Consider the following 230686-nt stretch of genomic DNA (forward strand, 5'->3'; position numbering starts at 1 on the left):
TCGCCGGCTTCGAGCTCGGCGATGAACTCGGGCCAGAGCACCTCGATCAGCACCGCTTCGACCAGTCGGTTCGTACTGCCGTTCTGGGTGTACATGGGGAACACCACGAGGTGCTGGAGCCCGTCGATGCGGTCGAGCTGCGGTTGGAAGGCGAGGAGCGGTTCGAGGAAGTCGGGAGCGGCGAATGCGCTCGCCTCCCAGGCCTCGAAGGCGGTCACGGTGCGTGTGAGGTAGTCGGCGTCGTGGCGGAACAGGGGAGCGAGGTCCCCGACGGCCGCGGTGATGTGGGCGACTGCCTCGGCGGCGATCCCGTGGTGTTCGGTGTCGGGGATCGAGCCGTCCTTCACCTGGAGAGGGCGGATCTGCTGGACCGCGTCCTTGAGCCGCAGCCAGGCAGGGTGCTCCTGGGGTCGCTGGTTCACGGGTCGGAGGGTGGTGATCGTCATGGCTCCTGCTTCGTCTCGTCGTGGTGAGTGCCGTTGCGCCGAGAGTAGCGAGAGAACAGGAATACTTACAGCGCTCTTGCCTGAGTTGAAGCGTTCCTGATGCTCCGCTCGTCGCCGTCCTTCACGAGACGCAGCTGACCTGCCGGTGACGCGAGGAAGGGCCGGTCCATCGGACCGGCCCTTCCTGACGTCTTGACACCTGGGGAGCCGTCGCTCCCGCGGACCGACGATCACTCGTGCCGAGCAACGGCAACCGAGCTACGCCTCGGCGGGTACCAGGCGCATCGAGATGGAGTTGATGCAGAACCGCTGATCGGTGGGGGTGTCGAAGCCCTCGCCCTTGAACAGGTGACCGAGGTGCGAGTCGCAGCGTGCGCAGCGGACCTCGATGCGCTCCATCCCGAGCGAACGGTCGTGCAGGTACCTCACGCGGTCCTCCGCGAGCGGCGCATAGAACGACGGCCAGCCGCAGTGGGAGTCGAACTTCTCACCGCTCGTGAACAGTTCCGCCCCGCAGGCACGGCACGCGTACGTGCCGACGGTCTTCGCGTCGTGGTACTCGCCCGTGTAGGGACGCTCTGTGCCCGCCCTGCGGAGTACTTGGAACTCCTCGGCGGTCAGCTCCTGCCGCCATTCGTCGTCGGACTTCTCGATGTCTGGCCGGAATTGGTCATGTTCGGTAGTCATACCCGGTGCAACGCCTAGGAGTCGCCAATAAATCCCGACCCGGAGTACAGGTGGAGGACGGCGATACCGAGTGCGTCCTGCGCCTTGTTCGCCCAGTCGGTGTGGAAGGTGTCGGCGATCGCGTGGGGGCGCGTGATGACCACGGCCTGTGTGGCGCCGCTCGCTCGTGCCTCCTCGACCAGTGCCGCGACGGGATCCCCGGTGGTGGTGCGCCCTCGCGCGGTGAAACCCTCCCGGGTCAGGGCGTCGAGCGATTCCGCGAGGGCCGTACGGGCCTCCACGCGGTCCTCACGGTCGTCGTCGGCCGAGAAGGTCCTGAAGGCCTCGCCGACCTCGAGCAGGCTGAGGTGGCGGAAGAATTCACCGAGCAGGGACTCCTCGCGATCCTCGGGGATGAGGACCACCACCTCCGCGGCTTCCTCCCCCTCGAGCGTTCGGAGATTGCGGAGATCGGCCTGGGTGAGGGCCACCTCGCTGAGGACAAGGATGGTCTGGGTCATACCGTCACTGTACTGCGGGTCCCGATGACCTCCCTGGGCTTTCCTCTGCGCTCGCGATCGCTTTGATGCACGGTAGGGCGGGTGTCCGGACGAGGACCTGGAACGCTCCGCCCGGATGCTGTTCCCGCCCTCCGCGGTGCCGTGCCCGCCGCTTGCCCGGGCATCCCTGCCGAGTGGCGAATCGACGCGGCTCGGAGCGCAGGGTAGAAAGGGAAGCATGGCATCAACGACGTCACCGGCCGCAGTCAAGCGGATGCGCGCGCCCTGGGTCCGCTGGACGGCACTCGGGGTCGGAGCCGGAGCCGTGCTGACCTCGTCCGCTGCCGGGATCGTCTCCGGACTCGCCGTGTATTTCGCCCGCCAGGTCGTGACGCCGTCGCCCCGGCGCGACGAGAACCTCGACATCCTCGCGGTCGTGGGGCCCGCGGGGAACCGGACCGTGATCCTCCCGGCGAATGACGACACCACCATCGAGGGGACCTACAGCCTCCACTTCGACGGCGGGGCGGGGCACGCCCGTATCGGGGCCATCCGCTCCTACGTACCCCGTGAGGGAACGGTCGAGCGTGAGGTCGAGACCGTGTACGCGGGTGACCTGACCTCGGCCACGAGGGGCTGGTGGGGTGGCGCCGTCTTCCCCTCGCCGTCGGCGATCGGGTTCGCGGAGGTCGAGGTGGGCGTTCCCGTCGAGGGAGGAACGGCCCCGGCATGGCTGGTCCGCGCGGAGGTCCCCGCGCGCACCTGGGCGATCATGGTGCACGGCCGGGGCGCGTCACGCGCTGAGGCGCTGCGCGCCGTCCCCGCCGCACGGAGGCTGGGAATGACGAGCCTCGTCATCTCCTACCGGAACGACGGCGAAGCGCCCTCGGCGTCGGACGGCCGGTACGGCCTCGGGATGACCGAGTGGCAGGACGTCGACGCCGCCATCGACGTCGCCGTGGCCCACGGGGCACAGGACGTGGTGCTCTTCGGGTGGTCGATGGGCGGCGCGATCGTGCTGCAGACTGCCGACCTCTCGCGGCACCGACGCAGGATCAGGGCCCTGGTGCTCGACGGCCCGGTGCTCAACTGGATCGAGGTGCTCGCGCATCACGCCGAGCTCAACCGCATCCCGGCACGCGTGGGACGGCTGGGGCAGGCCCTCCTCGCGAGCCCCCGGGCACGGCGCATCACGGGCCTCGCCGCCCCACTGGATCTCAAGAGCATGGACTGGGTGGCACGGGCCGAGCAGTTGACCCTGCCCACGCTGGTCCTTCACAGCGAGGACGACGAGTTCGTGCCCATCCGGCCGTCGGTGGAGTTGGCCGCGAAGAACCCGGGGTTCGTCACGCTGGAGCGGTTCCACCGGGCACGGCACACCAAGGAGTGGAACGTCGACGCCGAGCGGTGGGACTCCGTGGTGGAACGGTGGCTCGAGAGCAGGCTGTTCGGCCGGACCGTCCCGGGCGGACGGGCGGCCGACGCCGGAGCGTCGGCGCCCGAGCCCACCGGGTGAGGCCTACTGGCCTTCCCTGATCTTCCGCTTGATCCGGCCGAGCATCGCCGACATCCCGCGCATGCGCAGGGGAGTGATGGCCCGTGTGAGGCCGAGGCGGTCGGGGACGTCGTCGGGCACCGCGAGGACCTCCGCCGCGGGCAGCCCGTCGAGGCCCTCGAGCAGCACGCCTGCGAAGCCGCGCGTCGTGGGTGCCTCGGGCGGGGCGGAGAAGAACAGGTGGACGCGCCGCTCGGGCGCCTGTCCGATCTCCATCGTCAGGAAGAGCGGGCTCTGGCACTCCACGACCTGCTCGAGCAGTTCGGGATGCTCGCTGTACCGCTCGGGCAGGGCCGGCAGCTCCCGTGAGAAGTCCAGCAGGAGCTGCAGGCGGTCCGGCTCCGTGAGGTCCTGGAAGTCGTCGATGATCTCCGCGAGCTTCGCGGGGATGGTCTCGGCGGTCATCGCGCGCCTGCCGCGGCCGGTGCCTCACCCGGCTGGTCCCCCCGGACGATGGGGACGCGCACGGCGTTACCCCATTCCGTCCAGGAGCCGTCGTAGTTGCGGACGTTCTGGAAGCCGAGCAGGTACGTGAGCACGAACCACGTGTGGCTCGAGCGCTCACCGATGCGGCAGTAGGCCACCACGTCGTCGCCGTCCTGCAGCCCGGCCTCGTCACGGTAGATGGCGTCGAGCTCCGCCCTGGTCCGGAAGGTACCGTCCTCGGCAGCCGCGCGGGCCCACGGCACCGAGCGGGCGGTGGGGATGTGGCCGCCGCGCAGCGCGCCCTCCTCGGGGTAGGCGGGCATGGTGGTGCGGGCTCCCGTGTACTCGTCGCCCGAGCGGACGTCGATCAGGGGCTTGCCGAAGTGCTCGAGCACGTCACCGAGGTACGCGCGGATCGGGGAGTCGTTCCGGTCCACGAGCGGGTAGTCGGTGCTTCCGGCGGCAGGACGGTCGGTGGTGAGCTCGCGGCCCTCGGCCACCCACTTGTCGCGCCCGCCGTCGAGGAGCCGGACGTCCTCGTGGCCGAACAGGCTGAAGACCCACAGCGCGTAGGCGGCCCACCAGTTGCTCTTGTCGCCGTAGATGACGACCGTCGTGTCCCGTGAGATGCCCTTGGCGGACATCAGCTGCGCGAAACCGGCGCCGTCGATGTAGTCGCGGGTGACCTCGTCGTTCAGTTCCGTGTGCCAGTCGATCTTGACGGCGCCCGGCACGTGACCTGTCTCGTAGAGCAGCACGTCCTCGTCCGACTCGACGACGACCAGACCCTCGGCTCCGAGGTTCTCGGCGAGCCACTGCGTCGAGACGAGGCGTTCGGGGTGGGCGTACTCGGCGAACTTGTCCTGCGTGTCTGGAGCCAGGGTCATGGTGGCCTTCCGGATCGTGGATGGGCGGTCTGCCGTCTAGCCTAACCACGCGCCACTCCCATTGCTTCCGGGTGCCCTCCGGGCCGGGAAGCGCACCGGTGCAGGGCCCGTGGGTACCGTAATGTTTGCTGACAGATCGGCGGCTGCAGTGCCCGCCACATTCCAGGACAAGAGAGCGGTTCCGATTCGTGCCAGTGATCGAGCATCTGACTGAACGCGCCCCCAAGGTATCGGTGGACGAACTGCTGCACGGGTTCTACCCGTCGCCGCGCTTCGGCGAGGTGTCCTTCGACACCTACCGCCCGGACCCGCAGCAACCCTCGCAGGCTGCTGCGGTGACGAAGCTCCGGGAGTTCGCCGGTTCCGTCAACGAGGCCGAGCCGACGGGCCTGCGCAAGCTGTTCGGCGGAGGGAAGAAGAACCCCGGCCGCGCGGGCATCTACCTCGACGGCGGGTTCGGCGTGGGCAAGACCCACCTCCTGGCCTCCCTCTGGCACGCCGCGTCCGGTAGGAAGGCCTTCGGCACGTTCGTCGAGTACACGAACCTCGTGGGTGCCCTGACCTTCCGGAAGACGGTGGACGCCCTGAGCGGCTACAGCCTCGTGTGCATCGACGAGTTCGAGCTGGACGACCCGGGGGACACCGTGCTGATGTCCCGGCTGATGCGCGAGCTCGCCGACGCCGGGGTGAAGCTCGCGGCCACGTCCAACACCCTGCCGGGTTCTCTCGGGGACGGGCGGTTCGCGGCGCAGGACTTCCAGCGTGAGATCCAGGTGCTCGCCGACCAGTTCGACGTGGCGCGCATCGACGGCGAGGACTACCGCCACCGCGGTCTCCCCGAGGCGCCCGCCGCGATCGACGACGCCACGCTGCGCCGGCGGATCGACGGCTACGACGGCGGGGTGCTCGCCGAGGACGATTTCGACGGCCTGCTCCGGCACCTGGCCGGTGTGCACCCCAGCCGGTACCGTCAGCTGCTCGACGGCGTGGACGCCGTCGCGTGGCACGACGTGCGCACCATCTCGGAGCAGGCGGTGGCACTGAGGTTCGTGGTGCTCGCCGACCGGCTGTACGACCGCGACGTGCCGATCATGGCGAGCGGACAGACCTTCGACCGCCTGTTCACCGAGGAGATGATGAACGGCGGCTACATGAAGAAGTACTACAGGGCCGTGTCCCGGCTCACCGCTCTGGCGCGTCAGGGCAGCGACGTCGTCGGCCGGGCCTGATCGGCCACGGAGCGCGCGGGCGACGACCCGACCACCAGCCCGTCCGGCGAGGAACTCCCCTGACACGCAAGAAGCGCCGGTACCGCCTCAAGGCGGGACCGGCGCTTCCTTATTGCCGGGCTGGGATCACACGGCCGGCGGGGAGGTAGGGCCCACGTCGCCCTTGCCGTCCTTCGTGTCGATCTTGTCGACCATCTCCGAAGCCTTGGACTGCACTCCATCGATGTGACGGGAATACTTGCCATGGGTCCTGCTGTCGACGAAGTCGCCAGCCTTACCGATGCCGTTCTTCACCTTGTCGGAATTTCCGCCAATGAGTTCGGTCGCCTTACCCGCGAGGGTGCCGGCCCTGCCCTTGAGCCCATCCAATAAACCCACGGACACCTCCTTTCGGTCGTGGAAACGCAGTACCGTTTCCGCTGCCACAAGCATAGGCCAGGGAGGGTCGGCGAGGACCGGATGGGAGCGGGGTTCGCCTTGGGCTGACACGCAGGAATGCCCGCCCTCGTGCGGAGGACGGGCATGAGGCTACGAGAAAGGCGCCCCGTGGGGCGCCGTGGTGGGCGATACTGGGATCGAACCAGTGACCTCTTCCGTGTCAGGGAAGCGCGCTACCGCTGCGCCAATCGCCCATTGCTGGGTGCTCGTGCCGTCACGAGGTGGGGACGGGATTCGAACCCGCGTATACGGCTTTGCAGGCCGCTGCCTCGCCTCTCGGCCACCCCACCGTGACCGGACTGCTCCGGTGACCGGAGTGAACCGGCCTACAGTGACTTGCGAGCGGACGACGGGATTCGAACCCGCGACATCCACCTTGGCAAGGTGGTGCTCTAGCCAGCTGAGCTACGTCCGCAGAAGGAAAAAAGACCTGAAATCCGTGCTCGAGGGTGACCTTTTCGCAGCGTTTCGTCGCTTTCCAACGAGAGAAAACTGTATAGGACGTTGGGGGGTTCGTCCAATTCGGCGCGCGGGAGCCGGAGCCGCGCGCCGGAACGTGTCGGAGTCTGTCAGAGGGGACTGAGAGACTCGAGCCATGACAGCACCAGCGCTCGCCCACGCCACACCTCACGGCAGGATGTACGCCCGTTCGTCGTCCGAGCAGCCGTCCGTGCCGTCGATCACCACGGTGATCTCCCAGGCGCCGAGCTCGCTGGGAGGCTGGTTCGGGCACATGGCGGCGTCCTCGCTCGCCCGGGACACCCGGCTGCCCGCGGCCCTCGGCAACCCCGCCGAGCTCCGGCAGGCGGTCAAGGACGCGGCCAACGCCGCCGAACGGTACCGGGACGACGCCGCACTGCGCGGTACGCGTGTCCACCGCTACTGCGAGCAGGTCGCCCTGCGGGCACTCGGACGTGAGCACGAGCTCGAGCCGGCCCGTCTCGCTCTCGTGGAGAACGGTGAGAGCGGCTTCGCACAGCGCTTCGACGAGTGGTGGGAGCTGTTCGACGTCCGCCCGGTCGAACCGGAACTCACGGTGTGGAACGCGGAACTCGGCTATGCGGGCACGCTGGATCTCGTGGCGACGATCGGCGGGCGCACCTGCCTCATCGACTACAAGACCAAGAAGACCGATCGTGAGGGCTTCGTCAAGGCGCTGGACGACAAGGTGGTCATGCAGTTGGTGGCCGGGATGAAGGCGCAGGAGGCTCTCGTCGATCCCGAGGCGGGGGAGTGGCGGCCCTGGGACCACGCGGAGCAGCCCCTGCTGCTCGGCGTGGCGGTCGGACAGACCGAGGTGCGTGCCATGCGGGCCAATCCGGCGGTGCTGCGTCACCACTGGCTGCGCTTCTGTGCACTGCGTCGGGCGTGGGAGGCAGGGCTGGAGGCGGAGGAAGCCGGCCGCGCCCTCCTCCCGATCGCACCGCCTCCGGGTCGCGGCACGGCATCCGCCACCGACGGCGGGAGCTCGGTCGTCGATGCTTCACGCGGGACCTCGGACGCCCCTCTCGACGGCGAGTCACCCCAGGTCGCGGCACCCGCCGGTCCCGCCTGAGTCCACCGGACACTACCCCGTCGTTCCGCTCGCTTCGTCGGGCGTGGTCGCGGCACTAGGATTGATCCGCGGCGAGGACGTGCTCCGCAGGCGGAGAAGTCGCCCGCGCGTCGCCGACCTGCCCCGCAGTCCCGGAGCGCCGACGATCGAAGCGAGGAAGACCCGACCATGGCCGTGCTGAGTATCCGCATGATCGGCGATCCGATCCTCCGCACGCCCGCGGCCCCCGTCACCGAGTTCGGTCCGTACCTCGCGCGTCTCGTCGATGACATGACCGAGACCATGATCGATGTGCAGGGTGCCGGCCTCGCCGCCCCCCAGGTGGGGGTCGGTCTGCAGGTGTTCACGTTCCGGGTGGATGGAGCCGAGGGCCACGTGGTCAACCCCGTGCTCGAGACGTGGGGGGAATCGCAGGGCGAGTCCGACGTCGAGGGGTGCCTGTCCGTCCCGGGGCTCGGTAGCTACGTCGACAGGACCGTGTGGGCGCGGGTCACCGGTCGCGACGTCACCGGTGCCGAGGTGAGCGTCGAGGGCAGCGGCATGCTCGCGCGCGCCCTCCAGCACGAGACGGATCACCTCCTCGGGACCCTCTACATCGATCGGCTCGAGGGCGAGGACCGCCGCAGCGCCCTGAAAGCGATCCGGAGCGCGGACTACAACCGCGTGACCTCCCGCACGGCGGAGCAGCGGTCACGGACGCTCGGGTCCAGTTTCGTCGCCGTGCCTCCGTCGGCGTCCGCCACGCGGACATCGTCCAGCAGGCGGGTCCGCCCATGAGGATCCTGTTCGCGGGCACCCCGGAGGTCGCCGTGCCCTCCCTCACCGCACTCGTCGACGCAGGCTTCGACGTCGCCGCCGTGTTGACGCGCGTCGATGCCCCCGTCGGCAGGCGCCGGGTGATGACCCCGAGCCCGGTCGCCCTCGCTGCCGACCAGCTGCAGCTCCCGGTCATCAAGGCCAACCGGTTCGATCCGGGCCTCGTGGCGCAGGTGGCCGACCTCGCCCTCGATGCCGCGGCGATCGTCGCCTACGGGGGCCGGGTTCCGCCGGCTGCGCTCGAGCTGCCCCGTCACGGCTGGATCAACCTGCACTTCTCGCTGCTGCCGGCCTGGCGCGGAGCGGCTCCGGTCCAGCACGCCATCCTTGCCGGCGACGACGTCACCGGCGCCACCACGTTCCGCCTCGAGGAAGGCATGGACAGCGGGCCCGTGTTCGGCGTGATGACGGAGACGCTGGACCCTGCTGCCACGAGCGGCGAGGTGCTCGGGCGGCTGTCGCACAGCGGGGCGGTGCTGCTCGTGCAGACGCTCTCGGGGCTGGAGGCGGGCCGTGTGGCAGCGACCCCGCAGTCGGGCGACGTGACGCTGGCGCCGAAGCTGACGCTCGACGACGCCCGGATCGACTGGAGCGCGCCCGCCGTCGTCGTGCGCCGTCGGATCAACGCGATGACGCCCGAGCCGGGCCCGTGGACCCTGCTCGACGGACAGCGGGTCAAGCTCGGCCCTGTGACCCCTGCGCCCACGCTGGACGACGCCGACGCCGACGCCGACGCCGTCGCCGTCGCCCGCATCCTGGCGCCCGGGCAGGTGGTGCTTGAGGGCAAGACGGTGCTGGCCGGGACGGGCACCACCGCGGTGGTGCTCGGGATGGTCCAGCCCGCCGGGAAGATCATGATGAACGCGCTCGACTGGGCGCGGGGCGCGGCAGCGCGCGGAGAGTTGGTGTTCACGTGAGTGATGCAGGAAGCAGCGGCGCGGCCGATCGCCGCGGGGGCGGTGGGAGTCGTGGGGGGAGCGGAGCCCGGCGCGACGGGCCGTCGGGGAATGCCGGGCGCACCGGCGGCGGCGGCAGCCGTGACGGTGCCGGTTCCTCTGCGCGTTCCGGTGCCGGCACGGGTGGCCCGCGCCGGAACGAGCAGGGGCGGGAACGCAATCGCGGAGGGGAACGGAAGTTCTCTCAATCTGCTCCGTCGCAGCGTTCCCGACGCGCCGATCCTGCCCGCCTCGTCGCGTTCGAGGTGCTCCAGGCGGTCGCCCTCGAGGATGCCTATGCCAACCTCGTGCTGCCCGCCGCGATCCGCAAGCACCGCCTCGACCGGAGGGACGCCGGGTTCGCCACGGAGCTGACCTACGGTGCGCTCCGCGGCCAGGGCACCTACGACGCCATCCTCGCGCGATGCGTGGACCGCCCCCTCGAGCAGCTCGACCCGGCGGTCCTCGACGCGCTGCGGATCGGCGTGCATCAGCTGCTGGGCATGCGCGTTCCTGCTCACGCCGCGCTGGACCAGACGGTCGGCCTCGTCCGCGCCGTGATCGGCGCGGGGCCGTCCGCTCTGGTCAACGCGGTGCTCCGCAAGGTCACAGCGCGTGATCTGGACGGGTGGGTCGAGGAGCTCGTCGCCGGTCTGACCGACCCCACGCAGATCGCGTCGCTCGCCCACAGCCACCCGCAGTGGATCGTGCGGGCGCTGCGCCAGGCGCTGGTGGCGCACGGACGCGAGGCAGGGGAGATCGACGCCCTGCTGGCGGCGGACAACGCGGCCCCCCTCGTGCACCTCGTCGCCCTGCCGGGCCTGGCGACCATCGACGACCTCCTCGCACAGGGCGCGGAGGAAGGGCGGCTTGCACCGGCGTCGGCCCTGTACTCGGGCGGGGACATCGCCCGACTGCCCGGAGTCGCAGCCGGGATGGTACGCGTCCAGGACGCCGGATCGCAGCTGGTGGCCCGCGCACTCGCAGCGGTCGACCTCACGCGCCCGGTCGGTGCTGCCGGCGGGATCGCCGAGGACGGCCGGCAGGACGCCGACGGGGGAGAACGGTGGCTCGATCTGTGCGCCGGACCCGGGGGCAAGACCGCCCTCCTCGCCGCGCTGGGTCAGGACGCCGGGGTCCATGTGACCGCCGTCGAGCCCGTCCCGCACCGCGCGCAGCTCGTCCGGCAGGCGCTGCGGGTGTTCCCCGAGGACACCTGGACCGTACGGACCGGTGACGGGCGCGACGTCGGACGCGACGAGCCGGGGCAGTACCACCGCGTGCTCGTGGACGCACCGTGCACCGGACTTGGTGCGTTGCGCCGGCGTCCGGAGTCGCGCTGGCGACGCCGTCCGGCCGATCTCGTGTCCCTCGCACCCCTGCAGCGCGCCCTGCTCGCCTCCGCGCTGGACGCCGTCGCGCCGGGCGGTGTGGTCGCCTACGTGACGTGCTCCCCCCACCATGCGGAGACCGAGGTGGTGGTCGAGGACTGCCTGCGGGGACGCGAGGGCTTCGAACTGCTCGACGCCGACGCCGGGCTGGACGCCGTGAGCACCGGGGGCCCACTGGGCGCCGGGCACGGTGCGGGCGCGCAGCTCTGGCCCCACCTGCACGGAACAGATGCCATGTACCTCGCACTCATCAGGAAGCAGCCGTGACGCACCTGCAGATCAATCCGAGCATCCTCTCCGCCGACTTCGCGAACCTCGAGGCGGAGCTCCAGCGCATCGCGACGGCCGACGCCGTCCACGTGGACGTGATGGACAATCACTTCGTGCCGAACTTGACGCTCGGTCTTCCCGTGGTGCGCCGCATCCAGCAGGTCAGTCCCGTCCCGCTGGACGTCCACCTCATGATCGAGGACGCCGACCGCTGGGCGCCGCAGTACGCGGAAGCCGGAGCGGCGTCCGTCACCTTCCACGCAGAGGCGGCCGCAGCGCCGGTCAAGCTGGCGCGGGAATTGCGATCGGGTGGTTCCCGGGCAGGGATGGCCCTCCGGCCGGCCACGCCGGTGGAGCCGTACCTCGACCTGCTCGGTGAACTCGACATGCTGCTCGTGATGACCGTGGAACCCGGTTTCGGGGGCCAGGCCTTCCTCGACCTCACGCTGCCGAAGATCAGGCGAGCCGCGGAGGCGATCAGGGGCGGTGATCTGCCCCTGATCATCCAGGTGGACGGCGGGATCACCCCCGACACGATCCTGAGGGCGGCCGAGGCCGGGGCATCGGTGTTCGTGGCCGGTTCGTCCGTGTACGGGGCCGACGACGCCGCCATCGCCATCGCCGATCTCCGCACGGCAGCCCGGCCCCACTGATTTGTGAGCCCTACCCTTCGGGTGGGTCCGTCACCGTGATCCGGACGGACAGTGCCGCCCGCGCCGTGTCCTTGAGGATGGTGAGGCGGGGGTCGGCGACGGTCATGAACGGCGTCAGCGGCAGCGAGGCGAAGCGTGTGAGAGCCGGTTCCGCCAGCGCATCCGTGGCCAGTGTCCTGTCGCCGCCCAGTTGCAGGCACGACGGCGGGTGCGCGGCGAAGAGCGCTGCCGCGCGGACTGCGGTCTCCTCGACGAGGGCGTCCGCCTGATTGGCGCGACGCCGTGCGAAGCGCTGCTGGGACCAACCCCCTGCCGCGGTCCGGCCCTGCACGTACCGCGTCCCGGTCTTCGATCCGACGATCCCGCCCGCCCGTGCGACGCCCACGGAGTACCCGCCTCGCCGGAGGAGGATCACCCCGACGGTCTCGGCCTCGTGCAGGGCCAGGACGCGACGGATCAGGGACTGCAGGGCGTCGTGAGGCGCCCCGGTGTCCGGTCCTGCGCCTGAATCGTGCGCGGTAGCCGCCGCGTGCTCGGGTAGCGGAGGTGTGAGGACCGCGCGGCAGCCGTTGGTCGCGACGATCCGCACCGAACCGGTTGCCGGGCTCGAACCCGACCCGCTCCGGTCCGTGCTGGTGTGGGAGACCCCGGTAGGGGTCCTTGTGCCCGTGTGGTCGGCGGTCGCATCGGTGACGCTCCAGTCGCCGTTGCGCTGACCGAACCGCGTGAGCCAGCCCTCGAGTCGGAGCGGCTCGACGAGAACCGATCGGGTCTGGCTCATCGTTCCCCTCCCGGGTGAGGTGGTGGTTCCCTGAGAAGGAGCTCAGTCGGTGCTCGGATCGCCCTCCCATCGGACGGCGGACTGCGGGTGTGCTGCGGGCGCCGGCGGCAGGACGGTCAGTGGACCACAGTAACGTGGGTCGCGTGGACGACCTCTTCAGTGCCGCGGCGGACGACGACGCGACGGACGCCGGACCGGCAGGCAGCGGGGGCGGCGCGCCGCTGCGACCGCGCAGTCCGCTCGCCGTCAGGATGCGTCCGCGCAGCCTCGACGAGGTGGTGGGCCAGCAGCACCTGCTCGGCCGGGGGTCTCCCCTCAGGGCCCTCGCGGGCGATCATGACACGGGAGGCCGCGCGGCGCCGTCGTCCGTGATCCTGTGGGGCCCACCCGGGACGGGCAAGACCACCCTCGCCCACGTGATCGCGCGGGGGCAGGGCCGGGCCTTCGTGGAGCTCTCCGCCATCACCGCCGGCGTCAAGGACGTCCGACGCGTCATGGACGAGGCGATGACCGCCCGTGACCTGTACCGCCGGACGACCGTCCTGTTCCTCGACGAGATCCACCGCTTCAACAAGGCCCAGCAGGACGCCCTGCTGCCGGGCGTGGAGAACGGCTGGGTGGTGCTCATCGCCGCCACGACGGAGAATCCTTCGTTCTCCGTGGTGTCCCCGTTGCTCTCCCGCTCGCTCCTGCAGACCCTCAAGCCGCTCGACGCCGCTGACATCCGTGGGCTGCTCGAGCGTGCCGTGACCGATGAACGCGGCCTCGCCGGAACGGTGCGGTTGTCGGAGGAGGCCCTCGAGCACCTCGTGCGGCTGGCCGCGGGCGATGCCCGGCGTGGTCTCACGGCCCTCGAAGCCGCCGCGGGTGTGGCCCGGTCGGCAGGACCGGGTGGAACCGGATCGGGGGTGGGCCCGGAGGACGGTGCTGACCGACCGCACGGTGGCACCTCACTCGACGGCTATGTACACGACGACGAGGACGGCGACGACGACCTTGACGACGACGAAGCCGCGGCTGCGGCTGCGGACGACTCCACCGACCGCGCGACCGTCCGGGATGACCCCATGCTCGTCACGCTCGAGCACGCCGAGCGGGCCGTGGACGTCGCGGCTCTCCGCTACGACCGCGCCGGTGACCAGCACTACGACGTCGCCAGCGCGTTCATCAAGTCGCTCCGCGGCTCGGACGTCGACGCAGCCCTCCACTATCTGGCGCGCATGCTCGAGGCGGGGGAGGACCCGAGGTTCGTGGCGCGTCGCCTCATGATCTCGGCAGCGGAGGACGTCGGCATGGCCGACCCGAGCGCACTCCAGACGGCCGTGGCAGCCGCGCAGGCCGTGCAGCTGGTGGGGATGCCCGAGGCACGCATCATCCTCGCCGAAGCCGTGGTGCACATCGCCACGGCACCGAAATCGAACGCTGCCTACAACGGGATCAACGCTGCGATCGCCGATGTGAGAGCGGGGAGGGGACAGGGGATCCCGGCGCATCTGCGCGATGCGCACTACCCCGGTGCGTCGCAGCTGGGGCATGGCCGGGGCTACGTGTACTCCCACGACGAGCCGCACGGCATCGCGCAGCAGCAGTATGCACCCGACGACCTCGCCGGCAAGGACTACTACGAACCGACGGACCGCGGCGCGGAGCGCGACATCGGCTCACGGCTGGGGCGTCTGCGCAGGATCATCCGCGGGGACTGAGAATCCCCTGTGGCGTGCCCTCCGATTCGGCGCCGCCGTCGCACGGCTGCTAGCATTGGTCGCTGACTGGCAAGTCGTCGTGTACCAGCCTGTCCCCCCGCTCTCCGTCCCGGTCCTCCGGTCACGTGCGGTCAGGGTGACGGCCAGGGTCGCGGCGGACTGTAGTACCGGGAAGCGGCCAATCCCGGCTCTCCGAACATGGAGGCCAGCTACACCAGGAAGTGCGGACGCCCGACGGGCAAGTCCGCTCCTTCGCCGCAAAAACATCGAAAGGTAGACGTGGCTAACAACACACGTGCCCGCCGCAAGGTGCGCATATCGCGCGCCCTCGGCATCGCCCTGACTCCCAAGGCGGAGAAGTACCTCGAGCGTCGGCCGTACGCGCCCGGCCAGCACGGCCGTGCGCGCCGCAAGCAGGACAGCGACTACGCCGTACGCCTGCGCGAAAAGCAGCGCCTGCGCGCCCAGTACAACATCCGCGAGGCCCAGATGGCCCGCGTCTTCGAGGAAGCCCGCCGCACGGCAGGCCTGACCGGTGAGAACCTCATCGAGCTGCTCGAGATGCGCCTCGACGCCCTCGTGCTCCGCGCCGGCTTCGCCCGGACGAGCGCACAGGCCCGCCAGCTGATCGTGCACCGCCACATCATGGTGGACGGCGCCCGCGTGGACCGCCCCTCGTACCGCGTGTCCGAGGGTCAGCTGATCCACGTGCACAGCCGCAGTGAGACCATGGTCCCGCTGCAGGTCGCCGCAGCCGGCGCCCACCGCGACGTGCTCCCCGCCGTGCCGGGATACCTCGACGTCCAGCTGGACAAGCTCCAGGCGCGCCTCGTGCGTCGCCCGAAGCGCTCCGAGGTCCCTGTGACCTGCGAAGAGCAGCTCGTCGTCGAGTACTACGCACGCTAGATCGACACGGACCCGGATGATGTCCGGGCACCGATGAAGCACAGCAGACAGGAAGCCCGCGGCGCACGCCGTGGGCTTCCTGTCTGTAAGGTACTTCAAGAGCAAGAATTCCCCATGCCGTCCTCCGGGGCGACCCTCGCGCAAAGGAGTCCGCCCATGTCAGGTGGAGATATCGCGGGCCTGATAGCTGCCGGCGTCTTCGCCGTCCTGGTCCTGCTGTTGGCCGTACCCATCTGGAAGCTCGGACGTGTGTTCGACGAGCTCCGCAAGGCCATCCGCACGGTCACCGACGAGACGACGCCGCTGATCGAGGAGGTCACGAGCACCGTGACCACCACGCACCAGCAGCTCAAGACCGTGGACGGCATCACGTCCAACGTGTCGGACGCCTCTGCCAATCTCTCGGCGCTGTCATCGCTCGTCGCGGCGACCATCGGTGCGCCGCTCATCAAGGTGTCGGCGTTCTCCTACGGCGTCCGTTCGGCCTTCGCCAACCGCGGTGCCCCGGCCCGTCGACGCCGCAGCCGCTAGCGCCAGGAATCGGAGAGAACCATGATCAGAAGGATGTTCTGGCTGGCCGCAGGGGTCACCATCGGTGTTGTCGCGGTCCGCAAGGTCTCGCAGGCGCGCTCGACTCTCGGACCGGAAGGCATCAACCGGGCAGTCGGTCAGCTCAGCGACAGCATCGGTGACTTCACGGAGGCCGTGAAGACCGCGATGGCCGAGCGCGAGACCGACCTGCGCGCCGCCCTCGGTGTCCAGGCTCCCGAGGTATCCGCAGCACCCGACACGATTTCGCCGGCCATCGCGGCCACCGCGGCCACGGACACGGGCTCGCGGAGCTCGCGCCGCTGATCCGACGTCGTCCGGGCACCATCCCCGATGACCCTGCCGGGAGTCTCCCCCTCCCGCACGCACCGGATGCGCGCCCACGTCCGTCCTCGCCTCCGTACCCTCCTCCGTCGGCCGTCCCGGCTGCCCGCCCGTCGACGTCGACCATCCATCGAAGGATCGCACCATGAAGTCCCACGAGATCGCCGGCCGCTGGCTGAGCTACTTCGAGAAGAACGGACACACGGTCGTCCCCTCGGCCTCCCTGGTGTCCTCCGACCCCTCGCTGCTGTTCACCGTGGCCGGGATGGTGCCGTTCATCCCGTATCTGACCGCTCGCGAGGAAGCGCCGTACCGTCGCGCGACGAGCGTGCAGAAGTGCATCCGCACGGGTGACATCGAGGAGGTCGGGAAGACCGCCCGGCACGGGACGTTCTTCCAGATGTGCGGCAACTTCTCCTTCGGCGACTACTTCAAGGCCGACGCCATCCGCATGGCGTGGGACCTGCTCACCAGCAGCGTGGACGCCGGCGGGTTCGGCCTGCCCGCGGAGAAGCTGTGGATCACCGTCTACCACGAGGACGAGGAAGCACTCGCCATCTGGCGTGACAGCATCGGGATCCCGGCCGAGCGCATCCAGAAGATGGGCAAGAAGGACAACTACTGGTCCACCGGCCAGCCCGGGCCGGCCGGCCCGTGCTCGGAGATCTTCTACGACCGCGGCCCCGAGTACGGCGTCGACGGCGGTCCCGAGGCGGACGACAACCGGTACGTGGAGATCTGGAACCTGGTCTTCATGCAGTACCAGCGGGGCGAGGGGACCGGGAAGGACGACTTCGAGATCCTCGGGGAACTCCCGAAGAAGAACATCGACACGGGGCTCGGCCTCGAACGCCTCGCGATGATCCTGCAGGGCGTCGAGAACATGTACGAGACCGATCAGGTGCGGCCGGTCCTCGACCGGGCGGCGGAGCTCAGCGGCAGGACCTACACCAGTTCCGAGTCGTCCGCCGATCCGCACCACACCGACGACGTCCGGATGCGCGTGGTCGCCGATCACCTTCGCTCCTCCCTCATGCTCATCGCCGACGGCGTCACTCCCTCCAACGAGGGCCGCGGGTACGTGCTGCGCCGCCTCATCCGCCGCGCCGTCCGCGCGATGCGACTCCTCGGTGTCGAGCGCGCGTGCCTGCCCGAGCTGCTGCCCGCCTCGCGTGACGCCATGAAGGGCGTGTACCCCGAGATCGAGACCGACTTCGATCGCATCAGTCGGATCGCGTACGCGGAGGAGAAGGCGTTCCTGCGGACCATCGCGTCCGGCACCGCGCGTCTCGAGGAGGCGGTCAAGGAGTCCCTCGCCCAGGACCGCCCGCTGTCCGGCGAGGACGCCTTCGCGCTGCACGACACCTACGGGTTCCCCATCGACCTCACGCTGGAGATGGCGGAGGAGGCCGGCCTCGCCGTCGACGCCGACGGGTTCCGGTCCCTCATGCTCGAACAGAGGCAGCGGGCCCAGGCCGACGCACGGGGCAAGAAGGCGGGTCACGCCGACCTGAGCGTCTTCACCGAGCTCCTCGGCCGTGGGCAGACCGTGTTCACCGGGTACGACGAGCTCACGTCCGAGGCCACGGTGGTCGCCGTCCTCGACAAGGGCCAGTCGGTCGCCAGCGCACTCCAGGGCGACGAGATCGAACTCGTCCTGGACCAGACGCCGTTCTACGCCGAGGCCGGTGGCCAGGCGGCCGACGTCGGGCTCATCACCGGCAACGGTTTCGTGGTCGAGGTGCTCGACGTGCAGCGGCCGGTCAAGGGCCTCAGTGTCCATCGGGCCATCGTGCGCGAGGGTGAGGTGGCGCAGGGCGCCACGGTCACCGCCGCCGTCGACCGCCAGCGCCGCCACGCGGGGGAGCAGGCCCACTCGGGCACGCATATAGTCCACGCCGCCCTCCACGAGATCCTCGGCCCCGAGGCCCTGCAGCGCGGGTCCTTCAACAAGGCCGGGTACCTCCGCTTCGACTTCTCCTGGGGCGAGGGCATCAGCGCCGCGGCGCGCTCGGAGATCGAGGAGGTCTCCAACATCGCGATCCGTAACAACTACGAGGTCGAGACGAAGATCATGTCCCTCGCCGACGCGAAGGCACTCGGGGCGACGGCCCTCTTCGGTGAGGCGTACGGCGACACCGTCCGCGTGGTCGAGATGAACGCCGAGTTCTCGCGGGAGCTCTGCGGCGGCACGCACGTCGCATCGACCTCCCTCATCGGGAGCCTGACCCTGCTGGGCGAGCAGTCGGTCGGTTCGGGCAACCGGCGCGTCGAGGCCCTCGTGGGACTCGACGCGTTCCGACACCTCGCCGCCGAGCGCGCCCTGGTGTCCGAACTCTCGGACATGCTGAAGGTCCCGTCGGCGCAGCTCCCCGAACGCATCTCGGCGACGCTCGGCAAGTTGAAGGCCGCGGAGAAGGAACTCGACCGGCTGCGGAAGGAGCAGCTCGCTGCTGCTGCAGGGCAGCTCTCCGACACCGCCGTCGACGTCGACGGCGTGCGCCTCATCGCGCACGACGCCGGTGAGATCGGCGGGGCGGACGAACTACGCACCCTCGTGCTCGATCTGCGCGGACGCCTCGGGTCCGAGGCCGCCGTCGTGGCCGTGACCGGCATTGCGGCGGAACGCCCGCTCGTCCTCGTCGCGACCAATGACGCCGCCCGCGCCGCCGGCGTGAAGGCCGGGGCGCTGGTCCGTACCGCGGCCACGATCCTGGGCGGTGGAGGTGGCGGCAAGGACGACGTCGCGCAGGGCGGCGGCTCGGACGCCGCGCGCATCCCCGATGCGCTGGCCGCCATCCGCACGGCCGTGGCCGAACGATGACGGCCGCGTGACCGAGGGTCACCCCGGCGCGCCCACCCCGGACGACGCCGCTCCGTACCCGATCGGTCCGAAGCTCGGCGTCGACGTGGGTCAGGTGCGGGTCGGTCTCGCCGGGAGCGACCGGGACGGCGTGCTCGCCACGCCGATCCGGACGTTGAAGCGGGACACCAAGAAGAACAGCGACATCCGGCTCGTCGTGCGCGAGGCGGTCGAGCGCGGCGTCGTGCAGATCGTCGTCGGGCTGCCCAAACAGCTCAGCGGGCGCGAGGGAGCGTCCGCCGAGATGGCCCGCACGTACGCTTCGCTGCTCGCTGCGGAACTCTCGAGGCAGTCACTGTCGTTGTCAGTACGGCTGGTGGACGAGCGGCTGAGCACGGTGTCCGCGCACCGATCGCTGCACTCCGCTGGTCTGGGAAGCAGAGAGCATCGTATGGTGGTGGATCAGGTGGCCGCTGTCGAAATACTCCAGCACGCCATCGACATGCAACGTTCACGTGGACGGGACGTGGGGGAGGCGGTCTCTGTCCCGCATCCGGGGAGCGAGCGGCCCTCGCCGCCGGCACCGACCGAGGAGTCAGTCATCAACGACAGTTCGACGATCAGGAGGGACCCGGCATCATGAACAACCGTACCCGCCGTTCCGCCGCAGCCCACAACACCGACGAGCCTCGTTACCTCGATTCCGACGACCCCGCGTACGGTCACGACCAGCACGACGACGCCGAGGGGTACGAGCACCCCGAGCCCGTCGAGGAGTTCTTCGCCACCCAGGATACGGCGCGGCGCAGGCGCCGTCCGTCACCGTCGAAGGCCCGGCAGCGCCGCCGCCTGAGGCGCACCGTGATCATGCTCGTGGTCCTTCTGGTCTTCGCCGGAACCGTGTACGCCGCTGCGCTCATGCTGCGCGATGCCCTCGGCCTCAACGACGTCACGGACTACGCCGGCGCCGGTGGCGAGGAGACCGTCTTCACCGTTCCGGAGGGCGCCGGCCTGCTGGCCATCGGGGACGGGCTGGAGAACGCCGACATCGTCGCCGACTCGGAGACCTTCGTGACCGCCCTGACCGCGATCTCGGACGGCCGCGAGGTCCAGCCCGGGGAGTACGAGATGAGGCTGCAGATGTCCTCGGCGGACGCCGCCGAGGCCCTGCTCGGGGACGACCCCACCCTGGTGTCCTACGCCGCCGTGGCGCGCGACCTCCGTCAGGGCGAGGTGTTCGACATCCTCAGCACCGCGACCGGCATCCCGCGGGCCGAGTTCGACGCGCTGGCCGCCGCGCCCACGCAGTTCGGGCTCCCACCGCAGGCGCTGTCCCTCGAGGGCTACCTGCACCCCGGCGAGTACCGGTTCGAGATCGACGCGACGGCGCCGGAGATCATCACGGAGATGGTCACCGCGACGACCGACCGCCTCGCGCTCGACGGCGTGACCGACCCGAACGAGCAGTACCGCATCCTCACCATCGCGAGCATCGTGCAGTCCGAGGCGCAGGAGGGCGACTACGCGAGCGTCGCCGGTTCGATCGAGAACAGGCTGACCCCCGGCAACACGGAGACGAACGGCTTCCTGCAGTCCGATGCCACCGTGGCCTACGGGCTCGGTGAACGGACCTATCAGCTCACCGAGGAGGAGAAGGCCGACACCTCGAACCCCTACAACACCTTCGCCAACCCCGGCCTGCCGAAGGGACCCATCGGATCACCGAGCGACGAGGCGATCGACGCCACGGTGAACCCGGCCGATGTCCCCTTCTACTTCTGGGTGACGGTGAACCTGGACACGGGCGAGACCAAGTTCTCGGAGACCTACGCCGAGCACCTCCGGTACGTCGCCGAGTACGACGCCTGGTGCGGGGCCAACCCGGGTCGGTGCGAGTAGGTGCTGGCCGTCGGCCCTGACCGGGCCGCTGTGATCGGTTCGCCGATCGGGCACTCGAAATCGCCCGCCCTGCACGCCGCCGCCTACCGGCTCCTCGGAGTCGAGTGCTCGTACACGGCCCTGGAGGTCGACGCTCAGTCGATCGAAGGGTTCGTCGATGACCTCCGCAGCACCGCCGGGTGGCGCGGCGTGTCCGTGACCATGCCGCTCAAGGCAGCCGTGGTGCCCCTCGTCGACGAGGTGGCGGATGTCGCGGTACTGCTGGGTGTCGCCAACACCGTCGTCGTCTCCTCGCCCGCGGGGCCCGGTCAGGGAATCGCTGAGGGTGAGCGGGTGTCCGCCGGGCGGACCCTCACCGCCCACAACACCGACGTCGCAGGGATCTCGAGGGCGCTGGGTCATGCCGGTGTGGTGCGACCGCGGGCTCCGCTCATCCTCGGGGGAGGCGGCACCGCGGCGGCCGCCGTCGCCGGACTCGCAGACCTCGGCGCGGGCACGGTGCGCGTTGCGGTGCGTCGTCCTGAAGCCGCCGCCGATCTCGTCAGAATCGCAGCTGCCCTCGGCCTGACCGTGGAGGTCGCGCCCTGGGAGCACGCCGGCGCCCTGCTGCACCAGGCCGACGTCGTCGTCTCGACGCTGCCGCCCCGCGCGGCCGACGGCATCGCCGCCGATCTCCGTGGCGACGCGGCGTTCCACACCGAGGGCGTCCTGCTCGACGTCGCCTACGATCCCTGGCCGAGTGACCTCGCCGCCGCATGGGACGCGGCGGGTGGCACTGTGGTCGCCGGGATCGAGATGCTGCTGCACCAGGCCGTGGAGCAGGTGCGTCTGTTCCTGCCCGAATGCCGGCAGGATCCTGCGCTCGTGCTCGCGGCGATGCGGGAGGCGCTAGGAGTCACGCGGCGCTGAAGCGGTGGGTCCTGCATGGCAGTATGGAAACCATGTTGCGCTGGCTGACCGCAGGAGAATCGCACGGCCCCGCCGTGGTCGGGATCATCGAGGGAGTACCTGCGGGAGTGGGTGTGACGAGCACCGACATCCAGGAGGCGCTCGCGCGGCGTCGGCTCGGGTACGGGCGCGGCGCCCGCATGAAGTTCGAACTGGACCAGGTCCGCATCATCGGCGGCGTACGGCACGGGCTCACGCAGGGTGGCCCGGTGGCGATCGAGGTCGCGAACACCGAGTGGCCGAAGTGGGAGAAGATCATGGCCTCCGATCCCCTCGACGAGGAGGACGCGGCGGAGCTGGCGTCCTCGGCCCGCAATGCCCCGCTCACGCGCCCGCGTCCCGGCCACGCCGACTTCACCGGCATGCAGAAGTACGGCTTCGACGAGGCCCGGCCCGTGCTCGAACGGGCCAGCGCCCGCGAGACCGCGACCCGCGTGGCACTGGGCACGGTGGCGGCGAAGTTCCTCGAGGGTCTCGGTATCAGGCTCGTCAGCCATACCGTGTCCATCGCCTCGGTGTCCGTGCCCGAGGACGCACGCCTCCCGACTCCCGACGACGTGATCGCCCTCGATACCGATCCACTGCGCTGTTTCCACCGCGACACGTCCGAGGCGATGGTGGCCGAGGTCGACGCCGCCCACAAGGAGGGCGAGACGCTCGGGGGAGTGGTGGAGGTCGTCGCGTACGGCCTGCCGCCCGGACTCGGCAGTTACGTCCACTGGGACCGACGGCTCGACTCCCGCCTCGCCGCTGCCCTGATGGGCATTCAGGCGATCAAGGGCGTCGAGGTGGGGGACGGGTTCCTCACCGCGGCCCGCCGCGGCACCGCGGCCCACGACGAGATCCTCAGGAACGACGACGGCAAGATCGTCCGGGCGAGCAACCGCGCGGGCGGGATCGAGGGTGGCATGAGCATCGGCGACGTGCTCCGTGTCCGTGCCGCCATGAAGCCGATCGCGACCGTACCGCGCGCCCTCCGCACCGTCGACGTCACCACCGGCGCGGCCGCGCGCGCCCACCACCAGCGCTCGGACGTGTGCGCGGTGCCCGCGGCGGGCGTGGTGGCCGAGGCCATGACGGCGCTCGTGCTCGCCGAGGCAGTCACCGAGAAGTTCGGTGGCGACTCCCTCGCGGAGACCGCGCGCAACCTGACGAGCTACCTGCAGAGCATCCCGGAACAGCTCGGCTCAGCGGCGACCTGATGGACGGTTTCGGCAGGCTGGTCCTCATCGGTCCGATGGCGGTCGGCAAATCAGCGGTGGGCAGGATGCTGGCGCAGAGATCCGGTGTTCCCTGCGTGGACACCGACCGGCTCATCGCCGACCGGCACGGGCGGATCAGCAGGATCTTCGAGACCGACGGTGAACAGGCCTTCCGGCAGCTCGAGGCCGAGGTGGTGCGTGAGGCGCTGAGCGCCGAGGACGTCGTCGTGTCGCTCGGCGGCGGAGCGGTGCTCCATACGGACACGCAGGCCCTGCTCCGACGCGTCACGGTCGTGTTCCTGGACACCGACCTCGCCACGGTGAGGCTCCGCATCAGCGGCGACACCGGCCGCCCTCTCCTGGCCGGCAACCCAGAGGACCGCTGGCAGGAGCTCTACGACCGGCGCCGCCCCGTCTATGCCTCCCTGGCGACGTTCACGGTCGACACGCGCGGTCGATCCGTGCGGGCGTGCGCCGACGCCGTCCTCGCGGGGCTGGCGCACCGGAGGCCACAGGAACCGGCACAGGCACCGGCTCTGCACCATGGAAGCCCCGCAGGACCGAGCACGACCACGCGTACGCCCCATCCCCCGACCGAGAGAGTGACCGCTCCCCATGACCACTGACACCCCGACGATCATCCCGGTCACCGGCAGCGCGCCGGGATCCGCGTACGACGTCGTCGTTGGCCGCGGGCTCCTCGACCGTCTGCCGGCGCTCCTCGGTGAGCGCGTGCGTCGCGTCCTGGTGATCCACCCGCGCGCGTTGCGGGCCACGGGCGACACCGTGCGCGACGAACTGGCCGCAGCCGGCTTCACGGCCGTCACCGCGGAGATCCCCGACGCCGAGGAGGGCAAGCACATCCAGGTGGCTGCCTTCTGCTGGCAGGTCCTCGGGCAGAACGACTTCACGCGCTCGGACGCCGTGGTGACGGTGGGCGGTGGCGCGGTGACCGATCTCGGCGGATTCGTCGCCGCTACCTGGCTGCGCGGGGTCCGCGTGGTGCACCTCCCCACGAGCCTGCTCGGCATGGTGGACGCGGCGGTGGGCGGCAAGACGGGCATCAACACGGCCGAGGGTAAGAACCTCGTGGGGGCGTTCCACCCGCCCGCGGCGGTCCTCGTGGATCTCGACGCCCTGGCCACCCTTCCCAAGAACGAGCTCGTCACGGGGCTCGCCGAGGTGGTGAAGTGCGGCTTCATCGCCGATCCGGTGATCCTCGATCTGATCGAGCAGGACACCGGGGCCGCCACCGATGCCGCCTCGCCAGTGCTGCGGGACCTGATCGAACGCGCCATCCGCGTCAAGGCGGAAGTCGTCTCGGAGGACCTCCACGACACCGGCCGCCGCGAATACCTCAACTACGGGCACACGCTCGGCCACGCGATCGAGTTGGCCGAGCGCTACTCGTGGCGGCACGGAGCGGCGGTCTCCGTGGGCCTCGTCTTCGCCGCGGAGCTCTCACGCATGGTGGGACGGCTCGACGACGCGACGGCCGACCGTCACCGGACCGTCCTCGAGTCCCTCGGCCTGCCGGTCACCTACCGTCGCGATCGCTGGGCGGCACTGCTGGACGGCATGCGCCGCGACAAGAAGTCGCGCGGCGACCTGCTCCGCTTCGTGGTGCTCGACGGCGTCGCCCGGCCGGGCATGCTCGAGGTCCCGGACACCTCCCTCCTCTTCGCGGCCTACCAGGAGATCGCGAGCTGATCCACTCGCACGGGCGTGCCGGAGTGCTGCTTGGCCCCACTCGTGGCCGGCACAGCCCCCCGAGCGGCGGCGTGACGCAGGGTGCGCTCGGGCGGTTCGATGCGGCGCGGGGACGCACCGTGCGTAGCGGGTAGAATGATCCATGGACTTTTGGCGCTCCTCCGCGCGCCCGCTGTGCTCCGGCCGGCCCCTCCACCCGTACCACCGACGAAAGTGATCTAAGTGGCGACCACGAACGACATCAAGAACGGCACAGTGCTGAAGCTCGAGGGCAACCTCTGGAACGTGCTCGAGTTCCAGCACGTCAAGCCCGGCAAGGGTGGCGCGTTTGTCCGCACCAAGCTCCGGAACATCCTGTCCGGCAAGGTGGTCGACAAGACCTTCAACGCCGGCCTGAAGATCGAGACCGCCACGGTCGACCGCCGCGACTACCAGTACCTGTACAAGGACGGCGAGGACTTCGTCTTCATGGACACCACGGACTACGACCAGATCACGGTGCCCGGCAAGACGGTCGGCAACGCCGCGAACTTCATGCTCGAGAGCCAGATGGCCACCATCGCGATGCACGAGGGCTCACCCCTGTACGTCGAGCTGCCCGCCTCCGTCACGCTCGAGATCACCTACACGGAGCCCGGCCTGCAGGGCGACCGCTCCACCGGTGGCACCAAGCCCGCCACCGTGGAGACCGGCCACGAGATCCAGGTACCCCTGTTCCTCGGCAACGGCACCAAGGTCAAGGTCGACACCCGCACCGGCGAGTACCTGGGACGCGTCAACGAGTGAGTGCACGCAGCAAGGCCCGACGCCGGGCTCTCGACGTCCTGTTCGAGGCGACGCAGCGTGACATGCCCGCCCTCGAGGTCATCCGTGCACGCCGCGAGAAGACGGACATGGTCATCGCCGACTACACCGTCGACATCGTCGAGGGTGTGCTCGAACGCCAGGAGGAGATCGACGAGTTCCTGAGCACCTACTCGCAGGGCTGGACCCTCGACCGCATGCCCGCCGTGGACCTGATGATCCTCCGCATCGGCAGCTGGGAGTTGCTCTACAACGACGACGTCCCGGACGGCGTCGCGGTCAGCGAAGCTGTGGAGCTCGCCAAGATGCTCTCGACCGACGAGTCACCGAAGTTCGTGAACGGGCTCCTCGGCCGGCTGCAGCAGCTCAAGCCCACCCTGCTCGCCTGAGCCGCTCCACCCCCGCGTGACCGGTCGTGCACGGCCTGGCCGTCACGCTGGTCGCCCGTCGTCGGGCTGAATCGTCCTCAGACCGGACCGTGTCGGGCTGACCCGTCCTCAGGACAGTCCTTCGTCGCCGACGGCTCCACCGTTAGTCCGACCCGTCGTGACGCAGGGCCGTCGTCAGCGATCAGCGGCGCGCCTGTGCCAGCTGGACGATGCGCGCGCGACGCCGGCTGGCGTCGTCGAGCAGTGACCGTTCCTCGGCCGCGTAGTCGGCGTCCCTCCGACCCCCGAGGACCCGTTGCCGCGTGTAGGCGATGCGGACCGCCGTGCGGATGAACTCCCGCATGTCCTGCCGAGCTCCAATGGTGCGTGCCCAGGCGAGCGCCTGGGACCGCCCGGCCCGCGTGGCGAGCATCCGCACCTCCTCGTGCGTGAACCATCCCGCGCGCGCGTAGTCGCCGAGACGTGCCTCCGTGAGCCGGCGTTCCGACCGGCGGAGGAGCACGACGGCGACCACGGCCGCGACGAAGAGCGGCACCTGCACCACCAGGTAGAACAGGAAGAAGTTGCTGAACAGGACGAGCGTGCCGCCGTTCCACAGCATGTGCCCGGCTATGGCGGGCACGAGTCCGAGGAGGAAAGCCCCGAGGATGCGCGGCGTCCCCCCGCCGCGGCTGAGGGCGAGGCCGAGCACGAATCCGAGCAGCGACGTGAACATGACGTGCGCGAACGGGGAGAACAGCCCGCGGAGGATGAACACCCCCACGAGCGCACCGGCGTTCCCCGATTCCATGACGGCCGAGCCGAAGTAGAGGATGTTCTCGGTGAAGGCGAAGCCCGCGGCGACCGTCCCGGCGTAGACGATGCCGTCCACCGGGCCGTCGAAGTGGCTGCGACGGGTGTACACGAGGATCAGGACGCCGAGTCCCTTGCCGAACTCCTCGACCAGCGGGGCCTGCAGCACCGGCCCGATCACGTCGGGTGAGGTGGAGTCGAGCGCGACGGCCAGCAGTTCGACCACGTAGGTGCCGAGGAGCAGCGTGACGACGACCGACGCCCCGGCTCCCCAGAGGAAGGCGAACAGCAGCGCGCCGCGTGGCTCCGGGTCCCAGCGGTCGATCCACCGCAGACCGAGGAGGCAGATGGCGAGCGGGACGAGCGCGAGGATGCCGCAGAGCAGGAAGGCGGACGGGCCCAGCGAGAGGGAGAGCAGCAGGAGGACCCCCGCGACGACGAGTGCGGCGACGATCACGAGGATGACGTTGAGCACACCGCGCCGCTTCGGCGGCGGCTGGTTCCAGACGGGATGGAACGCCTGGTCGGCGGAGCGGCCGGGCGCGGGGCTGTGATGGCGGGCCGTCGTGTGGCCCCACCAGCCCTGCTGGTCCTCGGTCCGGGGGTGCTGCCCGCCGTGCTGCTGGGGGTACTGGTGAGGGTGCTGGTGGGGGTACTGCGGATCCCCGTACGCGGATCCCTGCGGTACGTGCCCGCCAGGATCGTCGGGGCCCGGTCCACGGTTGTTCATCGACATGCTGCCACCCTAGGCGCAAGCGGCGCTGTGGTAGTTTTGAGCCCGCAACCAGCCTTTAAATGCCGTCCTGTGAGGCGGGGAAGGAGGAGGCGTGTTATGGCCGTTCCCGCTCAGGAACCCAGTATTTCCAAGCGCGTTGTTCTCGCAGAAGCAGACATAGACCGCGCACTCACCCGCATCGCCCACGAGATCCTCGAGGCGAACAAGGGCCCGCGGGACCTCGTGCTCCTCGGCATTCCCCGTAGGGGCTTCCCGCTGGCACAGCGACTCGCCCAGAAGATCGCCTCCGTGGATCCGAGCGTCGATCCCGACCTGATCACCGGGCAGCTCGACGTCACCATGTACCGCGACGACCTGCGGCGGAATCCCACACGCTCGCCCCTCGCCACGCAGCTGCCGCCGTCGGGGATCGACGACAAGGTGGTGATCCTCGTCGACGACGTCCTGTACTCCGGCCGCACCATTCGCGCGGCTCTCGACGCCCTCGTGGACCTCGGCCGGCCACGTGCCGTCCGTCTGGCCGTCCTGGTGGACCGCGGGCACCGCGAGCTCCCCATCCGCGCGGACCACGTGGGCAAGAACCTGCCGACGTCGTCACGGGAACGCGTCCGCGTCCACCTCGCGGAGATCGACTTGATCGGCGGTTCGGCGGTCAACGAGGTCGTCATCGAGGACCGGGCGTGAAGCACCTCCTCAGTACGCAGGACCTCTCCCGGCGGGACGCCCTCCGGCTGCTGGACACGGCGGAGGAGATGGCGGCCGTGGGGGAGCGGGAGATCAAGAAACTCCCGGCGCTGCGCGGCCGCACCGTGGTCAACCTGTTCTTCGAGGACTCCACGCGCACCCGGATCTCCTTCGAGGCGGCCGCCAAGCGTCTCTCAGCGGACGTCATCACCTTCGCGGCGAGAGGTTCCTCGGTCTCCAAGGGCGAATCGCTCAAGGACACCGCGCAGACCCTCGAGGCCATGAGCGCGGACGCCGTCATCATCCGGCATCCGGCCTCCGGCGCGGCCGCCCGGCTCGCGGCGTCGGGCTGGATCGACGCCGCCGTGGTCAATGCCGGCGACGGCACCCACGAGCATCCCACGCAGGCCCTGCTCGACGCCTTCACGCTCCGCCGCCACTGGGCGAAGCTCGCGGGGCACGCGTCCTCGGGAACCACGCTTGCGGGCATGAAGGTGCTGATCGTCGGGGACGTCCTCCATTCGAGGGTGGCGCGGTCCAACGTCTGGCTCCTGACCACCCTTGGCGCGGAGGTCCTGCTCGCCGGGCCGCCCACCCTCCTGCCCGTCGGCGTCGGCTCGTGGCCGTGCACCGTGTTCTACGACCTCGACGACGCCCTCGCCGAGCGACCGGACGCCGTGATGATGCTGCGGCTGCAGGCGGAACGCATGAACGCGGCGTTCTTCCCGTCCACGCGGGAGTACTCCCGGCGCTGGGGCTTCGACGACGGTCGCCTGGCCCTGCTCGACACCCTCGGGCTGGACGACACCGTGATCATGCATCCCGGCCCGATGAACCGCGGCCTCGAGATCTCCTCCGCGGCAGCCGATTCCCCGCGGTCCACCGTCCTCGCGCAGGTCCGGAACGGTGTCTCCGTGCGGATGGCCGCCCTGTACCTCCTGCTGGCCGGCGGACCGGACGACGCCGACGACACCGAGAACGCAGCGCACGACGCCGGCGACGGCGGTCACCGCGCCGGCGCCGCACAGGGCCGCCGCGACGACCGCACGCCCACCTCCAGCCCGGAAGGCACCAGCCGATGACGACGCAGACCGGCACCACGGACCCCATGACCCACCCGGCACAGGGCTCCAGCGCGTACCTCATCACGGGGGCGTCGCTCCTCGGCGGTGACCGCCGCGACCTCCTGCTCGAGGACGGGCTGATCACGGCGGTCGGCCCCGAGGCGCGGCAGCAGGCCCCCGCGGGCGCCCGTACCCTCGACGCCGACGGCCTCGTGGCGCTGCCCGGCATGGTGGATCTCCACACGCACCTCCGCGAGCCCGGGCGGGAGGACGCCGAGACGGTCGAGACCGGTTCGCGTGCCGCTGCCCTGGGCGGCTTCACGGCCATCCACGCCATGGCCAACAGCTCGCCCGTCGCGGACACGGCGGGCGTCGTGGAGCAGGTCTACCGCCTCGGTCTCGCCTCGGGCTGGGTCGAGGTCCGGCCGGTCGGCGCGGTGACCGTCGGTCTCGGCGGTGAGCGCCTCGCCGAACTCGGTGCCATGGCCGAATCCCGCGCGGAAGTCCGCGTATTCTCCGACGACGGCATCTGCGTGCACGATCCCGTCCTCATGCGCCGCGCTCTCGAGTACGTGAAGGCGTTCGACGGCGTGATCGCTCAGCACGCCCAGGAACCCCGCCTCACGGAGGGCGCCCAGATGAACGAGGGCGAGGTCTCCGCCGTCCTCGGCCTGGCCGGCTGGCCGGCCGTCGCGGAGGAGAGCATCATCGCCCGCGACGTCCTGCTCGCCCAGCACGTCGGCTCGCGCCTGCACGTCTGCCACGTCTCCACCGCAGGCTCCGTGGAGATCATCCGATGGGCGAAGGCCCGCGGCATCGACGTCACCGCCGAGGTCACCCCGCACCACCTGCTGCTGACCGACGAGCTGGTCCGCAGCTACGACCCCGTGTACAAGGTCAACCCGCCGCTGCGGACCTCCGAGGACGTGCATGCCCTCAGGGCGGCCCTCGCGGACGGGACCATCGATGTCGTCGGGACCGATCACGCGCCCCACCCGACTGAGCACAAGGAATGCGAGTGGGCGCAGGCGGCCATGGGTATGACCGGGCTGGAGACCGCCCTGTCCGTGGTGCAGCACGCCATGGTGGAGACCGGCCTGCTCGACTGGGAGGGCTTCGCCCGGGTCACCTCGGTCACGCCCGCGCGCATCGGCCGCCTCGCCCACCAGGGGCGTCCGCTCGCCGTCGGTGAACCGGCGAACCTGATCCTCGTGGATCCCGCCGCGCGCTGGACCGTCGACCCCTCGACCATGGCCACGAAGGGGCGCAACAGCCCCTTCCGCGGGTTGGAGCTCCCTGGGAGCGTCCGGGCCACGTTCCTCGGCGGGCACGCGACCGTGCTCGACGGCCGCCTCGCCACGCCGCGCCCGGCCGGCCACGGGACCCACGGGGAGGCCTCGGCATGGAGTATCTAGGCTGGGTCGCCCTGACAGCGGCCATCATCGTCGTCCTCGTCGCGCTGATGGCGCTCGGCTGGCGCAACCGCCTGCGGCGCCAGTCCGACGTCCCGGCGCCACCCGAGCCGCCGGTCGACGCCGGGCCGGTGCTCTACGAGGCCGAGGGCCAGTACGTGGCGACGACGACCGCGGGGGACTGGCTGGACCGCATCGCGGTGCACGGGTTGGGCCTGCGCGGAAACGCCGTCGCACGCGTGCACCGCGCCGGGGTCCTGATGGACAGGACGGGTGCCCGGGCCGTGTGGATGCCCCGGGAGAGCCTCGTCTCGACCCAGCTCGCCGGGGGCATGGCGGGGAAGTTCGTCGAGAAGGAGGGCCTGGTGGTCATCACCTGGCGCCTCGACGACGCCACGCGCGTCGACACGGGCTTCCGCACGCGACACGCCGCGCACAAGAACCAGCTCCTCGCCGCGGTCGTGGCGCTCGTCCCCTCCGAGGACGACCACCGGCCCGGCACCCGATCCCCTCTCCCGCACACGCCACCCACCCCCGAAAGCAGGGAACAGCAGTGAGCCACGTTCCAACCACGGCACCGGTCCGGACGACGGCCCCGGCCGTGCTCGTCCTCGAGGATGGCAGGACCTTCCGCGGCCGCGCCTACGGAGCCGAGGGCACAGCGCTCGGCGAGGCGGTCTTCGCCACCGGCATGACCGGCTACCAGGAGACCATCACCGACCCCTCCTACGCCCGGCAGCTCGTGGTGCAGACCGCGCCGCACATCGGCAACACGGGCGTCAACGCGGACGACGCCGAGTCCCGCCGCATCTGGGTGGCCGGCTACATCATCCGCGACGCCGCCCGACGTCCGTCGAACTGGCGCTCCGAGCAGAGCCTCGACGACCAGCTGCGCGAGCAGGGCGTCGTCGGGATCGAGGGCGTGGACACCCGCGCCATCACCCGCCACCTGCGGGAGCGTGGAGCCATGCGTGCCGGGATCTTCTCCGGAGCGGACGCCTCGCTCGCGGAGGCACAGCTCGTGGAGCGGGTGCTCGCCCAGCCGTCCATGGCCGGGGCCCGCCTCGCCGAGGAGGTCAGCATCGGCGAGGCCTACGTCGTCGAGCCCGCCGATCACGGCTTCACCAGCACACCCGTGGCGACCGTCGCGGCCCTCGACCTCGGCATCAAGGCCATGACCCCGAAGCACTTCGCCGAGCGCGGCGTGCGCACCGTGGTGCTCCCGGCGGGGGCGAGCTTCGAGGACGTCGCAGCCGTCCGGCCCGACGGCGTCTTCATGTCCAACGGACCGGGGGACCCCGCGACGGCCGACGCCCAGGTGGAGCTCCTCCGCCGGGTGCTCGATGCCCGGATGCCCTTCTTCGGCATCTGCTTCGGCAACCAGATCCTCGGGCGTGCGCTCGGCTTCGGCACCTACAAGCTCCGCTACGGCCACCGGGGCATCAACCAGCCGGTCCTGGATCGCCGCACCGGCAAGGTGGAGATCACCTCGCACAACCACGGCTTCGCCGTCGACGCGCCCCTCGACGGTCCCGTCGAGGCGCCCGCCGGCAGCTACGGCCGCGTCGAGGTGAGCCACGTCAGCCTGAACGACGACGTCGTCGAGGGCCTCGCGTGCCTCGACCTGCCCGCGTTCTCGGTGCAGTACCACCCCGAGGCGGCGGCCGGCCCCCACGACTCCGCCTACCTCTTCGACCGGTTCATCGACCTCATGCTGGCGGAGAGGGCCGAGCCCGGCTCGGGCAACGCCGTCCGCGCCTCCGCCCTCGACGCCGCCTCGGAGACCGAGGCGCTCGCGCGTGCGGCCGCCGCCGAGCTCGGGACCCACGGATCGAAGGTCACGGGGACCCAGGCCCGCCACGAGCTCCCCGGCCACACCAGCCACACCAGCCCGACCCAGGAAGAGAACTGATGCCCCGCAGAACCGACCTCACGAGCGTCATGGTCATCGGCTCGGGGCCGATCGTCATCGGCCAGGCCGCGGAGTTCGACTACTCCGGCACACAGGCCCTGCGAGTCCTCCGCGAGGAGGGCCTGCGCGTCATCCTCGTGAACTCGAACCCGGCCACGATCATGACCGACCCCGAGTTCGCGGACGCGACCTACGTGGAGCCCATCACGCCGGACGTCGTCGCGAAGATCATCGCGAAGGAACGGCCCGACGCCCTCCTGCCGACGCTCGGCGGACAGACCGCGTTGAACACGGCGATCGCGCTGGACAAGAACGGCGTGCTGGAGAAGTACGGCGTGGAGCTGATCGGCGCGAACATCGCCGCCATCGAGCTCGGCGAGGACCGCGAGAAGTTCAAGGGCGTCGTGGCGCGCTGCGGCGCCGAGTCCGCGCGGTCGGCGATCATCCACACCATCGACGAGGCCCTCGTGGCCGCCGTGGACCTCGGCTACCCGATGGTCGTCCGCCCGTCCTTCACCATGGGCGGCCTGGGGTCGGGCCTCGCGTACACCGAGCAGGACCTCCGTAGGATCGTCGGCCAGGGCCTGCAGTACAGCCCCACGAGCGAGGTCCTCCTCGAGGAGAGCATCCTCGGGTGGAAGGAGTACGAGCTCGAGATGATGCGGGACAAGAACGACAACGTCGTGGTGGTCTGCTCCATCGAGAACGTGGACCCCGTGGGCGTGCACACCGGTGACTCGATCACGGTGGCGCCCGCGCTGACGCTCACCGACCGCGAGTACCAGCGGCTCCGGGACATCTCGATCGCGGTCATCCGCGAGGTCGGCGTGGACACCGGCGGCTGCAACATCCAGTTCGCGGTGGAGCCGGACACCGGACGCGTGGTCGTCATCGAGATGAACCCGCGCGTCTCCAGGTCCTCCGCGCTGGCGTCGAAGGCTACCGGTTTCGCGATCGCGAAGATCGCCACCAAGCTCTCGCTCGGCTACACCCTCGACGAGATCCCGAACGACATCACCCTGAAGACCCCGGCGTCCTTCGAGCCCACGCTCGACTACGTGGTGGTCAAGGTCCCGCGCTTCGCGTTCGAGAAGTTCCCCGCGGCGGATCCCACGCTGACCACCACCATGAAGTCCGTGGGCGAGGCCATGGCCATGGGCCGCAACTTCACCGAGGCCCTGCAGAAGGCGCTCCGGTCGCTGGAGCAGAAGGGGTCGCAGCTCTCCTTCGCCCCCGTGGCACCGGAGGAGGTCGACGCGCTCGTCGAGGCCGCCAGGCGCCCCACCACCGAGCGCCTCTCGCAGGTGCAGCGCGCCCTGCTCGGCGGCGCGAGCGTCGAGCGATTGTTCGAGGCCACGAAGATCGACCCCTGGTTCCTCGACCAGCTCGTCCTCCTCAACGAGGTGGCCGAGGAGGTCCGTTCGGCGCCGAACCTGACCGAGGACGTGCTCCGCCACGCCAAGCGGCACGGGTTCTCGGACGAGCAGATCGGCGAGCTCACGCACACGCCGGACGCCGTCGTCCGGGGGGTGCGGCACGCCCTCGGGATCCGCCCGGTGTTCAAGACCGTGGACACTTGCGCGGCCGAGTTCGCCGCATACACGCCCTACCACTACTCGTCCTACGACGAGGAGGACGAGGTGGAGCAGCACGAGAAGCCGTCCGTCATCATCCTCGGGTCCGGGCCCAACAGGATCGGGCAGGGTATCGAGTTCGACTACTCGTGCGTCCACGCCACCATGGCGCTCCGCGAGGCCGGCTACGAGACCGTCATGATCAACTGCAACCCCGAGACGGTGTCCACGGACTACGACATCTCCACGCGCCTCTACTTCGAGCCGCTGACCCTCGAGGACGTGCTCGAGGTCATCGCGGCCGAACAGCGCACGGGCGGCGTGCTCGGCGTCTTCGTGCAGCTCGGCGGGCAGACGCCGCTGAAGCTCGCCCAGGAACTCGCCGACGCCGGCATCCCCATCCTCGGCACGTCCCCGGAGGCGATCGACCTCGCCGAGCACCGCGGCGCCTTCAGTCGCGTGCTGGAGGCCGGCGGGCTGATCGCCCCGAAGAACGGCACCGCGGTGTCCTTCGAGGACGCGAAGAAGATCGCCGACGACATCGGGTACCCCGTCCTGGTGCGCCCGTCCTACGTGCTCGGCGGCCGCGGCATGGAGATCGTCTACGACGAGGCCAACCTCTCCCGCTACATCACCAACGCCACCGAGATCACCGAGGCCCACCCGGTGCTGATCGACCGCTTCCTCGAGGACGCGATCGAGATCGACGTCGATGCCCTCTACGACGGCACGGAGATGTACCTCGGCGGCATCATGGAGCACATCGAGGAGGCCGGTATCCACTCCGGCGACTCGGCGTGTGTGCTCCCGCCGATCACTCTCGGCGCGGACGTCCTGCAGCGCGTGCGCGAGGCCACCCTCGCGATCGCCGAGGGCGTCGGTGTGCGCGGACTGATCAACATCCAGTTCGCCCTCGCCTCGGACGTCCTCTACGTGCTCGAGGCGAACCCCCGCGCATCCCGCACCGTCCCGTTCGTGTCCAAGGCCACCGGAGTCCAACTGGCCAAGGGAGCCGCCCTGATCGGCACCGGTGTCACGGTCGCGGAGCTGCGCACGCGCGGTCTGCTCCCGGCACGGGGCGACGGCGGCTCCCTCCCGTGGGACGCGCCGGTCTCGGTCAAGGAGGCCGTGCTGCCCTTCAGCCGCTTCCGCACGCCCGAGGGCACCGTCGTGGACTCGCTGCTCGGCCCCGAGATGCGCTCCACCGGCGAGGTCATGGGGATCGACAAGTACTTCGACACCGCCTTCGCCAAGAGCCAGGCGGCGGCCAACGCGGCCCTGCCCACCGAGGGCAAGGTGTTCGTCTCGGTCGCGAACCGCGACAAGCGCTCCATCATCATGCCGGTCAAGCGCCTCGTGGACCTCGGTTTCGAGATCGTCTCGACGGGCGGCACCGCGGACGTGCTCCGCCGGAACGGCATCCAGGCCACGACCGTCCGCAAGGTCGCCGAGGGGGCCGGTGAAGGGCAGGGGACCGTCGTGGACCTCATCACCGAGGGCGGGATCGACATGATCATCAACACGCCGTCGGGCGGTCAGGCGCGCGGCGACGGCTACGAGATCCGGGCCGCGGCGACCTCCTACGGCCTGCCGGTGATCACCACCATCCCCGAGGTCGGGGCGGCCGTGCAGGCCATCGAGGCCATGCGGTCCTACGAGTGGTCGGTGACGAGCCTGCAGGAGCACGCCGCCAACCTCCGCGCGTCCACCGAGGCCCGCGATGCCTCCTGAGGCTCCCGCCCCCATGGCACGCGCTCCGTTCGGGGAGCGTCTGGCCGCCGCGCGCGCGGCGAAGGGCAGTCTGTGCGTCGGGATCGACCCGCATCCGTCCCTGCTCGGCGCGTGGGGGCTCGGGGACACGCCCGAGGGACTGGAGCACTTCTCCCTGACGGTGCTCGACGCCGTCGGGACCGTGGCGGCGGCCGTGAAGCCTCAGGTGGCCCTGTACGAGAGGCACGGCGCGCGGGGTCTCGCGGTCCTCGAGATCGTGCTGGCCCGCGCCGCGCAGGCGGACCTCCTGACCATCGCCGACGCCAAGCGGGGCGACATCGGCTCGACGATGCAGGCCTACGCCGACGCCTGGCTGGGGGAGGGGCGTCCGCTCGCGGCCGACGCCGTGACGCTCAATCCCTACCTCGGCTTCGAGTCCCTGCGGCCGGCACTCGACCTCGCCGCGGCCACCGGGCGGGGCGTGTTCGTCCTCGCCCTGACCTCGAACCCCGAGGGCCGGACGGTGCAGCACGTCGGCGGGCGGGAGTCGGTCGCGCGGTCCATCGCGCTGGCCGCCGCGGCCGAGAACGCGGGCACCGCTCCCGGTCACGTGGGGCTCGTGGTCGGCGCCACGGTGCAGGACGCCGCCGTGCGCCTCGGCCTCGACCTGCCCGCGCTCAACGGCCCGATCCTCGCCCCCGGCGTGGGCGAGCAGGGTGCGGGCCGCACCGAGTTGCGCAGCGCCTTCGGTGACGCGCTGCCGTTCGTGCTGCCGACGTCGAGCCGCGCCGTGCTGTCCGCGGGCCCCGACGTCACCGCCCTGCGCGAGAGCGCGGAACGGACGCGCGACCAGCTCGCGTGAACCCGCGGGTGCATTGATTTCCGGGGTGAGTGCCCGGTAGGTTCGGTTCCAGTCCGAGCCCCGGAAGCCGGGGTCCCACCCGACCATCCACACGACGACCGCTCGCTCCCACCCGTGGCAGCGCGCGGCGTAGGGAGCGCCCGTGAGCCTGAAGCCTTTGACGGACGTCGAGCGAGCTCAGGCGCGGGAGAAGGCGACGGCGGCGCGGGCCGTCCGTGCCGACATCAAGGCGCAGCTGAAGACGGGTAAGCTTTCGGTGGCCGATGTGATCGGCAATCCGGAGGGCGACGACGCCGTGGGCCGGCTCAGGGTCGTCGATCTCCTCAAGGCACTGCCCGGCGTGGGAGACGTCCGGGCCGCCGCCATCATGACGGAGGTCGGCATCGCGGCGACACGCCGGGTGCGCGGCCTCGGCATCCACCAGCGCAGGCTCCTCGTCTCCTATCTCGAACACCACCACACTGGCCAGGCCAGCAAGTAAGGAAGCGTCAGTGTCACACCCCCGGTTGACAGTCCTCGCCGGTCCGACGGCGGTCGGCAAGGGAACGGTCTCCACCTACATCCGGGACAACTATCCGGAGGTGTGGCTGTCGGTCTCCGCAACCACGCGACCGCCGCGACCGGGTGAGGTGAACGGGGTCCACTACTTCTTCGTCTCGCCGGAGGAGTTCGACCAGCTCGTGCTCGACGGCCAGCTGCTCGAGTGGGCCGTGGTCCACGGACGCAACCGGTACGGCACGCTCCGCAGCACCGTGCAGGCCGCCATGGACGAGGGCCGGGCGGTGCTCCTGGAGATCGATCTGCAGGGCGCGCGCCAGGTGAAGGAGACCATGCCGGAGGCCACATTCGTGTTCCTCGCCCCGCCCAGCTGGGAGGAGATGGTGCGGCGGCTGGTCGGCCGCGGCACCGAAACCCCCGAGGAACAGCAGCAGCGGCTGGAAACGGCTAAACTGGAGCTTGCCGCCGAGCCGGAATTCAATCACACCGTCGTCAACGACACCGTGGAGCATGCGGCAGACGAGCTCGTATCACTGATGGGACTGACCCCGCTGCAGCGCTGAGAGGCCCCGCACCAGCCATCCCGCCCAATGTTTGGAGATTTTGTGTCAACTCAGCCCGAAGGCATCATCAACCCGCCGATCGACGACCTGCTCGAGGCCTCGGACTCGAAGTACGCCCTCGTGATCTACGGTGCCAAGCGTGCCCGCCAGATCAACGCGTACTACTCGCAGCTCCACGAGGGCCTCTTCGAGTACGTCGGCCCGCTCGTCGACACGAAGCTGAACGAGAAGCCCCTCTCCATCGCGCTCCGCGAGATCAACGAGGGCATGCTCGTCTCCACCCCGATGGAACCGACCGAGTAGACCCCCAGGTCACGCGTCGGCGGACGGACGATCGGTGCGCGTAGTACTCGGTGTCGGAGGAGGGATCGCGGCCTACAAGGCTGCGTCCCTCCTTCGTCTTTTCACGGAGGCCGGCCATGAGGTCACCGTCATCCCGACCGACGCCGCACTCCGCTTCGTGGGCACCGCCACCTGGGAGGCCCTCTCCGGCAGACCGGTGAGCAACAGCGTCTGGGACGACGTCGAGAAGGTCAACCACGTGCGCCTCGGCCACGAGGCCGACCTCATCGTCGTCGCGCCTGCCACCGCCGACGTCCTGGCACGGGCAGCCGCGGGACTCGCGAACGATCTCCTCACGGGAACGCTCCTCATGGCCCGCGGACCGGTGGTGATGGCCCCCGCGATGCACACCGAGATGTGGCAGCACGCCGCCACCCGGGCGAATGTGGCGACCCTCCGCTCCCGCGGGATCACGGTCATCGAACCGGCGTCGGGTCGCCTGACCGGATCCGACTCCGGGCCGGGCAGGCTCCCCGAACCCGCGGACATCTTCGCCGCCGCCCTCGAGACGGCGACGCCGCGTGGACGATCGCTCGCCGGTCAGCGGGTCACCATCACCGCCGGCGGGACGCGCGAGGCGCTGGATCCCGTCCGCTTCCTCGGCAACCGCTCCTCGGGCAAGCAGGGCATCGCCCTCGCCGAGGCCGCCCTCGCGCAGGGCGCGGAGGTCACCCTGATCCTCGCCCACGCGGAGGTCCCTCCGCCCGCGGGGTGTGACGTCGTCCGCGTGGAGTCGGCGCTCGAGCTGCGTGAGGCCGTCCTCCACGCCCTGCCCGCCACCGACGTCCTCATCATGGCCGCCGCCGTCGCCGACTTCCGGCCGGCCTCGGTCGCGGGGTCGAAGATCAAGAAGAGTGATGACGGCGCCGATCCCGTGATCACTCTGGTCCGGAACCCCGACATCCTCCGTGAAGCCGTCCTCGCCCGTGCGGACCGGTCCGCGCCGCTGGTGATCGGTGGTTTCGCGGCCGAGACCGGCGACGCCACGGCCGACCCCCTCACCCATGCACGGGCCAAGCTCGCCCGGAAAGGCTGCGACTTCCTGGTGCTCAACGTCGTCGGGTCCGGACTCGTCTTCGGCGAGGACTCCAACGAGGTCACCATCCTGAGCGCGGGCGGCGGCGAATCAGAGCCGGTGCGCGGTTCGAAGCGGGCGGTCGCCGAGGCCGTCATCGAGCATGCGGCCGGCCTGCTGGGCCACTGAGACGCAGCGTTCCGCCAGCCGTTCACCCCTGTCATCCCGCGGGCGTCACCCCGACACCCCGCGCCCGTTCCGCTGTCCTGCGGCCTGCCCGATGCCCGGGCAGGGCCCGGGTCCCGACCAAGTAGAGTGAGCACGTGACTTCACCGACCACCGATTCCCGCCTGCGGCTCTTCACCTCGGAATCGGTGACGGAGGGCCATCCCGACAAGATCTGCGACCAGATCAGCGACGCGATCCTGGACGGGCTGCTCGAACAGGACCCGGACTCGCGCGTGGCCGTGGAGACGCTCGTCACCACCGGGCTCGTGCACGTCGCCGGAGAGGTGACCACCGAGGCCTACGTCGAGATCCCCGAGATCGTCCGGCGGACCATCCTCGGCATCGGCTACGACTCCTCCGCGAACGGCTTCGACGGCGCACGGTGCGGGGTGTCCGTCTCCATCGGTCAGCAGAGCGCGGAGATCGCGAGCGGGGTCTTCACCTCGCTCGAGACGCGCGAGGGCACCGGCCTGGACCCCTACGACGCCCAGGGCGCCGGCGATCAGGGCATCATGTTCGGCTACGCGAGCGACGAGACCGCCGTCCTCATGCCCACCCCCATCTGGCTCTCCCACCGACTGTCCGAGCGGCTCACCGCGGTGCGCAAGGACGGCACGCTGCCGTACCTCAGGCCCGACGGCAAGACCCAGGTGACCGTCGGCTACGACGGCGACCGCCCCGTCTCGATCGACTCCGTGGTCATCTCGTCGCAGCACTCCGCCGAGGTCTCGCTGGACCGCCTCCGCGCGGACCTCGTCGAGTACGTGATCACGCCGGTCCTCGCCGACACCGAACTCGACACCACCGGCGTCCGCCACATCCTCAATCCCGGCGGCGCCTTCGTCATCGGCGGGCCGGTCGGTGATGCCGGGCTCACCGGACGGAAGATCATCGTCGACACCTACGGCGGCATGGCCCGGCACGGCGGCGGTGCCTTCAGCGGCAAGGACCCCTCGAAGGTGGACCGCTCGGCCGCCTACGCCATGCGCTGGGTCGCGAAGAACGTCGTCGCTGCGGGCCTCGCCCGGCGCGCCGAGATTCAGATCGCCTACGCCATCGGCATGGCGCAGCCCGTGGGCGTGTACGTGGAGACGTTCGGCACGGAGACCGTGGACCCGATCAGGATCGGCGAGGCCATCCGGGAGATCTTCGACCTGCGGCCGCTGGGCATCATCAACGCCCTCGACCTCAAGCGGCCCATCTACCAGCGCACCGCGGCACACGGGCATTTCGGCCGCGAGCAGGACGGCTTCACCTGGGAGCTCCTCGACCGCGTGGAGAAACTGCGGAGCTACTTCGACGCCTGACCCGTCGGCGAGCGCGACGCGAGCCCCGTGAGCAGGACGCCGGCGACGGATGCCGCCGGCGGGTGCCCGCTGTAGCGCGACACGCCGCACGGGTGGCGAGGCAGGAGTGTGCAGGTGACAGGGACGACGACACCATGACGGGTAAGCGACAGGACCCCGCGACCGCGGACGGCCAGCTCTCGCTCCTGCACGGCTTCGGGGCTGCAGCCCTTCCCCGCGCCGGCTCGGACGTGGAGCGCGCCGCGACCCTCCCCATCGCCCGCGTGATCCTGGACGCCCAGGTGCCCCACCTCGACCGGTTCTTCGACTATTCGGTCCCCGCCGCCCTCGACGCCGAGGCGCAGCCGGGTGTCCGGGTCAAGGTGCGTTTCGCCCACCGCGAGCACATCGGGTTCCTCGCCCAGCGCGTCGAGGATGCGAGCACGACGGCGACCCTGCTGCCGCTCGACGGCGTCGTCTCACCGGAGCGCGTCCTCACCCCGCCCGTCCTGGCGCTGGCCGAAGCCATCGCCGCGCGGTCCGTCGGCACCGTGAGCGACGTCCTCCGTGCCGCGATCCCTGCCCGGATGGCCCGTGTCGAGACGGCCTTCGCCGCGGCGGCGGGCGCCCAGGAGACCGCGCCGACCGCAGGGCCGGACGACGAACCGGCGGAGCCTGCCGGCCCCGGGCACTCCGGCGGATTCCTCCGTTACCCGGGCGGCCCTGCGTACCTCCAGCACCTGGCCGACGGTGGTTCCCCGCGCGCCGTGCTGACGACGCTCGGCGGATACGGGCCCATGGCGTGGACGCAGGAGGTCACGGACGCCGTCGCGGCGACGCTCGACTCGGGCCGGACCGCCGTCGTCGTCGTCCCCGACCAGCGTGACCTCGCGAGGGTCGAGGCGGCCCTCACCGCGCGGCTCGGCGCCGAGGTGATCGCGCGCCTCACGGCCGAGGACGGCGCCACCCCGCGGTACCGGAACTTCCTGCGCCTGCTGCACGGCACGGCACGGGTGGCCGTGGGCACGCGCTCGGCAGCGTACGCGCCCGTCGCGGACCTCGGACTGGTCTGCCTGTGGGACGACGGCGACGACCAGCACGTGGAGCAGCGGGCGCCGTACCAGCACATCAGGGACGTCCTGCTGCTCCGCGCGGACCAGGAGAACGCGGGCATGCTCGTCGGGTCCTTCGCCCGGAGCACCGAGTCCCAGCGGCTCGTGGACACCGGGTGGGCACACGCCCTCCAGGCCGCGCGCTCCGACGTGCGGAGCGCCACCCCGCGGGTGGTCCACGCCGGCGACGCCTACCAGCTCGCGCGCGACCCGCTCGCGGCGCAGGCGCGCATTCCCCACGCGGCGTGGGCGGCCGCGCAGGCGGGGCTGCGGACCGGGCCCGTGCTCCTGCAGGTGGCACGCACCGGTTTCTCCCCGGCGCTGGCGTGCGACCGTTGCCGCCACCCGGCCCGATGTGCGGTCTGTACCGGCCCCCTCGCGCAGTCGAGCCGCGACGCCGCCCTGCAGTGCCGCTGGTGCGGCCGCCCGGACCGCCGGTGGGAGTGCCCCGAGTGCGGCGGCACGCACGTGCGCGCCACCGTCGCGGGGGCCACCCGCACCGCGGAGGAGCTCGGCAGGGCGTTCCCGGGCGTCCCCGTGGTCTCCTCCGCCGGCGAGCACATCCTCGACGCCGTCGCCGACACGCCCGCCGTCGTCGTCGCCACGCCGGGTGCCGAACCGGTGGCTCCCGGCGGGTACGCCGCGGTGATCCTCCTCGACGGCAACGCCATGCTGAGCCGGGAATCGCTGCGCGCGGGTGAGGACGCGCTGCGCCGCTGGTTCGGCGCCGCCGTCCTCGCGCGGCCGGCCTCCGCGGGCGGCACGGTGGTGATCACGGGGGACGACGACGTCGCCGTCGGGCACCTGGTGCGCTGGGACCCGGCGGGCGCCGCCGCACGCGAGCTGGCGGAGCGTCACGAGCTCGGACTGCCACCGGCGGTGCGGTACGCGGTGCTGACGGGCTCGCGCGAGGCCCTCGTCCACTTCCTCGAGGGCGTGGACGTCGAAGGCGCGGCGCGGGTCGTCGGACCGGCTCCCGTCCCGGCGGACGTGCGGCGAGAGGCGATGCTCGCGGCACGGGCGGCCGCGCCCGGGACAGGCGCACGCCGGACGACGGTGCAGGGTCGCACCGCCGGCTCCGGTGCCACGGCGCCGTCCGCCGAGACGCTGCTCGGCCAGGGCAGCCACCGCGTGCTGCTGTTCTTCTCCTACCGGGCCGCGGCCGGGATGACCCGCCAGCTGCGGGCGCGGCGCGCGGCACTGTCCGCGAAACGGTCCGGGGAGACGGTGCACGTTCGGCTCGACGCGCTCGACGTCCTGTAGCCGGAGCACCCCCAGCCGGAGCACCCCCAGCCGGAGCAACTCCAGCCGGACCACGTTCAGCCGGATCGCGTCCGGCCGAGGTCCTCGCTACCGCCGTCGTCGCGCGTACTCCTCCGCGGCGCGCCGGCAGGCCGCGCGCAGCTGCTCCGCGGACGCGGACCAGGAGTAGGTGCCCGCCTGCGCCACTCCTGCCGCCGAGGCCTCGGCCCACCGCCGCGGCTCGCCGAGATCGCGGACGGCCGCAGCGACGGCGTCGGCGTCGTCCGGGTCCACATAGAGCGCAGCCGTTCCGCCCACCTCGCGGAAGATCGGGATGTCGCTGGCGATCACGGGCGTACCGGTCGCCATCGCCTCGACGACAGGCAGGCCGTACCCTTCAGCGCGGGAGAGGGTCACGAGCGCCGTCGAGTCCCGGAGGAGGGTCTCGTACTCGGCGTCGGAGACGCCGCCGTGGAAGATCACGCGCCCATTCGGCGGAGCAAGGGCCTCGAGGTCCGCGCGGCGCTCCGGAGTGATGCGGCTCAGCAGGTGGAGCGTGTGGTCGGGCAGCTGTGACATCGCGCGGACCAGCGTCTCCACGTTCTTGTACGGCATGAACGAGCCCATGTAGATCAGCGTCCGCGAGCGTGGGGCATCGGGGTCCCGCGGGCGGCCCGCGGGCTGCGGCGCGTTACCCACGAGGAGCACCGGGCGGCGGGTGAGCCGGTGGCGGCGCATGAGGTCGGACGTCGTCGTCGAGATCGTGGCGACGACGTCGGCCCGGTCCAGCAGCAACCGCTGGGGCCAGTACGCGAGGTGGTACAGCCGCCAGAGGAGGCGGACGGCGAGGGGCAGGAAGGAGGGCGGCGTGGGGTTCTGGTAGTAGATGAGGTCGTGCAGCGTGAGCACGAGCGGGTAGCGGCGGCCCCAGGATCCCATGGTCTGCATGGGGCACACAACGACGTCGGGGCGGAGCCGGTTGATCCGGAGCGCCACGACGAGCTCGGCGGGGGAGAGCGGACTGGACATCATCACGTGCGGGACGTCCGGCAGGAGGGCGAGCTGCCGCGGGTCGCTCACGAGCATCACGACGTCGTCGGTAACGGCGAGCGCGGCGATCAGGCTCGCTCCGTACCGGCTGATGCCGTCGTGATGGTCGGTGCGGGTGAAGCGGGCGTCGAACAGGATCCTCACGGTGCGGTCCTCTCGAGGAAGGTCATGATCAGTCGGGCGGCCTCGCGGGGTTTCTCGTAGTGCACGAGGTGCCCGACGTCGGGAAGGATCTGCAGCTCGGCCTCGGGCACGAGCTCGGCGAGCGCGCGCTGGCTCGCGACCGATCCGATGTCGTCCTGCTCGGCGGCGATGAGCAGCACGGGCATGGTGAGGTCGCGCGCGCGGTCCCGTACCGTGCCCGCGATGGAGGCACGGAAGGCCTCGAGGACCACCCTGCGGGCCGCGAAGGAGCTGAAGTAGGAGCTGTGCTGGCCGTGGATCCAGCGGCGCAGTGCGCGGTCCTTCGTCTTCGCCATGAACACGCTCATGCCGCGGACGATCAGCGGGTTGGCGAGCAGCGCCCGTCCGGCGGCCTCGGGCAATCGATCGGCGGCGACGTAGTACAGCTCGGCCAGCCGCGAGGCGGTGCGGCTGGGGCCCTCGAGCGCGGGTTCGCTGATGGGGTTCACCAGCACCAGTCGCGCCGCGAGGTGTGGCGCGTCGGCAGCGACCTCGGCGGCGATGATCGATCCGAAGGAGTGCCCGAGGAGCACCGGCCGATCGCCGGCCGTCGCCGCCACGTGGGCGATGAACCGGGCGTAGGCGGCGACGTCGTGCGGTTCCGGCAGCGCCTCGCCCTGTCCGAACCCCGGGAGGTCCGGGAGGAGCACCCGGAGGGCGGGGAGTTCCTCGGCGAGTCGCAGCAGGCCGTGGTGATCACCCCGGAAACCGTGCACCATCACGACGGTGGGCGGAGCCGTGCCCGTGCCCCTGACACTGCCCGCGGACGTGCCCTCCGCATCGCCGACCGGGGGGAAGTCCCACACGCGCTGGAGGGTGCCCTCCCACGGGAACGTGCGGGCGACGGCGTCGCGCCTCACCGCACCGCGTCGGGGTGCGAGCCGAAGCGCTGGTCCCGGTCGAGTCCGTCGAGCACGGCGACGTGTGCGTCGGAGAGCTCCAAGCCGAAGATGTCGAGGTTCGAGCTGATCCGCTCGCGCGAGCTCGCCTTCGGGATGGTCAGCAGCCCGTGCTGGTGGTGCCAGCGGAGGATCACCTGCGCCGGGGTGCGGCCCAGCTCGTCGGCGATCCCGCGGATGTCGGCGTCGTCGAGGACGTTGCCGCGACCCAGGGGACTCCAGGCCTGCGTGAGGATCCCGTGGTGCTTGTGGAAGGCACGGAGCGGGAGCTGCTGGAGGTACGGGTGGAGCTCCACCTGGTTGAGGGCGGGCATTACCCCGGTGTCCGTGAGGAGCCGCTCCAGGTGCGGTCGCTGGAAGTTCGAGACGCCGATGGACCGGACCCGGCCGTCGTCGCGCAGCCGGATCAGGGCCCGCCACGTCTCGACGTAGAGGTCCTTCGCCGCGCAGGGCCAGTGGATCAGATAGAGGTCGAGGTGGTCGAGGCCGAGGAGCTCCAGGGAGGTGTCGAAGGCGCGCAGGGTCGCGTCGTAACCGTGGTCCTCGTTCCAGACCTTGGACGTGAGGAAGAGCTCGTCCCGTGCGTGCGTCTCGAGGAAGGACCGTGCGGCCGCACCCACTCCCGCCTCGTTGCCGTAGAGGGCGGCGGTGTCGAGCAGCCGGTACCCCACGTCGAGCGCCGTGGAGCAGAGCACCTCGGTATCCTCCGGCGGCACCTTGTACACGCCGTAGCCGATCACGTCGATGGAGGCACCGTCGCCGAGCGGCACGCGGGGTACGGGGGGAGTCATGGGTGCACTCTATCGAGGACGCTCTCCTCGAGCGGTACAGGGCGCGGGCGGCGTGCGGGACCTCACGCGTGCACGAGGCGCCGTGCCGACCCCTCGTCGAGGATGAGGTCGGTGGCCAGCCCTGCCGCGAGGGCGCCCCGCAGCCCGGCGATCTTCGCCTCGCCGGAGACGACGCAGATGCGCCGGTGCACCTTGGTGAGCTCGTCGAGGTCCGGTCCGGTGCTGCGCCCGTTCAGCACGACGTCCCGGTGCGAGCCGTCGGCCCGGAAGAACATGGTGGCCACGTCGCCCACCACCTCGTCGCGCTTGAGCGTGTCGAGGTCCTGCCGGTCCAGGTACCCGCCGCTGTAGACGTGGCTGGGCACCCCGGAGCCGATCGAGCCGACCCCGAAGATCGCCATGGTCATGCGTCGCTGGAGGTCGAGGATGCGCCGTACGCTGCGCTCCTCCCACATGGCCGTCTTCGTCCCCGCGTGGTCGAAGAACGCGGGGACGGGGAACTGCTCCACGCGCGCGCCGTAGGCCTGCCCGAAGCGGCGCAGGATCTCGCTCGCGTAGGTGATGCCGGTCGTCTGGGTGTTCCCGGCTCCGTTGAGCTGCACGATCGTGCTGTCATGGGTCTGTTTGCGCGTCAGGTGGTGGCTCACCGCGCTGAGCGTGGATCCCCAGGCGACGCCGATGATCGCGTTCGAGTCGACGAGCGGGCCGATGGTCCTCGCGGCCTGGATCGCCACACGGTCGAGCACCTCGGAGTCGTTGACGGAATCCGCGACGGGGACCACGTGCGCCTCGACCCCGAACCGGCGGCGTATCTGCTGCTCGAGCGCCGGGGCGCGCTCCGAGGGGTTGTTCACCTGGATCTGCACGAGCCCGGTCTCCCGCGCGAGGGAGAGCAGGCGCGAGACGGTGGAGCGCGAGGTCTGCAGCTCACGGGCGATCGCGTTCATCGTGAGGTCCTGCAGGTAGTACATCTGGGCGGCCCGCAGGGCGTCCCGGGAGCGGTGCGGGACCGCCGGGTCCGAGGTTGCCCGGGCCCGGTCACCGGGGCCGGGTTCAGTGAGGTCGGTCGTCGTCATTCCGTAAGTCTGGACCGCTCGTGCACGTTTGTGCAACGCAGTTGACTGGTATTCCCAGAGCCCGAAGAATTGAGGTGCAGCAGTCCTGTCCAGCGATCCGATGGAGCACTACCGTGACCACATCAGCCGACCCCACCACTGGTTCCACCACGCCCGCGCGCGCCGTGGTCGACGAACTGCGGAAGAATCCCCGTGCGTCGGTCCTGGTCATCGGCGGCGGCATCAATGGTGTCGGGACCTTCCGCGACCTCGCCCTGCAGGGCGTCGACGTCGCGCTCGTCGAGCGCGGCGACTACTGCCAGGGCGCATCGGGCGCGTCCTCGCACATGATCCACGGCGGCATCCGCTACCTCGAGAACGGCGAGTTCCGTCTCGTGCGCGAATCCGTGATCGAGCGCAACGCTCTCATGAAGATCGCACCGCACTACGTGAAGCCGCTCCAGACCACCATCCCGATCTACACCACCTTCTCGGGCATCCTCTCGGCGCCCCTGCGCTTCCTCACGCACAAGCAGGGCAAGCAGGTGGAGCGCGGCGCGTTCCTCATCAAGGCCGGCCTCACCATGTACGACTTCTTCTCACGCGACGGCGGCAACGTGCCCCGCCACTCCTTCGTGGGACGCAAGAAGGCTCTGGCCGCCATGCCCGACCTCCGCAAGGACATCAAGTACGCGGCGACGTACTACGACGCCTCGGTCCACAACCCCGAGCGGCTCACCCTCGACGTCCTCCGCGACGGACAGGTGGCCAACCCCGCGGCACGCGCCGCGAACTACGTCAGTGCCATCGGCGCCGGCGAGGACGGCGTCCTCCTCCGTGACGAGCTGACGGGCGAGACGTTCGCGTTCCAGGCCGACGTCGTCGTGAACGCCACCGGCGCCTGGACGGACGGCACCAACGCCGCTCTCGGCACCGAGACCCTGTTCATGGGCGGCACCAAGGGCTCGCACATCGTGCTCGACCACCCCGAGCTCCTGAAGGCCTGCAACGGCACCGAGATCTTCTTCGAGCACGTCGACGGGCGGATCGTTCTCATCTACCCGATGGAGGACCGCGTCCTCGTCGGGACCACGGACATCGACGTCGACGTCAACGAGCAGGCCGTCTGCACGGACGAGGAGATCGACTACTTCTTCGAGCTGATCGGTCACGTGTTCCCCGACATCCAGGTGTCGAAGGAGCAGATCGTCTACAGCTTCTCCGGCGTCCGCCCCCTGCCCCGCCACGACGACACGCAGCCCGGTTTCGTGTCACGTGACTACCGCATCGAGAAGCGCGCGGAGAAGATCGGCGACCGCACGGTCACGACCCTCAGCCTGGTCGGCGGCAAGTGGACCACGTTCCGTGCCCTCTCCGAGCACCTCACCAACGACACGCTCGCCGCGCTCGGCGCCACGCGGAAGACGTCGACGGCGGGGGTCGCCATCGGTGGCGGTCAGGACTTCCCGAAGGACGAAGCGGCAGAGCGCGCCTGGGTCCGGAAGGCCGTCCGCCCGGGCTTCGACGAGGCGCGCGTTGCCGTGCTGCTCACCCGCTACGGAACACGAGCGACCGACGTCATCGATTACCTCGCCCAGGGACCCGACAGGATGTTTAATTCGACGAAGGAGCTGAGCACGCGCGAGCTCGCCTACATGGTGGAGCACGAGCAGATCGGTCACCTCATCGATGTGCTGATCCGCCGCACCTCCCTGGCATTCCGCGGTCTCGTCACCGAGGAACTGCTGGCGGAGCTCGCCGCGACCCTCGCCCCCCTGCTGGGCTGGGACGAGGCGCGGTCCGCGGCGGAGATCGAGCTCGCCGAGAAGGTCCTCGCGGACGCTCACAGGGTGCAGGTCAAGAGCTTGATCGCGTAGCGGCACTCGCCGCAGCGGGGTCGAACCGCCTCCTACAGGAGGAGGCGGTGCAAGGCCAACGGCAGTGGTTGCCGGGGGGAACCAACGGGCGCCGTCGAGGCGGCGGCGCCCGTCGACAAGTGAATAGAAACAGGAGTCAAAGATGTCTCTGGAAGTATTCGTCGCCGAGATGCTCGGCACAATGCTGCTGTTGTTGCTCGGTACCGGTGTGGTCGCGAACGTCGCGCTCGCCAAGACCAAGGGCAATAACGGCGGCTTTCTCATGGTCAACTTCGGGTGGGGACTCGCCGTGTTCGCCGGCGTGTACGTGGCAGCTCTCTCGGGGGCCCACCTCAACTTCGCCGTGACCATGGGCCTCCTCGCCAACGGGGACACCGCGCAGTTCGCTCCGGGCGTCGACAAGACGTTCGTGAACACGCTCGCCTACCTCGCCGCCCAGATGATCGGTTCGATCCTCGGCGCCGTCCTCTGCTGGCTCTCCTACAAGCAGCACTTCGATGACGAGCCCGAGCCCGCCAACAAGCTCGGCGTCTTCTCCACCGGACCGGCCATCCGCTCCTACGGCTGGAACCTGGTCACCGAGATCATCGGCACCTTCGTCCTCGTCTTCGTCATCCTCTCCTTCGGTAGTTCGCCCTCGGGTCTCGGCCCGCTCGCCGTCGCGTTGCTCGTGGTCGGTATCGGCGCCTCCCTCGGTGGCCCCACCGGCTACGCCATCAACCCGAACCGCGACCTCGGCCCCCGGATCGCCCACGCCTTCCTGCCGATCAAGGGCAAGGGCAGCAGCGACTGGGCCTACGCCTGGGTTCCCGTCGTCGGCCCGATCATCGGTGGTGTGCTCGCCGGCATCCTGGTGCAGGTCGTCACCTTCCCCGTCCCCGCCGCGTAGGCACCCCACACCTCGGCGACTGCCCGTAGCCGTGCAGTCGCCTTTTCCAGAAGGAGCAGAGCATGTCGCAGCAATACGTCATCGCCATCGACCAGGGCACCACCTCCAGCAGGGCCATCGTGTTCGACCACAAGGGCGACATCGTGTCCTCGGGTCAGAAGGAGCACGAGCAGATCTTCCCGAAGGCAGGCTGGGTCGAGCACGATCCCGCCGAGATCTGGAACAACACGCGTGAGGTCATCGGCAACGCACTGTCGAAGGCGAACCTGACGCGTCACGACATCGCCGCCGTGGGTATCACCAACCAGCGCGAGACCGCCGTCGTCTGGGACAGGACCACCGGGCGGGCCGTGTACAACGCCATCGTCTGGCAGGACACCCGCACGCAGAACATCGTCGACGAGCTCGCCAAGGACGGCGGCGTCGAGCGCTACAAGTCGAAGGTCGGCCTGCCGCTCGCCACGTACTTCTCGGGTACGAAGATCAAGTGGATCCTCGACAACGTCGAAGGCGCCCGCGCGAAGGCCGAGGCGGGCGACCTCCTGTTCGGTAACACCGACTCCTGGGTCACCTGGAACCTCACGGGCGGAACCGACGGCGGCGTGCACATCACCGACGTCACCAATGCCTCACGCACGCTGTTCATGGACCTCGAGACCCTCGCGTGGGACGAGTCGATCCTCGCCGACTTCGGCGTCCCGGCGTCGATGATGCCCGAGATCAAGTCCTCCTCCGAGGTGTACGGCACCGTGCACACCTCGCAGCTCCTGCGCGAGGTACCCGTCGCAGGCATCCTGGGCGACCAGCAGGCCGCGACCTTCGGTCAGGCCGCCTTCGACAAGGGTGGGGCCAAGAACACCTACGGCACCGGCAACTTCATGATCGTCAACACCGGTGAGGAGATCGTCCACTCCAAGAACGGTCTGCTCACCACGGTCTGCTACCGCCTGGGAGACGCCAAGCCGGTCTACGCGCTCGAGGGTTCCATCGCGGTCACCGGGTCGCTCGTCCAGTGGCTCCGTGACAACCTCGGCATCATCAACAGCGCACCCGAGGTGGAGCAGCTCGCCAAGACCGTCGACGACAACGGCGGCGTGTACATCGTGCCGGCGTTCTCGGGCCTCTTCGCGCCGTACTGGCGCGCCGATGCCCGCGGCGCGATCGTGGGTATGACCCGCTTCGTGAACAAGGGTCACATCGCCCGCGCCGCCCTGGAGGCCACGGCCTTCCAGACCCGCGAGGTGCTGGACGCCGCGAACGCCGATTCCGGAGTCAACATGGAGGACCTGCGGGTGGACGGCGGCATGGTCGCCAACGACGCCCTCATGCAGTTCCAGGCGGACATCCTCGGTATCCCCGTGATCCGTCCGAAGGTCACGGAGACCACCGCCCTGGGCGCGGCCTACGCAGCGGGCCTCGCCGTCGGCTTCTGGAAGGACACCGACGAGCTCGCCACCAACTGGGCCGAGGACAAGCGCTGGAACCCGTCCATGGACGAGGCCGAGCGCGAGCGCCAGCTCCGCCTCTGGAAGAAGGCCGTCACGAAGACCTTCGACTGGGTCGACGAGGACGTCCGCTGAGCACCCGCTAGGCGAGTTCTCCGGCGTGGGGTGTGCCCGGTCCGTCCGATGACGGGCGGGGTACACCCCCTCCGCGTCGGGCGGGTCGGGGCCTTCCTCCGGCTCGGACCCGCTCCGCGCGGGCACTGCTAAGGTGGTGGCATGAACCGGGTGTCCTCGCTCCTTACCTAGCCGCGCAGCAGATGCTGTGCGGCCGCCCCTCCTGCGTGAGGGGCTTTTGTGTGTCCGGGGGAGGGCACACGGTCGGCGCGGCGAGCGCCACACACCTGCATCGGCAGGACACACGGACGTTGAACCATCGACAGGACAGGTCGGACACCAGTGAGCAGCAACCCCGAGGTCGCCCAGCCGGACGAGAACACCTACGACGTCGGCGCCATCGAGGCGCGCTGGCCGGCGGTCTGGGACGAGCTCAAGGCGTTCGCCCCGGCCGACGACGGCTCGCGCGAGCGGCGCTACGTGCTCGACATGTTCCCCTACCCCTCCGGTGACCTCCACATGGGCCACGCGGAGGCCTTCGCCATGGGCGACGTCGCCGCGCGGTACTACCGGCAGCAGGGCTTCGACGTCCTGCACCCGATCGGGTGGGACTCCTTCGGGTTGCCCGCGGAGAACGCGGCCATCAAGCGCAACGCGCACCCCGCCGAGTGGACCTACGCGAACATCGAGACGCAGGCCCACTCGTTCAAGCGGTACGCCATCAGCGCCGACTGGGAGCGCCGCCTGCACACCTCGGACCCCGAGTACTACCGCTGGACGCAGTGGCTGTTCGTGCGGTTCTTCCGGAAGGGCCTGGCGTACCGCCGGAACTCGCCGGTCAACTGGTGCCCGAAGGACCAGACGGTGCTCGCCAATGAGCAGGTCATCAACGGGGCGTGTGACCGCTGCGGCACCATGGTCACCAAGAAGAACCTGAACCAGTGGTACTTCAAGATCACCGACTACGCCGACCGCCTGCTGGACGACATGGAGCAGTTGAAGGGCCACTGGCCCGAGCGCGTCCTGGCGATGCAGCGCAACTGGATAGGCCGCTCCGAGGGCGCGCACGTGACCTTCCGGATCGAGGCCGACGGCGATCAGCCGACCTCCGACGTCGACGTGTTCACGACGCGTCCCGACACCCTGTACGGGGCGACGTTCTTCGTCGTCGCCGCGGACGCGGACCTCGCCCTCGAGCTGGTCACGCCGGACCGCCGGGCCGCCCTGGAGGAATACCGCGAGCAGGTCAAGGGCCTGTCCGAGATCGAGCGCCAGGCCACCGAGCGCGAGAAGACGGGCATCTTCACCGGCCGCTACGCCGTGAACCCCCTGAACGGGGAGAAGCTGCCGGTCTGGGCCGCGGACTACGTCCTGGCCGACTACGGGACCGGCGCCATCATGGCGGTGCCCGCGCACGACCAGCGCGACCTCGACTTCGCGCGTGCCTTCGACCTGCCCGTGCGCACCGTCGTCGACACAGGGGCGGAGGACGCAGCGGTCACCGGCGTCGCGACCACCGGCGAGGGGACCCTCGTCAACTCCGGTGAGCTGACCGGGCTGGACAAGCCCACCGCCATCCGCCGCGCCATCGAGCTCATCGAGGAGCAGGGCACCGGCGAGCACACCATCAACTACCGTCTCCGCGACTGGCTGCTGTCCCGCCAGCGCTTCTGGGGCACGCCCATCCCGATCATCCACTGCCCCTCCTGCGGGGAGGTCCCGGTACCGGACGACCAGCTGCCCGTCACACTGCCCGAGGGTCTGCGCGGGGAGTCACTGGCACCCAAGGGCACCTCGCCGCTAGCCGCCGTCGAGGACTGGGTGAACGTCTCCTGTCCGTCGTGCGGCGGTGCCGCGAAGCGCGATACCGACACCATGGACACCTTCGTCGACTCGTCCTGGTACTACCTCCGCTTCGTCGATCCGAACCTGGACACGGCGCCGTTCGACACCGAGGCGGTCAACCGCTGGCTGCCGGTGGGCCAGTACGTGGGCGGGGTGGAGCACGCCATCCTGCACCTGCTCTACAGCAGGTTCTTCACGAAGGTCCTGTTCGATCTCGGGATGGTCGGCTTCACCGAGCCCTTCAGCGCGCTGCTGAACCAGGGCCAGGTCCTCAACGGCGGCAAGGCGATGAGCAAGTCGCTCGGCAACGGCGTGGACCTGGGGGAGCAGCTGGACCGCTACGGGGTGGACGCCGTGCGCCTCACCATGGTGTTCGCCTCGCCTCCCGAGGACGACGTCGACTGGGCGGACGTCTCGCCGTCGGGCTCCGCGAAGTTCCTGGCGCGTGCCTGGCGCCTCGGCAACGACGTGACGAGCGCGGTCGGCGCCGCCCCGGAGTCGGGTGACCGCGCACTGCGGTCGGTGACGCACCGGACGGTCGCCGACGCCGCCGAGCTGATGGAGGCCAACAAGTTCAACGTGGTCATCGCGAAGCTGATGGAACTCGTCAATGCGACGCGCAAAGCCATCGACTCCGGTGCCGGCGGCGCCGACCCCGCTGTCCGCGAGGCCGCAGAGGCCGTGGCGATCCTGCTGAGCCTCTTCGCGCCCTACACGGCCGAGGACCTCTGGAACCGGCTGGGGCACGAGGCCACCGTCGCGACGGCAGGCTGGCCCGCGGTGGACCCCGCGCTGCTCACGCAGGAGACCGTGGTCGCCGTCGTCCAGGTGCAGGGCAAGGTCCGCGACCGCCTGACGGTCTCGCCCGACATCACCGAGGAGGACCTGCGGGAGCTGGCCCTCGCGAGCGAGCAGGTGCAGCGCGTCCTGGACGGCAAGGGTATCCGCACCGTGATCGTGCGGGCGCCGAAGCTGGTCAACATCGTCCCGGCGTGACGCCGTGCGCATAGCCGTCGTCACCGACTCCGCTGCGGGATTCGCCCTCGACTGGACTGCGCCCGGAGGTGTGGCCGACGGAATCGAGGTGGTCGCGATGCCGGTGCTCATCGGTGAGGAGATCCTCACCGGCGAGCACGACGACGTCACCGCGCCCCTCATGGTGGCCCTCGCCGCAGGTGCGGACGTGCGGACGTCCCGGCCGTCGCCGGGTCAGTTCGACCGGATGTACGGCTCTCTCGCCGAGAACGGATTCGACGGCGTGGTGTCCGTCCACCTGTCCGGTCTGCTGTCTGGGACGGTCGACGCGGCGCGGCTCGCGGCGTCCCGCGCATCCCTGCCGGTCGAGGTGATCGACACGCGGACAGCCGGGATGGCCCAGGGACGGGCCGCCCTCGCAGCCCTGAGTGCGGCACGGACCGGTGCCGACCTGCAGGCGTCCGCGGCCGCTGCGGCGATGGCCGCCCGATCGTCCGCGCTGTATTTCTACGTGCCGAGCCTCGACCAGTTGCGGCGCGGCGGCCGGATCACCGCCGCCGCGGGCTGGCTGGGTAGCCTCCTCTCCGTACGCGTCATCCTCCACGTGCAGGGAGGGCGGCTCGTGCCGCTGGAGCGCATGCGGTCGGCGGAGAAGGGCCTGCAGCGCCTGGCCGAACTGGTCCACACCGACGTCGCCGGTCGGAGTGGCCAACCGGCTCTGACCGTCCATCATTTCGGCAATGAGCCGGAGGCGGTGGACTTCGCAGCGGGCCTCGCGGAGTCCCTGGGAATCGACAGCATCACGACCTCGCCGTGCCCTTCGGTCCTCGCGGCGCACGCCGGCCTCGGTGTGCTCGCCGTGAGTGTCTCCGGTCGCTGAGCAGCCCTCCCGGCAGTGCCGCTGCGGTTGTCCACATAACGCCCGTGGCGATCCGTCGGGGGTGCACGGACTCCTAGCGTGACCGGTATGGGAAAGCACCGATGGCCGGTCACCGGCGACTCCTGGACGCCGGACGAGCCTCCGGCCCGTGGAGCGCCCGATACCCAGCGGCTCGCCCGGGACGCTGCAGGGATGACCTCCGGCCACCCCTGCTCGGAGGTTGACCCCGCCGATGCCGCTGACGATGCCTCTGCAGACGACTTCACCGATGATTTCACCGATGACGTCACCGATGTCTCGGGTGACCGCCACTCGCGTGCTGTCTCCCGCGGGCAGGGCGTCCGGAGCCGAGAACCGTGGGAGGACCAGGAATCGGAGGGGCCCACGGCGCACTCCACCCGGTCCGTCGCCCTCCGTCGAGGAGCCGCATCGTGGGAACCCGGCGACGACGAGGACGATGGCCCCTCGCAGCCTGGCATCCGCTGGGGAGTCGCGCGGTCGGCGGCACTCGTGTTCCTCGGGGTGGCGCTGGCCGTGGGCGCCGGCCTCTTCCTCGTGCGCAGCTCGGAACCGTCGGCAGCCGCTGTCACCGTGCAACTGGAGTCCGATACCCAGCGATCAGCGGACGAAGCAGCCCCCGCCACGGAGGAGAACGACGCCGACGGGTCGGAGCGTACTCCGGCGGACACTCCCGCGGATGGTCCGGGCACCACCGCTCCTGCGTCGGTATCCGGCGGCGCCGCGCCCCGCTCCACCGGTTCGGTCGTCGTGTACGTGACAGGCGCGGTCACCACCCCCGGCGTCGTCACGGCCCCCGAGGGGACACGTCTTGTCGACATCCTCGACGAGGTCGGCGGCGCACTGCCCGAGGCCGACCTCGTCGGTGTCAATCTGGCGGGGACTCCCGTCGACGGCGAGCACATCCACGTCCTGGCCGTCGGGGAGACGCCCCGACCGGAGGTCGGAGGAAACTCACCATCGACTCCGGGCGGCAGGACACCCGGGTCCTCGGGCTCCGTCCCGGGCTCTGTCTCGGGGTCGGCGTCGGGAACCGCTGAAGGAGCGGGCGACGGCGGGGGTACGGTCAACATCAATACGGCGACGCTCGCGGAGATCGAATCGCTTCCGGGGGTCGGGCCGGTCCTGGGGCAGCGGATCATCGACTGGCGGGACACCAACGGGCCTTTCGCCCGTCCAGCCGACATCGACGCTGTTCCCGGCATAGGCCCCGCGCTCCTCGAAGGCCTGCTCCCGGTCACCAGCACCCAGTGATGGAGCCGCGGCCGGTGGTGCTGTCCACACGCGGACAGAGGAGCACGCGGGGCCGGGAGAAGGGGCCGCGGAGCCTCATCCGCGTGCTCGGTTCGCTCGGCCGCCGATCGGCGGATCTCCGTCTCCTGCCGGCGGCCGCCCTGGCGTGGGCCACCGCTGCCGTCGCCATCCGTGGCGAGGCGATGGCCGTGACGGGAGCGGCCCTCCTGGCGATCGCGATGGCCCTCACCGTCGCCTGTGCCGCCTTCCTCGGCAGACACCGACGAGGTGACCGCTGGTCGCGCTGTGTGTCCCTGACACTGCCACCCGTGGCGGCACTTGCGCTGGTCCTGCTGACCACCGGTGGGAGCCTCGCGAGGGCCGAGGCCGGTCCCGTCGACGAGGCAGTACGTGACGGGACCCCCTTCACCGCGATCGTCAGGATCACGGGGGAGCCGTCCTCGCTCGGACCGGGATCCTTCGGCTCCGGGGACCGGTACCTGGTGGAGGCGGACGTCACCGGCGGGGTCCTGAGATCGGATGCGTTCGTCTCGAGGACGCCCGTCGTGGTCATCGGCGATGAGCAGTGGGCCACCACGGGCTCGGGGGACACCGTGCGGGTCCTCGGGACCGTGGCACCTCCGGACAGGGCCGGCAAGCCGCGGGGGGTCCTCCTTCCCGCGAGTGCGCCGTCGTTCGAGCGGGCCGCCGGGTGGCTCGGCTACACCGATGATCTGCGCACCCGGTTCCGACACGTCTCCCTGGCGGACGAGCGCGACGGCGGACTGCTGCCAGGGATGGCGCTCGGCGACCGGATCCCGCTCGACCCCTCCCTCGAGGAGGACATGAAGGCCACCGGTCTGACGCACCTGACGGCCGTCAGCGGAGCGAACTGCTCCTACGTCGTCGCCTTCGCCTTCCTGGGCCTCCGGCTGCTCCGCGTTCCGCGGGTCGCCGCCTCCGTCGGGGCGGTGCTCGCGCTCGCGGCCTTCGTGCTCCTCGTCCGGCCCGAGCCGAGTGTGCTGCGCGCCGCGGTGATGGGCGCCATCGGCGTCGCCGCAGTCCTGTCGGGCAGGGGGCGGGTATCACTGACGCTCCTGCTGCTGTCCATCATCGTGCTGCTCGCCGTGGATCCCTGGTTGTCCGTCTCCTTCGCCTTCATGCTGTCGGTCTCCGCCACGCTCGGGCTCGTCACCGCCGGACCACTCGTGGTGCGGGTGTTGGGTGGGCTGATGCCCCGGGTCATCGCCCAACTCCTCGCCATACCCCTGACTGCCCAGCTGTTCTGCACACCCATCATCGTGCTGATCCAGCCCCAACTCCCGCTGTACTCCCTGCCCGCGAACGTGCTCGCCTCGCCCGTCGTCCCGGCCATCACGCTGCTGGGGATGGTCGCCGTCGTCGTCCTCACCTGGCCCGCCGTCCTCGCCTCCGTCCTGGCTCCCGTGGTCGTCTCCCTGGCGCAATGGGGCACGCGCTGGGTCTCCGGAGTGGCCGAGGCATTCGCCGCTGCACCGGCAGCATCCGTCCCGTGGCCTCCCGGGCCGACCGGAGCCGTGCTCGCCGCCTTTCTCTCGGCCGCCCTGCTGCTGGTCATCGTCCGACGGGACGCGACGATGGCGGGGGCTCCGCCGATGACGACCACTCCCGTGCTGGCACGCATCCGCGACAGGCTCCAGCCACAGGTATCCCGTTCCCCTGACCGATCCTCCGGAGTGGATGCGGCATCCGAGCACCAGCTCCGACGTGAGGACGATCCTTTCGGCGTCCCGGCGGAGCGTCATCCAAGGAGGTCCACTCAGCCCTCCGAGCGGAGTGGGCGCGACGGGCGCACCGGGCGCACCGGACGGACCGGGCGCACCGGGCGCACCGGGCGCACCGGACGGACCGGACGGACCGGACGGACCGGACGGACCAGGCAAACGAAGGCTGCAGCCCGGCTGGGAGCGGAACGGCACGAGCGAGGTCCGAGGCCGACGCGCCCGCGACAGCCGCGCTCGCAGGGGAATCGTCCGCCGTGGCGCTCACCCCGGGCGGGCTGGGCAACGCCGCGGGGCGCCCTGATCATCGGCGCCGGGGCCATCGTCGCCCTCCTCGTCGCGGTTCTTCTCGTGCACAGAGCGGCGCCACCGCCGGACCGACCCTGGCTGCTCGCGCTGTGCGATGTGGGGCAGGGCGACGGCATCGTCGTCGCGACGTCGCCGGGGCACGCCCTCGTGGTCGACGTCGGTCCGGACAGCGCGGCGATGGACCGCTGCCTGGACGAGCTCCACGTGGAGGTGATCGATGCACTCCTCATCACGCACCTCCACGACGACCACTACGGGGGAGTGGCGGGCGCAGTCGAGGGCCGGGACGTGAGTGCCTTGTACTACTCCACGGGAGAGGCAGGTCTCCCGGCGGCCGTGACCGACGCGGCGGCAGACGCCGGCGTGGACCCGCAGCAGCTGACCCTCGGGACGGTGCTCGACCTTCCACCGCTCCAGGTCGACGTCCTGTGGGCCTCACCTTCTGCACCACCAGGGGAGGAGAACAATGCGAGCGCCGTGCTGGAGGTCGTCCTGCCCGCAGAGCCCCGACCCATCACCCTGCTGCTGACCGGTGACCTCGAGGAGGACGCCGCGGCGCAAGTACTGTCCGCCGTCCCGCACCTGTCCGGCGGGGTCGACATCCTCAAGATCGCGCACCACGGCGCACGAAACGGGGGAGACGCGATGATCGGGGTGGTACGGCCCGCGCTCGCGGTCATCTCCGTGGGTCGGGACAACGAGTACGGGCACCCTCATCCGAGCATCCTCGAGGCACTCGCGGCAGCCGATGTGACAACTGCGCGGACGGACGAACTGGGTTCCTTCACGGTGGGGGTCGAGGGTGACGCACTCGCGGTCCGGCCGCTCGGGTGACAATGGCCGCCGTCGGCCCGTCCCGGCTTGGCGGTGCGCTGGACGCATGGAACAGTGGACGATGACCGAAGGAGGGGCCGCTCGTGGCGACCAGATCAGCAGGCGGCCGAGCCGGCAGTGCAGCACAGCAGCCGGCCTCGTGGCGCGACGTCCGCCCCGCCGGGTTGGTCCTCCTCGCCGGGCCCGAGGAGTACCTGGCGTCGAAAGCAGCCGAATCGATCCGTCGGCAGGTGCGCACGGCGCAGCCGGCCGCGGAGCTCGTCCGGTTCGACGCCGCAGCCTACGAAGCCGGACTCCTCGCGATGCACGCGAGCCCTTCCCTGTTCGGGGACTGGACGATCATCGAGGCAGCCGGCCTCGCGCAGATGAACGACGACTTCCTGACCGACGCGCTCGCTTATCTTGCGGATCCGGCGCCCGACGTGGTCCTGGTGTTACGTCACTCGGGGGGGAACCGCGGCAAGAAGCTCCTCGACGCGTTGAAGGCCGCTGACAGCACGATCGTCGACTGTCAGCCCCTGAAGAAGGACGCCGAAAAGGCTGATTTCGTCACCACCGAGTTCCGGCTCGCCCGTCGGAGGATCGATCCCGACGCGGTCCGCGCGCTCGTGGCGGCGGTGGGCTCGCAGCTACCGGAGCTCGCGGCAGCGTGTCAGCAGCTCATGGCAGATTCCGCCGGCGATGTGAGCGTGGAGACGGTGGAGCGGTACTACGGCGGACGCGTCGAGGCCACGGGCTTCAAGGTGGCCGACGCCGCGTTGGCGGGCCGGACGGCGCAGGCGCTCTCCATGCTGCGGCATGCGCTCGCCACCGGGGCCGATCCGGTCCCGATCGTCGCCGCCCTGGCCATGAAGGTCCGTGCGGTCGCCAAGGTACACGGCGTCCGAGGATCCTCGGTCCAGCTGGCGAAGGACCTCGGTATGGCGCCCTGGCAGGTCGATCAGGCACGGCGTGAGGCTCAGCGGTTCAGTTCGGCTGCACTCGCCCGGAGCGTCCAGATCCTCGCGGAGGCGGATGCCCAGGTGAAGGGCGAATCCCGCGACCCGGTCTATGCCGTCGAACGGGCAGTGACGGTGATCGCCCTCGGCGACGGCTGAACCCTCCTCCGTCGACGCGGGTCGGTCGTCGTGCCCGGCTATCGTACCGACCCCCGGAACGACGAAGGGCCGGTTCCCATGGAACCGGCCCTCCGATCACGAACGCATCGCTCTAGAGCGCGTTGACCTTCTTGGAGATCGCCGACTTGCGGTTCGCAGCGTTGTTCTTGTGCAGAACACCCTTGCTCACGGCCTTGTCCAGCTTGCGGGCGGCGTTCTGCAGGGCGGTCGTTGCCGCGCCCTTGTCAGCGCCCTCGACGGCCGTGTTCACGGCGCGGATCGCCGTCTTGAGCTCGGACTTGACCGAGTTGTTACGCTGCCTCGCCTTTTCGTTGGTGAGGATGCGCTTCTTCTGGGACTTGATATTTGCCACGTATGAAAACTTTCTCTGATTATGCGGACTGGGTCGTGAGGGTAGTTCGGCCGACCAACGACTGAGCGGCGTGGGGATACCGTGGGCGATCGGCTGAAGTGCCCGGAGACCTGCGCGGACACACAGCTTTCAAGTTTATCAGAACAACGGGTCGGACCGGGTCGGGCAGACCCGACCCTGCGGACCGCGACGTCCGTCCGGATGCCCGCCTGCCGTCCCCGCCGCAACCCAATTCGGCACCTGAGCGCGACGAGCCGTCAGCGACCGGCGCGGCCGAGCAGATCGTCCGGCAGTGCCGCCACGACCCGCTCGAAGCGGCTCCGGGACAGCACGGCACCCTCCCGTCGCACGGACGAAGGGTCCACCACGATCACCCGGTCCACCCTGACCTCGCTCGGTCGGCCCTGTCGATCCCATGCCCCTGTCCCGATGTCGACGTACCGCGAGTCCCGCTGCTGATCGTTCGAGTGGTCACGGCTGGTGAGCATGAGTCCGAGCAGCGTGTCGCCGTCGCGCGCGATCAGCAGCACCGGGCGGTCCTTGCCCTGTGTCGGATCGTCCTCGTAGGCCACCCACGTCCAGACGATCTCGCCCGGGTCGGGGCGCCCGTCCGGCGACGGTGCGTACGCGAGCGTGATGCCGCGCACGCCCCGGGCGGACGAACGGGGCGTGCCCCGAGCTCCGGACGCGCGGGAGGGCGTGGGGTCGGAGGAACGCGACGGTGCGGAGCCCGCCGTCGTGCCGGCCGTACGCCGCCGCGCAGGGCGCGCCGGGCTGCTGGAGCCGGAGGTGCTTGCGGCCCGCGCGATGCGGGCGACGCGCCCGGCGAGGGACAGGAGGGAGCGCAGGGTGATCGCCATGCAGCGATCCTAGCGACGCCGGCCGCGCTCGGGCGGCGATTGCCGGCGTCGTCCGGCCCCGTGGGAGACTAGGGGGAGTGAATCGGCGCGGACGGCGCCCCCGACGAGACGACCCGTCCCGAAACAGTGAGGAAGCCACGTGTCACCCATGGCCCGCACCGCACCGGTGCCTGCCGCCACCGATCCGGCGATCATCAGGAACTTCTGCATCATCGCCCACATCGACCACGGGAAGTCAACGTTGGCGGACCGCATGCTCCAGCTCACGGGAGCCGTGGAACAACGTGACATGAAGGCGCAGTACCTCGACCGGATGGACATCGAGCGTGAGCGCGGCATCACCATCAAGTCCCAGGCCGTCCGGCTGCCGTGGGAGGTCGACGGCACGGCGTATGCGCTGAACATGATCGACACCCCGGGTCACGTCGACTTCACCTACGAGGTGTCGCGGTCGCTCGCGGCGTGCGAGGGAGCGGTGCTCCTCGTCGACGCCGCCCAGGGCATCGAGGCCCAGACGCTCGCGAACCTGTATCTCGCGATGGAGAACAACCTCACCATCATCCCGGTGCTCAACAAGATCGACCTGCCGGCGGCCCAGCCCGAGAAGTACGCCGCGGAACTCGCGAGCCTGATCGGCGGCGACCCCGAGGACGTCCTCAAGGTCTCGGGGAAGACCGGCGTCGGGGTCGAGGCCCTGATGGACAAGATCGTCCGCGACCTCCCGGCACCGACGGGGGATCCCGACGCTCCCGCCCGGGCCATGATCTTCGACTCCGTCTACGACACCTACCGCGGCGTCGTCACGTACGTCCGCGTGGTGGACGGCAAGCTCAGCCCGCGTGAGCGCATCCAGATGATGTCCACGCGCGCCAGCCATGAATTGCTCGAGATCGGTGTCAGCTCACCGGAGCCGACGCCGTCCAAGGGCCTCGGCGTCGGCGAGGTGGGCTACCTCATCACCGGTGTGAAGGACGTCCGCCAGTCGAAGGTCGGCGACACCGTCACGAACCTCGCGAAGCCCGCCGCGGAATCGCTCGGCGGCTACCAGGACCCGAAGCCCATGGTGTTCTCCGGGCTCTACCCCCTCGACGGCACGGACTACCCCGTGCTGCGCGACGCACTGGACAAGTTCACCCTAAATGACGCCGCCCTGGTCTACGAACCGGAGACGTCGGCAGCACTCGGGTTCGGGTTCAGGGTCGGTTTCCTCGGCCTGCTGCACCTCGAGATCACGCGCGAGCGCCTCGAGCGCGAGTACAACCTCGACCTGATCTCCACGGCGCCCAACGTCGAGTACGAGGTCACCCTCGAGGACAAGCGTGCCCTCAAGGTCACCAATCCGAGCGAGTACCCGGTGGGCAAGATCGCCGAGGTGCGCGAACCCATGGTGTCCGCGACCATCCTGGCGCCGTCGGAGTTCATCGGCGCCATCATGGAGCTGTGCCAGCAGCGTCGCGGCGTGCTGGGCGGCATGGACTACCTGTCCGAGGACCGTGTCGAGATCCGCTACCGGCTGCCCCTCGCGGAGATCGTGTTCGACTTCTTCGACCTGCTGAAGTCGAAGACGCGCGGGTACGGATCGCTGGACTGGAAGGCCGACGGCGATCAGGTGGCGGATCTCGTGAAGGTGGACATCCTCCTGCAGGGCGACCAGGTCGACGCCTTCAGCGCGATCACGCACCGTGACAAGGCCTACGCGTACGGCGTCATGATGACCGGCAAGCTGCGCGAACTGATCCCGCGCCAGCAGTTCGAGGTCCCCATCCAGGCCGCGATCGGTGCGCGCATCATCGCGCGTGAGAGCATCCGCGCCATCCGCAAGGACGTCCTCGCCAAGTGCTACGGCGGTGACATCACCCGCAAGCGCAAGCTCCTCGAGAAGCAGAAGGAGGGCAAGAAGCGCATGAAGATGGTGGGCCGCGTCGAGGTGCCGCAGGAAGCCTTCATCGCTGCGCTCTCCTCCGACGAGTCGAAGGACAAAGTCAAGAAGTGAGGGCCCGGTGACCACCTGTGCCTAGTGCGCTGCCACTCGGTCTTCCCGCGCCCGACGACGGCACCCTCCCGGCGTCGGCTGCGCTGGGAGCCGCAGGCCGCGATCTCGGCCTGTACGTGCACATCCCGTTCTGCGCCGTCCGGTGCGGGTACTGCGACTTCAACACCTACACGGCCACGGAACTCGGTGGTGGAGCGTCGCAGGACGCCTACGCTGGATCGGTGCTGACGGAACTGCGTCTCGGAGCGCGTGTGCTCGACGACGCGGAACTCCCGCCGAGGCCCCTCTCCACGGTGTTCTTCGGTGGAGGGACGCCCACCCTCCTGCCCGCCGGGGACCTCGCATCGATCCTGCGGGAGGCCCGGGAGCTGTGGGGTCTCGCTCCAGGCGCGGAGGTCACCACCGAGGCGAACCCTGACTCCGTGAGTCCGGAATCCCTCCGGACCCTGCGGGAGGCCGGTTTCACGCGCGTCTCGTTCGGCATGCAGTCCGCCGTGCCGCACGTCCTGGCCGTGCTGGATCGCACACACTCGCCGGAGCGCGTTCCCCAGGCGGTGGCGTGGGCGCGGGAAGCGGGCCTCGCCGTGAGTCTCGACCTGATCTACGGCACCCCCGGCGAGTCGCTCGACGACTGGCGCACCTCCGTGGACACCGCTCTGTCCTACGGTCCCGATCACATCTCCGCCTATGCCCTCATCATCGAGGAGGGCACACGTCTCGCGGGTAGGATCCGCCGCGGTCAGGTACCCCCGATCGACGACGACGACCACGCGGACAAGTACGCCCTCGCCGACGAGTTGCTCACGGCCGGCGGCCTCTCCTGGTACGAGGTCAGCAACTGGGCGAGAACGCCGGACGACGCCTGCCGTCACAATCTGGCCTACTGGCGGGGGAGCGATTGGTGGGGTGCCGGTCCGGGTGCCCACTCGCACGTCGGCGGCACCCGCTGGTGGAACGTCAAGCACCCCCGCGCGTACGCCGAGGCACTCGATGCCTGGAGGTCACCGGCTGCGGGGCGCGAGATCCTCGCAGATTCGGACCGCTACGTCGAGGACGTCATGCTGCGGGTTCGGCTGCGCGAGGGGCTCGCGACCGACGGTCTGACGTCCTCGGGCCGCCGCGCCGTCGCCGGTCTGATCGCCGACGGGCTGGTGGAACCGGCGGCTGCCTTCGCCGGGCGGATCGTCCTGACCTTCCGCGGCCGGCTGCTCGCCGACGCCGTGGTCCGTCGCCTGCTGCCGGACTGAGCCGACTGAATCGACAGCGCCGAGCGCTGTCACCCCGACCTGGCCGGCAGGGCGGTGACTACCGGATCAAGCGCAGGTTCAGGGCGTAGCGGTAGGGGCGTCCCCGGTTGACCTGGATGCCCGCGCCGACGGAGAACATGGTGATCGTCACCCAGATGAGTGCGTTGACGACGGCGAAGATCCCGCCGATCTCCGGCAGGAGGGAGAGCAGCCACGCCGTGAGCGCGAGGAGCGTGGGGGGCAGCGTGAAGTTCAGCGCCTCCTTCGACTCCTGCGCGGTGAAGGGGCCACGATCCTTGAAGATGAGGAAGATGATCAGCGAGGGGATGAACCCGAGGATCCCGCCGAAGTGCGCCAGCGTGGCGAATTGTCTGTCCTCCGATGCCGTCAGGGGAAGCGCGTTCGCCGGGGTTCCCTCGAAAGCCGGCCGGGTGCGGCCCCGCTCGTGATGCTGATGATCAGCGGTGTCTGACAACGTGCGTCCTTTGCTGGCGTGCGTCCTGCGTCTACCTCCAGAATACGTGCCGCGCCACCGTTGCGGGCTCAGGCGTTGCCGGGAGGCGCGGTCAGGAAGTCGATGACTTCCTCCACCCGGCCGAGCAGTGACGGCTCGAGGTCCGCATAGCTGCTGACACCCGCGAGGATCCTCTTCCAGCCGTTCGCCACCGCGGCCTGGTCGCGGTGCGGCCAGCCGAGGCCCGCGAGGATGCCCGTCTTCCAGTCCTGACCACGCGGGATCACGGGCCACGCGGTGAGTCCGAGGGCGCCCGGCTTCACGGCCTGCCAGACGTCCACATAGGGGTGGCCCACGATCAGCACGTGGTGGCGTGCACCGGGGACCGCCATCGCCTGGTCCGCGATGCGCGCCTCCTTGGTGCCCGGCAGGAGGTGATCCACGAGGACACCGAGCCGACGCCGGGGTCCAGGCGCGAACTCGCGGATCGCGCCGGCGAGGTCGTCCACGCCGTGGAGGGGTTCGACGACGATGCCCTCGAGCCGGAGATCGTCGCCCCAGACCTTCTCGACCAGCTCGGCGTCGTGCTGGCCCTCCACCCAGATCCGGCTGGCACGGGCGGTGCGCGCCCGCGCTCCCTCGACCCGCAGGGAGCCCGACGCCGTCCGCGTGGGGGTCGCCGCGGCACGGGCGGCGGGAGCGACGACGCGCACGGGTTCGCCGTCGAGGAGGAAGCCGTGTCCGAGGCGGAACGTGCGGGTGCGTCCGCGACGGTCCTCGAGCACCATGACGTGCAGGCCACCGGACTTCTCGCTGCGGATCACCGCGCCCACGAAGCCGGACTGCACGTCCTCGAGCACCATGTCCCGCTCCACGGGCACGTCCCGCAGGGCGGTGCGCGCGGGTGCCGAGAGGTCCTGGGCGCCCCAGCCGTACTCCATCGTCGTCGTCCCTTCGGCCTGCGGTGTCGGTCGGGAAGGCTGCCCGGCCTACCCGGCTGCCTATGCTAACAACGCCCGGGAACGTACTAGACTTGGCACTTGGGCGTGTCGAGTGCTAATCACCGACCGCCCTCCCCGAGAAGCCCGTCGATGCTGTTCGAAACCGGAGGTGACACAGGTATGAGTGAACCGCGACGCCTGGAGGTACTCCGGGCCATCGTCGAGGACTACGTGCACTCGCGTGAGCCCGTGGGATCCAAGGCCCTCGTGGACCGCCATCACCTCGGCGTCTCCTCCGCGACCATCCGCAACGACATGGCCGTCCTCGAGGACGAGGGCCTGATCGCCGCGCCGCACACCAGCTCGGGCCGGATCCCGACGGACAAGGGCTACCGCCTGTTCGTGGACCGCATCTCCGAGGTGAAGCCGCTCTCGGCACCGGAGAAGAAGGCCATCCAGACCCTGCTCGAGGGCGCCGAGGATCTCGATGACGTGATGGACAGGACCGTGCGGCTGCTCGCGCAGCTCACCAACCAGGTGGCGGTCGTGCAGTTCCCCCGCGTGGGCGGCGCATCCGTCCGCCACATCGAGTGCGTCCTCCTCGCTCCGCGGCAGGTGCTCGTGGTGCTGATCGCGAGCAACGGGACCGTCCAGCAGCGGATCGTCCGGACGCCCGTCGAACTGCAGGAGGCGGATCTCGCGGAGCTCAAGCAGCGCGTCCTGTCGGCGGTGTCGGGCGTCAAACTGACGTCGCTGCCGGCCGAGCTGCGCACCGTCGCCAACGAACTCCCCGCGACCCTCCGGCCGCACGGGGGTACGATCGTTGCGGCGCTCGAGCAGCTCGCGAGCCTGGGACGCGACGACCGCATCCTCCTCGCCGGCACGGCGAACCTCGCCCGGTCCACGGGCGACTTCCCGCTCAGCATCGGTCCGGTCCTGGAGGCACTCGAGGAGCAGGTGGTCATGCTGCGGCTGCTCTCGGAGATGGAGTACGACGCCCGGGGCATCTCGGTGAGGATCGGGAGCGAGAACCCTTACGGCGGTCTCTCCGAGGCATCGGTGGTCGCCACGGGGTACGGGCCAGACGCCGGGGCGAAACTGGGGATCCTCGGACCCACCCGGATGGACTACCCGACGACGATGGCCGCGGTGCGCGCCGTCGCCCGCTACCTCTCGAGGATCCTCGAGGAGGAGCGATGAGCGCGGCCGCCGACACGAGCGCGGCGATGGGCAGGGAAGTGACCGGCGCAGGCCGGGGTTACGAAGAGAAGTTCACGACAGGAAGCGGTGTGCAGGAGTGAGTAATCACTATGAGGTCCTCGGTGTGGCGCAGGGAGCGACGGGAGAGGAGATCAAGAAGGCCTACCGCAAGCTCGCCCGGAAGCTCCACCCGGACGTCAACGACGGCCCCGACGCGGCCGAGGAGTTCAAGCTCGTGACGCGCGCCTACGAGGTGCTCTCGGACCCGCAGAAGCGTCGGGTGTACGACACCACGGGCAACGAGAACGGCACCGACACCGGGTACGGCGCCGGGTACTCCGGCTCGGGCTTCGCCTTCCAGGACATCTTCGAGACGTTCTTCGGCGGCAGCGGTCAGCAGGGTGGGGCGCCGTCGCGCACTCGTCGCGGGCAGGACGCACTCATCAACGTGCGGATCGACCTCAAGGACGCGGTCTTCGGGACGAACAAGAAGATCGAGGTGGACACCGCGGAGGTGTGCCACGTCTGCGAGGGCAGCTGCTGCCAGCCGGGTACGTCACCGCGCACCTGCGACATCTGTGGTGGTTCGGGCCAGGTGCAGCGCGCAGTGCGCTCCATCCTCGGCCAGGTCATGACCAGTGCGCCGTGCGGCACCTGCCAGGGCTACGGCACGGTCATCCCGAGCCCCTGCCACGAGTGCAACGGGGAGGGGCGGGTCCGCGCCCGACGCACCCTCACCATCAAGGTCCCGGCGGGTGTGGGAACCGGGACGAGGATCCAGCTGTCCGGCCAGGGCGAGGCGGGGATCGCCGGTGGTCCCCAGGGCGATCTCTACGTCGAGATCCGGGTCAACACGGATTCCACCTTCCTGCGCGACGGCGACGACCTCCACGTCACGCTGAGCGTGCCCATGACGGCTGCGGCCCTCGGCACCAGCGTGCACCTCGACACCTTCGACGGCGACCAGGAGCTGAGCATCAAGCCGGGCACGCAGTCCGGCGAGATCCTCACGCTCCGCGGTCTCGGCGTCACCCACCTGAGAAATCAGGGCAGGGGAGACCTGCGGGTCCACCTGAACGTCGAGACACCGCGCAATGTCGATCCCCAGCAGGAGGAGCTCCTGCGCCGGCTCGCGGAGCTGCGCAACGAGCAGTACACCGACGGCCAGCTCGCGAGCAGCGGCTCCGGTGTCTTCGCCCGCCTCCGGGAGCGGCTCGGGAACCGCTGACCGTGACGCGGCCCCTCTTCTTCGGCCCCGAGGACTCCGTGCGGGCCGCTCGGCCCGGCGACCCGTTCGTCCTCGGCGGCGACGAGGGCCGGCATGCCTCGACCGTCCGCCGACTGACGGCGGGGGAGCGGATCGACGTCACCGACGGCCTCGGACACCGGATCACGGGTGTGATCACGGCTGTCGGGACGGGCACCGTGGAACTGCGGGTGGAGCACGCCGGGCAGGAGGCGCCCCCGCATCACCGGCTGGTCCTCGTCCAGGCCCTCGTCAAGGGCGGGCGTGACGAGCAGGCGGTCGAGGCCGCGACGGAACTGGGGGTCGACGGCGTCGTCCCCTGGCACGCCGAGCGCAGCATCGTCCGCTGGCGGGGCGACAAGGTGGAGCGGGGGCGCCAGAAGTGGGTGTCGCTGGTCGGCGCAGCGTCGAAGCAGTCCCGGAGGTCCTTCATGCCCGAGGTGCTGCCGGTGATGGACACGGGGCGTCTTGCGTCCTGGGCGGGCTCGGTCGATCGCGTCGTCGTCCTGCACGAGGACGCCGAGGAGTCCCTGGCCCAGTACGTCGGCCGCCTCGAGAGCGCCGGCGACCTCGGCCCACCGTCGACGACCGCACTGCTGGTCGGTCCGGAGGGTGGCATCAGCGACGCCGAGATCCGCACACTCCAGGCCGTCGGCGCGCACACCGCCCGGCTCGGCCCGCACGTGCTCAGGTCCTCGTCCGCCGGTCCTGCCGCGCTCGTCCTGCTGAACCACCTGCTGTCCCGCTGGTGACGCGTCAGCGGACGACGACGGTCTTCGTGTCCTCCGCAGTGCCGTCGCCGTCGCCGTCCTGCGCCGACTCCGACTCCGGAACTGACACCGTGATCGTGTACCGGCCCGGCGGAAGCGTCTCGACGAACGAATAGGAGCCGGTGGCCTGCCCGCGCTCGATCTCCGCGGTCCCGTCACGGAACAGCGAGCTCCCGTCGGACCCCCCGTCGATGGCGCCCTCGTCCAGTCGGTCGATGCGCCAGCGGACCGCGTCATCGTCCGTCGGTGCGGTGCCCTGGACGGTGACCTGCCCTTCGGACTCGACGTCCTGCTGCGGGTCGATGATCCAGACGGGCGCGAGCAGGGCGGTGTCGCGGGTCCACTCGCCGTCGAGGTCCACGGCGTCGAAGGCCCGGTAGCCGATCGCGCCGTCCACGAGGACGACGACTGAGCTGGACTCACCTCCTTCGATGAGGCCGGCGTTCGCGGCGGCCGCGGTGGCGGTGTAGACGAGTTGTTGGACAGCCATGCGTGCGCGGTCCTCGGGCAGCGTCTCCCCGAAGGCGTCGGAGGAGATGTCGACCGTGATCACGTTCCGGGTACTGATGGACGAGCTGATGCTGGTCGCCTCGCGCCACGGTGTGCGGTAGTCCGGGTCGAGTGGCTCATCAGCGGTCATGAGGCGGATCGAATCGGAGATCGGATCTGCCGAGGTCGGGTCCGGGTTCTGGTGGAACTCGCGGAAGAGCCGCTCGCCGCCGTCCACGTCGCCCACCCAGTAGACCGGCAGGAGCGCCGGTACCGTCGCGGCGGACGCCGCCGCTCCGCCGCTTCCAGCGGCGCTCTCGGAACCCGTGCCGCCGGGCGCGGTCATCTGTGCTCCCGGCGTCGACGGCGGCATCGAGAGGCTCGTGGTGGACGCCGGGCGCTGCATCGGCCCGAGGTTGGGCAGGAGGAACACGCTGCTCGCCACGAGGACGCCCCCCGACACCAGCAGGACGCCGCGGAGACCGAGGCGGCTCCGCTTGAGGGGGTCCTGCTCGCTCATGCGGTACCCCCTTTCTCATCGGAGCCCGTGAGGGCGCGGTTCCCACTGTCATCGGTCGTTCAGGATGCTGACCTGTTCGGACGGGATCCGACGTGCTCGACATTCGCCTGCTCCGGGCGCCGGGAGGCACCCGTGACCGTCCGGGATCTTCCGGAGGCACGAGCGTGGGCGATGCGAACGCGGCGGTGCGTCGAGCGTCGGCCGGTGCATCCGGTTCAGCTTGACACAGGGCGCACACGTGTTCGCCACGGATCCGTCCTCCTTCGGTGGACTGAAACACGATCGATACGAAGCAGTCGAACGGCCATACCGCAGGATGATCGCCCACGCCGCGCGCGGGAGGGATGCCGTAGCATTAACCGGGCAGGAGTCAACTACTCGCACGAGGGGCGATCGAAGGCCTGACGGCCGATCTATGAGCGAATCCACAACAGGTATCAACGCGGCTGGGCTGGACACCAGGACGTTCGTGTTCGACTCGACGCAGCAGATGGTCCAGGCCCTCGGCTCCAACGACGAGGCGCTCCGGCTGATCGAGGACTCCTTCCCGGGAGTGGGCTTGCAGGCCAGGGGCAACGAACTCACCATCACCGGCCCCTCGGCGGACGTTCTCAGGACCGAACGGCTGATCGGTGAGATCCAGACCATGGCCAGCAACAATGCCACGGTGTCGCCGCAGGTCCTCGAGCAGCTGGTCATGATGCTGCGGACCCAGAGCTCCACCCGTCCCTCCGAGGTGCTCTCCGTCAACATCCTGACCTCCCGGGGCAAGACCATCCGCCCCAAGACGCTGAACCAGAGCACGTACGTCGACGCGATCGACCGCAACACGATCGTGTTCGGCATCGGCCCCGCCGGAACGGGTAAGACCTACCTCGCCATGGCGAAGGCGGTTCAGGCGCTGCAGCAGAAGGAAGTCAACCGGATCATCCTGACGCGCCCCGCGGTCGAGGCGGGGGAGCGTCTCGGATTCCTGCCAGGCACCCTCAACGACAAGATCGATCCGTATCTGCGACCGCTCTACGACGCCCTCCACGACATGATGGACCCCGATTCGATCCCTCGCCTGATGGCCGCGGGCACCATCGAGGTCGCTCCGCTCGCCTACATGCGCGGGCGGACGCTCAACGACGCGTTCATCATCCTCGACGAGGCCCAGAACACCACTCCGGAGCAGATGAAGATGTTCCTCACGCGCCTGGGGTTCGGGTCGAAGATGGTCGTGACAGGAGACGTGACGCAGGTGGACCTCCCCAACGGGACGAGTTCCGGTCTGCGGGTGGTCAGCGAGATCCTCCAGGACGTCGACGACGTCTACTTCAGCGGTCTGGACGCCTCCGACGTCGTGCGGCACCGCCTGGTCGGTGACATCGTGAGCGCCTACAGCGCATGGGACGAGGAGCAGCGGACCGCCCCTCGCTCCGGCCGCCCCTCGGTATCACGATGAGCGTCGAGGTCAACAACGAGTCGGGGCACGAGGTCGACGAGGAGTCGTTCGTCCGCCTGGCCTCCTATCTCTTCGAGTCGCTGTTCGTGCACCCCGAGGCCGAACTGTCCATCATCCTCGTGGATACCGCCGCGATGGAGAAGCTGCACGTCGAGTGGATGGACGAGCCCGGGCCCACGGACGTCCTGTCCTTCCCGATGGACGAGCTGAGGCCCGGCGCTCCGGGTCGGGTCACCCCGGCCGGGCTCCTCGGGGACATCGTGCTCTGCCCTGAGGTCGCGGCCACGCAGGCGGCGGCGGCAGGTCATGGCACGCACGACGAACTCCTGCTCCTGACGACTCACGGTGTGCTGCACCTCCTCGGGTACGACCACGCGGAGCCCGAGGAGGAGAAGGAGATGTTCGGCCTGCAGAGGCAGCTCCTCTCGGGCTTCCTGGGTGACGAAGCCCCCCGCGAGACGCGCGCTTGACCAGTCTCGTCCTCGCCCTCATGGGGCTGCTCTTCGCGTTGACCGCCGCTCTCGTCACCGCCGCGGAGGCCGCCTTCAGCTACCTTCCGCGTCAGGAGGGCGAGGCTCTGCTGCAGGGCCCGAAGGCACGGCCGCTCCGGCGCATCCTCGACGCGCCCGTCTCCCACATGCACGCCCTCCGCTTCTGGCGGGTCTGGTTCGAGATGGCCGGCGCCGTCGCGGTCGCCATCCTCTTCCACGATCTCCTCGACAACATCTGGTGGGCCGGGCTGCTCGCCACCGCGGTCATGGCCGCGATCGGCTTCGTGATCGTCGGGGTGTCGCCGCGCCAGCTCGGGCGGACCCACGCCCCCGCAGTCGTCCGCCTCACCGCGGGTTTCGTCGCGCTCCTCTGCTCGATCCTCGGACCCTTCCCGCGGTGGCTCGTGCGGATCGGCAGCGCCATCACCCCCGGCGCGAACCGCGACGAGGCCGCGTTCTTCACGCAGGAGGAGTTCAGGGAGCTCCTGTCGCGGGCCTCCGATGCAGAGATGATCGAGGACAACGAGGCCGAGCTGATCCACTCGGTCTTCGAGCTCGGCGACACCAAGGTGCGGTCCGTGATGGTCCCGCGCACCGACATGGTGACCATCGAGACGGGCTCGACACTCAGCCAGGCGATGTCGCTGTTCCTGCGGTCCGGGTATTCGCGCATCCCGGTGATCGGGGAGAGCTCGGACGACATCCGGGGGCTGCTGTACCTGAAGGACGTCGTCGCGAACCTGCACGGCCGTCCGGCGTCGAACCTCTCGCGGCTCGTCGACCACGAATGCCGGCCCGCACGCTACGTACCGGAGTCCAAGCCGGTCGGCGATCTGCTGAGGGAACTGCAGCGCGAGTCCACCCACGTCGCGATCGTCATCGACGAGTACGGCGGAACCGCCGGCCTCGTCACGCTCGAGGACCTCATCGAGGAGATCGTCGGCGAGATCGTGGACGAGTACGACTCCGAGGTGCCGGAGCAGGAGCGGCTCGACGACGGCGAGTTCCGTGTCAGCGCGCGCATGGGGATCGACGATCTCGGGGAGCTCTTCGGCGTCGACCTCGAGGACGAGGAGGTCGACACCGTGGGCGGCCTGCTCGCGAAGGCGCTCGGCAGGGTGCCGATCGTCGGCTCGGAGGTCACACTGGACGGTATCGGTCTGCGGGCCGAACGTGTGGAGGGCCGCCGGAACAGGGTCTCGCACGTGATCGCCTACCGCAGGCCGGTCGGCGACAGAGAGCACAACGGACGAGAGACGGTAGAGGCTGATCATGAGCGACACTGAGCACAGGGCGGGGTTCGTCTCGCTGGTCGGGCGGCCCAACGCCGGCAAATCGACCCTCACGAATGCCCTGGTGGGTCAGAAGGTCGCCATCACGTCGGCGAAGCCGCAGACCACGCGGCACACCATTCGTGGCATCGTGAACCGCGAGGACGCGCAGATCGTCCTCGTCGACACCCCGGGCCTGCACCGTCCCCGCACCCTGCTCGGTCAGCGACTGAACGATCTCGTGGCCGACACCCTCGCCGAGGTCGACGCCGTGGGGTTCTGCCTGCCCGCGAACGAGAAGATCGGACCGGGTGACCGCTTCATCGCGGAGCAGCTCGCCCGGCTGCGACGCAAGCCGCTGATCGCGGTCGTGACCAAGACGGACCTCGTCGACCGACAGGCCCTCACGGAGCAACTGCTCGCGGTCGCGAAGCTCGGTACGGAGGTTGCCGGAGCGGACGGCTGGGCGGACATCGTGCCCGTGTCCGCCGCGGACGGCTTCCAGGTGGACACCGTTGCCCAGGTCTTCAGCGAGCACATGCCCGTCTCGCCGGTGCTGTACCCCGGCGGGGAACTCACGGACGAGCCGGAGGCGGTCATGGTGGCCGAACTGGTCCGTGAGGCCGCCCTCGAGGGTGTCCGGGACGAGCTACCGCATTCCCTCGCCGTCGTGGTCGAGGAGATGATCCCCCGCGAGGGACGCAGCGAGGACAATCCGATGCTCGATGTCCACGTGAACCTGTACGTCGAGAGGCCGTCGCAGAAGGCGATCATCATCGGCAAGGGTGGCGCGAGACTCCGTGAGGTCGGCACGACGGCGCGGCGTGGGATCGAAGCGCTCCTGGGCACCCGTGTCTACCTCGACCTCCACGTCAAGGTGGCCAAGGACTGGCAGCGGGACCCCAAGCAGCTCGTGAAGCTCGGATTCTGACGGGCACTCCTCGCGCGCCTCGCTCGTTGTGATGCGGGTACGGGCCTGGAGCCCTGCCATACTGTGCCGAGCACCCGACAGAATCGTCCGTGGCGCACGGCGCTCATCGTCCGACGACGTATCGAGGAGTGCGGGCCTCCGGTCGACGCCGGGGGCAGCAGTCCCCACAGTGCACCCACCGATCCGAAGGAGCCACGCATGAACCGCCGATCACCCTCCGGCGTCGACGGCGCCGACGACCTCCCTCGGGGAGTCGCCGAGGGTGGGGTTCCCGTCCGGCTCACCGCCGACGCCGGGCCCGGCGGTCGCCATCTGGGCCGCGGTTCCGCGCACCGCGGACTCAAGGCCACGGCGATCCTGCTGGCCTCGGTGCTCATGGCTTCCGTCGTCTTCGTCGCCGTCCAGGTCTTCAGGCTGCAGTCGAACGTGGAGACGCTCCCGCTGAACCTCGCCGAGAACCAGGAGTCCGCCCTGCCGGTGGATTCGAGCACCGATCCGTTGCAGATCCTCATCATCGGCTCGGACACGCGCACCGGTAATTCCGGAGCGTTCTTCGGCGACGAGAGCGAGTCGTCCGGGGAAGGCAACGCGGATGTCATGATGCTCCTGACACTGTCGGCGGACCGCGAGAACGTCACGGTCGTGTCCTTCCCGCGCGATCTCCTCACGCCGCTCCCGAGCTGTATCGACCCCGAGGGTGGTGAGCCGTCCGCGGCCATGGACCTGGGCCAGCTCAACGGATCGCTGAACAGTGGTGGCCCGGGCTGCACGGTCGCTGCGATCAACAACCTCACAGGCCTGTCGATCGATCACTTCATGATGGCGGGCTTCGTCGCCGTCAGCGAACTCTCCGCGGCCGTCGGAGGTGTCGAGGTCTGCGTGCAGGCTCCGGTCGACGACGAGTACTCCGGCCTCCAGCTCCCCGCCGGCACCAGCGAGGTCGAGGGGGATCAGGCTCTGGCCTTCCTGCGTACCCGGCACAGCTTCGGTGACGGCGGTGACGCCGGGCGCATCGCGGCGCAGCAGTCGTTCCTCGCGTCCCTGGCCCGTAAGGTCAGGGGGGAGGGGACGCTGACGAACCTGCCGAAGCTGTATTCCATCGCGGACGTCATCACCCGCAACCTCACCGTCGACGAGGACCTCTCCCAGCCGGCGGAACTCCTCAAGATCGCCGACCGCCTCAAGAACGTCGATCTGGGCAAGGTCGCTTTCGTGACCGTTCCGACCGAGCCCTACATCGAGGACCCCAACCGGTTGGTGCTCGACGAGGACGCCGCTGCGCCGCTGTTCGACGCCCTGCGGGAGGACCGCGGGCTGACCGAGGAGCCGCAGCCGGAGGAGCCGCAGCCCGAGCCGAGCGACGCGTCGGCGCCTGCCCCGACCGCCACCGAAGCTCCTGCGCCTGCCCCGGCCTCCGTTCCGGTGATCATCGTGAACGGGACGGCCGACCTGACGCGGGCGGACGAGGTGCGGCAGCTGCTCGCCAATGCCGGGTACGCGCAGGCGACGCCGGTGGAGACGGCACCCGCCGAGACCTCGCAGATCTTCTACGGCGAGGGATACGAGGCCGCGGCAGCACAGTTGGCGGCGCTCCTCGGTGTGCCCGCGAGCCAGGTGGGCCCGGACCCGACCGCCGTCGGCCTGGAGCTCCTCGTCGGTGCGGACTTCGCCTCCGGCCCGAAGGTCGTCGTGCCGCCGCTGGGTAGTGACCTCCAGGGGCAGACCGCAGAACAGGTCACCTGCCAGGCCTCGTCCGGACTCTGACAGCTCGGCCCGACCCCGCATGGGAGTACCTGAGCCAGGGGCGCGGAGCCTGACGGCTCCGCGCCCCTGTTCCGGTCACCAGATGCGCACGCGGTCCTCCGGCTCGAGCCACAGGCGGTCACCCGCACCGACCCCGAAGGCCTCGTGGAACTCGTCGAGGTTCCGCACCACCTGGTTGCAGCGGAACTCGTTGGGAGAGTGCGGATCGACGGTCAGGCGTCGCTTCGCCTCCTCCGGCCGGATCTTCTGCTGCCAGCACGTGGCCCAGGACAGCAGGAAGCGCTGTGTCCCCGTGAGGCCGTCGATCACCGGCATCCCGGCGTCGCCGAGACTCAGCAGATAGGCGCGGTAGCTGATCCCGAGGCCGCCGAGGTCACCGATGTTCTCCCCGAGGGTGAGCTCACCGTTCACCTGCCGCCCGGGCACTTCCGACGGCTCGAGAGCCGCGTACTGGGCCACCAGGCGCCCGGTCAGCGCGTCGAACGCTTCGCGGTCCGCCTCGCCCCACCAGTTGTGGAGGCGTCCCGTCCCGTCGAACTGGGAGCCCTTGTCGTCGAAGCCGTGCCCGATCTCGTGACCGATCACGGCACCGATCGCACCGTAGTTCACGGCGTCGTCCGCCTCGATGTCGAAGAAGGGCGGCTGGAGGATCGCGGCCGGGAAGACGATCTCGTTCATGGTGGGCATGTAGTAGGCATTCACGGTCTGCGGCGTCATCAGCCAGGCACCGCGGTCGATCGGTCCGCCGAGCTTGCCGAGCTGCCGGCCGTGCTCGAAATCGCCGGCTCGCAGCGCGTTGCCGTACAGATCCTGCGCCCGGATCTCGAGCGGGCCGTAGTCGATCCACTCGTCGGGGTAGCCGATCTTCGTCGTGAACCGGGACAGCTTCTCCAACGCCCTCGTGCGGGTGTCCTCCGTCATCCACGCGAGGTCCCGGATGCTCGCTTCGTACGCGGCGATCAGGTTCTCGACGAGTCCGAGCATCGCGGCCTTGTGGGTGGGTGGGAAGTGACGCGCGACGTAGCGCTGACCGATCGCCTCACCGACGGCGCCCTCGACGAGCGCCACACCGCGCTTCCAGCGGTCCTTGAGGCGCGGCGTCCCTGCCAGGTGGGTCCCGTAGAAGGCGAAGGTTGCGTCGACGAAGCGCTCGTCGAGGAAGTCGGCGGCGTGGAGCAGCACGCGGCTCACCAGCCACTCCCGCCAGACGTCGAGGCTCTCCTCACGCAGTGCGGCGTCGAGGGCTCGCACGAAATCCGGCTGGCAGACCACCACCTCGGCGGACTGCTCGGCGGAGTCCGTCACCACGCGGAGCCAGCCCGCGAGGTGCGGTGACAGTCCGAGGACGTGGTCGTGGCGCAGGAGGTTGTAGGTCTTCTGCGGGTCGCGGCGTTCGACGGAACCCATCGAGGACGCCGCAAGTCGGGTCTCGAGCGCCAGGACGCGCTCGGCGGCAACCGCCGGATCGACGTCGGTGTCACCCGTGATCAGGGCGAAGAGGGTCGTCAGGAGGCCCCGGTACTCCTCGCGCGTCTCCGCCGACTGCTCTTCCCGGTAGTACGACTCGTCCGGCAGCCCCAACCCGGACTGGTACAGGTGCAGCACGTACCGGTCGGGGTTCCCGGCGTCGTTGCTCACATAGGGCGCGACGACGCTCTGGACGCCGGAGCGCGCGAGCTCCCCGCTGAGCTCGAGGAGGTCCCCGATCGTGGACGCCGCGGCCACCCGGGCGAGGACCGCGCGGACCGGGGCCGAGCCCTGGGACTCGATGCGCTCGACGTCCATGAAGTCCGCGTAGAGGGTGCCGATCTTCGCATCGAGGTCATCCGCCGAGCCGTCCGCGACGCGCGAGGCCGCTTCTTCGATCAGGGTACGGACGGCGAGTTCGGAGGCGTCGCGCAGAGCCGTGAAGGAGCCCGCGAGCGGGCGATCGTCCGGAATGACCGCGTCTTTCAGCCACAGCCCGTTGGCGTGCCGGAAGAGGTCGTCCTGGGGCCTGATCGTCGCGTCGAGCGCGGCCGGGTCGAAGGTACTGATCGTCATCGTCGGTTCCTGTTCTGTCGCGGCGCGGAGCGGTCTGTGGCCCGTTCCGCCTGCCCGGAAGCCATCCTATGTGCCGTGTTAGGGTGACAACGTGCGCGCCCAGTCGACCCTTCTTCGGTGCCGCGGCGAGGCCCTCTAGGACGTAAGAGCTACTGGCCCTCCTCGCCGCGGAGTCCGTGTTGCCCGGCCGCCAGCACCTCACTTCAGATCAGATTGGGCTGACCGATGCACAACGCACAGAACTCCTCAGGGATGCCGTTCGGCAAGTACCGCTCGTTCCAGGACCAGATCATCGTGGAGCTCCCGGACCGCACGTGGCCCGACCGCACCATCACGAAGGCGCCGCGCTGGTGCGCCGTCGATCTGCGTGACGGGAACCAGGCTCTCATCGACCCGATGAACCCCGAGCGCAAGCACAAGATGTTCGACCTCCTGGTCCGCATGGGCTACAAGGAGATCGAGGTCGGTTTCCCCTCGGCGTCGCAAACCGACTTCGACTTCGTCCGCCAGCTGATCGAGGGTGATCGGATCCCCGACGACGTCACCATCCAGGTGCTGACGCAGTCGCGCGAGCACCTCATCGAGCGCACCTACGCCTCCCTCGAGGGAGCGGACCGTGCCATCGTGCACCTCTACAACTCCACGTCCGTACTGCAGCGCCGCGTGGTGTTCGGTCAGGACCAGGACGGCATCATCGACATCGCCCTCCAGGGTGCCCGCCTGTGCCGCAAGTTCGAGGAGAACATGGGCGACACGCTGATCACCTACGAGTACTCGCCCGAGTCCTTCACCGGTACCGAGCTCGAGTTCGCGGCCCGCATCAGCAACGAGGTCTCAGCCGTCTTCGAAGCCTCCGCCGATCGCCAGATGATCCTGAACCTGCCCGCCACCGTGGAGATGGCCACCCCCAACGTGTACGCCGACTCGATCGAGTGGATGAGCCGGAACCTCGACAACAGGGACAGCATCATCCTGTCCCTGCACCCGCACAACGATCGCGGCACCGGTGTCGCCGCCGCCGAGCTCGGGTACCTCGCGGGCGCCGACCGGATCGAGGGCTGCCTCTTCGGGAACGGGGAGCGGACGGGCAACGTGGACCTGGTCACCCTGGGTATGAACCTCTTCAGCCAGGGCATCGACCCCCAGATCGACTTCTCCGACATGGACGAGATCCGCCGCACCGCCGAGTACTGCAACCAGCTGAGCGTGCCCGAGCGGTCGCCCTACGGCGGTGACCTGGTGTTCACGGCCTTCTCGGGCTCCCACCAGGACGCCATCAAGAAGGGCTTCGAGAGCATGGAGCGCGACGCCGCGCAGGCGGGCGTCGGTGTCGACGACCTGCCGTGGGCCGTCCCGTACCTGCCGATCGACCCGAAGGACATCGGCCGGTCCTACGAAGCCGTGATCCGGGTCAACTCCCAGTCGGGCAAGGGCGGGGTGGCCTACCTGCTGAAGAACGAACACAGCCTGGACCTGCCGCGCCGCGCCCAGATCGAGTTCTCGGCCGTGGTCCAGCGCCGCACGGAGTCCCAGGGCGGCGAGGTCAGCGGGGCGCAGCTCTGGTCCGTGTTCCAGGACGAGTACTTGCCCATGCGTGTCGACGGCGGTACGGCTGCGTGGGGGCACTACGAACTGACGTCCGTCAATACCGATACCGCGGAGGACGGCTCCTTCAAGCTCGTCGCGACCCTCCTCGTGGACGGTGTTCAGCAGCGCAGGACGGCCCAGGGGAACGGTCCCATCGACGCGCTGCAGTCCATCCTCGGGCAGGACGGCGTGGATCTCCGCGTCCTCGACTACACCGAGCACGCCCTGTCATCCGGCGGCAACGCGCGGGCGGCGGCCTACGTGGAGTGCGCCGTGGGTGAGCGCGTCCTGTGGGGAGTGGGGATCGACGCCAACACCACGATGGCGGCGCTGAAGGCCGTCATCTCGGCCGTCAACCGGGCCATCCGCGACGCGGCCTGACCGCGGCGCCACACCAGGCGGCGTCGACCGAGGTACTCACTTCAGGAAGCAACCGGTCAACTGCGCTCCGTGGGTGCCGGATGGGACACTTGGGTGTGCCTTCCTCGTCAGCGTCCCGTACCTACCGCACCGAGGGCGTGGTGCTGCGCACCTACAAACTCGGCGAGGCGGACAGGATCATCGTGCTGTTGACCAGAGACCACGGCCAGGTGCGTGCCGTCGCGAAGGGCGTGCGGCGGACCAGCAGCAAGTTCGGTTCCCGCCTCGAGCCGTTCATGTCCGTCGATCTGCTCCTCGCACACGGCCGCAGTCTCGACGTGGTGACGCAGGCCCAGACGAAGGGCGCGTACGGCCACGGCATCGCCGCCGACTACGGTCGCTACACGGCAGCCACCGCGATCGCCGAGACGGCGGAGCGCCTCACGGACATCGGCGAGGCGGGCGGGGCGCAGTACGCCCTCGTCGCCGGAGCGTTCTCCGCCCTGAGCAGGGACCTCCATCCATCCGAGCTGATCCTCGACTCCTACCTGCTGCGCGCACTCGCGACGGCCGGATGGGCACCGAGTTTCACGGATTGCGCCCGCTGCAGCGCACCCGGCCCACACACGGCCTTTTCCGCTCCCCTCGGTGGCGCAGTCTGCATGGACTGCCGACCGCCCGGGGCGGCATCGCCGTCGGCCGCCACCATGGACCTGTTGGGCGCACTGCTCACCGGGGACTGGGCGGTCGCCGACGCCTCCGAGCCCGGAGCGCGCCGGGAGGCGGCCGGCCTCGTGGCGGCGTTCCTGCAATGGCACCTCGAACGCGGGGTCGCCTCCCTCAAACATGTGGAGCGTGTATGAATTCCGTCCGACGTCCCGTGGCGCCGTGGCCCCACCCGAGCGGTGAGCAGGCCCCGGCCGTTCCGCGGCAGTTCGTCCCCGAGCACGTGGCGATCGTGATGGACGGCAACGGGCGCTGGGCCAACGAGCGCGGTCTGCCGCGCACCGAGGGGCACAAGGCGGGGGAGGCCGCCCTGCTCGACGTCATGGCGGGCGCCATCGAGATCGGCGTCAAGCACGTCTCCGTGTACGCGTTCAGCACCGAGAACTGGAAGCGTTCGCCCGAGGAGGTGCGCTTCCTCATGGGGTTCAACAAGGACGTCCTGCGTCGGCAGCGCGATCAGCTCAACGAGTGGGGCGTGCGCATCCGGTGGTCCGGCAGGAGGCCGAAACTGTGGCAGTCCGTGATCCGCGAGCTGGAGGAGGCGGAACGTCACACGGTCCACAACACCACCTGCACCCTGACGATGTGCGTCAACTACGGCGGGCGCGCCGAGATCGCCGACGCTGCGCGCGCCATTGCCGAGGACGTGGCGGCGGGAACGCTCCGCGCCTCGTCCGTGACCGAGAAGACCATCCAGCGCTACCTCGACGAGCCGGACCTGCCCGACGTCGACCTGTTCCTGCGCACGTCCGGAGAACAGCGACTGTCAAACTTCATGCTCTGGCAGTCGGCCTACGCGGAGATGGTCTTCATGAACACGCTGTGGCCCGACGTCGACCGCCGCACCCTCTGGCGCGCCATCGAGGAGTACGCCGCGCGCGACCGCCGGTACGGGGGAGCGGTCGATCAGTCGGCCGGCGCCGACTCCTGATCCAGTGCCCGAGATGTCCCCGAGGCTCCCGCGCCTCCGGTACCTAGGGTGACTCCGGTCCGGAGACCGCCGGTCCGTCCACGGCTGATGCGTCAGCGGAAGGGCCTGACGACGGCCTGTCGGGCAGCGTACGGAGCCAGTGCCGTACGACGTCGGTCGCCCGCCCCCTCACCTCGCTGCGCGAGAGGAAGACGTCGTGCAGCGCTCCCGGGAAGCGCCGGATCGTGACATCGGGACCCAGTTCTGCCGCGCGGCGCACCATCGGCGCCACGTCCAGGATGATGTCCGTCTCGAGCATCGCGTCGCTCCAGGTCGGGCTGATGGTCGATGCCGCGGAACAGACCACGAGGATCGGCGCGTCGACACTCACCCCCTTCGCCAGGCCGGCGTGACCGGCGAGGATCGCGGCGAGCCATCCGGCACGGATGGGGAAGCCCGCCTCGGGGCGCCAGCGGGTATCGATCGTCCATTCGCCCTCCCGGACGTCGCTGATGCTCCTGAAGTAGAAGCCGAGCTCGGGGAGCCGGAGCCGGGCCTTCGGACGCCTGCGCGACACCGTGTCGAGGATGCCCTGCGCTGCCGAGCGCAGCAGGGCACTGCCCTGGGTGTCGAGCCACGGGCTGTTGAGGACCAGTCCGCTGATGCGGCCGGGATGGCGGGCGGCCCACAGGGTCGCTGTCAGTCCGCCGGTGGAATGAGCCACGATCACCACCTCGACCCTCGGATCAGCACCCGCGGGATCGCCCTCCGGGGCCACGGGCCCGGACGGGGTCACGCCGTGAGCGGCCGCATGGCGCTCGAGGACGCGTCGCGTGAGGGCAATCATCGCGGCGTCCAGGTCGGCGTCGTACTCGTCGAGCGACGAGACGAACCCTGGCGTCTGTCCCGGCCTCAGACTCCGCCCGTACTTGTGGAGGTCGAGCCCGAAGAAGGACCAGCCGTCGTCGTGCAGTGCTCGCGCGAGACCCGCATGCAGGAAGTAGTCGCTGAAGCCGTGCAGGTAGAGGACGGCGCGGAGCGGATGCGTAGGTCGGCCGCCCTCGTCGAGCCCGGTGGGACCCGGCGCCGGAACGGGACCGTGCGGCTCGAACGCCACGAGCGTCGCCACCCGCTCACCCTCGTCGTCGACGCCCACGGGCAGGGTGAGGGCGAGGAACCCCTCTCCGAGGACGTCCTCCGACCACGACTCCCGCATACGCCGACCCTACCGTCCGCGCGGTCGCGTCCGATTGGTGCAGGTGCGCCGCCCGTGGAAGGCTTACCACATGCGCTTCTACCCCGCCTTCTTCCGGATCGTCTTCTCCGGGATGGATGCCGAGAAGGCACACAGGATCGGCTTCTCGCTCATCCGCGCCGCCGATCTCCCGCCCGTGGGCACGCTGCTGCGGCGGATCTGCGCCCCTGACCTGCGGCTCGCGACGACGGCCTTCGGCGTCGACTTCCCCTCACCGTTCGGCCTGGCAGCGGGGTTCGACAAGGGGGGGAAGGGGCTCGCGGCACTCACGACCCTCGGATTCGGACATGTCGAGATCGGCACGATCACCGGTCGGGCACAGCCGGGCAACCCGGCGCCGCGCCTCTTCAGGCTGATCGAGGACCGCGCGGTGATCAACCGCATGGGCTTCAACAACGACGGCGCGGCGACCGTGGCTCCCCGCCTCGCCGCGGCGCGACGCCTTCTCGACCGGCGCTACGGACGCCGCACGCGGCCCGTAGTGGGCGTGAACATCGGCAAGACGAAGAAGGTGGACCTCGTCGACGCGGTCGCCGACTACCTGGTCAGCGCCGAAGCGCTCGCACCCGTGGCCGACTACCTCGTGGTCAACGTCTCGTCGCCCAACACGCCGGGACTCCGCCTCCTCCAGAGCGTCGAGTCGCTCAGACCGCTGCTCGAGGCTGTGCGGACCACGGCCGACACCGCGGCCGGGCGGCACGTGCCGCTCCTGGTGAAGATCGCCCCGGACCTCACGGATCAGGACCTCGACGACGTCGGCGCTCTCGCGCTCGACCTCGGTCTCGACGGCATCGTGGCCACCAACACGACGATCACGCGGGAGAACCTGACGACGGACCCCGCCACGGTGATGGCCAAGGGTGTCGGCGGCCTCAGCGGGGCACCGCTGAAGGCGCGTTCACTCGAGGTCCTGGTGCGCCTGCGGGCTGCGGTGGGCGACGGCCTGGCCATCGTGTCGGTGGGCGGCGTGGAGAGCCCTGCGGACGTCGTCGAGCGGCTCGAGGCCGGCGCCACGCTCGTCCAGGGCTACACGGGTTTCCTGTACGAGGGGCCGTTCTGGGCGCGCAGCATCAATCGAGGGCTGGTACGCGCGGGGTACGGCTCCGCCTAGTCCGGCTCAGGCCGACCTGGACCCGGAGTCCTGCACGGGGGCCAGGCTCGGAACGTCCGCGCTCTCGCGCACGGGACGGTCGAGGCCGACGACACCCAGGACGCTCGCCCGACCGCCTCGGGTCAGGAGGGGTACTGGCCCCGCGCCACCTGGGGCTTGGGGAGGCGCAGCCGCCGGAACTGCAGGGCGCGTGTGATGCCGTAGAAGAGGTCACCCTGATTGGGTGCCCCGAACTTCTCCGTGAGCTTCTTCTTCAGCTTCCGGCGCAGCAGGGCGCTGTCGACGATGACCGCCACGATCAGGAACCAGAACGCTACGAGGACCGAGCTCTGGAACACGGCGGACTGGAAGAAGCTGAGGATGACGAAGACGAGCGCGGCGATCATGAGGAACTCGCCCACGTTGATCCGTGCGTCCACGAACTGCCGGATGTACCGGCGGTTCGGTCCCTTGTCGCGCAAAGGAAGATAACGCTCGTCGTCGGTGTCGAGCGCCTGGCGCATACGGGCCCGCTCGTCCCGGACGCCCGCCTTGCTCTGCTCGCGGGCAGCTTTGCGATCATCGGGCACCAGCGGTCGTCGGCGCGCGGCCTGCTGGACACTGCGCTTGGGCGTCGGGGCTCCCTTGCCCTGAGCGCGCGGGTTCCCGCTGGGTCGTGCAGCGTCGTCGGCTGCTTCCTGGGAGGGAGTGGTCACCTTGTTTCGTCCGAACACCCCCTCAGGATACCGGCTCGGCCCGCCGCCGGATCGTCGGCCCACTCCTGCCGGCGGGGGTGCGCGTAGCCGGGCGAAGCGGACAGGAGCACACCCGCCGTGTGTAGGGTTTCCGCATGACCACGACAGAAGTGCATGTAGACCCCCAGGACCCGTCGGCCGTCGTCCAGCAGCTGCGCGCGAGCGTGGATGCGGCGTTCCCGCGCATCGTCGAGCAGCTCTCCTCGCTGGTCGCCATCCAGGGGATCGCCTGGGAGGCGTTCGACGCCGCCGAACTGGACCGCAGTGCGGACGCGGTCGCGTCGATGATCCGGGAGCTCGGCATCGAGGACGTCCGGATCCTCCGCGTGGACAACGACGGCGTGCCGGGTGGCCCGGCGATCGTCGCGCGGCGTCCAGCGGCCGAAGGGAAGCCGACCATCCTGCTCTACGCGCACCACGACGTGCAGCCGCCGGGGGACCGGGACCTGTGGCTGAGCGACCCGTTCGTCGCGACCGAGCGCGACGGCCGGCTCTACGGCCGCGGGACGGCGGACGACAAGGCGGGCATCATGGCGCACATCGGCGCCTACGGCACCCTCACCGAGGTGCTGGGTGAGGACTTCGGCGTCGGGGTGACGCTCTTCATCGAGGGCGAGGAGGAGGCGGGCTCGCCGACCTTCCGCTCCTTCCTGGAGACCTACCGCGACGACCTCGAGGCCGACGTCATCGTCGTTGCCGACTCGAGCAACTGGAAGGTCGGCGTACCCGCCCTGACCACGAGCCTGCGGGGCCTCGTGGACGGCACCCTCGAGGTGCAGGTCCTCGATCACGCAGTGCACTCCGGCATGTTCGGGGGTCCGGTGCTCGACGCCCCGACCCTGCTCGCCCGCCTCATCGCGACCCTTCACGACGACGCCGGGGACGTCGCCGTCGACGGACTCGTGAGCGGTGACCATGCGACGGTGGACTACGCCGAAGCGGACTACCGTGCCGACGCCTCGGTGCTCGACGGCGTGCGCCTCGCCGGTACGGGATCCATCGCGTCGAGGCTGTGGCACAAGCCGGCGCTCTCCATCATCGGCATGGACATCCCGAGTGTCGCCCTGTCCTCCAACACGCTGCTGCCCCGGGCGCGGGCGAAGTTCAGTCTTCGTCTGGCACCCGGTCAGGATCCGCAGGCAGCGATGGAGGCGGTACGGCAGCACGTGCAGACCCATGCCCCCTTCGGCGCGCAGGTCACCTTCACCCCGGGGGAGACCGGCAGCCCCTTCCTCACCGACACCAGCGAACCGGCCTCGCGCCTCGCTCTCGCCGCACTCGAGGAAGCCTGGGGCGTCGAGCCCGTGGAAGCGGGTATGGGCGGGTCCATCCCGTTCATCGCCGACCTCACCGAGCTGTTCCCCTCGGCGCAGATCCTCATCACCGGGGTGGAGGACCCCGACTCGCGCGCCCACAGCGCCAACGAGTCACTGCACCTCGCGGAGTTCCGCAAAGCCGTGCTCGCCGAGGCGATCCTGCTCGCGCGCCTCGACGCCGAGGGCCTCGGGACCTCCTGACCCGAACGGGTCGGAAATGTTTCTGCGGCGCTGATCGTTCCCTTCAGTGGTGGGACAGTCGTCCCCGCGGCGTGACCCCCGACGTACCATGGAACGACGCCAGCGTCTCACCACCGACTGACAGAGAGAGACACAATGAGCACACCGACCACCGAAGCAGGCTCCGTGCAGGAGTCCGCAGCACTGCCCGTGCACGAGGTCAACCTGTCCGACGTCGCGTCCGGCAAGGTGCGCAGCCTCCTGGAGCAGGAGGGCCGCACCGACCTGCGCCTCCGCGTCGCCGTCCAGCCGGGTGGCTGCTCGGGCCTCATCTACCAGCTGTACTTCGACGAACGCGTCCTGGACGGCGACGCCGTCCGCGATTTCGACGGCGTACAGGTCATCGTCGACAAGATGAGCGTGCCCTACCTCTCGGGCGCCTCGATCGACTTCGAGGACACCATCTCGAAGCAGGGATTCACCATCGACAACCCCAACGCCGGCGGCTCCTGCGCCTGCGGGGACTCCTTCCACTAGGGTCCTGAAAGGCCCGGAACAGCGCCCACCGCGCGTGTTCCGGGCCTTTTTCATGTCACCGGATCGTCGGTTCTACGGGTAAGCTCTACAGTGAGTAGTAAAACTGGATGTGCACCCCGGGCGGCTGAATCGACGGGTGGCAACGCACGAAGAAAAGGAAGGTCCGTCTGTGATCTCGCAGGACCGAACCGGCAGCAAGCGCGCCAGGATCGCGAAGATCTCCAGCATCTCGCTGGTTGGCGCCCTCCTCCTCACCGGCTGCTCGGCAGAAGCCCAACGCGGCTGGCTCCCGGCTGACCGCGACAACACCAACCACACGGGGATCATCACCGACCTCTGGGTGAACTCGTGGATCGCCGCCCTCGCAGTCGGCATCATCACCTGGGGCCTGATCATCTGGTGCATGGTGGCGTACCGCCGCCGGAAGAACGACACCGGATACCCGCGTCAGATGAGCTACAACCTGCCGCTCGAGATCTTCTACTTGACGATCCCGCTGTTCATGGTGCTGGTGTTCTTCTACTTCACCGAGCGCGACATCGCGACGATCGACGCCCGCGTCGAGAACCCCGACATGATCGTGGACGTGCGCGGCAAGCAGTGGTCCTGGGACTTCAACTACGTGAACGAGGACAAGTACTCCACCGGGGTCCAGGGGAGCCTGAACGGCGAGGAGGGTGTTCCGGAGAACCTGCCGACCCTCTACCTGCCGGTCAACAAGTCGGTGGAGCTCCGCCTGAACGCCCGCGATGTGCAGCACTCCTTCTTCGTTCCGGCCTTCCTGCAGAAGCGCGACCTGTACCCGGGCCGCACCAACTACATCAACGTCACCCCCACCAAGGAGGGCGTGTTCGCGGGCAAGTGCGCCGAGCTCTGCGGCCAGTACCACTCGGAGATGCTCTTCAACGTCGCCGTGGTGTCGCAGGAGGAGTTCGACGCGCGGATGAACGAGCTGGAAGACGGTCAGCTGCTCGACGAGTACGACCGCGACTCCTACCCAGAGGATGATCCCGATACCGACCCAGCCAGGAGTAGCAGCTGATGTCCACTTTCGAATACACCCTTGAGGAAGCCGGCACCGTAGCCGCTCCCCGCGTCGTCCCGAGGTCCAAAGGGCGGCTCGTCGTCAACTGGATCACCTCGACCGACCACAAGACCATCGGGTACATGTACCTGATCGCCTCCTTCGTGTTCTTCTGCTTCGCCGGCGTGATGGCCCTGGTCATCCGCGCGGAGCTGTTCGAGCCCGGGATGCAGATCCTGCAGACCAAGGAGCAGTACAACCAGCTGTTCACGATGCACGGCACCGTGATGCTCCTGATGTTCGCGACGCCGCTGTTCGCTGGGTTCGCGAACGTGATCATGCCGCTTCAGATCGGTGCGCCCGACGTCGCCTTCCCGCGGCTGAACGCCCTGGCCTTCTGGTTCTTCCTGTTCGGCTCCACCATCGCGGTGTCCGGCTTCATCACCCCGCAGGGAGCTGCCTCGTTCGGCTGGTTCGCCTACGCGCCGCTCTCGAGCACCACGTTCTCACCGGGCGTCGGTGGTGACCTCTGGGTCTTCGGTCTGGCTCTGTCCGGGTTCGGTACGATCCTCGGCGCCGTCAACTTCATCACCACCATCATCTGCATGCGTGCACCGGGAATGACGATGTGGCGGATGCCCATCTTCACCTGGAACACGCTGATCACCGCGATCCTCGTGCTCATGGCGTTCCCGCCCCTGGCCGCGGCGCTGTTCGCCCTCGGCGCGGATCGCCGGTTCGGTGCCCACATCTTCGATCCCGAGGCCGGTGGCGCCATCCTGTGGCAGCACCTGTTCTGGTTCTTCGGGCACCCCGAGGTGTACATCATCGCGCTGCCGTTCTTCGGCATCGTGTCGGAGATCTTCCCGGTCTTCAGCCGCAAGCCCATCTTCGGTTATAAGGGTCTGGTGTACGCGACGATCGCCATCGCTGCCTTGTCGGTGACCGTCTGGGCGCACCACATGTACGTCACGGGCGCCGTCCTGCTGCCGTTCTTCGCCTTCATGACCATGCTGATCGCGGTTCCTACGGGCGTGAAGTTCTTCAACTGGATCGGGACGCTGTGGAGGGGCTCACTCACCTTCGAGACGCCCATGCTGTGGAGCCTCGGCTTCCTCGTGACCTTCCTGTTCGGTGGTCTGACGGGCATCATCCTCGCCTCGCCGCCGCTCGACTTCCATGTCTCGGACACCTATTTCGTCGTGGCTCACTTCCACTACGTGGTCTTCGGCACCGTGGTGTTCGCGATGTTCGCAGGCTTCTACTTCTGGTGGCCCAAGTTCACCGGCAAGATGCTCAACGAGCGTCTCGGCAAGATCCACTTCTGGATGCTGTTCCTCGGCTTCCACGCCACGTTCCTCATCCAGCACTGGCTCGGTGTCGAGGGCATGCCGCGTCGCTACGCGGACTACCTCCCCGAGGACGGCTACACGCTGATGAACCAGTTCTCGACCGTGGGCTCGTTCGTCCTCGGTGCGTCGCTGATCCCCTTCTTCTGGAACGTCTACATCACGTGGCGCACCGGTAAGAAGGTCGAGGTGGACGACCCCTGGGGCTTCGGCGCCTCGCTCGAGTGGGCGACCTCCTGCCCGCCGCCGCGCCATAACTTCACATCGCTGCCCCGTATCCGGTCGGAGCGCCCCGCGCTGGATCTGCACCACCCCGAGTTGCAGCAGACCCACACACCGGACGAGAGCGCTGCGAGCTTCATGGGCTCAGCTGATCGACAGGATGCCAAGTCATGAGGATCGAGAAGAACCTGTTCCTGATCGGACTGCCGATCTTCGTGATCATCGGTGTGGTCTACGGTTTCCTGACCGAGTTCTCCGAGTGGGTCGGATTCCTCGGAATCCTGCTTGTGGGCGGTCTCGCAGGGATGATCGGCTTCTACCTCGCCGTCACGGGTAAGCGAGTCGGCGAGCGTCCTGAGGATCGGCTCGACGCCGAGATCCACGAGGGTTCGGGGGAGCAGGGCCACTTCAGCCCCTGGAGCTGGTGGCCGCTGGTTCTCGGGCTGTCCGCAGCCACCGGTTTCCTCGGTATCGCCATCGGGTTCTGGATCCTGTACATCGGTATGGGTCTTGCGGTGGTCGCGCTCGTCGGCTGGGTCTTCGAGTACAGTCGCGGCGACCACGCGCACTGAGCACCACGAATGACACGAGGAAGAGCCCGCTGGTGCGGGCTCTTCCTTTCGTTAAAGGGTTCGCACGTATCTGTTCGACCCGTAGCTGTGGACCGAGGGTGATGAGGCCATGACTGTTCTTCCGAGGCCCTTCGACGCCGATCCCATGGAGTCCGCAGGCGGGCCGAAACACGTCCAGGTGCGCGAGAGCCTACGCAGGTGGGTTCGACAGCATGGCGATCCGGGTGCCACCATCCCCTCGGAGCGGCACCTGAGCGAGTACTACGGAGTAGCTCGTATGACTGTGCGCCATGCGGTCGACGCTTTGGTGGCCGAGGACGTCCTCGAGCGTGTGGTGGGGCTCGGGACGTTCGTCGCGCGGTCGAAGATGGACCTCCACATGAAGATGACGTCGTACACGGAGGAGATGATCCGCCGGGGAATGGTGCCGGATGCCCGCGTGCTCAGCTTCGAACAGCAGGGCGCCACACCACTCGTCGCCCGTGAGCTGCAGATCGAGATCGGTCAGCCCGTGGTGCGCTTCCGGCGCCAGCTACTGGCCGACGGCGAGCCGATGAGTGTGGACGAGAACTTCATCCCTGCGCACCGCGTGCAGGGTATCCTCGACGATCCACCGCCCACGTCGCTCTACAACGTGCTCAGCGAGAAGTTCGGCCTGGTGATGGAATGGGGTGAGGACACCATCGAAGCCACCGCGGCCTCCCCGGCGATCGCGCGGTTGCTGAACGTCGAGATGAATGCGCCGCTCCTGAAGATCCAGCGACATGCCTACGTGGCTCGCGCGATGATCGACTACTCGGTCTCCTACTACAGGGCCGACCGCTACAAGCTCTGGGTGCCTCTCCAACGACCCGGGGCTCGGAGCCCGCGCGCTTACACGTCCCGGAGGCTCGGGTGACCTCGACGGCTGTCTGAGGCCTCTGTTGGCTTCGTCAGGGTCAGGGCGACGCCGGTGGAAGGACAGGGTGGTCGCCTCTGCTGTTCTGTAGCTTGCTACCGGCTCAGGGCGGCGCCGGTGGGCCCGAGTGTGGTCTGAGGGAGCGGGAGGCCCGCAGGACCCCTGCAGCGGTTTCCCACCACGACGGCCGGCCTACGCCACGCTTACCGGTTGGACGTTGTCCGCGGCTCCGACCGGTGGGCACCGTCAGCCGGGCGAGAGCAGGGCGTACAACCCGCCGATGACCGCGCCGACACCATACCCGGCGAGGACCTGCAGCGGCGTGTGGGCTCGGAGGCGGACGCGTGACCAGCCCACGGCGGCGGGTACGAGAGCCAGGGGCATCGCAGCCGGTCCCGCGACCAGGATTCCGCCGATGGCGACGAAGACGGCGACGGCCGAATGCGCCGACAGTTTCCACCACAGATTCACGGCAAGGACGATCACCACGCCCGCGACGGTGCTGACGACGGCGACGAGGATCGCCTCAGGGGCACCGACGAGTCGGAGCACGAGGATACCCACCACGATGGAGATGACCGCCCCGGCAAGTACGGGCGCGCGCTGTTCGCGACGACTGATGTGATGATCCGTGACCAGTCCTCGGCGCACGAGCGCGAGGACACCGCCGAGCGGAAGAGCCGTGGTGAAACCGACCGCTACGAGGGCGAAGAGCACAGACTGCGGCCATGGCGCCGACGTCGTGCTGACCAGGACCAGGAAGAATGACACCAGCACGGCGGGAGCGAACACCTCGCTGACGGCCACGGCGAAGCGACGCAGTCCGGGAGAGCTGGTGGGACGATCGAGCACCGGGAGTCTCCTGTTGGTTCGCATGGGGGTCAGGGTTCCGAACGGCAGGCGTCTATGACCTTCGGGATTGCAGCAGGGACCAGCACCGCAGCAGGCGAGGCCGTCAGGATCAGGTGTCGTCTCGTTGGCATGAGGAAGGGCCCGGACAATGTCCGGGCCCTTCCGTGTCCTGCTACCGCCTAGTGGCTGGCGATGGACTCGCGATCCTTCGCGCCGGCGATCTCACCGTGGTGGTCGCCGTGCGATGCTGCGAGCTCCTTCGGCGTCACCGGAGCAACGCGGTCCTCGAAGAAGAACCGGGAGATCCGACCGTGAGCCTTATCGACGAGGCTGATCTTGCCGTTCTCGTCGGCCTTGGGGAGCATCGGCTCGGGAGCCTCGTAGCTGACGAGCTTGTACCGCTTGTAGTCGTCGACCTGCTCGTGGACCTCGATGAACTCACCGTGGGGGAGCCGGACGATGCGACCGGTCTCGCGACCGTGGAGCGCGATCTCGCGGTCCTTGCGCTGCAGAGCCAGCGCGATGCGCCGCGTGACCATGAAGGCGATGATCGGCCCGACGATCACGAGGAACCGCAGCACGTACAGCACGTCGTTCAGCGAGACGAGGAAGTGCGTCGCGATGAGGTCCGAGCTGGCCGCGGCCCACATGACGCAGTAGAAGGTGATGCCTGCAACGCCGATGGCGGTGCGGGTCGGAGCGTTGCGCGGGCGGTTGAGCAAGTGGTGCTCGCGCTTGTCCTTGGTCACCCAGGCCTCGATCCACGGCCAGGCGAACATCGCACCGAAGACGATCATCGCCGGGACCAGTGCCGGGAACAGGACGTTCAGGGACAGTGCGTTCTCGCCCCAGGGGAACGGGATCATGAACTCGAAGTCGAAGTTCGGGCCGAGCGTCCCGGGCATGAGACGCAGCGCGCCGTCGACCCAGCCGATGTACCAGTCCGGCTGCGTGCCGGCCGAGACGGGGGAGGGGTCGTAGGGACCGTAGTTCCAGATCGGGTTGATGGTGAAGGCAGCAGCGATGGCGGCGAGGACACCGAACACGATGAAGAAGAAGCCGCCGGCCTTGGCCGCGTACACCGGGCCGACGGGGTACCCGACGACGTTGGTGTTGGTCCGGCCCGGGCCGGGGAACTGCGAGTGCTTGTGCAGCACGACCATGAACAGGTGAATGCCGATCATCAGGAGGATGACGGCCGGGATCAGCAGGATGTGCAGCACGTACAGGCGCCCGATGATCATGGTGCCGGGGAACTCCCCGCCGAAGAGGAAGAAGCTCATGTAGGTACCGACCACCGGGATGGCCTTCATGACGCCGTCGATGATGCGCAGACCGTTGCCGGAGAGCAGGTCATCGGGAAGCGAGTAACCGGTGAAACCGGCGGCGAGGCTCAGGATGAGCAGGACACAGCCGACGACCCAGTTGAACTCGCGGGGGCGGCGGAACGCGCCGGTGAAGAACACCCGGAGCATGTGCACGGCTACCGATGCGACGAAGAGCAGGGCGGCCCAGTGGTGGATCTGTCGCATGAACAGACCGCCGCGCACGTCGAAGGAGATGTCCAGGGATGACGCGTACGCCACCGACATCTCGACGCCACGCAGCGGCAGGAAGCTGCCCTCGTAGTGGGTCTCCGCCATGGACGGGTCGTAGAAGAAGGTGAGGAAGGTGCCGGAGATCAGGAGGATCACGAAGGTGTACAGCGCCACCTCACCGAACATGAAGGTCCAGTGGTCGGGGAAGATCTTCCGACCGAACTCCTTGACGATCTGCGAACCGCCGACGCGCGAGTCGACGTAGTCGGTGACCTTTCCCACGCGCGTCTTCGGCGTATAGGTGTGTGTCGCGGTTGAGCTGCTCATGTCAGCCTCGCTCCCAGAAACTAGGTCCTACGGGTTCTTGGAAATCGCTTGAAGCGACGAGGTAGCCCTCGTCATCGACTTCGATGGGTAGCTGTGGCAGCGGACGTGCGGCCGGCCCGAAGATCACCTTGCACTCTTGTTCGAGGTCGAAGGTGGACTGGTGGCAGGGGCACAGCAGGTGGTGGGTCTGCTGTTCGTACAGTGCTACCGGGCAGCCGACGTGCGTGCAGATCTTGGAATACGCAACAATTCCGTCGTAGCCCCAGCTCTCCCGTCCGGGAGAAGGGTTCAGCTCCTCGGGGTCGAGGCGCATGAGCAGGACGACTGCCTTCGCCTTCTCCTCGAGCTTGTTCTCGACCTCGTTGAGACCTTCGGGAATCACGTGGAACGCGGATCCGACCGTGACGTCCGACGCCCGGATCGGGGTGCCGCTGGGGTCGCGGGTCAGGCGCACCCCGGTGTCCCACATGGTCTGCTTGAGGGTGTTCCCGGGCAGCGGCCCGAGGTCCCGGAAGATGGCGATCGCGGGCAGCGGCGCGAGGATCGCGGCACCGAGCAGCGTGTTCCGGATCAGCGGACGGCGCTTGATGCCCGACTCCTCGAGGATGTCGTTGACGATCTTCTCGGCATCCTGCCGATCCTGCTCCGGGCGGATCTCGTGACGGCTCTCGGTCACTTCGTGATCCGGCATGAGCGTCTTGGCCCAGTGGACGATGCCGACGCCGATCCCGAGCATCGCGAAGGCGGTGCCGAGGCCGAGCATCAGGTTCTGGAGCCGAAGGCGCTCGATGGTCTGGTCCAAGGGGACGAAGAAGTATCCGACGAAGAAGAGCAGGGTACCGAGCACCGAGATCGCGAAGAGGAGGGCTACCTGCCGCTCCGCGCGCTTCTCCGCCCGCGGGTCGCGGTCCGCGAGACGCGGACGGTGGGGCGGAAGACCAGGATTCTGGAACTCGTCCAGCTCCTGACCAGGCGTAGCGACGGTGACCGAGGTTCCCGGTGCGCCGTTACTGGAGTCGGCCATGATCCCTCTCAACCTTCTTTAGGTGCTGCATTCGCACGTCTGTATGTACTTCGGGGGCGGTGAGGACGCGGATGGTCAGGAGGACCTTGACGTGAGCCACACCGTGAAGGCGATGATGACGCCGAGTCCTGCGACCCAGATGAAGAGTCCCTCGGACACCGGTCCCAGTGACCCGAGGTCGGCGCCACCTGGGGAGCCCTGCTCCTCGATGGTCTTGAGGAAGGCGATGATGTCCTGCTTGTCCTCGGGTGCGATGTTCGCGTCACTGAAGACGGGCATGTTCTGCGGGCCGGTGACCATGGCTTCGTAGATGTGCTTCTCGCTGCTGCCCTCGAGCGAGGGGGCGAACTTGCCGCGGGTCAGGGCGCCGCCGGCTCCGGCCGCGTTGTGGCACATGGCGCAGTTGACGCGGAAGAGCTCGCCACCGTGAGACGGATCTCCCTCGGCGGCGTCGAGGATCTCCTCGGAGGGGATGGCCGGACCGGCGCCGAGAGAGGCCACGTAGGCGGCCATCTGCCGGATCTGCTCCTCGTTGAACTGCACGGGCTTGGCCTGGGCCTGGGGTCCGTCCATCTGCATGGGCATGCGGCCGGATCCGACCTGGAAGTCGACCGATGCGGCACCGACACCGACGAGGGACGGCGCGGCGTCCGAACCCGTGGCTCCCATGCCGTGGCAGGAGGCGCAGTTGGCGGAGAACAGCTTGCTGCCCTCCTCGACGTCGTTCGCTGTGAACGTGGTGGTCTGGGCCTGGGCCTCGTTCGCTGTGCTGGCCGCGGCGTAGATGCCGCCGGTCATGAGGAGTGCCATCAGAAGCAGCGCGAACGCTGCGAGAGGGTGACGCCGCCTCTGGGAGAGTGCCTTCACGTGGTGGTTCCTGCCTTTTGTGGAGCGAGTGCTGCTGAGTTCTTCTTTGAATTCTACCTCTAGTAGAAGAGTCTACAGGAGCAGGTCACTGGAGGAAGTAGATGATGATGAACAGGCCGATCCAGACGACGTCGACGAAGTGCCAGTAGTAGCTGGTGACGATCGCGGAGGTGGCCTCGAAGTGCCCGAACTGGCGGGCGATGAACGCCCTGCCGATGATGAAGAGGAAGGCGATCAGTCCGCCTACCACGTGGATGCCGTGGAAACCAGTGGTGATGTAGAACGCCGAGCCGAAGGCGTTCGAGGACAGCGCCACACCCTCGGCGACCAGTTCCGCGTACTCGTACGCCTGGACGGAGACGAAGATGGCCCCCATCAGGAAGGTCAGGAGGAACCACTCGACCATGCCCCAACGGGCCAGCTGGAACACTCCACCCGTGCGGCGGGGCTGGAGGCGCTCGGCCGCGAACACGCCGAACTGGCAACTGAAGGAGCTCGACACCAGGATCACGGTGTTGACGAGGGCGAACGGGACGTTCAGCTTCTCGGTCTCGAGCGCCCAGAGTTCCGATTGGGTGGAGCGCAGGGTGAAGTACATGGCGAAGAGGCCGGCGAAGAACATCAGCTCGCTGGACAGCCACACCACGGTTCCGACGGAGACCATGTTGGGGCGGTTCAGCGCGGGATGAGGGGCGGCGCTGGGGGCTTGGGTCGCAGATGTCACAGGGTCATTATGGCCCGAAGTCAGCACAGTTCACCAACGGGAAACGGCGGTCGTGGCGCCGTTCGGCAGCGGGCGATGCCCCCAACCGCGTCTTTACGCGGAACTTCCCGGCATGACTTTCTACAATTCGTAGATAATCTGTGACGGTGATCCCCACCACGAGCCCTGACGCGGCACAGACCTCCTGGCCCCTGATCTTCTCGTCCCTGCTGCGGCGTGAGGACCTCGAGACCGCACAGACCCGGTGGGCGATGGACACCATCATGTCCGGGGAGGCGACGCACGCGCAGATCGCCGGCTTCCTGATGGCCCTGCGTTCCAAGGGCGAGTCGGTGGGCGAGCTCGTGGGCCTCGTGGAGGCGATGCTCGGGCGGGCACTGACCATCGAGGTGGGCGGGCCGACCCTCGACATCGTCGGGACGGGTGGTGACGGTCTCGACACCCTGAACATCTCGACCATGGCCGCGCTCGTCGCCGCGGGTGCGGGTGCGAGGGTGGTGAAGCACGGCAATCGCGGCGCGTCCTCGGCATCCGGAGCGGCGGATGTCATCGAGGAGCTCGGTGTGCGCCTCGATCTCGCCCCCGCGACGGTGGGCCGGGTGGCCGAGCTCGTGGGCATCACGTTCTGCTTCGCCCAGGTGTTCCACCCGTCGATGAAGCACGTGGCCGTACCGCGCCGGGAGCTGGGCGTCCCGACGGCGTTCAACTTCCTCGGTCCGCTCAGCAACCCGGCCGGCGTCCAGGCGCAGGCGGTCGGGTGCTCGGACGCCCGGATGGCGCCCCTGATGGCCGGCGTGCTCGCGGCTCGGGGCGCGCGCGCACTGGTCTTCCGGGGCGACGACGGCCGCGACAAGCTGACGACGAGCAGCACGTCGACGCTGTGGGAGGTACGCGACGGCGGGGTGCAGGAGTACAAGGTGCACCCCGGCGACTTCGGACTCGAGGTGGTGTCCGTCGACGCCCTGCGCGGACGTGATGCGCGGAGCAACGCCGCCGTCGTCCGTGCCGTCCTGGCGGGGCAGGAAGGCCCGGTCCGCGACGCCGTCGTCCTCAATGCGGCCGCCGGGCTCGTCGCCCTCGACGTGGAGGCGGACGGACCGCTGCCGGAGCGCATCGCCGACGCCATGGAGCGCGCCCGCTCGTCCATCGACTCAGGATCTGCCGCCGGCGTCCTCGACCGCTGGGTCGAGGTCAGCCGGTCCTTCTGAACCGGACCCGATCCGGCCGCGGTACGGACCGGGCCCGCTGGCCCGTTCCGCGAGGGGGAGTCAGCTGTCGAACCCGAGGGAGAAGGCCGCGTCGAGGTCGTGCTGGGAGTACGAGCGGAAGGCGATCTGCGTCGTCGTCGAGCGGATGCCCTCGATCTTCGACAGCCGGTCTGCGATGACGTCCGCGAGGTCCTCGTGCCGGCTGACGCGCGCGATCGCGATGAGATCCCACTCACCGGTCACGGAGTACACCTCGCTGATGCCCTCGATCTCGGAGATGGATTGCGCGCTCTCCGGGATGCGGGAGGCGTCCGTCTGGATGAGGACGAATGCTGTGATCATGGTCTGCCTCTCGGTGGTCGTTCGGGGCCTACGCTACCCGGCCTGCACCGCGGCGACGCGCTGCCAGTGACGCCAGGGCGCGGGGGAGCAGCAGCAGGAGCCCGAGGACGAGCAGCGTGACGATCTGGAAACTGAGGGCCACCCCGGCTCCTGAGGCACCCCGGAGGAGGAGTCCTCCGACGACGGTGACGAGCCACAGCACGAGCCCCGTGGGACGGACCGCGGACGGCGAGCGCCACGCACGGCTGACGACGACGGCGCAGGTGTAGGCGACGAGGAACGGCCAGGCGGTCTCGAGGACGCCTGCGACCGACAGGCCACGTTCGTGCGTGCTGCGCCCGGAGGTGGCGAAGACGAGGATCGCAGCGATGTCGACGGCGAACCACACGCCCGGCGTCCCGGAGGAACGGTGAGGACGGCGCCCGCCGGCGGAGGGGTCGCTGCGCTGCATGGCACAAGAGCCTAGTGGTTGTCGACGGCGTTCCCGTGCACTACCTTCGACCCGGACCTGCGCACGGGGCGCGGCCGCACCGAAGGGGTTTCCCATGGGTTCCATCACGCCGTGTCTCTGGTTCGACGGCGATGCCGAGGCCGCTGCCACGCTCTACACCTCGGTGACCAGGAACTCCCGCATCCTGGCGGTGTCACGTGCGGGCGGAGGTCCCGACGATCCGGCGATCACTGTCTCCTTCGAGCTCGACGGGCTGCCCTTCGTCGCCCTGAACGGCGGACCGCAGTTCACCTTCACCGAGGCGGTCTCGTTCCAGATCTCGTGCGCGGACCAGGCCGAGGTGGACCACTACTGGTCCGCCCTGACGGCGGACGGTGGTCAGGAGAGCAGGTGCGGGTGGCTGAAGGACCGCTACGGCGTGTCGTGGCAGATCATCCCGACGGTCCTGCCCGAGCTGATCGGCGGGGACGACCCGGAAGGCGCCCAGCGCGCGATGGCCGCGATGCTCGAGATGCGGAAGCTCGACATCGCGGTGCTCGAGGCGGCCTACCAGGGGCGGTGAGAACCGGCCGGCTCCGCGGACGGATCCTGACCGCATTCGGTCCCGACGCGATGCCCACCGCTCCTACCCTGAACTCACCCGCTCGAACCCTTCGGACGGCTGCGATGAAGGAGGAGCGATGAGCACATTCGAGGACCGCCCGAGGACCGCGCTGCTGGTGATCGACGTCCAGGAGGGCGTGGTGGCGAACGCCTTCGCACGCGAGCAGGTGATCTCGAGCATCGCGGGCCTGGTGACGAAGGCGAGGGACGCCGACACCGCCGTCGTCTGGGTGCAGCACTCCGACGCCGAGCTGGAGCGGGGGAGTGCTGCCTGGCGCATCGTGCCCGACCTCGAGCCGCTGCCCACCGAATCCGTGGTGCACAAGACGTACGGGGACTCGTTCGAGGCGACCGACCTCGAGCAGGTGCTGGGCGCAGCTGCGGTGGGGCACGTCGTCGTCACGGGCGCCCAGACCGACGCGTGCATCAGGTCGACCATCCATGGCGCGTTCACACGCGGGTACGACGTGACGCTGGTGGGGGACGCGCATACGACGGACGATCTCAGTGCATGGGGAGCACCCGAGCCCGACGGCGTCATCCGGCACACGAACATGTACTGGCAGTACCAGTCCGCGCCCGGTCGTACGGCGCAGGTGGTGTCAGCCGACGACGTCTCCTTCGTGCGGGCGTGACGCCGGCGAGGCTGCGTTCACCGTCACGCCGGCGTGGGCCGGAAGCGGTGCGGCACGGCGTCGCCGCCGTCCACCAGGGCGAGGACGAGCTCCCCGAGCAGCGGGGCGAACTTCGCGCCGTGTCCCGAACAGGGTGACAGGACGGTGACACCGTCCGCCCGGTCGATGACGAAGTCCCCGCTGCGAGTGCTGGTGAACAGGCACGTGGTCTCCGCGTAGGGTTCCGGGACGAGGCCCGGCAGATGGCGGTCGACATACCGGATCACCCGCTGTCGGTTGGTCTCGTCCACCACGCCGTCCTGCTCTGCGGCCGAGCGGAGTCGCTTGCCTCCCTGGTACTCCGCGACCTTCACTCCTGCCCCGATACCCGCGAGGGCCGCGTCACGGCCGCCCGGAAGCGCGTACACCACCATGGCGTCGGTCTTGTGGATGATCGTCGGCCACGGCTTGGGACCTTCTGCGCCGTCGGCCACCGGGAAGTGGTACGCCTGCTCCTGGGTGACCTCGACCGGAGGCAGGGCGCTGCGGAGCGTTCCCGGAAGCTCGAGCCGCTCGAGGAGATCGGGGAGCCAGCCTCCGGCGGCCACGACGACCTGCTCCGCCTCGAGTGACCTGCCGTCCGCGGCGATGAGACGGTAGCCGCCGCGCATGCGGTGCATCCTGGAGGCGGACCAGCCCTGCAGGATCTCCGCCCCGTACGACACCGCCTGTGCGAGCATTGCGTCAACGGTTTCCTCGGGATCCAGGACGCCCGCATCCGGGTGCCACAGGACCGGCGTCTCGAACGGCAGACCCCAGCGCATGGTCGCAGCCTCGGGGGAGAGGAGCTCGTGCTCCACACCCGCTGCCGCAAGGACGAGCGCGAAACCCTCCGTATCATGGGCGGTACCGTGATCGAGCGCTCCGGTCCGCGTCATGAGGGGGAGGCCGTGGGCGGCCTCGAGCTCCTGCCAGCCGAGCGCTGCACGCCGCACCAAGTCGACGTAGAAGCGCTCGGCGTAGGCGTACCGGAAGATCCTGGCCGACCCGTGGGAGCTCCCACGACGGTGCGCCGGGGTCTCCTGCTCGAGCACGACGACGTCGTGCCCGCCCTGCGCGAGGCGCCAGGCGGCGGATGCCCCCGCGAGCCCTGCCCCGATCACCGCGACCGTGGTCATGTGCGCCTCCTGTCATCGGTTGTCATCGGTCGTGTCAGGGGAGGCGGCTGGCTCTCCTGACGGACGGTACGTGCGCGCGTGTGGCGTCGAGCGGCACGGGACTCACCAGTACGGCCTGCCCGCGGGTAATCCTTCCGCTGCTCGTGGGTCGGCAGCGCAGACCGCCCCGCCCGCGCATCGCCTTGTGGGCTCCCGGGACCAGGACACGGTCCATCCACGCGCAGGGGTGTGCGTGCCTGCCTCCTGTGAAGGAGACGATGCCGCCGTCCGATGCGAGCGTGAAGTCGTAACCGATGAGCGGTGTCAGCTCCGCTCCGCGCAGAACGACGTTGCGGCGGGGGAGCAGCGGGTCGAAGCGGTCCGCGCCGAGCTCGTCCGCGATGGCTTCCAGGGACTCGACGGCGAACAGTGTCACGGCGGCGTCCATGTGTGCGGCTTTACCGAAGAACCGGTCGCCCACGATGCCCTTGCCCGCCACGACGTCGACTGATACCGCATCGGTCGTCAGTACGTCGGCCGCGCCGTCTTTGGCCCGGCCGAAGTAGGCATGATCGGGAGACACCAGCAGGTGGAGGATCTCGACGTCGTACCGGTACTGGTCTGCCATGGTCTTACGCTAGCCGCTCGGTGTCCACCGGGGACAAGCGGTACTGCATCTCCGGTTGTTCGCCACCCGTGGTCGGAGAGCGCTGACAACGACCGTCGCGCCGCGCCGTGAGGCCGGATATGTTCATCGGCTCAGGAGTGGTGCCGACAAACTGGTTGACATAATGTAGATTATCGGCGAAATAGAGCACCTGGAGAAGAGGGCTCACAACGGGCGATTCTCCTACCCTAGGTATCAGCCTGCTGCATGCCCGGCACGAACCCCACGACCTGCCTGATTTGCTCTTCTGACAGGTGCCGGCGCACGCCGCTTCCCGCAGCCTCACTCCACAAGGGCTTGAAGACCCGAAGCATCGCACGATAGGCCGGCAGCATCTCCCTCCGCGAATTGCCGCTTTCCTTCAGTACGAAATCCGCTTGTTCTGTCCAACGATCGTGCTTCACGAGGTGCCTGGCGTAGACGAGCAAGCGACTCTCGAGTGGATGATTGCCGTCAAAACCACGGAACGTGCCGTGGTGCTCGTCCACCCCGACCTGCTTCCACCCGCCATCGAGTGCTCTGACACTGGCTCCGATGATCCGGAACATGTCGAAGATGTCCCATACCACCTCGCATTCTGCCTGCGACATCGGAGGAACTATTCCAGCGAACTCCTCCGAATAGTCCCCCACGAATCCGCTCTCAAGAATCTGGATCCCTTGGACCTCATCGTCTTTGTCGTAGGAGGAATCCCCGAGGTCTCCCTTGGACGCCAGAACCAGACGATGCAACTGGACGAGTATTCTGCGCTCGAACGGCGACAGATCGGGGGTGTCGGCAGCTGAGCCCGGCCGATCACTGTCGACACCCTTCGGTGGCTCCAACCGCAGATGACTGGCGAGCACGTCCAGTATGTAACGACTTGACGTGACGCCCTGTAGCTGGGCTGCTCTGGTGATCTGATCCTGCAAATCATCGTCGATGTCGATCATGACGGTGGTGGCCATACGGGTCTCCTTTCGAGACAGATACCTTCGAGAGTGTGGGTCGCAGGCACGATGCAGAATCAGTGGGTGTCGCCCGCCGACCTCACGTCGGAGCAGGGGACACAGGACACCACTCCCCTCCCCCACGGTCACGCCTCTCGGCGTGTCCGACGTCGTGATCCGCAACGGCTAGGTGAGGCTGATGGCTGACCAGGACACGGGCGGAAGCGACACGGTGAGTATGCCTTCGTCGACCGAGACGCCGACGAGGGGTTTGAGGCCGACCCGGTCCTGGTCCTCGAACGTGTTCTTCGCGTAGACGTCGTCATCGTGCAGGGTGAGCGCCTCGGTGATCGTGGTGACACCGAGGTCGGAGACATCGATCGAGACATCGATCGATTCGGTCTGGCTGCGGTTCACGAGGAACACCGCCGACGAGCCGGCCTCTCCGTCCCTTGTTGCGACAGCGTCGACGAGCGGCGCACGGCCGTAGACGGAGGTCTCGTAGGTGTCCACCTCGATGGTCGGGCGAAGAACTTCACCTCGGGCCAGGCGTGCTGTGACCGAGAACGGGAAGAAGGTGCTCTGGCGCCAGGCAGCACCACCTGGCTCCGTCATGATCGGCGCGATGACGTTCACGAGTTGCGCCAGCGACGCAGACGCGACCCTGTCGTGGTTCTTGAGCAGGGTGATCATGAGGTTGCCGAGCACGACGGCGTCGGCGACGGAATAGACGTCCTCGAGTAGGCGGGGCGCAAAGGTCCACTGGTCGTTGACCTCGCCGGAGGCTTGGTGCTCGTCGAGGTACCAGATGTTCCACTCGTCGAAGGACAGGTTGATGGTCTTGTCGCTGCGTACTTTGTGCTTGACGTGATCGGCGGCGGTGACGACCGCCTGGATGAAGTACTCCATGTTCAGTGACGAGGCGAGATAGGAACCGAGGTCGCCGCCGCGCTCCTGGTAGTACGCGTGGCAGGAGATGTAGTCCACGTGGTCATAGGCGTGTTCGAGCACGATGCGCTCCCAGTCGCCGAAGGTGGGCATCGAGGAGCCGGAGGATCCGCAGGCTACGAGCTCCAGGGTCTTGTCCGCCGCCTTCATGGCCTGTGCGGTGCGGGCCGCGAGCTGACCGTAGGCGTCGGCGCTCATGTATCCGGTCTGCCAGGGTCCGTCCATCTCGTTTCCGAGACACCACATGCGGATGTCGTAGGGCTCCACAGCGCCGTTGGCCACGCGTTGGTCGCTCAGTGCCGTTCCTGACGGGTGGTTGGCGTACTCGAGGAGGTCGAGGGCACTGTCGATCCCGCGCGTCCCGAGGTTCACGGCCATCATCAACTCGGAGCCGGTGAGTGTGCACCAGCGAGCGAACTCGTCGATGCCCACCTGGTTCGATTCCAGAGAATGCCACGCGAGGTCACGGCGGACCGGGCGCTGATCGCGTGGGCCCACACCGTCCTCCCACCGGTAGCCGGAGACGAAGTTGCCGCCCGGGTAACGGATCGTCGTCGAGCCGAGCTCTTTGACCAACTCGACCACGTCGAGCCGGAACCCGTCCTCGTTGGCGGTGGGATGATTCGGCTCGTGGATGCCGCCGTACACACACCGGCCGAGGTGCTCGACGAACGAACCGAAAATCCTACGATTCAGGGGCGCAACGACCGCCGAACGCACAATGACAATACGGGCACTGGTCACAACATCATCCTGTCCATGAGTACGTATGAGAAGAGGTCTTCCTCGGAGCCTGGAAGCGCGGAGGAGGCCCGGCTCCCTGCCCGGGTGCGGGTGGTCCGGCTGGCGCGATCACGCCCGGAGTCAGCGGAATCGGACGGTGTCCGTTCCACCCTTCTGCGAGAGCGAGACCGGCGCACTCTGCCCGTCCCGCTCGATCACGTAGTCACCGTAGAAACCCGTGATCGACAGGCGCGCGTCATCATCCGTGCGCAACGACGTCCGCGGCAGCCACCATTCACCCTTGATCAGCGACCGCAGTGCATGGAATGACGGTTTCGGCGTGCCGTCTGCGCGAACCAACCCGCCCGGCGCACCGAGCCACGCTCCGTCGTCGGTGAACCCCCAGTACGTGATGGCCTGCACGGCCGGGTGGCCCACGAGTGAGCGATAGTGGCGGACGATCTCGTCCGCCTGCCTGGCCTCTCCATCGGGCGTCGATGGCCAGGAGGGGATCTGGTAGTCGTTGAGGTCGACGATCTCCGGCGGCATGAGGTGCCCCGACAGAAGGGTCGTCTCGGTGAGATGGAGGGGAAGCCCGAAGCGGGCGAATCGGTCGACCATCGCAAGTATGGCCTCTTCTCCCCAGTACCCCTGATGCATGTGGGTCTGCAGGCCGATTGCATCCACGGCGATCCCAGCTTCGAGCACGCCCTCGATGAGGGCTTCGTAGTCGCTCGACAGGTCGAAGTCGTTCAGGACGAGCGTCGCCGACGGGTTGGCGGCACGGGCTTCCTCGAATGCGAGCTGAATCATGGGCACGCGACCGATGCTCTGCGCCAGCCGGGTGATGCCGTTGTCCTCCGCAGTGAACACGGGCATGATGACGACCTCGTTGATGGCGTCCCACGTGTCGATGACCCCTGAGAAGTCGGTGACCTCGCGTCGGATCCTCCCGCGTTGCAGCCGCTCGATCTCCGCCACCGGTAGACCGGTGAGCCACTCGGGTGTGAGCGTGTGCCAGGTCAGCGGATGCCCCTTGACCGTCACTCCGTGCTCGGCGAACCACGAGGCGGTCCGGAGGAGTCTTCTGGTGTCGGGCTTGCCGCGGGTCGGCTCGAATCCCCGCCAGTAGAACGGAAGGGTCGCCGTGTTGAAGAGGTCCAGCCACATCGTCTCGAGCTCCGGCAGGCCGGCGAGCTGCGCCCCGCCGAAAACGGCCTCCCCCGCGGTGTCCTGCGCGGTCTCCCCATTGGCGAGCGGGATGAAGTCGAAACCGATGTTGCCGAAGGCGAACTCATGACGCTGCTGTTCGACGGTGACATCCTCGTTGCGCACGGGGTTGCCGACAGCGTCCAGCACGGTGATCTGAACGGTTCCCCGGCGGTGATCGACACTCATGAGGCGCTGCGGGCGATCTCGGTGAAGCTCGGGTGGAAGGCCCGGTCGAAGCCCACGACGCGGGTTCCACCGGAGAGCTGCACCGAGTGCGTGATCCGCAGATCGCTGCTCGACGCTCCGAGAGCAAGGACGATCTCCCCCGGTTCGACGACCCGCTCGCCGTTCCGGCCGGTGAAGCTGGTGACATCTGCGGGGACCTGTATCGAGAGCTCGACGGCTTCGCCGGGCATCAGGTCGACGCGCTGGAAACCGACCAGACGCTGCACCGGGCGCACCACGGACGCGACCGGATCGTGGACGTAGATCTGGACGATCTCCGTCCCGGGACGGTCCCCGGTGTTGCGGAGACGGAGGCCGAGGGTCGCCGTTCCGTCGACCCCGACCGTATCCGGCCCGTGCTGGCCGGCGCTCCAGTCGAAGGTCGTGTAGCCGATCCCGTGCCCGAACGCGAAGGCCGCGGTCGGGTCGATGCTCGACACGCCGTTGGAGCGCGCCAGGGGCGCGGCGAGGTAGGTGGACGGCTGCGTGCCCTCCGAGGCCGGGATGCTGACAGGCAGACGGCCGCTCGGATTGACCCGGCCGGAGAGGATGCCGGCCAGTGCCACGGTTCCTTCTTCCCCTGCGAAGAACGCCTGCAGGATGGCGCCGGCGCCCGTGACAGCCGATCCCAGCGCGTAGGGTCGTCCAGCGAGCAGGGCGACGACGGAAGGAGTCGATGTCGCCAGGACGGCGTCGAGAAGATCCTGTTGGGCCCCGGGCAGACGAAGCGACTCGACGTCGCAGCCCTCACCGCTCGTGCCGCGGCCGAAAAGCCCGGCCCGGTCGCCGAGGGCGACGATGACGACGTCGGCCCGCGTCGCGGCGTCCACCGCTGCGGAGATCCCGGCGGTCTCCCCTCCATCGATCGTCGTGCCTGGTACGTACTCGATGTCGGCGTCGGGGAACTCGATGCGGAGGCTGGCTAGCAGGGTGGGCAGTTCGATACCGAGGGGTGTGTCAGGATGCTGCACGCCGACATGCGCAGGGAACGAATAGCAGCCCAGGACGGCGAACGGGTCATCGGTCGTCGGCCCGACGATCGCAATCCGGCGCGGGGCGGCGAGCGGAAGGGTCCCGTCATTGCTCACCAGCACGATGGATTGTTCGGCGATCTCGCGGGCGACCTGCCGATTGCCGGCGTTGTCGAGGTCGATGGTGCCGCGGATACCTTCCGCGTTGTCCACGTTGACGTCCCGCAACGCTTCGGGCGTGGCGTCCCAGTCGGGATCGAGCAGTCCGAGTTCGACCTTCTGGCGCAGCACACGCCGGAGGGCACGATCAATGACGGCCTCGGGCAGGTCGCCCGACCGGACCGCGTCGGCCAGCGGCGCACCGAAGGTCTTCACCGTCGGTAGTTCGACGTCGACGCCCGCACTGAGCGCGAGGGCGGCGGCTTCGCCCCACGAACCCGCGACGCCGTGAAGCATCTTCAGGAAGGCGATGCCGAAGTAGTCGGCCACGACCGTGCCGTCGAAACCCCAGGCGTCGCGCAGGACTCCGGTGAGCAACGACTCGTCGGCCGCCGATGGCACACCGTCCATGTCCGTGTAGGAGTGCATGACGGAACGCGGCTTACCTTCCCGCATGACCATTTCGAACGGGACGAGCAGCACGTCCGCGAGTTCACGCGGACCGACCGAGACCGGCGCGAGGTTACGGCCGGCTTTCGACGCCGAGTATCCGACGAAGTGCTTGAGAGTGGCGACGATTCCTGCGGCCTCGAGGCCACGCACGTACGCCGTTCCGACGGTGCCGATGAGATACGGGTCCTCCCCGATGGTCTCCTCGACCCGACCCCAGCGGGCATCCCGCACCACGTCGAGCACCGGCGCAAGGCCCTGGTGGATGCCGACCGAGCGCATGTCGGACCCGATGCGGTGTGACATCCGCTCGATGAGGCCCGGATTGAACGAGGCCCCCCAGGCGAGGGGCACCGGATAGGCGGTCGCCCCCCAGGTCGCGAAACCGGCGAGGCATTCTTCGTGCGCGACAGCCGGGATGCCGAACCGGTTGGATGCTGCGATCCGGCGCTGGCTGCGCAGCAGGGACAACGCCCCGAGCGCCGGGTCCACCGGAGCCGAGCCGAACGGCCGGGTCAACTGGCCGAGCCCGTTCGGTAGGAGGGCATCGAGGTCGACGACGTCGTCCATGTCGTTCTGATGGGGAGCGACGTCACCTCCCTCATTGGACGCTCCGACCCAGACGCCGAACAGCTGGGCGATCTTCTCCTCGAGCGTGAGCTCCGTGAGAAGTGCTTCGGCACGGTCGGATGCAGATGCGTTCACGTCGTGCCATGCAGGCATGGTCGTCGTGGATGTCGTGGTGCTCAAGGGAGTCCTAACCTTTTACGGCGCCGGTGAGTCCGCCGACGATGCGACGCTCGAACAGCGTGAAGAATATGAGTGCCGGAATCATGGACAGTGAGGTGAAGGCGAGAACCTTCGCCGTGTCCACCGAATACTGCGAAGCGAAGGCCTGGACGCCGAGCGGCAGGGTGTACGTCGCCTGGTCGCCGAGGATGAAGAGCGGCAGGAGATAGCTGTTCCAGCTCGCCACGAACGCAAGGATGCCCGTCGTCACCACGCCGGGCAGTGACAGAGGAACGACCATCCGGAAGAAGAAGCCCAGACGGCTGGTCCCGTCGATCGACGCCGCCTCCTCGATCTCGTCGGGGATGGCCTTGAGGAACGGCACCAGGATGATGATCGTCACCGGCAGGCCGAAGGCGATCTGCGGGAGGATCACGCCGGCCAGGCTGTTCATCAGGCCCAGTTCCCTGACGAGGATGTAGAGCGGCGTGATCGCCACGGTCATGGGGAACATCAGCCCGGCGGCGAACAGTGAGTACATCGCCCCTCGGCCGGCAAACCTGTATCGCGCGAGGATGAAGCTCGCCATCAGGCCGAGCACCACCACTCCGACGGTCGTGGCGAGCCCGGCGATCGCAGAGTTGCCGACCTGCCGCCAGAAGGTGGAGCTGGCGAGCACCTCGGCGTAGTTGTCGAGATTCCACGGGTTCGGGAATCCCGCGGGCGAGTTGGTGATCTGCGAGTTGTCGCGGAACCCCCCGAGGATGATGTAGATGACGGGTCCGAGACAGAGTGCGATGAAGACGAAGGCGATGAAGTAGGTCGCCGGGCTCCCCCACTCCTGGCGGTCACTCCGCGAACGCTTCGTGGCCGGGCGCCCGGGGGCTTCGAGAACAGCCATCACTTCTTTCCTTCTGTGAGGGCACCTGCGGTGTCGCGTGAGAGAACGAACCGCTGATAGATCAGTGCGATGGCAAGGGAGATCAGGAACATGACGACGGCGACAGCACTGCCGAAGCCGAAGTTGCCCGACGTGCGGCCGTTGGCGACCATGTAGGTGGCCATGGTGGAGGTCCCGGCAGTGGAGGCGACGTACTGGCCCCAGATGATGAAGACGAGGTCGAACAACTGGAGCGAGCCGATGATGGACAGGAAGGCCCAGATCCGTAGCGTCGGCCCGAGGAGCGGCAGCGTGATGGTGCGCTGGATCTGCCAGTAGCTGGCCCCGTCGATCGCGGCCGCCTCGAACAGTTCGTCGGGGATGCTCTGCAATCCGGCGAGGAAGAGGATGACGGCGAAGCCGATGTACTTCCACGAGATGATCACCATCAGGGACCAGATGGCGATACTCGGATCGGAGAGCCAGTCCTTCTGGAAGGCTCCCAACCCGATGCTCTCGAGCACTCCGTTGACCGAACCGGATGTCTGCAGCATGAGACCCCAGCCGATGCCGACGATGACCTCGGAGATGATGTACGGGACGAAGATGAGGACCCGGATGATCGAGCGGCCGCGGATCTTCTGGTTGAGCAGGAGCGCGAGGACGATCGCAATGGGTCCCTGGATGACCAGGGAGAGCACCAGGATGAACCCGTTGTGCCGCAGCACATCGTGGAACGCGCTGTCCTGGAGGATGATCAGGTAGTTCTCGAAACCGACGAAGTCGGTAGCCGGCCCGAAGCCCTTCCAGCGAAAGAAACCGTAGTAGCCGGCCAGGACGACCGGGAAGATGACGAAGCTGACGAAGACGACGATCGCCGGCCCGGCCAGAAGGGTGATCTCGAGGCGCTTGCGCCAGTCCGTCGCACGCCGTCTGGGTCGCGGTTCGGCAGGGGACGCCGCGTAAGCGCCGTCCCCTGCCTCAACCGTGTCCCGCGGCGGTCGCTGGTCCGTCATCGACGGAGCGCCCCCTGCAGGTTCAGTCATGATCCGCTGCTAGCCCTTCGCCGCTGCGTCGCTCATACCGGAGACGATGTCCTCGGCTGTGCCCTGACCGGCGAACATGTCGACGGCGCCCTTGTTCAGCGCGTTTCCGACGTTCTGTCCGAAGAGGGTGTCGAGCCACACGGTGACGTACGGTGCCTCGTTGTACGCCTCGAGGATCGACTGCAGCGCCGGGTCGGTGACAGCTGCCTGGGCGTCCTGGTTGGCGGGGATCGTCTGGAACGCCGCCGCGTAACCTTCCTGCTGCTCCTGCTGCATGAAGAAGTTCAGGAATGCGGTGCATTCTTCCTGGGGGGCCTGAGCGGAGCAGGTGAAACCGTCGACACCGCCCATCATGGCGCCGGGCTCACCGTCGCCGCCGTCGACCTCGGGGAACGGGAACCAGCCCAGGTCCGGCAGCGGCTTCTCGTCAGGAGTCAGTGAAGCGATGACACCGGGGTTCCACGCTCCCATGAGCTCCATCGCTGCCTTCTTGTTCGCGAGGAGTCCGGCCGAGCTACCCGCGCCCTGCTGCGCCGAGGTGGTGAGGAATCCGTTGTTGAACGGCTCCGTGTCCACGAACTCCTGCAGGTTCTCGCCGGCCTCCAGCCAACATGGGTCGTTGAACTCCATGGTGTCGGCGGCCGTGTTGATGGCGTCCTGCGAGCAGGCTCGCACCGCGAAGAAGTAGTACCAGTGGGCTGCGGGCCAGGCATCCTTGGCGCCGACCGCGATGGGGTCGATCCCTGCACCCTTGAGGCCGTCGACGGCGGAACCGAGCTCGTCGATGGTGGTCGGTGTTCCTTCGACGCCCGCTTGGGTGAGGAGGTCCTGGCTGTAGTAGATGCCACCGGGAAGAAGGGCGGTCGGCATTCCGTAGATCTTGCCGTCGACCGCGAAGGCGTTCAGCACGCTCTCGGGCACGGCGGCTGTGGTGGCGTCGTCGATGGAGTCCGTGATGTCCATGGCCTGTCCGGCCGCAACGACGTCCGCGAGCTTGCCGCCGCCGCGCGCCATGAAGATGTCGGGTGCATCGCCGGAGTTCAGCGCCGTCTGGAGCTTCCCGTCCATCTCTTCGTTCTGGATCGACTGGATCTCGATCGTGACTCCCGGGTTCGCCTCCTCGAAGGATGCGACGGTGTCCTCCCAGTACGCCTTACCGGCGCCTGTGGTCGAGTTGTGCCAGAACGTCATGGTGACGTCGCCACCTTCAGTTGCTCCGCTGTCGGAGCCACATGCAGACAGCCCGCCGAGGGCGAAAGCTGATACCGCCCCAACGGTCAGCAGCTTCCTCATGTTTTGCTTGTTCATCTTTGAACGCCTCTCGAAAGTTTCGACATTTTCGTCGAAGACACCTAGTGTGTGGTGAGCGTAACAGTGACAACCCGGGGAGGCGCAAGCCTTTCCCGCAACGAATCAGGATCGGACCCTCATGATCGACACGAGTCGCAAGGTCAAACTCAACGAATTGGCCGACGCGGCGGGTGTTTCGCTCTCCACGGTCTCCAAGGTGCTCAATGGGCGGTCGGACGTGTCAGCGCGGACGCGGGCCAAGGTCGAACAGCTTCTCGTCACGCACGGATACCAACGACGTGCGGGCCTACCCAGCAGGGACACCCTGATCGAGCTCGTTTTCCCCGAACTCGAGACGGCTTGGGCCATGGAGATCATCCGTGGAGTCGAAAATGTCGCTCGCGCCAACGAATTGAGCGTCGTCCTCACGGAATCCGGTGATCGCCACTCGCCGTCCCCCGCCTGGCTCACCGGTGTTCTCCGACGGCGCCCGGTCGGGGTCGTACTCGTCTTCGCCGATCTCGCGGCAGAGGCGAAGGCCATCCTCCAGTCCCGCGCCATTCCGTTCGTCATCATCGACCCAGCCGGGGACCCGGCGCCGGATGTCCCTGCGATCGGGTCGGCGAACTGGTCCGGTGGCCTCGTCGCTACTCGCCATCTCATCGAACTGGGCCATACGCGGATCGCCGCGATCACCGGACGCGACGACATGATGTGCTCCTTCGCCCGCGTCGACGGCTACCGGTCAGCGATGAACGCGGCCGGCATCGGAATCGATGCACGCTTCGTGCGCTTCGGTAACTTCCAGGTCGACGGCGGCCGCAGCATCGCTCTCGAACTCCTGACGCTACCCGAGCGCCCCACAGCGATCTTTGCGGGGAGCGATCTTCAGGCGCTCGGCGTCATCGAGGCTGCCAGGACCCTCGGGCTCCGTGTGCCCGATGATCTGTCCATCGTCGGCTACGACGATCTGCAGCTCGCTCAGTGGTCCAGCCCTGCGCTCACAACCGTGCATCAGCCGCTCACCGCGATGGCCGAGGAAGCGGCGCGGCTCGTCATCCGCATGAGCAAGAGCACCCTCACAACCATCCCCCGGATGGACCTGGCAACGCGGCTCGTGATCCGTGAGAGTACGGCCGCGCCTACTACCGGCTGACGGGCGAGACCGCGGCGAACGGGAACCGGCCCATCTGCATCGACGGCCAGATTCCAGCCGATCGCGCATTCCGACGCACATCGATTCTGGTCATCCTTATTGTGCTTTATCACGGCGTATCGTTAGCGAACTTCCAGGAGGCGGGGTCACATGAACCATCAGGAGAAAAGCATGCAGGGCTTGAAAGTACTTTTTATCGGCGGTAGCGGAATCATCAGCGCCCACTGCACGAGACAGGCAGTCGACGCAGGAATGGACGTCTATCTCCTCAATCGCGGAACCACCAACCTGCGTCAGATACCCGTGAGCGTCACCACTTTCGTCGCCGACTCCCGGGACAAGCAGTCCGTCCTCGATGCGATCAGTGGTCACACCTTCGACTGCGTCGTCAGCTGGGTCACCTTCACTCCGGAACGGGTGAAGCAGGACATAGAGATATTCGCCGGACGAACCGGACAATACGTCTTCATCAGTTCGGCATCGGCATATCAGACACCGCCTACACATATGCCCGTCCTCGAATCCACGCCGCTGAGGAATCCTTTCTGGGAATATTCACGCAACAAGATCGCGTGTGAGGACCTCCTTACTGCGGCCTATCGCGAGGAGGGATTCCCCATGACGATCGTCCGGCCGTCCCACACCTACGACGAGACCCTGATTCCCTTCGACGGAGGATGGACCGTTGTGGAACGTATGCGCGCCGGGCGACCCGTCATTGTGCCGGGAGACGGAACGTCGCTGTGGACGATCACACACAGCCGCGATTTCGCGAAAGGCTTCACGGGTCTGCTCGGAAATACCTCCGCGATCGGTGAAGCCGTGCACATTACCGGCCAGGAGACGCCTTCATGGAATCAGATCTACACCCTCGTCGCGGAAGCTGCCGGCGTGCCGAATCCTGTTCTGGTCCATGTGCCGTCGGAAGCCATTGCCGTAGCGGACCCCGAATGGGGTGCAGGGCTGTTGGGCGACAAATCCCACACGATGATCTTCGACAACACGAAAATTCGCTCACTCGTCCCGGGATTCATCGCCAGCACCCCCTTCAGTCACGGCGCGCGGGAGATCATCGCCTGGTACGACGCGGACCCGGCGCGCCGAACAGTGGACGCCCGTATGGACGCCTTGATGGACCGGATCGCGTCAGCGTACGCCCCACGTCCGCTCTGACACCCGACAGCGCTCCCGGGGGACCCGAATACAGACACGTTCCGAGTACAGACAAGTTGGTGCACATGAAGCTACCGTCGGGGCCAGTCCTGGCCGGCACATACCCGGATCCAAGCATTCAGCGAGTGGGTGAAGACTATTACCTGGTGACATCGACCATGGAGTACTTCCCTGCTGTGCCGATGTTTCACAGCACCGATCTTGTCTCGTGGACGCAAGTCGGGCACGTGATAGATCGAATCGATCAGCTGGATCTCGCGACGGTACCAAGTTCGGGAGGGCTTTTCGCCCCCACGATCAGGTGGGCACGGGGCACCTGGTATGTCGTGTGCACACTGGTTCACGGCGAAGGTCGGCAGGGGAACTTCCTCGTGACGTCGACAACCCCGACTGGTCCGTGGTCTGAACCGATATGGCTCGACGATGCACCTGGCATCGACCCCTCGCTCTTCTTCGACGATGATGGTCGAGCGTGGTTCGTCGGGACTCACCTCGCTGAAGAGCCCGACTGGCCGAGTCAGACGGTGGTGTGGATGCAGGAGTTCGATCTGAAGTCCTCCCGCCTGACTGGCCCGAAATACAACCTTTGGCACGGCGCCCTGGAAGGCGCAGTGTGGGCAGAAGGACCCCACATATATCGGCGGAACGGCTGGTATTACCTGCTCGCCTCGGAAGGTGGCACGGAGTTCAGTCACGCGATCTCGGTGGCGCGCAGTCGGTCTGTCACGGGCCCGTACGTCGGCTATTCTGCTAATCCTGTGCTCAGCCACCGCCACTTCGGCCGAGAACATCCAGTGACGAATGTCGGCCATGCCGATCTGGTGGAGACGCCACAGGGAGACTGGGTAGCCATGCTGCTCGCTGCTCGTCCTTCTGGCGGATACCATACGAATCTCGGCCGCGAGACGTTCGCCGTCGAGGTTGCATGGGAAGAGGATTGGCCTGTTTTCGCCCCTGGGATCGGACAGGTTCTCGCTGCTGACCCGGCCCCGAGAGTAGCGCCGCACATGCCGGATGCCCTCGAATGGAATCAGATCCGTAACGCCCGGGCGCTAGGAGCGGTCATTGATGTGGCTGCCGCCACGGTCGCACTTCCACCGGATCCATCGCCACTGTCCGCTATCGGAACTCCATCATTTCTCGGTGTGAGACAGAAGCACCACTGCGCCGACTTCACAGCGATGGTCCCTCTCATCAAGGGCGCAGGTATTGCAGCACGGCAATCCGAGGATGCCTATCTACTTGCAATTCGCGATCACGATGCAGTGCGTGTGTGGCGATCCGGGGAACTCGTCGCTGAATTACCCCCGGGCTCCGGTCCCATCACTCTCCGGACCGACAACCAGGACTACACCGTCGTATGTGGCGGACGTCAGATAACCGTGGACGGGCGCTATCTGAGCTCAGAGGTAGCGGGCGGCTTCCTCGGCGTCTGGTTCGGCGTGGTCGCCATCGGCGTCTCAGAGGACCCCGTGGTGTTCCGGGGCGTTTCATACGCGGGTGGTTAGCTCTTCAGGTCATGCTCGGTCGAGCATCCGACCATCGTGGGTGACCATCAGCAGCCAACAAAGATCAAGCGCACGGCTTACGGCACTGCGTGCCGCCCGTCAGGCCCCGATGTACTCAGCGAGGTGCCGTCCGGTCAGCGTGGAGCGAGCCGCGACGAGTTGCGCAGGCGTGCCCTCGAACACGATCGTGCCGCCGTCGTGCCCGGCACCCGGTCCGATGTCGATGATCCAGTCCGCGTGCGCCATGACCGCCTGATGGTGCTCGATCACGATGACGGACGTCCCCGAGTCGACCAGGCGGTCGAGCAGCGCGAGCAGGTTCTCGACGTCGGCGAGATGCAGGCCGGCGGTGGGTTCGTCGAGCACCAGGACACCGCTCTTCTCCCCCATGTGCGTCGCGAGCTTCAGGCGCTGCCGCTCGCCGCCGGAAAGGGTTGTCAGGGGCTGACCGAGGCTGAGATAGCCGAGACCGACGTCGGAGAGCCGGCTCAGGATGGCCCGGGCCGCCGGGACCTTCGCCTCGCTGCTGCTGAAGAACCCGAGCGCCTCGGTGACCGGCATGGCCAGGACCTCGCTGATGTCCTGGCCCGCGAGCTTGTACTCGAGCACCTCGGCCATGAAGCGCTTGCCGTTGCAGACCTCACACGTCGTGGCGACGCCGGCCATCATCGCGAGGTCGGTGAAGATCACCCCGGCCCCGTTGCAGGTGGGGCATGCGCCCTCGGAGTTCGCGCTGAACAGCGCCGGTTTGACCCCGTTGGCCTTGGCGAAGGCCTTCCTGATGGGTTCGAGCATGCCGGTGTAGGTCGCGGGATTGCTGCGGCGTGATCCCTTGATCGCGGTCTGGTCCACGGCCACGACGCCGTTGCGGCCGGCCACCGAACCGTGGATGAGCGAGCTCTTGCCCGACCCTGCGACGCCCGTGACGACGCACAGCACGCCGAGCGGGATGTCGACGTCGACATCGCGGACGTTGTGGGAGGTGGCTCCCCTGACCTCCAGGTTCCCGCTCCGCGCGCGCACTGCGGACTTCAGCGTCGCGCGGTCGTCGAGGTGACGTCCGGTCAGCGTCCCGCTGCGGCGTAGCCCCTCCACCGACCCTTCGAAGCAGATGGTCCCGCCGGCGGTTCCGGCGCCCGGTCCGAGGTCGACGACGTGATCGGCGATCGCGATGATCTCCGGCTTGTGCTCCACGACGAGGACGGTGTTGCCCTTGTCCCGGAGTTGCACGAGGAGTTCGTTCATGCGCTGGATGTCGTGGGGATGGAGACCGATGGTGGGTTCGTCGAAGACGTACGTGACGTCGGTGAGCGAGGACCCGAGGTGGCGGATCATCTTGGTCCGCTGCGACTCACCGCCGGAGAGCGTGCCGGAGGGACGGTCGAGGCTGAGGTACCCGAGCCCGATGTCGACGAACGAGTCGAGCGTCTCCCCCAGGGCCTTCAGCAGCGGCGCGACCGACGGCTCCGCGAGCGAGCGGACCCAGACGGCGAGGTCGCTGATCTGCATCCGGCATGCATCGGCGATGCTGACGCCGTCGATCCTCGAGGAGCGCGCGGCCTCGCTGAGCCGGGTCCCCTCGCACTCGGGGCACGCCGTGAAGGTCACGGCGCGGTCCACGAAGGCCCGGATGTGCGGCTGCATGGCCTCGCGGTCCTTCGACAGCATCGACTTCTGCATCTTCGGCACCAGGCCCTCGTAGGTGATGTTGATGCCGTCGACCTTGATCTTCGTCGGCTCCTTGTAGAGGAGGTCCTTCAGCTCCTGCGCCGTGAAGTCCCGGATGGGTGTGTCAGGGCTGAAGAAGCCGGTACCGCTGTAGATCCGCCCGTACCACCCCTCCATGCTGTAGCCCGGGATGGTCAGCGCCCCCTCGTTGAGGGTCTTCGAGTCGTCGTAGAGCTGGGTGAGGTCGATGTCCGTCACCTTGCCCATGCCCTCGCACCTCGGGCACATGCCGCCGGTGACCGTGAAGCTCCGGCGCTCCTTGACGGTGGTGCCACCCCGCTCGATCGTGACCGCGCCGGCCCCGCTGATCGAGGCGACGTTGAACGAGAACGCCTGCGGTGAGCCGATGTGCGGCTGCCCGAGCCTGGAGAAGACGATCCGGAGCATCGCGTTGACATCGGTGGCGGTGCCGACGGTGGAGCGGGGATTGGCCCCCATACGCTCCTGGTCGACGATGATCGCAGTGGTCAGCCCCTCCAGTAGGTCCACCTCCGGACGGGCGAGGGGCGGCATGAACCCCTGCAGGAACGCGCTGTAGGTCTCGTTGATCATGCGCTGGGACTCGGCAGCGATCGTGTCGAAGACGAGGGAGCTCTTGCCCGAGCCGGAGACCCCGGTGAACACCGTGAGCCGCCGCTTCGGGATCTCGATCGTGACGTCCCTGAGGTTGTTCTCACGGGCGCCCTGGACCCTGATCAGGTCGTGACTGTCGGCTGCCACCCGCTGTGGCCGGCCGGTACCGCTGATGTCTGCCGTGGTTCCTGCCGTGGTGTCTGCGGTGATGTCAGTCATGGCACGTCCGTTCCTCGGCGGCGTTACCGCTCCCTCGTGATTCCCAGGTCCTCCGTCGGCGACCCGTTCGATTCTCCGTCGTCACGCCGTGGCGGACAAGAAGGGCCCTGCCCGTTCCTGTCCGCATGTGCGAGGGTGGGTGGATGAGCGCCCACTCCCCCATTGACGCCGCGGGATCGCCGTGACGGCCCTCGCCGACCTGGTCGACCTCGTGCTCGCAGACGATCTGCCGCCCATCGTGACCGCCGGACATCCCGTGCTCAGGGCCTGCGCGCAGCCGTTCGACGGGCAGCTCGACGACGCGACCCTGCGGCGTCTCATCGAGACCATGCGGCGTGTGATGCACGAGGCACCCGGCGTCGGCCTCGCGGCACCCCAGATCGGCATCCCCCTCCGTATCGCCGTGCTCGAGGACGCCGGATCGCCGGACCCCGAGGCTGCCGTGGCCCGCTCGCGCTCGCCCCTGCCGTTCACCGCCGTCATCAACCCGGCCTACCGGCCGGAGAACGGCTCTCTCGAGGTGTTCTACGAGGGTTGCCTCTCCGTCCCGGGCTACCAGGCGGTGGTGGGGCGCCACCGCAGCGTCGCCCTGACCTACACCCGGCCCGACGGCGCGGTGGTCGACGACGTCCTCGAGGGCTGGGCGGCGCGCATCGTCCAGCACGAGACGGATCACCTCGACGGCGTGCTGTACCTCGACCGGGCCGAACTGCGCTCGCTCAGCTCCGACCGTGAACACCATCGCTGGAGCCAGCCGACGGTCGCGGATGCCCGCCGGAGCCTCGGCTTCTGACCGAGGCTCCGCCGGGGACCGGCGGACAGGGCATCGGGCGGATCAGCCGCCGGTCCGGACGCCGTCCTCAGCAGAATCCACGGCAGAATCCACGGCAGAATCCGCCGCAGGGTTCGCCGCGGTGGGCAGGTACTTCGACCACCACCGCAGGATGTGCTCGAACCGCTGACGGCGGTGCCAGGGCGAGCCGCTCCGCGAGAGCTCGTGCGTCTCCCCCGGGAAGATCAGCAGCTCCGTCTCGACGCCCTGCTTCCGCAGCGCCGTGTAGTAGCGCTGCGCCTGCTCGATCGGGCAGCGCAGATCCTCCTCGGAGTGGATGACGAACGCCGGCGTCCGCACGCTCCCGATCTTCGCGAAGGGGTTCTGTGCCGCGATCTGCGCGGGGTCCGTCCCGGTGTACTGCTCCGAGAAGAACCAGCCGATGTCCGAGGAACCCACGAACGACGGCGGGTCGAGGTAACCGCGCTCCACGATGGCCGCCTGGAAACGGTGGTCGTGGGCGATGGTCCACGCCGTCAGGTAGCCGCCGTAGGATCCGCCCATCACCCCGAGCCGCTCCCGGTCCATGGTGCCGTACTCCGCGAGCGCGCCGTCGAGGAAGGCCAGGACGTCGTCGAGGTCCACGGTGCCCATGGCCTCCTTGATCACCCTGCCGTGCTCCTGCCCGTAGCCGGCCGCCCCGCGTGGGTTGCACAGGAGCACGGCGTACCCGGCTGCGGCGTACACCTGTGCCTCGTCGAAGTAGCCCCAGCCGTACTGCGCGAACGGGCCGCCGTGGATCACCAGCAGGACCGGATGGGGGCCGTCCCCCTCGGGCTGCACCACCCAGCCGTGCACCTGTGTGCCGTCGGGTGCGGCGTAGGTACGCTCCTCCGGCTCGGCGATGCGCGTCTCCGAGCGCAGCCGGGAGGAGAAGTCCGTGAGCGGACGCAGGGCGCCGCTGTCCACCACCGCGACGTCGCCCGAGGTGGACGGGTCGGTGTAGGAGGCAACGACGACGCCCTGCGCCGTCGCCGCGGCCGTCACGACCGTGGGGCCCGAGACGAGGACCTCGATCCCGCCCGACGCCGTGACGCGCAGCAGTTCGCCCGCGCCGCGGGAGCGGTTGACGACGAGGACGGAGTCCGGGCCGTCGGTCACGATCTCCTGCACGTCGCCGAGATCGACCGTCTCCGGATCCGTGAGGCGCCGGAGGTCCGTCGGATCCCCGGTCGGAGCAACGTACAGGGCCGTGTTGCGGGCCACGAAATCGAGGCCCGACGGGGAGAGGTCGTTGGCGAGGAAGAAGAGCCATGCACCGTCCGCGCTGGGCTGCGGCGCACTGCAACCGAGGCGCGTGCTGCCCTTCCCCACGGTGGAGGCCGTGAGGTCGCTGCCGTCGAGCGCGATGGAGTGGATGTCCGATGCCAGCACGTCGTCGGCGTCGGGCGTGAGCGACGCCGTGAACAGGATCCGCGTACCGTCCGCGGAGAACACCGGGTCGAGATGGTCGGCATCGGCCGAGGTGAGCTGCGTGGCGGCGGGCACTGCGCCCGTGGCCGGGTCCGCACCGGTGGCGTCGGTGGTGGCGTCTGTCTCCTGCTTCAGTCGTCCCACGGCCTCGTAGTGCGGCTCGGCGTCCACGTCCGGCAGGTCCACCGTGAACAGGTGGGAGCGCTTGTCGGCCGTGTACCCCAGGCCGTTCATCCGGTACTTGTTGACGGTGACGAGCCGGGGATCCTCGAGCCCGGCCGTGACGCCGTCGAGCGTCCCGTACCGTCCGTGCTCGGGCACCCGGGCGGAGAAGGCCACGGTCCGGGAGTCCGGCGAGATGTCGAAGCCGGTGATGCCGAGCGGCTGGTCGGTGACCTGGACGGGCTCCCCGCCGCCGGCGCGGAGCGCGAACAGCTGGGGCTTCCCGCCCGGTGCTGCCCGCAGGAACAGCAGGAGTCCGCCGTCGGGCGTGTACTGGGGGGCCGTGTCGCGGAAGCCCCGCGTCAGCCGCCGCCGGCCGCCGTCGAGCGTCAGCTCCCAGAGCTGGCCGACGTAGGCGTCGGCCCGGAAGTCGGGACGCGTGGCCGCGACGACGACGCGCGTGCCGTCCGGGTGGATGGTGGGCGCACCCGTGGTGGTCAGGAGTTCGAGCTGATTCGATTTCACCCTCCTGACTGAACCGGAAACAGTGGCCTGAGTCAACGGTTACCGCCCGTCGTCTTTCGTAGGATGGAAGGATGCCCGCCCTCCCCCTCGGACTCCTCCTGTGTCCCGTCTGCGGGCAGGGCCTGCTGCGCCTCGACCGCGCCCTCGCCTGCGCCGACGGCCACCGGTTCGATGCGGCACGGCAGGGGTACATCAACCTCATGACCGGGAAGGGCTCCCCCTTCAGCGGCGACGGCCCCGAGATGGTCGAGGCCCGGGAGCAGTTCCTGGGCCATGGCTCCTACGGCCCACTCCGCGAGCGGATCGTCGACGCCGCTGCCTCCGTGCACCGCCCCGCCGTGGCGCTGGACGCCGGAGCGGGCACGGGTTACTACCTCGAGGCCCTGACCTTGAAGGAAACGGAGGTCTTCCCCGTGGCGCTCGACGTCTCGAAGGCCGCCCTCCGCCGCGCGGCCCGTCGACTGCCGACCGGCGTCAGCCTGCTCTGGGACCTGTGGCGGCCCCTGCCGATCGCCGACCGATCGGTGGACGTGCTGCTCAACGTGTTCGCGCCGCGCAACCCCGGGGAGTTCGCGCGCGTCCTCTCGGACGCCGGCCGCGCCGTGGTGGTCACACCGCGTCCCGGCCACCTGGACGGGCTCCAGGATGTCGGGCCGCTGCTGAACGTGCCCCCGCAGAAGGCCGACGACGTCGTCGCCGCGTTCGACGGCCTGCTCACGGAGGCGGGGCGCGAGGACCTCGACTACGAGATGGTGTTGCCCGGGTCGCTGGCCCGCTCCGCGCTCCTGATGGGACCCGCCGCACACCACCTGCACGGGGCGAGCGAGCAGGACGACGCGCAGACCGCGGACCTCGTGGTCCAGGCCCGCTTCACGGTGCAGGTACTGGCCAGGCGTTAGGCGGGCCCGCGCCGCCGTCCACCCCACGTCTGTATACTTAGCTGTTTACCCGCTCAACGCAGGAACATGCGCGCCGGGCGCGGTGTTGTGCAGTACGGACGGGCTGACCGCCCGCCCACGGGCGGAAGCAGTAACGGTCCCGGTAGTCGGGGCCACGGTGACTAGGAGAACACACATGAGCGATCGCAGCCTGCGCGGCATGCGCCTCGGAGCGCAGTCCATGGAAACGGAGTCCGGCGTCGAGCCTGCTCCCCGGCAGCGCGTGGAATACCGCTGCGAGGACGGTGAGCGCGTGTTCGTGACGTTCTCGTCCGAGGCCGACATCCCGGCGACCTGGGTGTCGAAGACCGGCAAGGAAGCGCTGCTCGTCAACGGCGAGAAGCCGGATACGTCGAACGACAAGCCCGTGCGTACGCACTGGGACATGCTCCTCGAGCGTCGCTCGGTCGAGGAACTCGAGCAGATCCTGCAGGATCGCCTGACCATCCTGCGCGAGCGCCGTGGAGAGCGCCGCTCCGCCTGATCCGGTTCGGATCCAGCACGACGACGAAGGCACCCGCCGCGGCGGGTGCCTTCTCGCATGTCCGGCACTTCTGTGCCGGCCCTGATGCCGTGAGTCCGCAGTCCCCCCGCGGGAACGAAGCCGGCGGGGGTCAACGTCGGCCGGTGATCGTGTTCCAGCGGGCCGCGAGCCCCCACCGCGTCACGTTGGCGATGGCCTCGAAGACGATGTTCCCGCTCATCTTGGACGCGCCGAGTTCCCGCTCCACGAAGGTGATGGGTACCTCGACGATGGTCAGACCGAGCCTTGCCACGCGGAACGTCATGTCAACCTGGAAGCCGTAACCGACCGACTCGACGGCCGAGAGGTCGAGTGTCTCCAGGGTGGAGCGCCGGAAGGCTCGGAACCCGGCGGTGATGTCCCGGACGGGAAGTCCCAGCATGAGCCGCGAGTAGGTACTTCCGGCTCGTGAGAGGAGCTTGCGGTGCGCCGGCCAGTTGACCACGCTGCCCCCGGGGACCCAGCGGCTCCCGATCACCAGATCGGCGCGGTCCACGGCATCGAGCAGGCTCTGCAGCTGCTCGGGCCTGTGGGACCCGTCCGCATCCATCTCGACGAGCACGTCGTAGTCGCGCTCCAGACCCCACCGGAACCCGGCGATGTAGGCGGCTCCGAGCCCTGCCTTGCCCGTGCGGTGCAGCACGTGCACCTGGTCGTCGGCGGCAGCGGCACGGTCGGCGAGATCGCCCGTGCCGTCGGGGCTGTTGTCGTCGACGATCAGGACGTCGGAGGAGGGCACGGCCGCACGCAGTCGCGCGAGCGTGATCGGCAGCGACTCGATCTCGTTGTAGGTGGGGATGATCGTGACGACTCGCACGCAGGGGCCTTTCCGTCGGGTACGCGAAGGGAACGGCGCCGGTCTCGGGGCCAGTGAGCAAGTATAGGCGGGGCGGCACCCGCCGGCCGATGCGCGGCGGTCCGTGAGGCAGGGTCGGCGATGAGCCGTGCGGCGCTCGGGCAGGTCCACGCGTCTTCGTACCGGCATCAGCACTTCTGCGGACGCCGTTCTCTACCGACGCGTGGACCTGCCCTTGAGAGTGCTGGCTCCGCATGAGGTAACACGCGCCCTTGAAGGCCGATGCATTGCGCTCGAAGAGACCAGCCAGGTTTCTCCATCCGGAGTTCCTCTAACCCGTAGGACGAAAGCTTACGGGCTGAGAAGGAGGTGTCAACAGTCTCCTGACGTGGGACGACGCTTCTTCGTGCAGGTCAGGAGGGTGTCGGCGGGCAGGAGAATTCCGGGGCGTCCGCCACGCTCGTCATGCTCCGTCGAAGCCGTCGGCCACATGGAGGCGATGACCGTCGTGGACCGTCTCCAGGCACTGCGGGGCATTCTCCGTGTCGAGCGCGGGCAGTAGCGGCGTTCCGGCGCGCGGGTCGGTACTCCAGGCCTGCACCCGGTTGTCCGGTGTCTGGACCATCAGTTCGTCGACCGTCCACACGGCGAAAGATGCGGGTGTCCCGGGAGCGAGCTGACCCATCGCGGGTGACCGCCCCGCGAGCCGCCACCCGGCCCGGGTGTGCGCGATGAAGGCTGCGCGGGCGGAGATGTTCTCCGCGGGGTCGCTGTGCTGCAGGCAGGCACGCACCGAGGCCCAGGGGTCCATCGGCGTCACAGGGCTGTCGGATCCGAGCGCCACGAGCACCCCGGCGGAGAGCAGCGACGCCCAGCGGTTCATACCGAGGCGCCTGTCACCGAGCCGCTGCTCGTACAGGCCGCCCTCCTGACCCCACAGCGCATCGAACACGGGCTGGCCGCTGACGGACACACCGAAGCGCACGAGGGCGGCTACGGCGTCGTCGTCCGCGAGTTCCACGTGCTCGAGCCGATGGCGTGCGCGCCGCACCTCGTCCTCGCCGAGCTCCCCCGCGGTGCGTTCCAGGCCGCGGAGGATCACATCGAGGCCGGCGTCCCCGATCACGTGGAAGCCTGCCTGGATACCCCTGGACGTCGTCGCCAGCAGATGAGCGGTCACCTGGTCCTCGTCGAGGTACAGCGCGCCCGTGGATCCGGGCGCATCGGTGTACGCCTCGCGCAGGGCGGCCGTCCGCGACCCGATGGAGCCGTCGACGTTCAGGTCACCCGCCAGACCTGCCAGGCGTCCCCCGAACCGACGCATCTCCTGCTCCGCGGCCTGCGGATCGGCGACGGCTGCTCCCCAGTACGGAATGACCTCGGGCAGCGGCAGATCGCGGAGCGGACCGTCGATGGTCAGAAGGGTCTCGAGGTCCTCGGGTGGGGCGATGTGCGGCGCGGCCATCTCCGTCACGGCGACGTAGCCGCGGGACGCCGCGTGGAGCAGCGCCGCCTGCTGATAGGTCCGGCGCTGATCGGTCGTGAGGCTGCGGGTGGCCCGACGCGCCGCCTCGTGGGCGGCACGGACCACGAAACCGTCGGACCAGCCGTCCACGGACGCCAGGCCGAGGGCGTCGGCGAGGGAGCCGGACACCACGGCGGAGTGGATGTCGGCCCGGACGAGGTACACGAGGGCGCCGGCACCTGCCCGGTCCAGCTCCCCCGCCGTGGGAACCCGCTTCTCGGGCCACCGGGACTCGTCCCAGCCGTGCCCCAGCACGGTCGTGGCCCCCGACGCCGCAGCCGCCGCGACGGCGTCGAGCAGTTCCGTGAGCGATCGGCACGCCGTCAGGTCCACGGAGCCGAGCGCGATGCCCGTCTCGGTGACGTGAGCGTGCGCGTCGACGAAGCCGGGCGCGATCAGCGCTCCGTCGAGGTCGACGGTCCGCACACCGGGACCCTCGAGGTTCGTGGCCGCATGCTCGGTGCCCACCCAGGCGACCGTTCCGCCGTCGACGAGCATCGCCGTCGCGAAGGGATCGGCCGGGCTGTACACGGAGCCGTTGCGGTAGAGGACGGGCTGGCGGGGTTCGGGCGTGGGTGTGGAGATGACGGGGAACTTCCTGGAAGAAGGGGCGCTACTCACTGATGTTCGAGTATGCCACCACGCCGCGCCGCACCAGTCCGATGGCCCGCCGGCACGTCTGGTTCAGGTGGCCGGGGAGGTCCGGTACCTTCGCCATCTGGTCCAGGAGATCGATGACCTGCTTGGACCAGCGGACGAAGTCGCCGGCAGCGAGTTCGGTGCCGCTGAGTGCGGCCTGCAGCGACCTGCCCTGCGCCCACTTGAACATGGGCCAGACCAGCGAGAGTTCGGGTTCCCCCGTCACAGGCAGTCGGTGCTGCTCCTCGACGTCGTTGAGCCGCGACCATTCACGGATGATGATCTCGACCGAGCTCTCGAGCGCGACGCTCGGCATCACGGGACGCACGCCCCGCTCCTCGCGCTTGGCCTGGTAGACGAGCACCGTGGTCAGGGCGGCCAGCTCGGCGGCGTCGAGGTCGCTGAAGGCACCCTCCTCGATGCAGAGGGCGATCAGGAGGTCCTTCTCGCCGTAGATGCGCCGCAATTTCTGGCCCGAGGCGCTCACGGACACGGTGCCGTCGTCGGACTGGAGGTAGCCGTAGTGGCCGAGGACGTCGGACACGCGGTCGAACGTCTTCGCGATGGTGTTGGTCCTGCCGCGGATCTGGCCGGCGAGCACGTCGGTCTCCCGCCGCAGCTTCCACCAGCGTTCGGCCCAGCGTGCGTGCTGCTCACGCTCGCTGCAGCCGTGGCAGGGGTGGGCCCTCAGCCGGCGGCGCAGCTCGGTGATGGCGCGCTCCTCCGCAGCGGCGGACGCCGAGTGCCCGGCGGCCACGCGGTCGGCCCCGCGGCGGGGCGGCCGCTTCTCGTGCAGGGCGTTGCGGAGCGAGGAGGTGAGGTCCCGGCGGTCCTTCGGACTGCGCGCGCTGAAGTGCTTGGGGATCCGGATGCGGGAGAGCACCTCCACGGGCCCGTCGAGGTCCTGGACCCCGACCCGGCGGATCTGCGTCTCGAGCGTGAGCACGGTGGGGCGGGGTTCGCGCGACGAGTCCGCGTCGAGGACCACCGCGTAGCCCTGACTCCTGCCACCCGGCACATCGATGACGTCGCCCGGGCGCAGGGACTCGAGCGAGGACTCGGCGGCGGACCGCAGGGTGCGCGACCTGTCACGCGAGGCCGCCGTCTCGAGGTCGGACAGCTCCCGCCGCAGCTTCGAGTACTCGCGGAAGTCACCGAGGTGGCAGGTCATCGACGCCTCGTACCCCTTCAGGGACTCCTCGCGGCTCCTGACCTGCTTCGCGAGGCCGACCACCGACCGGTCGGCCTGGAATTGGGCGAAGGACGTCTCGAGAATCTGCCGCGACCGCTCGCGGCCGAACTGCGCCACGAGGTTGATGCTCATGTTGTACGTGGGGCGGAAGCTTGAGTTGAGCGGGTACGTGCGGCGGGACGCGAGGCCTGCCACGGCCCCGGGATCCGTGCCGGGCTGCCACAGGACGACGGCGTGCCCCTCGACGTCGATCCCGCGACGGCCGGCGCGGCCGGTGAGCTGCGTGTACTCGCCCGCCGTGACGTTGACGTGGGCCTCGCCGTTGAACTTGTCGAGCTTCTCGAGGACCACGGTCCGCGCAGGCATGTTGACGCCGAGCGCGAGCGTCTCGGTCGCGAAGACCGCCTTGACGAGACCGGCGGCGAAGAGGCGCTCGACGATCTCCTTGAAGGTCGGGAGCATTCCCGCGTGATGCGCGGTGAAGCCGCGGATCAGGCCCTCGCGCCACGTCCAGAAGCCGAGGATCTCGAGGTCGTCCCGCGGGATGTCCGTCGTGGCGGCGTCGATCGTCTCGGCGATCTCGTCCCGCTCGTCCTCGGTGGTGAGCCACAGCCCCGCATGCAGGCACTGCGTCACCGCGGCCTCGCAGCCCGCGCGCGAGAAGATGAACGTGATGGCCGGGAGCAGGTCGGCGCGGTCGAGGACCTCGATGACCTGAGGCCGGGTGGCCCGCCGGACCACGCTCATCTGCTGCGGACCGCCGCGCCCCGGGCGGGACCGCCCCTTCCGACCGCCCCCGCTCCACCCGGCACGCTGGTTCAGGCGAATCTCGTTGCTCGCGAGCTCGAGGAGCTCGGGGTTGACGTCGTACTGGTCCTTCGCCCCCGCGGCGGCGCCCGCGGGAGCCGCCTCGTCGAAGGCGACGTCACCGGCGAAGAGGTCGATCATGGATTTCCCCACCATGACGTGCTGCCAGAGCGGAACGGGGCGGTGCTCCGACACGACGACGTCGGTGTCCCCGCGGACGGTGTCCAGCCAGGCACCGAATTCCTCCGCGTTGGAGACGGTGGCGCTCAGGGAGATGAGTTTCACCTCCGTGGGGAGATGGATGATGACTTCCTCCCAGACGGCGCCGCGGAACCGGTCGGCGAGGTAGTGCACCTCGTCCATCACCACGTACCCGAGGTTGTCCAGCGCCTCCGAGTTCGCGTACAGCATGTTCCTGAGGACCTCCGTGGTCATCACGATCACGTCCGCGTCCCCGTTGATGCTGGTGTCGCCCGTGAGCAGCCCCACGCGGTCGCTGCCGTGGACGGCCGCGAGCTCGGAGTACTTCTGGTTGCTGAGAGCCTTGATCGGGGTGGTGTAGAAGGCCTTGAGGCCGCTCTGCAGGGCCATGAAGACCGCGAACTCCCCCACCACCGTCTTGCCGGCGCCCGTGGGAGCCGCGACCAGCACGCCCCGTCCGGCCTCCAGGGCGGTGCAGGCCTCGCGCTGGAACGGATCGAGCTCGAAGTCCAGCGTCCGCTCGAACCGCGACAGCTGGGTCCGTGAGTGCTCCGTACGGGCCTTCGCAGCGGCGTATCTCTCCGCGGGGGTACTCATCTTTCCACCCTAGACCGTGCGGCAGACACCGGCACACGGGGTGCGGCGGGGCCGGAGGACCTCTCCGGGTGCTAGAGCGCGTCCAGCGACGACGCGGAATCGGCGGACGCCTCGATGTCCGCCTCGCGAGCGGCGTTGCGGCGGGCGCGGCGCTTGTCGTTGAGCAGGCACAGCCCGATGGCCACGAAGAACAGCAGGAGCAGCGGGACGGCGAGGTAGAACATGCTGAGGACGTCGCCGCCGGGCGCGGCCATCGCGGCGAACAGGCAGACGAGGAAGACGGTGATGCGCCAGGCCTTCAGGATCTGGCGTCCGGAGACGATACCCACCATGTTGAGCCCCACGAGGACCACCGGCAGGATGAACGCGATCCCGAAGGCGAGCAGCAGGCGCAGCACGAAGGTGAAGTAGACCGAGACGCCGATGAAGTTCGAGAAGTCCTCGGGCGTGAACTCCGTGAGCACGCGCACGGCGTTGGGCAGGATCAACCATGCGAGACCGATCCCGGCGAGGAAGAGCGGCACCGCCACGGCGATGAACGCGAGGGCGATCCTCCGCTCCTTGCGCTTGAGCCCGGGCGTGATGAAGGCCCACAACTGGTAGAGCCAGACGGGACTGGAGATGATCAGTCCCAGGAACACGGAGACCTGGATCAGGAGGTCGAAGGGGGACGCGGCGCTGTCGAAGTTCAGGGACGCCGAGCGCCCCTCCTGCTCGTTGATGGCGATGATGGGGGCCGCGAGTGCCCGGAGCACCGGGTCGTACACGAAGAACCCGATCACCGTGGCGATGATGACCGCGATCGCCGACTTGAACAACCGGTTGCGGGCTTCCCGGAGGTGCTCCTTGAGGGCCATCTTGCCCTCGGGATTGGCCTTCCTACCGCGCCTCGGCGCTTTCTCGGGGGACACCGGGAGTGCTACGGGTTGGTGTTCGAGGTGCCGCTCGGATGTGCCGGCCCCGCCTGCGTGGCTCCGTGGCCGGTTCCCTGTGAGGGGACGTCACCGGCGTGGTGCTGGGCCGACTGCTGGTGGTGCTCCGGCTGCACGGGCGCCTGGTACGTCGGCGTGTAGGTCTGCGGGGCAGGAGTGGATACGACTCGCCCCTCGACCGGACCCGTGCCGTCGTCGGGCGCGTTGTTCTCGTCCTTCATCTGCTTCACCTCGGACTTGAAGATCCGCAGGGACTGTCCCACGCTGCGAGCCAGTCCGGGCAGCTTCGGCGCCCCGAACAGAACGATCGCGAGAACGATGATGATGACGATGTGCCAGCCTTCGAGCCTCATGGCGTATTCCTCTCCTAGATCCCGTCCCCAAGTTTAGGTCACAGGTGTGGCATGTCCTGCAGGAGCTGGGGCTGCCCGCGGTCCGACCGCTTCGCCACGCGACGCTCGCGGCGGTCGGCCTGTCGCCGGGTCTTCGCCAGATCGGATGCCACGCGCACGTCCTCGGGCGCCGAGAACACGGCCGGGACGGGGATCCCGGGGACACCCTGACTGTGCGGGAGCCCGTCCAGTCCGCCCTCCCCGGCGCGCCCCACGTCGACGCCGAGTCGATCCATGGCCTCCCCGAATTCACCCAGAGTTCGCATTCCGCGCCGGAAGACGCGGAACCCGACGACCACCAGGAAGATGGCGCTGACGGCCACGAGCGCCACCCACAGAACGATCCACATCCACCAGAGCATGGGGTCAGTCTAAGTGAGCGACTGGTGCGAACGGGCAGCGGCGAGCCACCTCAGCGTCTCCTCACGGAGCTCCTCGGGCTCGAGTACGGCCGCAGCGCCGCCGAAGCCGGCGACGAGGCCCGGGATCCATGCGCTCGACGCCACCCTCAACCGCGCCGCCAGCCGGTCGCCCTCGAGCTCCTGCACCGCCTCCGCGTTGTATTGGTCGGCGATCCAGCGAGCCCTCGGCTCCAGCAGCAGGGTGACCGCGTGATCGCTCTCCCCGGAGCGGTAGGGCGTCGCCTTCCGGCCGCGGGCGATCGCCTCGGTGTCCGCCGTGGCCGTCGCGGGCTCGTCCGTCAGCGCGGCCCGCTGGATCCGGTCCAGGCGGAAGTTGCGCAGGCCCTCGGACTCGACGCTCCAGGCCTCCAGGTACCACGTGTCCTGATGGAGGAAGATGCGCACCGGCTCGAGGACCCGCTGCGTGATCTCGTCGCGCGTGGGCACGAAGTAGTCGACCTGCACCCGGACGCCGGACTGGAGCGCGGCCTGCAGCACCTCGAGGGTGGGGTCGAGATCGTCCTCCGTCAGCTTGGTGGCGACGGCAGAACCGATGCGCGCGGCATCCCCGGCCGCCGCGGTGAGCTTCGTCTGCGCGCTGACGATCGCCTCGTTGTTCCTCATGCCCGGCAGTTCGCGCAGGGCCTGCAGCCCGACGATCAGGGAGCACGCCTCGTCCATGCTCAGCTTGATGGGCTGGGCGAGGTCCCTCGCGTTCGTGAGATAGATACAGCCGTCCTCGATGTTGACGTCCATGAGACCGTCCGGGTAGTGCCGCGGACCGCTGACGAAGAGGAGGTCGAGGTCCTTGGTGAGCTGGGCCTCCGAGACGTCGAACCGCCGCGCGGTGTCACCGACCTCCGCGCCGGGATGGGCGAGCAGGTAGGGCACGAGGTCGAGCAGCCGGAGCAGGTGGTCCTGCGAGGAGGTCTTCCGGCGGGGTGTGGTGCGCGCGGCGCCCGTGAAGTCGAAGTCGCGCGGAGCGGCCACGGCGGCGTCGTGGGCGCGGTCGAGCAGACGCGCGACGTCGGCCACGAGGTCGGCCGGTTCCTGCACCTGGGCGTTCGTGCCGAGGCCGGCGATCGTCGCGGCCATGGGGCTCGAGGTCGCGTAGGGGACGCGGAGCGTGTCCCATTCCTCCCCCGTCTGCAGCACTTCGGTGTCCTTCCGCACGCGGAGCACCTGACAGGAGCCCGGGCGTACGGCGACGACGGCGGTGCGGTCCGGTTCGCTGCGGCCCAGGGAGGAGAGCGTGCGGTTCATGTCGAAGGTCGCCGGGACCTCGAAGGATCCGGTGAGCAGGACGGGCTCGGAGGTCATCCGGGAGAGCCGGAAGAACCGCTCGGCCCCGCGCATGGTGTCGAAGCCGACGACGTACCAGTGGCCGAAGCGCGCGCCCATGCCCCAGGGATGCACGGTCCGCACCTCCTCGCGCCCGGTACTGGCCGCGCGGTAGGAGAACCTCAGCGGGGTGCGGGTGGTGAGCGCCTGCCACACGATGTCCCAGTACGGGGCGTCCGTGGTGATGCGGGGCTGGATCAGCGGGGTGAGCTGCAGGGTGTCGTCCGTGCTGCGCGAGCTCAGCTTCCGCAGGGCCCTCGATGCGGCGGAGTCGAGCGAGCCCTGCTCCCAGGCGCCGGCGGCGAGGTTGAGGACCGCGTACTCCTCCTGCGTGAACGTCACGCCGCCGAGCCGGTAGTCCTCGGCGTCGATCCTGTAGCGCTGCACCGTGTTGTCGTTGTCGAACAGGGTGTCCTCGCTGAAGGACTCGAGCGGGATCCCCTGCTCGCGCAGAGCCGCCTTGTCGCGGTCGAACAGCTTCTCCCGGGCCGCCACCGACGTGGCCTCACGGTAGAGGTCGATCTCCTCGAACAACTCCTCCTTGGTGTAGCCGCGCCGGCTCGACAGAAGCATGATCACGAGGGTGAGGAGGCGTTCGGTACGTTTTGCGGACACGCTGAAAACCCTACCTTCACGGCAACGGATGGAGGGACGCCGGCAACGATCGCTGCCGGCGTCCCTCCTCGTGCTGACGGGCGGTACCTGGCGGTAGGCCCGTGATTCCTGTCGAGAGGTCAGCGGACCCCGAGCAGGTCCACCACGAAGATGAGGGACTCGTTGGGGCCGATCGCGGATCCGGCACCGGACGCACCGTAGGCGAGCTGCGAGGGGATCTCGAGGCGGCGCCGGCCGCCCACCTTCATACCGAGCAGCCCCTGGTCCCACCCCTGGATGACCTGCCCGACACCAACCTTGAAGTCCAGCGGCGTGCCGCGGTTCCAGGAGGCGTCGAACTCCTCGCCGGTGGAGAACGCCACACCCACGTAGTGGGTGGAGACGGTCTTCCCGGCCGTCGCCTCGTCGCCGGTCCCGACGATGAGGTCCTCGATCACGAGCTCCGTCGGGACGTCGTGGGCGGGGAACTCGATCTCAGGCTTTTCACGGTCGAACGTGCGCTGTCCGAAGGACATGATGTGCTCCTTGCACTCGGTGGGTGGCTGATCGGCCCGGACGGACCGGACCTGTCAGGCGGATGTGTGGAGTGGTGCTACTCGGCGGTGGCCTTCGCGGTGATCTCGACGAAGAACACGAGCGTGCCGGACGGGCGCCCCTCCGGTGCCGGGTCCCCGTAGGCCCAGGGCGCCGGGATCACGAGCATCACCTGTGAGCCGACCTTCTGACCGGCGAGACCGCGGGTCCAGCCGGTGATCACGCCGGTGAGCGGGAACGTTGCGGGCTCCCCGCGATCGTAGCTGGAATCGAACTGCTCGCCGTCGGCGTAGGTCCAGCCGCTGTAGTTCGCGGTGATGCTGTCCGTCTCGGCGACGACCTCGCCGTCACCCTCCTTCAGCACCTTCACCACGAGATCCTCGGACGGGTCGTTCTCCGGGATGCTCACCTCGGGTGCGCCGCCCTCCCCGAAGGTGATGGTGGGCAGCTGGCCCTCGCTGTCGAGACGCTGCACCTCCTCGGGTGCAAGCACCTCCGGCTCGGGCAGCGGCTCCGGAGCCTGTTCCGCGGAGATGACCCTGAGCACGATCAGCTGCTCGGGCAGTGGCGTCTGACCCTCGACCGGCTCGGGTGACGGGCGGGTGTACGCCACTTGCGAGCCGACGGTCGTGCCGACCAGCACGTCGTACAGCTCGGCGTCCTGTTCACGCAGCATGTCGTCGACCGGAAGGACCTGCGGCTCGCCCTGACTGTACGTGTCACCGAGCACCTCGCCGTCCTCCGCATTCAGCGAGACGAGCTGATAGCGGATCTGCTGGCCGGCCTCGATGGTGCTGCCGTCACCCGCGGAGACGGTGCGCGCGGCCACACCCGTGATGTCGAGCGGCGACGCGAACTCCACGGTCGGTGCCTCCTCATCGGAGCCGCCTTCCACGGTGACGCTCTCGAGGATCTCGACCGCACCGGCGGACCGGAGCGAGGGTGCCTCCTCGTCGCCGCCACCACAGGCGGTCAGGAGCAGCGTGAGCGGCAGGAGGAATGCAAGTATCTTTCGCACGGAACCACTTTCGAATCGGTGTCCAGGTCTGTCTGCCCGCGGAACGAAGGGCCCTGACAACCCTAACGGCTCCGGCCCCGCCATTTCTCCTGCCTGCTCGCGCCCTTTTCCCCGGCTCGGGCGCGGAACGTGGCTCCCGGCGCGCCCGCCGCCGTCGTCACGCGGACATCACAACTGCTGCAGGAGCGCCTCGACCCGCTCGTCGACCGAGGTGAAGGGGTCCTTGCAGAGGATGGTCTGCTGCGCACGATCGTTGAGCTTCAGGTGCACCCAGTCCACCGTGTAGTCGCGGTTCGCCTCCTTGGCCCGTCGCACGAATTCTCCGCGGAGCCTCGCCCGGGTGGTGGACGGCGGAGTGTCCACGGCCTCCTTGATGGCGGTGTCGTCCACCACGCGCGCGGCCACGCCGCGCGACTGGAGGAGGAAGAAGAGGCCGCGCGAGCGGGAGATGTCGTGGTAGGTGAGATCGAGCTGCGCGGCCTTCGCCGAATCGAGTCCCTCGCCGGAGCGGGCGAGGTAGCGGTCGATCAGCTTCTTCTTGATCGCCCAGTCCACCTCGGTGTCCACCCCGCTGGTGTCCCCGGTCTCGACGGCGTCGAGGACGCGCTGCCAGAGGTCGAGGACGGCCGGGACGTGCGCGTTGTGCGCGCCGTGCTGCTCGACGAACGTGGTCACCCGCGCCAGGTACTCCTGCTGCATCTCCAGCGCGGTCATCTGGCGTCCGTTCGCGAGCTTGAGCAGGTGGCGGCCCGTGAGATCGTGCGAGATCTCGCGGATGCTCCTGATCGGGTTCTCCAGCCGGAAGTCCCGCATCAGCTCGCCCGCCTCGACCATGCGGAGCAGCAGGTCCACGGAGCCGATCTTCAGCAGCATGGTGGTCTCCGACATGGTGGAATCCCCGGCGATCACGTGCAGGCGGCGGTAGTGCTCGGCGTCCGCGTGGGGTTCGTCCCGTGTGTTGATGATCGGTCGGGACCGCGTGGTGGCGGACGAGATGCCCTCCCACAGGTGGTCGGCACGCTGTGAGAAGGCGTAGATGCTCCCGGACTGGGTCTTGAGGACCTTCCCCGCGCCGACGAGCAATTGCCGCGTCACGAGGAACGGGATCAGGATGTCCGCGAGGCGCGCGAACTCTAGCTTGCGCGGGATCAGGTAGTTCTCGTGGCTCCCGTAGGAGTTGCCCGCGGAGTCGGTGTTGTTCTTGAAGAGGTAGATCCGGCCGTCGTAGCCCTCGTGGGCGAGCTTGCGCTGCGCCTCGGAGACGAGGTCCTCGAGGATCAGCTCACCCGCGCGGTCGTGCGCGATCAACTGGGCGAGATCGTCGCACTCGGCCGTCGCGTACTCGGGGTGCGAGCCGACATCGAGGTACAGGCGGGAGCCGTTCGTGAGGAAGACGTTGGAGGACCTCCCCCAGCTCACCACCTTGCGGAAGAGGTACCGCGCCACCTCCTCGGGCGAGAGCGGCCGGGAGTTCGGGCTCGAGTACGAGATGCCGAACTCGGTCTCGACGCCGAAGATCCGCCGGTCCATCAGGCTCCTCGGGCGTGCTGCTGCAGGGTGGCCTCGAGTTCCGCGCCGCCGATCCGGCGGAACGCCCTGCGGCTTCCGCGCAGGGTGTCGGGGTCGCGCTCGAGGTAGGCCACCTCGAGGAGTGAGGGATCGAGTGCGGGTTTGCCGGGTGCCTCCCCGTTCTCGCCGCCCGTGGGTTGACCCGTGGGCTGCGCGGGCGCTGCGACGCCGTCGTTCCTGAGCGCCGTGGCCGCGGCGCGCACCCCCTCCGGGAGGCTGAGCCCGGCCGACCACACGCCCCTGAGGGCCCCGATGACGGCGTCCGCCGCACCGCCCATCACCACGAAGCCCGTCTCGTCGGCGATCGAACCGTCGAACGTGAGGCGGTACAGGTGATCGCGCTCCTGGGTGTGCCCCACCTCCGCGACCACGAGCTCCACCTCGAAGGGCTTGCTCTCGGCGGTGAACACCGCCCCCAGGCTCTGCGCGTACACGCTCGCGAGCCCCCGTGCGGTGACGTCCTCCCGCGCGTACGAATAGCCGCGTACGTCGGCGTAGCGGACGCCTGCCTGGCGCAGGCTCTCGAACTCGTTGTACTTCCCCACGGCCGCGAAGGCGATGCGGTCGTAGATCTCGCCGAGCTTGTGGAGCGACGGCGAGGGATTCTCCGCCACGAGAGCGATCCCGTCGCGGCAGCTCATCACGACGACCGACCGCCCGCGGCCGATCCCCTTCCGCGCGAAGTCCGCGCGGTCCTTCATGAGCTGCTCCGGGGAGACGTAGAACTGCTGCGTCATGACCTATGCCTCCCGGCCCGCGGACGAGCGGGCGTCGATGATGGAGTGCGCTGCTGCCTCGAGGATCCGCTCGGGGATCCTCCGCGCACCGGCTGCGTCGACCACCCAGACCACGGGCCACAGGGCCCGCACGGTGTCCGGCCCGCCCGTCGCGGAGTCGTCGTCGGCGGCGTCGTACAGGGCTTCGACGGCGACACGCACGGCGGATGCCTCGTCGAGGCGCGGTTTCCAGAGTTTCTTCAGCGCACCGCGGGCGAACACGGAGCCCGAGCCCACCGAATGGTGTTCGTGCTCCTCGTAGCGGCCGCCCGTGACGTCGAAGGAGAAGAGCCTGCCGACGTGGCGGTCGGTGTCGTATCCCGCGAAGAGGGGTACGACGGCGAGTCCCTGCATGGCCATGGGGAGGTTCTGCCGGACCATCGCGGCCAGGCGGTTCGCCTTGCCGTCGAGGCTCATCATGGTGGCCTCGATCTTCTCGTAGTGCTCGAGTTCCACCTGGAACAGGCGCGTGAGGTCGAGGCCGATGCCCGCGCTGCCGGCGATCCCCATGACGGAGTACTGGTCCGCGGGAAACACCTTCTCGATGTGCCGGCTCGCGATGACGTTGCCCATGGTGGCGCGGCGGTCACCCGCCATCAGCACCCCGCCCGGGAAGGTCAGGGAGACGATCGTCGTGGCGTGGGGCGCCAGATGCCCTGCGTCCGACGCCCCTGACGACCCCGTCACCGGACCGAGCGTCCGGTTCGACGGCAGCAGTCCGGGGTGGTGGGTGCCGAGGTACTCGGTGAAGGAGGTCGAGGCGGCCCGCGGAACCGCTGCTGCTGCATCGTCCGGGAGCATCCGCTACTGGCCGCCCTTCTGCACGAAGCCGCGGACGAACTCCTCGGCATTGGACTCGAGCACGCCGTCGATCTCGTCGAGGAGGTCGTCCACACCCTGCGTCTGGCCCGAGTCCTGGGCGGCTGCGGGCGCCGCGGGCCCAGGTTCGGGCAGCTCCTCCTCGGCCGAGGAGGAACCACTGGTGTTCATGCGGTCCTGAGTCGCCATGACGGCCGCCCTTTCCTTGGTGATCGTGACCCGACCGGTGCGGGGACGTTGTTCCCTGTGCTGATTCCTGTGCTGATTCCTGTGCTGATTCCTATGGTGCCACGCGGCGTTCGGGGCCGCTCAGCAATCGCGCGAGGAACTCCTCCACGCCGGTTGCCGCGTCGAACAGTTCACCGGTGAGCCGCGCCGTTCCCCGCAGCGGTTCGCGGGTCTGGACGCGCTGCAGCCGCCGCTCCCCCGCGACCTCGAAGATCAGCGAGTCCCAGCTGGCCCCCACCACCGCGGCGGGGAACTCGGAGATGCACCGCCCGCGGAAGTACGCGCGCGTGTCCCGCGGCGGTTCGGCGGCAGCCCGCTGCACCTCGTGCCCAGGGAGCAGCAGGTCGACGTCGTTCCGCCGGGCGAGCCGTTGGTAGATGCCCCGATCGAGCCGGAGATCCGCGTACTGGAGGTCCACGAGCGCGAGGCGGGCGTCGGTCCAGGACAGAGCGTCACGCTCCCGGTACGCCTCCAGGACCTTCAGCTTGGCGATCCAGTCGACCTGCCGCGCGGCATCCATCGGATCCCTGCGGAGCGTCGTCAACAGCGTCTGCCAGCGCTCGACGACGTCGAGGGTCTGCTCGTCCGCGTCGGCGGGAAGCGCGTCGGTCACCGCCGAGCAGTACAGCTCCTGCAACTCGAGTCCCGTGAGCTCCCGGCCGTCCGTGAGCCTCACGGTGGCACGCAGCCCCGGATCATGGCTGATGGTCCGCAGGGCGTCGACGGGTTCCGCGAGGACCGGCGCGGGAGCGAGTCCCTGCTCGATCAGGGCGAGGACGAGCGAGGTGGTGCCGAGCTTCAGGTAGGCGGAGACCTCGCTGAGGTTCGCGTCACCGATGATCACGTGCAGCCGGCGGTATTTCTCGGCCACCGCGTGGGGTTCGTCCCTCGTGTTGATGATGGGCCGGCGCACCGTGGTCTCGAGCCCGATCTCGTTCTCGAAGAAATCGGCACGCTGGCTGAGCTGGTACCCGGCACCCTGGTTGAGCGGACCGATCCCCACCCGCCCCGCGCCGCAGATGACCTGGCGCGAGACGAAGAACGGGATCAGCGCCTCCGCGAGCTTGGAGAACGGGACGCTGCGTGGCACGAGGTAGTTCTCGTGGGAACCATAGGAGACGCTCTTGCTGTCCGTGTTGTTCTTATAGAGGATCACCGGTGAGAATCCCGGAGTCCGGGCGATGCGCTCCATCGCCGTCACGGCCACGTGGTCCCCCGCCCTGTCCCACAGCACACCGTCCAGCGGATTGGTGACCTCCGGGGACGAGTACTCGGGATGCGCGTGGTCCACGTAGAGTCGCGCACCGTTGGGGAGGACGAGGTTCATCAGGACGGCGGTCTCGGCCGGTTCGTCGCGCTCGAGTGCGATCTGCTCGGCGGTCAGCTCCTCCACCTCGTCCGTCAGCTGGCTGGGATGCGCCGCCGCCCGGTCCATACGGAAACCGCGCGCATCGGTGAGCGGCGTCTCGTCGGTGTAGTCCCAGCGGGTACCGGCGAGATTGCCGAGCCCGTCGCGGAGGGTCGCGGCGTACGCATTGACCACCTGCGAGGAGAGCACCGTCGGGTTCGCGGACGGCAGCGCGGGGGCGATGATGCCGTACTCGGTCTCGGTGCCCATGACCCTGTGCACCGAGATCCCCTCGCCGACCCGCGCCGCGGAGTCATCCCCGACGCGCCGCCCCCCGGTGTCGATCACAGATACTGGCCCGTATTCGCCGTCGTCTCGAGCGCCTTGCCCGGTTCCTGGCCCGCCTTGCCCTGCACGATCGTCCGGATGTAGGTGATGCGCTCGCCCTTCTTCCCGGAGATGCGTGCCCAGTCGTCGGGGTTCGTCGTGTTGGGCATGTCCTCGTGCTCGCGGAACTCGTCCACCACGGCGCGCATCAGGTGTTCGATCCGCAGCCCCTTGCTCCCGTCGAGGAGCAGGTCCTTGATGGCGTACTTCTTCGCGCGGTCCACGACGTTCTGGATCACCGCGCCGGAGTTGAAGTCCTTGAAGTAGAGCATCTCGGTGTCCCCGTTCGCGTAGGTCACCTCGAGGTACTCGTTGGACTTGTCCGTCGAGTACATCTGCTCGACCGTGCGCCGGATCATCTCGGCGATCGTGACGTGAGGATCGTTGTCGTGCTCGGCGAGATCGTCCGCGTGGAGCGGCAGGTCGGGCGTGATGTACTTCGCGAAGATCTCCGCGGCGCCCTCGGCGTCGGGCCGCTGGATCTTGATCTTGACGTCGAGCCGGCCCGGCCGGAGGATCGCCGGGTCGATCATGTCCTCGCGGTTGGAGGCGCCAATGACGATCACGTTCTCGAGCTTCTCGACGCCGTCGATCTCGCTCAGGAGCTGCGGGACGATGGTCGTCTCGACATCGGAGGACACACCGGTACCGCGGGTGCGGAAGAGCGAGTCCATCTCGTCGAAGAACACCACCACGGGGCTGCCGTCCGAGGCCTTCTCGCGGGCCCGCGCGAAGATCAGGCGGATGTGCCGCTCCGTCTCCCCGACGTACTTGTCGAGGAGCTCAGGGCCCTTGATGTTCAGGAAGTAGCTGCGGATCTGCTCGAGGCCGGCGCGCTCGGCGGCGCGGGCGGCGAGGGAGTTCGCCACGGCCTTCGCGATCAGGGTCTTGCCACACCCCGGAGGGCCGTACAGCAGGATGCCCTTCGGCGGCTTGAGCCCGTGCTCACGGTACAGATCGGGATGCAGGAAGGGGAGCTCGACGGCGTCGCGGATCTGCTCGATCTGCGGACCGAGCCCGCCGATGTCGCCGTAGGCGATGTCGGGCACCTCCTCGAGCACGAGGTTCTCCACCTCGCTGCGCGGCACCTTCTCCAGGCCGTACCCGGATTTGGTATCCACCGCGAGGGCGTCGCCCACCCGGAGGGTCTCCGACTGCAGCGGTCCGCTCAGCCTGATGACACGTTCGTCGTCGGTCCGCCCCACCACGAGTGCGCGGTCCTTGCCCATGACCTCCTTGATGGTCACGATGTCACCCGAGCGTTCGAAGCCGAGCGCCGCGACGATGGTGAGCGACTCGTTGAGCAGCACCTCCTGCCCCGGGGCGAGATGCCGCACGCTGATGAGGGGACTCACGGTGACGCGGAGCTTGCGGCCGGACTGCAGGATGTCCGCTGTGTCCTGCACGGTGGCCTCCGTGGTGGTGCCCGGCTCCGCCGGTCGCTTCGGGTTGACCTGCATGACGGTCGCGAAGCTGAAGGGCGCTGCGCCCTCCTTCTCGAGAGCGGCCTTCAATCGCACGATCTCCGTACGGGCCGCCTCGAGCGCCGTCACGAGCTTCCCGTTGTTCTGCGTGGCCGAGGCGAGCTGGCGATCGATCTGGCGCAGCTTGTCGCGCAGGACGTTCAGCTGCCGTTGCGGGATGGACGGGTCGGCGAGGGGCGGTGTGAGCCCCCGCTCAGCAGCAGCAGGAGTCTGGTCGTCGGAATCCGTCATGTCGGTTCGCCACCTTCGATTCTGTGCTTCAGCGGTCTTTCGACCTTAGCGCAGACGCCCCCGCATGACGCGGACACGTCGCCGCGGTGGACATCCTGGGACACGAGGCTCATCGGGTGGTGCGCCTCTACTCGGGCGTGCCGCCGTCGGCGATCGCGTCACGCCTGGCCTGCGCCTCCTCGGGAGGCAGTGAACCGCGCTGGATGGTGGATGCCGCGTCGCGTGCCACCCGGCGCAGGCGCTTGTCCGAGACGTCGCGCTCGCCGACCGCCTGCGGGGTCCAGGCGTTGAGGTCCTCCTCGCTGAAGCCGGTCTTCGAGGGCCTTCGCTTGGGTGTGAAGCCTGTGGCGCCGTCGGCCAGCCGCCGCGCGGTCAGGAGGAAACCGGTGTGGGCGACCATACGGTGGTCGGGCCGCACGGCCAGGCCCTCCAGGTGCCAGCCGCGCACCATCGACTCCCAGCCCTCGGGTTCGGTGAAGCGCCCGTCGGCACGGATGGCCTCCGCCGTCCGTGAGAGCTGCGTGACGGTCGCGACGTAGCTGATCCACACCCCGCCGGGCGCGAGCACCGTCGCCACGGCGTCGATGCACTCCCAGGGGGCGAGCATGTCGAGGACCACGCGGTCCGCGGAGCCGGGCTCCTCGTGCTGCACCACCTGCTCCTGGAAGTCCCCGAGGGTGATCTGCCATGCGGGGTGCGGCCCGCCGAAGATGGTCTCGACGTTGCCGCGTGCGATGTCCGCGAACTCCTGGCGCCGCTCGAAGGAGTGGAGGTAGCCGGTGTCCCCCACGGACCGCAGCAGCGAGATGGAGAGCGCACCGGAGCCGACCCCTGCCTCGACCACGCGAGCGCCCGGGTAGATGTCCGCCATCGTGACGATCTGACCGGCATCCTTCGGGTAGACCACCGCCGCTCCCCTGGGCATCGACAGCACGAAGTCGGACAGCAGGGGCCGCAGCGCCTGGTACAGCTGGCCGTTCGTGTTCTCCAGGATGGTTCCCTCGGTGGCACCGATGAGGGCGTCGTGCTGCAGGTAGCCCTTGTGGGTGTGGAAGGCGCCGTCCGGCGTGAGGGTGATCGTGTGCATGCGACCCTTCTCATCCGTGAGCTGCACGCGCTCGCCGGCGCGGAACGGTCCGCGTCGTGCTGCCGCTCCGTGCGCTTCGCTCCGGAGGGCTTCGGTTGCACGTGCAGGTACAGGTGGGACTGATTCGCTCAAGGGGTGTCCTTCGGGCAGGGCCGGCGGACCGGCTGCTGTGGGTGATGTCGAGTGGGAGGACGAGTGGCGCGTCCGCGGATGACGCGCCGATCCCGCCGATTCAACGGGTGCTCGTCGCGGTCAGGAACCGGGGACGGGTTTGCCCGTGATGGTACGGACGACGGTGCGCTGGTGCAGGAGACCGGTGACGACGCCGGACCGGTCGACGACGGCGTACTCGCTGCCTTCGAGCCTCGCGAGGAACTGGACGAGCTCCTGGCCCTCGGCGTGCTCGGGGACGTAGGCGCCGGCGGCGAGCCTCCGCGCGGTGGCGTTGACCGTCGTCGTGCCCGCGGCGTCCGCGGGGACGGCCAGGAGGGCCGCCTCGTCCACCACTGCTTCCGGGATGCCGGTGGTGCCGGTGATCACGACGGCGGCACCCGGGTTGTCGACAAGGAGCCGGCGTGCCGCGAGGACGGTGGTGCCCGCGGGCAGGCCGATGGCGCGCTGCTGCAACCGGCCCGCGCTGACGGCGGGAAGTCGCAGGCGCATGCGCGCGTTCTCGATGGCCGCCGTGGCGCCCATCCAGAGGAAGGCACCCATCACCACGGCGATGAGGATGACCGTGAGGTCCGGCCCGCGGCCCTGCAGCAGGGGTATCCCGATGACGACGCCGAGGAGCACGATCACGATGATGCGCCCTGCCCACCCGGCGGCGACGGTGCCCTTCTCCTGGCTGCCGGTGGCCTTCCAGACCGCACTCTCCACCAGTCTCCCGCCGTCGAGCGGGAGGCCGGGCAGCACGTTGAAGAGGGCGACCAGCAGGTTCGCCCACACCAGGATGGTGGCCAGCAGGTAGGACACCGAACCGGGCGTCATGGCCTGCAGCAGGCCCCAGCCGAGGCCTGCGAGCACGAAGTTGGCCGCCGGTCCGGCCAGTGCGACGGCGAGTGACCGCCCGGGCGAGGCGTTGAAGGTGGCGAACTGCGTGTGGCCACCCCAGAGATTGAGGACGATCCGCGTGGTCGGCCAGCCGAAGGCCCGGGCGGTGAGGGCGTGCGCGAGCTCGTGGATGAGCACGGACGCGGCGAGCAGCAGCGCATACCCGAGGGCGACGGCGTAGGCGCCCGCGCCGATACCGGGGAAGGCACCTGTGACCCTCGGACCGAACACGATGACGATGAAGGCCGTGATGACGAACCAGGACCAGGCGAGGACCACGGGGATGCCGGCGATGCGCCCGAGCGAGAGCCCCGGGCTCGCCTCCTTCGCCGGCGGCCGACGATCACTCACGCGCCGGCTCCCCGGACGGCACCCGCTGCCGACAGCGCGCCGTCGTGCGCCTGCGCATCGACCAGCACCGGGAGGAGGTCCTCGAGATCGGCCGGTGTGCGGCCCTCGAGCGTGGTCCAGTCGGTACGGCGCCCGTCCGGCGGGAGCGGGACGAAGTGGGGCACGGCGAGGGTCACGAGTCCGGCTGCCAGGGCCGATGTGACACCCGGCAGCGAGTCCTCGATCGCGACCACGTGACCCTTCGAGAGTCCGGGGTGGTCGGCCGCCAGGAGATCGAAGCCAATCTGATAGGCCTCGGGGTCCGGCTTGCCCTCGCTCACGCGGTCACCCGTCACGAGGTGTGAGAACGTGCCGTCCGGCAGGTTCTCGGCAACTGCTGCTGCGAGAGGACGTTCGGACATCGTGACCATCGCGCAGGGGATCCCGTCGGCGCGGAGCGCGGCCAGGAGTTCACGCGCACCGGGTCGCCAGGGCACGGACGCACGGACGTCGGCGGTGACGCGATCGGTGAGGTGTTCGATGATCTCCCGGATGCCGAGGTCCACACCGGCGTCCTGCAACCTGGCCGCGGAGTACGTGAGGGCCTGGCCGACGAGCTGCGTCGCCTGCTCGGTGGTCCAGGTGCCACCGTGGGCCTCGACGAGTGCCTTCTCCGCGCGGATCCAGGAGGGCTCGGTGTCCACGATCGTTCCATCCATGTCCCACAGCACGCCCTGCAGCGCCCTGCGGTTCCCGCGCGCCTCCGAAAGGCCCGACGGTAGGCCGCTCACGGGCGCGGTCACGGAACGTTCTGAGGGGGTGGTGGCCATGCTCCAAGTCTACGGTGACCCCTTGACAGGAACGGACGGAGGGCTGAGGACGGGGCGCCGCAGGGCGCTCGGACGCGGGCGTCGACGGGCGTGCAGCGCGGACACCGGTGGCGCGGATGGGCGCGGATCCGCTCAGCGCGAAGCCCGGAACGTCGCCTGACATGCCGGTGAACCGGGGACTAGGGTGAGACGGTGGACAGCTTCGAGGACAGCCAGCCGACCGGCGTACAGGATCTCTTCCAGGACGTCGGCGAGCCCGAACGCCGCATCACGATCATGCTTGCTGCGTTCGAGGGATGGAACGACGCCGGCGAGGCCGCGAGCGATGCGCTGAAGTACCTCGGGCGGTTCTTCGGGAGCGAGCGGATCTCGACCATCGACGCCGACGAGTTCTACGACTTCCAGTTCACCCGCCCGATGATCAAGCGCAACTCCTCCGGGCAGCGCCGCATCAAGTGGCCCAACACGCGCATCAGCAAGGCCGTGGTCCCTGACTCGAACGTCGACCTGATCCTCGTGAACGGCGTGGAGCCCTCCTACAAGTGGCGCGCATATACGGCTGAGCTGGTGGCTCTCGCCAAGGAACTCAACGTCGACTGCATCGTGCTGGTCGGTGCGCTGCTGGCGGACGTCCCGCACTCGAGGCCCATCCCCGTGACCGTCACCTCCGACGACGACCTCGTGCGCGAGAGCCTCGACGTCGAGCCGTCCACCTACGAGGGGCCGATCGGGATCGTCGGCGTGCTCGCGGAGATGGGCCTGCTCGCCGACATCCCGACGATGTCGCTGTGGGCCGCCGTTCCGCACTACGTGGGCCAGTCCCCCTCGCCCAAGGCGCAACTCTCCCTGCTCAACAAGCTGGAGGAGATCCTGCAGCTCGCGGTGGACACCCACCTGCTCACCGAGGAGTCCGAGGCCTGGGAGCGCGGCGTCGACGAACTGGCCACCGAGGACCCGGAGGTAGCCGCCTATGTGCGCCAGCTGGAGGAGGCCAAGGACACCGTTGATCTCCCCGAGGCCAGCGGCGAATCCATCGCCCGCGAGTTCGAGCGCTACCTCAAGAAACGCCGCCGCGAGCAGTAGTGAGATCCGGGCCGACCGCCGGGGCCAGACCCTGAGCGGCTGCTAGAGACGCACCCCGAGGAGAGCGTCGACGACGTCGGCGAACGTGGTGCTGTCGGCACGATCATCGCTGGTGCGTGCGCCCGCACCACCCGTGAGCGAAGCCGCCCACGCGTCGACGGCGGCGAGTGCGGACGGTGCATCCAGATCGTCCGCCAGATGGGTGCGGACCTGGTCGAGCAGCGGCGCGACGTCGTCGGCCCCGGCTCGACGCGCTGCTGCGCGCCACCCCTGCAGGCGGACGAGCGCGTCCTCGAGGACGGCGTCGGTCCAGGACCAGTCGGAGCGGTAGTGGTGGGCGAGGATGGCGAGGCGGATCGCCGCGGGATCTGTCCCGTTCCTGCGGAGCGTAGACACCAGGACGAGGTTGCCGCGCGACTTGCTCATCTTCCCGCCGTCGTAGCCCACCATGCCCGCGTGGGCGAAGTGCTCGGCCAGCGGTGTGCCGCTCGCGGCCCAGGCGTGCGCGGCGCTCATCTCGTGGTGGGGGAACACGAGGTCGGAGCCGCCGCCCTGCACCGTGAACGGCGCGGGCAGGTACTGCTGCGCGATCACGGCGCACTCGATGTGCCACCCTGGACGTCCCGCGCCCAGCGAGCCGCCGGTCCAGCTCGGCTCCCCGGGACGCTCGACACGCCAGAGGAGGGGATCGAGCGCATGGCGCTTGTGCGGCCGCGCCGGGTCTCCCCCGCGCTCGGCGGACAGCGCGAGCATGGCATCCACGTCGAGGTGCGAGACCTGACCGAGGAACCACCGCGCGTCATCGTCCGGGTCGAGTGACGCCGCGGCGTCGAGCGAGAAGTAGACGTCGCCGTCGGGCTCGCCGCCCTCGCCCGGCACCGGGTAGGCGAGACCGCGCGCCACTAGGCGCTCGACGGCGGGCACGATCCGGTCGACGGACTCCACAGCGCCGACGTAGTGGTCCGGCGGCAGGACGTTCAGCGCTTCCATGTCCTCACGGAACAGGGCGATCTGCCCGGCTGCGAGGTCACGCCAGTCCACGCCCGTGGCGGTGGCGCGCTCCAGCAGGGGGTCGTCGACGTCCGTGACGTTCTGGACGTAGGACACGCGGGAGCCGGCGTCGCGCCACGTGCGGTTCAGGAGGTCGAAGGCCACGTAGGTGGAGGCGTGGCCGAGGTGCGTGGCGTCGTAGGGCGTGATGCCGCAGACGTAGAGGCTGCGCTCGGGAGCCGCGTCGAGACGGCGCCGCTCCCCGGCCGAGGTGTCGTACAGATCGATGCCCGACTGGGTACCGTCGAGGTCAGGAACAGGAGCCGCAGTCCACGCAATCACGCGTTCTACCTTACGGCCTGCGCGCCGGGCCGATGTCAGGCGCTGATCACGCCGAACCCGAGCAGGGCGTAGAGCCCCAGCCCGAGCAGGATCCGGTACCAGACGAAGAGCCCGTACCCCCGGGTGGTGACGTAACGGAGGAACCAGCCGATGATCGTGAAGCCCACCACGAAGGCGACGAGCGTGGCGAGGGCCGTCTCCGGCAGCGCGTACGGACCGGGCTCGTCGTAGCTCTTGACGAGCTGGTACACGCCGCTGCCGAACACCGCGGGGATGGCCAGCAGGAAGGAGTAGCGGGCCGCCGCTTCCCTCGTGTAGCCCATCAGCAGGCCGGCGGTGATGGTGCCTCCCGAGCGCGACACGCCCGGAATGAGGGCCAGCGCCTGCGCGAGGCCGTACAGGATGCCGTGCCGGTAGCTGAGGCTCGTGAGCTCGCGGGACTGTGTTCCCACCCGCTCGGCGACCGCGAGGATCAGCCCGAAGACGATCAACATCGTGGCCACGATCCACATGCTCCGGAACGTCCCCTCGATCTGGTCCTGGAACAGCAGGCCGAGGATCACGATCGGCACGCTGCCGAGGATCACGAGCCAACCCATCCGGGCATCCGGGTCGTTCCGCGGCACCGTGCCCCGCAGGGCGCCGAACCAGGCCTTCACGATCCGCACGATGTCCCGCCAGAAGAAGACGACGACGGCCGTCTCCGTCCCGAGCTGGGTGATGGCGGTGAACGCGGCACCCGGATCCTCGGCGCCGGGCAGGAACTCACCGACGATCCGGAGGTGTGCGCTGGACGAGATGGGGAGGAACTCCGTGAGGCCCTGGATGAATCCGAGAATGACTGCTTCTATCCATTGCACGCTTACGACCCTAAGCCATCCCGCGGGGCGGAGGCCCTAGGCTGAGGTCCATGCAGCGGCGAAACGTGGGAGCGAGCGGCCTGACGGTCTCGACTCTGGGACTCGGCACCATGACTTGGGGTCAGGACGTGACCGAGGAAGCCGCGCGGGAGCAGCTCCGGCTCTTCGCGGACGCGGGCGGCACGCTCGTCGAGACCGCTGCCCGGTACGGCGAGGGCCGGGCCGAAGCCATGCTCGGTACGTTCATCAACGACGTCGTGGCCCGCTCGGAACTGGTGCTGGTGGTCCAGGGCGGCACCACGCGGTCCGGGAGCCGCCGCCTCGACGCCTCCCGCCGGGGACTGCTCGACTCGCTCGATGCCTCCCTCTCCCTGCTCGGCACCGATCACGTCGACGTGTGGCTCGCGCCCTCCCCCGACGCCGCCGTGCCCCTGCAGGAGACTCTCAGCGCCCTCGAGGCCGCCTACGCCAGCGGCCGCGCGAGGTACGTGGGTGTGTCGAACTACTCGGGTTGGGAATTTGCGCGCGCAGCGGCGACGGCGCGGTGCCCCCTCCTCGTGAACGACGTCGAGTACTCCCTCATCCACCGCGGGGCCGAACGGGAGATCATCCCCGCGGCCGACGCCGTGGGCGCCGCGGTCCTCGCCTGGGGTCCGCTCGGTCGCGGCGTGCTCACGGGGAAGTACCGCGGGCGCATCCCGTCCGAGTCCCGGGGCGCGTCGGACCTGTGGGCGCCGTACGTGGAGCCGTACCTCAGCGGCAAGCCCCAGCGCATCACGGAAGCCCTGTGCACCGCCTCGCGGGGCCTGGACCTGCAGCCGCACGAACTGGCACTGCGCTGGCTCCTGCACCGGCCCGGCGTCGCATCGGCGATCGTCGGCGCGCGGACTCCCCAGCAGCTCAAGGAGATCCTCCACACCGCGGACGCTCCTGTTCCGGAGCCCATCGCAGAGGTGCTCGACGAGGTCTCGGCCCTGCTGCCCTAGCGAGAGCCCGGACTGGCGGTGATCACGATCGGGCCGTCCGAGCTGTCCTCAGCCACCTGACGCTCAGCGCTCGGAGTCCGCGCCCGTCAGTCTCGCTGCGTCCTCGGACCCGGCAGCCCGCGATTCGTCGTCCCGACCGTCGCCCTCGCTGGTGCCCCGAAGGAAGTCCTGATCGGGGTTCCGATCATCATCGTCCTGCTGATCGTTGTCATCGTCGTCGCGCTCGTCATCCTCATCGTCATCGGACTCCTCGTAGATCTCGAGCGGAGTCACCTCGCCGAAGGCGTCGTAGAGGGCTTCCTCGTACACCTCGAAGGCATCCGCGATGGCGAGATACGCGGCTTCGACCGCGGGATCGTCCTCCCTGCGTCGTGATGCCGACGCCGCGAGGTGCTCCTCGAGAGCCGTCACGAGGGACTGGAGCGCGACACGCGGATCAATGCTCATGGCCTAGACGTTATCGGTAAAGTGAAGGGAATTGGAGGAATATGCGACAGCACTTTGTGAACACGACGGCCATCCGCGAGCGTGATTACGGGCGGCAGTACGAGTACCTCGTCCTCACCGTCAACGCCGGTGAACCCCTGCCCGCGGCGCGCAAACTCATCACCGAACACGCCGAGTACGGCAAGTGGGAACTCGAGCGGAGCTGCATCTTCATGGGCGGTGGCAGGCGCTACTGGCTGCGACGTAAGGTCCTGCGCGTTGAGCGCACCGCCTAACGATCGCGCCCCGCCCCGCCTCACGGTGAACCGCACTGCCTCGCGGTCGAAGGCACTGCTCGTCGGAGGAACGTGTGCAAGAGCCCACGTTCCTACGACGCCGGCGGCCCGAGAAGCCAGGTAGCGACCGTGGCCCTAGCCGATTCCTCCGTGGACGGATGGAACTGGCCGGCCAGGGCATCCCGGTGCAAGCGAGCCTCCTCGGACGCGGCCGAGAATCCTGATCCCCCTCCGAGGTGCAGGGCGGTCGACGTCGCCTCGACAGCGGCAGCGACGGCATGCGTCTTGAGCGTCACGAGTCGGGCGAACCAGGCGGGATCGTCCACGCCGTCGTCGAGATCCTGCGCGACCGCGCGCAGTTCGGCCGCCGCGCCGGTGGCCGTCATGGCCGCTCGCGCCAAGCGGTCCCGCAACACCGGGTCCGCCGCGTGGGACTTCCCCGTGGTCCGGCTGGTGCGGCGCTCGAGCCCCCGGGCCGCGAGGTGCAGCGCCCGGTCGGCGATGCCGAGGTACACGGCCCCGATCAGCGTCTCGAAGGCCGCGAAGATCCCGAACACCAGGAGGTCCGGGTTCTGCCCAACCGGCAGGCGACGGAAGACGGCGTCCTCGGGTACCCGCACGTCCTCGAGGCGCGTCGTGTTCGACTGCGTGGCGCGCATGCCCAACGGGTTCCAGTCCTCGACGGTGACGACGCCGGGTGTGCCGCGCGGCACGAAGGCGTGGACGAGGACGTCCTCACCATCGGACCCGGCGTCCGTCCCGGCGTCGGACCCTGCATCGGACGCCGGCAGCTTCCCGAAGACGCTGAGGTGCGTCCACACCGGGGACAGGCTCGTGAACACCTTCGTGCCGGTGAAGCTGTAGCCCCCTGCTGTCCGTGTCACGCGCGTGAGCGAGTCGAACAGGACGGCGTCGTTACCGGGCTCGGACACCCCGAAGGCGAACACGTCGCCGCGCGCCGCCCCCTCCAGGACGAAGCCGAGCGAATCGTCCCCCCGTCCGGCGAGGAGTCCGGCGACGGCGGTCCAGATCAGGTGCATGTTCGTCCCGAGGGCGGTGGCGGGCGCTGCCGCCGCGAGGCGCCGCTGGCACTGCGCGGCCAGGGCCATGCCGCCCGTGGTCCCGGGTGGCGTGTCCACCAGCAGGCGGAGGTAGGACGCGGCCCGCAGCTCCTCGAAGTCCTCGTGGAAGAACGTGTTGGTCGTGTCGTGACCGCCTGCGCGTGACCGTGCGCGCTCCAGCAGGTCCTCCGGGAGGAGCTCGGCCGCGCGGGCCGCCGCCGTCGTCATCGGTGGGCCGGCCTCAGTAGGTGGTGAGGAGCCGGGCGAGCACCTTGGCGCCGAAGCGCAGCGACTCGGCCGGTACGCGCTCGTCGACGCCGTGGAACATCCCCGTGAAGTCGAGGTCGTCCGGCAACTGCAGGGGCGCGAAGCCGTAGCCGGTGATGCCGAGCCGGCTGAGGGACTTGTTGTCCGTGCCGCCGGAGAGCGTGTACGGGAGCACTTTCGCCCCCGGGTCCTCCGCGTGCAGGGCGTCGATCATGGAATCCACGAGGTTCCCGGCGAACGGCACCTCGAGCGAGGTGTCCTTGTGCTCGTACGTGACCTCCACGTGCTCGCCCGCGAGCCCGCGGATGATCTCGAGTACCTGGTCCTGTTGACCGGGCAGGGTCCGGACGTCGATCAGCGCCTCGGCGGTGCCGGGGATGACGTTGTGCTTGTACCCGCTCTTGAGAACGGTGGGGTTCGCGGTGTTCTGCAGGGTGGCACCCACGAAGCGCGCCACCGTGCCGAGTTCCTTCAGGAGGAGGTCCGGGTTGTCGGGGTCGAACTCGACGCCCGTGAGCTCCGTGACCCCGTCGAGGAACTGACGCGTGGTCGGCGTGAGCTCGATGGGCCACCTGTGGTCACCGATCCGCGTGACGGCCCGGGCCAGTGCGGTCACCGCGTTGTCGGTGTTGATCTGCGACCCGTGCCCCGCCCGGCCGTGGGCCACGAGCCGCAGCCAGGAGATGCCCTTCTCGGCCGTCTGCAGCAGGTAGGTGCGCTGCCCGCCGATGGTGGCGGAGAATCCGCCGACCTCCGAGATGGCCTCCGTGGCACCCTCGAAGATCTCCGGCTTGTTGTCGACGAGCCAGGAGGCGCCGTACGCACCGCCCGCCTCCTCGTCGGCGAAGAACCCGAAGATCAGATCCCGTTGGGGCCGTACGCCGTCGCGCTGCATGGCACGCAGGACGGACAGGATCATGGCGTCCATGTCCTTCATGTCCACGGCGCCCCGGCCCCAGATGAGGCCGTCCTTCTCCTCACCACCGAAGGGATCGACCGTCCAGTCCTCCTTCTGCGCGGGGACGACGTCGAGGTGTCCGTGCACCACGAGGGCGGGGAGCGACGAGTCCGTGCCCTCCATACGCGCGACGACGGACGTGCGGCCGGGAGCGGCCTCGAACAGCTGCGTCGTGAGGCCCACCTCCTCGATGAGGCCCGCCGTGTACTCGGCGGCCTGCCGCTCCCCCGGGCCCTCCTTGGTGCCGAAGTTGGAGGTGTCGAACCGGATCAGTTCCTGGCAGATGCGCACGACGTCGTCTTCGGGGGTGATGCCCACGGGGTCCTCCTGGGGTAGCGGTGTCCGCTCCAGCCTACCGAGAGACGCCCGGTCGGGTGCAGGTGTCCGTTCTCCGGGCTCGCGCACCACGCTGCCGGATCTGGAAAGGACGAAGCGCCGTGTCAGGTCTCTCATGCCCCCTGGTCGTGCTGCCCGGATGTAACGGCATGAACTGCAGCGGCGAGCACGTTGTATGCTTGTTCGGCGGACTCGCCCTACACATGTGGACTGGCGGGTCCACCTGTTTAAGGAAGGCCCCGGGTGGGCCGAGAGACTGGGGCATCATGAGCAAGAACCTCAACCGGAGGCTGTCCGCGACTGCCATCGCCATGATCGGCGCAGTGACCTTCGGAGCACCCGCAGCGTCAGCCGCGGAGCTGTGCCGGACCGACGGCAACGGAATCACCGTCTGCCAGGACGATGTCCCAGCGGCCGTGAATCCCGCCACGGTCATTCCCTCGGCGCCGACCCCCGAGCCCGTGACAACACCCACGGTGAATGAGCCCACGGTGAATGAGCCCACGGTGGCGCCTATCACGCCAACTCCTTCGCCGGCTCCAGACCAGACGCCCACGCCCAGCCCGGCTCCAGTCCAGACGCCCACGCCCAGCCCGGCTCCGGAGGTCGTCCCAACGCGTACGCCAGCGCCTGTGGAGACCACACCGGCCCCGACTCCCCCGGCGGCGCCTGCACCTGCGCCGGTGCAGCAACTCCCCGAGTACCAGCCGTTGCAGCCGGTCGGCCCCTCACTCCTTCCCCCGGGCGCCCCGCTGCCCGAGCCGATCATCGAAGAGGTCGTCCCGGTGGAGGAACCAGCTCCTGCCGAGGAGACGGTCGCGCCCGCGAAGCCGGCACCTGCAGCGAAGCCGTCGGCACGTCCCTCACCTAGTACGAGCCCGGCTCCGTCGGCGTCCGCCACCTCGTCCGCAGAGCCCGTGGCGCTCGAACGGACCGATGCGCAGCAGGGCCCGAACCTCCCGCTGCTGGCCGGGTGCGCCGTCGTGATCCTGGGCTGCCTCTTCGGACTGGCGAAGGTCATAGGACTCCCCGGAGCCCGCTGAGCACGGCAGCGAGCACCGGCGGCCGGTGACAACCCGCGCCCTCTTCATCCTTCAGGTCATGCGAGCTGAACTGTGACCGAGTCGATACGTGTCGTCCGTCGCACCGTTACTTCGTCACCGGAGACTTGGAGCATGGCTCTCATGGGGATAGAAACGGCACGACCGTCGCAGTGGATCAAGGACAATCGGGGCGCTCTGCCGTCCACCATCGCGCTGGCCGCGGTAGCTGCTTTCTGGGTGGTGGGAGCGGCTGGCGGGGTTCACTATCTGGCCTCGGTCAGCTCGCCCATGGCGCTGCTCACCGGGCTCTACGTCGGCCTGGCCGCGGTGGCCGTCTCCATCATCGTCGCAACTCTGGCAGTCAACAGCCTGGTGGCTCGGTACTCGAGGGCGCGCGGCAGTCGCTGACTCCTAGCCGGACGACAGGGTATCGCTCGCCGTCGTCGTGGTGGCGGTGCGGGCTCTGTACCGGGTGGAGAAGTCCCTGATCCACGTGTTCAACCGCGTCGCAGGCATCTTGTCGCATGCGTTGCCGTAGTAGCCCGGGTAGGGGTGTGCTCGATGTCCAGCAGCCCGGGGAGCGTCTTTCCGTCACCTCACCGACCTCCCCCGCTGCCGAAGGCTGACCGCCGTCTAGTCCTCGTCAGTGACCTCGCCGAGGTACTGGATGGTGAGCACCGGAGAGTCCATCTCGTCGGTCCCGGCGACGAGGGCGACGTAGGCCTTCTCGCCCTCGAAGCCGGGTGCGACGTAGTGATAGCTCTTCCACGCCGGGTGTACGGCGGCGCCGTGCCAGGCGGTGTACAGCAGGAGCTCCTCCCACTCGGAGTCCGGCGCCAGCCCGGTGAATCCCAGCGCGTCGAGAACCTGCAGCTCGACGGCGACCGGACACAGGAAGTAGTACCGGGACGCGTACGGGCTCATGTCGACGAGGGCTCCGCCGTGTAGGGCCTCAAGCCGTGCTGCACCCGGGTACTTCTCCGGTACCTCGCTGGTGACCTGGTGCTCGAGAAGGTCAATCTGTTCCGTCGTGAGCTGGCCCTCGGGGTGCAGGTACGGATTCACGCGCGATGCGGCATCGAAGGGCTCGAACCAGCTGTCGGCAGAGTCTGAGCGGTCCTCGGGCGACAGGTGGTAGGCCTTCCGGAGGACCGTCGCGTCGTCAAGCAGCCCGACCATGATCCGGTCGATCTCGACCGATCCGAGGCGGGTCCCGTACTCGGCGTCAGCGTGCCGGACCCCCTTCCGGGCGAAGCAATAGACGGCGAGCTCGTGGGCGAAGGTCCGTGCACCGTCCCAGCCCATCTCGAGGTCCGCGGCTTCAGCCAGGACGACGGCGAAGCGTTGCAGGAATTCGAACGTGTAGTGGTTCCGGTAGGCCGGTGGCAAGGTGTCCACCACGCGGGCGGCGGCTGAGGTGATGTAGGCAGCCGGGTCCGTCCCGTCAGCCTGGAGTGAGCGCACGGCATAGATGTCGTCGAAGATCCCCTCCAGGACGATCGGGATGGAGCGGCGCAGGCATCCGCGGAGCAGCTGAGCGAGGACGAGGGCCCGCAGCCGGGCCTCCGGGGAGTCGTAGTTGGACGCCGGCAGCTGGCCGTCCTCGTCGAGCTGCATGCGGCCGATGCACTCACCCTGCAGCTCGGGCCCACCGAAGTAGCCGAGCAGGGTGAGGTCGACGCCCTCGAGCCTCCGGCCTTCGTTGACCAGGTCGATCTGGCGGGGAGTGAGATTCTGCGGGTCGATCTGCGGTACCACTGCGCTCCTTGCTAGGGATGGCGTCAGACTAACAGCGGCCCGACCGCGGTGGCCGGTGCACCCATCTGTCATCTCCTGCTGGCAGCTTCGCCGTCCGGACGCCACACTGCCAGCACCTCAAACCGTGCTCAGCGCCACGGCCGTCAACCGCGTTCAACCAGAGCATGGGTCGCCTCGCCGACGATCGGACGCCGGCTGCATCGCGCAACTCCGTCAGTGGGATCCTCAGTGCCACGAAGAAGCCCCCGAGCGCGGTCCCACTCGGCGAAGACTCGCATCCTACGCCGTCGTCACCGCCGTCGGACTGTGAGCTGAAGTCTGGTTGCCGGCCTCGATTGGGGCCCCGCCGGCGGCTCTCACCTCGGCGCAGCTCGCGAGGATGCCGGCAATGGCGTCATGCTTGACGGCCGTCATCCAGAGGTCGGACGTAGCCTTCGCTTCGGTCTGCAGCGGCATGTACTAGCAGCGGAACGCCTTGCGTCGGAGAGTGTCATGGGAGCCGATTCCCGACACTCACGTGGTTCGAGCGGCTGACCGCGTGGTTCAGGGCACAAAAAAACCCCGGCGAACCGGGGTCTTTTCTGTGCGCGGAGGGGGACTTGAACCCCCACCCTCAATAAGAGGACTAGCACCTCAAGCTAGCGCGTCTGCCATTCCGCCACCCGCGCGGGTGGTATTTCGCGGTCGAAACCGGCGAAAGCAACGAGAGAAACTCTAACACGAGATGAGCGCTCCACCGACATCGGCGGACGTCCCCGCGGGTGTGGCGCGGGGACTTCAGTCACTGGTCCGGAAGGCGCTCCGAGATTGCGTCGAGGGCGACGGCGACCTCGCCGAAGGTCGTGGTCAGCGGGGACAGCCCGAGCCGTATGCCGCTCGGGTTGCGGTAGTCGGGGATCACGCCGTCGGCCCAGAGGTCCGGCACCATCGACGCGAAGGCCGGGTGGTCGATGGTGATGTGCCCACCGCGCTGGGCAGCCGCTCGGGGCGACGCGAGGACGACCCCCCGGGGCGCGAGGAACTCGTCGACGGCGTCCACGGCGAACGCCGTGAGCTGCTCCGACTTCGCGCGGACGGCGGTCATCCCCACCGATTCGAGGAGCGCGAGCATGTCCTGCATCGCGAGCATCCCGATGATGGGTGGCGTACCGGAGACGAGGCGCCGGATGCCGTCCGCCGGCTGGTAGGCGGACCCCATGGCGAATGGGTCCGCGCTGCCGAGCCACCCGAGGATCGGCTGATCCAGCGACACATGATGCCGCTCGGCCACGTAGGCCCAGGCCGGGGCTCCCGGGCCGCCGTTGAGGTACTTGTAGCTGCAGCCCGCTGCGAAGTCCACGTCCCAGGCGTCGAGCTCGGCGGGTACCGAACCGACGGAGTGGCTGAGGTCCCACAGGACGAGCGCTCCGGCGTCGTGCGCCACGCGCGTGATGCCCGGGACGTCGGCGACGAAGCCCGAGCGGTACGCCACATGGCTGAGCAGCACCAGCGCGGTCTGCGGTCCGACGACCGCGGCGACGTCCTCCGGCGTCGCACCGCCGTCGTACGCGACGTCGATCCAGCGCAGGGTCAGCCCGCGCTCGGCGGCGATGCCCTCGACGATGAAGCGGTCGGTGGGGAAGTTGTCGCGGTCGATCACGATCTCCGTGCGGTCCGGGCGGGCGGCGACGGCGGCGCGGGCCAGCTTGTAGAGCAGCACGCTCGTCGAATCGGCGACCACGCACTGACCCGCCGCCGCACCGAGCGTGACCCTGCCGAGTTGGTTGCCGATACGCTCGCCGAGCGTCAGCCAGCCGTCGTCCCAGCCGCGGATGAGCCTGCCTGCCCACTGCTCCTGCACGAAGGCCGTGAGGGATTCGACGGTCGCGGCGAGCGGGCGCCCGAGCGAATTCCCGTCGAGGTAGGACCGCACGGCGGGGTCGTCCGCGCCGATGAACAGGGCGCGGTGGTGAGCGAGGGGATCTGCGGCATCGAGCGCTGCGGCACGTGCCGTGAGGGAGGGGCCGATCATGGCCCCCAGTCTAGGCGGGGGTACCCCGGTGGCCGTCGACGCGAACGGGCGGCCCCCGTCGAGGGGACCGCCCGATCACTGCGTTCGATCATTGCCTCCGATCAGCGCCGTTCGGTCAGCGCCGTTCACGATGGCGTTCGATCAGCGGCTGGCCGCCGTGCTGTAGGCGGCCTGGATGGAGCTGCCGAAGTACGGGCCGTACATGACGTTCTTCTGGCTGGTGTAGCCGAAGCTGTTGACCGAGTTCTGCGTGCCACCGGAGCCCGATCCGACGAACCAGGGCCCGCCCGAGGATCCGCCGGTCATGTCGCAGGGGATGCCCTGGGACAGGGTGCCGCCGAGACGGTCCGCCGATGCGGTGCCGCTGCAGCTGTAGAGGCGCTCGCCGTTGAAGGGCGAGGCGGCCGGGTAGCCGTAGGCGGTGTACGAGAGGTTGCGGGCGAGGTTGAAGCCGATGCTGGAGGCCCCGACAGTCGCCGAGAGCGTGCGGCCGTTGACGGTGTTCACGACCGCGAAGGCGCCGTCGTAGCTGATGTCGTTGCGGGAGACCCACTCGCTGGCGGCGTGCAGCGAACGGGCGGCGAAGCGACCGTAGGGCGCGGAGCCGTTGCTGTAGGCCGGGACGAACACGAAGTTGGTGACGAAGCCCGTGGAGAGGTCGTGCACGCAGTGACCCGCGGTGGCGACGACGCTCTGGTTACCGCTCTGCACGGAGTTGCCGGAGCAGACGTAGTTCTGGCCGCCCTGCGTGAAGAAGACCTTGCCGATCTTCGGCACGGCGGTCTCGGCGACGGCGTTCGGCTGGACGACGGGGTCCTTCGGCGCCTTCGCCACGGTCTCCTTGCCTCCCTTCGGCATAATGGAGCGGCCCTCGGCGGCCCAGCCGGAATTGATGGTGTTGGCGGGCTTGGCGTTCTTCATCCTGTCCGCGGTCCAGTAGGCGTCCAGTTCGGCCTGGCTCTGGTTCTGCGCGTGCGACACGGTGGTGCCGGCTGCGGAGCCGGTCGGCTCCTGGGTGGGCGCTGCCTGGACGGGACCTGCTGCCATCAACACTGATGCGAGCAGGGCCGACGCGGTGAGCAGACCGGCTTTGAGACCTCGAGAGTTCACGAAACTCCTCTTTCCATACGGGGGCAGCCTTCGTGGCTGGTTCCCGGAGTCTCTCCCGCCCGCCGGCTGACCGGCCAGCAGGAAGAGCGACTTCGGGGGAACTGCCCCTGAAAATCGCTCCTCCTCTGGACAGGCAGCGGGTGGCGTGGAACTATTCCGCGCGCACTCGGCCCGAAAAGTGTTGGCGCTGCCGCTTCGCCGACCAGGCGACGACGTCCACGAGGGTCCCGTCGCCGTCGCGATTCCGCGCGAAGGAGGTGGTAACGGCGCCGGGCAGCAGCACGGGCGTCGCGAAGTCGATGCGCCAGTCGAGCGCTCCCTCCGGGGCGGGAGCGGCCTGCTCGACCATGCGTGCGGCCAGGTACATGCCGTGGGCGATCAGCGTCTTCATGCCGAGCGCCTTGGCCGCCACGGCGTTCAGGTGGATCGGGTTCCAGTCCCCGGAGACGGCGGCGTATCGTCGGCCGGTCCCGGCGTCGAGACGCCACAGCCCGGTGGGGACCGGAGGAACGAAGGAAGCCCGCTCGCCGGAGGGGCCCACGCCCGTCGCGGCCACCGTCGGTTCTTTGTCGAGCCGGAGCCCGCGGGCGAGGTACACGGACCGGCCCGTCCAGACCGTCTCGCCGGAGACGCCCACCTCCGTGACGACGTCCACCTGCGTCCCCGAGGCTTGGGCGTGGAGACCCTCGGCCCGAGCCACGACGTCGAGCTCCTCGAAGGCGCCGATGGGACGTGTCTGGTGGACCTCGTTGCTGAGGTGCACCATGCCGAGCAACGGCAGGGGGAAGTCCGGGCGGGCCAGCACGCTCATCATCACTGGGAAGGCGACCGTGTGGACGTAGGCGGACGGCAGTACGTCGCGAGCAGCCGCACCGATCAGGTGCTGGAAGCGCGTGAGATCGGCGAGTTCCACGCGGATGCCGTCGACCCGGTGGCGGACGGCCGGCAGGCCGGGACGGACGGGGGACGACGACGGCGTGACCCGCCGGCGCGCGGCGGTCGCCAGGGCGCTGCCGTAGAGCCCGGGCAGGCTGGGCATGCCGAGGACGACGTCGGTGGGTGCGCCGGTCATGCACCCACCAGGTTCTGCCCGCAGACGCGCAGCACCTGCCCGTTGATGCCGGCGGCGGTGCCGGAGGCGAGGAAAGCGACGGTCTCGGCGACGTCGATCGGGAGGCCGCCCTGCTGCAGGCTGCTCAGCCGCCGGGCCACCTGCCGGGTGAGGGCGGGGATCTTCGCCGTCATGTCCGTCTCGATGAAGCCGGGCGCCACCGCGTTGACGGTCCGTCCGCTGCCCGCGAAGGCGGCCGCCTGCGCCCGCACCATCCCGATCACGCCCGCCTTGGACGCGGCGTAGTTGCTCTGCCCGCGGTTGCCGGCGATGCCGCTGGTGGAAGCAAGGCTGATGATCCGTCCGGTCCCGGAGAAGACCGGCGAGGCGAGGAACTGCTCGTTCATGCGCAGCTGCGAGGCGATGTTGACGGCGATGACGGAGTTCCACCGCGCGGCATCCATGTTGGCCAGGAGCTTGTCCCGCGTGATACCGGCGTTGTGCACCACGATGTCGAGGCTCCCGAACCGCTGCTGCACGTGGTCGAGGATGCGCGCCGCGGCGTCCTCCGCCGTGATGTCCAGCTGCAGCGCCGTACCGCCCACACGGTTCGCGACGGCAGCGAGTTGCTCGCCGGCCGTCGGGACGTCGACGGCGACGACGCGAGCGCCGTCACGTGCCAGGACCTCGGCGATCGTGGCGCCGATCCCCCGGGCGGCACCCGTGACCACCGCGATCCTCCCGGTGAGGGGCTGGTCCGCGACTCCCTCCCCCTCTGCCGCGGTGGCTGCCGCGAGATCGGTGATGCTCCCCGACGGCGTCGGCGCGACCTCGATGAACTGACCGTCCACGTAGGCACTCCTGCCCGAGAGGAAGAACCGGAGGGCGCCGAGCGCGGTGGGGTCGGTCGTGGTGGCATCGCCGCGCAGGATGATGCCGTTGGCGGTCGCCCCTCCCCGCAGTTCGTGGGCGACCGAGCGCAGTGCGCCGTCGATCCCCTGGCGGGCCGCGGCCTGCGCAGGTCCGGAGGCGTCGGCGGCGGAGCGGAGGATGCCCACCACACGCCCGCCCGGGACGAGCAACCTCACGGCCTGGCCCAGTTCGAGCATCGGGGCGGCGAGATCGGCCGGCTCGGTCGCGGCGTCGAGGACGACGACGGCGGCGCTCAGCTTCTCGCCGGGCAGCACGTGACGCCGCACCTCGATGTCCCAGCCGAGCAGCACGTCGGCGAGCGCCTCGGCTCCCGCGCCGGCTCCCGCGACCAGGACCGGCAGCGGTGCGAGCACCTCACCGGGGGCGTACCGGCGCAGGACCGAGGGCCGGGGCAGGCCGAGCGCCTTCGCGATCCTCGCGGGCAGTGGCGTGTTGACGAGGTCCAGGTAGGCGTCGGCCATCAGTTCCTCGCTTCCAGGATCGCGACGACGCCCTGCCCGCCCGCGGCGCACACCGAGATGAGGCCGCGTCCGCCCTTCTCCGACAGGGTCTTCGCGAGGGAGGCGACGATGCGCCCGCCGGTGGCGGCGAAGGGGTGCCCGGCGGCGAGGGAGGAGCCGTTGACGTTGAGCTTCGAGCGGTCGATGCTGCCGAGCGCTCCCGGGAGCCCGAGCACGCGCCGGCAGTAGTCCTCGTCCTCCCAGGCCGCGAGGGAGCTGAGCACCGTCCCGGCGAAGGCCTCGTGGATCTCGAAGAAGTCGAAGTCCGCGAAGGTGAGCCCGTTGCGCGCCAGCAGACGCGGCAGCGCGTGGACCGGGGCCATCAGCAGGCCCTCCTCGCCGTGCACGAAGTCCACCGCGGCTGCCTCGGCGTCCACGACGTTCGCGAGCATGGGGAGGTTGTTGGCGCGTGCGTAGTCCTCGCTGCCGAGGAGCACGACGGCGGCGCCATCGGTCAGCGGGGTCGAGTTCCCGGCGGTCATGGTGGCCGGGGTGTCGAGGGTCTTCCCGAACACGGGCTTCAGGGTGGCGAGCTTCTCGGGAGAGGTGTCCGCGCGGAGATTGGCGTCACGCGTCAGGCCCCGGTAGGGCGTCATGAGGTCGGCGAAGAACCCCCGCTCGTAGGCCGCGGCGAGGTTGCGGTGGCTCAGGTAGGCCAGCTCGTCCTGGGCCTCGCGCGTGACCTGCCAGGCCGCCGTCGTGATGGCCTGGTGCTCCCCCATGGACAGGCCGGTGCGGGGCTCCCCCGTGCCGGGCGCGTTGGGCGAGAGGTCCTTGGGCCGCAGGGTGCTGAGGATGCGGACCTTCTGCTGCGTGGTCTTCGCCCGGGAGAGGTCGAGCAGCACGCGGCGCAGGCCCTCGCTGACGGCGATGGGCGCGTCCGACGCGGAATCGACACCGCCGGCGATCCCCGACTCGATCTGGCCGAGCTTGATCTTGTTGGACAGCCCCACCACGGTCTCGAGCCCCGTCGCGCAGGCCTGCTGGAGGTCGTAGGCGGGGGTCTCGGGCGACAGCGCGGAGCCGAGCACGGCCTCGCGGGTGAGGTTGAAGTCACGCGAGTGCTTGAGGACGGCACCCGCGGCCACCTCACCGATGCGCTCGCCCTGGAGCCCGAAGCGGGCCACGAGGCCGTCGAGTGCCGCGATGAGCATGTCCTTGTTGGACGAGTACGCGTAGGCACCGCCCGACCGAGCGAAGGGGATGCGGTTGCCGCCGATGACGACCGCGGGGCGGACGGCGGTCTGCGGTGACGGGGCGGCGGTGGACGCGCCTGTCTGCTCTGACATGAGGAACTCCTGAAGCGTCGGGGGATTACCGATACCTACCGTACCTGATACGCTGAGTATCATGAACTCTGCCCCTGCTGCGACGCGCCTCTCCCCCGGCGTACCCGCGGACGTGCCGGCGGTTCCCGACGGACGGTCCAGCCGCTGGGAGGAGCACCGGGCCGAACGGCGACGTCAGCTGATCAAGACGGCGAGGCGGGCCATCGACCGGCTCGGCGCTGGAGCCTCCATGGAGGACATCGCCACCGCGGCGGACACCTCGAAATCCGTGTACTACCGCTACTTCGGGGACAAGACCGGCCTGCAGCGGGCCATGGCCGAGGTGGTGACGGGCCAGATGCAGCAGAAGATCCGCGACGCCGCCCGGACGGCCTCCACCCCCCGCGAGGGACTCCACGCGATGGTGCTCGCCTATCTCCAGATGGCGCGGACCTCCCCCAACGTCTACGCCTTCGTCACACGCGTGGGGAGCGCCGAGTCGACCACGGCCGACGACGGCGCCCAGGACCCCCTCGCCCACTTCCTCGCCGCGATCACAGAGATGATCTCGCGCCCCATGCGGGCGTACCTGCTGTCCCCGGACCGGCCGTCCGGACCGGACGACGCCGCCCCGGAGTTCTGGCCCGCGGCCGCCATCGGCATGATCCGCGCTGCAGGTGAGACCTGGCTGTCCGCCCCCGATGTCCCGGGCAAGCCGACCGAGGAGCAGATGGCACGGCACCTCACGGGCTGGCTCTTCGACGGCATCAGCCGCTACGAGGCCTCGACCGCCACCGCGGACGCGACCGGACATACGACCGGGAGCGCCGGACCATGAGCGCCAGACCATGACCGAGGCCCCCCGTACACGCACTCTCCAGATCCACCCGTTCAGCACCGCCCCACGCACCGCGAAGGACACGCCATGACGCAGACCATCTCCCGGCCCCAGCAGATCCCCGCGACCGTCGACATCACGGACGACGAGCGCGCCACCGTGGACACCGCCGAGCTCGGGGAGCTCCTGCTCGGGAAGTGGGCCCACGTCCGCCGCCAGGCACGCGAACTCGCGGGACGCCCCGAGGTCCACAAGATCGAGGGTCTGACGCACCACGAGCACCGCCGCCGCTGCTTCGACCAGCTGCACTACCTGGTGGAGCAGAAGGCCGTGCACCGTGCGTTCCCGAAGGCGTTCGGCGGCGACGACGACCACGGCGGGAACATCGCGGGCTTCGAGGAACTCGTGGTGGCCGATCCCTCGCTCCAGATCAAGTCGGGCGTGCAGTGGGGGCTCTTCGGCTCCGCCGTCATGCACCTCGGCACCGAGAAGCACCACGAGGCATGGCTCCCGGGCATCATGTCCATGGAGATCCCCGGCTGCTTCGCCATGACCGAGACCGGCCACGGCAGCGACGTCGCCAGCATCGCGACGACCGCCACCTTCGACCCGGCGACCGACGAGTTCGTCATCGACACGCCCTTCCGTGCGGCGTGGAAGGACTACATCGGCAACGGCGCGATCGACGGCCGGGCCGCCGTCGTCTTCGCGCAGCTGGTCACCAACGGGGTGAACCACGGCGTCCACGGGTTCTACGTGGAGCTCCGCCACGAGGACGGCACCTTCAAGCCGGGTATCGGCGGTGAGGACGACGGCGTGAAGGGCGGCCTGAACGGCATCGACAACGGCCGCCTGCACTTCACGGGCGTCCGCGTCCCGCGCACCCACCTCCTGAACCGCTACGGGAACGTCGCGGAGGACGGCACCTACTCCTCCCCCATCGCCTCGCCGGGGCGCCGCTTCTTCACCATGCTCGGCACGCTCGTGCAGGGTCGGGTCTCGCTCGACGGCGCGGCCGTCGCCGCCAGCAAGCTCGCGCTGACCGCCGCGATCACCTACGCGACGGAGCGCCGTCAGTTCAATGCGTCGTCGGATCTGAAAGAGGAGGTGCTGATGGACTACCAGCGGCACCAGCGGCGGCTCCTGCCGCGCCTCGCGGCCACCTATGCGGCGTCCTTCGCGCACGAGGAACTCCTCGAGAAGTTCGACGGCGTCTTCTCGGGCGCGCACGACACCGACGAGGACCGCCAGGACCTCGAGACCCTCGCCGCCGCGCTCAAGCCCCTGAGCACCTGGCTGGCACTGGACACCCTGCAGGAGTGCCGCGAGGCGACCGGCGGCCAGGGCTTCCTCATCGAGAACCGCTTCGCGTCGCTCCGGGCCGATCTCGACGTCTACGTCACCTTCGAGGGTGACAACACCGTTCTCCTGCAGCTCGTGGCCAAGCGCCTGCTGACGGACTTCGCCAAGGAGTTCAAGGGCGTCGACTTCGGGGTCCTGGCCCGCTACGCGGTGTCGCAGGCCGCCGGCCGGACGCTGCACCGCTCCGGGCTGCGTCGGGTTGCGCAGACCGTCGCGGACACCGGCTCGGGCAAGAAGTCCGCGATCGCGCTGCGCGACGAGTCCACGCAGCAGGAGCTTCTCCGCGACCGCGTGCAGACCCGCGTCGCCGAGCTCGCGGGGATGCTGCGCGGAGCGAAGGGTATGTCCCAGGAGAAGGCCGCGGCGCTGTTCAACGAGCACCAGAACGAACTGATCGAGGTGGCCTACGCCCACGCCGAACTGCTGCAGTGGGAGGCGTTCACGCGCGGCCTCACGAGGATCGAGGACCCGGGCACACGCGAGGTCCTCACGCGACTGCGTGACCTCTTCGGGCTGTGCCTGATCGAGAAGGACCTCGCGTGGTTCCTGATGAACGGGAGGCTGTCCTCACAGCGCGCCCGCACCCTCGACGGCTACATCAACCGCCTGCTCGCGAAGATCCGTCCGCACGCCCTCGATCTCGTGGACGCGTTCGGGTACGGACCGGAGCACCTGCGGTCCGCCGTCGCGAGCGGCGCGGAGCGGGAACGCCAGGAGGAGGCGGCCGAGTACATGCGGCGGCGCCGTGCGAGCGGTGACGCCCCGATGGACGAGAAGACGCTGTTGGCCCGCGAGGCGAAGAGCGCCAAGGCGTCCAGGAAGGGGGCCTCCGCGGCTCCCCGCGGCGCGACGTCGACCACGACCCTGAAGGCCACGAAAGCAGCCCGGGCCCGAGCGCTGCGCTGACGACCCGCCGCGGGGTCCGCAGGGTCGACGGTCCGGTGTTCCCGGTGCCGCCGGTGCCGCCGGTGCCGCCGGCGTCTCGGGTGCTACAGGACCCCGCGGTAGACACCCAATGTGGTCTCGGCGATCGAACCCCAGTCGAAGTGGCGCTCGGCGCGGGCCCTGCCCGCGGCGCCCATCGCCGATGCCCTCGCCGGGTCCTCGAGCAGGGCGGTGAGCGCCGCGGCGAAATCGGAGACGAACGCCTCGGCGTCGAGCGGTGTGCCCGTCCCGTCCTGGACCTGCTCGAGCGGAACGAGGGTCCCGGTCACGCCGTCGTCGACGACCTCGGGGATGCCGCCGGTGGCGGACGCGACGACGGCCGCGCCGCACGCCATGGCCTCGAGGTTCACGATCCCGAGGGGTTCGTAGATGGACGGGCACGCGAAGACCGTCGCGTGGCTGAGGATCTGGATGACCTCGCGCCGCGGGAGCATGCGCTCGATGAGGATCACGGAGCCGCGGCGCTCGCGGAGGTCGGAGATCAGCGCGTCCGTCTCGGCGGCCAGGGCGGGAGTGTCCGCGGCGCCCAGGCACAGGACCAGCTGCACGTCGGCCGGCAGCAGCGCAGCCGCGCGGAGAAGATAGGGAACACCCTTCTGGCGGGTGTTCCGGCCCACGAACACCACGCTGGGGCGGTCGGGGTCGATGCCGTGGGCGCGGAGGGCGTCGTCGTCCTCGTCGCGCGTCCACTGCGTCACGTCGATGCCGTTGTGGACCACGTGCACCTTCGCCGGGTCCACATCCGGATAGCTGCGGAGGATGTCCGAACGCATGCCGGCCGAGACGGCGATGACTGCCGCTGCCGCCTCGTAGGAGGTCCTCTCCACCCAGGAGGAGAGCGCGTAGCCTCCGCCCAGCTGCTCGGCCTTCCACGGGCGCAGCGGTTCGAGGCTGTGGGCACTGAGCACGTGCGGTATCCCGTGCAGGAGCGAGGCGAGGTGGCCGGCCATGTTGGCGTACCAGGTGTGGGAGTGGACCAGGTCCGCGCCGGCCATGGCCTGCAGCATCTCCAGGTCCGTACCGAGGGTCTGCACCGCGGCATTGGCGTCGGCGAGTCCGTCCGGCACCCCGTAGGACCGCACCGTGGCACCGTGGTAGTCCTCCGGGCGGGGAGACCCGAAGGCGTGGATCCGCAGGTCCACCTGCGGTGCCAGCACCCGGCTGAGCTCGGCGACGTGCACCCCCGCCCCTCCGTAGATCTCCGGCGGGAACTCCTTGCTCACAATGTCTACTCGCACGCATCCCAACGTAGTGCAGTGTCACGGAGTCCTCTACTGTGAAGGAAACGGGCCGGTTCCCGGACCGTGTGGACCTACGCTCGGTCGATCACCGACTGACGAGAAGCACAACACTCAAGGAAGAGCGGGGGTCGCAAGTGGCACCGAAGAAAGTACTGGCCGTGGTGTTGGCCGGCGGGGAGGGCAAGCGGCTCATGCCGCTGACCGCGGACAGGGCCAAGCCGGCCGTGCCGTTCGCCGGGAGCTATCGGCTCATCGATTTCGCGCTCTCGAACCTCGTCAATTCCGGGTACCTCCAGATCGTGGTCCTGACGCAGTACAAGTCCCACAGCCTCGACCGGCACATCTCCGAGACCTGGCGGATGTCCACCCAGCTGCGCAACTACATCGCGTCCGTCCCCGCGCAGCAGCGCCGCGGGAAGAGCTGGTTCCTCGGCAGCGCGAATGCCATCTACCAGTCCCTGAACCTCATCCACGACGCGCAGCCGGACATCGTGGTGGTGATCGGCGCGGACCACGTGTACCGCATGGACTTCCAGCAGATGGTGGACGCGCATGTGAACAGCGGTGCCAGCGTCAGCGTGGCAGCGGTCCGCCAGCCCATGCACCTCGTCGATCAGTTCGGGGTCATCGAGACCGCCGCCGATGATCCCGGCCGGATCGCCGCCTTCGTGGAGAAGCCCTCCAGCACCCCGGGTCTCCCCGACGATCCCGACAGCTTCCTGGCCTCCATGGGCAACTACGTCTTCACCACCGAGGCCCTCATCCGTGCCTTGGAGGACGACGCCGCCCGCCTCGACACCAAGCACGACATGGGGGGAGACATCATCCCCTACTTCGTCGAACGCAATGACGCCGCCGTGTACGACTTCACGACGAACGAGATCCCCGGGTCCACCGAGCGGGACCGCCAGTACTGGCGCGACGTCGGCACCATGGACTCGTACTACGACGCCAACATGGATCTCATCTCGCCGCTGCCGCTGTTCAACCTGTACAACCTGCAGTGGCCCATCTACACGCGCCAGAGCATCTCGCCCCCGGCGAAGTTCGTGCGGAGCGCCTCCGGCCGCTCGGGCGAGGCACACGACTCCATCGTCTCGGCCGGCGTGGTGGTCTCGGGAGGGGCGGTGCAGACCTCCATCCTCGCCACCGACGTCTTCATCGATGAGGCGGCCGAGGTGACCGGATGCGTGCTGCTCGACAAGGTGAACGTGGGACGGGGCGCCGTGGTCCGCCGGGCCATCATCGACAAGAACGTGCGCATCCCGGCCGGCGCGCGCATCGGCGTGGACCAGGACATGGACCGCAGCCGTGGCTTCTCCGTCACCGACTCCGGCCTGACGATCGTCAGCAAGGGTCAGTCGGTCCCGCTGCCCTGACCTTGCTCCGTGCCCGGTGCGCCGCCCTCGGGCGGCGCACCGGGCGCATGGCACCTCAGGCGACGCGCGTGATGGCCACCGTCACCCTGAGGACCGAGCCGCCCCCTCCGGACAGGATGCCCTTCAGCGGCGACACGTCGCGGTAGTCGCGGCCGCGGGCCACGGACACGTGGAAGTCGCTGACCGGACCGCTGTTCGTCGGGTCCCACCCACGCCACTCGCCGTCGTACCACTCCACCCAGGCGTGTGACTGACCGGCGACCGTCTCACCGATGCCCGCCGCGCGGCGGGGGTGGAGGTAGCCCGAGATGTAGCGGGCGGGGATGCCGAGGCTCCGGAGGGCACCGATGGCCACGTGCGCGAGGTCCTGGCACACGCCCTTCCGCTCCCGCCAGGCGTCCTGCGCGTTGGTCTGCACCCCGGTGGCGCCCTGGACGTAGGCCATCTCGCTCCGCAGCCAGGCGAACACCGCGCGGGCGGCCTCGTGGGGGCTGATGCCCTCGGCGAGACCGGCGACCAGGGTGCGCACCTCCTCCCCCGGCTCGCTGAGCACCGTCTGGGTCAGCCAGTCCGCGAAGTCGTCCGTGAGCGCGGGCTCCGCGAGGGCCTCCCAGGAGAGGATGCCGCCCTCGGCGGGGATCCTCTCGGTCCGGCTGACCTCGACGGTGGAGATCGCGGTGACCTCGAGGTGCTCGTGCGGTACGTGGAGGTCGAACGCCGTGACGCGGGTACCCCAGTAGTCGCGGTAGGCCGAGACCGCCGCGCTCGAGGGGCTCACCTTGAGGGTCGATTCGAGCACCACCTGCTGCGGGTCCGTCAACGGCGTCATGCGGGCCTCGTTGTAGGACAGCAACACCCGCCGCGGGTAGTCGTATCCGGTGCGGTGCTCGATCAGCAGGCGTGTCATGAGACCTCTCCCACCCAGGACAGCTCGTCCGCCTGGGAAAAGTACGTGCGTGAGACGGCGTCGGATGCCCGGGCACAGGCCTTCTGGATGCGCTCCATGTGCTCCGGCAGCTCGGACATCAGGTCCTGGGTCTGGTGGAACTCGAGGAAGGTCCGAGCCTGCCCCACGATGCGCGTGGCGTCGTTGATGAAGCCGACGCGCTGGTAGGCCGGGTTCAGCTGCGTGAGGCACTTCTCGGCGTCGCTCAGGGCGTAGACGATGGAGCGCGGGAACAGGCGGTCCAGCAGCAGGAACTCCGCGGCCTGCTGGTCGCCGAAGGACGCGCGGCGCGTCCGCAGGAAGGACTCGTAGGCGCCCGCGCATCGGAGCATGTTGACCCAGGACAGGCCGGCGGCGTGGACGTCGTGCGTCGAGAGCATGCGCGCGGTCATGTCGGCGCGCTCAAGGCTGCGCCCGAGGACCAGGAACTGCCAGGACTCGTCGTGGCTCATGGTGGTGTCGGAGAGCCCCCGCACCATCGCGGTGCGCTCCACGACCCAGTGGCAGAAGCGGTAGGTCCCCACGACGTCCTTGCGGTGCTGCGTGAGCCCGTACCAGGTGGTGTTGAGGCTCTCCCAGACGCTGCTGGACACCGTCTCCCGTGCTCGCCGTGCGTTCTCCCGGGCCGCTCCGAGCGCGCCGGCTATGGACGTGGCACTCGAGCGGTCGTAGGCCAGCGCCTGCAGGAGGTCCGAGAGGTCGGTGTCCTCCTCCTCGGGCCGGTTGCCCATCACCCCGAGGAGCTGCCGGGACGTGTCGCGCTGCTGCTGCAGCGGCATCTGGTTGAGCCGCTCGAGGTGCACGTCGAGGATGCGGGCGGTGCCGTCGGCGCGCTCCACGTAACGGCCGATCCAGAACAGGGACTCAGCGATGCGACTGAGCATGGGGCCTCTTCTCGTATGTCAGGGGTGCGAGCGCGGTCATTGCTGCTGGTGCTCCGACTGCTTGTCCTGCCAGTTGGTCTCGATCGGCCAGACGCTCGTGCGTTCCCTGACCGTCACGGTGGGGCGCTCCCGCGCGGCGTCGCTCGCCTGGCCGCGCACCTCGCCGTCCACCACCCAGGTGTCCTTCGAACCGCCGCCCTGGCTCGAGTTCACGATCAGCGAACCCTCCTTCATGGCCACGCGCGTGAGGCCGCCCGGCAGCACCCACACGTCCTCGCCGTCGTTGACCGCGAAGGGCCGCAGGTCCACGTGGCGTGGGCTGAACTGGCCGCCGGACATCGTGGGGACGGTGGAGAGCTGGAGGACCGGCTGCGCGATCCAGCCGCGCGGGTCCTCGAGGACCTTCGCCCGCAGCGTGTCGAGCTCGGCCCTCGTGGCGTCCGGGCCGATCACGAGGCCCTTGCCACCCGAGCCGTCCACGGGTTTGACCACGAGTTCGTCGAGGCGGTCCAGCACCTCCTCGCGCGCCGGGGCGTCCTCGAGGCGGTACGTGTCCACGTTCGCGATGATCGGGTCCTCGCCGAGGTAGTACCTGATGAGGTCCGGCACGTACGTGTAGACGAGCTTGTCGTCGGCCACGCCGTTCCCGACGGCGTTCGCGATGGTCACCATGCCGGCACGGGCCGCGTTGACGATCCCCGGGCAGCCGAGCACGGAGTCCGCACGGAACTGCAGCGGGTCGAGGAACTCGTCGTCGATGCGCTTGTAGATGACGTCGACGCGCTGCTCGCCCGCCGTCGTCCGCATGTACACGCGGTTGCCGCGGCAGATGAGGTCGCGGCCCTCGACGAGTTCCACGCCCATGAGCCCGGCGAGCAGGGTGTGCTCGAAGTAGGCGGAGTTGAAGACGCCGGGCGTGAGCACGACGATCGTGGGTTCCTCGACACCGGGAGGCGCCGTCCTCCGGAGTGCGGCGAGCAGGCGGCGCGGGTACTCCTCCACCGGGCGGATGTGCTGCTGACCGAAGGCCTCGGGCAGGCCCTTGGCCATGGCGCGGCGGTTCTCGAGCACGTAGCTCACGCCGCTCGGGACCCGGACGTTGTCCTCCAGCACGCGGAAGGTGCCCTGCTGGTCACGGACGACGTCGATCCCGGAGATGTGCACGCGGACACCGCCCGCGGGGGCGAACCCCGACACCTCGCGGTGGAAGTGCGCGCTCGAGGTGATGAGGCGGCGCGGGATCACGCCGTCGGAGACGACCGCCATCTTGTCGTAGACGTCGTCGAGGAAGGCCTCGAGCGCCCGGACGCGCTGGGCGACGCCGCGCTCGAGCACGTCCCAGTCCTCGCCGGCGATGACCCGGGGGACGATGTCCAGCGGGAAGGGACGCTCCTCCCCCGCGAAGTCGAAGGTCACCCCGCGGTCGAGGAACGTGCGGGCCATGGAGTCGGCGCGGGCCGTGACGTCTGCGAGGTTGAGTTCGTCCAGCGCCGCCGCGACCTGACCGTACTCGGTGCGCGGTACCTGCCCGGCCCCGAACATCTCGTCGAAGGCGGGCGTCCTGCGGGCGGCGGCTGCGTAGTCAGCGAAGAGCTCGGACATGGGTCAACAGTGCCACGGATCGCCCCCCGGAACACAGCGGCACGCACCGGCGGGGCGGCCCCGGACGCAGCGTTAACACGCCCGAAACACGGGCCGGAGGGTGCGTGATTGAATGACCGGATGGAGAACGAGAACCTGCGCCGGGACGAGGCGGCGGCCCGTTCCGCCCTCCTCACCACCGAGACCTACGCCATCCACCTCGACGTCTCAGGGGCGGCGGACACCGCGCGCCGGACCTACACGAGTACCACCACCATCGAGTTCACGTGCCGTCAGCCCGGCGCCTCGACGTTCCTCGACTTCATCGGTGACGTCGAGGCCGTCCAGCTCAACGGGAGGGCCCTCGACCTGGAGGCGGTGCGGGACGGTGCACGCATCCTGCTCCACGACCTCGCCGCGCACAACACCGTCACGGTCACCGCCGAGGCCTACTACAGCACCAGCGGTGAGGGCCTTCACCGCTTCGTGGACCCGGCGGACGGGGAGACCTACCTGTACACGCAGTACGAGCCCGCCGATGCGCGCCGGGTCTTCGCGAACGTCGAGCAGCCCGACCTCAAGGCGTCCTTCGCCATGACCGTCACGGCGCCCGACGCCTGGACCGTGGCGTCCAACGGCGCCGAGCAGGACGTCGTCGTCCTCCCGGACGGGACCAGGCGCTGGTCCTTCGAGCCCACCCGTCGCATCTCCACCTACATCACCACCGTGCTCGCCGGGCCGTACCACCGTGAGACGGACACCTGGAGCGGTACCTCGGGGGCGGCCGCCGGACTCGAAGTACCCCTCGCCCTTTACTGCCGCCGATCGCTCGCACCCAGCTTCGATGCTCCGGAGATCTTCGACACCACGAAGCGCGGCCTGGACTTCTTCCACGAGCTCTTCGACTACCCCTACCCTTTCGGGAAGTACGACCAGGCGTTCGTTCCCGAGTACAACCTCGGCGCCATGGAGAACCCGGGGCTCGTGACGTTCACGGAGAACTACGTGTTCCGCTCCGCCGCCACGGAGGCGCAGCGCGAGGCCCGCGCGAACACGATCATGCACGAGATGGCGCACATGTGGTTCGGGGACCTCGTGACCATGCGATGGTGGGACGACCTCTGGCTCAAGGAGTCGTTCGCCGACTACATGGGCGCCTCGCCGTGGCGGAAGCCACCCGGTGGACGACGTCCTGGGTCAGCTTCGCGAACCGGCGGAAATCCTGGGCCTACGTCCAGGACCAGCTCCCGACGACGCACCCGATCGTCGCCGACATCCCCGACCTCGAGGCCGCGAAGCAGAACTTCGACGGCATCACCTACGCGAAGGGCGCCTCGGTGCTCAAGCAGTTGGTCGCGTTCGTGGGCCGGGAGGCGTTCACCGACGCCGCACGGCAGTACTTCCGCAAGCACGAGTACGGGAACACGACGCTGGCCGATCTGCTCGACGTGCTCACCGTGTCCACCGGACAGGACCTCGCGGGATGGTCGCGCTCCTGGCTGCAGACCTCCGGCGTCCCGTCCCTCGGGGTGGACTCCGTCACGGGCGACGACGGTCGGTACATACGCCTGACGCTGGTGCAGGACGCCCTCGATCCTGTGACCGGGGTCGACGAGCCGCGCCCGCACCGCGTGCGTCTCGGTCTCTACTCGTTCGACGACCACGGCGCACTCGTGCGGACCCGCTCCGAACCCGTCACCATCACGGGTGCACGGACGGAGGTCCCGACGCTCGTCGGTGTGGCGCAGCCGGACCTGCTGCTCGTGAACGACGACGACCTCACCTACGCCCGGCTGGTCTTCGACGAGCGCTCGCTCGCGACACTGCTCGGCTCCATCGACAGGCTGCAGGACCCCCTGGCCAGGGCGACGTGCCTGACGGCCCTCTGGTCGAGCACGCGGGACGCGCGCCTGCCCGTTTCCTCGTACCTCGACGCCGTCGTGCTCGCCGCTCCCGCCGAGACGGGCGTCGGCGTGCTGCAGGTCCTCCTCGCGAACCTCGGCACCGCCGTCGAGTACTTCGCCCCCGCCGCCCAGCGACCTGCGCTGCGCGACAGGACCACGGATGTCCTGGTGGACGGCCTCCGTGGCGCCGAGGCCGGTTCGGACCTGCAGCTCGCCTGGGCGCGGGCGCTCGCGCGCACGGCGAGGAGTTCGCTGCGCGCAGCGGAGCTGGCCCGGGCGGTTCTCGACGGCGAGGAGCGGTTCGACGGGCTCGCACTCGACGCCGATCTGCGCTGGCTGCTCCTGCAGGGGCTCGCAGCTCAGCAGCGCGTCCTGCCGCGTGAGCTCGAGGCCGAGCGGTCCGCGGACGCGACGGCGAGCGGCCGGGTGGGGTTCGCCCTGGCATCGGCGGCCATCCCGGACGCGGCGATCAAGAAGGCGACGTGGGAGGAGGCGGTCCACGGCGACCGGCTCTCCAACGATCTCCTCAGCGCGGCGATCGAGGGATTCATGCTGGGCCCCCAGGACCTCATCGGGGCGTACGAGGAGCCCTACTTCGACATGCTCCGCGAGGTCTGGGAGACCCGCGGCATCGAGATGGCGAGCAGGATCGTCCGCGGACTGTACCCGGGACACCAGGACCTCGCCGACGAGCCGGCGGACGACGCCGTGGACTGCGCCGACGCCGCAGCCACGCCGAACCCCGCGCACCACCGGACCGTCGTCCGCACGGACACCTGGCTCGAGGACAACACGGACGCGCCGGCTGCACTGCGCAGGATCGTGATCGAGGAACGTGACCACCTGCTCAGGTCACTCAGGGCCCAGGCCGCAGATTTGCGCTGACGGTCGTGACTCGCCGGACCGCGGCCACTCCGCCGGTCGGGCGAGCCGTCAGGGAACCCGGTGGAGCCAGGCGTCGGTGCTGAACTTGCGCTCCACCAGGTCCTCCGCACGGCGCAGCTCGTCCTCGGTGATCACGGAGTCCACGGCGCCGTAGCGCTGCCGGAACGTCTCGGTCATGACGCCGATGATCTCCTCGCGCGTGCGGCCGGTCTGGCGTCGGAGCGGGTCCACGCGCTTCTTGGCGCTCCTGGTCCCCTTGTCGGACATCTTCTCCTTGCCGATGCGCAGGACCGCGAGCATCTTGTCGGCGTCGATGTCGTAGCTCATGGTCACGTGGTGCAGCATGCCGCCGTTGGCCAGCCGTTTCTGGGCAGCGCCACCGATCTTGCCGACGTCCGTGGCGATGTCGTTGAGCGGCTGGTACCAGGCGGTGATCCCCAGCTTCTCGAGTGCCTCCATGACCCAGGCGTCGAGGAAGGGGTAGGACTCCGCGAAGCTGAGGCCGTCCACGAGCGACTGCGGCACGTAGAGGGAGTAGGTGATGGCGTTCCCGTGCTCCATGAACATGGCGCCACCCCCGCTGATCCGCCGGACCACCGTGACACCGTGGCGCTCCACGCCCTCGGGGTCCACCTCGTTCCGCATCGACTGGAAGCTCCCGATCACCACGGACGGGGACTGCCACTCCCAGAACCGGAGGGTGGGGTTCCGCGCACCGCTCCCGACGTCCTGCGTGAGGACCTCGTCGAGCGCCACGTGCATCGCCGAGGAGAGCGGGGTGGGCGGGATGATCTCCCACTGGTGGTCGGCGAAGCCGGAGGCGCGGCCGAGTGCCCTGCGGACCGCGGTCGCCACGGCGGCGGCGGAGAACCCGAACAGGACGGCGGAGCGGTCCAGTCGGTCCGTGACCGCCGCCGCCAGAGCGCCGGGGGGCGTGTCCGCGGGGAGACCCTCGAGGGCCGCGTTGATGTCCAGGAGTGCCTCGTCCGGCTCCAGGAAGAAGTCGCCGTTCACCGAGACGTCGGCCAGGCGCCCCGCCCGGACCGTGAGATCGACGGCGGTGAGCTTGCCGCCCGGGGTCTTGAACTCGCCGTGGTACCGCTCGCCGTCAGGTGCCGTGGTCATGGTGCTCTCCTCCCCCGCCCCCTGGGCGGGCTCCGCGTGCTGGTCTTTCAAGGTGCCGTGCGCCGGTCCTCCGTGCGCGGCGGTCCGGAGCCGATCCACGATTGTTCCCCGTCGGAGACAGGAAGAGCCACGCCGGACCGGCGTGGCTCTTCCTCGTGGACTTCGTGGCGTGGTCGCCGTTGGTCCTCGGCTCTCGGGGAGCTGGTGCTACTTCTTGGCGCCGAAGCCCTTGAAGCGGGCGTTGAAGCGCTCGACGCGACCGGCGGAGTCCATGATGCGCTGCTTGCCGGTGTAGAACGGGTGGGACTCCGAGGAGATCTCGACCTCGATGAGGGGGTAGGTGTTGCCGTCCTCCCACTCGATGGTCTTGGCGGAGCCGACCGTGGAGCGGGTCAGGAACGCCTTGTCGGAGGCCAGGTCGCGGAACACGACGGACTGGTACTTGGGGTGGATATCAGACTTCACGGGACTACCTTCTCTGGTTGCCTGGATTTTGCCAGGCACGGGTGTGGGCTCGGCGTCAGCGCCAGCTGTCCATACTAGCGCAGCGGGGAACGTGAGGCTAAAGGGAGGGAGCGCCGCCGGCTCCGTCGCCCCGTCGGCGGCACTCCCAGAACGCGACGGCCGCGGCAGCCGCCACGTTGAGCGAGTCGACGTCGGGGCTCATGGGGATGACGACGGCGAGGTCGGCGGCGTCGAGCGCGGCGGCGGACAGTCCGTTCCCCTCCGTGCCGAGCAGGAGAGCGAGGCGTTCCGGCATCCTCGCGGAGAGGTCGTCGAGCGGGACGGCGTCGGGCGTCAGTGCCAGCGCGGCGAGCACGAACCCGGCGTCGCGGACCGCGGCGAGGTCCGCCGGCCAGGAGGTGAGCCTCACCCACGGCACCTGGAACACCGATCCCATGCTCACGCGCACGGCCCGGCGGTAGAGCGGGTCGGCGCTGCGGGGACTGACCAGGACGGCGTCCACGCCGAGGGCGGCGGCTGACCGGAAGAGTGCTCCGAGGTTCGTATGGTCCACCATGTCCTCGACGACGGCGATACGGCGGGCCCCCGAGAGCACCTGCTCGAGCGGCAGGGGTCCGGGCCGGTGCATCGCGGCCATGGCTCCCCTGTGCAGGTGGAACCCGGTGAGGGCCTCGAGTGTGGGCTCGGACGCCACGAACGCCGGGATTGCGGGGAACCGCTCCAGCACGTCGCCGAGCTCGGGGAGCCACTTGGGCGCCAGCAGGAAGGACCGCGGCACGTGACCGGCGTCGATGGCCCGGCGCAGCACCTTGGAACTCTCCGCGATGTAGAGGCCCTCGGCGGGCTCCCGGACGAGGCGGAGCTGCACGTCCGTGAGATCGCGGTAGTCCGACAGCCGCGGGTCGTCGGGCGTGCCGACGTCGATGAGGGGCATGGGTGGGGCCGGATCGATCAGGGCGGGGCCGTCAGGCCTTCGCGACCGCGCTGTACCGGCCGGCCTCGACGGTGACGCGCAGGTCCAGCCCGAAGGCGGCACCGAGGTTCTCCTCGGTGAGCACCCCGGCGATCGGACCGGCGGAGACCACCACGCCGTCGCGCAGCAGGAGCGCGTGGGTGAAGCCGGGAGGCACCTCCTCGAGGTGGTGCGTCACGAGCACCATGGCGGGCGCGGTCCCGTCGTGTGCCAGATCCGTCAGCCGGCGCACCAGGTCCTCGCGGCCCGCGAGGTCCAACCCGGCCGCGGGTTCGTCGAGCAGGAGGAGTTCGGGATCGGCCATGAGGGCGCGGGCGATCTGCACGCGCTTGCGCTCGCCCTCGCTCAGGGAGCCGAACGGCCGGTTCATGAAGCGGGACATGCCCCACGTGTCGAGCAGGCGGAACGCGCGGCGCTCGTCGAGGCGCTCGTACTGCTCCCGCCACCGCCCGGTCACCCCGTAGGCGGCCGTGACCACGACGTTCAGCACGGTCTCGTGCTCGGGGACCTGGGCTGCCAGCGCGGCGGACGCGAGCCCGATCCGGGGCCTGAGCTCGAAGACGTCCACCGCGCCCATGACCTCGTCGAGGATCCCGACGACGCCGGTGGTGGGGTGCAGGCGGGCTCCAGCGAGCTGGAGCAGGGTGGTCTTGCCGGCTCCGTTGGGGCCCATGACCACCCAGCGCTCGCCCTCGCCGACCTGCCAGTCGATGCCCTCGAGGATGGTCTTGCCACCCCTCACGAGGCTGACTCCCGCCAGTTCCAGAACGTCGCTCATGGTCCTAGACACTAGGCTAAGGATCGGCCCCGTGGCGAAACCGGAGGCCTCCGCGGAAGACGGTGCCGGTGACGGCGCGGACAGGAGTGTGCCATGCCGGTCCAGGCCCGTGTGGTGGCGTACGCGCCCGTGATCGGCGATGCCGTCGGCGAGGAACTCGCCGCGACGCTCCGGAACGCGGGTGTCGACGTCACGGCCACTGGTGCGTCCGGGGCCGCCGCGTATGCGGTGCTCACCCTCGACGTGGTCCTTCCGGCCGATTCCGCTGTGCCCCGGGTCCGCGAGGCCCTGCGGACGTGGTCGGCGGCCGACGGCGTCGGAGCCGCGTTCGTGCCCGCCGCCGTGTACTCCCCCGGCCCCAGGATGCTGATCATGGACGTCGACTCCACGCTGATCCGCCAGGAGGTCATCGAACTGCTCGCGGCCCATGCGGGCCGCGAGGCCGAGGTCGCGGCGGTCACGGAGGCGGCCATGCGGGGCGAGCTCGACTTCGCGCAGTCACTGCACCAGCGTGTCCGCGCACTCGCAGGGCTCCCGGTCACCGTCATCGACGAGGTGGTGGAACGGCTGATTCTGAGCGATGGCGCCGAGCAGCTGATCCGGGCCTTCCATGCCGGCGGACACAGGGTGGGGGTGGTCTCGGGCGGCTTCACGCAGGTCCTGGCGCCCCTCGCCGCGCGCCTCGGGCTCGACTTCGCGCGGGCCAACGAGCTGGAGATCGAGCGGGGCGTCCTCACCGGACGCGTGACCGGACCGATCGTCGACCGCGCGGAGAAGGCCCGCGTGCTCCGCGCGGAAGCCGAGCAGTACGGCGTGCCACTGGAGGCGGTCGTGGCGGTGGGCGACGGCGCCAACGACCTCGACATGATCCGGGCGGCGGGCCTCGGCGTCGCCTTCAACGCCAAACCCGCGCTGCGGGACGTCGCGGATGCCGCGCTCGATCTGCCTGACCTCGACGTCGTCCGCCATCTCGCGGGACTCTGACACCTACCGGGCTTCGACGCCCACCGGCCTCCGACACTCGCTGGATGCCACCGAGCGGCGGCCGGATCCCGGCCGCCGAGCCTCGCAGGCCGACACATGCCGGTCTGGTCCACATCGGTCTCATCCGGACCGCGCGGCTCGCGTCAGCTCTTCGCGAGGAAGTCCTCGGCCCCTCCGACGTACTCCGTGTGCCCGCTGGGCACGTCGGCGGTGACCATGCGGACGATCTCCGTGGCGAACTCGCTGACCGAGTAGAGGCGTCCGGCTTCCTGACGGCGTGCCTCGATGGCGCCGGGGGTCGCGCGGTCCAGGAGGGTGGCGGTGACCGTCCCCTCGATCATGTCGCCCGAGACGACGACGAGCGTGATCCCCTTGGCGTCCAGGGCGGGGATGAGTGCGCGGAGGGCGTCCTCGCCCGCGCGCTTGCTGCGGGCCACCGGCTCGTACGCGTCCATCGTCTCCACCTTCTCGATGAAGTGCGCCTGATGGCTCGTGATGAACACGACGCGTGAACCGGACGGCATCACGTCGGCAGCGGCTGCCAGCATCGCGACCTGCGCGTCGCGGTTGAGGCGCAGCGCGTAGTCCTCGCCCATGGACGTCTCCATCCCGCCGGACGCGTTGAGCACCAGCAGATTCAGACCACCGAAGTTCGACACGGCGGCGTCGACGAGTGCGGCGGGCCCCTCCGGCGTGGTCAGGTCCGCGCCGACCGCTACGGCCCGTCCGCCGGCGGCCTCGATGGCCGAGACCACCTTCGTGGCGCGCGGCGCCTTCTGGCGGTAGTTGACGACGACGGCGGCGCCCGCCGCCGCGAGCTGCTGCGCGACGTCGGCGCCGATGCCGCGGGACGAACCGGTGACGATGGCGGTGGTGCCCTCGAGAGTGGTCATGATGCTCCTTCTGATGGGTGAGCCGCTGTAGGACGGGGTGCTGCGGACGGCTCCGGACGATCACCGGCTGCTCTGCCGGCTGCTCTGGTGGCTGTTCTGGTGGTTGGGACGCTTCCGGTGCGCGTCAGTGACCCATGCCGAGTCCGCCGTCGACCGGGATGACGGCACCCGAGATGTACGCCGCGGCGTCCCCGGCCAGCCAGGTCACCACCCCGGCCACTTCCTCCGGGCTCGCGAAGCGGCCCGCGGGGATGGTGGCGAGATAGCTCTTCCGCGTGTCCTCGGGCAGCTCCGCGGTCATGTCGGTGTCGATGAAGCCGGGCGCCACGACATTCGCGGTGATGCCTCGCGAGCCGAGCTCGCGGGTCAGCGAGCGGGCGATCCCCACGAGCCCCGCCTTGGACGCGGAGTAGTTGATCTGGCCGGGCGCACCGTAGAGACCCGTGACGCTCGAGACGAGGATCACACGGCCGAAGCGCGAGCGGATCATGCCGCGTGAGGCGCGCTTCACCACGCGGAACGCGCCCGTCAGGTTGGTGTCGATGACGTCGGTGAAATCGCTCTCCGTCATGCGCATCAGCAGGGTGTCGCGCGTGATACCGGCGTTGGCGACGAGCACCTCCACCGGACCGTGCTCCGCTTCGACCAGCGTGAACGCGGCGTCGAGCTGCTCCTCGCTGGTGACGTCCGCCTTCACCCCGAGCATGCCCTCCGGAACCTCACCGCTTCGGTAGGTGATGGCAACCTTGTGGCCTTCGGCTACGAATGCCTTGGCGATGGCGAGTCCGATTCCCCGGTTGCCGCCGGTGATGAGGACGCTCCGCCGGCTCGTCGTGGATTCTGGCTCGGTTGCCAAGGGATAGCTCCTTCTTCTGGGTGGCGTCAAACTGTCCCGACGATCCTAGCGGCGCATCACTCGACTTCGGGAACGGAAGCCGGAGTGGGATACTTGAAGGAGTCTCTTTGGAGTGTGATGAGTAAGCAAACGAAGCACAACACAGACGTCCACAGCATCTCCGACGCCCGCGAAGCGCACAGCGACGAGATGCGAGCCCGCATGATCCGCTACACGGTCTCGATGAGCATTCGCCTGGTCTGCTTCATCCTCATCTTCGTGGTGCCCTACGGCTGGTTGTCCTGGGTGATGATCGCCGGAGCGGTGTTCCTGCCCTACTTCGCCGTGGTCGTGGCCAACGGCGGGAGCGACACGAGCAACATCCGGCACAGCGACGCCCTCATCGACCGGGCACCGGTCCGCGAGATCGAGGCGAAGGTCGTGGACGCCGAGCCGGACGACGGCGACGAGGTCCTCAGCGGCGAGATCATCGACGACAGTGCGCCACGGCCGCGACCCGAAGCCCAGCACGGTGCACACGCCTCCGGGCGTTCCGGTTCGGGCGCCGATGCCTGACAGTCCGTCCCCGTCCGCCGCGACTGCCGCGGGTTCCGCACTCGGCGGGTCCCTCTCCCGCGCTGGTTCCGCGGGCACGAGCCTGTTCGGCGTGGCTCCGTCGGCCAACGCCCCGGGAGAGCCGCCGCTCTGCTCACGGAAGGGCTGCAGGAACGACGCCGCGTGGCACCTGCTGTGGAACAACCCGCGCATCCACACCCCGGAGCGGCGGAAGGTCTGGAGCTCCTGCAGCGAACACGTCGGCTGGTTCGAGGCCTACCTCGGTGATCGCGGCCTCTGGAAGGAGACGCGTCCCCTCACCTCGACGGCGCTCGACACGCCCGCTCGTGGCGCGGAGAGCCGCTAGGTGTACCGGTTCCTCTTCTCGGCGCGCTGGTTCGGCTGGCTCGCGATGGTCCTCGTGATCGCCGCGGGCTGCGTCGCGCTCGGGCGTTGGCAACTCGATCGCCGCGAGGCCGTCGTCCAGGACATCCAACGCATCGAGGCCAACTACGACGCCTCCCCCGAGCGCTACGTGCCCGGCCAGAACGGCTTCGATTCCTTCGACCCCTCCCGGGAGTGGCGTCCGATCACCTTCATGGGCACGTACGACGTCGACAACCAGGTGATCGTGCGCAACCGGCCGCTCAACGGCCAGCCGGGCTACGAGGTGCTCACGCCCCTCCGGCTCGACGACGGCACCGCCGTCGTCATCGACCGCGGCTGGCTGCCGATCGGCAACATCGAGGCCGGACGGCCGGACGCCGTCCCTGCACCGCCCCAGGGGCGCGTGGAGGTGACCGCGCGCATGAAGCCCGGCGAACCCGCCGTCACCCGCGGTGCGCCGGAGGGGCAGGTGGCCTCCATCGACCTCACGGCCCTCTCCGAACGGCTCGACTACCCGCTCCAGGACGCCGCCTACGGACTGCTGGCGCTCGAACGGCCCGCTGCGGAGGCCACACCCCAGGCGCCGCCGAAACCGTCGATCGACGAGGGGCCCCACCTGTCCTACTCGCTGCAGTGGTTCGCGTTCGGGGTCCTGGCCTTCATCGGTCTCGGGTACGCGGCACGGGCCCAGAAGCGTGCGGACGCGGAACTCGCCGGGACTGCGCAGCCGAGTACCGCCCGTAAGCGCCGTCGGCCCACCGCGGAGGAGGAGGAGGACACCATCCTCGACTCCCAGGGGATGCGCTGACCCTCCCCCGTCAGGAGGCCCCGTCCCTGGACCACCCGAGGGCATCACGCCGTGCCCGGGGAAGCGATGCGACCACGAGATCGTAGGAGTCCTCGATGAGGTCGCGGACCGTTGCCTCGTCGAGGTCGCCGTCGAGCCGCACCCCGCTCCAGTGCTTCTTGTTGAGGTGCCACGCGCCGGTGATCTCGGGATGGGCGGCACGCAACTGGATCGCGAGGGCGGGCTCGCACTTCAGCGAGATGCTCGGAGGATCCGCATCCACGCCGAGGAAGGCGAAGATCTTCCCGCCCGAGCCCGAACCCGAGCTCGAACCCGGCTCCACGGCGACGCGGAACACCGCCAACTCCGGGCCGAACGGGTAGTCCTCGTAGGCGCCGGGGAACCGCAGGCAGAGGTCGCGGAACCGGTCGAAGATCACCCGGCCACCCTATGACGGACAGCCGGGTCACGCGACGGTCCGCTACGCCAGGGTGACGAGTTCCAGGTAGTCCTGGTTCCAGAGGTCCTCGACGCCGTCCGGCAGCAGCACCACGCGTTCGGGGTCGAGCGCGTCGACCGCTCCCTCGTCGTGGCTCACCATGACCACGGCGCCGCTGTAGTTCTTCAGTGCTCCGAGGATCTCGGCACGGCTGGCGGGATCGAGGTTGTTGGTGGGCTCGTCGAGCAGCAGCACGTTCGCCGAGGACGCGACGATCGTGGCCAGGGCGAGCCGGGTCTTCTCACCGCCGGAGAGCACACCCGCGGGCTTGTCGACGTCGTCGCCGGAGAACAGGAAGGAGCCCAGGATGCCGCGCACCTCGGCGTCCTGCATGTCCGGCGCCGAGGACTTCATGTTCTCGAGGACGGTCCGCTGCGTGTCGAGGGTCTCGTGCTCCTGCGCGTAGTAGCCGACCTTCAGGCCGTGGCCGGCGATGACCTGGCCGGTGTCGGGCTTGTCCACCCCGGCGAGCATGCGCAGCAGGGTGGTCTTCCCCGCGCCGTTGAGCCCGAGGATCACCACCTTCGAGCCGCGGTCGATCGCCAGGTCCACGTCGGTGAAGATCTCGAGCGAGCCGTAGGACTTGCTGAGGCCCTCGGCCGTCATGGGGGTCTTGCCGCACGGCGACGGTTCGGGGAAGCGCAGTGCCGCCACGCGGTCGGACGTGCGCACGGCGTCGAGCCCGCCCAGCAGGCGCTCGGCACGCTTGGCCATGTTCTGGGCGGCCACGGCCTTGGATGCCTTCGCCCGCATCTTGTTGGCCTGGTCCATGAGGACCTGCGCCTTCTTCTCCGCATTGGCGCGCTCGCGCTTGCGGGCCCGCTCGTCCGTCTCGCGCTGGAGCTGGTAGCGCTTCCAGCCCATGTTGTAGATGTCGATCGTCCCGCGATTGGCGTCGAGCTGGAACACCTTGTTCACGGTGGCCTCGAGGAGTTCGACGTCGTGGCTGATCACGATCAACCCGCCCTGGTGGTTCTTGAGGAAGTCGCGCAGCCAGGTGATGGAGTCCGCGTCGAGGTGGTTGGTGGGCTCGTCGAGGAGCATCGTCTCGGCCCCGGAGAAGAGGATGCGGGCCAGCTCCACGCGCCGGCGCTGACCGCCGGAGAGGGTCTTGAGCGGCTGGTTGAGAATGCGCTCGGGCAGCGAGAGGTTCGAGGAGATGGACGCCGCCTCCGCCTCGGCCGCGTACCCGCCGCCCGCGAGGAACGCCGACTCGATGCGGTCGTAGCGCGCCATGGCCTTGTTGCGGACGGAGGTCTTCTCGCTCGCCATGTCCTCCTGCGCCAGGCGCAGCTCGGCCACCACCTCGTCGAGGTTGCGTGCGGAGAGGATCCGGTCCCGTGCCAACTGCTCCATGTTCGGGGTACGGGGGTCCTGGGGGAGGTACCCGATCTCGCCGGAGCGGGTCACGGTGCCGCCGGCGGGCAGCGACTCCCCCGCGAGCACCTTCGTGAGGGTGGTCTTGCCCGCGCCGTTGCGGCCCACGAGGCCGATCTTGTCGCCCCGGTCCACGCGGAAGGACACCTCGTCCATGAGCAGGCGGGCGCCGGCTCGCAGTTCCAGGTTCGCTACGCTGATCACGATCAGGGGCCTTTCGATGGTGCCGGTACGCGGCTGTGAAGAGTGACTTGATTGTAGGAAACCCACAAAGGTTCCCGGTAGACCCGGCGCTAGTCTCGGTGGAGAAGCAGGACAGCTGGAGGAAGTGGACAGATCACCGGAGCAGCCGGTGCACCTCCGGCCCGCTTCAGGAGCGTGTGCCGTGCAACCAGTCGAATCGACCCGCGAGGTCGCCGCTGATCGTCGGAGGTCCCGGGCGAAACGGTGGGACACCACCGATCTCTCCCTCATCGCGGTCTTCGCCGCCCTCATCGCCGCCTTGGCAATCCTACCCGGTATCCCGGTGGGCCCGCTCGGCGTGCCCATCACCCTGCAGACCCTCGGCGTGATGCTGGCCGGCGCAGTGCTCGGCCCCGCGCGTGGAGTGGCCGCCGTGCTCCTGTACCTCGCGGCCGGACTCGCCGGCCTGCCGGTGTTCAGCGGCTTCAGCGGAGGCTTCGGCGTTTTGGCCGCGCCCTCCGCGGGGTACCTCCTCGCCTTCCCGTTGGCTGCTGCGATCGCGGGGGCGCTGGCAGCCGTCGTGCTTCGCCGCGCCACGCGCTTCCGGTGGCTCCTCCTGTTCCTCGGGTGCCTCGCCGCGAGCCTGCTCACCATCCACCCGCTCGGGATCGCCGGCCTGATGATCAACGCAGGTCTCACCCTGCCGGAGGCGGTCGTCGTCGACTCCGCGTACCTGCCCGGCGACGCGATCAAGAATGCCTTGGCAGCGGTTGTCGCCGTCTCGGTGCACCGCGCGTTCCCCCGGCTCCTCGCTCACCGGGTGGGCGCCCGCACCACGTGATCGGGTTCGAGGCCGCGGAGGTGCGGTCCGACGACGGGTCCCGGGTGATTCTGGCACCGGTGTCGCTGCACCTCGCCGAGCGGCGCGTCTCCGTCATCGGCGCCAACGGATCCGGGAAGTCGACGCTCCTCCGGCTCGTCAACGGCCTGGTCCGCCCGACGAGCGGCTCGGTCACGGTCCTGGGCCACGACACGGTCCGAGCGGGCCGGGCCGTGCGTCGCTCGGTGGGCTTCGTCTTGACCGATCCCCTGTCCCAGCTGGTCATGCCGACCGGGCGTGAGGACGTCGAGCTCTCCCTCCGGGGCCGCGGGCTGTCCCGCGCGGTGATCCGTTCCCGCGCCGAGGAGGTCCTCGATCGCTTCGGCATCCTGCATCTCGCCGACCGCAGCGTCTACGACCTCTCCGGAGGGGAACGCCAGATCCTGGCACTCGCGGCCGTCCTCGCCGTGGGACCGCGGATCCTCGTGGCGGACGAGCCCACCACCCTGCTCGATCTGCGCAACGACCTCCGCATGCGGGCGCTGCTCGCCGGCCTCGACCAGCAGGTGATCATCGCCACCCACGACCTCGACGCCGCCCTGGAGAGCGACAGGACCCTCGTCGTCGACGCCGGCCGGATCGTGTTCGACGGCGCCCCACGGGAGGCCGTCGCCCGGTACCGCGCCCTGGCCGCGGGGACGAGCGACGTGCCGGACACCGGCCGGGGCGGGTCATGAGGGGGTACGGCAGCACGCTCGGGCTGTACCGGCCGGGCCGTGGCCTCCTCTACCGTGTGCCCCTCGGCCCGAAGGCCCTGGCGGCCCTGATGGTGTCCACGACCGTCATCGCGGTACGCGAGCCGGGCGCGACCGCCGTGGCGCTCGTGGTGGTCGTCGGGGCCCTCGTGGTGGGCGCCCGCGTGACACCGGACCGCCTCCTGAGGATGCTGCTGCCCGCCGTGCCCGTGCTCGTGCTGCTCGCCGCCTACCAGGGGTTCGCGCGCGACTGGGCTCAGGCGTTCGTCGTGACGGGGAGCATCGTCGTCTGCCTCCTCGCGGCCCGCGCGCTGACGCTCACCACCCCGCTGCAGGACCTGCTCGACGGCGTCGTGCGGCTCGCCGGCCCGTTCCGGCGGCTCGGAGCGGATCCGGAGCGGTTCGCGCTCGCCCTGTCCATCATGCTCCGGAGCATCCCGTACCTTGCGGGCCTGGTGGTCGACGTCCGGGACGCCGCCCGTGCGCGCGGGCTCGAGCGCCAGCCCCGTGTCGTCGTCACTCCCGTGGTGCTGGGCGCCGTGGCGTATGCGCACCGGACCGGGGAAGCCCTGGCCGCGCGAGGGATCGGCGACTCCGAGGACGACGCCTGACGGGAGGCGACGACTGACGAAAGACGCTGATTGCAGGCGTGGAGTCCGCCGGGCGGCCGGTACGGCGACAATGCCGGAAACGCCGGGAGGGCGGCACCGACCGTGGTCGGAACCGCCCTCCCTCCTGCCCTCACCGGACCCGTCAGATGCCGACGGTCCGTGTGCTGACCGGACACCTGGTGTCGATCAGATGTTGAAGCCGAGTGCCCGCATCTGGTCGCGGCCGTCCTCGGTGATCTTCTCGGGACCCCACGGCGGCATCCACACCCAGTTGAGCCGCCACTCGTCGACGACACCGTCCAGCGCCTGACCCACCTGCTCCTCGAGCACGTCGGTCAGGGGGCATGCCGCCGTGGTGAGCGTCATGTCGATCAGGAGGGCGCCGTCGTCGGCGTAGTTCAGGCCGTAGAGGAGCCCGAGATCGACGATGTTCACGCCGAGCTCGGGATCGATCACGTCCCTCAGCGCTTCTTCGATGTCGCCCAGCGCGGTCTGCGCCTGCTGTACCTCACTCATCGCACGCTTCCTTCCAGAGAACCGTCAGAGAACTTCAATGGCTGTCGGGCGGCGGGCCGCCCGGGGTCGGAGCGGGACTACGCCTCGACCGGTGCCTTGGTGGTGAACCGATCGTAGCCCTCGGCCTCGAGCTGGTCGGCGAGTTCCGGGCCGCCCTGCTCGGCGATGCGTCCGGCGACGAACACATGGACGTGGTCGGGCTTGATGTAGCGGAGGATCCGCGTGTAGTGCGTGATGAGCAGCGTGCCCATCTCGCCGCGGGAGTGCTCACGGTTGACGCCCTCGGAGACGACCTTCAGGGCGTCGACGTCGAGACCGGAGTCGGTCTCGTCGAGGATGGCGAACTTCGGACGGAACAGCTCGAGCTGGAGGATCTCGACACGCTTCTTCTCGCCACCGGAGAAGCCCTCGTTGACGTTGCGCTGTGCGAAGTCGGCGTCGATGCGCAGCTGCGCCATGGCCGTCTTGACGTCCTTCGTCCAGTGACGGAGGCTCGGGGCCTCGCCGTCGAGCGCGGTCTTCGCCGTGCGGAGGAAGTTCGTCATGGTCACGCCGGGCACCTCGACGGGGTACTGCATCGCGAGGAAGAGCCCGGCACGCGCGCGCTCGTCGACGCTCATGGACAAGACGTCCTCGCCGTCGAGCGTGATCGAGCCGCTGTCGACCCTGTAGCGGGGGTGGCCCGCGATCGTCGACGCGAGGGTCGACTTGCCCGAGCCGTTGGGGCCCATGATCGCGTGCGTCTCGCCGGTGTTGATGGTCAGCGTGACGCCCTTGAGGATGGGGACGGTGCCCTGCTCGGTGTCGATGCTGACGTGCAGGTCCTTGATTTCGAGTGTGGACATCGTGGTTCTCCTTCGCCTGCTGTGCAGGAAGAGTGCAGGAAGAGTGGGGTGAGTGGGGGTGCGGGAGCCGGCGTCAGCCGAGCTGCGGCGCGGGCGCGCCGTTCGTGACCGTGCTGACGTCCACGTAGACGTTGCCCTCGTGGACCTCGAGCGCGAACACGGGCACGGGCTCGTAGGCGGGGAGTTGCAGGGGGGCTCCGCTGCGCAGGTCGAACTGCGAGCCGTGTCCCCAGCACTCGATGGCGCACCCCTCGACGTCGCCCTCCGAGAGCGAGATGTCGGCGTGGGAGCAGGTGTCCCCCAGCGCGTGGATCTCGCCGTCGGAATCGCGGACGACCGCGACGGGGTAGTCGTCGATGAGGACGCGGAGCGCCTGCTTCACCTGGATGTCGTCGACGCTGCAGATCAGCTCGCCGCGGGGTGCGTCGGCCATCAGAGGTTGCCCGCCGCGAGTTCGCGCTCGACCGACTCGGAGAGCCGCTCCTCGAGCGCGGGTACCTTGATCTGCTGGATGACCTCGTTCAGGAAGCCACGCACCACGAGACGGCGGGCCGCCTTCTCGGGGATGCCGCGTGCCATGAGGTAGAACAGGTGCTCGTCGTCGAAGCGGCCCGTGGCACTCGCGTGCCCGGCGCCCTCGATGAGGCCCGTCTCGATCTCGAGGTTGGGCACCGAGTCCGAGCGCGCGCCGTCCGTGAGGATCAGGTTGCGGTTCGTCTCGTAGGTGTCCGTACCCTCGGCGGCCTTGCGGATCAGGACGTCGCCCACCCAGACGGTGTGGGCGTCCTTGCCCTGCAGCGCACCCTTGTAGGTCACACGGGACGTGCAGTTCGGCACGGCGTGATCCACCAGGAGTCGCTGCTCCAGGTGCTGGCCGGCGTCCGCGAAGTACAGGCCGTACATCTCGACCTCGGCGCCGGGGGCGGTGAAGATCGACGACGGCGTGAGCCGCACGAGGTCTCCGCCGAGGCTGACGACGACGTGCTTGTAGCGGGCGTCGCGGCCCACCTTGGCCTGCTGCGAGGAGACGTGCACGGCGTCGTCGTCCCATTCCTGGACGCTGACGACCGTCAACTCCGCGCCGTCGCCCACGATGATCTCGACGTTCTGGGCGAGCGTGACGGACCCGTGGTGGTCGAGGACCACGACGGCCTTCGAGAAGGCCTTCGCCTCGATGACCAGGTGCTGGGCCGCGGCGTCCTTCGACGAACCGGTCACGGCGACCATCACCTCGCCGTCGGCCACGGTCTCCTTCGGGATGGTGATCACGGTGGCGTCCGTGAACGCGTTCCAGGCGGCTGCGGCGACGCGGTCCTCCGGGGTGGCGGACGAGCCGAGGCGGGGATCGTCGCGACCCACGGTCTCGACCGTGACGTTGCCCGCACCGGTGACCTCGATCGTCGGGACAGCGCCCGTGAGATCGCCGGTGTGCAGCCCGCGGAGACGCGTGAGCGGGGTGAACCGCCAGTCCTCCTCGAGCCCGGTCAGGGTCGGGAAGTCCACGAGCTCGAACGAGCGCTTCCGCTCGCCCCGCGACGCCTCCGGCACCACGGGCGCATTGCCGTGGCTGTGCTTCTTGACGCCGTGCTGCTCCGAGCCGACGTTCTTCGTGGAGAGCGTCTCGCCCTCCTCGGAGAAGCCGTCGATGGCGGCCGAGGACGAGACGGCACCTGCGGGTGCGCCGAGCCGGGCCTTCTCGTCGAGGGCGCCGAGGTCGGTGACCTCGTCCTCGGGAGCGGTGTTCGGTGAGATCTGGGTGGTGTCAGCCATTCCTAGCCCACGGCCCCTTCCATCTGCAGTTCGATGAGCCGGTTCAGCTCGAGGGCGTACTCCATGGGCAGTTCACGCGCGATCGGCTCGATGAAGCCGCGCACGATCATGGCCATGGCCTCGTCCTCGGGGAGTCCACGGGACATCAGGTAGAACAGCTGCTCCTCGCTGACGCGGGACACCGTGGCCTCGTGGCCCATGGTGACGTCGTCCTCCCGGATGTCCACGTAGGGGTACGTGTCCGAGCGCGAGATGGTGTCCACGAGCAGCGCGTCACAGCGCACCGTGTTGGCGGAGTGCTTGGCACCCTCGCGGACCTGGACCAGACCGCGGTAGGCGGCACGGCCACCACCGCGAGCCACGGACTTCGAGATGATCGAGGACTTCGTGTTCGGGGCGATGTGCACCATCTTCGACCCGGTGTCCTGGTGCTGGCCCTCGCCGGCGAAGGCGATCGAGAGCGTCTCACCCTTGGCGTGCTCGCCGACCAGGTAGACGGCGGGGTACTTCATGGTGACCTTCGACCCGATGTTGCCGTCGATCCACTCCATGGTGGCGCCCTCGTGTGCGATGGCGCGCTTGGTCACCAGGTTGTACACGTTGTTCGACCAGTTCTGGATGGTCGTGTATCGGACGCGGGCGCCCTTCTTCACGACGATCTCCACGACGGCCGAGTGCAGCGAGTCGGAGGTGTAGATCGGGGCGGTGCAGCCCTCGATGTAGTGCACGTACGAGTCCTCGTCCGCGATGATCAGCGTGCGCTCGAACTGGCCCATGTTCTCCGTGTTGATGCGGAAGTAGGCCTGCAGGGGGATCTCGACGTGGACGCCCTTGGGGACGTAGACGAACGAACCACCCGACCACACCGCGGTGTTCAGCGACGCGAACTTGTTGTCGCCGACCGGGATGATGGTGCCGAAGTACTCCTTGAAGAGCTCCGGGTGCTCACGCAGCGCGGTGTCGGTGTCGAGGAAGATGACGCCCTGGCGCTCGAGGTCCTCGCGGAGCTGGTGGTAGACCACCTCGGACTCGTACTGCGCGGCCACACCGGAGACGAGGCGGGCACGCTCGGCCTCGGGGATGCCGAGCTTCTCGTACGTGTTTCGGATGTCCTCGGGGAGGTCCTCCCACGTGTTGGCCTGCTTCTCCGTGGAGCGCACGAAGTACTTGATGTTGTCGAAGTCGATCCCGGAGAGATCGGCACCCCATGCCGGCATCGGCTTGCGGTCGAAGTACTTCAGGCCCTTGAGGCGCAGATCGAGCATCCACTGGGGCTCGTTCTTCTTGGCGGAGATGTCGCGGACGACCTCCTCGCTCAGGCCGCGGCGCGCGTTGTCGCTCGCCTCGTTCTTATCGGCCCAGCCGTACTGGTAGGTACCGATGCCCTCGAGCTCGGGGTTCTTCTCCAGGATGTCGTTGATCACCGACTCCGGCACTGTCGACGCAACTGCCTTGCGGTCTACTTGATCCGTCATCACGGCCTTCCTTGCTGATGGATGAACTCTTCGTCCGGGGTGCGCGGTTCCGCGGCCGGAGGGCCGGGGGTCACGTCGGTGCCGGCGACGGCGCCCGAGCTGGGCACCGTCGTCGTCCGCCCCAGGGGTATGTGGGTGGTGCACACGTGCCCGCCACCGGCGAGGGTGGAGAGCCGGCGTACGTCGACGTCGAGGAGCCGGGCGAACATGTCCGTCTCCTGCTCGCAGAACGCGGGGAACGCCGCGGCCAGCCCCTGGATGGGGCAGTGGCCCTGGCAGAGCTGCACGCTGAGCATCACCGGCCGCGTGGAGGACCCCACACGACCGCGCGGCTGCGGCAGCCCGACGGTCTTCGTCGATCCGACGAAACCGTCACGTGTAAGGGCTCCGGCGAGGGCATGGGCGCGCGCTTCAAGATCGGGCCCGGCGGCGTCGATGACGGGGCGGTAGCGCTCCTCCATCCCGGAGAAGCGGCTCCGCGCGAAGTCCTCGATGGCGGCGTGCCCCGCGGAGGCGCCGAGTTCCGAGAGCGCGGCGACGGCGATCCCGAGGTAGTCGGTGCCCATGCTCGTCTGGCCGCGCTGGCTGAGGACGTACCGGCGGGCGGGGCGGCCGGCGCCGGTGGCCGAGCTGCGGGCACGCTTGACCTCGATCAGCCCCTCCTGGGACAGGGCATCGAGGTGACGGCGCATGGCGGCGGGAGTGAATCCCAGGCTGTCGCCGAGCTCCGCGGCACTGACGGGGCCCTGCTCGAGCACGGCCGACAGGACGCGGTCCCGGGTCCGCTCATCGGGGTCGGGGGAGACGATCTGCGCGTTGCGGACGTCCTCGGGAAGAGCACGGGGAGACACAGTGGTCATGGTCCGTCCCTCCCGTCGTCGCCAAAATACACAACACGATCATGACCTAATGTATTCCTCTCCACCACTTAGGCGAGGCTTGCCATCCGAGCCCTGAACGCGCCTACTACCTGACGTAGAATACGAGGGTGCCGACCACCGCCCCCGCCCTCGAGATCGACGGCCTCATCAAGGACTTCGGGCCCGTCGGCGCCCTCGAGGGTCGCATGGTCCGCGTGCTCGACGGCGTGCACCTGACGGCCCGGCACGGCTCCGTGACCGTCCTGCTGGGCGCCAACGGTGCGGGGAAGACGACGACCCTCGAGTGCGCGCAGGGACTGCAGCGCGCCGACGGCGGCACGGTGCGCCTGCTCGGCGCCGATCCGTCGAAGGCGACCCCCGACCTCCGCGCCCGGGTGGGCGTCATGCTGCAGGAGGGTGGGCTCCCACCGTCGGTCAAGCCGATGTCCCTGCTCCGCCACGTGGCCTCCATGTACGTGGATCCCCTCCCGGTCGACGCCCTCGCGGAGCGGCTCGGGCTCGTCGACTTCGGCCCGGTGTCCATCCGCAGACTCTCCGGCGGTCAGAAGCAGCGGCTCGCGCTCGCCTGCGCCCTCGTCGGCAGGCCCGAGGTCGTGTTCCTCGACGAACCCAGCGCAGGGCTCGACCCGCAGTCGCGCACCATCGTGTTCGACCTCATCAGGGAGCTGCGCGCGGACGGGCTCGCCGTCATCCTGACCACCCACCTGCTCGACGACGCACAGCGCCTGGCGGACTACGTCTACATCATCGAGGGCGGCCGGACCGTGGCCGAGGGGACGGTCGCGGAGCTGACGGCCGAGACCGACGCCGACGGCAGCCGGGAACTCCGGTTCGAGACGATGCCCGGGCTGACCCTCCCCGACGACCTCCTGCCGCACCTGCTGCAGCGCGAGACCGAACCCGGGCAGTACGTCCTGCGCGGCGCCCTGACCGCCGCGGATGTCGCCCGGCTGGCGATGTGGTGGGACGCCTGCGGGGTCATGCCGACGGCCCTCTCCATGACGCCGCGTTCGCTCGAGGACGTCTTCCTCGACATCTCGGGACGGAGCATCCGATGACCTCCGAAGCCACCGCGTCACCGATCGGACGCGGGATGACGACCTCCGCTCGGGCGGCCTCGCTCCCCGTGCGGGTCCTCCGCCACGGCGGGTACGAAGCCATGGCCATGCTCCGGAACGGCGAGCAGCTCGTCCTGGCGATCGTGCTCCCGCTGCTCGCGCTCACCGCCCTGGTGCTCACTCCCCTGCTCGACGCCTACGGCCCGAGCCGCATCGACATCGCGGCGCCCGGCGTCCTCGCCCTGTGCACCATGTCCACGGCCTTCACGGGTCAGGGCATCGCCACGGGCTTCGACCGCCGCTACGGCGTCCTGCGCTACCTCTCGACCACGCCGCTGGGGCGGTCTGGCCTGATCCTCGGCAAGGCGGTGGCGGTCGTCGCCGTCCTGGCCGTCCAGCTCGTGGTGATCGGCGGGGCCGCCGTGCTGCTGGGCTGGACGCCGCGACCCGAGGGCATCCTGGCCGCGGTGCTGCTGCTCCTCCTCGGGTCGGCGGCGTTCACCGCGCTCGGCCTGCTGGTGGCCGGGACACTCCGCCCGGAAGCAACGCTGGCGGTGACCAACCTCGTGTGGATCCTGCTGGCCGCGGCCGGCGGGGTGATCATCCCGGCGTCGGGCCTGCCCTCCGCCGTGGCCCCGTTCGTCTCCGTCCTGCCGTCCTCCGCGCTCGGCGACGGGCTGCGGAACGCTCTCGCCGAGGGCGTGCTCGATCCCCTCTCCTGCCTGGTGCTGTTCGTCTGGGCAACCCTCGCCAGTCTGGCGGCCATCCGCTGGTTCTCTTGGAGCTGATCACATGACAGGTACACCGCTCTCCGTCCTCACCGACCGGCTCCCCCGGACCACCTCCCCGCTGGTCCGGCGACTGGCCATCGCCTCGCTGGTGTCGCAGATCGCCATCGTGGTCACCGGAGGTGCCGTGCGGCTCACGGCCTCGGGTCTCGGCTGCCCCGAGTGGCCGCGGTGCACGGCGGACTCGATCGTGACGACGCCGGAGATGGGCTTCCACGGCGTCATCGAGTTCGGCAACCGGCTGCTGACCTTCGTCCTGGTGATCATCGCCGTGGCGATGATCATGTCGGTGCTGGGCATGCGCCGTGAGCGGAAGGACCTGTTCCGCCTGTCGATCGCGCTGTTCCTGGGGATCCCAGTCCAGGCCGTGATCGGCGGCATCACCGTGTGGACCGACCTCAACCCGTGGGTGGTGGGTCTGCACTTCATCGTGTCGATGGTGCTCGTGGCGCTCGCCACGGTCCTCGTGAACCGCGCCCGGCTCTCGCACGCCCAGTACACGTCCCCACGCCTCGCGGCCGCGCCGCCACGCCTGCGCGCACTCCTCACGGCCTTGACGGTCCTCACGTCGATCGCCGTCGTGCTCGGCGTGATCGTGACCGGCTCCGGTCCGCACGCGGGCGATCACGGTGCGGCACGCAACGGACTGGACCCGGCCCTGATGACGCGCGTGCACGCACTGCCCGTGTACCTGCTGGTCGCCGTCGTCGCCGTCGCGCTCGTCCTCGCCTACCGCTCACAGGTCCACCACAAGCTCCGCAAGGCCCTCACGCTGCTCGTCGCCGTCGTGCTCGTCCAGGGCGCCATCGGCTACACGCAGCACTTCCTGCACCTGCCGGTGGCTCTCGTGGCCCTGCACATGCTCGGCGCCTCGCTGCTCATGGCGGCAGCCGTACACGCCCAGTACACGGGCACCACGCGGCGGACGCTGCCCGGCACCCAGCCCGCCGCCGTCGTGCGCCGATCGGTCGACGCGACGCACTGATCCGCGGGGGTGAGCCGGGTGGACCCGCGCAGATCCGGCTGACCCTGGGGGCCTCCCGGACCGTCCGGGCCGGTCACCTCACAATGCTCAGGAGGCGCGGCCGTCCCGGGTGTCGTCGAACGCCGCCTCCACGAGGTCGAGGAGCCGTCCGAGCTCGCGTGACTCGGACCCGGGGCTGGGAAGCAGCGGCGGGCGCGGGTCGCCGGCCGCGATGCCGCAGGCGCGGGCCAGGAGGTGCAGGCCGCTGATCTTCCGCAGGCCGGCCACATGCTGCACGAGGGGCTGGAGGACGCGGCGGATCCTCTCGACCTCGGCGTGGTCCGCGGCCAGCACGGCCGCGCGAAGGCCCGCGTAGGCGTACGGCAGGAGCGCAGCCGGACCGCTGTGCCAGGCGTCCGCCGCGATCTCCCCCGTCATCATGAGGAGGTCGCCGCTCACGCCGTGACTGAAACCCTCGGGAACCCGCGCGGACAGGTCGGCGTGCCGGGCGTTGAAGGCGAGGGTGTCTCCCGCCGTGTCCTTGAAGGCCACCACCTGCGGCAGCGCCGCGAGTTCCGCGACGACGTCGAGCGAGTAGTCGAACTGCGTGGTGCCCGGGTTGTTGTACAGGCACACGGGGAGGTCGGTCACGGCGCAGACGGCGCGTACCTGGGCGATGACCTCGTCATCGGTGAGCGGCACGTAGGACACGGGTGAGAGCACGAGCCCCGCCGCACCGGCGGCCTGTGCGTCCTCGACGGCGTCGAGGACCTCGCGCGTCCCGACCGAACTGATGCCCACGGCCACCGGGAGCCTGTTCTCCACGGCCGCGATGGCGGTACGTGCCACCAGTGCCCGCTCGGCGCGGTCGAGGTAGGCGAAGCTCCCCGAGGATCCGAGGACCGTGACGGCGTCCGCACCCGAGCCGGGCAGACCCCCGACGAGGAGCGCGAGGTCCGCGTGGGACACCGCGCCGTCGGACGTGAACGGGGTGATGGGATAGGCGATGAGGCCGGTGAAGTCCATGGGCCAACCCTAGGCCGCGCGCGGCACTCCGGGGGCCCGCCGGACCGTCGTGGAAACCAGGAGCGTCAGGAGCCCGCGGCCCGCCGGGACGTCAGGAGAGGACGGCCGCGCCGACGAAGGGATCGATGGCGAGGGCGAGGAACAACACGGTGAGGTAGCTGATGGAGCCGTGGAAGACCTTCATGGCGGCCTTGTTGTCCGAGGTCCCCTGCTGGGCCAGGGTGTGGAGGCGGTGCGACTCGCGGATGAACCACGCCCCGCCGAGGAGGGCGGCGGACGTGTACACCCAGCCGGCACCCGCGGGTACCAGGAGGAGGGAGCAGGCCACCATGGCCCAGGCGTACAGGACGACCTGCACGGAGACCACGCGCGCGCCGGCGACGGCGCCGAGCATCGGGACGCTCGCGGCGTTGTAGTCGTCGCTGTACTTCATGGACAGGGGCCAGTAGTGCGGCGGCGTCCACAGGAAGATGATGAGGAACAGGACGACGGCGGGCCACTCGACGGAGTTGGTCACGGCGGCCCAGGCGATCAGGACGGGCATGCACCCCGCTGCGCCGCCCCACACGATGTTCTGGGACGTGCGGCGCTTGAGCACCAGGGTGTAGACCACCACGTAGAGGAAGATCGCGCCGATCCCCAGCAGGCCCGCGAGGGGGTTCGCGCCGAACCAGAGGACTGCGATCGCGACGACGCCGAGAACCCAGGAGAAGACCAGGGCCTCACGCGGTGAGACCTCACCGGTGACGAGCGGTCGGTTTTCCGTGCGGTGCATGAGCCGGTCGATGTCGCGGTCGATGTAGCAGTTGAATGCTCCCGCGCTGCCGGCCGCGAGGGCGCCGCCGATCATCGTGGCGAGGATCAGGCCGAGGGGCGGGAAGCCGCCCTGGGCGAAGATCATCGTCGGAAGAGTGGTCACCAGAAGGAGCTCGATCACGCGGGGCTTCGTCAGCGCGAGGTAGGCGCGGGCAGTGCGCGCCAGACCGCGGCGGGCCTGCGGGGATCGAGCCGGAGCAGGAGCCTGCTGGGTCTTCACAAGGCAACACTTTCGTTTCTTCCGGAGTAAAAGACACCACCATCATACCCTTTTACAGCGTGTAGAAATCGGACCCGGAACGGCTTACGCACGTGGGCTGCTAGCCGCGAACAGCCCTTCGGGACCGCCCGCGCGTCACGCGCCCCCGGGTCCCCCGGATGTCACGCATGACATTCTTCGACGCCCACCTGCCAAGCACAGTGCGAAGGGATAGTGTGGGAAGGAAAGCCCGCTGTTGAAGCATGCCCGGAACCACGCCCTCCGGATGTGGTGCTGTCATCGGTCGGAGCCGACTCGTGCAGGATCAACGGAGAACTGTCAGAGGACGGCATGCCTCACGGCATCCGTCCCTTGATCGTTCCGGATGGAAAGGGGCCCGGAAACGTGGCGCAGACGCAACAGCAGGACTTCGAGTGGACAGAGCACGACCAGAAAGCGGTCGACACCGTCCGCGTGCTCGCGGCGGACGCCGTCGAGAAGGTGGGGAACGGGCACCCCGGTACGGCGATGAGCCTGGCCCCGGCCGCCTACCTGCTGTTCCAGAAGCTGATGCGTCACGACCCGTCGGACCCCGAGTGGACCGGCCGCGACCGCTTCGTCCTCTCCCCCGGTCACACGTCCCTGACGCTGTACATCCAGCTCTTCCTCTCCGGCTACGGCCTGGAGCTCGACGACCTGAAGGCGCTGCGCACCTGGGGATCGCTGACCCCGGGACACCCCGAGTACCGCCACACCAAGGGCGTCGAGATCACCACCGGCCCCCTCGGCCAGGGTCTCGCCACGTCCGTGGGCTTCGCGTACGGCCAGCGCCGCCAGCGCGGCATGTTCGACGCCGAGGCCGCTCCGGGCACCAGCCCCTTCGACCACACCATCTGGGTCATCGCCTCCGACGGTGACCTCCAGGAGGGCGTCACCTCCGAGGCCTCCTCCCTCGCGGGCCACCAGCAGCTCGGCAACCTCGTGGTGCTCTACGACGAGAACCACATCTCCATCGAGGACGACACCGACATCGCGTTCACCGAGGACGTCCTGAAGCGCTACGAGGCCTACGGCTGGCACACGCAGCGGGTGGACTGGACGAAGACCGGCGAGTACGTCGAGGACGTCGCGGAACTGTACGCCGCCCTGCTCGCCGCCAAGAACGAGACCTCGAAGCCGAGCATCGTCTCGCTCCGCACCGTCATCGGCTACCCCGCGCCGACCAAGCAGAACACGGGCAAGATCCACGGCTCCGCACTCGGCAAGGACGAGGTGGCGGCCCTCAAGGAGAAACTCGGGTTCGACCCCGAGCAGCACTTCGACGTCGACCCCCAGGTCCTCGAGCATGCCCGTGGAGTCGTCCAGCGCGGCGCAGACGCGCACCGCACCTGGCAGGAGGGCTTCGACGCCTGGAAGGCCGGCCATGCCGACGAGGCCGCGCTGCTCGAGCGCATCCAGGCGCGCACCCTTCCCGAGGGCTGGGAGGCGAGCCTGCCGAGCTTCGAGGCGGGCAAGGACATGTCCACCCGCGCGGCGTCGGGTAAGGTCCTCACGGCGATCGGCCCCGTGCTCCCCGAGCTGTGGGGCGGCAGCGCCGACCTCGCCGAGTCCAACAACACGACCATCGAGGGTTCGCCCTCCTTCGTCCCGGAGAGCCGGCAGACGAAGGCGTGGTCGGGCAACCAGTACGGGCGCGTGCTGCACTTCGGCATCCGCGAGCACGCCGCTGCGGCGATCGTGAACGGCATCGTGATGCACAGCAGCACGCGGGCCTTCTCCGGTACCTTCCTGATCTTCAGCGACTACCAGCGGCCCGCGGTGCGCCTCGGCGCGCTCATGGGTGTCCCCGCGATCTACGTCTGGACGCACGACTCGATCGGACTCGGCGAGGACGGCCCCACGCACCAGCCCGTGGAGCAGCTCTCCTCGCTCCGCACCATCCCGGGGCTCGACGTCGTCCGACCGGGTGACGCGAACGAGGTCGCCGTCGCGTGGCGCACCATCCTCGAGAACACCGAGAACCCGGCGGGCATCGTCCTCACGCGCCAGAACATCCCCACCTACGAGCGGGGCGAGGGCGCCGCGTCAGGCACCACCTTCGGCTCGGCGGAGGGTGTCGCGAAGGGCGGGTACGTCCTCGCGGACGCGACGAACGGCACGCCCGACGTCATCCTGATCGGCACCGGGTCGGAGGTCCAGCTGGCCGTGGAGGCACGCGAGCAGCTGGAGTCGCAGGGCATCTCGGCGCGCGTGGTTTCCATGCCGTGCCTCGAGTGGTTCAACGCGCAGGACGCCGCGTACCGCGACAGCGTGCTGCCGCGTACCATCCGCGCCCGCGTCTCCGTCGAGGCCGGTGTCTCGCAGAGCTGGCACGGGATCGTGGGCGACGCCGGACGCAGTGTCTCGCTGGAGCACTACGGCGCCTCGGCCGACTACAAGACGCTCTACCGCGAGTTCGGCATCACGGCCGACGCCGTGGTGGCAGCGGCCAAGGACTCCCTGGAGGCCGTCGCGTCCGATCCCCTCGCGCCCAACGGGACCGCGGCTCTGCCCTCGGGCCACCGAGCCACCGAGACCGGCGACCACCAGTAGCCGGTCACCCGCCGTCACCACGCACACACTCCGCAGTACCCGCACTCGCCGCAGCATCCGCACACACTCCGCAGCAGCGGACAAGGAGCACATCATGACCACAAACACAGAACAACTCTCCGCAGCAGGCGTCTCGATCTGGCTCGACGACCTCTCCCGGGAGCGCATCAACTCCGGCGCCTTCAAGCACCTCATCGAGGACCTGAACGTCGTCGGCGTCACGACCAACCCGAGCATCTTCGCCGCGGCACTGAAGAAGGGCGAGTCCTACGCCTCCCAGGTGGGCGCGCTCGCCGAGGCCGGCGCCGACGTCGACCAGGCCGTCTTCGACATCACCACGCACGACGTCGCGCAGGCGTGCGACATCTTCGCCGAGGAGGCCGAGCGCACCCATGGTGCAGACGGCCGCGTGTCGATCGAGGTGGACCCCCGCCTCTCGCGTGACACCGCCGGAACCATCGCCGAGGCCAAGCGCCTGCACGCGAAGGTCCAGCGCACCAACGTGCTCATCAAGATCCCCGCGACGGTCGAGGGTCTCGAAGCCATCTCGGAGACCCTCGGTGCGGGGATCAGCGTCAACGTGACCTTGATCTTCTCGCTCGAGCGGTACCGGGCGGTCATCAACGCCTTCATGATCGGTCTGGAGCAGGCGCGGGAGAACGGCCACGATCTCTCGAAGATCCACTCGGTCGCCTCCTTCTTCGTCTCCCGCGTGGACGCGGAGATCGACGCCCGCCTCGACGCGATCGGTTCCGAGGAGGCGACGGCGCTCAAGGGCAAGGCCGGGCTCGCCAACGCGCGCCTCGCCTACCAGGTGTTCCAGGAGCAGTTCTCCTCCGAGCGCTGGCAGGTCCTGAAGTCCGCGGGCGCCAACGCGCAGCGCCCCCTGTGGGCATCCACCGGCGTCAAGGACCCGAACCTCCCGGACACGCTGTACGTCACCGGCCTCGTGGCGGCGGACGTCGTCAACACGATGCCCGAGAAGACGCTCGACGCGACCGCCGACCACGGCGTCGTCGAGGGCGACACGGTCACGGGGACGTATGCCGAGTCCACCGACATCCTCGACCGGCTGGATGCCCTGGGCATCTCCTACGCCGAGGTGGTGGAGCTGCTCGAGACGGAGGGTCTCGACAAGTTCGTGGCCAGCTGGTCCGAGCTCCTCGAGACCGTCCAGGCAGCACTCGACGCGGCGAAGGGCTGATCCCATGGGCTCCTTCGCTCTCACCGCCTCCGGCGACGCCCTGACCGCCGTCGACTCCGCGGTTCCCACGCTCGTCGCCGACCGTTTCGCCTCACGGCTGATGGCGAAGGACGCCACCCTGTGGGGCCCCGATGCCGAGTCCGAGGCGTCGATCCGCCTCGGCTGGATCGACCTGTTCGAGGGGTCCCGCGCCCTGCTGCCCGAGATCGCGGGACTCCGCGCCGACCTCAATTCCGAGGGCGTCGACCGCATCGTGCTGTGCGGCATGGGCGGCTCCTCGCTGGCGCCCGAGGTCATCACGAAGGAGGCCGGCGTCGAGCTGGTCGTCCTCGACGCCACCGACCCCGAGCAGGTGCGTGCCGCCCTCGCTGAGGACCTGCAGCGCACGGCCGTCGTCGTCTCCTCGAAGTCGGGCTCCACCGTGGAGACCGATTCCCAGCGCCGGCTCTTCGAGCAGGCCTTCATCGACGCCGGCATCGACGCGGCATCGCGGATCATCGTGGTCACCGATCCTGGCTCGCCCCTCGAGGAGGCCTCGCGGGCGGCGGGCTACCGCAAGGTGTTCACGGCCGACCCCGCGGTGGGCGGGCGCTACTCGGCCCTCACCGCGTTCGGGCTCGTGCCCTCCGGCCTCGCCGGGGCGGACATCGAGACCCTGCTGGACGACGCCGAGGACAGCGCCGAGTTCCTGGGCGACGACGACTCGGACAACGTGGGGCTGCAGCTCGGCGCCGTGCTCGGCGGCACCTCCCCCCTGCGCGACAAGATCGTGTTCGCCGACGCCGGCTCCGGCCTCCCCGGATTCGCCGACTGGGCCGAGCAGCTCATCGCCGAATCCACGGGCAAGCTCGGCACGGGCCTGCTGCCCGTGGTCGCCTCGATCGACGCGCCCGAACTGGCCGACGTGGCGGACGACGTCCTGCCGGTGGTCCTCGCGCCGTTCGACGAGGCGCCGAGTGACGAGTCGACCACCGGGACGCGGGTGACCGTCAGCGGCTCGCTCGGCAGCCAGATGTTCGTCTGGGAGTACGCCGTGGCCGTCGCCGGGAGGTTGCTGGGCATCAACCCCTTCGACCAGCCCGACGTCGAGGCGGCCAAGAAGGCCGCTCGCGGCCTGCTCGACGCACAGCCCGCCCCGACCCCCGCCGCCTTCACGGACGGCGCCGTCGAGGTCCGCGGCGACGCCGCGCTGCTCGGGTCCTCCCGCACCGTCCGCGACGCGCTGGAGGCCCTGCTGGCGACACTGCCGGCGAACGGCTACCTGTCGGTGCAGGCCTATCTCGACCGGCACCGCCAGTCAGCACTCGAAGGTGTGCGCGCGCCGCTCGCCGCCGCCTCGGGTCGTCCGGTGACCTTCGGGTGGGGGCCGCGGTTCCTGCACTCGACGGGCCAGTACCACAAGGGCGGGTCACCCATCGGGGTCTACCTGCAGCTCACCGCTGCCGCCGACGCCGACCTCGCCATCCCCGATCGGCCGTTCACGTTCGGCGAGCTCATCACGGCGCAGGCAGCCGGTGACGCGCAGGTCCTCTCCGACCACGGCCGTCCCGTACTCCGCCTGCACCTCACGGACCGCGCGGCCGGCGTGGCGCAGGTCCTGGACGCGGTCGCCTCGCTCAACCGCGCACCCGAGCCCTCGGCCGACGGTTCGAGCGGCGAGCTGTGAGCGTGACGGAGAACAGCTCGCCGACACGCCCCGCGAACCCGCTGAGGGATCCTCGCGACCGCCGGCTCAGCCGCATCGCAGGGCCGTCCTCCCTGGTGCTGTTCGGCGTCACGGGTGACCTCGCGCGGAAGAAGCTCATGCCCGCCATCTACGATCTCGCGAACCGGGGGCTCCTGCCGCCGAGTTTCGGGCTCGTGGGCTTCGGGCGCCGTGACTGGAGCAACGAGGACTTCGTGCAGCAGGTCCGTGAGTCGGTGACGCAGCACGCCCGCACACCGTTCAACGAGACGGTGTGGCAGCAGCTCTCCGCCGGCATCCGCTTCGTCCGTGGCGAGTTCGACGACGACGACGCGTTCCGGAACCTCAAGGCCTGCATCGAGGAGCTGGACACCAACCGGGGCACGCGGGGCAACCACGCCTTCTACCTCTCGATCCCGCCCAACGCCTTCGAGGCGGTGTGCCAGAAGCTCTCCGAGCACGGCCTCGCCCAGCCCGACGACGGCCAGTGGCGGAGGGTGGTCATCGAGAAGCCCTTCGGCCACGATCTCGCCTCGGCACGGGACCTCAACCGGATCGTCGAGGAGGTCTTCCCGCCCGACGCGGTGTTCCGCATCGACCACTACCTCGGCAAGGAGACGGTCCAGAACATCCTGGCGCTCCGGTTCGCCAACCAGCTCTTCGAGCCGCTGTGGAACGCCAACTACGTGGACCACGTCCAGATCACCATGGCCGAGGACATCGGCATCGGGAGCCGGGCCGGGTACTACGACGGCGTCGGAGCCGCGCGCGACGTCATCCAGAACCACCTCCTGCAGCTCCTGGCCCTGACGGCCATGGAGGAACCCATCTCCTTCGACGCCCACCACCTGCGCTCCGAGAAGGAGAAGGTCCTCGCGGCCGTCTCGCTGCCCGAGGACCTGACCGGTCGGTCGGCCCGCGGGCAGTACGAAGCCGGCTGGCAGGGCGGCGAACACGTGAACGGCTTCCTCGAGGAGGACGGCATCCCGGAGGACTCGACCACCGAGAGCTTCGCCGCGCTCCGTCTGGACATCAACACCAGGCGCTGGTCCGGCGTCCCGTTCTACCTGCGCGCCGGCAAGCGCCTCGGTCGGAGGGTGACGGAGATCGCCGTGGTGTTCAAGCGTGCCCCGAACCTGCTGTTCCGTGCCCACGACGAGGAGGACTTCGGCCAGAACGCCGTCGTCATCCGGGTGCAACCCGACGAAGGCGTGACCATCCGCTTCGGCTCGAAGGTGCCCGGCACGCAGACCGAGGTGCGCGACGTCACGATGGACTTCGGCTACGGCCACTCCTTCACGGAGTCCAGCCCCGAGGCCTACGAGCGGCTGATCCTCGACGTCCTGCTCGGCGAACCGCCGCTGTTCCCCCGACAGCAGGAGGTGGAGCTCTCCTGGAAGATCCTCGACCCGTTCGAGAAGCACTGGGAGACCCTCGACGGTCAGCCCGAGCCGTACGTCCCCGGTAGCTGGGGCCCCGCATCCGCCGACGAGCTACTCGCAGCCGACGGCCGAACCTGGAGAAGGCCATGATCGTCGAACTACCCGACACCACCACCTCGAAGGTGTCCAAGGAACTCATGAGCATGCGCGACGCCGGTGGCGTCGTGGCGCTCGGGCGTGTCCTCACGCTCGTGGTCATCACCCGCTCCGGGTACGAGGAGGAGGCGATCGACGCCGCGAACGACGCTAGCCGCGAGCACCCCTGCCGCATCATCGTGCTGGCGGAGGGCTCGTCGGACGAGCCCACCCGCCTCGACGGGCAGATCCGCGTGGGTGGCGATGCGGGAGCGTCCGAGGTCGTGGTACTGCGCGGGTACGGCGAGCTCGCCGACGAGAACGAGTCCCTCGTCTCCGCGCTCCTGCTGCCGGACGCGCCGATCGTGGCCTGGTGGCCGCACGGCGTACCCGAGGCTGCGGCGCGCACCTCGATCGGAGGGATAGCCCACCGCAGGATCACCGATTCGGCGAACGAGGACGATCCCACGGCGGCGCTGTTCAACATCAGCAGGACCTACACGGCCGGTGACACGGACCTGGCCTGGACCCGCCTCACCAACTGGCGGATCCAGCTCGCGGCGGTACTCGACCAGGTCGCGGGCGACGCCCCGGTCACGGCCGTCACGGTCGAGGGCGCCTCCGACTCCCCCAGCACCGTGCTGCTCGCGGCATGGCTCACGAGGGCGCTCGACGCACCCGTGACGATCGTGGCCGGACCCGCGGGAACAGGACTGAAGCGCGTCCTGCTGACCCGGGAGGGCGGCGACATCGAGCTGCACCGCCCCGGTCACGACGTCGCCGAGCTGCACCAGCCGAACCAGCCCGTGCAGAGCATCTCCCTACCGCGCCGCGGCCTGAGGGACTGCCTCGCCGAGGAGCTGCGGCGCCTCGACCCCGACGAGGTCTTCGGTGAGGTCATCACCGAGGGCCTCGCGCGAACCAACCTGAGGAGTGTGCACACGAGTGAGCGCTGATCCGACAGTCAGTATCCATCCGTCCCAGGACTCCCTGGCGGCTGCGGTCGCCGCGAGGCTGATCACGCGGCTCGTGGACGTGCAGAGCGAGCGGGGGACGGCGACGATCGTGCTGACCGGCGGATCGATCGGTACGGCAGCGCTCCGCGCGGTCGCCGACTCGCCGGCGCACACCGCCGTCGACTGGTCGCACGTGGACATCTGGTGGGGCGACGAGCGCTTCCTGCGCGCCGAGGACCCCGACCGCAACGCCGTGCAGGCGCGTGCCGCACTGCTCGACCGCGTCGGCATCGACCCCGTCAGGGTGCACGAGTTCGGCTCGAAGGACGACTTCCCCGACGAGGACGCCGCGGCCACCGCGTACGCGGAGGACCTCGCCGCGGCCGCCCGGGCGGAACTCGACGCCGATGGGGAGGTGGACCAGGTGGACCCGCGCCTCCCCCGCTTCGACGTCCTGTTGCTCGGGGTGGGCCCCGACGCCCACGTGGCGTCCCTCTTCCCCGAGATGGCCGGTATCCGGACCAGGGGCGCGACGACGGTCGGCGTCCCGGATGCGCCGAAACCACCACCGCAGCGGGTCTCGCTCACCCTCGAGGCGATCACCACCGCCCAGGAGGTGTGGCTGTCCGTCAGCGGCAGCGACAAGGCCGGCGCCGTGGGGCTCGCCCTCGCCGGTGCGGGCCACGTCCAGGTTCCCGCAGCGGGAGCGCGGGGCCTGCGGAAGACGCTGTGGCTCATCGACCAGGATGCCGCCCAGAAATTGCCGGGCCGCCTGATCGATCACGACGACGACTGACCGAGTGCACGCGTCGCGACGTCGTCCGTGACGGGCCGAGCACGACGAAGCCCCTGTCTCCCGAGGAGACAGGGGCTTCGTGCTGCACCGGCGCAGGGCCGGCGCGACAAGTGTTCGGGCTGAGGTCCTACGACTCGCCGGCGAAGCGCTGGATGAGTCCGAGGGCGACGATCACGACGCCCCAGGCCAGTCCCAGCGCCACGGTGAAGCGGTTGAGGTTACGCTCGGCGACGCCCGAGGAACCCATGCTCGAGGTCATGCCTCCGCCGAACATGTCCGACATGCCACCGCCCCGGCCCTTGTGCAGGAGGATCAGGAGAGTCAGCAGCAGACTGGTGATCCCGAGCAGGACGAGCAGGATGATACGAAGGATTTCCACGGGGCCCTTTCAAGGCTCGATTACCGCCGCCGGAGGCTGCGGGCGCGCGTGACTAGTCTGTCACCAGATGCTGTTCGAACCTGACGATACTAGCAAATTCGGAGACATCGAGACTCGCACCGCCGACCAGCACGCCGTCGACGTCGCGCTCCTTCAGGATGCTGGCGGCGTTCGCCGCCTTGACGGAACCGCCGTAGAGCAGGCGGGTCCCGGCTGCCGTGGACGCGTCGAACAGGGTGCCGAGCTCGGCGCGGATCGCGGCGCACATCTCCTGCGCGTCCTCCGGCCCGGCCACTTCACCGGTGCCGATCGCCCAGACGGGCTCGTAGGCGACCACGAGCGTCGCGGCCTGCTCGGCCGTGAGCCCTGCGACCCCCCGGCGGAGCTGCTCGAGGGTGTGCTCCACGTGCGTTCCCGCCTGGCGGATCTCGAGACCCTCACCGACGCAGAGCACGGGCACGAGGCCGTGCCGGAAGGCCGCCTGCACCTTCCGGTTGAGCAGCTCGTCCGACTCCTGATGGATGGTGCGGCGCTCCGAGTGCCCCACGAGCACGTAGGTGCAGTCCAGCTTCGCGAGGAACTGCCCGGAGATGTCGCCGGTGTACGCGCCGGAGTCCTCGGGTGAGAGATCCTGGCCACCGTAGACGACGTCGAGGGTGTCCCCCTTCACGAGGGTCTGCACGCCCCGCAGGTCCGTGAACGGCGGGAAGACCGACACCTCGACGCGCGAGAAGTCGTGACCGGCGTCGTCGAGGGTCCATGCGAGCTTCTGCAGGAAGGTGATGCCCTGCATGTGGTCGAGGTTCATCTTCCAGTTGCCCGCGATGAGCGGGCGGCGGTCGAAGACGCCGTTGGTCGAGGTGGTCATCGTCAGTGCTCCATCTGTTCGTCCCATGACGACGGGATCCGCGGAGCACGTGCTCCGCGGATCCCGCCATCCCTGTCCGTCCACTGCGGACGGTTCCTACGTATGCTGCAGCGCTCCGGACCGGGGCGCACGAGCGCCATCGGTCCGTGCGTTGCTAGTCCCGCTCGAGCGCGGTGAGCCCGGGGAGTTCCTTGCCCTCGAGGTATTCGAGGCTCGCCCCGCCACCGGTGGAGATGTGGCCGAACTGCTCGTCGGCGAAGCCGAGTCCCCTGACGGCGGCCGCGGAGTCACCGCCGCCCACCACCGTGAGGGCGCCCTTCGCCTGCGCGTCGACGAGGGCCTGGGCCACGGCACGCGTGCCGCCGGCGAAGGCGTCGAACTCGAACACGCCCATCGGTCCGTTCCAGAACACCGTGCGGGCCTCGGCGATGTTGGCGGCGAAGTCCTGACCCGTCGCCGGGCCGATGTCCAGCCCGATCCCGGAGGCACCGAAGCTCCCCGACTCGATGGCGTCCGCCGCAGCCACGCTGTGCCCGGCATCGGCGGCGAAGCGCTCGGCGACCACGATGTCGGTGGGCAGCACGAACTGCGTCCCGTCACGCGAGCCGCGCTCGAGGTACCCGCGGACGGTCTCGATGCGGTCCTCCTCCAACAGGCTCGCGCCCACCGCGTGGCCCTGCGCCGCGAGGAAGGTGAAGACCATGCCGCCTCCCACGAGGATGCGGTCCGCGGTACCGATCAGGTTCTCGATGACCGCGAGCTTGTCGGACACCTTCGAACCACCGAGGACGACGACGAACGGCCGCTCCGGTTCCCGGGTGAGCTTCTCGAGGACCACGAGCTCGGCCCTGACGAGATCGCCCTGGTAGGCCGGGAGCAGTGCGGCGATGTCGGAGACGCTGGCGTGCCTGCGGTGCACGGCACCGAAGGCGTCGTCGACGTACGCGCCGTCCTCCCCCGCCAGCCCGGCGAGCTCGCGGGCGAAGGCCGACCGTTCGGCGTCGTCCTTGCTCGTCTCGCGGGCGTCGAAGCGCACGTTCTCCAGGACGAGCACCTCACCCTCTGACAGCGCTGCGGCGGCGCTGCGTGCGCCGTCGCCCGTGGTGTCCGAGGCGAGGGTGACCGGGAAGTCGGCGAGCTCACGCAGCACGTCGACGGCGGGCCGCAGGGAGTACTTCTCCTCCGGTGCGCCCTTGGGCCGCCCGAGGTGCGCCATGACGATGACGGCGGCGCCGGCCTCGGTCAACCGGCGCAGGACGGGCAGGGAGGCCCGCACCCGTCCGTCGTCGGTCACCGCGAGGTCCGGGACCTCCCCCTCGAGGGGCACGTTGAGGTCCGAGCGGACGAGGACGCGCCGTCCACGGACGCCCTCGGCCAGGAGGTCGTCGAGTGTTGCGTGAGCCACGGTCGCCCGCGCCTAGGAGAGCTTGCCGGCGACGATTTCGGTGAGGTCGACGAGGCGGTTCGAGTAGCCCCACTCGTTGTCGTACCAGCCGACCACCTTGACCTGGTTGCCGATCACCTTGGTGAGGCCGGAGTCGAAGATGCACGACGCCGGATCCGTCACGATGTCCGAGGACACGATGGGCGCGTCCGTGTAGGAGAGGTAACCCGCGAGCGATCCGCTCTCGGCAGCCGCCTTGTACGCGGCGTTGACCTCGTCGACGCTGACCTCGCGGCCCACGGTGACGGTGAGGTCGGTGGCGGAGCCGGTGGGCACGGGCACGCGGATGGCGTAGCCGTCGAGCTTGCCCTTGAGCTCGGGGAGCACCAGGCCGATGGCCTTGGCCGCACCCGTGGAGGTGGGCACCATGTTGATCGCGGCGGCACGCGCGCGGCGGAGGTCCTTGTGCGGGCCGTCCTGCAGGTTCTGGTCCGCCGTGTAGGCGTGGACCGTGGTCATGAGGCCGCGCTCGATGCCGAACGCGTCGTTCAGCACCTTCGCCAGCGGGCCGAGGCAGTTCGTGGTGCAGGAGGCGTTCGAGATGATGTGGTGCGTCTCGGGGTCGTAGTCGCCGTCGTTCACGCCGAGCACCACCGTGAGGTCCTCGTCCGAGGCAGGAGCGGAGATCAGGACCTTCTTCGCACCCGCGTCGATGTGCTTCTGCGCATCGGCGGCCTTCGTGAAGAAGCCGGTGGACTCGATGACGATGTCCACGCCGAGGTCAGCCCAGGGCAGGTTCGCGGGGTCACGCTCGGCGAGGACACGGACGCGCTTGCCGTCCACCAGGAGATCGCCGCCGTCCACCTCGACCGTGGCCTTCAGGCGGCCGGTGACGGAGTCGTACTTCAGGAGGTGTGCGAGGGCCTCCGGGCTCGTGAGGTCGTTGACGGCAACGATCTCGAGGTCGGCGCCCTGCTCGAGTGCCGCACGGAAGTAGTTGCGGCCGATGCGGCCGAAGCCGTTGATTCCAACACGAGTAGTCACTGCTGATCTCCTTCATAGGGGTGCTGCCGTGCGAGCCCTCCTCGGGCGGCTTCGGCGACGGATACATCTGGTTCCTGGCACACCGTCGTGCCGACGTCGAACAGGTTCTGCTGGGGACCACCGGCGGGCGGCTCCCCTGGCGTCAACTCTACTGAGCACCCCGCCATTCCGGGGGGCCCGGGGTGGGTTGCCCCGGGCGGACGGCCATGCTGCGGCACCGTCCGCCGGGGCGACCCGGGGAGATCAGACGCCGGGCGTGATGAGGACGCTGGCCCCGGTGCGTGCGGCCTGGAAGCGGGTCTGGACGTCGGCCCAGTTCACGAGGTTCCACCACGCCTTCACGTAGTCGGGCTTCACGTTGACGTAGTCGAGGTAGAAGGCGTGCTCCCACATGTCGAGCATCAGCAGCGGGATGGTGCCCACGGGCACGTTGCCCTGCTGGTCGTACAGCTGCTCGATCACGATGTTCTTGCCCAGGGGCTCGTAGGCCAGGACGGCCCAGCCCGAGCCCTGCAGCGACGTGGCCGCCGCGGTGAAGTGTCCGCGGAAGGCGTCGAAGGAGCCGAAGGCGTCATCCAGGGCCGCCGCGAGCTCACCCTCGGGCTTGTCGCCGCCCTCGGGCGACATGTTCTTCCAGAAGATGCTGTGGTTGATCACACCGCCCACGTGGAACGCGAGGTCCTTGGAGAGCTTGGGGATGGTCCCGAACTGTCCCGTGGCGCGTGCCTCGGCGAGCTGCGCGAGCGCGTCGTTGGCGCCCTTCACGTACGTGGCCTGGTGCTTGGAGTGGTGCAGTTCCATGATGCGGCCCGAGATGTGGGGCTCGAGGGCGGCGTAGTCATAGTCGAGATCCGGCAGTACGTATTCGCTCACGTGATCCTCCAGGTAGTGATCGGATTGCTCGCCCGGTCCGCACAGCACGATAGCGCGGCGGGCGCCCCGCTCGATCAAAAGCGGGTTACCGTTCCATCCTATGCACTCGGCTACTCGTCGAGCATGTCCGCGGTCACATTGGCGTCCGTCCCCGGGATCCCGATGTCGGACGCCCTCTTGTCGGCCATCGCGAGCAGCCTCCTGATGCGCCCCGCGATGGCGTCCTTGGTCATCGGCGGGTCCGCGAGCCGGCCCAGTTCGTCGAGGCTCGCCTGCTTGTGGGCGACCCGCAGCTCACCGGCGTAGCGCAGGTGCTCGGGTACCCCCTCGCCGAGGATCTCCAACGCGCGCTCCACACGGGCGCCCGCTGCGACCGCGGCCTGCGCCGAGCGCCGCAGGTTCGCGTCGTCGAAGTTCGCGAGCCGGTTCGCCGTGGCCCGCACCTCCTTGCGCATGCGCCGCTCCTCCCACACCATCAGCGCGTCGTGCGCGCCCATGCGGGTCAGCAGTGCGGCGATGGTGTCCCCGTCGCGGATCACCACGCGGTCCACGCCGCGGACCTCGCGCGCCTTCGCGGAGATCTCGAGGCGGCGTGCCGCCCCGACCAGGGCGAGCGCGGATTCGGGCCCCGGGCAGGTGACCTCGAGGGATGAGGAACGTCCCGGCTCCGTGAGGGACCCGTGCGCGAGGAAGGCACCGCGCCATACGGCCTCGGCGTCGGCCGTCGAGCCGTTGACGACGGCGGACGGCAGTCCGCGCACGGGGCGCCCGCGGCTGTCGAGCAGTCCGGTCTGCCGTGCGAGGGACTCGCCGTCGCGCACCACGCGCACCACGTACCGGTTGCCGCGCTTCAGGCCCTGGCCCGACACCACGATGATCTCGCTGCTGTGCCCGTACACCTCGGCGATCGCGGCGCGCAGGCGCCGGGCGGTCGAGGCGAGGTCCACCTCGGCCTCGATCACGATCCTCCCCGAGATGATGTGCAGGCCCCCGGCGAATCTCAGCAGCGCGGACACCTCGGCCTTGCGGACCGAGGACTTCTTGACGTCGAGGTGCGACAGCTCCTCTTTGACGTCGGCGGTCAAGGCCACAGATACACTCCTAGATCTCCCGAAAGATGTCGTTGTAGGACGTCGCGAGCCGCAGCGGATCGTGTACGGGCTTACCGGTCGAAACTCCCACTGTACCGAAGACGGCACGCCCACCCATCCCCTCGACGACCCGCTCGAACTCCTGGCGGTCGCCGATCACGGTGGGGTCGGCAAGGACGACATCGACCGTCAGGTCGGGCGCGTAGCGGCTGATCACCTTCAGGTGATCGACCGCGCTCATGCCCTGTGTCTCCTTCGTGTCGTTGCTCAGGTTCATGGTCAGGCAGCGTTTCGCGGACGTCCGGCAGAGGGCCTCGCGCAGCTCGGGGAGGAGGAGGTGCGGCAGCACCGAGGTGTACCAGGAGCCCGGTCCGAGGACCACCCAGTCGGCCAGTTCGACCGCCTCGAGCGCGTCCTCGCAGGCCGGCGCACCGGCCGGCAGCAGCCGCAGGTTGCTCACGTTGCCCGACGCCGCCGCGACGGCGAGCGAGGCCTGGCCCTTCACGGTCCTGACACGCAGCGATCCGTCGGTCTCGCTGAGGACGTCACCCTCGATGGTCAGGGGAACGCTCGCCATGGGCAGCACCTGGCCGCGGGCGCCGAGCAGGGCGCCGGCCCACTGCAGGCCCGCCACGGGATCGCCGAGCAGCTCCCAGAGCGTCACGATGAGGAGGTTGCCCATGGCGTGGCCGTCGAGTGAGCCAGGGGCATCCCCCCGCGCCGCGAAGCGATGCTGCATGACGTCGCGCCAAGTGCGGCCCCAGTCCGTGTCGTCGCACAGTGCGGAGAGCGCCATGCGCAGGTCCCCCGGAGGCAGCACGCCCAGTTCCTCGCGCAGCCGGCCCGATGACCCGCCGTCGTCCGCCACGGTCACCACGGCCGTCAGCTCCTGCGTGAGGAGGCGGAGGGCCGACAGGGAAGCCGAGAGCCCGTGTCCGCCGCCGAGCGCGACGACCCGCGGGGCTCCGGACTGGGCGTCGCCGGAGCGCCGGCCGGCCGGCGGAACAAGCGGCAGGGGGCCGGAGAACAGCGCCACTACTCGCGCCCGAGGTCCCGGTGGTGGGCGGCGACCTGCACTCCCGGCAGCTGGGCGAGTCGCTGGGCGATCTCCTCGGTGACGGCCACGGAGCGGTGCTTCCCACCCGTGCAGCCCACGGCGATCGTGGCGTAGTGCTTGTTCTCGCGCCGGTAGCCGTCGAGCACCGGGATGAGGGAGTGGACGTAGCGGTCGATGAACTCCGCCGCACCCTGGGCGCCGAGGACGTACTCCCGCACGGGGGCGTCGAGGCCGGTCTGCGGCCTGAGGACGGGCACCCAGTGGGGGTTCGGGATGAAGCGGACGTCGGCCACGTAGTTGGCGTCCACCGGCAGCCCGTACTTGAAGCCGAAGCTCATGACGTTGAGACGCAGCACGATGGGGCCCGAGGCCGAGAACAGCTCGGTGACACTCGTGGCAAGGGCGTGGACGTTCAGTTCGGACGTGTCGATCACGATGTCCGAGGCGTGCTTCATCTCCTTCAGGACCTCGCGCTCGGCGGCGATCCCGTCGAGGATCCGACCGTCGCCCTGAAGGGGATGCGGCCTGCGCCCCTGCTCGAACCTGCGCACGAGCACGGAGTCGTTCGCGTCGAGGAAGAGCACGCGGTAGGTGACGCCCGCCGCGCGGAGCCCGGCGAGGGCCGTCTTGATCTCGCTGAACAGCTCCTTGCCGCGGACGTCGATCACCACGGCGAGCTTCGGGATGGACTGCGGAGTCCGCGCCACCAGCTCGGTCAGGGTGCCCAGCATCTGCGGGGGCAGGTTCTCGACGACGTACCAGCCGTGGTCCTCGAGCGCGTTCGCCGCGGTGCTGCGGCCGGCGCCGGACATGCCCGTCACCACCAGCAATTCGGACTCGGTGGGTTTGACCGGCGTCAGGCTCGTGGCCTCCGTCATGGTGGTGCATCCGTTCCGGGTCGACGGGGCCGCCTGCGATCCGGCGTGCCCGTGGTGTGCGGTGTTCGCGGCACGCTGGGCGCCGTCCTCCTCACACTAGCTAATCTTCGATGATCTCGCCCGTGGTCATGTTCACGGCAGGGGCCGGGGCGTCCTCGGCGGCCACGGCGAGGGATGCACGGACCGTGGCGGCCAGGGCGGGCCCCACCCCGGGCACGACGGTGAGCTCCTCGACCGAGGCCGCCCGGATCCGCTTCACCGATCCGAAGTGCTTGAGCAGCGCCTTCCGCTTCGCCGGGCCGAGCCCCGCGACGTCGTCGAGCGCGGACGCGGTCATGGACTTGCCCCGCTTCTGCCGGTGGAACGTGATCGCGAACCGGTGCGCCTCGTCACGGATGCGCTGCAGCATGAACAGCCCCTCCGAAGCCCGCGGCAGGATCACGGGGAACTCGCTGTCCGGCACCCACACCTCCTCGAGGCGTTTCGCCAGTCCGATCACGTACACGTCGTCGATCCCGAGGTCCTCGAGGGCGCGGGAGGCCGCGGCCACCTGCGGTGGTCCGCCGTCGACCACCACCAGGTTGGGCGGGTAGGCGAAGCGGTTGCGCGTCACCGCCGTGGTGGTGTCCTGCACGGGATCCCCGCGGTCCCCACCGGGATCGACGACGTCGTCGAGCTGGGGGTGCGCGAGGACCGAGGCGTCGTCGTCCACCGCCGCGTCATCGATGTCCGGGGCCGCGGCGTCCCGCACCTCGCCGTTCTTGCCGGCCAGGTAGTTGCGGAAGCGCCGGTGGATGACGTCGTACATGGAGGCCGTGTCGTCACGCGCGGCGTCGCCCGTGATCGAGAACTTGCGGTACTCGGACTTCCGCGGCAGGCCGTCCTCGACCACCACCATGGAGGCCACCACGTTGGTGCCCTGCACGTGCGAGATGTCGAAGCACTCGATGCGCATGAGCGGCGTGGGGAGGTCGAGGGCCTCCTGCAGCTCCTGCAGGGCGGCCGAACGCGTGGTGATGTCACCGGCCCGCCGGCCCTTGTGGAGCCTCAGGGCCTCGGCGGCGTTCTGCTCGACGGTGGCGAGCAGCGTCGCCTTGTCGCCCCGCTGCGGGACCCGGACGTCCACGCGCGCGCCTTTCAGGCCGCGCAGCCACTCGAGCATCTGCGCCTCGTTGCTCGGCATGACCGGCACCAGCACCTCGCGCGGGATCGGCTCGTTCGAGCTGATGCTCTCGCCGTAGACCTGCTGCAGCAGGTGTTCCACGAGATCGGGGGTGTCCATGTCCTCGACCTTCTCGACCACCCAGCCGCGCTGGCCGCGGATCCTGCCGCCCCGCACGTGGAAGACCTGCGCGGCGGCTTCGAGCTCGTCCTCGCGCAGCGCGAAGATGTCGGCGTCGGTGTCCTCGCTGAGCACGACGGTGTTGCGCTCGAACACGCGCCGCAGCGCGGCGACGTCGTCGCGCAGGCGGGCGGCGCTCTCGAAGTCGAGGTCGGCGACGGCCGCGGTCATCTCACGCTCGAGCCCGGAGATGAACTTCTTCGCCTCGCCGGACATGAAATCGCAGAAGTCTTCGGCGAGAGCACGGTGGTCCTCGACGCTGATGCGTCCCACGCAGGGCGCCGAGCACTTGTCGATGTACCCGAGCAGGCACGGCCTCCCGGTGCGCTCGGCCCGCTTGAAGACCCCGGCGCTGCAGGTCCGCACGGGGAACACCCGGATCATGGTGTCGACGGTCTCGCGGATGGCCTTGGCCGGGTAGAACGGGCCGAAGTACCGGGTGCCCTTCTTCTTGTCCCCGCGCATCACCTGGACCCGCGGGTACTTCTCGCCCAGGGTGACGGCGAGGTAGGGGTAGGACTTGTCGTCCCGGAACATGATGTTGAAGCGCGGGTCGAACTCCTTGATCCACGTGTACTCGAGCTGGAGCGCCTCGAGTTCGCTGCCCACCACCGTCCACTCGACGCCGGCCGCGGTGAACACCATGCTGCGGGTCTTGGGGAGCAGCCCCTGGGGGTTGGCGAAGTAGGAGTTGAGCCGGGACCGGAGGTTCTTGGCCTTGCCGACGTAGATCACGCGGCCGTGCTCGTCACGGAAGCGGTACACCCCGGGATCGGTCGGGATCTCGCCGGTCTTCGGCCGATAGGTCACTGGGTTCGCCACGTCCTCCATCGTAGGACGGGCCCCGGACACCCGAGCACCGGACGGCCCCCGTTCCGCTCACCGCTGAGCGGGAACGGGCGGGGGCCGTCGGGAGGCTGTCGGAGAACGAGCCGGCCGGTACGGCTAGACGCGCGCGAGGGCCTGCAGGGTGGTCTTGTCGAAGATCTCCTGCAGGAAGGTACCCGTGTAGCTGCGCTCGTTCTTCGCCACCTGCTCGGGTGTGCCGGTCGCGATGATCTGGCCGCCGCCGGAGCCGCCGTCGGGCCCGAGGTCGATCACCCAGTCCGCGGACTTGATGACGTCGAGGTTGTGCTCGATCGTGACCACGGTGTTGCCCTTGTCCACGAGCCCCTGCAGGACCAGCAGCAGCTTCCGGATGTCCTCGAAGTGGAGCCCCGTGGTCGGTTCGTCGAGCACGTAGATGCTGCGTCCGTTGGACCGCTTCTGCAGCTCGCTGGCGAGCTTGACGCGTTGCGCCTCGCCACCGGACAGGGTGGTGGCCGGCTGTCCGAGCCGCACGTAGCCGAGACCCACCTCGACGAGCGTGTTGAGGTGACGGGCGATCGGGCTGAATGCGGCGAAGAACTCCGCCCCCTCCTCGATCGGCATGTCCAGGACGTCCGCGATGGTCTTGCCCTTGTAGTGCACCTCGAGCGTCTCGCGGTTGTACCGCGCTCCGTGGCAGACCTCGCACGGCACGTAGACGTCGGGCAGGAAGTTCATCTCGATCTTGAGCGTCCCGTCACCGGAGCACGCCTCGCAGCGGCCACCCTTGACGTTGAAGGAGAACCGGCCCGGGAGGTAGCCGCGCACCTTGGCCTCGGTGGTCTCGGCGAAGAGCTTGCGGATGTTGTCGAACACCCCCGTGTAGGTGGCGGGGTTCGAGCGCGGGGTCCGGCCGATGGGGCTCTGGTCCACGTGGATGACCTTGTCGAGGTGCTCCAGGCCGTCGATGCGCTTGTGGCGTCCGGCGACCTGCTTGGCCCCGTTCAGCTTGTTCGCGAGCACCTTGTAGAGGATGTCGTTCACGAGCGTGGACTTGCCGGATCCGCTGACGCCCGTGACGGCCGTGAGCACGCCCAGCGGGATCGTGGCGTCCAGGTTCAGGAGGTTGTGCTCCCTCGCGCCGACCACCTTCAGCTGCCGGGACTTGTCGATCTTGCGGCGCTTGGTCGGCACCTCGATGCGGCGGCGGCCCGCCAGGTAGTCGCCGGTGAGTGATCGCTCGTTGGTGAGGAGGTCCTCGAGCAGGCCCGAGTGGACCACCTCGCCGCCGTGCTCCCCCGCACCCGGACCGATGTCCACGATCCAGTCGGCCTCGGCGATGGTGTCCTCGTCGTGCTCCACCACAATCAGCGTGTTGCCTAGGTTCCGCAGACGTGTGAGCGTCTCGATCAGGCGCCGGTTGTCGCGCTGGTGCAGCCCGATGGAGGGCTCGTCGAGCACGTAGAGCACGCCCACGAGCCCGGAACCGATCTGCGTGGCGAGGCGGATGCGCTGGGCCTCACCGCCGGAGAGCGTCCCGGAGGCGCGCTCCAGGTTGAGGTACTCGAGGCCGACGTCGAGCAGGAAGGTCAGGCGCGCCTGGATCTCCTTGAGCACCTGCGCCGCGATCTGCGCCTCGCGCCCGGTGAGCACCAGGTTGTCGAGGAATTCGGCGCACTCCCGCATGGGCATGGCCGCGACCTCGGCGATGGACCGACCGTTGATCAGCACGGAGAGCGACGCCGGGTTCAGCCGTGCGCCACCGCAGGTGGGGCACGGGATCTCCCGCATGTACTCCTCGTAGCGATCGCGCGAGGCCTCGGACTCCGTCTCGAGGTGCTTGCGCTGGATGTACTGGATGGCTCCCTCGAAGCCCGTGCTGTACTTCCGCTCGCGTCCGAACCGGTTCTTGTACTGCACCACCACCTTGTGGTCCTTGCCGTACAGCGCGGCCTCACGTGCGCGGTCGGGCAGCTTCCGCCACGGGGTGTCGATGTCGAACTTGAGTTCCGCCGCGAGCCCCTGGAGGAGCCGCGTCCAGTACTCCAGGGTCGCCGTACCGAGCGACCACGGGGCGATGGCTCCCTGCGCGAGGCTGAGGTCGGGGTTCGGCACCACCAGTTCCTCGTCCACCTCGAGCTTCGTGCCGATGCCCGTGCAGGCCGGGCACGCGCCGAAGGGGTTGTTGAAGGAGAAGGAGCGCGGCTCGATCTCGTCGATGGCGAGCGGGTGCTCGTTCGGGCACGCGAGGTGCTCGGAGAACGCATGCAGCCGTCCGGCGTCGTCCTCGGGCAGGTCCACGAACTCGGCGAGGACGCGGCCGTCGGCCAGCTTCAGTGCGGTCTCGACCGAGTCGGTGAGCCGCTGCTGGATGCCGCTCTTCACCACGAGGCGATCGATGATGACCTCGATGGTGTGCTTGTACTGCTTGCCGAGCTTCGGCGGGTCGCTCAGCTGGATGAGGGTGCCGTCCACCCGGGCGCGTGAGTAGCCCTTCGCCGTCAGTTCCTGGAAGAGGTCGACGAACTCGCCCTTCCGCGCCCTGACCACGGGAGCGAGGACCTGGAAGCGCGTGCCCTCGTCGAGCTCGAGCAGCTGGTCCACGATCTGCTGTGGGGTCTGCTTGGCCACTGGCTCGCCGCAGACGGGGCAGTGCGGACGGCCCACGCGCGCCCAGAGGAGCCGCATGTAGTCGTAGATCTCGGTGATGGTGCCCACCGTGGAGCGCGGGTTCTTGCTCGTCGACTTCTGGTCGATCGAGACCGCCGGCGAGAGCCCCTCGATGAAGTCGACGTCGGGCTTGTCCACCTGCCCGAGGAACTGGCGCGCGTACGCGGAGAGGGACTCCACGTAGCGCCGCTGGCCCTCGGCGAAGATGGTGTCGAACGCGAGGGAGGACTTGCCGGAACCGGACAGGCCGGTGAAGACGATCATGGCGTCGCGCGGCAGATCGAGGTCGACGTTCCGCAGGTTGTGTTCGCGTGCGCCCTTGACGATCAGGCGGGACAGGTCCTGGCGCGCGGGCTCCGGATCATGGGCATGCTGCTCGAGGGACTTTGCTGTAGACACCCGTCAACTCTAGGCGAAAAAGTATTAGAACACATCTTCGAAAGCGCTTCGTCGGCGTCCTGCCGCCGCGGGCTCACGCGCCGTTCACGCTCGGCGCAATGCCGCCCTCACGAAGGCGACGGCCTCCGTCTCGGAGATGCCCGCGGAGCGGACGACGGCGGCGTACTCGGCGGCGGCGTCGGCCGCCCGTCGCCGGGCCTCGTCACCACCCGCGGCGATCACCGTTCCCGCGCGGCCCTTCGTCTCGACGGCGCCGGACTGCTCGAGTTCGCGGTACGCCCGCGCGACGGTGTTGGCGGCGATGCCGAGGTGGGTGGCGAGCGTCCGGACGGGCGGCAGACGCGTCCCCACCGCGGCGCGGCCCGAGTTCGCCGCGGTGAGCACGGCCTGCTTGAGCTGCTCGAAGGGCGGCACGGTGCTCGTCGCGTCGATCCTCAGCCAGCGCGGGATGCCCTCGTCCACGATCGCACTCCCCGTCCCGGTCCGCGGGCCCCGGCGGTCCGCACTCCCAGCACCCTAGCTGTAATGGGCCGGGCCGCGCCCGGTACCCCAGCCGTCGTCGTGCATCCGCCCGCACTCCGTGCGTGCTCGCGGGGTCTGCCGCCCTGCCCCCGCCTCCTGCCCGCGCCTCCTGCGGCGTGCCTAGACTGGAGCCATGGCCGACCTCCCGAACCTCAAGCACCGCCTCGACGACGTGACGATCCGCAGCATCTCCGTCTCGGAGATGGACAACAACGTGTATCTCCTGACATCCCGCACGAGCGGTGCGCAGGTGCTGATCGACGCCGCCGACGACGCACCCGCGATCCTCTCCCTCCTCGCCGACGCGCAGGAGGACACGGACGCGGAGGTCCGGGTGGCGCTGATCGTCACCACGCACTCCCACTGGGACCACGTGCGTGCGCTCGCGGACGTGAAGGAGGCGACGAAGGCGCGCACCGCCGCGGGCGAGGACGACGTCCCCGACATCGCCGTCCCCACCGAGGTACCGCTGACACACCACGACATCGGCTCCTTCGAGGGGTTCGAGCTCGAGTCGATCCACCTGCGCGGACACACCCCGGGCTCCATCGCCCTGCTGTACCGCGACCCGAACGGCCCCGCGCACCTCTTCACCGGCGACTCCCTGTTCCCGGGCGGCCTCGGCAACACGCAGGGCGACCCCGCACGGTTCGCCGCGCTGTACGACGACGTCGTCACGCGCGTGTTCGACTACCTGCCCGACGACACGCTGGTGCACCCCGGCCACGGGGCGGGCACGACGCTCGGAGCCGAACGCGGCTCGCTGGCCGAGTGGAAGCAGCGCGGCTGGTAGACACCGAGCCGCGGGGCCCGCTCGCCCGCCGGTAGGCTGGACCGACCATGAGGATCCACGAGCACCTGCCCCGGAACGACGACGGACGACCCAGCACGGACGCGGTGTACGAGGCCTTCACCGCATGGTCCTCGGCGCGTGGACTGACGCTCTACCCCGCCCAGGACGAGGCCGCCCTGGAACTGGTCTCGGGCAACAACGTCATCCTCGCGACCCCCACGGGCTCCGGGAAGTCGCTCGTGGCCGTCGCAACCCACCTCGTGTCCTTCGCCGAGGGCCGCACGAGCTACTACACGGCGCCCATCAAGGCGCTGGTCTCGGAGAAGTTCTTCGCGCTGTGCGACATCTTCGGCCCGGAGAACGTCGGCATGATCACGGGCGACTCCGGCGTGAACCAGGGCGCCCCGATCATCTGCTGCACCGCCGAGATCCTCGCCAACCTCGCGCTCCGCGAGGGTGCGCTCGCGGACGTGCACACCGTCGTCATGGACGAGTTCCACTTCTACTCGGACCCGCAGCGTGGCTGGGCCTGGCAGGTGCCGCTCCTCGAACTCCCGCAGGCGCAGTTCCTGCTGATGTCCGCGACGCTCGGTGACGTGACGCGGTTCGAACGCGAACTCACCGAGCGCACCGGCCGGGCCACCGCCACCGTCACGAGCGTCGAACGGCCCATCCCGCTCCACTTCTACTACGCCGAGACGCCCGTGCAGGAGACGCTCGAGGAACTGCTGTCCACGCGCCAGGCTCCCGTCTACGTGGTGCACTTCAGCCAGGCGGAGGCGATCGAGCGGGCCCAGAACCTCATGAGCGTCAACGTGTGCACGCGCGAGGAGAAGGACCGCATCAGCGAGCTGATCGCGAGCTTCCGCTTCTCCGCGGGTTTCGGGAAGACCCTCAACCGCCTCGTCCGGCACGGTATCGGCGTGCACCACGCGGGCATGCTGCCGAAGTACCGTCGCCTGGTGGAGCAGCTCGCCCAGGCCGGCCTGCTCAAGGTCATCTGCGGCACGGACACCCTCGGCGTGGGCATCAACGTGCCGATCCGCACCGTGCTCCTCACGGCACTGAGCAAGTACGACGGCGTCCGGACCCGCCTCCTCAACGCGCGCGAGTTCCACCAGATCTCCGGCCGCGCCGGCCGCGCGGGGTACGACACCGCGGGCACCGTCGTCGTGCAGGCACCCGACCACGTGGTCGAGAACACGAAGGCGATGGCGAAGGCCGTCTCGAAGTTCGGCGACGACCAGAAGAAGCTCCGCCAGGTGGTGCGGAAGAAGCCGCCGCAGGGCTTCGTGTCCTGGGGCAAGCCCACGTACGACAGGCTCGTGGAGAGTGTTCCCGACCCCCTGACGTCCTCCTTCGCCGTCAGCCATTCCATGCTGCTCAACCTGATCGAGCGGCCCGGCGACCCGTTCACCGCCGCGAAGCGGCTGCTGACCGAGAACCACGAGACCCGCGCATCCCAGCTCCACCTCATGCGCCGCGCCATCGGGATCTACCGCGAACTCGTGGCTGCCGGCATCGTCGAGAAGCTCCCCGAGCCCGAGCCGGACGGACGGCAGATCCGGCTCAAGGTGCATCTGCAGGCAAACTTCGCCCTCAACCAGCCGCTCTCGCCGTTCGCGCTGGCCGCCCTCGAACTCCTCGACCCCGAGGCGCCCGGCTACGCCCTCGACGTCGTCTCCGTCATCGAGGCCACCCTCGAGAAGCCCCGCCAGGTGCTCAACGCGCAGGAGAAGAAGGCCCGCGGTGAGGCCGTCGCCGCGATGAAGGCGGAGGGGATCGACTACGACGCCCGCATGGCCCGACTCGAGGAGGTCAGCTACCCGAAGCCGCTGGAGGAGCTGCTGCAGCAGTCGTTCGACGTCTACCGCGCGTCGGCGCCGTGGCTCGGTGACTTCGAGCTGGCCCCGAAGTCGATCGTGCGCGACATGTACGAGCGCGCCATGAGCTTCGGCGAGTACGTGGCGTTCTACTCGCTCACGCGCTCGGAGGGCATCCTCCTGCGCTACCTCGCCGACGGGTACAAGGCGCTGCGCCATACGGTTCCGCTGGATGCACTGCGCGAGGACCTCAGCGACATCATTGAATGGCTCGGCGAGCTGGTCCGGCAGGTGGACAGCAGCCTCCTCGACGAGTGGGCGCAGCTCACCGCAGGGGTGGTGCCGGGCGCCGCGGGCGACGACGTCGACCTGCCGGACGAGCCGCCGTCCGTCACGTCGAACGAACGCGCCTTCCGCGTGATGGTGCGCAACGAGATGTTCCAGCGCGTCAAGCTGTTCGCGGACGAGCGCGACGAGGCGCTCGGTGCCCTCGACGCGGAGTCCGGCTGGACCGCCGACCGCTGGGTGGAGGCCCTGGACGGCTACTTCGCCGACTACGAGGACATCGACGACGGCCCCGACGCGCGCGGCCCGAACCTGCTGCTCATCACGCGAGCCCCGGGGATCTGGCGGGTGCGGCAGATCCTCAAGGACCCCGAGGGCAACGGCGACTGGGGCATCAACGCGGAGATCGATCTCGCCGCGTCCGACGCCGCGGGCACGCCCGTGGTCCGGATCATCGGTGTGGGAGCGCCGATCGCCGCCTGACCGCTCCACCGCTGGGTTGGTGGCGCACGGCCGTCGTCCGCGGCGTCGTGGTGCCTTTCCGCCTCCGTTCCTGCGGGCGCGGCTAGGCTCGGATCATTTCACCGATCCGTGAGGCACGCCCCGCCGACGTCCCCGCCATCCTGCAGCTCATCCACGACCTCGCGATCTACGAACGCGAGCCGGATGCCGTCCGGAACACCGCCGCCTCGCTGGAGGCGGCGCTGTTCGGCGAGAGCCCCACCGTGTTCGCGCACGTGGCCGAGGAGGGTGGCGAGGTCCAGGGCTTCGCGCTCTGGTTCCTCAACTACTCCACGTGGGAGGGGGTCAACGGGATCCACCTCGAGGACCTGTACGTGCGTCCGGAAGCGCGCGGGAAGGGCTACGGGAAGGCGCTCCTGGTGCAGCTCGGCAGGATCGCGGCCGAGCGCGGCTACGCACGGGTGGAGTGGTCCGTCCTCGACTGGAACGAGCCGTCCATCCGTTTCTACGAGAACCTCGGGGCGCGGCCGCAGACGGGGTGGAGCACCTACCGTCTCACCGGCGATGCCCTGGCGTGGGTCGCCGCGCTGTGATGCCCGGCGCACGCGATGCCATGCACGGCGACGGCGGATTGCACGACGGCGAACCTCACGAGGGCGAACGGCTGGACGGTGAACAGCTGGACGGTGAACAGCACGACGGCGACCCGATGGACGCCGGACACGTGATGGGCAGACCGGCGGTGATGCGCGGTCTGCGCGCCACACCCCACCGGTTCCGCGTCCCGCTGGACCACGGCGATCCTGCGTCCGCCCGAATCGAGGTCTTCGCCCGTGAGTACACCTCGCTGGACCACGACGACGACGCCGTCGCCGGCCTGCCCTGGCTGCTGTTCCTGCAGGGCGGGCCGGGAGGCCGTGGAGCGCGCAGCACGCAATTGTCCGGGTGGATGAAGGCCGCAGCGCGCACGTTCCGGATCCTGATGCTGGATCAGCGCGGCACGGGCCTGTCCTCCCCCGCCGACGCCGCCACACTCGCCTCGCTCCCGACCGACGCCGCGCGGGCGGAGTACCTCATGCACTTCCGCGCGGACTCGATCGTCGCGGACGCGGAGCTCATCCGGCGCCGGCTCGGCAGCCCCCCGTGGACCGTCTTCGGGCAGAGCTTCGGAGGGTTCTGCATCCTCACCTACCTCTCCTTGACGCCGGAGGGCGTTCTGCGTGCGCTGATCACGGGAGGTCTGGCTCCACTCCCCGGCGGGCCCGACCCCGTGTACCGCGCCACCTTCCGACGCGTGGAGGCGCGCAACGGCGAGTACTTCTCGTGGTACCCCGAGGACCGCGTGACGGTCTCGCGCATCGCCCGCCACCTGCGGGAGGTCCCGGAGTTGCTACCCGACGGCGAACGGCTGACCGTGCGGCGCTTCCAGATGCTCGGCGCCTTCCTCGGCGGCAACGTGAGGATCCATGGGCTCCACTACCTGCTGGAGGACGCCTTCACGACGACGCCGGACGGTCCCCGCCTCTCAGCAACCTTCCTCGAGCAGGTGTACGGCATCGTGAGCCGCGCGACCCAGCCGCTCTACGCGCTGCTGCACGAGTCCATCTACTGCCAGTCAGAAGCGTCCCGGTGGTCGGCGTGGAGGGTTCTCGAGGAGTATCCGCAGTTCCGCGACGACGCCGAGGACCCCCTGCTGACCGGCGAGATGGTCTACCCCTGGTACGTCGACGAGGACCCGGCACTCAGGCCGCTGAGCGGGGTGGCCGAACTCCTGGCCGCGAAGGCGGACTGGGGGCCGCTCTATGATCCCGACGTGCTCGCCACCAACACGGTGCCCGTTGCGGCCGCCGTGTACCGGGACGACATCTACGTGGACAGGGAGCTGTCCCTGGCGACCGCCGGGGCCGTCCGCAACCTCGCGGTGTGGGAGACGGCGGACTTCCACCATGACGGGATCGCGGACGACGGCGAGGCCATCTTCGACCGTCTGCTCGCGATGACACTCCCACCGACCACCTCCTAGCCGGCGGGGAGAACAGAGGGACCCCGTGCGGTGCACGGGGTCCCTCTGTCCTGCTGCGGGCGTCGGTGTTCGATGCCCCGCGTCGCTAGCGGCGCGTGTCCTTCGCCCCGGCCTCGCCGGCGGCCTGGTCGAGGCCCTCGTCGACGACGGGCTCGTCAGCGACCTCTCCGGCCGCGTCGGCACGGGCCGCGGGGTTGTCGGTGACGCGGGACCGGATGAGGCTCGCGACGACGGCGATCACGATGGTCGCGACGATCACGGCCAGTGACACGAAGGTGGGGATCTCAGGAGCCCACTCGATGTGCTCGCCCCCGTTGATGAACGGGAGTTCGTTGACGTGCATGGCGTGGAGGATCAGCTTCACACCGATGAACGCGAGGATGACGGACAGGGCGTGCTTGAGGTAGATGAGTCGCGTCATCAGGCCACCCAGCAGGAAGTAGAGCTGGCGCAGACCCATGAGCGCGAAGATGTTCGCGGTGAAGACGATGAACGCGCTCTGTGTCAGACCGAAGATGGCCGGGATGGAATCGACCGCGAACAGCAGGTCGGTCAGGCCGATCGTCACGAAGACAATGAGCATCGGCGTGAAGACCTTCTTGCCGTCCACGACGGTGCGCAGCTTGTTGCCGTCGTAGGACTCGGACATGGGCAGCACGGACTTGAGCTTGCGGATCAGCTTGTTGTCCCCGGCGTCCTCCTCGTCCTCGCCGGAATCCTTCGCCTGCTTGTACGCGGTGTAGAGGAGGAACGCACCGAAGATGTAGAAGATCCAGCTGAAGTTCTCGATGACGGCGGCACCGAGGGCGATGAAGATCCCTCGGAGGATCAGCGCGATGATGATGCCCACCATCAACACCTCCTGCTGGTACTTCCGGGGCACCGAGAAGCGCGCCATGATGATGATGAAGACGAAGAGGTTGTCGATGCTGAGGCTGTACTCCGTGACCCAGCCGGCCACGAACTGCCCTCCGTACTCCGGACCCGTGAAGGCGAACATGAGTGCTGCGAACGCCAGGGCGAGACCCACGTAGAACGTCACCCACAGCCCGGCCTCCTTCATGGACGGCTCGTGCGGCCGCTTCACGACCAGCAAGAGGTCGAAGAGCAGGATGACACCGAGGACGACGAACGTGCCGATCTCGAAAGCGACGGGCAGTGTGGGCATGAAGTACCTTCCGGAGGTGCTGAGGATCGCCGTAGGTCTCTCCGCCGCGGCATCTAAGCCGACCGACCGCTATGCCCGGCAGGGCAGCCGTGCCCTGCGTGCTGACGTCCATAGCGCTTGGGATACTCCCCTACGTCGCGCCAATCCTACCCGTGGGCCACGCAGGGACGGCAATCACCCTCAGGAACAACCGAGCCCGGGCCCATTACTTGACCGCGTCGCTGGTGTGCGCGATGGGAGCGAGACAGCCGCGGAAGCCGCAGTTCAGACGTGCCCGGCCGACTGCATCTGCCGCAGTTCCTTCTTCAGGTCGCCGATCTCGTCGCGCAGCCTTCCTGCGAGCTCGAACTGCAGTTCACCGGCGGCCGAGTGCATCTGGTCGGTCAGCTGCTGGATGAGATCGGCGAGGTCCTCCGCCGGGAGCGCGGCGAGACCGTCATTGCGACCCGCACCCTTCGCTGGTTTCCGGCCCTTGCCCGCCTCCGCGAGGAGGGCCTTGGTGTCGGCGTCCTCACGGTTGATCGTGTCGGTGATGTCCGCGATCCGCTTGCGCAGCGGTGTGGGATCGATCCTGTGCTCGAGGTTGTGCGCCACCTGGATGGCGCGGCGACGGTTGGTCTCGTCGATCGCCCGCTCCATGGAGTCCGTGATGCGATCCGCGTACATGTGCACCTCGCCCGAGACGTTACGTGCGGCACGGCCGATGGTCTGGATGAGCGAGGTGGTGCTCCTGAGGAAGCCTTCCTTGTCGGCGTCGAGGATGCTGACGAGCGAGACCTCCGGCAGGTCGAGGCCCTCACGCAGGAGGTTGATGCCGACCAGGACGTCGAAGGTGCCCATGCGGAGCTCGCGGAGCAGTTCCACGCGCCGCAGCGTGTCGACGTCCGAGTGCAGGTACTCCACCTTCACGCCGTGCTCGAGAAGGTATCCCGTGAGATCCTCCGCCATGCGTTTGGTGAGCGTCGTGACGAGCACGCGCTCGTTGACCTCCGTCCGCTTGCGGATCTCGCTGAGGAGATCATCGATCTGCCCCTTGGTCGGCTTGACCACGATCTCCGGGTCGACGAGACCCGTCGGCCGGATGATCTGCTGGACGAAGCCGTCCGCCTTGCCGAGCTCGTACTTGCCCGGGGTGGCCGAGAGGTACACCGTCTGCCCGATGCGATCGAGGAACTCGTCCCACTTCAGCGGCCTGTTGTCCATGGCGGAGGGCAACCGGAATCCGTGATCGACGAGCGTCCGCTTGCGCGAGGAGTCGCCCTCGTACATGGCGCCGATCTGCGGGATGGTCACGTGCGACTCGTCGACGACGAGCAGGAAGTCGTCGGGGAAGTAGTCGATGAGGCAATGGGGGGCCGAGGCCGGTCCGCGTCCGTCGATGTGCCTCGAGTAGTTCTCGATACCGTTGCAGAAGCCCATCTGCTGCATCATCTCGAGGTCGTAGGTGACGCGCATCCGCAGACGCTGGGCCTCGACGAGCTTGTTCTGCGACTCCAGCTCCGCGAGGCGCTGCTGCAGCTCGTCCTCGATGTCCTTGATGGCGCGCGTCATGCGGTCCACGCCGGCGACGTAGTGCGAGGCCGGGAAAACGTACATCTCCTCCTCCTCGCGGATCACGTTCCCGGTGAGCGGATCGAGTGTGTAGATGTTCTCGACCTCGTCCCCGAAGAACTCGATGCGCAGCGCGTGCTCCTCGTACATGGGGATGATCTCCACCGTGTCCCCGCGCACCCGGAAGGTGCCGCGGTGGAAGTCCATGTCGTTGCGCGTGTACTGCATGCTGACGAACTGCCGCAGCAGATCGTCGCGGTTCATCTGGTCCCCGCGTCGCAGGGTGACCATCTTGTTGATGTACTCCTCGGGCGTGCCGAGGCCGTAGATGCAGGAGACCGTGGCCACGACGATCACGTCGCGACGGGTCAGGAGGGCGTTGGTGGCGGAGTGCCGGAGCCGCTCCACCTCCTCGTTGATGGACGAGTCCTTCTCGATGAAGGTGTCCGTCTGCGGGACGTACGCCTCGGGCTGGTAGTAGTCGTAGTAGGAGACGAAGTACTCGACCGCGTTGTTGGGCAGGAGTTCACGGAACTCGTTGGCGAGCTGCGCCGCGAGGGTCTTGTTCTGCACCATCACCAGGGTGGGCCGCTGCACCTGCTCGATGAGCCAGGCCGTGGTGGCGCTCTTTCCCGTTCCGGTGGCGCCGAGAAGGACGACGTCCTTCTCCCCCGCGTTGATGCGCTCGGCCAATTCCTTGATGGCGGTCGGCTGATCACCCGCCGGCGTGTACTCGCTGATGACCTCGAAGGGGGCCACGACACGCTTGATATCCTGCGCAAGACTCATGCTTCAACGGTAGTCCCTGCCCATGACACTTCTCCTGCTTATTGCTGGCGGCTGAAAGCCACCGAGGCCTGTCGCGCGAGGACGTAGCCCGGCGTACGACGGCCCGGAACGGCCCGGTCGGATCCACCCCGTCCACTGGCGCGACGCGGATCACCACCGGCCGGTGTCCGGCCTCAGGACGAGGTGCTGCGTCGCCGGACGTGCACGGTCACCGACGTCGCCGGATCAGCGCCGACGTGGACGGGCTCGGCGCCGCCCCGGGCGAGCGGGAAACCGGCAGGCCCCAGCGTCGTCGAGACGCGGTCGACGGCGTCGGCCGTGTCCACCTGCACCGTCAGCGAGGCGCGGATCGCGTCCCCGCCAGGCGGGCCGCCGGGACCGCTTCCGCCCTCGGGAGCGGGTTCGTGCGGTTCCTCGTCGACGATCTTCGCGCTCGGTTCACCCTCGAGGACCGCGGCGAGCTTCGCCCGCACGCGCCGTCCCAGGTCCTGGGTGCCGAGCAGCGCCATCGACGGGCCGCCGGCCCTGACCGCGCTCGGGGCGGCAGGACGCCCGGCGGCGACGGTCGCGGAGAACGGAACGATGCGCTCGTCCCACAGGGCATCGGCCGCCGCGAGGAGTGTCGCCAGAGCGCCGTCGTTGGTGAGGACGGCGTCGGCGTCCAGCAGCCGGTCGTTCCGCGAAGCCTGCGCGGCCATCCGTTGCTCGGCGTCCTGCCGCGTGGAGCCGCGCGTCTCCATCATGCGCCGGACGCGCAGGGCGTCCGGGGCGTCGACCACGACGACGAGGTGGAAACGCGGCGCCTGACCTGTCTCCACGAGCAGCGGGATGTCCTCGACGATGACGGCACCCTCCGGTGCGGCGGCGACGATCTCGGCGGCTGCCGTCCGCACGCGGGGGTGGATGATCGCGTTCAGCCGCCCGCGCGCCGAGGCGTCACCGAAGATTCTCGCACCGAGGGCGGGGCGGTCGAGTGCGCCTTCCGGCGTGAGGACATCCGGCCCGAAGGCCTCGGCGACCTCCCGCAAGCCGTCGGAGCCCGGCTCCACCGCGGTGCGCGCGAGGACGTCGGCGTCGACGAGCACCGCGCCGCGCTCCTCGAACCGCCGCGCCACCACCGATTTCCCCGCGGCGATCCCGCCCGTCAATCCGATCTGCAGCATGGCCCCACCCTAGCGAGCCGTGCCGGTCCGCGGCTCCCGCCACCACCCTGTCAAGTCGACGGATCGGCGCAGATGTCCGCCGGAAGTGTCACCGCCCGTCAATACGCTAAGGCTACTTAGTTTCTATCGCCGCACGAGGAGGACCGTGACCATCACGCTGCAGGACCTGGAACAGACCGCCCGGACGACGTTCGGCTGGGAGGATCTGCGCCCGGGACAGAGCGCCGCCATGGCGGCCGTGCTGGCCGGCAGGAGCGTCCTCTGCGTGATGCCCACCGGCTCGGGCAAATCCGCCATCTACCAGGTGCCCGCCACGGCCCTGCCCGGCGTCGCCGTCGTCATCTCACCGCTGATCGCGCTCCAGCACGATCAGGCCGACGCGATCAACGAGCACGCCGGCGGGCAGCGAGCCTTCGTGGTCAACTCCTCGATGAGGAAGAGCGAGATCGACGCCGCGTGGAGGGCGGCCGAGGCCCCCGACGGCGACACCCAGGCCAAGTTCCTCTTCCTCGCCCCCGAGCAGGTGGCACGGGACGACGTCGCAGCCCGGCTGCGCTCGATCGACGTCTCCCTCGTGGTCGTCGACGAGGCCCACTGCGTCTCCTCCTGGGGGCACGATTTCCGCCCGGACTACCTCCAGCTCGGACACCTGGTCCGCGATCTCTCCGCGCCCGTCATCGCGCTCACGGCGACGGCCTCCCATCCCGTGCAGACCGAGATCGTGGAGCGCCTCCAGCTCACGGATCCCACCGTGATCGTCGAGGGCTTCGACCGCCCCAACCTCGCCCTCGAGGTGGTGCAGCACGTGGAGGCCGCGGACAAGCAGGCCGCGGTCCGCGATCAGGTACTCGCCCTCGAGGGACCGGGCCTCGTGTACGTGGCCACGAAGAAGTCCGCCGAGGCGCTCACAGCAGAGCTGGTCGGCCGTGGAGTCACCGCGGACTGCTACCACGCAGGACGGCGCTCGAAGGACCGCGACGCCGTCCACGAAGGCTTCCTGGGCGGGTCGATCGACGTGGTCGTCGCGACGACCGCGTTCGGCATGGGTATCGACAAGCCGGACGTGCGCTTCGTGGTGCACGCGGACATCGCCGACTCGCTGGACAGTTACTACCAGGAGATCGGCAGGGCCGGCCGCGACGGCGGGCCTGCCCGGGCGATCCTCCATTACCGCCCCGAGGACCTGTCCCTGAGGCGCTTCTTCGCTGCGAAATCGGTCAAGAAGAAGGATGTCCGGCAGCTGTTCGTCCTGCTCTCGTCCGAGGAGCGGCCCGTCACTGCGAAGGCTCTGCGGGAGCTCTCCGGATTGTCGGCGCGACGGCTCACGGGTCTCCTGAACCTCCTGCTCGCCGCTGACGCGATCACGGACGGGAAGAAGGGTTACCGGGCGCGGAGAATGTCGGCGGACGAGGCCGTCGACCGGGCCGTCGAGCAGGCCGGGATCCGGGAGCGGATCGACCAGTCGCGCGTGGAGATGGCGAGACGCTACGCCGAGACGAGCGGGTGCCGCCGGCAGTTCCTCCTGGCGTACTTCGGGGAGGAACTGCCGGGAGCCTGCGGCAACTGCGACACCTGTGGGCGGCGGCAGGACGAGACCGGCACCGCCGAGACCCCGCCTGCCGACGCCACCCTCCCGTACGCCGTCGACGCAACCGTTCGGCACACCGACTGGGGCCGCGGCACGGTCATGGGGTACGAGGACGGCGTCGTCACGGTGCTCTTCGACACCGTGGGGTACAAGACCCTCTCCGTCGAACTCGTGGAACGCAACCACCTCCTGACGGAGGAGGCTCCGGCCTCGTGACCGATTATTGCCTCATCACCGTTCCGAGGACTGACAGTCCCGACGACGACGCCCCAGGTACCCCTGGAGCGTCGTCGGAACACTCACTGGACCCCGACTGAGCGCTGTCGGAATGGCGTCGGGTGAGCCTCCGGTCAGCGGGGCTGGGCCGGGTTCGTCGGATCGCCCTGCGACGGCGGATTGATCGGCGGGCCCGACGTCGCCGGCGTCACCGGGGATCCGCCGGCGGATCCTCCGACCTCCGGGAGGGACGACGCGGCGTCGCCCGACAGCTCGGCGCCGGTCCTCACGGCGTCCAGCCGCTGCTGCAGTACCAGCTTCACCGGCAGGCGGTTACCGTGCCCCTCCTCGCACTCGAGCAATGCCGTCAGGCCCTCCTCGTCGAGACCCGTGATGCGAGTGGGCAAGGTCCCGAGCGGGATGTGGTCGTACTCGGGGATCGGAAGGGCGTCGTGCTCCGATGAAGCGGTCACGGGATCTCCTGTTCTCGTCGCGATCGCCCGTTGCTGCTGCTCGCGGCACCGGGCGCCTACCCTTCCGACCCTGGGCAGGGCGGCGGGGCGTCACCACCCCGAGTCCCGACGTGCGCACGGGAGGTCGGGGTGGCACGGGATCCGACGACGGCGCCACCGGTCCTCCTCCGCCGACGGCTGTCGGTGCGGCCCACGAGCACCCCTCGCCCGCCTACGATGGTCCGGTGATGCCGTTCCAGCTCGACACCCTCCGACGACATCCCGATGTCGAGGCGCCGGAGCTGGTCGCGGTGGACGCGGCGGACCGGCTCCTCCTCGACACCGTGCTGCCGCTCCTGATGGGACGACCGCCGACCGTCGCGATCGTGGACGACGCCTACGGCGCCCTCACGCTCGGCGTCGTCCAGGCTCTCGCCGCCGCCGACGCCTCCGGCCTCCCCGACGCCCTTAGTCCGTCGGCGCCGGGTGGCGGGCGGGTCCGGGTGTTCCAGGACGGTCTCGTCCACGAGAGGGCGCTCGCACGCAACGCCGAGCTGCTCGGCCTCACGGGCTCGTACGAGCAGCGACCACTCGACGCATCGCTGCTGCACGGTGCGGACATCGTGCTCCTGCGCCTACCCCGGTCACTGGACGAACTCGACGAGATCGCAGGCATCATCGCCGCGCACGCACCGGCCGACGTCCGGGTGCTGGCCGTCGGGAGGATCAAGCACATGAGCCTGTCGATGAACGCGGTCCTCGGCCGATACTTCGGCGACGTCCGCGCCGGCCTCGCGCGGCAGAAGTCGCGGGTGCTCATGGCCACGGGAGCGATCACGAGCGCGTCGACGGACCACCCGACCTGGCCGCGGACCGGACGGCACGACATCGGGCTCCCCCGTCCGCTCGAGGTACGGGCCTACGGTGCCACCTTCGGCGGCGCGGCCCTCGATCCCGGGACACAGCTGCTGCTCCCCCATCTGCGGGACCTCCGGATCGAGGATCCCGACGGGGCACCGACGGACGTGGTGGACCTCGGGTGCGGTAACGGCGCCATTGCCGCCGCCCTCGCCCTGATGTATCCCGGCATCACGGTGCACGCCACCGACCAGTCGGCGTCCGCGGTCGCGTCGACCGAGGCGACGGCGATCGCCAACCGGGTGTCCTCGCGCGTCATCGTCACTCGTGACGACGCCCTCTCGGCAGCGGCGACAGGTTCGACCGGGACGATCGTCCTCAACCCGCCGTTCCACATCGGGGGCACGGTGCACACCGGGATAGCGCACAAGCTGTTCCGTGAGAGCGCGCGTGTGCTCCGCCCCGGCGGACGTCTGGTGGCGGTCTGGAACAGCCACCTCGCGTACCGGCCGGCGCTGGAGCGGCTGGTGGGTCCGACCGTGCAGCTCGACCGGTCCCCCCGCTTCACCGTGACGGTCTCCACCCGGCGGTGACGACGCGCCCACTAGCGGGTGCGCGCAATGACGACGACGAGCGGGGTGCAAGGGGACTCGTACCCCGGATGCAGGAAGGGCCCCCGCCGTCGGCGAGGGCCCTTCCTGGTGGTGCGTGGATCTGCTGGAGCCGACTACGCTCCGGTCAGCTTCTCGCGGAGAGCCGCGAGAGCCTCGTCGGACGCAAGCGTCCCCGAACCCGCTCCTGATCCGGAGTCCGTGGCAACGGGCTCGGAGGAGTAGCTGGTCGCGTTGGACTCGGCCGGCTCGCTCGCCGCAGCGAGGTCGTCGGACGCGTGCTGGACGACCTGCTTCTTGTGGGCCTCCCAGCGGGACTGCGCCTCGGCGTACTGGGCTTCCCAGGCCGCGCGCTGCGTCTCGTAGCCCTCGAGCCATTCGTTCGACTCGGGGTCGAAGCCCTCGGGGTACTTGTAGTTCCCCTCCTCGTCGTACTCGGCGGCCATGCCGTAGAGGGCGGGATCGAACTCGGTGCTGTCGGCGTCGACGCCCTCGTTGGCCTGCTTGAGGCTGAGCGAGATG

205 protein-coding genes, 4 tRNA genes and 1 pseudogene (2 of these 210 only partly in view) are annotated in these 230686 nt (G+C 69.3%); 102 read left to right on the forward strand and 108 right to left on the reverse strand.

The window, feature by feature from the left end; all coding sequences use genetic code 11:
* From AC4D12_RS06380 to AC4D12_RS06390, 3 genes are all read right to left on the reverse strand, one after another.
* On the reverse strand, window positions 1-446 hold the 5' portion of the coding sequence (locus AC4D12_RS06380; protein ID WP_490949067.1) for a DUF6421 family protein. 919 nt of this gene lie to the left of the window's left edge; 446 of the gene's 1365 nt are visible here — the first part of the coding sequence; the start codon lies at window positions 444-446; the stop codon falls past the left edge of the window.
* A 258-nt stretch (window positions 447-704) separates the two neighbouring features.
* Entirely contained in the window at window positions 705-1133 is a 429-nt protein-coding gene (gene msrB / locus AC4D12_RS06385; protein ID WP_490949068.1) for a peptide-methionine (R)-S-oxide reductase MsrB, read from the reverse strand.
* Between the two features lie 14 nt (window positions 1134-1147).
* The gene (locus tag AC4D12_RS06390; RefSeq protein ID WP_490949069.1) at window positions 1148-1633 is read right to left on the reverse strand and encodes a hypothetical protein; all 486 of its coding nucleotides are present in this window, start codon (window positions 1631-1633) and stop codon (window positions 1148-1150) included.
* A 217-nt stretch (window positions 1634-1850) separates the two neighbouring features.
* Between AC4D12_RS06390 and AC4D12_RS06395 the strand changes: the two genes are divergently transcribed.
* Window positions 1851-3128, forward strand: coding sequence for an alpha/beta hydrolase family protein (locus tag AC4D12_RS06395; protein ID WP_490949070.1), 1278 nt, complete (start codon window positions 1851-1853; stop codon window positions 3126-3128).
* A gap of 3 nt (window positions 3129-3131) precedes the next feature.
* Here the strand turns inward: AC4D12_RS06395 and AC4D12_RS06400 are convergent, their stop codons facing one another.
* On the reverse strand, window positions 3132-3572 hold the full coding sequence (locus AC4D12_RS06400; protein ID WP_490949071.1) for a SufE family protein: 441 nt from the start codon (window positions 3570-3572) through the stop codon (window positions 3132-3134).
* Entirely contained in the window at window positions 3569-4480 is a 912-nt protein-coding gene (locus tag AC4D12_RS06405) for a sulfurtransferase (protein ID WP_490949072.1), read from the reverse strand. Before AC4D12_RS06405 ends, AC4D12_RS06400 begins: the two co-directional genes overlap by 4 nt.
* Before the next feature lie 188 nt (window positions 4481-4668).
* On the opposite strand from AC4D12_RS06405, the gene zapE reads away from it, so the two are divergent.
* Window positions 4669-5709 (forward strand): cell division protein ZapE, encoded by a 1041-nt coding sequence (gene zapE, locus AC4D12_RS06410; RefSeq protein ID WP_490949073.1) that lies wholly within the window; start codon window positions 4669-4671, stop codon window positions 5707-5709.
* A gap of 126 nt (window positions 5710-5835) precedes the next feature.
* Here the strand turns inward: zapE and AC4D12_RS06415 are convergent, their stop codons facing one another.
* From AC4D12_RS06415 to AC4D12_RS06430, 4 genes are all read right to left on the reverse strand, one after another.
* Window positions 5836-6087 (reverse strand): antitoxin, encoded by a 252-nt coding sequence (locus AC4D12_RS06415; protein ID WP_490949074.1) that lies wholly within the window; start codon window positions 6085-6087, stop codon window positions 5836-5838.
* A 179-nt stretch (window positions 6088-6266) separates the two neighbouring features.
* Window positions 6267-6341, reverse strand: a tRNA-Val gene (locus tag AC4D12_RS06420).
* 25 nt (window positions 6342-6366) lie between these two features.
* Window positions 6367-6437 (reverse strand) — tRNA-Cys (locus AC4D12_RS06425).
* 51 nt (window positions 6438-6488) lie between these two features.
* Window positions 6489-6562: transfer RNA gene (locus AC4D12_RS06430), tRNA-Gly, on the reverse strand.
* Between the two features lie 180 nt (window positions 6563-6742).
* Here AC4D12_RS06430 and AC4D12_RS06435 point away from each other — a divergent pair.
* The 5 genes from AC4D12_RS06435 to rpe all read left to right on the forward strand — a co-directional run bounded on the left by AC4D12_RS06435 (window position 6743) and on the right by rpe (window position 11767).
* The gene (locus AC4D12_RS06435) at window positions 6743-7702 is read left to right on the forward strand and encodes a cytochrome (RefSeq protein ID WP_490949075.1); all 960 of its coding nucleotides are present in this window, start codon (window positions 6743-6745) and stop codon (window positions 7700-7702) included.
* 168 nt (window positions 7703-7870) lie between these two features.
* Window positions 7871-8479, forward strand: coding sequence for a peptide deformylase (def, locus tag AC4D12_RS06440; protein WP_490949076.1), 609 nt, complete (start codon window positions 7871-7873; stop codon window positions 8477-8479).
* The gene (locus AC4D12_RS06445) at window positions 8476-9435 is read left to right on the forward strand and encodes a methionyl-tRNA formyltransferase (protein ID WP_490949077.1); all 960 of its coding nucleotides are present in this window, start codon (window positions 8476-8478) and stop codon (window positions 9433-9435) included. The genes def and AC4D12_RS06445 overlap by 4 nt, the downstream gene beginning before the upstream one ends.
* On the forward strand, window positions 9432-11111 hold the full coding sequence (locus AC4D12_RS06450; protein WP_490949078.1) for an RsmB/NOP family class I SAM-dependent RNA methyltransferase: 1680 nt from the start codon (window positions 9432-9434) through the stop codon (window positions 11109-11111). The genes AC4D12_RS06445 and AC4D12_RS06450 overlap by 4 nt, the downstream gene beginning before the upstream one ends.
* The gene (gene rpe, locus AC4D12_RS06455; RefSeq protein ID WP_490949079.1) at window positions 11108-11767 is read left to right on the forward strand and encodes a ribulose-phosphate 3-epimerase; all 660 of its coding nucleotides are present in this window, start codon (window positions 11108-11110) and stop codon (window positions 11765-11767) included. The genes AC4D12_RS06450 and rpe overlap by 4 nt, the downstream gene beginning before the upstream one ends.
* A gap of 10 nt (window positions 11768-11777) precedes the next feature.
* Here rpe and AC4D12_RS06460 read toward each other — a convergent pair whose 3' ends face one another.
* On the reverse strand, window positions 11778-12548 hold the full coding sequence (locus AC4D12_RS06460) for an acVLRF1 family peptidyl-tRNA hydrolase (protein ID WP_490949080.1): 771 nt from the start codon (window positions 12546-12548) through the stop codon (window positions 11778-11780).
* 143 nt (window positions 12549-12691) lie between these two features.
* Between AC4D12_RS06460 and AC4D12_RS06465 the strand changes: the two genes are divergently transcribed.
* The 13 genes from AC4D12_RS06465 (at window position 12692) to nusB (ending at window position 25785) form a co-directional block, all read left to right on the forward strand.
* The gene (locus tag AC4D12_RS06465) at window positions 12692-14251 is read left to right on the forward strand and encodes a replication-associated recombination protein A (RefSeq protein ID WP_490949501.1); all 1560 of its coding nucleotides are present in this window, start codon (window positions 12692-12694) and stop codon (window positions 14249-14251) included.
* Between the two features lie 279 nt (window positions 14252-14530).
* Window positions 14531-15157, forward strand: a complete 627-nt coding sequence (gene rpsD / locus AC4D12_RS06470) for a 30S ribosomal protein S4 (protein WP_434994135.1) — start codon at window positions 14531-14533, stop codon at window positions 15155-15157.
* 156 nt (window positions 15158-15313) lie between these two features.
* A complete protein-coding gene (locus AC4D12_RS06475) occupies window positions 15314-15688 on the forward strand; it encodes a DUF948 domain-containing protein (protein ID WP_490949081.1) in 375 nt (124 codons plus the stop codon).
* A 21-nt stretch (window positions 15689-15709) separates the two neighbouring features.
* Window positions 15710-16012 carry a DUF6167 family protein gene (locus AC4D12_RS06480; protein ID WP_490949082.1) on the forward strand — a complete coding sequence of 101 codons (303 nt, stop codon included), beginning with the start codon at window positions 15710-15712 and terminating at the stop codon, window positions 16010-16012.
* Window positions 16013-16175: 163 nt separating this feature from the next.
* Window positions 16176-18854, forward strand: coding sequence for an alanine--tRNA ligase (alaS, locus tag AC4D12_RS06485; RefSeq protein ID WP_490949083.1), 2679 nt, complete (start codon window positions 16176-16178; stop codon window positions 18852-18854).
* Window positions 18855-18861: 7 nt separating this feature from the next.
* Window positions 18862-19476, forward strand: a complete 615-nt coding sequence (gene ruvX, locus AC4D12_RS06490) for a Holliday junction resolvase RuvX (protein ID WP_490949084.1) — start codon at window positions 18862-18864, stop codon at window positions 19474-19476.
* Window positions 19473-20732 carry an endolytic transglycosylase MltG gene (gene mltG, locus AC4D12_RS06495; RefSeq protein WP_490949085.1) on the forward strand — a complete coding sequence of 420 codons (1260 nt, stop codon included), beginning with the start codon at window positions 19473-19475 and terminating at the stop codon, window positions 20730-20732. Before ruvX ends, mltG begins: the two co-directional genes overlap by 4 nt.
* The gene (locus tag AC4D12_RS06500; RefSeq protein ID WP_490949086.1) at window positions 20733-21641 is read left to right on the forward strand and encodes a shikimate dehydrogenase; all 909 of its coding nucleotides are present in this window, start codon (window positions 20733-20735) and stop codon (window positions 21639-21641) included.
* Window positions 21642-21673: 32 nt separating this feature from the next.
* The gene (aroC, locus tag AC4D12_RS06505) at window positions 21674-22882 is read left to right on the forward strand and encodes a chorismate synthase (protein WP_490949502.1); all 1209 of its coding nucleotides are present in this window, start codon (window positions 21674-21676) and stop codon (window positions 22880-22882) included.
* On the forward strand, window positions 22882-23508 hold the full coding sequence (locus AC4D12_RS06510; protein ID WP_490949087.1) for a shikimate kinase: 627 nt from the start codon (window positions 22882-22884) through the stop codon (window positions 23506-23508). Before aroC ends, AC4D12_RS06510 begins: the two co-directional genes overlap by 1 nt.
* Complete coding sequence (gene aroB, locus AC4D12_RS06515; RefSeq protein ID WP_490949088.1) at window positions 23498-24592, forward strand: 3-dehydroquinate synthase; 1095 nt, start codon at window positions 23498-23500, stop codon at window positions 24590-24592. The genes AC4D12_RS06510 and aroB overlap by 11 nt, the downstream gene beginning before the upstream one ends.
* Before the next feature lie 222 nt (window positions 24593-24814).
* The gene (gene efp / locus AC4D12_RS06520; protein WP_055771376.1) at window positions 24815-25378 is read left to right on the forward strand and encodes an elongation factor P; all 564 of its coding nucleotides are present in this window, start codon (window positions 24815-24817) and stop codon (window positions 25376-25378) included.
* Window positions 25375-25785: a transcription antitermination factor NusB gene (gene nusB, locus AC4D12_RS06525; protein WP_490949089.1), complete on the forward strand. Its 411-nt coding sequence runs from the start codon at window positions 25375-25377 to the stop codon at window positions 25783-25785. The genes efp and nusB overlap by 4 nt, the downstream gene beginning before the upstream one ends.
* A 181-nt stretch (window positions 25786-25966) precedes the next feature.
* On the opposite strand, the gene AC4D12_RS06530 is transcribed toward nusB, so the two are convergent.
* A complete protein-coding gene (locus AC4D12_RS06530) occupies window positions 25967-27313 on the reverse strand; it encodes a PrsW family glutamic-type intramembrane protease (protein ID WP_490949090.1) in 1347 nt (448 codons plus the stop codon).
* 96 nt (window positions 27314-27409) lie between these two features.
* On the opposite strand from AC4D12_RS06530, the gene pyrR reads away from it, so the two are divergent.
* The 13 genes from pyrR to AC4D12_RS06595 all read left to right on the forward strand — a co-directional run bounded on the left by pyrR (window position 27410) and on the right by AC4D12_RS06595 (window position 42838).
* Window positions 27410-27997 (forward strand): bifunctional pyr operon transcriptional regulator/uracil phosphoribosyltransferase PyrR, encoded by a 588-nt coding sequence (pyrR, locus tag AC4D12_RS06535; protein ID WP_490949091.1) that lies wholly within the window; start codon window positions 27410-27412, stop codon window positions 27995-27997.
* The gene (locus tag AC4D12_RS06540) at window positions 27994-29079 is read left to right on the forward strand and encodes an aspartate carbamoyltransferase catalytic subunit (RefSeq protein ID WP_490949092.1); all 1086 of its coding nucleotides are present in this window, start codon (window positions 27994-27996) and stop codon (window positions 29077-29079) included. The genes pyrR and AC4D12_RS06540 overlap by 4 nt, the downstream gene beginning before the upstream one ends.
* The gene (locus AC4D12_RS06545; RefSeq protein ID WP_490949093.1) at window positions 29076-30476 is read left to right on the forward strand and encodes a dihydroorotase; all 1401 of its coding nucleotides are present in this window, start codon (window positions 29076-29078) and stop codon (window positions 30474-30476) included. The genes AC4D12_RS06540 and AC4D12_RS06545 overlap by 4 nt, the downstream gene beginning before the upstream one ends.
* Window positions 30464-31030, forward strand: coding sequence for a PH-like domain-containing protein (locus tag AC4D12_RS06550; RefSeq protein WP_490949094.1), 567 nt, complete (start codon window positions 30464-30466; stop codon window positions 31028-31030). The genes AC4D12_RS06545 and AC4D12_RS06550 overlap by 13 nt, the downstream gene beginning before the upstream one ends.
* The gene (carA, locus tag AC4D12_RS06555) at window positions 31027-32385 is read left to right on the forward strand and encodes a glutamine-hydrolyzing carbamoyl-phosphate synthase small subunit (RefSeq protein ID WP_490949095.1); all 1359 of its coding nucleotides are present in this window, start codon (window positions 31027-31029) and stop codon (window positions 32383-32385) included. Before AC4D12_RS06550 ends, carA begins: the two co-directional genes overlap by 4 nt.
* The gene (gene carB / locus AC4D12_RS06560; RefSeq protein WP_490949096.1) at window positions 32385-35690 is read left to right on the forward strand and encodes a carbamoyl-phosphate synthase large subunit; all 3306 of its coding nucleotides are present in this window, start codon (window positions 32385-32387) and stop codon (window positions 35688-35690) included. The genes carA and carB overlap by 1 nt, the downstream gene beginning before the upstream one ends.
* Window positions 35680-36531, forward strand: coding sequence for an orotidine-5'-phosphate decarboxylase (gene pyrF / locus AC4D12_RS06565; RefSeq protein ID WP_490949097.1), 852 nt, complete (start codon window positions 35680-35682; stop codon window positions 36529-36531). The genes carB and pyrF overlap by 11 nt, the downstream gene beginning before the upstream one ends.
* A 142-nt stretch (window positions 36532-36673) precedes the next feature.
* Entirely contained in the window at window positions 36674-37012 is a 339-nt protein-coding gene (mihF, locus tag AC4D12_RS06570) for an integration host factor, actinobacterial type (RefSeq protein ID WP_490949098.1), read from the forward strand.
* Window positions 37013-37022: 10 nt separating this feature from the next.
* A complete protein-coding gene (gene gmk / locus AC4D12_RS06575; protein ID WP_490949099.1) occupies window positions 37023-37592 on the forward strand; it encodes a guanylate kinase in 570 nt (189 codons plus the stop codon).
* A 42-nt stretch (window positions 37593-37634) separates the two neighbouring features.
* The gene (rpoZ, locus tag AC4D12_RS06580) at window positions 37635-37895 is read left to right on the forward strand and encodes a DNA-directed RNA polymerase subunit omega (RefSeq protein WP_490949100.1); all 261 of its coding nucleotides are present in this window, start codon (window positions 37635-37637) and stop codon (window positions 37893-37895) included.
* Between the two features lie 34 nt (window positions 37896-37929).
* Window positions 37930-39138 (forward strand): bifunctional phosphopantothenoylcysteine decarboxylase/phosphopantothenate--cysteine ligase CoaBC, encoded by a 1209-nt coding sequence (gene coaBC, locus AC4D12_RS06585; protein ID WP_490949101.1) that lies wholly within the window; start codon window positions 37930-37932, stop codon window positions 39136-39138.
* A 134-nt stretch (window positions 39139-39272) separates the two neighbouring features.
* The gene (gene metK, locus AC4D12_RS06590) at window positions 39273-40484 is read left to right on the forward strand and encodes a methionine adenosyltransferase (protein WP_490949102.1); all 1212 of its coding nucleotides are present in this window, start codon (window positions 39273-39275) and stop codon (window positions 40482-40484) included.
* A 134-nt stretch (window positions 40485-40618) separates the two neighbouring features.
* Entirely contained in the window at window positions 40619-42838 is a 2220-nt protein-coding gene (locus tag AC4D12_RS06595) for a primosomal protein N' (protein ID WP_490949103.1), read from the forward strand.
* Between the two features lie 87 nt (window positions 42839-42925).
* Here the strand turns inward: AC4D12_RS06595 and AC4D12_RS06600 are convergent, their stop codons facing one another.
* The 4 genes from AC4D12_RS06600 to AC4D12_RS06615 all read right to left on the reverse strand — a co-directional run bounded on the left by AC4D12_RS06600 (window position 42926) and on the right by AC4D12_RS06615 (window position 46711).
* Complete coding sequence (locus AC4D12_RS06600; protein ID WP_490949104.1) at window positions 42926-44011, reverse strand: glycosyltransferase family 4 protein; 1086 nt, start codon at window positions 44009-44011, stop codon at window positions 42926-42928.
* Entirely contained in the window at window positions 44008-44910 is a 903-nt protein-coding gene (locus AC4D12_RS06605; RefSeq protein ID WP_490949105.1) for an alpha/beta fold hydrolase, read from the reverse strand. Before AC4D12_RS06605 ends, AC4D12_RS06600 begins: the two co-directional genes overlap by 4 nt.
* On the reverse strand, window positions 44907-45740 hold the full coding sequence (locus AC4D12_RS06610) for an aldo/keto reductase (RefSeq protein ID WP_490949106.1): 834 nt from the start codon (window positions 45738-45740) through the stop codon (window positions 44907-44909). Before AC4D12_RS06610 ends, AC4D12_RS06605 begins: the two co-directional genes overlap by 4 nt.
* A gap of 62 nt (window positions 45741-45802) precedes the next feature.
* Entirely contained in the window at window positions 45803-46711 is a 909-nt protein-coding gene (locus AC4D12_RS06615; RefSeq protein WP_490949503.1) for a sugar-binding transcriptional regulator, read from the reverse strand.
* 218 nt (window positions 46712-46929) lie between these two features.
* On the opposite strand from AC4D12_RS06615, the gene AC4D12_RS06620 reads away from it, so the two are divergent.
* The 8 genes from AC4D12_RS06620 to holA all read left to right on the forward strand — a co-directional run bounded on the left by AC4D12_RS06620 (window position 46930) and on the right by holA (window position 60071).
* Window positions 46930-48672 carry a glycerol-3-phosphate dehydrogenase/oxidase gene (locus AC4D12_RS06620; protein WP_490949107.1) on the forward strand — a complete coding sequence of 581 codons (1743 nt, stop codon included), beginning with the start codon at window positions 46930-46932 and terminating at the stop codon, window positions 48670-48672.
* 142 nt (window positions 48673-48814) lie between these two features.
* The gene (locus tag AC4D12_RS06625) at window positions 48815-49561 is read left to right on the forward strand and encodes an MIP/aquaporin family protein (RefSeq protein ID WP_490949108.1); all 747 of its coding nucleotides are present in this window, start codon (window positions 48815-48817) and stop codon (window positions 49559-49561) included.
* A 62-nt stretch (window positions 49562-49623) separates the two neighbouring features.
* Window positions 49624-51141, forward strand: a complete 1518-nt coding sequence (gene glpK, locus AC4D12_RS06630) for a glycerol kinase GlpK (RefSeq protein WP_490949109.1) — start codon at window positions 49624-49626, stop codon at window positions 51139-51141.
* 321 nt (window positions 51142-51462) lie between these two features.
* On the forward strand, window positions 51463-53961 hold the full coding sequence (gene leuS / locus AC4D12_RS06635) for a leucine--tRNA ligase (protein WP_490949110.1): 2499 nt from the start codon (window positions 51463-51465) through the stop codon (window positions 53959-53961).
* Window positions 53962-53965: 4 nt separating this feature from the next.
* A complete protein-coding gene (locus AC4D12_RS06640) occupies window positions 53966-54820 on the forward strand; it encodes a DegV family protein (protein ID WP_490949111.1) in 855 nt (284 codons plus the stop codon).
* A gap of 87 nt (window positions 54821-54907) precedes the next feature.
* Entirely contained in the window at window positions 54908-56092 is a 1185-nt protein-coding gene (locus AC4D12_RS06645; RefSeq protein ID WP_490949112.1) for a ComEA family DNA-binding protein, read from the forward strand.
* Window positions 56092-58974 carry a ComEC/Rec2 family competence protein gene (locus AC4D12_RS06650; RefSeq protein WP_490949113.1) on the forward strand — a complete coding sequence of 961 codons (2883 nt, stop codon included), beginning with the start codon at window positions 56092-56094 and terminating at the stop codon, window positions 58972-58974. The genes AC4D12_RS06645 and AC4D12_RS06650 overlap by 1 nt, the downstream gene beginning before the upstream one ends.
* 83 nt (window positions 58975-59057) lie before the next feature.
* A complete protein-coding gene (holA, locus tag AC4D12_RS06655; RefSeq protein WP_490949114.1) occupies window positions 59058-60071 on the forward strand; it encodes a DNA polymerase III subunit delta in 1014 nt (337 codons plus the stop codon).
* A 112-nt stretch (window positions 60072-60183) separates the two neighbouring features.
* On the opposite strand, the gene rpsT is transcribed toward holA, so the two are convergent.
* Together rpsT and AC4D12_RS06665 are read right to left on the reverse strand one after the other, a co-directional pair.
* A complete protein-coding gene (gene rpsT / locus AC4D12_RS06660; RefSeq protein WP_490949115.1) occupies window positions 60184-60444 on the reverse strand; it encodes a 30S ribosomal protein S20 in 261 nt (86 codons plus the stop codon).
* Window positions 60445-60701: 257 nt separating this feature from the next.
* Window positions 60702-61304 (reverse strand): type II toxin-antitoxin system PemK/MazF family toxin, encoded by a 603-nt coding sequence (locus AC4D12_RS06665; protein ID WP_490949116.1) that lies wholly within the window; start codon window positions 61302-61304, stop codon window positions 60702-60704.
* Between the two features lie 139 nt (window positions 61305-61443).
* Between AC4D12_RS06665 and lepA the strand changes: the two genes are divergently transcribed.
* Together lepA and hemW are read left to right on the forward strand one after the other, a co-directional pair.
* Window positions 61444-63297, forward strand: coding sequence for a translation elongation factor 4 (lepA, locus tag AC4D12_RS06670; RefSeq protein WP_490949117.1), 1854 nt, complete (start codon window positions 61444-61446; stop codon window positions 63295-63297).
* Between the two features lie 17 nt (window positions 63298-63314).
* Window positions 63315-64544, forward strand: coding sequence for a radical SAM family heme chaperone HemW (gene hemW, locus AC4D12_RS06675; RefSeq protein ID WP_490949118.1), 1230 nt, complete (start codon window positions 63315-63317; stop codon window positions 64542-64544).
* A gap of 58 nt (window positions 64545-64602) precedes the next feature.
* On the opposite strand, the gene AC4D12_RS06680 is transcribed toward hemW, so the two are convergent.
* Window positions 64603-65019 (reverse strand): DUF4870 domain-containing protein, encoded by a 417-nt coding sequence (locus AC4D12_RS06680; protein WP_490949119.1) that lies wholly within the window; start codon window positions 65017-65019, stop codon window positions 64603-64605.
* Between the two features lie 68 nt (window positions 65020-65087).
* A complete protein-coding gene (locus tag AC4D12_RS06685; RefSeq protein ID WP_490949120.1) occupies window positions 65088-65939 on the reverse strand; it encodes a DUF3097 family protein in 852 nt (283 codons plus the stop codon).
* Between the two features lie 180 nt (window positions 65940-66119).
* Here AC4D12_RS06685 and hrcA point away from each other — a divergent pair, with 180 nt between their 5' ends.
* The 3 genes from hrcA (at window position 66120) to AC4D12_RS06700 (ending at window position 69137) form a co-directional block, all read left to right on the forward strand.
* On the forward strand, window positions 66120-67139 hold the full coding sequence (gene hrcA / locus AC4D12_RS06690) for a heat-inducible transcriptional repressor HrcA (protein ID WP_490949121.1): 1020 nt from the start codon (window positions 66120-66122) through the stop codon (window positions 67137-67139).
* 97 nt (window positions 67140-67236) lie between these two features.
* Complete coding sequence (gene dnaJ / locus AC4D12_RS06695) at window positions 67237-68367, forward strand: molecular chaperone DnaJ (protein WP_490949122.1); 1131 nt, start codon at window positions 67237-67239, stop codon at window positions 68365-68367.
* A 2-nt stretch (window positions 68368-68369) separates the two neighbouring features.
* Window positions 68370-69137 (forward strand): 16S rRNA (uracil(1498)-N(3))-methyltransferase, encoded by a 768-nt coding sequence (locus tag AC4D12_RS06700; RefSeq protein ID WP_490949123.1) that lies wholly within the window; start codon window positions 68370-68372, stop codon window positions 69135-69137.
* Window positions 69138-69141: 4 nt separating this feature from the next.
* Here AC4D12_RS06700 and AC4D12_RS06705 read toward each other — a convergent pair whose 3' ends face one another.
* Complete coding sequence (locus AC4D12_RS06705) at window positions 69142-70164, reverse strand: GerMN domain-containing protein (RefSeq protein WP_490949124.1); 1023 nt, start codon at window positions 70162-70164, stop codon at window positions 69142-69144.
* A 415-nt stretch (window positions 70165-70579) separates the two neighbouring features.
* Between AC4D12_RS06705 and AC4D12_RS06710 the strand changes: the two genes are divergently transcribed.
* The 5 genes from AC4D12_RS06710 to AC4D12_RS06730 all read left to right on the forward strand — a co-directional run bounded on the left by AC4D12_RS06710 (window position 70580) and on the right by AC4D12_RS06730 (window position 76068).
* Window positions 70580-71611: a PhoH family protein gene (locus tag AC4D12_RS06710; protein ID WP_490949125.1), complete on the forward strand. Its 1032-nt coding sequence runs from the start codon at window positions 70580-70582 to the stop codon at window positions 71609-71611.
* A complete protein-coding gene (gene ybeY / locus AC4D12_RS06715; RefSeq protein WP_490949126.1) occupies window positions 71608-72081 on the forward strand; it encodes an rRNA maturation RNase YbeY in 474 nt (157 codons plus the stop codon). The genes AC4D12_RS06710 and ybeY overlap by 4 nt, the downstream gene beginning before the upstream one ends.
* Complete coding sequence (locus tag AC4D12_RS06720; protein ID WP_490949127.1) at window positions 72078-73388, forward strand: hemolysin family protein; 1311 nt, start codon at window positions 72078-72080, stop codon at window positions 73386-73388. The genes ybeY and AC4D12_RS06720 overlap by 4 nt, the downstream gene beginning before the upstream one ends.
* On the forward strand, window positions 73375-74304 hold the full coding sequence (gene era, locus AC4D12_RS06725) for a GTPase Era (RefSeq protein WP_490949128.1): 930 nt from the start codon (window positions 73375-73377) through the stop codon (window positions 74302-74304). The genes AC4D12_RS06720 and era overlap by 14 nt, the downstream gene beginning before the upstream one ends.
* A gap of 198 nt (window positions 74305-74502) precedes the next feature.
* Window positions 74503-76068, forward strand: a complete 1566-nt coding sequence (locus AC4D12_RS06730; RefSeq protein WP_490949129.1) for an LCP family protein — start codon at window positions 74503-74505, stop codon at window positions 76066-76068.
* Window positions 76069-76143: 75 nt separating this feature from the next.
* Here AC4D12_RS06730 and AC4D12_RS06735 read toward each other — a convergent pair whose 3' ends face one another.
* A complete protein-coding gene (locus AC4D12_RS06735; protein ID WP_490949130.1) occupies window positions 76144-78111 on the reverse strand; it encodes a M13 family metallopeptidase in 1968 nt (655 codons plus the stop codon).
* Window positions 78112-78336: 225 nt separating this feature from the next.
* On the opposite strand from AC4D12_RS06735, the gene leuA reads away from it, so the two are divergent.
* The 3 genes from leuA to AC4D12_RS06750 all read left to right on the forward strand — a co-directional run bounded on the left by leuA (window position 78337) and on the right by AC4D12_RS06750 (window position 81715).
* Window positions 78337-80079, forward strand: a complete 1743-nt coding sequence (gene leuA / locus AC4D12_RS06740; protein ID WP_490949131.1) for a 2-isopropylmalate synthase — start codon at window positions 78337-78339, stop codon at window positions 80077-80079.
* Window positions 80080-80159: 80 nt separating this feature from the next.
* The gene (recO, locus tag AC4D12_RS06745; RefSeq protein WP_490949132.1) at window positions 80160-80921 is read left to right on the forward strand and encodes a DNA repair protein RecO; all 762 of its coding nucleotides are present in this window, start codon (window positions 80160-80162) and stop codon (window positions 80919-80921) included.
* Complete coding sequence (locus AC4D12_RS06750) at window positions 80918-81715, forward strand: isoprenyl transferase (protein ID WP_490949133.1); 798 nt, start codon at window positions 80918-80920, stop codon at window positions 81713-81715. The genes recO and AC4D12_RS06750 overlap by 4 nt, the downstream gene beginning before the upstream one ends.
* A 43-nt stretch (window positions 81716-81758) precedes the next feature.
* Here the strand turns inward: AC4D12_RS06750 and AC4D12_RS06755 are convergent, their stop codons facing one another.
* Window positions 81759-82910 carry an alpha/beta hydrolase gene (locus AC4D12_RS06755; protein WP_490949134.1) on the reverse strand — a complete coding sequence of 384 codons (1152 nt, stop codon included), beginning with the start codon at window positions 82908-82910 and terminating at the stop codon, window positions 81759-81761.
* Between the two features lie 70 nt (window positions 82911-82980).
* Between AC4D12_RS06755 and AC4D12_RS06760 the strand changes: the two genes are divergently transcribed.
* A complete protein-coding gene (locus tag AC4D12_RS06760) occupies window positions 82981-84060 on the forward strand; it encodes a quinone-dependent dihydroorotate dehydrogenase (protein ID WP_490949135.1) in 1080 nt (359 codons plus the stop codon).
* Between the two features lie 122 nt (window positions 84061-84182).
* Here the strand turns inward: AC4D12_RS06760 and AC4D12_RS06765 are convergent, their stop codons facing one another.
* Window positions 84183-84773 (reverse strand): DUF3043 domain-containing protein, encoded by a 591-nt coding sequence (locus tag AC4D12_RS06765; protein WP_490949136.1) that lies wholly within the window; start codon window positions 84771-84773, stop codon window positions 84183-84185.
* A gap of 116 nt (window positions 84774-84889) precedes the next feature.
* Between AC4D12_RS06765 and AC4D12_RS06770 the strand changes: the two genes are divergently transcribed.
* The 6 genes from AC4D12_RS06770 to AC4D12_RS06795 all read left to right on the forward strand — a co-directional run bounded on the left by AC4D12_RS06770 (window position 84890) and on the right by AC4D12_RS06795 (window position 90892).
* Entirely contained in the window at window positions 84890-86311 is a 1422-nt protein-coding gene (locus tag AC4D12_RS06770) for a dipeptidase (RefSeq protein WP_490949137.1), read from the forward strand.
* A 135-nt stretch (window positions 86312-86446) separates the two neighbouring features.
* Entirely contained in the window at window positions 86447-86827 is a 381-nt protein-coding gene (locus AC4D12_RS06775) for a HesB/IscA family protein (protein WP_490949138.1), read from the forward strand.
* 169 nt (window positions 86828-86996) lie between these two features.
* Window positions 86997-87869: an aa3-type cytochrome oxidase subunit II gene (ctaC, locus tag AC4D12_RS06780; protein ID WP_490949139.1), complete on the forward strand. Its 873-nt coding sequence runs from the start codon at window positions 86997-86999 to the stop codon at window positions 87867-87869.
* Entirely contained in the window at window positions 87869-89596 is a 1728-nt protein-coding gene (gene ctaD / locus AC4D12_RS06785) for an aa3-type cytochrome oxidase subunit I (protein WP_490949140.1), read from the forward strand. The genes ctaC and ctaD overlap by 1 nt, the downstream gene beginning before the upstream one ends.
* Window positions 89593-89994, forward strand: coding sequence for a cytochrome c oxidase subunit 4 (locus AC4D12_RS06790; RefSeq protein WP_490949141.1), 402 nt, complete (start codon window positions 89593-89595; stop codon window positions 89992-89994). The genes ctaD and AC4D12_RS06790 overlap by 4 nt, the downstream gene beginning before the upstream one ends.
* Window positions 89995-90139: 145 nt before the next feature.
* Window positions 90140-90892 carry a GntR family transcriptional regulator gene (locus tag AC4D12_RS06795; protein ID WP_490949504.1) on the forward strand — a complete coding sequence of 251 codons (753 nt, stop codon included), beginning with the start codon at window positions 90140-90142 and terminating at the stop codon, window positions 90890-90892.
* A 246-nt stretch (window positions 90893-91138) separates the two neighbouring features.
* On the opposite strand, the gene AC4D12_RS06800 is transcribed toward AC4D12_RS06795, so the two are convergent.
* The 5 genes from AC4D12_RS06800 to ctaE all read right to left on the reverse strand — a co-directional run bounded on the left by AC4D12_RS06800 (window position 91139) and on the right by ctaE (window position 96224).
* The gene (locus AC4D12_RS06800; protein WP_490949142.1) at window positions 91139-91768 is read right to left on the reverse strand and encodes a phosphatase PAP2 family protein; all 630 of its coding nucleotides are present in this window, start codon (window positions 91766-91768) and stop codon (window positions 91139-91141) included.
* Window positions 91769-91923: 155 nt separating this feature from the next.
* Entirely contained in the window at window positions 91924-93609 is a 1686-nt protein-coding gene (gene qcrB / locus AC4D12_RS06805; RefSeq protein WP_490949143.1) for a cytochrome bc1 complex cytochrome b subunit, read from the reverse strand.
* Window position 93610: 1 nt separating this feature from the next.
* Window positions 93611-94633 carry a cytochrome bc1 complex Rieske iron-sulfur subunit gene (gene qcrA / locus AC4D12_RS06810; RefSeq protein ID WP_490949144.1) on the reverse strand — a complete coding sequence of 341 codons (1023 nt, stop codon included), beginning with the start codon at window positions 94631-94633 and terminating at the stop codon, window positions 93611-93613.
* A gap of 75 nt (window positions 94634-94708) precedes the next feature.
* Complete coding sequence (gene qcrC / locus AC4D12_RS06815) at window positions 94709-95500, reverse strand: cytochrome bc1 complex diheme cytochrome c subunit (protein WP_490949145.1); 792 nt, start codon at window positions 95498-95500, stop codon at window positions 94709-94711.
* 85 nt (window positions 95501-95585) lie between these two features.
* Window positions 95586-96224 carry an aa3-type cytochrome oxidase subunit III gene (gene ctaE / locus AC4D12_RS06820; protein ID WP_490949146.1) on the reverse strand — a complete coding sequence of 213 codons (639 nt, stop codon included), beginning with the start codon at window positions 96222-96224 and terminating at the stop codon, window positions 95586-95588.
* A 149-nt stretch (window positions 96225-96373) separates the two neighbouring features.
* On the opposite strand from ctaE, the gene trpD reads away from it, so the two are divergent.
* Window positions 96374-97432 (forward strand): anthranilate phosphoribosyltransferase, encoded by a 1059-nt coding sequence (gene trpD / locus AC4D12_RS06825; protein WP_490949505.1) that lies wholly within the window; start codon window positions 96374-96376, stop codon window positions 97430-97432.
* Between the two features lie 60 nt (window positions 97433-97492).
* Here the strand turns inward: trpD and AC4D12_RS06830 are convergent, their stop codons facing one another.
* Complete coding sequence (locus AC4D12_RS06830) at window positions 97493-97774, reverse strand: Lrp/AsnC family transcriptional regulator (protein ID WP_148600176.1); 282 nt, start codon at window positions 97772-97774, stop codon at window positions 97493-97495.
* A gap of 28 nt (window positions 97775-97802) precedes the next feature.
* Window positions 97803-98225 (reverse strand): DUF3054 domain-containing protein, encoded by a 423-nt coding sequence (locus tag AC4D12_RS06835; protein ID WP_490949147.1) that lies wholly within the window; start codon window positions 98223-98225, stop codon window positions 97803-97805.
* A gap of 94 nt (window positions 98226-98319) precedes the next feature.
* Here AC4D12_RS06835 and AC4D12_RS06840 point away from each other — a divergent pair, with 94 nt between their 5' ends.
* Together AC4D12_RS06840 and AC4D12_RS06845 are read left to right on the forward strand one after the other, a co-directional pair.
* Complete coding sequence (locus AC4D12_RS06840; protein ID WP_490949148.1) at window positions 98320-98787, forward strand: VOC family protein; 468 nt, start codon at window positions 98320-98322, stop codon at window positions 98785-98787.
* A gap of 118 nt (window positions 98788-98905) precedes the next feature.
* Entirely contained in the window at window positions 98906-99463 is a 558-nt protein-coding gene (locus tag AC4D12_RS06845; protein ID WP_490949149.1) for an isochorismatase family protein, read from the forward strand.
* Window positions 99464-99486: 23 nt separating this feature from the next.
* Here the strand turns inward: AC4D12_RS06845 and AC4D12_RS06850 are convergent, their stop codons facing one another.
* The 9 genes from AC4D12_RS06850 to AC4D12_RS06890 all read right to left on the reverse strand — a co-directional run bounded on the left by AC4D12_RS06850 (window position 99487) and on the right by AC4D12_RS06890 (window position 110846).
* Window positions 99487-100620 carry an FAD-dependent oxidoreductase gene (locus tag AC4D12_RS06850; RefSeq protein ID WP_490949150.1) on the reverse strand — a complete coding sequence of 378 codons (1134 nt, stop codon included), beginning with the start codon at window positions 100618-100620 and terminating at the stop codon, window positions 99487-99489.
* Window positions 100621-100654: 34 nt separating this feature from the next.
* Window positions 100655-101227 carry an MOSC domain-containing protein gene (locus AC4D12_RS06855; protein ID WP_490949151.1) on the reverse strand — a complete coding sequence of 191 codons (573 nt, stop codon included), beginning with the start codon at window positions 101225-101227 and terminating at the stop codon, window positions 100655-100657.
* A gap of 227 nt (window positions 101228-101454) precedes the next feature.
* Window positions 101455-102213, reverse strand: a complete 759-nt coding sequence (locus AC4D12_RS06860) for a YfbU family protein (RefSeq protein ID WP_490949152.1) — start codon at window positions 102211-102213, stop codon at window positions 101455-101457.
* A 168-nt stretch (window positions 102214-102381) separates the two neighbouring features.
* Entirely contained in the window at window positions 102382-103887 is a 1506-nt protein-coding gene (gene arfA / locus AC4D12_RS06865) for an arabinosylfuranosidase ArfA (protein WP_490949153.1), read from the reverse strand.
* Window positions 103888-104007: 120 nt separating this feature from the next.
* On the reverse strand, window positions 104008-105264 hold the full coding sequence (locus tag AC4D12_RS06870; protein ID WP_490949154.1) for an endo-1,4-beta-xylanase: 1257 nt from the start codon (window positions 105262-105264) through the stop codon (window positions 104008-104010).
* Window positions 105261-107606, reverse strand: coding sequence for a beta-xylosidase/alpha-l-arabinosidase (locus AC4D12_RS06875; protein WP_490949506.1), 2346 nt, complete (start codon window positions 107604-107606; stop codon window positions 105261-105263). Before AC4D12_RS06875 ends, AC4D12_RS06870 begins: the two co-directional genes overlap by 4 nt.
* 34 nt (window positions 107607-107640) lie before the next feature.
* Window positions 107641-108513 carry a carbohydrate ABC transporter permease gene (locus AC4D12_RS06880; protein WP_490949155.1) on the reverse strand — a complete coding sequence of 291 codons (873 nt, stop codon included), beginning with the start codon at window positions 108511-108513 and terminating at the stop codon, window positions 107641-107643.
* Window positions 108513-109508, reverse strand: a complete 996-nt coding sequence (locus AC4D12_RS06885; RefSeq protein ID WP_490949507.1) for a carbohydrate ABC transporter permease — start codon at window positions 109506-109508, stop codon at window positions 108513-108515. The genes AC4D12_RS06880 and AC4D12_RS06885 overlap by 1 nt, the downstream gene beginning before the upstream one ends.
* A gap of 39 nt (window positions 109509-109547) precedes the next feature.
* The gene (locus tag AC4D12_RS06890) at window positions 109548-110846 is read right to left on the reverse strand and encodes an ABC transporter substrate-binding protein (protein ID WP_490949156.1); all 1299 of its coding nucleotides are present in this window, start codon (window positions 110844-110846) and stop codon (window positions 109548-109550) included.
* 121 nt (window positions 110847-110967) lie between these two features.
* Here AC4D12_RS06890 and AC4D12_RS06895 point away from each other — a divergent pair, with 121 nt between their 5' ends.
* The 3 genes from AC4D12_RS06895 to AC4D12_RS06905 all read left to right on the forward strand — a co-directional run bounded on the left by AC4D12_RS06895 (window position 110968) and on the right by AC4D12_RS06905 (window position 114665).
* Window positions 110968-111984 (forward strand): LacI family DNA-binding transcriptional regulator, encoded by a 1017-nt coding sequence (locus AC4D12_RS06895; protein WP_490949157.1) that lies wholly within the window; start codon window positions 110968-110970, stop codon window positions 111982-111984.
* A 150-nt stretch (window positions 111985-112134) separates the two neighbouring features.
* The gene (locus tag AC4D12_RS06900; RefSeq protein WP_490949158.1) at window positions 112135-113157 is read left to right on the forward strand and encodes an NAD-dependent epimerase/dehydratase family protein; all 1023 of its coding nucleotides are present in this window, start codon (window positions 112135-112137) and stop codon (window positions 113155-113157) included.
* Window positions 113158-113222: 65 nt separating this feature from the next.
* Window positions 113223-114665: a glycoside hydrolase family 43 protein gene (locus AC4D12_RS06905; RefSeq protein WP_490949159.1), complete on the forward strand. Its 1443-nt coding sequence runs from the start codon at window positions 113223-113225 to the stop codon at window positions 114663-114665.
* A gap of 99 nt (window positions 114666-114764) precedes the next feature.
* Here AC4D12_RS06905 and AC4D12_RS06910 read toward each other — a convergent pair whose 3' ends face one another.
* Window positions 114765-117185, reverse strand: a complete 2421-nt coding sequence (locus AC4D12_RS06910; protein WP_490949160.1) for an ATP-binding cassette domain-containing protein — start codon at window positions 117183-117185, stop codon at window positions 114765-114767.
* A 181-nt stretch (window positions 117186-117366) separates the two neighbouring features.
* Between AC4D12_RS06910 and AC4D12_RS06915 the strand changes: the two genes are divergently transcribed.
* Window positions 117367-117978 (forward strand): peptide deformylase, encoded by a 612-nt coding sequence (locus AC4D12_RS06915; RefSeq protein WP_490949161.1) that lies wholly within the window; start codon window positions 117367-117369, stop codon window positions 117976-117978.
* A 42-nt stretch (window positions 117979-118020) separates the two neighbouring features.
* Here AC4D12_RS06915 and AC4D12_RS06920 read toward each other — a convergent pair whose 3' ends face one another.
* Window positions 118021-120117, reverse strand: a complete 2097-nt coding sequence (locus tag AC4D12_RS06920; RefSeq protein WP_490949162.1) for a S9 family peptidase — start codon at window positions 120115-120117, stop codon at window positions 118021-118023.
* A gap of 71 nt (window positions 120118-120188) precedes the next feature.
* Between AC4D12_RS06920 and AC4D12_RS06925 the strand changes: the two genes are divergently transcribed.
* Window positions 120189-121016: a putative RNA methyltransferase gene (locus tag AC4D12_RS06925; protein ID WP_490949163.1), complete on the forward strand. Its 828-nt coding sequence runs from the start codon at window positions 120189-120191 to the stop codon at window positions 121014-121016.
* A gap of 175 nt (window positions 121017-121191) precedes the next feature.
* On the forward strand, window positions 121192-121539 hold the full coding sequence (locus tag AC4D12_RS06930; RefSeq protein ID WP_104179673.1) for an RNA polymerase-binding protein RbpA: 348 nt from the start codon (window positions 121192-121194) through the stop codon (window positions 121537-121539).
* Between the two features lie 130 nt (window positions 121540-121669).
* Here the strand turns inward: AC4D12_RS06930 and AC4D12_RS06935 are convergent, their stop codons facing one another.
* The 18 genes from AC4D12_RS06935 to AC4D12_RS07020 all read right to left on the reverse strand — a co-directional run bounded on the left by AC4D12_RS06935 (window position 121670) and on the right by AC4D12_RS07020 (window position 142710).
* A complete protein-coding gene (locus AC4D12_RS06935) occupies window positions 121670-122395 on the reverse strand; it encodes a polyprenol monophosphomannose synthase (RefSeq protein ID WP_490949164.1) in 726 nt (241 codons plus the stop codon).
* A gap of 442 nt (window positions 122396-122837) precedes the next feature.
* The gene (locus tag AC4D12_RS06940; protein ID WP_490949165.1) at window positions 122838-124520 is read right to left on the reverse strand and encodes an amidohydrolase; all 1683 of its coding nucleotides are present in this window, start codon (window positions 124518-124520) and stop codon (window positions 122838-122840) included.
* Window positions 124513-127335, reverse strand: a complete 2823-nt coding sequence (locus AC4D12_RS06945) for a DEAD/DEAH box helicase (RefSeq protein ID WP_490949166.1) — start codon at window positions 127333-127335, stop codon at window positions 124513-124515. Before AC4D12_RS06945 ends, AC4D12_RS06940 begins: the two co-directional genes overlap by 8 nt.
* 71 nt (window positions 127336-127406) lie before the next feature.
* The gene (gene tatC / locus AC4D12_RS06950; RefSeq protein ID WP_490949508.1) at window positions 127407-128192 is read right to left on the reverse strand and encodes a twin-arginine translocase subunit TatC; all 786 of its coding nucleotides are present in this window, start codon (window positions 128190-128192) and stop codon (window positions 127407-127409) included.
* Between the two features lie 62 nt (window positions 128193-128254).
* On the reverse strand, window positions 128255-128620 hold the full coding sequence (gene tatA / locus AC4D12_RS06955) for a Sec-independent protein translocase subunit TatA (protein ID WP_490949167.1): 366 nt from the start codon (window positions 128618-128620) through the stop codon (window positions 128255-128257).
* A 38-nt stretch (window positions 128621-128658) separates the two neighbouring features.
* Window positions 128659-129021 carry a hypothetical protein gene (locus AC4D12_RS06960; RefSeq protein WP_490949168.1) on the reverse strand — a complete coding sequence of 121 codons (363 nt, stop codon included), beginning with the start codon at window positions 129019-129021 and terminating at the stop codon, window positions 128659-128661.
* A 9-nt stretch (window positions 129022-129030) separates the two neighbouring features.
* Window positions 129031-131016 carry a helix-turn-helix transcriptional regulator gene (locus AC4D12_RS06965; protein WP_490949169.1) on the reverse strand — a complete coding sequence of 662 codons (1986 nt, stop codon included), beginning with the start codon at window positions 131014-131016 and terminating at the stop codon, window positions 129031-129033.
* 119 nt (window positions 131017-131135) lie between these two features.
* A complete protein-coding gene (locus AC4D12_RS06970; protein WP_490949170.1) occupies window positions 131136-131531 on the reverse strand; it encodes an FKBP-type peptidyl-prolyl cis-trans isomerase in 396 nt (131 codons plus the stop codon).
* Between the two features lie 77 nt (window positions 131532-131608).
* The gene (locus AC4D12_RS06975; RefSeq protein ID WP_490949171.1) at window positions 131609-132568 is read right to left on the reverse strand and encodes an FKBP-type peptidyl-prolyl cis-trans isomerase; all 960 of its coding nucleotides are present in this window, start codon (window positions 132566-132568) and stop codon (window positions 131609-131611) included.
* A gap of 168 nt (window positions 132569-132736) precedes the next feature.
* Window positions 132737-134098 carry a Pup--protein ligase gene (gene pafA, locus AC4D12_RS06980; RefSeq protein ID WP_490949172.1) on the reverse strand — a complete coding sequence of 454 codons (1362 nt, stop codon included), beginning with the start codon at window positions 134096-134098 and terminating at the stop codon, window positions 132737-132739.
* Window positions 134098-134874 carry a proteasome subunit alpha gene (gene prcA, locus AC4D12_RS06985; RefSeq protein ID WP_490949173.1) on the reverse strand — a complete coding sequence of 259 codons (777 nt, stop codon included), beginning with the start codon at window positions 134872-134874 and terminating at the stop codon, window positions 134098-134100. The genes pafA and prcA overlap by 1 nt, the downstream gene beginning before the upstream one ends.
* Before the next feature lie 3 nt (window positions 134875-134877).
* The gene (prcB, locus tag AC4D12_RS06990) at window positions 134878-135714 is read right to left on the reverse strand and encodes a proteasome subunit beta (protein WP_490949174.1); all 837 of its coding nucleotides are present in this window, start codon (window positions 135712-135714) and stop codon (window positions 134878-134880) included.
* A gap of 3 nt (window positions 135715-135717) precedes the next feature.
* A complete protein-coding gene (locus AC4D12_RS06995; RefSeq protein WP_490949509.1) occupies window positions 135718-135903 on the reverse strand; it encodes a ubiquitin-like protein Pup in 186 nt (61 codons plus the stop codon).
* Between the two features lie 109 nt (window positions 135904-136012).
* Window positions 136013-137578, reverse strand: a complete 1566-nt coding sequence (gene dop, locus AC4D12_RS07000; RefSeq protein WP_490949510.1) for a depupylase/deamidase Dop — start codon at window positions 137576-137578, stop codon at window positions 136013-136015.
* A gap of 74 nt (window positions 137579-137652) precedes the next feature.
* Window positions 137653-139410 carry a proteasome ATPase gene (gene arc / locus AC4D12_RS07005; RefSeq protein WP_490949175.1) on the reverse strand — a complete coding sequence of 586 codons (1758 nt, stop codon included), beginning with the start codon at window positions 139408-139410 and terminating at the stop codon, window positions 137653-137655.
* Window positions 139411-139537: 127 nt separating this feature from the next.
* Window positions 139538-140629, reverse strand: a complete 1092-nt coding sequence (locus AC4D12_RS07010) for a tRNA (adenine-N1)-methyltransferase (protein ID WP_490949176.1) — start codon at window positions 140627-140629, stop codon at window positions 139538-139540.
* A 120-nt stretch (window positions 140630-140749) separates the two neighbouring features.
* Window positions 140750-141901, reverse strand: a complete 1152-nt coding sequence (locus tag AC4D12_RS07015) for a site-2 protease family protein (protein WP_490949177.1) — start codon at window positions 141899-141901, stop codon at window positions 140750-140752.
* Window positions 141898-142710: an HAD family hydrolase gene (locus AC4D12_RS07020; protein WP_490949178.1), complete on the reverse strand. Its 813-nt coding sequence runs from the start codon at window positions 142708-142710 to the stop codon at window positions 141898-141900. Before AC4D12_RS07020 ends, AC4D12_RS07015 begins: the two co-directional genes overlap by 4 nt.
* 192 nt (window positions 142711-142902) lie before the next feature.
* Between AC4D12_RS07020 and AC4D12_RS07025 the strand changes: the two genes are divergently transcribed.
* Window positions 142903-143793, forward strand: coding sequence for a PAC2 family protein (locus AC4D12_RS07025; protein ID WP_490949179.1), 891 nt, complete (start codon window positions 142903-142905; stop codon window positions 143791-143793).
* 42 nt (window positions 143794-143835) lie between these two features.
* On the opposite strand, the gene mshC is transcribed toward AC4D12_RS07025, so the two are convergent.
* Window positions 143836-145125, reverse strand: a complete 1290-nt coding sequence (gene mshC, locus AC4D12_RS07030; RefSeq protein ID WP_490949180.1) for a cysteine--1-D-myo-inosityl 2-amino-2-deoxy-alpha-D-glucopyranoside ligase — start codon at window positions 145123-145125, stop codon at window positions 143836-143838.
* Between the two features lie 35 nt (window positions 145126-145160).
* Window positions 145161-145985 carry an undecaprenyl-diphosphate phosphatase gene (locus AC4D12_RS07035; protein WP_490949181.1) on the reverse strand — a complete coding sequence of 275 codons (825 nt, stop codon included), beginning with the start codon at window positions 145983-145985 and terminating at the stop codon, window positions 145161-145163.
* A 50-nt stretch (window positions 145986-146035) separates the two neighbouring features.
* On the opposite strand from AC4D12_RS07035, the gene AC4D12_RS07040 reads away from it, so the two are divergent.
* Complete coding sequence (locus AC4D12_RS07040; RefSeq protein WP_490949182.1) at window positions 146036-146971, forward strand: aldo/keto reductase; 936 nt, start codon at window positions 146036-146038, stop codon at window positions 146969-146971.
* A 63-nt stretch (window positions 146972-147034) separates the two neighbouring features.
* Here the strand turns inward: AC4D12_RS07040 and AC4D12_RS07045 are convergent, their stop codons facing one another.
* Complete coding sequence (locus tag AC4D12_RS07045; protein ID WP_490949183.1) at window positions 147035-147418, reverse strand: hypothetical protein; 384 nt, start codon at window positions 147416-147418, stop codon at window positions 147035-147037.
* 41 nt (window positions 147419-147459) lie between these two features.
* Here AC4D12_RS07045 and AC4D12_RS07050 point away from each other — a divergent pair, with 41 nt between their 5' ends.
* Window positions 147460-147693: a DUF5703 family protein gene (locus AC4D12_RS07050; RefSeq protein WP_490949184.1), complete on the forward strand. Its 234-nt coding sequence runs from the start codon at window positions 147460-147462 to the stop codon at window positions 147691-147693.
* A 92-nt stretch (window positions 147694-147785) separates the two neighbouring features.
* Here AC4D12_RS07050 and AC4D12_RS07055 read toward each other — a convergent pair whose 3' ends face one another.
* Together AC4D12_RS07055 and AC4D12_RS07060 are read right to left on the reverse strand one after the other, a co-directional pair.
* The gene (locus AC4D12_RS07055; protein ID WP_490949185.1) at window positions 147786-148982 is read right to left on the reverse strand and encodes an acyl-CoA dehydrogenase family protein; all 1197 of its coding nucleotides are present in this window, start codon (window positions 148980-148982) and stop codon (window positions 147786-147788) included.
* Window positions 148983-148995: 13 nt separating this feature from the next.
* Window positions 148996-150297, reverse strand: coding sequence for a M20/M25/M40 family metallo-hydrolase (locus AC4D12_RS07060; protein WP_490949186.1), 1302 nt, complete (start codon window positions 150295-150297; stop codon window positions 148996-148998).
* 650 nt (window positions 150298-150947) lie between these two features.
* Between AC4D12_RS07060 and AC4D12_RS07065 the strand changes: the two genes are divergently transcribed.
* On the forward strand, window positions 150948-151358 hold the full coding sequence (locus tag AC4D12_RS07065; RefSeq protein WP_490949187.1) for a hypothetical protein: 411 nt from the start codon (window positions 150948-150950) through the stop codon (window positions 151356-151358).
* 141 nt (window positions 151359-151499) lie between these two features.
* Entirely contained in the window at window positions 151500-151766 is a 267-nt protein-coding gene (locus AC4D12_RS07070) for a hypothetical protein (protein WP_490949188.1), read from the forward strand.
* A 225-nt stretch (window positions 151767-151991) separates the two neighbouring features.
* Here the strand turns inward: AC4D12_RS07070 and AC4D12_RS07075 are convergent, their stop codons facing one another.
* The 8 genes from AC4D12_RS07075 to AC4D12_RS07110 all read right to left on the reverse strand — a co-directional run bounded on the left by AC4D12_RS07075 (window position 151992) and on the right by AC4D12_RS07110 (window position 160010).
* A complete protein-coding gene (locus tag AC4D12_RS07075; RefSeq protein ID WP_490949189.1) occupies window positions 151992-153116 on the reverse strand; it encodes a hypothetical protein in 1125 nt (374 codons plus the stop codon).
* Window positions 153117-153395: 279 nt separating this feature from the next.
* Window positions 153396-153572: a hypothetical protein gene (locus AC4D12_RS07080; RefSeq protein WP_490949190.1), complete on the reverse strand. Its 177-nt coding sequence runs from the start codon at window positions 153570-153572 to the stop codon at window positions 153396-153398.
* Between the two features lie 128 nt (window positions 153573-153700).
* A tRNA-Leu gene (locus AC4D12_RS07085) sits at window positions 153701-153784 on the reverse strand.
* A 113-nt stretch (window positions 153785-153897) separates the two neighbouring features.
* Window positions 153898-155127: a kynureninase gene (locus AC4D12_RS07090; RefSeq protein WP_490949191.1), complete on the reverse strand. Its 1230-nt coding sequence runs from the start codon at window positions 155125-155127 to the stop codon at window positions 153898-153900.
* A gap of 141 nt (window positions 155128-155268) precedes the next feature.
* On the reverse strand, window positions 155269-156237 hold the full coding sequence (locus AC4D12_RS07095; RefSeq protein WP_490949192.1) for a trypsin-like serine peptidase: 969 nt from the start codon (window positions 156235-156237) through the stop codon (window positions 155269-155271).
* Between the two features lie 151 nt (window positions 156238-156388).
* Window positions 156389-157309 carry a MaoC family dehydratase gene (locus tag AC4D12_RS07100; protein ID WP_490949193.1) on the reverse strand — a complete coding sequence of 307 codons (921 nt, stop codon included), beginning with the start codon at window positions 157307-157309 and terminating at the stop codon, window positions 156389-156391.
* The gene (locus tag AC4D12_RS07105) at window positions 157306-158682 is read right to left on the reverse strand and encodes a 3-oxoacyl-ACP reductase (protein ID WP_490949194.1); all 1377 of its coding nucleotides are present in this window, start codon (window positions 158680-158682) and stop codon (window positions 157306-157308) included. Before AC4D12_RS07105 ends, AC4D12_RS07100 begins: the two co-directional genes overlap by 4 nt.
* A complete protein-coding gene (locus AC4D12_RS07110; RefSeq protein ID WP_490949195.1) occupies window positions 158682-160010 on the reverse strand; it encodes an acetyl-CoA C-acetyltransferase in 1329 nt (442 codons plus the stop codon). Before AC4D12_RS07110 ends, AC4D12_RS07105 begins: the two co-directional genes overlap by 1 nt.
* Before the next feature lie 61 nt (window positions 160011-160071).
* Here AC4D12_RS07110 and AC4D12_RS07115 point away from each other — a divergent pair, with 61 nt between their 5' ends.
* Both AC4D12_RS07115 and AC4D12_RS07120 read left to right on the forward strand, forming a co-directional pair.
* Complete coding sequence (locus AC4D12_RS07115) at window positions 160072-160827, forward strand: TetR/AcrR family transcriptional regulator (RefSeq protein ID WP_490949196.1); 756 nt, start codon at window positions 160072-160074, stop codon at window positions 160825-160827.
* 87 nt (window positions 160828-160914) lie between these two features.
* A complete protein-coding gene (locus AC4D12_RS07120) occupies window positions 160915-163095 on the forward strand; it encodes an acyl-CoA dehydrogenase family protein (RefSeq protein WP_490949197.1) in 2181 nt (726 codons plus the stop codon).
* Between the two features lie 83 nt (window positions 163096-163178).
* On the opposite strand, the gene glgA is transcribed toward AC4D12_RS07120, so the two are convergent.
* Window positions 163179-164372, reverse strand: coding sequence for a glycogen synthase (gene glgA / locus AC4D12_RS07125; protein ID WP_490949198.1), 1194 nt, complete (start codon window positions 164370-164372; stop codon window positions 163179-163181).
* Between the two features lie 137 nt (window positions 164373-164509).
* On the opposite strand from glgA, the gene glgC reads away from it, so the two are divergent.
* Entirely contained in the window at window positions 164510-165754 is a 1245-nt protein-coding gene (gene glgC, locus AC4D12_RS07130) for a glucose-1-phosphate adenylyltransferase (RefSeq protein ID WP_490949199.1), read from the forward strand.
* A 55-nt stretch (window positions 165755-165809) separates the two neighbouring features.
* Here the strand turns inward: glgC and AC4D12_RS07135 are convergent, their stop codons facing one another.
* The 3 genes from AC4D12_RS07135 to AC4D12_RS07145 are packed head-to-tail and all read right to left on the reverse strand — an operon-like array spanning window position 165810 to window position 169186.
* Window positions 165810-166661, reverse strand: coding sequence for a transglutaminase family protein (locus tag AC4D12_RS07135; RefSeq protein ID WP_490949200.1), 852 nt, complete (start codon window positions 166659-166661; stop codon window positions 165810-165812).
* On the reverse strand, window positions 166658-167584 hold the full coding sequence (locus AC4D12_RS07140; protein ID WP_490949201.1) for an alpha-E domain-containing protein: 927 nt from the start codon (window positions 167582-167584) through the stop codon (window positions 166658-166660). Before AC4D12_RS07140 ends, AC4D12_RS07135 begins: the two co-directional genes overlap by 4 nt.
* A gap of 36 nt (window positions 167585-167620) precedes the next feature.
* Complete coding sequence (locus AC4D12_RS07145; RefSeq protein ID WP_490949202.1) at window positions 167621-169186, reverse strand: circularly permuted type 2 ATP-grasp protein; 1566 nt, start codon at window positions 169184-169186, stop codon at window positions 167621-167623.
* Between the two features lie 120 nt (window positions 169187-169306).
* Between AC4D12_RS07145 and AC4D12_RS07150 the strand changes: the two are divergent.
* Together AC4D12_RS07150 and AC4D12_RS07155 are read left to right on the forward strand one after the other, a co-directional pair.
* Window positions 169307-170260: pseudogene (locus AC4D12_RS07150) on the forward strand (M1 family aminopeptidase); the annotation flags it as partial.
* An 11-nt stretch (window positions 170261-170271) separates the two neighbouring features.
* Window positions 170272-171954, forward strand: coding sequence for an ERAP1-like C-terminal domain-containing protein (locus AC4D12_RS07155; RefSeq protein WP_490949203.1), 1683 nt, complete (start codon window positions 170272-170274; stop codon window positions 171952-171954).
* 48 nt (window positions 171955-172002) lie between these two features.
* Here AC4D12_RS07155 and lplAB read toward each other — a convergent pair whose 3' ends face one another.
* The 4 genes from lplAB to AC4D12_RS07175 form a co-directional block, all read right to left on the reverse strand.
* Window positions 172003-173079 (reverse strand): lipoate-protein ligase LplAB, encoded by a 1077-nt coding sequence (lplAB, locus tag AC4D12_RS07160; RefSeq protein ID WP_490949204.1) that lies wholly within the window; start codon window positions 173077-173079, stop codon window positions 172003-172005.
* Between the two features lie 207 nt (window positions 173080-173286).
* Window positions 173287-173544, reverse strand: a complete 258-nt coding sequence (locus AC4D12_RS07165; RefSeq protein WP_490949205.1) for a type B 50S ribosomal protein L31 — start codon at window positions 173542-173544, stop codon at window positions 173287-173289.
* Between the two features lie 97 nt (window positions 173545-173641).
* Window positions 173642-174478, reverse strand: a complete 837-nt coding sequence (locus tag AC4D12_RS07170) for a TrmH family RNA methyltransferase (RefSeq protein WP_490949206.1) — start codon at window positions 174476-174478, stop codon at window positions 173642-173644.
* Window positions 174479-174509: 31 nt separating this feature from the next.
* A complete protein-coding gene (locus AC4D12_RS07175; protein WP_490949207.1) occupies window positions 174510-175295 on the reverse strand; it encodes an ABC transporter ATP-binding protein in 786 nt (261 codons plus the stop codon).
* A gap of 93 nt (window positions 175296-175388) precedes the next feature.
* Between AC4D12_RS07175 and serB the strand changes: the two genes are divergently transcribed.
* Entirely contained in the window at window positions 175389-176279 is an 891-nt protein-coding gene (gene serB / locus AC4D12_RS07180) for a phosphoserine phosphatase SerB (RefSeq protein ID WP_490949208.1), read from the forward strand.
* Between the two features lie 143 nt (window positions 176280-176422).
* Here the strand turns inward: serB and AC4D12_RS07185 are convergent, their stop codons facing one another.
* Both AC4D12_RS07185 and AC4D12_RS07190 read right to left on the reverse strand, forming a co-directional pair.
* Window positions 176423-177172, reverse strand: coding sequence for an SDR family oxidoreductase (locus AC4D12_RS07185; protein ID WP_490949209.1), 750 nt, complete (start codon window positions 177170-177172; stop codon window positions 176423-176425).
* Between the two features lie 124 nt (window positions 177173-177296).
* Entirely contained in the window at window positions 177297-178028 is a 732-nt protein-coding gene (locus AC4D12_RS07190) for a beta-ketoacyl-ACP reductase (RefSeq protein ID WP_490949210.1), read from the reverse strand.
* Between the two features lie 117 nt (window positions 178029-178145).
* On the opposite strand from AC4D12_RS07190, the gene AC4D12_RS07195 reads away from it, so the two are divergent.
* The 3 genes from AC4D12_RS07195 to AC4D12_RS07205 are packed head-to-tail and all read left to right on the forward strand — an operon-like array spanning window position 178146 to window position 179757.
* The gene (locus AC4D12_RS07195; RefSeq protein ID WP_490949211.1) at window positions 178146-178583 is read left to right on the forward strand and encodes a DUF3099 domain-containing protein; all 438 of its coding nucleotides are present in this window, start codon (window positions 178146-178148) and stop codon (window positions 178581-178583) included.
* Window positions 178576-178929 (forward strand): hypothetical protein, encoded by a 354-nt coding sequence (locus AC4D12_RS07200; protein WP_490949212.1) that lies wholly within the window; start codon window positions 178576-178578, stop codon window positions 178927-178929. Before AC4D12_RS07195 ends, AC4D12_RS07200 begins: the two co-directional genes overlap by 8 nt.
* Window positions 178930-179757 (forward strand): SURF1 family cytochrome oxidase biogenesis protein, encoded by an 828-nt coding sequence (locus AC4D12_RS07205; RefSeq protein ID WP_490949213.1) that lies wholly within the window; start codon window positions 178930-178932, stop codon window positions 179755-179757.
* Between the two features lie 10 nt (window positions 179758-179767).
* Here AC4D12_RS07205 and AC4D12_RS07210 read toward each other — a convergent pair whose 3' ends face one another.
* Window positions 179768-180175 carry an MmcQ/YjbR family DNA-binding protein gene (locus AC4D12_RS07210; RefSeq protein ID WP_490949214.1) on the reverse strand — a complete coding sequence of 136 codons (408 nt, stop codon included), beginning with the start codon at window positions 180173-180175 and terminating at the stop codon, window positions 179768-179770.
* A gap of 42 nt (window positions 180176-180217) precedes the next feature.
* A complete protein-coding gene (locus AC4D12_RS07215; protein WP_490949215.1) occupies window positions 180218-181816 on the reverse strand; it encodes an ABC-F family ATP-binding cassette domain-containing protein in 1599 nt (532 codons plus the stop codon).
* Window positions 181817-181997: 181 nt separating this feature from the next.
* On the opposite strand from AC4D12_RS07215, the gene AC4D12_RS07220 reads away from it, so the two are divergent.
* Genes AC4D12_RS07220 through AC4D12_RS07230 form a run of 3 tightly spaced genes read left to right on the forward strand, consistent with a single transcriptional unit; the run spans window position 181998 to window position 183981 of the window.
* A complete protein-coding gene (locus AC4D12_RS07220) occupies window positions 181998-182636 on the forward strand; it encodes a biotin transporter BioY (RefSeq protein ID WP_490949216.1) in 639 nt (212 codons plus the stop codon).
* Entirely contained in the window at window positions 182633-183352 is a 720-nt protein-coding gene (locus AC4D12_RS07225; RefSeq protein ID WP_490949217.1) for an energy-coupling factor ABC transporter ATP-binding protein, read from the forward strand. Before AC4D12_RS07220 ends, AC4D12_RS07225 begins: the two co-directional genes overlap by 4 nt.
* On the forward strand, window positions 183349-183981 hold the full coding sequence (locus tag AC4D12_RS07230) for an energy-coupling factor transporter transmembrane component T family protein (protein WP_490949218.1): 633 nt from the start codon (window positions 183349-183351) through the stop codon (window positions 183979-183981). The genes AC4D12_RS07225 and AC4D12_RS07230 overlap by 4 nt, the downstream gene beginning before the upstream one ends.
* Before the next feature lie 186 nt (window positions 183982-184167).
* Here AC4D12_RS07230 and AC4D12_RS07235 read toward each other — a convergent pair whose 3' ends face one another.
* The 6 genes from AC4D12_RS07235 to AC4D12_RS07260 all read right to left on the reverse strand — a co-directional run bounded on the left by AC4D12_RS07235 (window position 184168) and on the right by AC4D12_RS07260 (window position 189447).
* On the reverse strand, window positions 184168-184497 hold the full coding sequence (locus AC4D12_RS07235) for a metal-sulfur cluster assembly factor (protein WP_490949219.1): 330 nt from the start codon (window positions 184495-184497) through the stop codon (window positions 184168-184170).
* Window positions 184498-184574: 77 nt separating this feature from the next.
* On the reverse strand, window positions 184575-185342 hold the full coding sequence (gene sufC / locus AC4D12_RS07240) for a Fe-S cluster assembly ATPase SufC (protein WP_490949220.1): 768 nt from the start codon (window positions 185340-185342) through the stop codon (window positions 184575-184577).
* A gap of 73 nt (window positions 185343-185415) precedes the next feature.
* Window positions 185416-185775: a non-heme iron oxygenase ferredoxin subunit gene (locus AC4D12_RS07245; RefSeq protein WP_490949221.1), complete on the reverse strand. Its 360-nt coding sequence runs from the start codon at window positions 185773-185775 to the stop codon at window positions 185416-185418.
* Window positions 185775-187112, reverse strand: a complete 1338-nt coding sequence (gene sufD / locus AC4D12_RS07250) for a Fe-S cluster assembly protein SufD (RefSeq protein WP_490949222.1) — start codon at window positions 187110-187112, stop codon at window positions 185775-185777. The genes AC4D12_RS07245 and sufD overlap by 1 nt, the downstream gene beginning before the upstream one ends.
* A 2-nt stretch (window positions 187113-187114) precedes the next feature.
* The gene (gene sufB, locus AC4D12_RS07255; RefSeq protein WP_490949223.1) at window positions 187115-188587 is read right to left on the reverse strand and encodes a Fe-S cluster assembly protein SufB; all 1473 of its coding nucleotides are present in this window, start codon (window positions 188585-188587) and stop codon (window positions 187115-187117) included.
* The gene (locus tag AC4D12_RS07260; protein ID WP_490949224.1) at window positions 188587-189447 is read right to left on the reverse strand and encodes a helix-turn-helix transcriptional regulator; all 861 of its coding nucleotides are present in this window, start codon (window positions 189445-189447) and stop codon (window positions 188587-188589) included. The genes sufB and AC4D12_RS07260 overlap by 1 nt, the downstream gene beginning before the upstream one ends.
* A gap of 128 nt (window positions 189448-189575) precedes the next feature.
* Here AC4D12_RS07260 and AC4D12_RS07265 point away from each other — a divergent pair, with 128 nt between their 5' ends.
* From AC4D12_RS07265 to AC4D12_RS07275, 3 genes are read left to right on the forward strand one after another with little or no spacing between them, the layout of a single operon-like run.
* The gene (locus AC4D12_RS07265; RefSeq protein ID WP_490949225.1) at window positions 189576-190526 is read left to right on the forward strand and encodes an ABC transporter ATP-binding protein; all 951 of its coding nucleotides are present in this window, start codon (window positions 189576-189578) and stop codon (window positions 190524-190526) included.
* Window positions 190523-191314: an ABC transporter permease gene (locus AC4D12_RS07270; RefSeq protein WP_490949226.1), complete on the forward strand. Its 792-nt coding sequence runs from the start codon at window positions 190523-190525 to the stop codon at window positions 191312-191314. The genes AC4D12_RS07265 and AC4D12_RS07270 overlap by 4 nt, the downstream gene beginning before the upstream one ends.
* 4 nt (window positions 191315-191318) lie before the next feature.
* The gene (locus AC4D12_RS07275; RefSeq protein ID WP_490949227.1) at window positions 191319-192299 is read left to right on the forward strand and encodes a COX15/CtaA family protein; all 981 of its coding nucleotides are present in this window, start codon (window positions 191319-191321) and stop codon (window positions 192297-192299) included.
* A gap of 87 nt (window positions 192300-192386) precedes the next feature.
* On the opposite strand, the gene AC4D12_RS07280 is transcribed toward AC4D12_RS07275, so the two are convergent.
* The gene (locus AC4D12_RS07280) at window positions 192387-193304 is read right to left on the reverse strand and encodes a dihydrodipicolinate synthase family protein (RefSeq protein WP_490949228.1); all 918 of its coding nucleotides are present in this window, start codon (window positions 193302-193304) and stop codon (window positions 192387-192389) included.
* A 91-nt stretch (window positions 193305-193395) separates the two neighbouring features.
* Window positions 193396-194340 (reverse strand): heme o synthase, encoded by a 945-nt coding sequence (locus AC4D12_RS07285; RefSeq protein ID WP_490949229.1) that lies wholly within the window; start codon window positions 194338-194340, stop codon window positions 193396-193398.
* A 384-nt stretch (window positions 194341-194724) separates the two neighbouring features.
* Here AC4D12_RS07285 and tkt point away from each other — a divergent pair, with 384 nt between their 5' ends.
* The 6 genes from tkt to pgl all read left to right on the forward strand — a co-directional run bounded on the left by tkt (window position 194725) and on the right by pgl (window position 203068).
* Window positions 194725-196911: a transketolase gene (gene tkt, locus AC4D12_RS07290; RefSeq protein ID WP_490949230.1), complete on the forward strand. Its 2187-nt coding sequence runs from the start codon at window positions 194725-194727 to the stop codon at window positions 196909-196911.
* A 94-nt stretch (window positions 196912-197005) separates the two neighbouring features.
* Entirely contained in the window at window positions 197006-198115 is a 1110-nt protein-coding gene (gene tal, locus AC4D12_RS07295) for a transaldolase (protein WP_490949231.1), read from the forward strand.
* 4 nt (window positions 198116-198119) lie between these two features.
* Window positions 198120-199781, forward strand: a complete 1662-nt coding sequence (locus AC4D12_RS07300; RefSeq protein ID WP_490949232.1) for a phosphoglucose isomerase-related protein — start codon at window positions 198120-198122, stop codon at window positions 199779-199781.
* Between the two features lie 41 nt (window positions 199782-199822).
* The gene (zwf, locus tag AC4D12_RS07305; protein ID WP_490949511.1) at window positions 199823-201331 is read left to right on the forward strand and encodes a glucose-6-phosphate dehydrogenase; all 1509 of its coding nucleotides are present in this window, start codon (window positions 199823-199825) and stop codon (window positions 201329-201331) included.
* Window positions 201328-202272, forward strand: coding sequence for a glucose-6-phosphate dehydrogenase assembly protein OpcA (locus AC4D12_RS07310; protein WP_490949233.1), 945 nt, complete (start codon window positions 201328-201330; stop codon window positions 202270-202272). Before zwf ends, AC4D12_RS07310 begins: the two co-directional genes overlap by 4 nt.
* Window positions 202262-203068, forward strand: coding sequence for a 6-phosphogluconolactonase (gene pgl, locus AC4D12_RS07315; RefSeq protein WP_490949234.1), 807 nt, complete (start codon window positions 202262-202264; stop codon window positions 203066-203068). Before AC4D12_RS07310 ends, pgl begins: the two co-directional genes overlap by 11 nt.
* Before the next feature lie 127 nt (window positions 203069-203195).
* Here the strand turns inward: pgl and secG are convergent, their stop codons facing one another.
* The 11 genes from secG to AC4D12_RS07370 all read right to left on the reverse strand — a co-directional run bounded on the left by secG (window position 203196) and on the right by AC4D12_RS07370 (window position 216322).
* Entirely contained in the window at window positions 203196-203447 is a 252-nt protein-coding gene (secG, locus tag AC4D12_RS07320; protein WP_043445180.1) for a preprotein translocase subunit SecG, read from the reverse strand.
* 52 nt (window positions 203448-203499) lie between these two features.
* The gene (gene tpiA, locus AC4D12_RS07325; protein WP_490949235.1) at window positions 203500-204315 is read right to left on the reverse strand and encodes a triose-phosphate isomerase; all 816 of its coding nucleotides are present in this window, start codon (window positions 204313-204315) and stop codon (window positions 203500-203502) included.
* Between the two features lie 154 nt (window positions 204316-204469).
* Window positions 204470-205720, reverse strand: a complete 1251-nt coding sequence (locus AC4D12_RS07330; protein WP_490949236.1) for a phosphoglycerate kinase — start codon at window positions 205718-205720, stop codon at window positions 204470-204472.
* Between the two features lie 12 nt (window positions 205721-205732).
* Window positions 205733-206743, reverse strand: coding sequence for a type I glyceraldehyde-3-phosphate dehydrogenase (gene gap, locus AC4D12_RS07335; RefSeq protein WP_490949237.1), 1011 nt, complete (start codon window positions 206741-206743; stop codon window positions 205733-205735).
* A gap of 243 nt (window positions 206744-206986) precedes the next feature.
* Entirely contained in the window at window positions 206987-207616 is a 630-nt protein-coding gene (locus tag AC4D12_RS07340; protein WP_490949238.1) for a superoxide dismutase, read from the reverse strand.
* Window positions 207617-207726: 110 nt separating this feature from the next.
* Complete coding sequence (gene whiA, locus AC4D12_RS07345) at window positions 207727-208707, reverse strand: DNA-binding protein WhiA (protein WP_490949239.1); 981 nt, start codon at window positions 208705-208707, stop codon at window positions 207727-207729.
* 10 nt (window positions 208708-208717) lie between these two features.
* Window positions 208718-209743 carry a gluconeogenesis factor YvcK family protein gene (locus tag AC4D12_RS07350; protein ID WP_490949240.1) on the reverse strand — a complete coding sequence of 342 codons (1026 nt, stop codon included), beginning with the start codon at window positions 209741-209743 and terminating at the stop codon, window positions 208718-208720.
* Window positions 209743-210642, reverse strand: coding sequence for an RNase adapter RapZ (gene rapZ, locus AC4D12_RS07355; protein ID WP_490949241.1), 900 nt, complete (start codon window positions 210640-210642; stop codon window positions 209743-209745). The genes AC4D12_RS07350 and rapZ overlap by 1 nt, the downstream gene beginning before the upstream one ends.
* A 100-nt stretch (window positions 210643-210742) precedes the next feature.
* Complete coding sequence (uvrC, locus tag AC4D12_RS07360) at window positions 210743-212806, reverse strand: excinuclease ABC subunit UvrC (protein WP_490949242.1); 2064 nt, start codon at window positions 212804-212806, stop codon at window positions 210743-210745.
* Window positions 212807-212929: 123 nt separating this feature from the next.
* On the reverse strand, window positions 212930-215860 hold the full coding sequence (gene uvrA, locus AC4D12_RS07365; RefSeq protein ID WP_490949243.1) for an excinuclease ABC subunit UvrA: 2931 nt from the start codon (window positions 215858-215860) through the stop codon (window positions 212930-212932).
* 84 nt (window positions 215861-215944) lie between these two features.
* The gene (locus tag AC4D12_RS07370; protein WP_490949244.1) at window positions 215945-216322 is read right to left on the reverse strand and encodes a GntR family transcriptional regulator; all 378 of its coding nucleotides are present in this window, start codon (window positions 216320-216322) and stop codon (window positions 215945-215947) included.
* Window positions 216323-216515: 193 nt separating this feature from the next.
* On the opposite strand from AC4D12_RS07370, the gene AC4D12_RS07375 reads away from it, so the two are divergent.
* The 4 genes from AC4D12_RS07375 (at window position 216516) to AC4D12_RS07390 (ending at window position 221768) form a co-directional block, all read left to right on the forward strand.
* Window positions 216516-217175 carry an MBL fold metallo-hydrolase gene (locus tag AC4D12_RS07375; protein ID WP_490949245.1) on the forward strand — a complete coding sequence of 220 codons (660 nt, stop codon included), beginning with the start codon at window positions 216516-216518 and terminating at the stop codon, window positions 217173-217175.
* A gap of 47 nt (window positions 217176-217222) precedes the next feature.
* On the forward strand, window positions 217223-219766 hold the full coding sequence (locus tag AC4D12_RS07380; protein WP_490949246.1) for a DEAD/DEAH box helicase: 2544 nt from the start codon (window positions 217223-217225) through the stop codon (window positions 219764-219766).
* A gap of 95 nt (window positions 219767-219861) precedes the next feature.
* Window positions 219862-220338 carry a GNAT family N-acetyltransferase gene (locus AC4D12_RS07385; RefSeq protein ID WP_490949512.1) on the forward strand — a complete coding sequence of 159 codons (477 nt, stop codon included), beginning with the start codon at window positions 219862-219864 and terminating at the stop codon, window positions 220336-220338.
* A 116-nt stretch (window positions 220339-220454) separates the two neighbouring features.
* Window positions 220455-221768 carry an alpha/beta fold hydrolase gene (locus tag AC4D12_RS07390; RefSeq protein ID WP_490949513.1) on the forward strand — a complete coding sequence of 438 codons (1314 nt, stop codon included), beginning with the start codon at window positions 220455-220457 and terminating at the stop codon, window positions 221766-221768.
* An 85-nt stretch (window positions 221769-221853) separates the two neighbouring features.
* Here the strand turns inward: AC4D12_RS07390 and AC4D12_RS07395 are convergent, their stop codons facing one another.
* The 3 genes from AC4D12_RS07395 to coaE all read right to left on the reverse strand — a co-directional run bounded on the left by AC4D12_RS07395 (window position 221854) and on the right by coaE (window position 226439).
* On the reverse strand, window positions 221854-222936 hold the full coding sequence (locus tag AC4D12_RS07395; protein WP_490949247.1) for a TerC family protein: 1083 nt from the start codon (window positions 222934-222936) through the stop codon (window positions 221854-221856).
* A 264-nt stretch (window positions 222937-223200) separates the two neighbouring features.
* Entirely contained in the window at window positions 223201-225276 is a 2076-nt protein-coding gene (gene uvrB, locus AC4D12_RS07400; RefSeq protein WP_490949248.1) for an excinuclease ABC subunit UvrB, read from the reverse strand.
* 173 nt (window positions 225277-225449) lie between these two features.
* A complete protein-coding gene (coaE, locus tag AC4D12_RS07405) occupies window positions 225450-226439 on the reverse strand; it encodes a dephospho-CoA kinase (protein WP_490949249.1) in 990 nt (329 codons plus the stop codon).
* A gap of 145 nt (window positions 226440-226584) precedes the next feature.
* Here coaE and AC4D12_RS07410 point away from each other — a divergent pair, with 145 nt between their 5' ends.
* A complete protein-coding gene (locus AC4D12_RS07410) occupies window positions 226585-228243 on the forward strand; it encodes a RecQ family ATP-dependent DNA helicase (RefSeq protein ID WP_490949250.1) in 1659 nt (552 codons plus the stop codon).
* A gap of 134 nt (window positions 228244-228377) precedes the next feature.
* On the opposite strand, the gene AC4D12_RS07415 is transcribed toward AC4D12_RS07410, so the two are convergent.
* Window positions 228378-228716: a DUF8129 domain-containing protein gene (locus tag AC4D12_RS07415; RefSeq protein ID WP_490949251.1), complete on the reverse strand. Its 339-nt coding sequence runs from the start codon at window positions 228714-228716 to the stop codon at window positions 228378-228380.
* 227 nt (window positions 228717-228943) lie between these two features.
* On the opposite strand from AC4D12_RS07415, the gene AC4D12_RS07420 reads away from it, so the two are divergent.
* A complete protein-coding gene (locus tag AC4D12_RS07420; protein ID WP_490949514.1) occupies window positions 228944-230146 on the forward strand; it encodes a class I SAM-dependent methyltransferase in 1203 nt (400 codons plus the stop codon).
* 134 nt (window positions 230147-230280) lie between these two features.
* On the opposite strand, the gene rpsA is transcribed toward AC4D12_RS07420, so the two are convergent.
* On the reverse strand, window positions 230281-230686 hold the end of the coding sequence (gene rpsA, locus AC4D12_RS07425) for a 30S ribosomal protein S1 (protein WP_490949252.1). Its footprint extends 1079 nt past the window's final position; only the last 406 of its 1485 coding nucleotides appear in the window; the start codon falls outside the window, past its right edge — the gene reads right to left on this strand; it ends in the stop codon at window positions 230281-230283.

Source organism: Arthrobacter sp. TJ-266, assembly GCF_058269115.1.

What these genes read in the sequence shown, in the direction of transcription:
- msrB (WP_490949068.1), bottom strand. Translation starts at nt 1,133, where the DNA reads ATGACTACCGAACATGACCAATTCCGGCCAGACATCGAGAAGTCCGAC.
- AC4D12_RS06390 (WP_490949069.1), bottom strand. Translation starts at nt 1,633, where the DNA reads ATGACCCAGACCATCCTTGTCCTCAGCGAGGTGGCCCTCACCCAGGCC.
- AC4D12_RS06395 (WP_490949070.1), top strand. Translation starts at nt 1,851, where the DNA reads ATGGCATCAACGACGTCACCGGCCGCAGTCAAGCGGATGCGCGCGCCC.
- AC4D12_RS06400 (WP_490949071.1), bottom strand. Translation starts at nt 3,572, where the DNA reads ATGACCGCCGAGACCATCCCCGCGAAGCTCGCGGAGATCATCGACGAC.
- AC4D12_RS06405 (WP_490949072.1), bottom strand. Translation starts at nt 4,480, where the DNA reads ATGACCCTGGCTCCAGACACGCAGGACAAGTTCGCCGAGTACGCCCAC.
- AC4D12_RS06435 (WP_490949075.1), top strand. Translation starts at nt 6,743, where the DNA reads ATGACAGCACCAGCGCTCGCCCACGCCACACCTCACGGCAGGATGTAC.
- def (WP_490949076.1), top strand. Translation starts at nt 7,871, where the DNA reads ATGGCCGTGCTGAGTATCCGCATGATCGGCGATCCGATCCTCCGCACG.
- AC4D12_RS06445 (WP_490949077.1), top strand. Translation starts at nt 8,476, where the DNA reads ATGAGGATCCTGTTCGCGGGCACCCCGGAGGTCGCCGTGCCCTCCCTC.
- AC4D12_RS06460 (WP_490949080.1), bottom strand. Translation starts at nt 12,548, where the DNA reads ATGAGCCAGACCCGATCGGTTCTCGTCGAGCCGCTCCGACTCGAGGGC.
- AC4D12_RS06475 (WP_490949081.1), top strand. Translation starts at nt 15,314, where the DNA reads ATGTCAGGTGGAGATATCGCGGGCCTGATAGCTGCCGGCGTCTTCGCC.
- AC4D12_RS06480 (WP_490949082.1), top strand. Translation starts at nt 15,710, where the DNA reads ATGATCAGAAGGATGTTCTGGCTGGCCGCAGGGGTCACCATCGGTGTT.
- alaS (WP_490949083.1), top strand. Translation starts at nt 16,176, where the DNA reads ATGAAGTCCCACGAGATCGCCGGCCGCTGGCTGAGCTACTTCGAGAAG.
- mltG (WP_490949085.1), top strand. Translation starts at nt 19,473, where the DNA reads ATGAACAACCGTACCCGCCGTTCCGCCGCAGCCCACAACACCGACGAG.
- aroC (WP_490949502.1), top strand. Translation starts at nt 21,674, where the DNA reads ATGTTGCGCTGGCTGACCGCAGGAGAATCGCACGGCCCCGCCGTGGTC.
- AC4D12_RS06510 (WP_490949087.1), top strand. Translation starts at nt 22,882, where the DNA reads ATGGACGGTTTCGGCAGGCTGGTCCTCATCGGTCCGATGGCGGTCGGC.
- aroB (WP_490949088.1), top strand. Translation starts at nt 23,498, where the DNA reads ATGACCACTGACACCCCGACGATCATCCCGGTCACCGGCAGCGCGCCG.
- AC4D12_RS06530 (WP_490949090.1), bottom strand. Translation starts at nt 27,313, where the DNA reads ATGTCGATGAACAACCGTGGACCGGGCCCCGACGATCCTGGCGGGCAC.
- pyrR (WP_490949091.1), top strand. Translation starts at nt 27,410, where the DNA reads ATGGCCGTTCCCGCTCAGGAACCCAGTATTTCCAAGCGCGTTGTTCTC.
- AC4D12_RS06545 (WP_490949093.1), top strand. Translation starts at nt 29,076, where the DNA reads ATGACGACGCAGACCGGCACCACGGACCCCATGACCCACCCGGCACAG.
- AC4D12_RS06550 (WP_490949094.1), top strand. Translation starts at nt 30,464, where the DNA reads ATGGAGTATCTAGGCTGGGTCGCCCTGACAGCGGCCATCATCGTCGTC.
- carB (WP_490949096.1), top strand. Translation starts at nt 32,385, where the DNA reads ATGCCCCGCAGAACCGACCTCACGAGCGTCATGGTCATCGGCTCGGGG.
- pyrF (WP_490949097.1), top strand. Translation starts at nt 35,680, where the DNA reads ATGCCTCCTGAGGCTCCCGCCCCCATGGCACGCGCTCCGTTCGGGGAG.
- AC4D12_RS06595 (WP_490949103.1), top strand. Translation starts at nt 40,619, where the DNA reads ATGACGGGTAAGCGACAGGACCCCGCGACCGCGGACGGCCAGCTCTCG.
- AC4D12_RS06610 (WP_490949106.1), bottom strand. Translation starts at nt 45,740, where the DNA reads ATGACTCCCCCCGTACCCCGCGTGCCGCTCGGCGACGGTGCCTCCATC.
- AC4D12_RS06615 (WP_490949503.1), bottom strand. Translation starts at nt 46,711, where the DNA reads ATGTACTACCTGCAGGACCTCACGATGAACGCGATCGCCCGTGAGCTG.
- AC4D12_RS06625 (WP_490949108.1), top strand. Translation starts at nt 48,815, where the DNA reads ATGTCTCTGGAAGTATTCGTCGCCGAGATGCTCGGCACAATGCTGCTG.
- glpK (WP_490949109.1), top strand. Translation starts at nt 49,624, where the DNA reads ATGTCGCAGCAATACGTCATCGCCATCGACCAGGGCACCACCTCCAGC.
- AC4D12_RS06645 (WP_490949112.1), top strand. Translation starts at nt 54,908, where the DNA reads ATGGGAAAGCACCGATGGCCGGTCACCGGCGACTCCTGGACGCCGGAC.
- AC4D12_RS06650 (WP_490949113.1), top strand. Translation starts at nt 56,092, where the DNA reads ATGGAGCCGCGGCCGGTGGTGCTGTCCACACGCGGACAGAGGAGCACG.
- AC4D12_RS06665 (WP_490949116.1), bottom strand. Translation starts at nt 61,304, where the DNA reads ATGGCGATCACCCTGCGCTCCCTCCTGTCCCTCGCCGGGCGCGTCGCC.
- AC4D12_RS06685 (WP_490949120.1), bottom strand. Translation starts at nt 65,939, where the DNA reads ATGGAGTACGGCTGGGGCGCCCAGGACCTCTCGGCACCCGCGCGCACC.
- hrcA (WP_490949121.1), top strand. Translation starts at nt 66,120, where the DNA reads ATGAGTGAACCGCGACGCCTGGAGGTACTCCGGGCCATCGTCGAGGAC.
- AC4D12_RS06705 (WP_490949124.1), bottom strand. Translation starts at nt 70,164, where the DNA reads ATGAGCGAGCAGGACCCCCTCAAGCGGAGCCGCCTCGGTCTCCGCGGC.
- AC4D12_RS06710 (WP_490949125.1), top strand. Translation starts at nt 70,580, where the DNA reads ATGAGCGAATCCACAACAGGTATCAACGCGGCTGGGCTGGACACCAGG.
- ybeY (WP_490949126.1), top strand. Translation starts at nt 71,608, where the DNA reads ATGAGCGTCGAGGTCAACAACGAGTCGGGGCACGAGGTCGACGAGGAG.
- era (WP_490949128.1), top strand. Translation starts at nt 73,375, where the DNA reads ATGAGCGACACTGAGCACAGGGCGGGGTTCGTCTCGCTGGTCGGGCGG.
- AC4D12_RS06730 (WP_490949129.1), top strand. Translation starts at nt 74,503, where the DNA reads ATGAACCGCCGATCACCCTCCGGCGTCGACGGCGCCGACGACCTCCCT.
- AC4D12_RS06735 (WP_490949130.1), bottom strand. Translation starts at nt 78,111, where the DNA reads ATGACGATCAGTACCTTCGACCCGGCCGCGCTCGACGCGACGATCAGG.
- leuA (WP_490949131.1), top strand. Translation starts at nt 78,337, where the DNA reads ATGCACAACGCACAGAACTCCTCAGGGATGCCGTTCGGCAAGTACCGC.
- recO (WP_490949132.1), top strand. Translation starts at nt 80,160, where the DNA reads ATGGGACACTTGGGTGTGCCTTCCTCGTCAGCGTCCCGTACCTACCGC.
- AC4D12_RS06750 (WP_490949133.1), top strand. Translation starts at nt 80,918, where the DNA reads ATGAATTCCGTCCGACGTCCCGTGGCGCCGTGGCCCCACCCGAGCGGT.
- AC4D12_RS06755 (WP_490949134.1), bottom strand. Translation starts at nt 82,910, where the DNA reads ATGCGGGAGTCGTGGTCGGAGGACGTCCTCGGAGAGGGGTTCCTCGCC.
- AC4D12_RS06760 (WP_490949135.1), top strand. Translation starts at nt 82,981, where the DNA reads ATGCGCTTCTACCCCGCCTTCTTCCGGATCGTCTTCTCCGGGATGGAT.
- AC4D12_RS06770 (WP_490949137.1), top strand. Translation starts at nt 84,890, where the DNA reads ATGACCACGACAGAAGTGCATGTAGACCCCCAGGACCCGTCGGCCGTC.
- AC4D12_RS06775 (WP_490949138.1), top strand. Translation starts at nt 86,447, where the DNA reads ATGAGCACACCGACCACCGAAGCAGGCTCCGTGCAGGAGTCCGCAGCA.
- ctaD (WP_490949140.1), top strand. Translation starts at nt 87,869, where the DNA reads ATGTCCACTTTCGAATACACCCTTGAGGAAGCCGGCACCGTAGCCGCT.
- AC4D12_RS06790 (WP_490949141.1), top strand. Translation starts at nt 89,593, where the DNA reads ATGAGGATCGAGAAGAACCTGTTCCTGATCGGACTGCCGATCTTCGTG.
- AC4D12_RS06795 (WP_490949504.1), top strand. Translation starts at nt 90,140, where the DNA reads ATGGAGTCCGCAGGCGGGCCGAAACACGTCCAGGTGCGCGAGAGCCTA.
- AC4D12_RS06800 (WP_490949142.1), bottom strand. Translation starts at nt 91,768, where the DNA reads ATGCGAACCAACAGGAGACTCCCGGTGCTCGATCGTCCCACCAGCTCT.
- qcrB (WP_490949143.1), bottom strand. Translation starts at nt 93,609, where the DNA reads ATGAGCAGCTCAACCGCGACACACACCTATACGCCGAAGACGCGCGTG.
- qcrA (WP_490949144.1), bottom strand. Translation starts at nt 94,633, where the DNA reads ATGGCCGACTCCAGTAACGGCGCACCGGGAACCTCGGTCACCGTCGCT.
- AC4D12_RS06830 (WP_148600176.1), bottom strand. Translation starts at nt 97,774, where the DNA reads ATGATCACAGCATTCGTCCTCATCCAGACGGACGCCTCCCGCATCCCG.
- AC4D12_RS06835 (WP_490949147.1), bottom strand. Translation starts at nt 98,225, where the DNA reads ATGCAGCGCAGCGACCCCTCCGCCGGCGGGCGCCGTCCTCACCGTTCC.
- AC4D12_RS06840 (WP_490949148.1), top strand. Translation starts at nt 98,320, where the DNA reads ATGGGTTCCATCACGCCGTGTCTCTGGTTCGACGGCGATGCCGAGGCC.
- AC4D12_RS06845 (WP_490949149.1), top strand. Translation starts at nt 98,906, where the DNA reads ATGAGCACATTCGAGGACCGCCCGAGGACCGCGCTGCTGGTGATCGAC.
- AC4D12_RS06850 (WP_490949150.1), bottom strand. Translation starts at nt 100,620, where the DNA reads ATGACCACGGTCGCGGTGATCGGGGCAGGGCTCGCGGGGGCATCCGCC.
- AC4D12_RS06855 (WP_490949151.1), bottom strand. Translation starts at nt 101,227, where the DNA reads ATGGCAGACCAGTACCGGTACGACGTCGAGATCCTCCACCTGCTGGTG.
- AC4D12_RS06860 (WP_490949152.1), bottom strand. Translation starts at nt 102,213, where the DNA reads ATGGCCACCACCGTCATGATCGACATCGACGATGATTTGCAGGATCAG.
- AC4D12_RS06870 (WP_490949154.1), bottom strand. Translation starts at nt 105,264, where the DNA reads ATGAGTGTCGATCACCGCCGGGGAACCGTTCAGATCACCGTGCTGGAC.
- AC4D12_RS06875 (WP_490949506.1), bottom strand. Translation starts at nt 107,606, where the DNA reads ATGCCTGCATGGCACGACGTGAACGCATCTGCATCCGACCGTGCCGAA.
- AC4D12_RS06880 (WP_490949155.1), bottom strand. Translation starts at nt 108,513, where the DNA reads ATGGCTGTTCTCGAAGCCCCCGGGCGCCCGGCCACGAAGCGTTCGCGG.
- AC4D12_RS06885 (WP_490949507.1), bottom strand. Translation starts at nt 109,508, where the DNA reads ATGACGGACCAGCGACCGCCGCGGGACACGGTTGAGGCAGGGGACGGC.
- AC4D12_RS06890 (WP_490949156.1), bottom strand. Translation starts at nt 110,846, where the DNA reads ATGAACAAGCAAAACATGAGGAAGCTGCTGACCGTTGGGGCGGTATCA.
- AC4D12_RS06895 (WP_490949157.1), top strand. Translation starts at nt 110,968, where the DNA reads ATGATCGACACGAGTCGCAAGGTCAAACTCAACGAATTGGCCGACGCG.
- AC4D12_RS06900 (WP_490949158.1), top strand. Translation starts at nt 112,135, where the DNA reads ATGAACCATCAGGAGAAAAGCATGCAGGGCTTGAAAGTACTTTTTATC.
- AC4D12_RS06905 (WP_490949159.1), top strand. Translation starts at nt 113,223, where the DNA reads ATGAAGCTACCGTCGGGGCCAGTCCTGGCCGGCACATACCCGGATCCA.
- AC4D12_RS06910 (WP_490949160.1), bottom strand. Translation starts at nt 117,185, where the DNA reads ATGACTGACATCACCGCAGACACCACGGCAGGAACCACGGCAGACATC.
- AC4D12_RS06925 (WP_490949163.1), top strand. Translation starts at nt 120,189, where the DNA reads ATGCCCGCCCTCCCCCTCGGACTCCTCCTGTGTCCCGTCTGCGGGCAG.
- AC4D12_RS06930 (WP_104179673.1), top strand. Translation starts at nt 121,192, where the DNA reads ATGAGCGATCGCAGCCTGCGCGGCATGCGCCTCGGAGCGCAGTCCATG.
- AC4D12_RS06945 (WP_490949166.1), bottom strand. Translation starts at nt 127,335, where the DNA reads ATGAGTACCCCCGCGGAGAGATACGCCGCTGCGAAGGCCCGTACGGAG.
- tatC (WP_490949508.1), bottom strand. Translation starts at nt 128,192, where the DNA reads ATGGCCCTCAAGGAGCACCTCCGGGAAGCCCGCAACCGGTTGTTCAAG.
- tatA (WP_490949167.1), bottom strand. Translation starts at nt 128,620, where the DNA reads ATGAGGCTCGAAGGCTGGCACATCGTCATCATCATCGTTCTCGCGATC.
- AC4D12_RS06960 (WP_490949168.1), bottom strand. Translation starts at nt 129,021, where the DNA reads ATGCTCTGGTGGATGTGGATCGTTCTGTGGGTGGCGCTCGTGGCCGTC.
- AC4D12_RS06970 (WP_490949170.1), bottom strand. Translation starts at nt 131,531, where the DNA reads ATGTCCTTCGGACAGCGCACGTTCGACCGTGAAAAGCCTGAGATCGAG.
- pafA (WP_490949172.1), bottom strand. Translation starts at nt 134,098, where the DNA reads ATGGACCGGCGGATCTTCGGCGTCGAGACCGAGTTCGGCATCTCGTAC.
- prcA (WP_490949173.1), bottom strand. Translation starts at nt 134,874, where the DNA reads ATGACGCAGCAGTTCTACGTCTCCCCGGAGCAGCTCATGAAGGACCGC.
- prcB (WP_490949174.1), bottom strand. Translation starts at nt 135,714, where the DNA reads ATGCTCCCGGACGATGCAGCAGCAGCGGTTCCGCGGGCCGCCTCGACC.
- AC4D12_RS06995 (WP_490949509.1), bottom strand. Translation starts at nt 135,903, where the DNA reads ATGAACACCAGTGGTTCCTCCTCGGCCGAGGAGGAGCTGCCCGAACCT.
- dop (WP_490949510.1), bottom strand. Translation starts at nt 137,578, where the DNA reads ATGGGCACCGAGACCGAGTACGGCATCATCGCCCCCGCGCTGCCGTCC.
- arc (WP_490949175.1), bottom strand. Translation starts at nt 139,410, where the DNA reads ATGACGGATTCCGACGACCAGACTCCTGCTGCTGCTGAGCGGGGGCTC.
- AC4D12_RS07020 (WP_490949178.1), bottom strand. Translation starts at nt 142,710, where the DNA reads ATGGCCACCACCCCCTCAGAACGTTCCGTGACCGCGCCCGTGAGCGGC.
- AC4D12_RS07040 (WP_490949182.1), top strand. Translation starts at nt 146,036, where the DNA reads ATGCAGCGGCGAAACGTGGGAGCGAGCGGCCTGACGGTCTCGACTCTG.
- AC4D12_RS07045 (WP_490949183.1), bottom strand. Translation starts at nt 147,418, where the DNA reads ATGAGCATTGATCCGCGTGTCGCGCTCCAGTCCCTCGTGACGGCTCTC.
- AC4D12_RS07050 (WP_490949184.1), top strand. Translation starts at nt 147,460, where the DNA reads ATGCGACAGCACTTTGTGAACACGACGGCCATCCGCGAGCGTGATTAC.
- AC4D12_RS07055 (WP_490949185.1), bottom strand. Translation starts at nt 148,982, where the DNA reads ATGACGACGGCGGCGGCCCGCGCGGCCGAGCTCCTCCCGGAGGACCTG.
- AC4D12_RS07070 (WP_490949188.1), top strand. Translation starts at nt 151,500, where the DNA reads ATGGGGATAGAAACGGCACGACCGTCGCAGTGGATCAAGGACAATCGG.
- AC4D12_RS07080 (WP_490949190.1), bottom strand. Translation starts at nt 153,572, where the DNA reads ATGCCGCTGCAGACCGAAGCGAAGGCTACGTCCGACCTCTGGATGACG.
- AC4D12_RS07090 (WP_490949191.1), bottom strand. Translation starts at nt 155,127, where the DNA reads ATGATCGGCCCCTCCCTCACGGCACGTGCCGCAGCGCTCGATGCCGCA.
- AC4D12_RS07100 (WP_490949193.1), bottom strand. Translation starts at nt 157,309, where the DNA reads ATGACCGGCGCACCCACCGACGTCGTCCTCGGCATGCCCAGCCTGCCC.
- AC4D12_RS07105 (WP_490949194.1), bottom strand. Translation starts at nt 158,682, where the DNA reads ATGGCCGACGCCTACCTGGACCTCGTCAACACGCCACTGCCCGCGAGG.
- AC4D12_RS07110 (WP_490949195.1), bottom strand. Translation starts at nt 160,010, where the DNA reads ATGTCAGAGCAGACAGGCGCGTCCACCGCCGCCCCGTCACCGCAGACC.
- AC4D12_RS07115 (WP_490949196.1), top strand. Translation starts at nt 160,072, where the DNA reads ATGAACTCTGCCCCTGCTGCGACGCGCCTCTCCCCCGGCGTACCCGCG.
- AC4D12_RS07120 (WP_490949197.1), top strand. Translation starts at nt 160,915, where the DNA reads ATGACGCAGACCATCTCCCGGCCCCAGCAGATCCCCGCGACCGTCGAC.
- AC4D12_RS07135 (WP_490949200.1), bottom strand. Translation starts at nt 166,661, where the DNA reads ATGACACGCCTGCTGATCGAGCACCGCACCGGATACGACTACCCGCGG.
- AC4D12_RS07140 (WP_490949201.1), bottom strand. Translation starts at nt 167,584, where the DNA reads ATGCTCAGTCGCATCGCTGAGTCCCTGTTCTGGATCGGCCGTTACGTG.
- AC4D12_RS07145 (WP_490949202.1), bottom strand. Translation starts at nt 169,186, where the DNA reads ATGTCCGAGCTCTTCGCTGACTACGCAGCCGCCGCCCGCAGGACGCCC.
- AC4D12_RS07155 (WP_490949203.1), top strand. Translation starts at nt 170,272, where the DNA reads ATGGTGGGACGACCTCTGGCTCAAGGAGTCGTTCGCCGACTACATGGG.
- lplAB (WP_490949204.1), bottom strand. Translation starts at nt 173,079, where the DNA reads ATGACCACGGCACCTGACGGCGAGCGGTACCACGGCGAGTTCAAGACC.
- AC4D12_RS07170 (WP_490949206.1), bottom strand. Translation starts at nt 174,478, where the DNA reads ATGCCCCTCATCGACGTCGGCACGCCCGACGACCCGCGGCTGTCGGAC.
- AC4D12_RS07175 (WP_490949207.1), bottom strand. Translation starts at nt 175,295, where the DNA reads ATGAGCGACGTTCTGGAACTGGCGGGAGTCAGCCTCGTGAGGGGTGGC.
- serB (WP_490949208.1), top strand. Translation starts at nt 175,389, where the DNA reads ATGCCGGTCCAGGCCCGTGTGGTGGCGTACGCGCCCGTGATCGGCGAT.
- AC4D12_RS07185 (WP_490949209.1), bottom strand. Translation starts at nt 177,172, where the DNA reads ATGACCACTCTCGAGGGCACCACCGCCATCGTCACCGGTTCGTCCCGC.
- AC4D12_RS07195 (WP_490949211.1), top strand. Translation starts at nt 178,146, where the DNA reads ATGAGTAAGCAAACGAAGCACAACACAGACGTCCACAGCATCTCCGAC.
- AC4D12_RS07200 (WP_490949212.1), top strand. Translation starts at nt 178,576, where the DNA reads ATGCCTGACAGTCCGTCCCCGTCCGCCGCGACTGCCGCGGGTTCCGCA.
- AC4D12_RS07230 (WP_490949218.1), top strand. Translation starts at nt 183,349, where the DNA reads ATGAGGGGGTACGGCAGCACGCTCGGGCTGTACCGGCCGGGCCGTGGC.
- AC4D12_RS07235 (WP_490949219.1), bottom strand. Translation starts at nt 184,497, where the DNA reads ATGAGTGAGGTACAGCAGGCGCAGACCGCGCTGGGCGACATCGAAGAA.
- sufC (WP_490949220.1), bottom strand. Translation starts at nt 185,342, where the DNA reads ATGTCCACACTCGAAATCAAGGACCTGCACGTCAGCATCGACACCGAG.
- AC4D12_RS07245 (WP_490949221.1), bottom strand. Translation starts at nt 185,775, where the DNA reads ATGGCCGACGCACCCCGCGGCGAGCTGATCTGCAGCGTCGACGACATC.
- sufD (WP_490949222.1), bottom strand. Translation starts at nt 187,112, where the DNA reads ATGGCTGACACCACCCAGATCTCACCGAACACCGCTCCCGAGGACGAG.
- sufB (WP_490949223.1), bottom strand. Translation starts at nt 188,587, where the DNA reads ATGACGGATCAAGTAGACCGCAAGGCAGTTGCGTCGACAGTGCCGGAG.
- AC4D12_RS07260 (WP_490949224.1), bottom strand. Translation starts at nt 189,447, where the DNA reads ATGACCACTGTGTCTCCCCGTGCTCTTCCCGAGGACGTCCGCAACGCG.
- AC4D12_RS07270 (WP_490949226.1), top strand. Translation starts at nt 190,523, where the DNA reads ATGACCTCCGAAGCCACCGCGTCACCGATCGGACGCGGGATGACGACC.
- AC4D12_RS07275 (WP_490949227.1), top strand. Translation starts at nt 191,319, where the DNA reads ATGACAGGTACACCGCTCTCCGTCCTCACCGACCGGCTCCCCCGGACC.
- AC4D12_RS07280 (WP_490949228.1), bottom strand. Translation starts at nt 193,304, where the DNA reads ATGGACTTCACCGGCCTCATCGCCTATCCCATCACCCCGTTCACGTCC.
- tal (WP_490949231.1), top strand. Translation starts at nt 197,006, where the DNA reads ATGACCACAAACACAGAACAACTCTCCGCAGCAGGCGTCTCGATCTGG.
- AC4D12_RS07300 (WP_490949232.1), top strand. Translation starts at nt 198,120, where the DNA reads ATGGGCTCCTTCGCTCTCACCGCCTCCGGCGACGCCCTGACCGCCGTC.
- AC4D12_RS07310 (WP_490949233.1), top strand. Translation starts at nt 201,328, where the DNA reads ATGATCGTCGAACTACCCGACACCACCACCTCGAAGGTGTCCAAGGAA.
- tpiA (WP_490949235.1), bottom strand. Translation starts at nt 204,315, where the DNA reads ATGACCACCTCGACCAACGGCGTCTTCGACCGCCGCCCGCTCATCGCG.
- rapZ (WP_490949241.1), bottom strand. Translation starts at nt 210,642, where the DNA reads ATGACGGAGGCCACGAGCCTGACGCCGGTCAAACCCACCGAGTCCGAA.
- AC4D12_RS07375 (WP_490949245.1), top strand. Translation starts at nt 216,516, where the DNA reads ATGGCCGACCTCCCGAACCTCAAGCACCGCCTCGACGACGTGACGATC.
- AC4D12_RS07380 (WP_490949246.1), top strand. Translation starts at nt 217,223, where the DNA reads ATGAGGATCCACGAGCACCTGCCCCGGAACGACGACGGACGACCCAGC.
- AC4D12_RS07390 (WP_490949513.1), top strand. Translation starts at nt 220,455, where the DNA reads ATGGACGCCGGACACGTGATGGGCAGACCGGCGGTGATGCGCGGTCTG.
- AC4D12_RS07395 (WP_490949247.1), bottom strand. Translation starts at nt 222,936, where the DNA reads ATGCCCACACTGCCCGTCGCTTTCGAGATCGGCACGTTCGTCGTCCTC.
- uvrB (WP_490949248.1), bottom strand. Translation starts at nt 225,276, where the DNA reads ATGAGTCTTGCGCAGGATATCAAGCGTGTCGTGGCCCCCTTCGAGGTC.
- coaE (WP_490949249.1), bottom strand. Translation starts at nt 226,439, where the DNA reads ATGCTGCAGATCGGATTGACGGGCGGGATCGCCGCGGGGAAATCGGTG.
- AC4D12_RS07420 (WP_490949514.1), top strand. Translation starts at nt 228,944, where the DNA reads ATGCCGTTCCAGCTCGACACCCTCCGACGACATCCCGATGTCGAGGCG.